Source organism: Sneathiella limimaris (genome assembly GCF_012932565.1).
Taxonomy (GTDB): Bacteria; Pseudomonadota; Alphaproteobacteria; order Sneathiellales; family Sneathiellaceae; genus Sneathiella; species Sneathiella limimaris.
The window spans coordinates 2,014,221-2,244,906 of record NZ_JABBYJ010000001.1 but is presented as its reverse complement, the minus strand read 5'-3'; the positions used below and the strand labels follow the sequence as shown (position 1 = coordinate 2,244,906).

The window sequence follows — 230,686 nt, the reverse complement described above, 5'->3', positions numbered from 1 at the left end:
GTCCGTATCACAACCGCAATCAATACGGCATAGACAACTGTCTTGATTGTTTCACTAATCGGACTCTCTTTTTTGGCCACCTTATCACTCATATCCTTAAGCCTACTTCCATTTCAAAAGGCTCTTAATAAAGCCATGTCATCTTGTCTTTAACGCGTTATCGCAACAGCTTCAATGAGAACCATTGCCTGAGCCTGCGGCGGCTCATCGGTAATCGTCAAATGTATCTCCGCCTGCATTCCGGGCGGGGTAATCTGCTCCAGCCGAAGGAGCGCCCCACCTGTCAACTTTATAGTAGGCCGACCTGACGGGAGATTAACTACCCCCATATCCTTCCAAAAAACGCCTTTGCGAAAACCTGTCCCCAACGCTTTTGAGCAGGCCTCTTTGGCGGCATACCGTTTTGCATAGGTTTCCACACGGTTCCGACGACGCTCAGCCTTGGCGATTTCGGTTTCGGTATAAATACGCTGAATAAACCGATCACCAAAACGATCTAATGTTTTTTCGATCCGTCGAATGTCGATTATATCGTTTCCAAGGCCGATAATCATACTCCGTTCCCTGCCCTGGCTTCGTCCATAAGTTTCCTCATATTGCGGATAGCCGTGTCTAGACCCACGAAAATCGCCTCACCAATCAAGAAGTGACCGATATTTAATTCCATCATATTGGGAATAGCTGCAATTGGGGCCACCGTATCGTAGGTTAATCCATGTCCCGCATGACATTCCAACTCAAGTTCTTCAGCAACCTTTGCCGCTGTCAGAATTTTGTCTAACTGTTTCTGCCGAATATCACCGCTTTCAGCATCGCAGTATGGTCCTACATGCAATTCGACAATATCAGCATTTAGTTTTTTGGCAGCTTCCAGTTGCTTAGGGTCTGGCTCAATAAACAAGGACACACGAATTTCTGATTGGCGCAATGACGAAACAAAATGCTTCAAAGTGTTATGGCCGCCGGCCACATCCAAGCCCCCTTCGGTTGTCTTCTCTTCCCGCTTTTCAGGCACGAGACAACTAGCGTGAGGTTTATGCGTGAGAGCTATACCTAGCATCTCATCAGTTGCAGCCATTTCAAAATTGAGGGGAATAGAGAGGTTTTCGGCCAGAAGCTTAATATCAGCATCCGCAATATGGCGCCGATCTTCCCGCAGGTGGGCTGTTATCCCATCTGCACCTGCCGCTTCTGCAATCTTGGCCGCCCGAAGTGGATCAGGGTGGCGTCCGCCCCTTGCATTTCGGATTGTCGCCACATGATCAATATTTACACCCAGCCGCAAATGACTCATTGCACGCCTTCTTTCCTGCTATCTTCTGCTTCTGACAAAGCCTTTGCTTCCTGCTCCCGTCTAAATAGCGAAGCCTGAAGCGCTTCAGCACGCTTCATATGGAAATTTCGGATAAGGATATTCAACGGATAATAAAAAAGAATCCAGACAATAATGAAAAAGGGAACGGATCCTACAATCATTGGAAATATGACATTCGTAAAAATTTCAGTAACACTGGCCCACCCGTTTTCCATTAAGTTGTGAAAAAACTGATCCATGGTGCCAGCGGAAAACCCACTTTTCCCTTCCGCATCCCAACCCAGCAGCCAGTAACCAAGGTGATATGTAGCAGTCCAAATAAAAGGAAACGTCCAGGGGTTACCAACAGCGGTCCCAATGGCTGAGGCCAGAATATTCGCGCGGAAGATCCAGGCAAACAGACCACCAAGTATAAAATGAAGCCCAACAAAAGGCGTAAATGAAACCGCCGCACCAAACGCAAACCCCGCCGCAAGTGAATATGATGTACCTGGTAAACGGGCGAGACGATACCCCAGGTATCGCGTTGATCTTTTAAAGCCCATAGAAGGCCAAAAGAAATCAAGAACCCGGCGTACCAAAGGTATCTTATTGCGGCGATCAAACATTACTTTTACTTCATACCAGTCCGCGACTTCCGGGCTTAATGGCAGGAATTTTTTCAAGTTCTGGAGGCAGCTGACCCGCCTCATATGTTTTTACGTCCATCTTCATCAAAGAGAAAAGCGGAACACCGACGTCAGCGGTTCCATTGGACCGGTCGATCAGGCAGGTTGCACCAACCACCTTGCCTCCGTTCTGCTCAATTACCTTGATGCATTCTCGGCTGGATTTCCCGGTAGTAACAATATCCTCAGACATAATCACCCGCGCGCCTTTTTCCAGCTCAAACCCACGCCGGAAGGTAAACTCTCCCTCAACCCGTTCCGTAAACATTCCGGGAACCCCAAGTTGGCGTGCCATTTCATACCCGACAACAACACCCCCCATCGCAGGGGCAACTACGACGTCTACAGCATCTTCGCCCAATTCATCCTTCACTTTTTTTGCAAGCGCACCGCAAAGAGCAGCTGCTCGTTCAGGATACATCAATACCCGCGCACATTGCAGATATCGATCCGAGTGAAGACCGGAGCTTAAAAGAAAATGCCCTTCGAGCAACGCATCTGTTTCGCGAAAATGTTTTAAAACGTCTTCTGGTGTCATTCTTATTCCTATCCACTGGCTCGCTCGACAGAACTGATAACTGGATCCGCCCGCAGTGCCGCAATGATATTGGTTAAATGTTTAACATCCCGTACCTCAATATCCACCCGCATTTCAAAAAAGTCCTGACTACGGTTTGATATAAGAAGGTTGGTTATATTTCCGTTATTTGCGGCGATTGTTGAGGTCACACTGGAGAGAGCACCGGGCTCGTTCGCCATGACAATCGTAATACGACCGATCTGAAAATTAGATTCCTGCAGTTCTGTATCCCAAGACACATCTAGCCAACGTTCCGGCATTTCTGCGAACTGTTCTAATGTGTCGCAGTCGATGGTGTGGATTGTCACACCTCGCCCAGACATCACGATCCCCACAATGCGATCGCCTGGCAACGGATGGCAACACCCCGCAAAGTGAACAGCCATGCCTGGGATCAAGCCATGAATTGGAACCGCATGTTCTTTGTTTCTTTTTTGCTGATTGCGACTTTTCCCGATAGGAACAACATTATCGTCAACGCCCTTACTTTTCTCGCCCGGGAAAATAATATCCAGAAGCTGTCGTCCCGTATGCGTCCCATCCCCAAGCGAGTAATAAACATCCTCAACGCTATCCAGATCCCAGATTTTAAGGACGGGCGTCAGTGCTTTTTCGGTGAAGGGCTTTCCATCCGTCCGAAATGCTTTTTCCGCGATGGATTTTCCAAGTTCTACATACTGGTCACGCTGCTGCTGGCGAATATAGCGGCGAATAGCCGACCGCGCCTTACCACTAACAACAAAGTTCTCCCAAGTTGGTGATGGTGTTTGGTTTTTTGAGCGGAGGATCTCAACCTGGTCACCGTTTTTCAGCACTGTCCGAAGAGGCGCCAAGCGGCCATTAATCTTCGAACCAACGCAGGTATCGCCTACTTTCGTATGAACAGCATAGGCAAAATCAACTGGACTACTTCCCGCGGGTAGAGAAATGAGATCTCCCTTAGGCGAGAAGCAGAACACCTGATCCTGATACATGTTCAGCTTTGTATGCTCAAGAAACTCATCTGGATCAGACGCTTCTTCAAGGATCTCCAGCAACTCCCGCAACCAACGATATTGCTGCCCTTCCTGAACTTTTCCGCCAATTTGTTGCTTGTACTGCCAATGGGCCGCAACACCAAATTCGTTGGTTTCGTGCATTTCACGGGTTCGGATTTGCACTTCAATCCGCTGGCGCTCTGGTCCAATTATCGTCGTATGAATAGATTGATAATTATTCCGTTTTGGTGTGGAAATGTAATCCTTGAAACGACCAGGAACCATTGAGTACTTGGCATGAAGGATTCCAAGCACGTGATAACACTGCTCAACGTTAGCTACGATAATCCTAAAGGCAATGATATCTGAGAGCTGTTCAAAGGTAACATTCTTTTGTTCCATCTTGCGCCAAATGGAATATGGCCTCTTTTCTCGGCCTGACACCTCAACCTGTAATCCACTCTCATTCAGATCTTCTTTAAGGGTGGTAACGATTTTGGCAACAACGTCTTCCCCCTCTTCCCGCAAATACTCCAAGCGTCGCAGGATAGAGCGTCTTGCTTCATTATTCAGCTCAACAAACGCGAGGTCCTCAAGCTCATCCCGAAAACTCTGGATACCGATCCGCTCAGCAAGAGGCGCATAAATTTCCATCGTTTCCGTTGCTATGCGCCGTCTCTTCTCAGGCTTTTTGATGTGCTTGAGAGTGCGCATGTTGTGGAGCCGGTCAGCAAGTTTCACCAGCAAAACCCGGATATCATTGGACATCGCCAACAATAACTTAGAGAAATTCTCAGCTTGCTTGGTTCGATCTGATTGCACCTCCAGCTGAGAGAGTTTTGTAACCCCATCAACGAGTACCGCAATCTCAGAGCCAAAATTCTGCTCAATCTCTTCTTTGGTCGCGACTGTATCCTCAATCGTATCGTGCAGGAGTGCCGTCACAATGGAGGCTGTATCCAACTTCAACTCTGTCAGAATACCCGCGACTTCAATTGGATGGGAAAAATAAGGATCACCAGAGGCTCGCATCTGGCTACCATGCGTTTTGATCGTGAACACGTAAGCGCGATTGAGCAGATCTTCATCTGCATGGGGATCATAACTTAAAACACGCTCAACAAGTTCTACTTGACGTAACATTCAATATTCCAGAGCCGGCCAGGGGAAGGTTGCCAGTGAAGGTCGCAAGTGCAGTATATATAAAAATAGGGGCGCCGGTAGATGTTTTAAACTCCGGCAACCCCTACAAATTAAAGAATAATGGTTTTTAGGATCTTTAAGCGAAAGGATCCTCAGATTCACCTTCAGATGGGGTTGCTGCAGCGCCATCGGTTGCACCAACTTCATCAGCGGAAAATGTTTCCTGTGGCTCATCCTCTTGAACAACACCAGCCCACTCAGTGCTGGAGCTCATCAGCGCAGCCATGTTGTCTTCTTCTGGTTCATCCACTTCAACACGCCGTTGCAGTGTGCTAACCAAATTATCTTTCAAATCTGCTACGTTAATCGTGTCATCGCCAATTTCGCGAAGGGCAACAACTGGGTTTTTATCATTGTCGCGATCAACGGTCAGCATGGAACCAGCCGCAATGCTGCGAGCCCGACGAGCAGCCAGTAAGACCAGCTCAAATCTATTTGGAACCTTCTGTACGCAATCTTCTACGGTGACGCGAGCCATTAACAATACTCCATTGTCTGTAATTAGCCCCCTTGAATATGCTTTTCGTAAAGATTTTGCAAGTTAAAGAGGGCTGTTTTTCAAACTTTTTCGTGTTTATTTACAGAAACTGGTTTGAAAACGTCCCTACCCTAATCTTTTTATTGGTTGATCCTCAGGAAGCTGTGCAATCAACCCCTTGATATCCATACCTGTAACAGGATCTGCCCAGTTTGGCAGAATCTCTGACAGCGGCCGCAAAACAAAAGCCCTTTCAGTCATTAAAGGGTGCGGAATAACAAGACCGGTTCTCTGATCCCTATTGACTGTTACCAAGTCATTGTAACTAATTAAATCGAGGTCGAGGATCCGAGCCGCCCATTTTTCCGTTCGAACACGACCAAACTCTTCTTCTGTTGCATGGAGCAACATCAACAAGGCTTCTGGATCAAGCTCAGTTTCAATCTGAACAACACCATTAATGAACCAAGGCTGATCTGAAATTGGGACCGGTGCCGTTCCATACCAAGACGACTGCTTGACTATTTTCAAGCCCGCAACTTCCAAGGCCTTTACAGCCCTTGTTAGAGTATTTTGTGGAGAGCCATATTCCGGATGGTTCAGATTTGCGCCCAGTGCAACGATAATCATTCCGTCATCATTTCAAACTTGGATCCAAAAAAATTATTTATATTGTTTCAATATTTCCATATTATTTGAAACTTACTGCTAAGTTAGTTAAACAGTTTTATTAATAAACATAATAACAATAAATGATTTAAATTGGTTGTGGTATGACATTTTATCCTGAAGAACGCATCGCCTTATTCATTGACGGCTCAAACCTTTATGCTTCTGCAAGGGCACTAAATGTAGAAATTGACTACAAAAAATTGCTTGCTGAATTTACTGAACGAGGCCGCCTGGTTAGAGCTTTCTATTATACAGCACTTGTTGAAGACCAGGATTACTCTCCTATTCGCCCCCTCGTCGACTGGCTAGATTACAATGGCTATACGATGGTTACCAAACCAGCCAAAGAATTTACAGATCCCACAGGTCGTCGGAAAGTCAAAGGAAACATGGATATCGAGCTCGCCATTGACATGCTCGAAATCAGCAATTCAATTGACCATGCCGTACTGTTTTCCGGAGATGGAGATTTTAGAAGACTGGTTGAAGCCGTTCAACGCAAAGGCGTTCGGGTAACTGTTGTCAGTTCAGTCAAAACCAATCCTCCGATGATAGCGGATGAATTACGGCGACAAGCAGACTATTTCCTCGACCTCAAAGATCTCGACATGATTCTCAATAGGGAGGGAGGACATCGTCGAAACTCAGAATCTGAGTATGAATATTATGACGATGATGAAGACTTCGAAGAGTTGGATGAGCGCGTCTGATTTGCGCAAAATATTGAGCTTTTAACAAACTGATTATCTACATTAAATCAATATTTTATTTGTCACACTTCACCCAATAAGTGAACCCACTACAAGCTTACGATTTTGCTAAAATTTTAACAAAATTTAACAATTCTTAACAATTTGCGGTCCCTTATTCAGGATGTAAACGTCATTGAATCATGGTATTCTAATTTTACGCATTACAAACAATGAGGGGTTTTGATGCATGCGCAAGCTGGTCATATTTAGCGACCATAGCTGGAAACAGCCGCAGATCCGTAGCAAGCGCAGACATGTTCTTGGCAATGCAGCGATCGCCGAGCGATGCCTGCTTGAGCAAACCTCAAAGGGCGAAAAACAGATTACCTTTCTGCAGTCTGACCAGGACTTGAAAGGTCGCCTATCTCGTTTCTTCAAGCGCCGCTTAGGCATAGGCGTGCGTAAAGAAGTTTTTCAAGCCTATGAATTTCTGGTCAATAATTACATCCCCGGTGATGAGATCTACTTAATTGGCAGTGGTCGAGGAGCATTTGTTCTTCAATATCTTGCCTACATGCTTAGTACTGCTGGACTATTGCAAGCGGATAGCATTGGAAAAATTAAACAGGCCTATATCTACAGCCGCCTAACCGGATCCGCCCGTCGCGGTCCATCAGGACAAGCCTTGCGGGATAGTTTCAATGCCCGTGTCGTTCCGATCAAGTTTCTGGGATGTTGGGATACTGTCGGCTCGCATGGCGCTCCTGTGCGCGGCTTGCGAAAACTTTCAGTTTTATGGACAGAGTTTCTCTCGCAAAACGTGGCTTCAAATGTTGAAACCGCTTTTCAAGCGCTAGCCCTGGACGAACAAAACACGGCAATTACCCCTCATATCTGGCAAGGCGTGAAATCAAAAAATCTCCGCAGGATTGAACAGGTCTGGTTCGCCGGAAGGCATATGAATGTCACAGGTGGACAAAGGGACAGCCGACTTTCTGACATTGCCTTGCGCTGGCTTATTAAGAAAGCATCGGAAGAAGGCTTAACTTTTGATATCGATAAACTTGAAGAACTAACGACGCCAAATCCACTTGGGCAAATGACGCAATATGGGTTTATAGATCGCTTCTTTAACCTTTTCTCACTCTTCAACCAGCCTCGAGCAGTCGGGAAAGCCGACACAGAACTCTCTAGACTCCAAATTCCGGGAGCCGAGAAACTGCATCATACCGTACAGGAGAGGCAAAAGGGTGACCCTGACTATAGACCCCTAGCTTATGAACGATTACCCGCTGGAAGTCTCGTAATCTCTCAAAATTTGGATGATGTCACTCACTCCACCAGACGCTATGAGCGCCATATTCTGAATTGTCCTGCCACCCTGTTGGTCAATGACAGCCGGTATAATGGGAACGTCCTGGATCTGAGCGAAGGTGGAGCCCGTGTTTGGCTGCATTTAGATGTGCCCGTTGGAACCCCTGTAACACTGAGATCTTCAATTTTAATGGATCAAGGAAAGACGGGCCGGGTCGTTTGGTCAAAAGACCAGGCTGTTGGACTAGAGTTTCAAGGAGAAATTGATTTAAAGGATATTCAGATGCCGAAAGGGTACAGCCTCAACTAACCGTCAATGGTTTGCTTTCAGCAACCGCTGTTTTTCACGGCTCCAGTCACGCTTCTTCTCCGTCTCCCGCTTGTCATGCTTTTTCTTACCAGCAGCAATACCAAGCTTGACCTTCACTTTTCCGCGCTCATTAAAATAGAGAGACAAAGGAATAAGGGTCTTCCCTGCCCTTTGAACCTGTGCGAAGAGCTTTGCCAGCTCCCTCTTGTGTAAGAGCAGTTTTCTTGGGCGGGATGGCTCGTGATTGTAGCGGTTCCCAAAATCATATTCTGCGATATGCGCATTGACCAGATAAAGACCGTCATTTTCAAATGATGCATAGGATTCCTGAATGTTTGCACCACCGTTTCTCAGGCTTTTTACCTCGGTGCCAACAAGCATGATTCCAGCCTCAACATCATCTTCAATGAAGTAGTTGTGACGGGCTTTTCTATTTTCCGCTATCAGTTTCTGTGCCATCTCGCCCAGATAAGATCACTTAGTTATAAATGCCAGCGTGACGCATTGCATTTTCGATTAAAGGCTTCAGATTGTCCGGAATACCAACCAAAGGCAAGCGTACATCAGCTTTGCAATGCCCCAGCAGCGAAAGCGCATATTTGGCAGGAGCCGGACTTGGATACATAAAGAGAACTTTGTGCAGAAGGATCAATTTATCCTGTAAGGCCAAAGCTGTCTTATAGTCTCCTTTAAGAGTTGCTTCCTGCATATCGGACGCCAGTTGCGGCGCCACGTTGGACGTCACGGAAATACAGCCAACACCACCTTGCGCGTTAAAGCCAACCGCTGTTCCATCTTCCCCCGAAATCTGGATAAAGTCCTCACCGCAGTAGTGCCGCTGCAAAGCAACCCGAGAGACATCCCCAGTTGCATCTTTCACGCCGACAATGTTTTTCAGTTTTGCCAGCTCACCCATGGTCTCAGGTGTCATGTCGACAACACTCCGACCAGGAATATTATAGATGTAAATCGGAATATCGATCGCGTCATTAATTGCTTTGTAATGCGCATACATTCCTTCCTGGGAAGGCTTATTATAATAAGGCATTGCGATCAGAACCGCATCAGCGCCCGCTTTTTGAGCATGCTGACTTAGTCGGATGGCTTCAGTGGTGTTATTCGATCCAGCACCCGCCATTACAGGCACACGACCATCAGCTGCTTCAATACATAGATCAACAACGCGATCATGCTCAGGATGGCTTAAAGTAGGAGACTCACCAGTAGTTCCTACCGGCACCAGGCCTTTGGTTCCAGATTTTATCTGCCAGTCTACAAAGGATTGGAACGCCTTTTCATCCACACTCTCTCCATCAAAGGGAGTAATGAGTGCAGTGATTGATCCTCTAAACATGACAGTAACCTCAAGTTCCTTAAAAAAACGATTTTCTGAGCCCTAAAACAGACTTTTTGAAGGGCGGAGGAGAAACTTATAGACGGTCATATGCGTTTATCAAGTTCTAACTGCACCAACCTTCAAAATTGGGAAGTTTTCGCCGAATTTTGCTCAAATCCAAAGTTTAATAAAACAATTTATTAAATGTTCTTGGGTATATTTCAGCATAAATCTGATTTCTCGCATTCCATATTTGAATGCAAACAGTTTTAAGTGCCAGGAGTTCTCCGATGCAAGGGCCAATGAATTTCTTGAAGTCTCAAGATGGGAGTGTCGCCGTTTATGCTGCTCTGTTTACCGCAGTAGCTGTGGGTGCAGGTGCTCTTGCTTTAGACTACGGACGTCTCTCATTGCTGAGATCTGAAATGCAAAACTCTGCAGATGCTGCGGCTTTATCTGCCGCACGTTTTCTTGATGGAAGCGACGGAGCGCAAAACCGCGCCAGAGATGTTGCGACGAACTCCCTGACGTCCTTTAGCAGCGTGAGTAACGAGAACCTGACGGTGAAAAGTGTTAATTTTTACGCTTCTCTAAACCCGGATGTTCCTGCCACGACTGACAAGGAAGCAAAATTTATTCAGGTCCGCTTAGATGGATCTGCTGCAAATCTTATGTTTGCCCCTGTTGTTTCAATGATCACGGGTAAAGGTACCACTCAATCCCAAGAACTTGTTGCTGAGGCAACTGCCGGGCCAAACCCGTTTCTTTGTCATGCACCACCGCTCATGATTTGTGACTTCCTAGAAAACAGCCCTCCAATTGATCTGCGCTCTTCAGATAATTTTGGAAGAATGGTCGTCTTGAAAGAACCTCAAGGGGGCGGAAACTGGGCACCCGGAAACTTTGGATTATTGTCCCTACCCGACGGCTCCAGCGGAGCGAACCCAATTGAGGCTGCACTTGCAGCGGTGACACCTGAAGAGTGCTACAACATCACAATTGAAACAGCTCAAGGGTCCAAGACAAACAAGATTGTTGATGCGATCAATTCACGCTTCGACCTTCCCGGAAACCCTTGGCCTTATCCGGCACCAAATGTGATCAATTATCCAAGAGACGATGTCATCGTCGCTGATGAAAACTTGAAACTGGGTGACGGAAAATGGGACATTAATACCTATTGGAATGAAAAGCACAGCGGCTCATTGCCTGCTGATCTGCAACCTCACAACGGCAAGCAGGCAACACGGCTACAAGTCTACCTGTATGAGCTGGGTGAACCGTTCTGGCGAAATGGAAATATTACCATTTACCCCATTCCGACATCTGATAGCCTTCCATCCGGTTATAAAGAGGTCAAGAATACGACGAGCAAAGTCCCCCGTGACCTCTCCAATAAACATGACAATAACTACGATGGTGAGCCAAGCGATACTGTCGCGGCAAATGGTGCGGCTCGTCGCTTCGTGCAAGTAGCACAATTGCAATGCATTGCAGACAATATTCATGGCAATGGCCATTACCCGAATTCAGGTAACTATATTGAAGTCTTTCTGACTGAATTTGTACCGGACCCACCGAATGCTGCGATTTACGGTGAAATTGTCCGGGGCTTGACACCTTCGAATTCAGCGGAGTACCACGCGAATGTTAAGCTCTATTAGAAATTTCCGAAAAAATAGAGAGGGAGCAATCGCAGTCGAGTTTGCTCTCTATCTTCCTGTTTTAGTCGTCATCGTTTTTGGGATGATCGAGCTTGCAAATGCAGTTGTACAAGGCGCGATTGTAGAAAAAAGTATTCGAGCAGGCGCTCTCTATGCCGCTCGATCCAATCTGCCTCTAACCACGGCTCGCGAGACTGAAATTTCCAATATCGTCAAAACAGGTACAAATGATGGCAGCGGTAGCAACTTGGTCGCAGGATGGGGTAAGGCGAACTCCTCCGTTAGTGTTTCTATCAGTAATTACACCATGACCTCGGAAAGTTCAGTTACTGGCAGCAACTTGCTACCTGTCGTGACCGTAAGGGCTCGTGTGCCCTACGTGCCGCTCATCATTGGTTCTCTGGATTTTCTGGGCCTTACAAATTTTATGATAGATTTAACTCATGAGCAGGCGCATATCGGTGTTTAATTTCTCCAAATTCATCAAAGATACGAAGGGTGCAACTCTAGTAGAATTTGCATTTATTGGGCCACTGCTGGTGATAATCTGCTTCGCGCTTCTTGATTTCGTGAATCTATTTTTTCATTATCATCGCGCCGGCGAAGCCACACGCTTAATCGCACGTGAACTTGCAATCAGAAGCCCAATGGTTGCACAAGCAACTATGCTTGCAAATCCTAAAGTTGATTGTTCCAAGATCACCTGTAACGACATGACGGCTGTAATTACAGACGCGGTGAAAGTTCTCCCTGAACTCAAGACATCTAATCTTCACGTTACTTATGCCGCCCATGACATTGGAAATGTAGGATATTCGCTAGCGTACAAAACTCTCATCACAGTAGAACTCACTGGCTTGAACTATAATTTTATGATGCTGGGTTTGGTTCCGGGCGTTCCCAGTCAACTTCCTATCAACCCAAGCTCCACAACAATAATTGGCAACTGGTACTGACCAAATCTGATATTGTCAGATAAACAATCTCTGTGGCTTGAAAACTCACTTATTCTGACTATCCTTGAGTCTCAACCTGAGCGCAAAGGATTTGATAGTGACCTCTTCGGCTGCCACCCCCTCTACAATCTACTTAAAAGATTACTCCCCCCCATTATTCACGATCTCCGACATTTTTCTTACTGTTGAGTTGGGCGAGGAGGAAACTCGTGTGACCTCTGAACTGCAAATGAAGAGGTTGCAGGATGGTGGAAATCAAATCCATCTACACGGAGAGGATCTCGATCTTGTTTCGATAACTGTTGCAGACAGGCTGTTGGACAGTTCCGAATATACTCTATCGAGCAAGGACATAGCGTTTCTCGCACCGTCTGATGATTTCACAGTCAAAATCGTAACACGGATCAAACCACAGGAAAACACAGCCCTAGAGGGTCTTTATAAATCTAGTGGTAATTTCTGCACTCAGTGTGAGGCTGAGGGTTTTCGGAAGATTACCTACTTCCTTGATCGTCCGGATGTGATGGCGAAATTTACGACCAAGATCATCGGCGATCAAAACAAATACCCGGTCATGCTCTCCAACGGAAACTTGATTGAAAGTGGAAATTTGGAAGACGGACGGTTTTACAATCTATGGGTAGATCCCTTTCCAAAACCTGCCTATCTATTTGCTTTGGTTGCCGGTGACCTCGGTTCTGTTGAGGACAGCTTTGTCACGCGTTCAGGACGCCAGGTCAAACTCCAGATCTTTGTTGAAAAAGGAAATGAGGATAAATGCGCGCACGCTATGACCTCGTTGAAAAAATCGATGCGCTGGGACGAGGAGAAATATGGCCGGGAATATGACCTAGATATTTTCATGATCGTCGCTGTCAGTGACTTCAATATGGGCGCTATGGAAAATAAAGGTCTCAATATCTTTAACTCCAAGTATGTATTAGCCTCCAAGGAGACAGCCACAGATGCAGACTTTGATGGTATTGAGAGCGTTATCGCCCATGAATATTTTCATAATTGGACAGGCAACCGCATCACCTGCCGTGATTGGTTTCAACTCACGCTGAAAGAAGGATTGACTGTTTTCAGGGATCAGCAATTTTCTGCGGATATGAACTCAGCCGCAGTCAAGCGGATCGAAGATGTCCAAAGACTGAGAGCAGCTCAATTTCCGGAGGATGCAGGCCCCCTCGCCCATCCAATCCAGCCGCAGAGCTACGTTGAAATCAACAATTTCTATACCGCGACAGTTTATGAAAAAGGCGCAGAGGTCATCCGTATGGCGCACACCATCCTCGGAGAAGATAACTTCCGGAAAGGCATGGATCTGTACTTTGATCGACATGACGGCCAGGCGGTTACAACTGAAGAATTCATTGCGGCACTCGAAGACGGCAGCGGCATAGATCTCAAACAATTCAGAGAGTGGTATACCCAACCCGGAACTCCTGAGGTTTTTGTTGAAGATCAGTACGATCCAGAGAACAAATCCTACAGCCTGACTATTCGTCAACAGAACCCGAAAGCGGGTCCTAATGCCAAACCACTTCATATCCCTTTGGAACTGGGTCTTGTTGGCGCCAATGGCGATAACCTTTTAACCGGAATCCATGGAACCGGAAGCGAGATTTTCAATCTGAAAGAAAAAGAGGAAACTGTCACTTTCGAGAATATCTCTGAAAAACCAACCCCGTCTCTCTTTCGGAATTTCTCAGCTCCCGTGAAACTCAAGCAAAATCCTGCCGATGGAAACATGGTGCATCTGTTCAAAAATGACAGTGATCCATTTAACCGTTGGGAAGCTGGCCAACGCCTTGCGATCAAATGCCTGCTCGACATGATTGAGAGCCCGAGCCAGAATGCTCTACCACAATCGTTCATTAGTGCATTTGGTGATCTTCTGGATGATGAGTCCCTAGAGCCTGAGTTTAAGGCTGCTGCGATGACACTACCGGGCGAGCAGTTTATTGGCCAACAAATGGATATCGTTGATGTAGACACGATTCACGCACAACGGCAGAACGCCATTAAAACATTGGCCAGTACATATAAAGATAAACTTCAATCCATTTATCAATCGCATCATGGCAAAGATAGCGTCGGTGACCGGTCTTTGAAAAATAGTGCCTTGATGTTTTTGACATCCCTAAAAGAAGAGGAATTTATAAATCTGGCAACATATCAGTATTTCAATGCTGACAACATGACGGATCAAATTTCCTCCCTTAGCCGGCTGGTTGTCACCAATCATCCCAATCGGGAAAAAGTTCTGCAGGACTATTACGCGCGTTGGGAAAATGACGCACTTGTAATCGACAAATGGTTCACTTTGCAGGCAACGTCCTATCGCGATAAGGCAATGGAGGATGTGCAGGAGCTCCTCTCCCACCCTGCATTTAACTATCTCAATCCAAACAGGGTACGTTCCCTAATCGCTGCATTTGCAGCTGGAAACCCGAGACATTTCCACAAGACGTCTGGGGATGGTTACCGCTTCCTTAGCGATGCGGTTATTAAGCTGAACACTATCAACCCTCAAATTGCGGCCCGATTGATTGGCCCCTTGGGTCAATGGAAACGCTTCAGCGAGAAACGCCAGAATTTAATGAAAGCGGAGTTAGAGCGGATCTTAAAAGCGCCGAATATCTCAAATGATGTGTTTGAAATCGCCAACAAGAGTCTTAGAAACTAGAGAGAGTTAGTACCGCTTTATGACTTGGGATTCAGGAGACGAAATCTCAGGAATATTTGCCCATTAATTTGAACATCATCCTCTTGAAGGAACCCAAACCTCTCAAGGGCTTTATAGCTTGGTCGATAAGTGGGGAGTAAGATTGTAATGGATTGAATGTCCATTTCCTCAAACGCTTGCCGTTTGAAATATTGAAACACTTGCCCCCCACATCCCCAGAAATCCGGATGCAGCACAAGGGCAAAATCCACATCTTCCCCCTCTTGCTGCAACCCGCCCCAACCTGCAAACTTTCCATCAACAGATATAGCGAAGGGTCCAAACCCATTGACTTCCCACAACCTTTTCTTGCTTAAGAGAAAATCCTCACATGCTTTTTCGGTAAACTCACCAGAGAGTAGAGGCAGATAACGCCTGACTTCAGCGTTATTCATCAAGCTGAGAACTTTGCTCTTCTCAACAGAAAAAAGGTCCACAAATTCAACATTCTTTCCCATAAACTTGATCTAACTTCTTTCTGATCATTTCCATCCGATTGATAGTGACCCATGAACTTTGCCGGATCTTTTGAATACACTCAAATCACGATGAATTGCTTCCTTAACTCCCTCTTCATGATATAGTGTTAAAGAGTAGAGTATCCGCTTTGGAAACAGGATTGGATATGCAGGAACTAAACGCCGACATACTCAAATGTATCAAAAGCTCAGCACTGTCTGGAGCCATATTTTTGGCTGGTTTGCTGCCTTTAGAAGCGCATGCGAACCAATCATCTCAGTTAGACACTGATTCAATTGAAATTCGTTCGGCCATTAATTCCTCGCTAGATAACGCGAACATTCCAACGCCAACCCAAAAGCCAGAAAATGTTGCGCTGGTTGTTCCACCAACAAAACCTTTAGCTAATAAGCATATCTCTGATATTCCGACACCGCTCAAGCGGCCTGCCGGAATGCAGTTTGCCCCACCTCCATATGCCACGGGTCTTTTAACTTCAAAAGATAAAGCAGTTTATGAAAAAGCGTTTTCCTACCTGAGCAAATATAAATGGCGGCAAGCTGTTGCTGAGGCAGACAAAGCAACTTATCCGCTACCAGCCAAGTTTATTCGCTGGAGTTGGTTAAGAGCGTATAAGGGCGGCGCGACATTTGAGGAGATCACCAGTTTTGTGATCGACAATCCGGACTGGCCATACCGTCAAACCCTTCTTCGCAGGGCTGAGGAAGCCTTGATCAATCCGATTGATGCAAGAAGAACGATTTCCTGGTTCTATGAGCGCCCGCCGATCACCGGAATGGGCATGCAACGGTATGGAGAAGCATTGCTTGCAGTCGGTCAAGCGGAAGAAGGAAAAAAATGGATCCGTAAAGCCTGGCATGAAGGTAACTTTAGCAAGGGTCTAGAGAACAAGTTCTTACGCCAGCATAAAAAATTATTAAGCCTCGAAGATCACGAAAACAGGCTAGACAGGCTGTTGTGGGGGCGCCGCGCAGAAGATGCCATTCGGATGCTTGATCGTGTTTCATCTGACCAGAAAAAAGTAGCTATCGCTCGTATTCGGCTAATGCGCATGTCCAAAAATGTCGACGCTGGCGTTCGCCAGGTTCCAGATCAGCTGCAAAACGATTATGGCTTCATATTTGATCGGATTAAATGGCGTCGCAGAAAAGGCCGCGACGAAGATGCACAGTCCTTGTTGCTAAAAGTTCCGAGCACCGCACCATATCCAGAAATCTGGTGGCGTGAGAGGGAAATACAGGCACGTAAACTTTTGCGGAAGGGACACATTACAGACGCCTATCAACTTGCAAGTCAACACGGCTTGACGAGCGGAGCCAAGTTTGCGGAAGCAGAGTGGCTAGCCGGATGGGTCGCGCTTCGTTTCCTTCATGAATATGACGAGGCTTTGGCGCATTTTACCCGTCTTTACAACAACGTCAGTTATCCAATAAGCCGGTCACGCGGGGCTTACTGGATCGCCAGGTCCTATGCAGCTTTAAAAGACAAAAAGTCTGCCCGTTACTGGTATGAGCAAGGTAGCCAGTTCAGCTCAACTTTCTATGGGCAGCTCTCCATGGCTGAGCTCAATACAAATGAAGCTCCAGACCTCAAGAAAAAATCCTCCTTTGGATCTCAAGCCAAAAGTCGGCTTGACCAGGACGAATTGGTTCTCATTGTCAAAAATCTGGCCGAATTGGGCCAGGCACGATACACGCGCCCCTTCTTAATGAAATTAACTGAAAGGTCTCAGTCTGCAGAAGACTATGTGTATCTTGCTAAATTATCTGAAGAGATTGAGCGACCTGATTATTCAGTTGCGGTTGCAAAACGCGCCTCTCAACTTGGAACGGAACTTCCAGATATTAGCTGGCCAACTGCAATCGAGCTTCCTGAAGATGCCGCCATTGAGCACCCTCTCATTCTGGCTATTACAAGACAGGAAAGCGCGTTTGCAACAGATGCCGTCTCTCCTGCTGGTGCGAGAGGCTTGATGCAATTGATGCCAAGAACGGCGAAACACGTCTCCAAAAAGCTCAAACTTTCCTATTCCAGATCCCGTTTAATACAGGATCCCGCTTATAATGTAACTTTGGGTAGCAATTATCTAGGCAACTTGATTGATCGTTTCGATGGATCCTATATCCTTGCGATTGCCTCCTATAACGCAGGGGGCTCTCGCGTTCGCCGGTGGATAGAAGATTGGGGTGACCCACGCCGGGGTGACATAAACACAGTCGACTGGATTGAGCTCATTCCGTTCAGTGAGACAAGAAACTATGTTCAGCGCGTTATGGAAAACCTTCAAGTTTACAGACAGCTAACAGCTACACCAGAATATGAACTTGTACAGCTAGACATTGATTTGTCTCGGGGTGGACCTGCAAACTAAACGTTTGCTTGTTAAGCTTGCATTTCTTTTAAAAACCGACAAAATCCAGATGGGGCGCGCTCAAATACGGGAACCCAATATGACCTCTGGAAAACTAGAAGACATCAAAGCATGCGTTTTTGACGCATACGGCACTCTATTTGATGTGGATGCCGCCGCCCGTCAGGAACAGGAGGCTTTAGGAGATCAATGGAAATCAATTTCCGATGTTTGGCGGCTTAAACAACTTCAATACACTTGGCTTCGCAGCTTACAAGGAAACTATATTGATTTCTGGCGCGTAACGGGAGACGCCTTAGACTTCGCCTTGCAAAGTGCCAACATCTCTGATGGAAAACTGCGTGAAAGGCTCATGAACCTATACATGACCCTCACCGCCTATGAAGAAGTAACAGAGGTTTTGGAGAGACTAAAAGGCGCAGGCATAAAATGTGCCATTCTCTCAAACGGCTCTCCGGATATGCTGAAGGCAGCCGTCAATAACGCCGGCATTCATGACCTTCTGGATGGTGTCTATTCTGTGGCCAGCGTTAAGGTCTACAAGCCTCACCCTTCAGTATATGATCTCGCCGTAACTGGACTTGATCTGGATGCCCGCCAGATCAGCTTTCAATCCTCTAATGGATGGGACGCTTACTCCGCAAAAGACTATGGCTTCAAAACGCTGTGGTGTAACCGTTTCGGTCAAGCAGAGGAACGTTTGCCCTCATCTCCAGATTTTCAAATAACAAATTTAAGAGAGATGCTGCCGATCCTCGGGGTCTAGCAAAACAGGACTTTTTAAGTGAAATGAGTTACGTAGAAGATTATTACCAGTCAGAAGACGGCCTCAACCTCTGCTTCAGAAGTTATGGACATTCGTCTCAACGCCTTCCCATTATCTGCTTGTCAGGTCTGACCCGCAACTCGCAGGATTTTGATGAATTTGCTGAGACTTTCTCTAGAGACCGTCAAATCTTTACCCTTGATTACAGAGGTCGGGGAAAATCTGACTATGACCCCAATTATCAGAACTACAACCCACAAACCTATCTTCAGGATATATTCCGCTTCCTAGAGAGCCAGAAGATAGAAAAAGCTGTTTTTCTTGGAACTTCCTTAGGCGGCCTTCTCTCAATCGCAATCGGTGGCCTAGCCCCAAAATATGTTGGGGGAATTATCTTAAACGATGTGGGTCCTGAAGTTGCGAGTGCAGGTGGGAGCCGAATAGCCGGTTATGTTGGAAAGGATGTTCGCTTTCAGTCCCTTGAAGAGATAGCCGCGGCCCAGAAAGAACAATACACCTCAGCTTATCCTGATGTTGAGGACAGCTATTGGCTAGAGACTGCGAAAGTCAGCTTCACATATGATGATAAAGATAAAAACTTCCGCCCGAACTATGATCTTGGTTTGGGTAAAGCTCTGGTCGAACAGATTGAAGAGGGAAATTCAATCGACCTTTGGCCAGTATTTGAAAATCTCAAGAACATACCCATGCTTGCAATCAGAGGTGCGCTATCTGATGTTCTGAGTGAAGAAACTTTCCAGAAAATGCAAGACATCCTTCCCGAGATGCAACATATTACCTTACCCAACCGTGGACATGTTCCCCTCCTTAACGAGCCACAATCCCTCCAAGCTTTAACCCGATTTTTGGATAAAACATAAACATGACCCCTTCCCTTCAGTCGCTTAACCTGGCTCGGCAAACGCTCGATGGCCAGGCTGTCCTTACCCCTTTACTTGAATCTCCTGCCCTGAATGAAAAAATCGGCTTTAGACTGTTTGTTAAAGCGGAAATGCTCCAAAAGACTGGATCGTTTAAATTTCGAGGGGCTTTCAATGCAATTTCCCAATTGAATGACGAGCAAAAATCAAAAGGCGTCTTTGCTTACTCCAGCGGCAATCACGCTCAAGGTATTGCTCTGGCTGCAAAACTTCTTGGGACACATGCGACAATCTTGATGCCGGAAGATAGCCCAACCATAAAGAAAGAAAATACTAGAGGTTATGGTGCTGAGGTCCTCACCTATGATCGCTATACGCAGTCCCGAGAAGAAATCGGGCTTCAAATTTCCAAAGAAAAAGAGCTGACACTGATAAAGCCTTACGACAATCCAGATGTCATTTCGGGGCAAGGCACAGTCGGCCTTGAAATTGTCGATCAATTGAGTGAACAGAACTTAAAAGCTGATGTTATTACTGTTCCCTGTGGCGGTGGCGGACTGACCAGCGGCATCAGCATTGCTATCAAAGCGTTATCCTCTGGAACATGTGTATATGCTGCGGAGCCCGAAGGGTTTGACGATACAAAAAGATCGCTGGAAAGTGGGTCTCGTCTTTCGAATGACGGCAATCATAAAAGCATCTGTGATGCGATAGTCACTCCAATGCCCGGTGAAGTAACCTTTCCTATCCTGCGACAGAATGATGTGCGCGGCCTGACAGTATCAGAAGAGGACGTCAAAGAGGCAATGCGCGTCGCCTTTCACTATTTTAAGCTTGTCGTAGAACCTGGAGGTGCAGTAGCGCTTGCTGCGCTCTTATCAGACAAAATGGCTGAAAAGCCGACTGTCGCAGTTGCGGTTACTTCTGGGGGCAATGTAGATCCTGATCTCTATTGCTCCATACTCAGTTCTAAATAATGAAGACCGTTTACGAGGATCGAATTTTCTATTCGATGAATAAGAAGATTCGATCCTATTAGAAAGATTTCAAAATCAATTAATAAAAAAATTTTATCGCTTATTTTGATTGAGAGATCGTCGATCAATAAAAAACTGATCAAAAGCATTTGTGATCTTCAATCTCTATCCAAAACCTAACCCTATCAACAAGCCTATTCGGCGACACCACTTACATTAAATTACTATTAATTAGTGTTGTTACATTAGTATGTCATGCGCATATCAAATAAGTCAGGTCCATTTTTTTAAATTCGCTATCGCCCGTAACTTAATCTTTTCCACCAAATATTAAACATAAAATGAGACCAGTGATTTATGGTTAATATCTTAAGTGATTAGAAAAGAAATTGGTCTAAATCCCTCCCTGCTCTCCTAAACTTAATAAATATTAATTTAGCTAGAAATCTCGTTTTCAATCTTCGCAAAATTGGAAATTATAATTTATAAACAATGTTTTAAATAATTTTAGACTAGAAATTGAGTAAGAATAAACACCAATTCCCCTTCCCCAAAAATCAGCCTCGCACCTAAGCTTTACATTAATGAGAGAGCTTTCATAAGCTTGCCTAGTTTCATGTCAACTCAAGCCAGAAAAGCTTGAAGCCATAAATGTTGACGAACAAAACTAACGAGTAAAACAACCCTCTTAGAGGCAATTACTAGTCTACAACTGAAAAGGAAGCACTCATGGCTACTCTTAAATCAAACACTCAAAAAATCAAAACTGCTACTAAAGATTGCAAGTCGATCCAACTTGGTAATATGAGCCCTGCATTTAAGGTGGACCCTAAACACGCGTCAGTATCTGATAAAAAAAATATTCGCCTTGGGAATATGAGCCCTGCTTTTAAAGTTGAACAGTCTGCAACTCGAGACGAGGGTAAAGTACGGACTGGTAACATGAGCCCAGCTTTCAAAGTTGAAGATAGCAAAAAAGCCACCCAAAATTCCAACAAGGTACGTTTGGGCAATATGAGCCCTGCTTTTAAAATCTAACGAAGCTGGGATTGCTAAATGGGTATCCAATCCACATTGGAAAAACCAGATCCGGAGCAGCATGCTGCTCCGGATCCCCTCATTCGGTTCTATCGCCTCATTCAAGACACCCCTCTTCCTCAAAGAGCTGATCGATCTGCGGGTGGTTTAATTCCAACACGGGCCTTCCGCTACTGTGAACCAATGACAGCGGCATCTGCATTTGGATGGTATATCTTTCCACCTATGAATTTTCAGGTTCTCTGGACCGGGTCAGAGCTTTTCTGGCAATTTGATGAATGCGAAGATTGGTTGCCTCTAGGCGCTGCTCAATACCCCTATTTTTCGGATTTTTTTGATGATCATTGCCCGAAAGAACTTATGGGCTATGCACCGCCATTTATTTCGGCTGCACCTGAACCTGGTGTCCTAAAAGTTTGGAGTGGCCTTTTCGCCAGAACACGTCCTGGCTGGAGCAGCCTTGTTCGTAAGCCGGCCAATCTGCCGGGTCATCAAACGTATGAGCATTATGAAGGTATCATTGAAACGGACAGGTGGTTCGGACCACTTTTCATGAATTTTCGCCTAACAAAGACTGATCAACCTATTTTCTTCCAACGAGAAATGCCTCTTTTTCAGGTCCAGCCAGTTGAACGGCTCACCTATCAGGACAAAACTCTGAATAATTTTGAGACTATAGCCTCAATAGACGACTTCACAAACGAAGACTGGAATGACTACTACCAATTGGCTGTTGCACCGGGCACTCCTCAAGAACGGCCAAGAGGGCTTTACGCCAGATCTTCCCGAAAAAATCGAACTCCCTCCCCAGAAAAGTGACCGAAAATGGAGAGTTTATAGATTGTCTTTCGGCCAGGATTTGCCAAACTGGGCTCAATAACTAAAAAAGGAGCCTATCCATGACACTTGAGGCAGATCTCTTTTGGTCTTTTAGAAGCCCATACTCTTATCTCGCAACCCCACAATATAGACGGATGACGGAGGACTACGATCTAAAGATCAATGTCCGGCCAGTCTATCCAATTGCAATTCGAACCCCTGAATTCTTTAAATCCGTCAATCCAAAATGGATCCCTTATTTAATGCTCGATTGCAAAAGAATTGCTGATTATCGAGGCATGGGATTTAAATGGCCAAATCCAGATCCTGTTGTCATTGATCGTACAAATGGAACCATTGCCAAAGAACAACCCTACATCCGCATGATTACCCGTCTAGGGATGAAAGCGGTAGAAGCTGGCAAAGGACTTTCATTTATTGATGAAGTGTCCCGCTCCATCTTTGATGGGAGTACCACCAACTGGCATCTACCTGAAACATTGGAAAAAACTGTCGCCAGAGCAGGACTCTCTCTGACTGAGCTCACACAGCAGGTTGAAGGAAATGAGGATAAGATAGACGTAGATATTTCAAGAAACCAGGAAGCGTTGGACGACTCAGGTCATTGGGGGGTCCCCACTCTTGTTTTTAATGGAGAACCCTTCTTTGGTCAGGATCGTGTAGATCTTGCTCTATGGCGCATGAAACAACACGGACTAACAGCTCGAAAGAATTAATTAGCCTTCAGCCCGGTCAGTTAGTGGACCAGAACTCTCCTTTTTCGAGCTGCTCCCGATAGCCTGCCATAAAACTCTCTAACTGGCCTATTTTGGCAATTGCTGTCGAACGTTCGCGGAATGAGGTGTCTGCTCCATCAGAAGTATCTGTGATCAGATCAAATGCATCCAGATCGGGAGTGTTGACCATATGTTTACGGTATCGATCCCGCATATTGGCGATCCCTTGACGATCTCCGGCAAGACTTCTGGCAACAGCCAATTGCATTACCCTTTGACGATCACCATCAGTTAAAGACGCAGCTTTATTTGCTCCAGAATTCTCCAAAAGAACTTCAATCGCATCAATTGCTTTTGACCAGTTTTTGGACCGCCAATAAATATCCGACCGAAGTAGATCGGCGGTCTGACTGGTATCTCCTTCCAGCAGCTCCAATGCAGCATCATACCGCTCCAGGTCGAGACTTGCGCGTGCCTGAATATGTCGCCGCTCATCCTTTACCTTATCTGGCAAAGCTCTCCAGCGAGTTTTGTTGAGAATATCCAGGCTTTCTTTTGGATTCTCATTCCAAAGATGTACGACAGCCAACTTGGCACCTGTGACTGATTTTTGCGCTCCACTCAGGCGGAAATTAACCTGATGGTCAAGAAGCTGTGCAGCCTGCTCCAACAGATCGACCTTAATCAGCCGGTCAGCCAAATTACGGATCATAGCATCACCCTTGTCTCCTAAAGGAGTAAGCTCTCGAAACTCATAGTAAAGTGCCAAAGCTTTTACAGGTGGTAATTTGTCAGCGCCCCCTTCAAGGAATAACTGGATAAATAAGTCATTCATTTCCCGGGCAATATCCCGAGACAGAGGGTCTTTAGGGAAGGTCATCACGATACTTTTAAAGGTTTTCAAACCTTCACGCATTTCACCGCTGGCTATTTGCAAATCCCCAATCCGCTTCAAAATGTCCAACTCCAGCTGGTCTCCCCGCCAGGCAAAGGTCATTTTCTTAAACTCTTCAATGGCCTCTTCAGGTGAGATTTCTTCCTGAGCCAACATTGCATTTACGCGGGCGAAATTTGCTTTGGCGGTCACCGGACGGTAATCGAGTGCCATTGCTTGTTGAAACTTTCCAACGGCGCGACCAGGATCGCCTGATCTAAGAGCCGCAACCCCCTCCAGATATTCACGGCTGGCGGCAATCTTCTTATCAACGCCCTCACCAACGGCAGTTTTGATATCCTCAAGCGCCTTAATAGCTCCCTCGATATCGTAATCTTCAAGGGCGGTTTCGGCCGCCAGAATATTAAACTCGTTTTGCAATCCCTGATCGTAAACTGGAAATGCATCGCGACCAATCCGGATTTCAGACGACGCCTGCTTCCAATCCCCCTGCTTTGCAGCCAGCATAGCTCTCCAAGGGGCGACCTCTAAAACACCATTAAAGACAGGATCCATGAGGTCTTGCTCGGCTTCCTGAAGATGGTTCATGCCTAAATTTGACAACCCTCTGAGCAATCGGAACATCCCATCGTCATCTGCCCTCGGATCATCCAGTCTGACACGTTCCAGGACAGCGAGCGCATCCGCATAATATTTATGCCCGACAAAGAACCTGGCGAGCTCCATACGCGCACCATTCCGTCCAGCAGATGGAGAGCGCGCAACTCGTCGCTGCAATAACTGTTTTTGCTCCTGAAACTCGCGCATAGGAACCTGTCGCCAAGCCGCTAACTTCACAAGCTGGGCCTTATCCTTTTGCTTGCCAAAACGATCTGTCAAATCTCCATCCGCATAGAGATCCTCCTGAGAAATCGCACGTGCTAGCTGCAAGCCATCAGGCGCAGTGACCGAGACACCGTTTCTTTCAACCGCAATCTGTACTTTAGGATCCCGAGGGGTCATTGCGATCCCCTGAACGGATGGCAAGACTGTAAATTGAGTAAACGTCCGTGATCTGCCGACACCCCAACTTGGAGAATGGAGTGGAACAGCGATAATTGCATCACCGGCCTGCGGGTCCAACAGTTCCACACGATCGCCATTATTCACGGCTGGAATGAAAACACGGGCACCGCCTTGGGCAGCTGGTTGAGGTTGAATATCAATCGTATTCTTGATGACAGGCGCTTCAGCTAATCGGAAATCAACTCGCCACTCATTATCAATCCGTGTGACACTCGGGGTGTAGCCTTCACGGACGGACAGTCTCGCGACTGTTGCAGTCGGATGAGCAAACTGATTTTTTCTGATAACCAGAAACTTATAGGGCCCACCTAGGTTTTTGAAATCAAGGCGAACGGCTTTATCAAACACAATCCAATATTGACCAGCCCGTTCAAACAACGCCATTGCTGCTGATTGTTCCCACGGAAAGATTAAACGAAAACCATCTTTGAGATTACCAACATCAAGGACAAGTCTCTCCTCAGGTAGTGCCACATTAGCATTAGTGGATGCCATCTGGTCAGATTGCGGTATTAATGATCTTGGAGATGTTGTGTCCGCAACAGGCTCAACTTCCCTTTGTAGGACAGGTTCTTTTTCAGCAACAACAGGTTCAGTTACTTGAACCAATTCCTTTGGTTTTTCTGTTTCCTTCTTCGCAGGCTCGACCTCGACAGGCCTAATTTCAACAGGTTTTGTAATTTTGCGAACAGAGTTGTCAGATTTTTCTGTTAGTGCTTGAGTGGGCTCTTCTTTCTCAGTTTTCTGGGTTTCAGCCAAGGTTTTCGGCTGGAAATCGAAGGCTATGCTGTTTCCACTGCGAAAAGATTTAAGTGCAGTTGGCCCCTTTGTTGTGACCAACAAAACCGTTGCGGCATCTGTCTGGCTAACCTCAACTGATTGAATATGATCCGGTATATCGCGGGTAACATTTGAAAGATCCAGTTCCGCAGGCTTGGCAAATTGCAAAACAAACTGGTTTCCGTTCTCGCGAACGTCATAGTCAACGATTTGAGACCAATCGACCACCAACCGACTATATTTTGGATGATCCCCCGCACGCACACGGACTTTTTCAGATTGCCCCTTTGGCTTTACCAAATCGAGCGCTATAGCGGTTCCATAGACGGCATCTTTTAGCTGAAAACTACCCTTAAGTTTTAGTCTTAATGATTTGTTTTCATTTATAATTTCACCACTCTCCACATACTCATCAAGTATGCGAAGTGCAGACGTTAAATTTGCTTCAAAAGCTTCGGGAAAACGAACAACAAGATAGCCATTTTCAATTTCAGCTTCATATGATTGTAGTTTCTTCCAATCAAGCACAAGCCGCCCATATTCGGGATGCTCTCCAGCTCTAACCTCAATCGACGTTGCTGCACCAGCAATACCTGTCTGTATCGCAAACAAGAACGCCCCTAAAACAAGAAGGAGCATGAAGGAGCGAAATGAATTCTCGGCAAACATTCTCATCGATTGGCACCTTTTGCTTCCCGAATGACAATATCTATTCTCCTCGCTAGTTGGAAATTCTTTTCCTCACCATTAGAAGGATCCAATTCAAAATAACGAGAGTCCGCCAGTCCATAGACCTGTACCGGATATCCATAGCCAGCTTTTTCGAGCGTCTCAGAAACAGACACCGCGCGCGAAAGCGACAATGTCCAATTTGACAAAGCGTCCGGAGCCCTATTTTGGATAGGAACTGGATCTGAATGACCATAAACCTCTATACGGTTTTTCACGTAGCGAAGGGTTTCGCCCAGCATCCGAGTTGCATCCAAGAGTTTTCCAGTGACGTCGTTGCCGCCTTGCCCAAAGAAACTGTCGCCAATAAAGGAAATGATCAGGCGATCAGCAGCCTTAAAAACCTCCACATTAGTCAGCTCTTCACTGCTTGAAACTTTAGCTTTCAGAATATTCTGCAAATAGTCCAGATCAAACGCACGCTGTTCCGTAAACAGCTCAACATTTTCCTCTGCAGTTGGGCCAGTTTCTGTCTGTTCACTATTGATGTTTAGCGGGTTTCCCAGGAACTCTAGCACCTTTTCCCAGTTATCTCTTTTGATCTCGTTCATTGCAAAAACCAGAACAAAAAACGCCAATAATAACGCCAGCAAGTCAGCAAGAGACGTAAGCCACATTGTGTTCTGTCGTCGATTTGTCGGCTGAGGAAGCGGTTCAAACATTAATTTGCCCCCTCTTCATTTCTGAACTGATTGTTGAAGTTTTCCCGAATGTAGAAACGAAAGACAATTTCGTCTGTATTGGCATTCGTAAGCCCAACAAAAAAGTTCCGGGCAGGAACGCCTGCATCTAGGAGCAATGTGACCAAGCTATCAATGCGCTTAACTGTCAAGTTTCCCCGCATTTCAGCTGCCGCAGGTAAATCATTTCCAACATCCATGAGGATTTCCATGTCGGTTGGTACAATCCCTGAGCGCTTAATCAAAAGGCTCGCTGTTCGAGTGATTAGTTGTTCACGTGTATCCCTCACACTGGAGGTCCCATCGGGAAAAATCTGGCTGACAGGGATCCTGAACTGGAGAATATCCCCCTGCTTATTGATTTCACTCTGGACCAACGGTATTGCGGTTTCATAAACCTGCTTCAGTTCCGCATGAAATGTCGCTGTTCCAAGGTCTTTGGACTTAAACTCTGTAGATTGCGCTTCGGACTGAACCTTCTCTTTTCCTTTAAACGTTACATCAATACTACCAATTACCGAGCGAATTCGCTCTTCCGCAGGTTCAGAGATCGATGTCAAATAAATGAAAAAAGCGAGCAGCAGGAAATACAGCGCAACAAACACAATAGTCGTGTTTTTGTTAGCCGTTCTTTCTTTCGTAATCTGCTGAGAATACCCTAACATTGGAACCGGTTTTCCTGTTTTCAGTCAAAACTCGCTAGCAAGGCATCAATATCGTCCTGGGATACCCCTTCGCCCTCTTTTTGTGGACCGTTTAGCAAATCGGCATCAGGACGTTCATCTGCTTCCTTATGCACACCAGAAACATCTTCGCGGTCTTTTTCTTTGTTAACCGGTTTACCCATGGACTCAGCCATCTTGTTGATCACTGCTTCAATATGCTGCAGGGTTGAGACAACTTTGTTTATCCTTTGACCTGTGATGTCCTGAAAGTTGGAAGCCTCATATATCTTAGTAATAATGTCGGTGATGCGCTCTTCTTTTTCGCCCCCGATATCAGCTCCAATTTCGGAGAGAGTTTCTGCCGCATCCAGAAATGTATTCGTAGCTTCTTCAGTCGCTTCGACAATAGCGCTCAGTTCATCTGTCGCTGCCGGGATATGTTGTTCACTAATTTCCTGAGGTTGTAGGCTGGCAATCTCGCCTCTGGCTTTCTTGATGAAATCGACCAGTTCCAGGATCTGACCCTGTATATGAACCTGAGGCGCACTGATATCACCTTCGACATTGCTCATCAGCTTTTCAACGAGATCAGCAACCTCATCAATATTAACGGTCGGCCCCATCTCTTCACGAATAGTTTCAACCCGGTTGGAAAGATGTTCGGCAAAAACTGCTGAATCCATAATGTCACCTGCTTCCTATACACTTCGTATCCGGCACCAAGATTACCCTAGCTTTCTTAATCACAGGTAAAATCTAACTCGCCTGAAATCTACTTTAAGATTAGCCGTTCTCACCTTTTACATCTGGCAGCTGCTTGCGAGTCGCCAATTCAATCGTCAGCTCTTTTGCGCGTTTCCCGTCCATTTTGCCTAGAATTGCTGCTAGCGCCCGCTCTTTCATCAAGCCCGTAATATCCAGCAGAACATCCATATCCAATGAGTTAAAAATACTAGCCGCATCTTTGGGTTTCATTTTCTCGTAAATAGAAACCAGGCTCTTCAGCTTTTTCAGTTCTTGCTCATCATATTGCTTCAGAAGGTCCTGAATAGTTGCCTCGATCTCTTTCAACTTGGCAATTTTCCCATCAATCCGCTTCTCTGTCGCCTGCAGGAGATTATCTCGCATGTCCAATTCTTTTGACCGAGCATCTAGCTGCACACGCCGTTCAGTCAATTTCTGCAGCACCTCAATTTCACTACTGCTCAGATCTGTCGCATCGAAGGATGCAGCTTCTGAAGACTGTTCACTCTCTAAAGCCGTTTCCTGATTGGCCTCGCTTGTGGTCTCAGATGTTTCGCTATTATTTTCAGTAGCTTCCGGCTTTTCGTCTTCCTTCGCCTGAGCTTGAACAGAAGCAACATTGACGTCGACAAACAAACCTTGCGCACTGTTCCATACAGTACTGACCTTCAAGCCAAAGACCAAAACCATGGCAATAATTGTTACGGGTAAAATTCGAAGACTTTTCATAATCTGATTTCCTGAAGCCCTATTTGGACTTGGTCAACATCTGCAACAATTCTCTTTCGGCGTCCGTGCGCGGCTCAGTATCGGAACTGATGTCAGCTTCCTCTGCATCCGGCGCCTCTGGCGCTTGAGAAGAACTGATCTTTTTACCCACACCATCAACACTTTCCTGAAGTCGATCCGCAATCCGCGAACTGGAAACATTGATCAGTTTCAATTCTTCCAGAAGACCCTTCGCCTCATCCACTTCTTTCTGCAGGCTGCCACCCAGCTCTTCACTTGTCTTTCTCAGCTCTTCAATCCCGAGCTTGGATTTCACTATTGCCCGATCAAATTCGGCGGCAACCTTGTGCAATTCAGACTGCGCATCTCGCATAACGGACAATTTGCGGCTCAAACTCACGCAATAGCCGATGCACGCACCGAGCATGAGAATTAACAATAGATCCAGAATGAGCGAAATTGATAAAGATTCCATTACCCGCTACCCCAAATGCCGCAAGGTACGATCAACTTTGACAGCAATATTTTGGCCTGCGCGTCCCATTTTTCCAGACACCATTCCAACACCACCACATCGAAGAACTACAGGACTTTTGGGTGACGCATTCAGCATGATCGTATCCCCAATCTCAAGACTGAGAATTTCGTTCAACGATAGCTGCTGCTCATCCAAAACAGCTTGGATGTCAACTTCAGTTGCCCAAAGTTCTGTCGCCAAGTGATTTTCCCAAATACTGTCACGACCAAACTTTTCACCCATAAACATCTGCAGAAGAAGTTCACGAACAGGCTCAAGGGTCGCATAAGGAAGAAGCAATTCCAGACGGCCGCCACGATCTTCCATGTCAATCCGCAATTTAATGAGGATCGCAGCGTTGGCAGGCCGCGCAATCGTTGCAAAGCGTGGGTTGGTCTCTACCCTCTCCTGCGTGAAAGTAACGGGGCTAAGCGGCTCGAAAGCAGCGCACATGTCATGCAGGATAACGCCGACCATCCGCTCAACCAGATTTCTTTCAATCGTTGTATAAGGGCGACCTTCAATTCGCATAGCCGCTGTACCACGGCGTCCTCCAAGCAGAACGTCCACAATGGAATAGATCAAGGAACTATCTACCATGATCAAACCATAGTTATCCCATTCTTCCGCCCGGAAAACGCTCAGTATTGCAGGCAGCGGGATTGAGTTCAGATAATCACCAAACCGGATGGAAGTAATATTATCAAGGCTCACTTCTACGTTGTCAGAGGTAAAGTTCCGAAGAGAAGTCGTCATCATGCGAACAAGGCGATCGAAAACAACTTCCAACATTGGAAGTCGTTCATAGTTCACCAGAGCAGAATTGATAATGGCTTTGATGCCGGATTTCTCGTTAGAGCCATCCCCATCCATATCGAAACCAAGAAGACTATCGATCTCGTCCTGGTTTAGAACACGGGTTGAGTGGCCGCTGGAGGCTTCACTGATACTTGCGCCTGCCGGCGCTTCTTCTTCAGCTCCGCCCATAGCCGCAGCCATGTCCATATCACCGTCATCGCCATCTGCTGCCATGGCGGCAGCCATATCCATTTCGCCGTCATCGCCATCCGCTGCCATAGCAGCAGCCATGTCCATTTCTTCTTCGTCGGCCTCTGCTGCCATTGCAGCAGCCATATCCATTTCGTCGTCGTCAGCCATGAAAACTCCTACTGGACAAGCATTTCTTTGAACAACACGTCCTTGACCTGGATCGGGTTGACGGAAGTGTTGATGCGATAAAGCAGCTCTTCCTTTAAACGATAAGTTCCGGCTGATCCTGCAAGATCCTCACGGCGCAATTCTCTGAGATAAACCTGGAAATTATCCATTACACGCGGCATCAGTTTTTCCAATTCAGGTAAAACTGTCTCATCATCCAGTTCCAATGAGACTGATAATTTCAGGAAACTTGCATCAGATGTAGAAGAACTCAAATTAACGAGCATGTCTGGCATGTCATAAAAAACAACAACCTTTTCGACTTCCTCTTCAACAGGCTCTTGTTCTTCCTCAGCAACTTCTTCACTGTCAAACACGCCAGCAAAATAGGCGCCGCCAACACCGCCGCCAATCAGCAGCAATGGAAGGAGGATAAACAGGATTAGGACTTTACCACTCAGGCCCTTTTTCTTGACCTTCTCGGTGCCGCCATCTTCACCTGTTTCAGGAGACTCATTTTGATCTTCGTCTGCCATTAGGTACCGGTCCCACAACTATTTGTCTGTTACAGATGCTCTAACTCTAAATAAACTTGGTTAATAATAAGTTTCCAATGAAAGCTTTGTATAGCTTTTTTGATATTATAGCTCTCGCAAAATGCAACCGTAACTAATTACCCACACATTGATCTCCTCTGTCTTGAGATAAAGGTGGCAAAAATTACCGACTAATCGGAATTTTGTTCAGCTTACAGTCCCTCTTCCGATCACACGAATTTCATAAGTCATTGTTTTATATGAATAATATTTTTGGCACGCCTTATGCATTAAAGGTGGCAAGTGTAATTTTTGCCAGAAAGGCGGAGTTAAATGGAGAATGCAGTATATGTCGGCTTGTCCCAACAAATGGCGCTAAAAAGGCACCTGGACATCGTCGCAAATAACCTGGCTAACATGTCAACGACCTCATTTAAGAGCGTCAGCCCGGTATTTGAAGAATATCTGCAAAAGGATCAGCCCAATGCCAAGATCTCTTTTGTTCAGGACTATGGTGTCTATCACGATCAAAGCGAAGGTCGGATTTATGGCACAAACCGGCCACTCGATTTTGCGATCGCTGGTGACGGTTTCTTTACAGTCCGGACAGAAGAAGGAATTCGCTACACCCGCAATGGTAACTTCAAACTAGACCCTGAAGGGTTCCTGGTTACCAGCAATGGCGACTTTGTTGTCGATGAAGGCAACGATACCATTCAAGTCGACTTGACAAATCCAGACATCGAAGTTGCTGCTGACGGAACGATCAACCTTGGTACAGAAGATGTTCTGAAGCTCGAACTCGTCACTTTCGACAACAACCAGCTCCTGACACAAGTCGGTAACGGTTATTACGATGCTGGACGGGAAAATCCGTTTCCGGCCCCGAATGCAAAAGTTCTGCAAGGAAGTCTGGAAAGCTCCAATGTCAATCCAATTCTGGAAATGACCACAATGATTGAAATTCTTCGTGCTTATGAGTCCGCCCAGAAACTTCTGGACGCTGAGCATGAACTGCAAATGAAGGCAGTCGATACACTGCCTGCAATGAACTAAGAGAGGGTATAAGTATGCGTGCACTTGGAACAGCAGCAACTGGCATGTTGGCTCAGCAGCTCAATGTAGATGTGATCTCCAACAACATTGCCAACATGACAACAACCGGCTTTAAACGGCAAAGAGCTGAATTTCAGGATCTTCTCTATCAAGATCTGCGTCGGGCTGGCGCCTCATCTTCCGATGCTGGTACGATTGTCCCATCCGGTATTCAGATCGGTGTTGGTGTTAAAGCGGCATCCGTCTATCGGATTACTGATCAGGGTGGTATGGAATCCACCGGCAACACATACGACTTGGCCATACAGGGCGACGGTTTCTTCCGGGTTCTGCTTCCATCAGGGGAAGAAGCTTACACTCGGGCTGGATCATTTCAGATCAGCCCAACTGGCGAGATTGTAACGCAGGATGGATATAGCGTTTTGCCATCCATTTCCGTACCACAGGATGCCTTGAGCGTAACCGTCAACTCTAGCGGTGAAGTCCAGGTTAAAATCGATGGTCAGGTAGACCTGCAGACAGTTGGACAGCTCGATCTGTCAATTTTCTTCAATGAAGCTGGCCTGCAGCCATTAGGTGAAAACCTTTACAAAGAAAGTACTGCATCAGGCGCCCCTAGCACAGGAGCTCCAGGCTCCGTTGGTTTTGGTACAATTCGCCAAGGATATCTGGAAAGCTCCAACGTGAATGCTGTGGGTGAAATTACAGCCCTCATCAGCGCCCAGCGAGCCTACGAAATGAACTCAAAAGTTATTACGACAGCAGACGAAATGATGTCTGTAACCAATCAGCTTAGATAAGCCGAAAATCTCTTAATATAGAGGATTGAAACCATGAAGCATTTCACAAAATTAATAGCAGTGTTGATTAGCATGGCAAGTTTTGCCTACTCAGCTGCTGCCGCACAAGTGACCTTGAAACACAATATTGTGGTTGAAGGTGAAAGCGTGACCTTTGGAGATGTTTTTCATGGTGCCGAAGGAAAATCTGATTACGTAATCGCGACAGCCCCACTCCCAGGCAAAAGTATTGTCTTCAATGCATCCTCTCTTGCATTTGTTGCCAATAAGCACGGTCTGAAATGGCTGCCGCAACAATCCATCAGTCAGATCGTTGTCCATAGACAAGGGCAACAAATTCCTGAGCAACAAATTCTTCAAGAGATCCGAAACACACTGGAGCTTGAAATGGGAACTTCTGAATTTGAGGTTGTCATGGGGCGTCACACACAGCGGATAACTGTTGCTCTTACAGAAGATCCTTTGGCTGCGGTTGAAACGATTTCATACAATCGGGATAAAGAAACCTTTGTTGCAGTGCTTGTTGCTCCAGCGAATTCAGACAGCCCTCGCCGCTTCAGAGTATCGGGCAACTTCTACCCACAGATTATGGTTCCTATAACCTCCAAGCTCATTGTCGCTGGTGATGAAATCACAGAAGAGAATATTGACTACAAGCCAGTCCGAGCGAGCAAGGTTAAAAGAAACATCGCACTGCGGATTGAAGATGTAATCGGTAAAGCCCCTAAGCGGACTATTCGTACTGGCGGCACGATCAGCCTTAATAATCTTGGTGAACCCGTAACCATCTCTAAGGGGAAACTTGTTTCTGTCACCTTAAAACGCGGTGGACTTGCTCTGTCAATTACAGGGCGTGCGCTCGAAAGCGGATCCACAGGTGATGTGATCCGGGTTGAAAATATCGCAAGTCGGAAACCTATCCAGGCTGAGATTATCAGCGACCAAGAAGTCAGAATTGTAACTGCCCAGCAATTGTTGGCTGGCATTCAGTAATCCAATAAGTGGAGATTAGAAGATGACCCACCTGAACATGAAAACACTCGCAAAAGCCGCCCTGTTGTTCGGACTAGGAACCGCTCTTGCTGGATGTAACGCATACAGCCGCATTGCCGCTATCGGAGAGGCACCTCCTCTTTCCAAGATCGACAATCCTGTTTCTGAGAAAAATTATAAACCAGTTTCTCTGCCAATGCCGCGGCCTGAACCTGTAATTCAACAAGCCAATTCCCTGTGGAGACCAGGATCACGCGCCTTCTTTAAAGATCAGCGGGCGAACCGGATTGGTGACATCCTGACAGTCGTTGTCGAAATTGCAGACCAGGCAACGCTGAATAATTCAACATCCACTTCTCGGACAAGCTCTGAAGAAGCGGGCATCACTAACCTGCTGGGATTAGAATCTCAATTGTCCAAAATCTTCCCTGAAGCTGTTGCACCAGAAACAGCTGCAGATCTCGGCAGCACCCATTCAGTAGACGGAAGCGGTGCGGTAACACGTAACGAGACTATCGAAATGGAGATAGCCGCCATCGTCACTCAGGTCTTGCCAAATGGAAATATGGTAATTTCTGGCCGCCAGGAAGTTCGCGTGAACTTTGAAAGCCGTGATCTGTACATCACAGGCGTCATTCGGCCAGAAGACATTACCTCAAGCAACACAATTGCGAGCTCAAAAATAGCAGAAGCACGCGTCGCATACGGCGGAAGAGGACATTTAACAGACGTCCAGCAAGCCCGCTATGGACAGCAGCTATTCGACATCATATTCCCGTTCTAATAGAACGCAGAAAGCCCAATAAAAAAAGCCGACGAGAAATTCGTCGGCTTTTTTTTAACTAGTCATCCCGGTAGACTTTTTCGCGGCGTTCATGTCGCTCTTGCGCTTCTAGACTCAGTGTCGCAACTGGTCTTGCCTCGAGGCGTTTCAGAGAGATAGGCTCCCCGGTCTCATCACAATAACCGTAGATGCCCTCGTCGATCCGCCGCAGCGCTGCATCGATCTTACCGATCAATTTCCGCTGGCGATCCCGAGTACGAAGCTCAAGGGCTCTTTCGGATTCAGTTGAGGCACGATCTGCAATATCAGGTTCCTTAACGGTTTCCTCTTGCAGGTTCGTAATCGTTTGGTTCGCATCTGCGAGGATTTCAGCTCTCCACTTCAGCAGTTTATTTCTGAAGTACTCCTGTTGACGAGAGTTCATGAACGGCTCGTCCTCGGATGGCCTGTAATCATCGGATAAATGAACGTTCATTACGCAACTCCAAATAGCGCAAATTAAATTCTAGAACATCTAAATTTTAGATGTCGGTCTATATCATACATTGTATGTTATACGGAAATGATAAACGCATATTTTGTAAAAAAATATGACAAAGGTCTCAAATTGGGATCAATAGCCGAGTTTCGCCAGTTCTACCGCGGCGCGGAGTTCAATATCGCCAATTATTTCGGCAAGATTTGGATCTTCTGCCTCAACATTCATCTGCGACAATGTGCTCTGAAGTTGCTTGAGACGTTCTACCGGAATCGCTCCAATTAGTAAGCCATGGCGAATTTCTTCCAGACGCGCAAGAAGGTCCTGCCCCCGCATCACAGCTTTCTTATTTTTGGAAACAGAATCTTCCACACCCTGAAGAGCGACAATTGCATCCACCGAAGCGATAGGAGAAGAAGAGGATACATTACTTGTCGTTTGCACATCAGAGCTGTCTGAGGGAACAACAAACTTGCCCTCAACCTTTGAAGCAGATTTAGACCCTTTAGATTTCTGAGTAGAGCCAACTCTGCCAGGTCCTGAGACTCTCATGCTCATACAAGTCACCACTCGTCATAATTTACAACGTATCCTATTGGTACTGTTGGTCTTTTTTACCAAAATATCAAGAGGTTAAAATTGCCGAGCAGACAGGAAATAGTTACCGAGCGGCAATTTTACAACGACAGACCCAAAAAAATATCCATATTTATCAACCACTTAAATCGCATCTGATTTGGCACGGAATTCGCATTGATTGTTGCGAGTATTTATTTTGACACCATCACGTCTCTTAGAAAAAGAGTTGGGTACAGATGAAACGCAACATATTTGATAACATTCAAACCTGTTTGAAAGTGGCCTTGAAGCCATCGGGCCTCGCCGGAAGAATTATTGCCATTCTTGCCATTTTTGCAATGAATAGCCCTACAGCGCTTGCAGCTTCTCGCGTGAAAGATATCGCCGACTTTGAAGGTATTCGGGAAAACATTCTCGTTGGATATGGGCTTGTTGTCGGCCTAAACGGTTCGGGCGACTCCCTTAACAACTCCCCATTTACTGAGCAAAGTCTGACAGCCATGCTGGAAAGATTGGGCGTCAACACGAGGGACGCTGAGTCTAAAACAGATAATGTTGCCGCTGTGGTTGTCACGGCTACCCTGCCCCCATTCGCCCGTCAAGGTACTCGAATTGACGTTTCAATCAGTTCCATTGGCGATGCTGAAAGCCTTTTGGGAGGTACACTGGTTGTCACCCCACTCCTTGCCGCTGACGGTGAGGTTTACGCTGTTGCCCAAGGGTCCGTTACTGTTGCGGGTTTCTCTGCGGGCGGCGAGGCGGAAACCGTGACCAAAGGTGTTCCAACAGCTGGTCGGATCGCGAACGGTGCAATTGTTGAGCGTGAACTTGGCTTTGATCTGTCTAGCTTGACGACACTGCGCATTTCACTTCGCAACCCAGATTTCACAACTTCCCGCCGGGTCGAAGAGGCAATCAATAAATTTATTGGCACAAAAGTCGCCAAATCAACAGACCCATCAACAGTCGTCCTGAACCTCCAGGGCAGTCAACGCGATGACATGGTCAGCCTATTGACAGATATCGAGCAATTAATGGTCGAGCCTGATCAAATGGCCCGGGTAGTCATTGACGAACAATCCGGCATCATCGTTATCGGAAAAGACGTGAAAGTAGATACGGTTGCGATTGCTCAAGGAAACCTGACCGTTCGCATCACCGAAACACCACAAGTTTCTCAACCAGGTCCCTTTGCGGAAACCGGCGAAACTGTAACAGTTCCGAGAACTACTGTTGAGGTTGAAGAAGATGGTGACCGAAAACTGACTGTCCTCAATTCCGGGGTTCGCCTTCAGGATCTCGTTGATGGACTTAATGCACTGGGTATTGGCCCAAGAGACATGATTTCCATCCTGCAAGCCATCAAGGCTGCAGGAGCCCTCCAAGCAGAAATAGAGCTAATGTAATGACTGATTATTTATCACATGCAACGGCCGCTGCAACCCAAGCGACCCAGGCTACAGGAAAAACCGCCAAGCCGGTTGATCTGAAAGCCAAACAAACGGCAGAAGAGTTTGAAGCCTTCTTTATCAGCCAAATGTTCAACCACATGTCTTCTGGACTACAGCCTGACAAGACATTCGGTGGCGGAGAGTCAGAAAAAGTTTTTCGCTCCATGCTGAACGATGAGTACGCCAAATCCATGAGCCGCCAGGGTGGCGTTGGTATCGCCGAGATGGTGTATCGCGAAATTCTAGCCCTGCAGGAGGTCTAAATGACATATTCAAATGAACAACGTAAACCTGTCCTTCTCACGCCAAAAGAGTTGGAAGAAAAAATCTCCAGACTGAGCCAGATTTTGGAGTTTGAAAATGAGCTGCTTTCCCTCAATAGCGCTCAATCCATGACTGAAAATCAATCTGAGAAGACCAGACTTGTTGCGATTTACAACCAGCAAATGACGATGCTCAAATCTGCACCGGATCATTACAAAGCCTATCCAAAGGAAGATATTGATCAGCTTCGTGAAACAAGCCAGAAATTTTATGAAATCCTTGATGCACACTTCCGTCGGCTCTCAACCGTCAAAACAGTAACCGAAGGTATTGTGAAAGCCGTAGCTGATGAAGTCGCTAAGAAGAAAGGGCCACCGCAGACGTATAATGCAACAGCGTCCATTCATTCCTCAGCAGCAACAAAAAACAGTCGCACACTCGGTGGCTCGATTTCATTTAACGAAGTGATTTGAAAAATTTTGCGGATTTTTGAGTAAAATTAGAGATATTGGACCGCAAAGAATGTCGCGAAGTGAGGCCTATAATTTTTTCAGTCTAGGTTTCAATCACCAGGAGTGAAACCTAGACTTTATTGTCAACCGCAAGGCCTTCTAACTCGCGATAATAAGCAACCCGGCGAAGCACATAGTCTCCGGGAAATTGTTTCAATATCTCACCAGTATCAGAATTGATCAGACGGTAAACAAAACGTCCACTATCTGAATCTTGATCAATAGAAAAGCGACCTAAAGGTTGCTCTTCATCCTCGAAAAACGGACCTATTGCTTGCTCCGCACGGCGAACTGGATCATCTATCTGACTTTCCCGCTCAAACTCGGCCGGCTTAAGAGCAACTGATCCATCCTCACTCGGACCTCCAGCACTCGGAGTATCGTTCGCAGATCTTGGATCTGAAATCCCGATACCTGGTTTTGAAATTGGGGCTACGTCCATTTTCGCAACTCCTCTTCCTTTCCTAAGCAAGTAATCTTATAACGCCAAATCTTACCAACTCGTAAACATCCAATCTTCCAGACCCCAAGTCAAGGCGTCCGAACCGACTTCGAATGTTTATTTCAGCTCTAGATAAGCCGAAAAGCTGGACGAAATTTAAAAACGTCGTTCAAACTTACAAATACTTATGTGGGAAAATCGCTCGACATCATGGATGTCCCTAGAGAAAAGGAGCGATAAGGGTGTGATCCGAAAAATCAACCATAATCGGGCTGCATTCGTACTATATCAAGTATGCTACTTTCCTATTTTAAGGACGAACCTGAGTTCGAGGTATATTAACCCACTATTCTTTTTGCAAATCACGTGCCAGAACTGTGAAAATTATAAGTCATTGTTTTCAAAGGATTTAACCTTTTATTTACCATATGAAAGATAGGCACTTTTTACCTATCGAGGCATTTTTTGCCGCCTGAACATCCGGACACTAGGAATTTTTTGCCTAACAATTGATTTCTCGTAAACATCCAGGCACAAAAAAGCCGGCTATCTAGCCGGCTCTTATGATCGTTGCGTAACAATTAAACGCCGTATTGAATGTAATCCGTCCATACCCGCTCAATCTGGCGCAAGGATTTCCGCGTCACTTCCAAATCTGGAGCCGGATTAGATTTAGCGAGCATATTCGCCTGCTTTTCTTCTGCCTCAAACAGATTTTTGATTAGGCTAAGACCTTTATCTGACAATCTAATCATTGTGGCCCGGCGATCTCTCTCAGATTTTTCCTGAATGAGATACCCCATTTCAACCAGCTTCTTTAGATTATAGGATGCATTGGACCCCTGGTAATATCCTCGCGACATGAGTTCCCGAACATTGACCTCTTCATCGCCAATATTCGCAAGCAGTAAAGCCTGAACCGCATTGATGTCTGAAATTTCCAGAAGGGTTAATTCGGCACGCAACACGTCCAAAAACCGACGATGCAAACGTTCGATCAACCGAGTCATTTCATGATAATCTTCTACCACAGTTACCCCTTTTTGGGTGGCTCCCCACCTAATCCTTTGTTTGAATTCTGTTCAGAGACTTAATCTGACAAAACAACCTTAAGGAAGTGTAAAACCACTCTAATTCTTTTCAAAAATGAGACGAATTTTCGCAAATCACTCGTCAATCATCTGAAAGCATGCTTCATTTCACCGTAAAATCTCTTCAATTCTCACTGAACAATCAAGAAAAGAGCAATTCCGGCACCTCATTACTCAAGCGTAGTAAAGCCTAAGGTTATCAACACCACATATAGTTAATATCTCCCCATCCATATCTATGGATGCTCATTTTGACGAAAAAAGAGTACAACTTTTCCTTCAAAACAACCCTTTACTAAGAGAAAACCCTTTAAAAAACTGTGACATTTACGCAAGCATTTAAGTTTAATTTTAGACAATTATTCTTTTCAGTTGATTAACTTTAATTAACCTAGCGTAAATGTTTTTATAGAAAAACTGCAGTTAACAGGGCTTTGCAGATTAGTAGACGTGAATAAGCCTGAGGTCGATTCGAGGTATAAAGTTATTTTTAAGAATTTTGACCCTAGTATAGGTTTAATATGGTGAGTGAAACCAGTATTGATATTAATACACTGATGTCCCTGTCCAGGGACAAGTCGAAAGCTGCACGCAGTCAGTTATTTGAAGACATCAGTGGTATTTTCCTGGAAGAGGAAGAGCGCCTCAGCCAGCAGGAACGCGCTCACATCTCTGACATCATGTCAAAGCTGATAAAAGACGTTGAACTCACAATCCGTATTGCCCTTTCCGAGAAACTAAGCACATCCAACACAGCTCCCGTTGAACTTGTCTCTTTACTTGCAAATGATGAGATCGATGTCGCGCGCCCCATCCTTGTAAAGAGCCGAGTACTTTTAGAAAAAGACCTTCTGGAAGTTATCGAATTTAGAACCAAAGAACATCTTTTGGCGATTACGGAACGGGACGATATCAGTCCACTCATCAGCGATATGCTCATCGAATACGGTGACGATGACATCATGGAAGAGCTGATTAAGAACAAAGACGCTCAAATTTCAAGGGAGGCGATGGCACTTCTGGTCGAAGAGTCAAAACGCGTCGACAGCTTCCAAGAACCTCTGCTTGCCCGTTACGATATGCCGGCTGAACTGGCCTATAAGATGTTCTGGTGGGTTTCCGCAGCTTTACGTCGTCATATCCTTGCAAACTTTAAAATTGATCCGGTTGAACTGGACCAGACCCTCGCCCACTCCGCGAAAGAGCTGATCGAGGATGAGCAAGTACCCGATTTTGGGGAAACCCATGCAGATCGGCTTGCGGCTCACATGGCCTCAAAGAATGAGCTGAATGAAAGATCCTTGATCCAGATTCTGAGAAGCCGTCAAATCCGTCTGTTTCTGTCGGGTTTTGCCATTGTTTCCGGATTGGATACGCGAACACTCAGCCGTTTTGTTTACGACAAGAATGCGGAGGCTATGGCTGTTGTCTGTAAAGCTCTTGGCTTTGAAAGAAACAGTTTCTCAGCCGTGTATTTATTGACCCGACGGGGGGGTGCCTCAACGGATCAAACAAAAATGATGAAACCAGCAGAGTTGGAAGTCATCATGGAGTTCTATGACAGCCTCAGTCAGTATGATGCAAAAGCAATCCTTGCTCATTGGAAGCTTGATACTGCCTATACCAGTGCCGTTGAAGAACTAGATGAACAGTTAGGAAGTCAAAGAGCGTCTATTTAGGACGCTTTTTTGGGGGATAGTAAAGGGGACAGCGGGTCAAAGACTTGTTGATGTATAGATGTCAGATAACGTATCCGGGAGAGTAATCTCCTTGCGCCAGAATACTGGCAAACAGGACGGCGCGTTTTCGACGGGTGTCCAAAGCGTCATTAGCAGAGACTTCTTTGATGCCGTGTTTGATCAAACCCTTCCAATGTATATCGCCAGACCAGATGGGGCTCCGCTCTATGTCAATTCTGGTTATGCGGAAATTTTCAACAGTTCACAAAGTTTCCGTGTAAAAGATAGTCTCTTCCCTGCCCTAAAGCAGGACCATGTCGAAATCATAAAACGGATCGCTGTTACCAAGGACCCTGAAACTAAACAAGTTTCGGTAGAGTCAGCTCAGGGTGTTGAATACTATTTGTCTCGCCATTTCCCGATTTTTGACAAAGACGACAAATTTATTGCGGTTTGTGGGTCTTTCATTAATTCAACGCGCCAGGTGAGTGCCGAAACAAAGTTACGACTGGAGAAACGCCGTTTCTTAGACATAACCCGCGCTGCCTCGGACTGGATTTGGGAAACCAATGAAGATGGGGAAATTACCTTTATTTCAGATCGCGCTGTTCAGGCTGTTGGCCTCCCGCCTCTCCTCCTGAAAGGAAAAGCGCTAACTGAACTCGGTGATTTTCAAAACATGGAAGGTGGACTTAGCAAGGCAGAACATGCCATGGCCCGTCACATCCCATTCCGTGCCCAACCAATGCAAATCATAAATGCAGATGGCTCTCCCAAAACGTTTAACATCAGTGGTGTGCCGGTTTTCAACGAAAAGGGTCGCTTTGTCGGCTATCGGGGAACCAGTGACGATATCACAGCACGTCTCTCTGCTGAAAATGAAGCTAGCGAGTCACGGGCAGATCTTGAAAACGCTATCCGAGAAATTACCCGCAAAAACATGCAGCTTGAAATGACAGCCAAAAAAGCTGTTGCTGCTGCCCGAGCCAAAGATGAATTTTTGGCGACCATGAGCCATGAACTCAGGACTCCGCTAAATGCTATCATTGGTTTTGCGGAAGTAATGAGCCTCGAGACTTTTGGTCCCATTAGCGCAAAATATAAAGAATATATTGGTGACATCCATAATTCTGGCAAACATCTCCTTAGCTTGATTGAGGATATACTCGACATTGCGCGAATTGAAAGTGATCGCATCCCAATTGAGATTGCTAAAATTTCACTTTCAGAGATGGTCAAGGATGCACTGATTCTTGTGCAGCAACGAGCTGCAGACAAGAATATTGATTTGTCGGAAGCAACTATTGACCAGGATTTTGACTTAAAAGTTGATCCAACTCGTTGCCTCCAAATTATTGTCAACATTCTCGGGAACGCAGTTAAATTCACCCCTGAAGGCGGTCAAATAGGCTTCGACACTCACATTGAAGACGACAAACTACTTTTGACGATTTGGGATACAGGTCCTGGAATTGCTGAGTCTGAACAAGAGCAAATTTTTGAAGCATTCAAACAGGCACATAATGGAATCTACAGCCGTGGCGAGGATGGTGTCGGCCTTGGTCTAACTCTTTCCTTAAAACTTGCTCGCCTGATGGATGGAAACATAACCGTTCAAAGCGAAGTTGGTAAAGGAAGCCGGTTTACAGTTCACCTGCCCCTCATGATTTGATGCAATCGCTCAATATAGTTTTTAAGAATAAATTATCTGTTTAGAGTTTTTTAACTCCACTCGCTCACTATTCAATTTCAAATAGAGTAGCGGTGGGATAAGTGCGAGCACAGCAGCAACAAAACATTAACCAGATTCTGAGTCTGGTGGAGTTGGCGGAGGACAAGTCTCCAGACCAACGAAAATTTCTCTATGAAAAAATAGGGAACTTGCTGATTGATGAAGATCAGAATTTTTCGGATGCCGAAAAAGAACTGATGGTTGACATCATCTGCCGCATCACCTCTGACGTTGAAAAATCAATTCGCGCTCATTTTTCCAAGAATGTTGCAAAACTTGATGCCATCCCACACGATCTCGCAACGTTTTTGGCAAATGACGACATTGAAATTGCCTATCCTATTCTGAAGGACAGCGGCATTCTTAAAGAAGCCGACCTTATAAAAGTCGTCAAGACACGTTCCCGTCAACACCAACTTGCCGTTGCTGCACGAGGTGATATTGGAGAAGCGGTATGCAGGGTTCTTTGCGATCTTGGCGATGAGGAAGTCTGTCTGGAACTATTGAATAATCACTCTGCCGCCATCCCGCTCGAGACTTTAGAAATACTGAGCAATCGCTCAAAAACTGTGGAAGCATATCAAAAACCACTGCTTCAACGCCCCTTCTTACCGGTGGAAATTGCGGAAAAGATGTATCGTTGGGTCTCAATGGCATTGAGACAAATGATCAGTGAAAAGTTCGATATTAATCCCAACGTTTTATCAATTGATCCTGAAGATAGAGAAAAAACCATCCGCTCGATCTCCAGTGATGATGATCCTTCCGAAAAACTTATTCAAAAGCTTCAGGATGCAAATGAACTGACGATTGGGTTCTTGGTCAAATCTCTTCGTCAAGGTGAAGTAGACCTTTTCGAGCTTGGCTTTTGCCGATTAATCGATGTCACCCGATTGCAGTTGCAGGGACTACTCTATGGACAGGATCCTAAACGCTTAGCCATTGCCTGCAGAGGCTTGGATCTCGATAAACAGGTTTTCGACACAATCATATCTCTGATCATGGAAAGCCACGACCCTTGTTTTTCTCTGACGTCCGAAGAAAAAAAGGATCTAATAGCGTTTTATGGCCTGCTGAAGAAAGATGCCGTCATCCGCGCCCTGCATAACGAGGATTTTTTGAACGGCAAAATCTCCTATTCAGAAACCTGAAAATAAACATCCTTGTAAAACCCGTTACAGTCTATAATCTTATCTACATATAATGTGTGTGTGTTTAAGGCTGAGCGAGTGTGTCATGATTGATCCTTTTGGCAGGGAAATTTCCTACCTACGTGTGTCTGTAACTGATCGTTGCGACTTCCGTTGCACCTATTGCATGGCAGAAAATATGACTTTTTTGCCAAAGAAAGATGTCCTGAGCCTGGAAGAGTTGGAAGCTGTTACTGCCGCATTCATCCGCAAAGGGGTTCGTAAAGTTCGCTTAACTGGTGGGGAGCCTTTGGTCCGCAAAGGAATTATGTCCCTGATAAATAATCTTGGACTTTATCTTCAAAGCGGTGAACTGGACGAGCTGACTTTGACCACCAATGGCAGTCAATTGAGTAAATATGCCAACGGTTTAAAAGCTGCAGGCGTGAAGAGAATAAATGTTTCCCTCGACACACTTGATCCCCACAAATTTAAAGAAATCACCCGATGGGGAAACTTGGATAAAGTTTTAGAAGGCCTCGATGCGGCTCAAAAAGCAGGGCTCAAAGTCAAGATCAATACCGTAGCCGTTAGAGGCGTAAATGATATGGAACTTGACGAAATGGTTCGGTGGGCTGGGCAACGTGACATGGACATCACCTTCATCGAAACCATGCCAATGGGGGAAATTGACGAACTGCGCTCTGATCGCTTTCTGTCGCTGGAAGAAGTCAAAGAAAAACTCTCTCAATCCTGGACATTAACTAGCACAGACTACAAGACGGGCGGCCCTGCAGACTATGTGGATGTTGCTGAAAGCGGCACAAAAATAGGGTTTATTACTCCCCTCTCCCATAACTTCTGTGAAAGCTGTAATCGGGTGCGACTGACTTGCACCGGAATGCTGTATATGTGCCTTGGTCAAAATGATAATGCTGACATGAAGAAAATAATCCGATCTGAAAATGGTCTGGAGAAGTTAGATCAAGCGATCGAAGAAGCGATTAGCCGCAAACCCAAAGGGCACGATTTTGTCATTGACCGCGAGCATGATAGTACCCCCGCCGTTGGCCGACATATGAGTGTAACCGGCGGATAGAAAGTCCGCTGGTAAATTCTCCCAATCCAGAATACCATCGCCTACTAAAAGCAATAATGTTTAGAACGGGGACCTCTGAACCATGCCGTCTGCAAGAATTCATTTCACGGCAAGTGAGACCGAAGATGCCCAGGCCGCTTGTAAGCGGCTTATTCATCAGTATGGGCAACACAGCAGTTCGGATGCTGAAGTCATCGTCGCTCTTGGAGGGGATGGTTTCATGCTGGAAACGATGCATCGTTTTATGGCCACGGGGCTTCCCATTTACGGGATGAATAAAGGAACCGTCGGCTTCCTGATGAACAACTATGGTGAAGAAAACCTAATCGAGCGCGTCACTGCCGGAAAAATCACACGTTTGCATCCCTTGAAAATGACAGCTAAGGACCTTTCTGGAAAAGTTACAGAAGCCCTTGCAATCAATGAAGTATCTCTGCTTCGGGAAAGCCGTCAAACCGCAAAAATCAGAATTTCAATTGATGGTCATGTTAAAGTTGAAGAGCTGACTTGTGATGGGGTCCTGGTGGCGACACCCGCTGGCAGTACAGCTTATAACTTTTCAGCCCACGGCCCTATTCTGCCGGTGAATGCAGGAGTACTTGCACTCACCCCGATCAGCGCTTTTAGGCCACGTCGGTGGCGCGGGGCACTTTTACCCCGTGAGGCAAAAATCGAATTTACTATTTATGAAAATCGCAAGAGACCTGTCAGCGCTGTGGCAGATGCGGTAGAGGTTCGCGATGTCAGCGTTGTTACCGTAGAAGAAGCGCCGGATATAACTATTAACCTTTTATTTGATCCAGAACATAATCTTGAACAGCGGATTCTGGATGAACAATTTATACTTTGAGCAAGGGAAGAAAAATGACTGATCACGTGACTGTTTCCGCTGAAAACGGCATCCAGAAGCTTGTGATAAACCGGGCCGATAAAAAGAATGCCCTCACCCAGGATATGTATGCTGTTTTGTCTGACAGTTTGAACGCTGCCGAAACAGACCCAAAAATTCGGGTAACTGTTATTACAGGCGTCGCAGACAGCTTTACCAGCGGCAACGATCTTATGGATTTTCTACAAAACCCTGCTCAGGATGAAACCACACCAGTCATTCGTTTCCTCCATTCACTGGCAAACATTCGTAAGCCGTTAATTGCTGCGGTCAACGGCTTGGCTGTTGGCGTTGGAACCACAATGTTGCTTCACTGCGACCTAGTTTACGCATCAGATAATGCAACTTTTACACTTCCCTTTGTCAATTTGGCACTGGTTCCAGAAGCCTCATCCAGCTATCTTCTGCCAAAAATGCTCGGACATCAGAGAGCAGCAGAACTCTTGATGCTGGGCGAAAAATTCAGCAGTTCCAAAGCGGCTCAGTTTGGCATCGTCAATGAGGTCGTCAGCCCCGACAAATTAGAGGAAACAGCAATGGCTGCTGCTGCTAAATTGGCAGCAAAAGCACCAGAGGCCCTTCGCTTGACAAAAGCCTTAATCAAAGGGGATCACGAAGCAATTCTGAACCGCATGAATGCAGAAGGAGAAGTTTTCCAAAGCCGTCTTACCTCTCCAGAAGCTCGGGAAGCTATGACAGCTTTCATGGAAAAACGTGCACCTGATTTCAGTAAATTCTCCTAAAAAGTCTAATTATTTCAATATCTTGATCGAGGATCTTTTTTGGATCCTCGATACCTAAAAATTTTAAAAAATTTTGCGCCAAAAAATAAAAAATAAAGACCCGATTTTTGCTTTATTAGTTTTTACTTCGTAAACGTATCTTAATCTCTTTTCCGCATACTCTCCTTCATAGTTAGTTATTTAGTCGCGTAAACGATCAGATGTAATGGAGAATACCAATGAAGGTGATTGCGGTTGCTTCTCAAAAAGGCGGTTCAGGAAAAACGACCCTTGCTGGTCACCTGGCTGTTCAGGCTGAAATGGCCGGCGCTGGTCCTGTCGCCCTGGTTGACACCGATCCGCAAGGCAGCTTGTCTGAATGGTGGAATGAACGGGAAGCGGAAACGCCCCTTTTCGCTCGCACTTCGATTGAAAAGCTTAAAGCTGATGTGGAAAGAATGGACCGGATGGGAATCAATCTGCTGATCATTGATACACCGCCTGCCATTACAGAAACGATTGCAAATGTTTTAACAGTTGCTGACCTGCTGATCATCCCAACACGCCCCAGCCCACATGACCTTCGCGCAGTTGGCGCAACCGTGGAATTGGCGGAAGGCTTGGATACGCCACTAATTTTTGTGGTCAACGGCGCTACACCGAGAGCCCGTATCACAGGTGAAGCCGCCATTGCACTTTCTCAACATGGAACGCTTGCCCCATCCATCCTGCATCAGCGTGTGGATTTCGCTTCAAGCATGATCGATGGCCGAACAGTGATGGAACTAAACTCGGCATCCAAGTCCAGCGAGGAAATTACCAAACTCTGGTCTTATATCCATGAACGGATCAATAAAATGCCTGTATCGATGTCCAGCCACATCAGTCGCAGCCCAAAACCTGCAAACGGTTTTGGCGCACAGATGGCATCCGTTTAACCTGGAAGGAGACCGAAGATGAAAGCCGCATTTCTTTCCAGCTCGTTGATCAGTTCAAAAGGATCAGCTACACCAGCCACTCGTTCCAAGGCTGCCAGTGAATTGCTTGCCGCCCACAAACGGCAACACCTGCCAAAGGAAACAGCTGAACGCCCTGTACAGGCGCGGGTTGAGCGTGAAGTTCAATTAACACCGCCTAAAGTGTCATCAAGGCCAGTTGCACAAGCCTCGGAACCAGAAATTTCTGTTCGTCAGCCCATTCGGCAGAAACCAACCGTTGATTCTGCTGACAAGTATAAAGCAGAGCAGAAAAAGTTGAAGAAGGACAAGTTAGGACGGGTTCGGATGAGCGTAAGGCTCTCACCGGATGATCATCTGACACTAAAACTTTTGTCCACCCACGCGCGTAAATCTTCCCAATTTATATTGGAAGAAGCACTTCGAGAGTATGTCGAAAATCATGGGGATGAGATTTTACCCCAGACCTGTAATTGTTTGTTGAAGCAAATTTCCAACAAATAAAGGGATAAGCCATGCCAAATCTGTTTGATCATGAAGATGTAGATTGCGGTAATGCTGCATCTTTAGCTCGTATTCAAGTGCGAAAGCCAAGCACTGATCAGCCAGTTATGCCAGCCACCCCAAAAGCCGGAGACATCACGGAGCGGCTGGCGTTGCTGAGTCAGGAACTCGATCAAACACAAGAGGCGCCAGCCTCTACTACATCAAAACCAACGGCAGCCCCGACACCAATGCCGATGGCAAAGCCTGTGAGAAATACGGGTTGGGGTCCTAAAAAGCCGGCTGCTCCTGATATCCTCAATTATTGGCTGGATATTCGGCAGGGTCGACGCTACCCGTCATGGCGCTCGCTGGAGCCCGAGAAAATTGGGCAACACTGGCCGAACTGTCTGCTTATTCACTGCAATCGCGAGATTGGCCGGATGCAGGTAAAGTATGAATTCACAACTGCTATCCGCAAAGTTGCTGAAAAATATACACCTGAAGAGCAGAGGATTGACCGTATTGAATTCACCCCTATGGTCATCGACTGGATATTGGGTCTAGGTCGTGAGGTAGCAACAACCGGTAAACCAACTCATGGAACCGATCGCTTCCCTTCCCTAACAGGTGAGATGCCGATAAGGCTTATCGCGCTTCCCTTAAGTGAAGACCTCAAAACCATTGACCACGTACTCTGTTATATTCAACAGCTGAAAAACTAGGTCGCTGACGGCTCTTTGTATCTCTTGGATCAAATCTGCCTTCGTTTATTTAAAGGCTAGAACAGCTTCTTGTTCAGGCGCTTTAAAACCAACGACGACGTCTTCGCCTTGTTCAAAAACGGGACGTTTCATGATCGTCGGTTGATCGCGTAGAAGCTTGTAAGGCGCATCTCCTTCCAGAGCAGCTTTATCCTCTTCACTTAGTTTGCGATAGGTTGCGCCCTTTTTGTTGATCAACACATCCCTGCCAACTGCCTGATCCCATTTTTTAATTTGATCTTCTGAAACAGGGTCTTTTCGGAAATCGTGAAATTGAAAATCCAATCCTTCCGCTTCAGCCCATTTCAGAGCCTTGCGAACGGTGTCACATGTCTTGATACCATAAATTGTGATCACTGAAGAGGAACCTTTCTGCAACTTAAGTTGCTCAACTTTATAAAGCTGCCTCTGTGACTTCTCAAGAGGATGGGTTCACAAAAACCATATTTGATCGTCTTCTGGAATAGAAATAAACACAAGGTAGATCGAAGGGGGTCATTTGTCAGACGTCCATAATAGCCGTCTGCAAATTTCGGCAGAAAACGCTCTATTGATGGTGCAGGTTGCCAGTGAATGTGCAATCCAGATACCAGACGCCATCATCCATGATATTTTGACTGTCGTTGACTGCGATAATCTTACGAGCCTAGACACGGACAGCAGAATAGCCTTTTGGAAAGCCTATGGCACCTTATCTGAAATTTTGGACCCGATTACAATTGACAGCATTCAGTCCAACTACCCCACCCTACCACAACCGCTGCCAAAGCAGTCTTGGCCATTCAAGAAACGTAAACCGTCGTTATCAGAACGTTGTGTAACGCGTTACCGAATTCTGTCCATGGTGACACTTTTGCTGCTGATTGCCATTCAAGTGTATTGGTACGTCGGTTACGCACTGATTTCAGATATAAACAAACAAAACCACAACATATCCACTTTAAATGAAAAGCTTGTCGCGCTTGCCGCACAAAAACACAAAGAGGAAACTTCGCCAGTCTCGGAACCTCCAAAAGTATTGGAGGAGCGACTAATTCGGGAACAACTGACTGAGCACCTAAACTGGCGGGAAGCGGCAACCAATCATTTGCAGAACTGGAATGAGGTATGGTCCAGCCTGGATATTTTCACCTACCAACCCTGGCAAAATGATGATTTCCAATCTTACTCAAAAGCCATACAGAAACGAATTCAGTTTGTTGCTGCTGAAAACACTCTTCAAGCCATCTCTGAATACCTTCTGCCGATCCTTTACGGATTAATTGGAGCCTGCTTTTACATCCTTCGCCAACTGCCCCAAGAGATTTCAAGTCTAATTTTTTCCCGCAATTCCTATATCAACTATAACCTGCGCTTAGCCCAAGGTCCTTTAGCTGGAATGATGATCAGCTATTTTACCCACCCCGCAACGTCAACACCGTCTCAAAATATTGAGAATATCGAACAGTTACTGACTATCGATCCAGGGGGTAATTCATTAAGTCCACTGGCCCTGGCATTTCTAGCCGGTTACAGCATCGATTTTATTTTCCGTTTTCTCGACAAGATTCTTATGACTGCACTATACGAGCAGGAGCAAAAACCCAATGGCACAAAAATCTTACACAACCAAAATTATCAGAAATCATTGAAAAAAAAGAACAACTCGGATTAATTGAAAATCATTCATAAATTAAGACCAGTCTTTTATTACAAGTTAACACATTTTTAACACTCTCTATCCAATATGGGATTGTCCAAGGTTGATCGGAGCTGTTGTTACTTCTTTCCAAGCCCCCCCCTTTGAGAGTAATGGCAGCTTCGATTACTTTTCCTTTCCCGCAGAATTCCTTAATTTTCCAGCATATTTTAACGGCTTTTGAGCCGTGATTTTCTCTCACGCCAAAGCGTTTGAGCATCATCTCTTCGGATGAACAAACAAAATATGTTCTAATAATACCTATACGTGTAATTTCTTATTAACTTTACTGCAATTTCAGATCAAAAACTCTCTTTTAATTACAGGGACTTACTTTGATTGCTATGCTTAACGAAAAAGTAAGAGTCAAAGGTCATGTTATAAGTCCAATTTTATGAAAACTTGAATGAGTATCTGGATTGCATCGTATACAGGTCAAAAAGGGAGACGTAATTCTCTCGGACAAGGAAATAGGCGAGTACGCGTACATTGTCGAATCTGGCAAAGTCGCTGTAACTGACCGGGCCTCAAGCCTCGGCAGTTACACGCTTGGACCTGGTGATATGTTTGGTGAATACGGCCTCATAGAAGAAGCAACACATTATTCAACTGCGGTCGCAGCAGAAGATAGTCTCCTTGTTGTCATTAGCCAGTCAGACATTGAGGAAAAAAGTGCAATTGCTGACCCCCTGCTCAGCCTGTTTCTCGATTTCTTTATGGATCGTTGTCATAATCTGACGCTTAAGCATTATGGCACTGATGAGCAGATCCAAACTTTTTCATCTCGTCGTCATCATCGGGAAAAGCGACTGCAAACTTCCAGCGAAGAACTCGTTCAACGATTCAAAATCAAGGATGAGTTACAAGCTGCTCTGGAGAATTCCGAGTTTGAACTCTTCTTCCAGCCAATCATCTCCTTACGGGGTGGGTTCACATCAGGTTTTGAAGCCCTTATCCGATGGAACCATCCAGAAAAAGGGTTGCTGACCCCATATCACTTCATCGATATGGCAGAACAAACCGATATGATCGGTGAAATTGGCAACTGGGTGTTTAAAGATGCCTGCCTGAAAGCTAAAGAATTCAATGATCAGGCCTCCAAGCTTCGAAGTCCAGAAGTCTTCGTGAGCGTTAATATTTCAGCCAAGCAATTTTCTGAGCCTGATTTGGTTGAAAGATTTAAAACAATCGCGCGTGAAACGGACGTTAAGCCAGATCATGTGGAGCTTGAGATTACCGAGAGCATTCTGATGGCGGATACGAATGGCGCTAAAGAAATGCTTCAGGAGCTCAAGAAATTTGGATTTAAGATCGTTCTGGACGATTTTGGTACCGGTTATTCCAGCCTAAGCTATCTGCATAAATTCCCGATTGATAAACTAAAAATCGACCGTTCTTTCACCCACGCAATGCTCGATGATCAAGATAGCCAAGAAATTGTGAGGGCTATAGCGGGTCTGTCGCACAATATGAACTTGGAAATCGTGGCAGAGGGTATAGAAACCATGGAACAGTTATCTCTTTATCGCGATTTGGATTGTCATTTTGGTCAAGGATACCTGATCTCAAAACCACTGCCGATCGATCAGGTCTATCAAATCCTTGGTACCCGCATGAGCTTCGGCGAGGCTAAATAGGGTCGATATCCCCTTGATCCTGTGCCTCATGGAAGGCAAGAGCAAAATCCGCTAACTCCCCATTTCCAATCGCTTTTCGCATCCCGGCCATAAGATCCTGATAATATTGCAGGTTATGCCAGGTCAACAGGACAGAGCCCAGAATCTCTTTCGCTCTGAATAGATGGTGCAGATAAGCCCGGGAATAATTCCGGCAGGCAGGGCAACTGCAGTTTTCGTCTAACGGTCTTGGATCATCCTGATGGCGAGCATTTCGCATATTGACCGTTCCATATCGCGTAAATGCCTGAGCATTCCGGCCTGAGCGGGTCGGCAATACGCAGTCAAACATATCAACGCCGCGCATTACACCACCAACCAAATCGTCAGGCTTTCCAACCCCCATAAGATATCTCGGTTTCTCAGTGGGCATATTCGGTGTGGTAAATTCGAGGGTGCTGAACATATTCTCTTGCCCCTCTCCCACGGCCAGCCCGCCAATTGCGTAACCTTCAAACCCAATATCGGTAAGCGCTTCAATACTCTCATGACGCAAATCTTCGTATATGGACCCCTGCACAATGCCAAATAGTCCATACCCTGTACGTTTTTCAAATGCGTTTCGAGAGCGCTTGGCCCACCTCATGGAACGGCGCATACTTTCAGCAGCTGTTTTATGGTCAGCGGGAAAGGGTGTACATTCATCAAACGCCATCGTGATCGTCGCATCGAGATCATTTTGGATCTGCATGGAGCGTTCTGGTGTCAACTCAAACTTCTTGCCATCGATATGGGATTTGAAGACGACACCATTCTCATCAATTTTCCGAAGCTCGTTCAGTGACATAACCTGAAAACCACCAGAATCTGTCAGGATAGGCCGTTCCCAGTTCATAAATTTATGTAGGCCCCCCAAACGTTTCACCCGCTCAGAACCCGGCCGCAACATCAAATGATAAGTATTCCCAAGCAGGATATCCGCTCCGGTCTCCCGAACGGCTTCAGGCGTCATTCCTTTAACTGTTCCCACGGTTCCAACAGGCATAAATGCAGGTGTCCTGATTTCCCCGTGGGCCGTTTTCAAGGTCCCCCGGCGGGCTGCACCATCTGTCGATTGTATATGGAATTCAAAGTTTGAAATGGTCATGATCCTGGAAATAACAGCGAACTGTCCCCATAAGAGTAAAATCTATACTTAGCTTCAATTGCATGCTCGTATGCCTGCTTCATTTTGTCTATTCCACAAAAAGCTGACACCAGCATGAAAAGCGTCGATTTGGGTAAATGAAAATTGGTCATCAGAACATCAACCGCCTTAAATTTATATCCAGGCGTAATAAAGATATCTGTTTCACCATTAAACGGATGAACAATCCCTGCCTCGTCAGCCGCACTTTCAAGAAGCCGTAAGCTTGTTGTTCCAACCGACACGATCCGTCCACCAGCTTTGCGGCAAGCGTTGATTTGATCTGCGGCTTCCTTCGTGATCAAACCATATTCCGCATGCATCTTATGGTCGTCCGTATCATCGACCTTGACGGGCAGGAATGTCCCTGCCCCCACATGCAAAGTCGTCGCGATGGTCCTGACACCCTTTGCCTCGATTTTGGCCATCAATTCTGGTGTAAAATGTAATCCTGCCGTCGGAGCGGCAACAGCCCCTTCTTCACGGGCGAAGATGGTCTGATAGTCATCCTTATCCTGTTCATCAACAGGCCGTAGTGAACTGATATATGGTGGAAGTGGAATTTCACCACATTCCATGAGAGCCTGCATCAGCTCTACACCAGATTTATTAAAGGTCAACACGACCTCACCACCATCCAGCTTTTGGCTAACCATTGCCCGAAAATCTGATGAAAACTCGATACTATCGCCTGGTTTCAATTTTTTTGCTGGCTTGGCAAAAGCATGCCAACAATCAAGGCCTACATTTTTATGAAGGGTCACCTCGACCTTGGCAGAACGTCGCAAGCCTCGGAGGCGCGCAGGTATGACCTTGGTGTCATTAAAGACCAAAACATCCCCAGCCTTCAAAAATTCCGGCAGATCACCGACGTGGTGATCTTCAATATCATTTGCTACGACAAGTAGCTTTGCCGCTTCTCTTGGATAAACTGGGCGATCCGCAATCAGTTCGTTAGGTAACTGGAAGTCAAATTCGTCTACACGCATCTCTTAAACAGCAAAACGAACGGTCCTTCCATGGAAGAACCGTTCGCAATAGCTTCCTGCAAAATTTGTTACTCAGCGACGTCTGCCGCTACTTTCAGGCTTACAATTTTGTCTGGGTCCTTAACGGAACCATTCATCATGCCATCGCCTTTTTTAATATTGTGGACATGCTCCATGCCTTCAACCACCTGTCCCCAGATACTGTATTGGCTATCCAAATGAGGAGCTGGTGCAAACATAATGAAGAACTGGCTATCCGCACTATCCGGATGAGCAGCACGGGCCATGGAACATGTCCCTTCTACGTGAGCCTCACCTGAAAATTCTGCAGTCAAGTTTTGACCAGAACCACCAGTGCCATTCCCTTTGGGATCACCTGTCTGAGCCATAAAACCATCAATCACCCGGTGGAAAACAATCCCGTCATAAAAGCCTTCACGGGCCAGCTCTTTGATCCGTGCTACATGGTTTGGCGCCAAGTCGGGACGCATTTCAATCACAACACGCCCATCTTTCAATTCAAGATAAAGCGTATTTTCCAGGTCTCTAGACATAATTATGCTCCTATTCCCTTTTCAGGGGTTATCATTCGCCTGCTTAGCAAGCAATTCTACACGTTCAACAATGGCGGTAGCTGTCGACTTGGAGACAAATTTCGAAATATCTCCACCCAGAAATGCAATTTCCTTCACCAAGGAAGACGCAATAAACTGGTGCTGGTCAGACGCCATTAGAAAAACGGTTTCAATCTCAGAATTCAAACGACGGTTCATTCCAACCATCTGAAACTCATACTCAAAATCCGATACAGCTCTCAAGCCACGGATAATGACACTGGCATTACAATGTTCCGCAAAATGCATCAACAGGTTATCGAACGGTTTGACCTCGAAGTTTGTATTTGGAAACTCCTGGATCAGGGTTGCCACCATCTGGCACCGTTCTTCAACTGAGAATAATGGATTTTTACCGGGGTTCATTGCCACCCCGATTACCAATGTATCGACCAGTTTTGACGCCCGCTTGATAATATCATAGTGCCCAAGGGTAATCGGATCGAAGGTCCCTGGATACAGGCCAATACGCTCTTTAGACATAGAGTGTTTCCTTTCAGACTTGCTATTTCTCCGTTAGCTTTTCATCTGGGGTACCTAGTCTTGGGTATCCCCGTCCTGTTGATCGGAATTCGCAGCACCTACTTCAGGCCCTTCGCCTTCCTCAAGGTCACTTTCATCTGATTGCGCATCCATCAACGCAGTCACGGAAACAACCTTTTCTTCTGCAGCCGTTTTAAACAAAGTCACACCCTGTGTATTTCGACCTGCAATCCTAATATCCTGCACCGGTGTCCGGATCAGCTTTCCACCATTTGTCACCAACATGATCTGGTGCTCAGGCGTAATAGGCATTGTCGCGACCACGTCTCCGTTCCGGGCAGAGGTCTCGATATTGATAATGCCCTGTCCACCCCTGTTGGTTACACGATACTCATAAGCATTAGTCCGCTTACCATAGCCATTTTCTGTGATCGACAGGAGGACTTCTTCCTGATCATAAAGTTCTTTATAACGCTCCTCAGAGAGACCCGCATAATCAGTTACGTTTCCGTCATCATCTTCTGAGCGGCGGGCTTTTAAGTAGGCATCACGCTCTTCTGTATCCACATCCACGTGACCAAGGATGGACATTCCAATGACCTTATCCCCCTTGGCAAGTTTCATACCCCGAACACCGGAAGAGTCCCGTCCTTTGAAAAGCCTGACATCGGTCGCCTGGAAGCGGATACATTTACCTCCGTTAGCAGCCAGCAAGACATCAGAGGCTTCTGTACAAAGTTGCACGCCAACCAGACTGTCATCCTCGTCCAGCTTCATTGCAATCTTGCCATTGGCCTTAACGTTAGAGAAATCGCTCAAACGGTTCCGCCGGACATTCCCTTTGCCGGTGGCAAACATGACCTCGAAATCATCCCAGGTTTCTTCTTCCTCCGGCAATGGCATCAGAGTGGAGATAACCTCACCCTCTTCCAATGGCAGAAGGTTGATAATCGCTTTACCAAGGCTAGTTGGTGATCCAACTGGCAAGCGGTAGACCTTCATTTTGTACACACGACCAAATGAAGAGAAGAACAGTACTGGAGTATGGGTATTCACCACAAAGACCTGCGTGACAAAATCCTCATCACGGGTCTGCATACCTGCACGGCCTTTACCGCCCCGACGCTGTGGTCGGTAGGTGGATAGCGGAACGCGCTTGATATATCCCTTGTGACTGACCGTCAGGACCATATCTTCCCGTTGGATCAGATCTTCAATGTCGTGCTCAAATTCATTTTCTTCAATGACAGTGCGGCGCGGAGTTGCATATTTTTCCCGCATATCCAGCAGTTCATCGCGGATAATGCTAATCAGACGAACCCGGCTGGAGAGGATTTCAAGGTAATCCAGAATCTGCTCACCCAGACCTTTAAGCTCATCACCGATCTCATTCTGACCAAGAGCTGTCAGGCGCTGCAGGCGCAAATCCAGAATAGCCCGTGCCTGGAATTCAGAAAGGCGATAAGTGCCATCCTCGTTAATTGGGTATTCAGGATCATCCACCAACCGGATCAAAGACTCCACAGCCTGTGCTGGCCAGTCACGTCCCATCAGTTCCGCGCGCGCTGTCGCCGGATCAGGTGCGTTTCGGATCAAGTGAATCACATCATCAATATTGGCAACTGCAATCGCAAGACCGATCAAAACATGTGCCCGCTCCCGCGCTTTACGCAGCAGGAACTTGGTTCTGCGCGTTACAACCTCTTCCCGGAAATCCAGGAATGCCTCAAGTAACTGCTTGAGGTTCATCATCTCTGGTTTTCCGCGGTTCAGTGCCAGCATGTTGGCGCCGAACGAAGTTTGCAAAGATGTGTAGCGGAACAGCTGGTTCAAAATCACCTCGGGCATTGCATCCCGCTTGATCTCAATAACGACCCGAACACCATGGCGATCAGATTCGTCACGCAGATCGCCAATCCCCTCAATTTTCTTGGAGCGAACCATTTCAGCGATCTGCTCAACAAGACGAGATTTATTTACCTGATACGGTATTTCCGTGACCACCAGCGCCTGACGGTCCTTGCGGATTTCCTCAATATCGACCTTCGCCCGCATAATCACAGAACCACGTCCTGTTGTCAGCGCGCTTAAAGATCCTGAACGTCCAAGGATCACGCCACCTGTTGGAAAATCAGGTCCTGGAACATATTCAATCAGATCCTCAGGTGCCAGTTCCGGCTTCTCAAGCAGGGCAAGAGAAGCATCAATAACTTCGCCCAGATTGTGCGGCGGAATGTTAGTGGCCATGCCAACGGCAATACCACCTGCGCCATTGACTAACAGGTTAGGATACCGAGCCGGCAATACAGAAGGTTCTGTCTCGGAATCGTCGTAGTTATTAACGAAATCAACAGTTTCCTTATCGATATCGTCAATCAGACTTTCTGCAGCTTTTTCAAGACGGGCTTCCGTATACCGCATGGCAGCGGCCTTATCGCCGTCCATGGAACCGAAGTTACCCTGCCCTTCAACAAGCGGCAAACGCATCGAGAAATTCTGCGCGAGGCGAACCATGGCGTCATAAATCGCGCTGTCGCCGTGAGGATGGTAACGACCCATCACGTCACCGACTACACGGGCAGATTTTCTGAACTGTTTGTCGGAAGTGTAGCCATTTTCATACATGGCATAGATGATCCGACGATGCACTGGCTTCAACCCGTCACGGGCATCAGGCAACGCACGGGATACGATAACACTCATGGCATAGTCCAGATAGGACTTGCGCATTTCCTCTTCAATTGTAACGGGGACGATGTCTTTATCGCTCGGAGGCAGAGTAATGTCGTTCAAGGCACACTTCCAAATGTTGACTGATCCCAATCCAAGAGACTGAGACCCGAAATCTTTTTTACTTCTTCGCTTCCCACCATATCGCAGTTAGCTGAACAAGTTCTACAAGATATTGCGGTGCTTAGCAACCTATTGCGCTTGCGAAAAACAGCTTTTCCAGCATCAATCCAACAGGGCCAATTAACTCCGCCAAAAGCGGGGAGACAGAAAGATCAACAAGGTGAAAATTTCGAGCCTTCCGAGGATCATTTCAAAGGATAAAGACCATTTCGCGAGGTCATGCACATTTGCATAGTTTCCAACAGGCCCGACCATATGCCCAACACCTGGGCCCACATTCGTCACAGCCGCGGCTGAAGCACTGAGACTTGTTACGAAATCAAGCCCAGAGATCATCAGCAACATTGCAAAAAAGATAAAGGTCAGGAATGTGACAAGAACAAAACTGGCAACCCCTTTAAAGATATTGTCGGAGATTTTCTTACCATCATACTTTTCAGAAAAAATACCATTTGGGTATATCTGCTTTCGGACAATTTGCCTGATCATTTTCGCGCTAATGATAAAGCGCATGATCTTGATGCCACCAGACGTAGACCCGGTGCAGCCACCAATAAAAATAAGGAAGAAAAACAGGGCAACAGAGAAATGGCCCCATTGGGTATAGTCCGTTACCGCAAACCCACTTGTCGTTACAACTGAGATAACGCTGAAAGTTGACTGACGAATAGCCACTTCAGTTTCAATATCATGCCCATGGATCAGCCAAAGTATCAGAATGACGATAACCACTGTCAAACCGATCGTGTAGACTGTTACCTGCTCACTCCAGATTTGACCTGTGCGGATTACCCGGATGTACCAAAGAAAAGGTAAACTCCCAAGGTACATAAAAAATATACACGTCCAGTGGATCCAGGCACTGTCAAAATAACCGAAGGACTTGTCATGAGTGGAATAGCCACCTGTTGAAACCGTCGTGAACGCGTGCGCAATCCCGTCAAAGACTGTCATTCCCCCAATGATATAGGCAATGGCACAGGCAACCGTCATCGCCGAATATACCCAGAGTGTCGTCGTCGCCAGCTTCGCCGCAGACGGAAGTTCTTTCTCAGAAAGTTCCGAACTCTCCGTCCGAAATAACTGCATTCCGCCAATCCCCAAGAATGGCAGAAGCGCAATAGCAGTCACAACAATCCCGATCCCTCCCAACCATTGCAAGAAGGCACGCCACATCAAAATACTGTGTGGCAAATCATCGAGCCCAGCGAGCACTGTTGCCCCTGTCGTCGTAATTCCTGAGGAAGCCTCAAAAACGGCATCAGGTAACCGCATTCCATAGAGATAAAAGGGAAGCGTTGCCGCAAAAGTCAGCACAATCCAAATAGAGGCTGTCAGAATAAAGATCTGTTTATGGGTGAAATCAATCTTGCCACCGCGAGAGGCCAGCATAAGCCCGAGGCCCAAGAATATAATCACCCCAAAGGCTTTCAGGAAGGGTAGATCTGCGCCGGGGTTCAGCATTTCAATTACCAGAAGAGGTAATGATATAATGGCCAGAACGGCACCGTTAACAAATAGGATTGGTCGCATTCACCCTCATGCACTGCCCTTCCGGCAATCCACCCGTTCCTCAATAGTCTTCGAGTTTCTTAACCGCAAGTTATGCGCATAACCTGCTTGCTGGTCAATGGCTTTCAATGAACCGCGCTGGAGAAATGACTAGCCTTTTAGATGTAATAGGTACCCATCGCTGGCGTTTCGTTGGCACTTTTCGGAGAGGCCTTTGGTGCTTTTACTACCCGGTGGCTAACCATGCGGGAATATAACCGGTTGATAATTCCACTCGCTGTTTTTTCGAAAAGAAATGGAAAAAGAGCATGGATGAACGCACAAAATGCAGCCGCTAAAAGGGCGCGCCCAAAGCTAGCAGACATGGCCATATGTTCTAAATAGCTCTCATTCACGGATGCTGGATGATCTGTAAATAATGTGCGGACGGCTTTCATCAGATATACCTTTCTGTTTTTTTGTTCGGCTTTCTGAAAAGAATTATCGTGCACCCGTCACGAAATTTGTTTCCTAAAATATCGATATTTTGGTATTATTAGAAACTTAGGTTTCACATATTTACATTTTGGTTGAAAATTTTTCCATGGATGACATCGATCGCAAAATTGTTGCTCAGCTACAGGTAGACAATGACATACCCGTCAATGAACTCGCTGAAAAAGTGGGTTGCTCCCGCACGGCATGCTGGCGACGGATAAAATCCATGGAAGAAGTGGGGATCATCAAATCAAGCGTGACCCTGCTCAATCGAGATAAAATTGGGTTACCTGTCACCGTTTTCGTCAATGTTAAAACGGCCTCTCACGAACCAGATTGGCTGGAGAGGTTTGCCCGTGTTGTGGAACGCTTCCCGGAAATTACAGAATTTTACCGAATGAGCGGCGATGTGGACTACCTTCTCAAGGTCGTTGTCCCTGACATCGCCACCTATGACAGTTTTTATAAACGCCTGATCCAATCCATTGAGCTTAGTGACGTCAGTAGCAACTTTGCTATGGAAGAAATCAAATTCACAACGGCCTTGCCGATATAGCGGCAAGCTCCTTTTCGGTTGATTTGGCGTTTTTTGGATTTAGAAACCTCTTCGAGATTGATTGACTTCCAGCAATCGCGTAACGTCCAGAAAAACAAATTCAGTGTAAGGGAGATCTTAGTTATGAAACTCAAACAAATCAGTTTACTGACGCGCCGGGCGATGCTGGGTGCGATTGCAGGTACAGTGGCCTTGTCCGCCTTTGCTGGTCAAGCCATTGCAGACGACAAAATCACCATTGGTGCACTACGCTTTACCTCTCATTCTCCAACCTTCATTGCTTATGAAAAAGGCTACTTCAAAGAAGAAGGACTGGATGTTGAGCTCAAATTCTTCCAGGCGGCTCAGCCGATTGCAGTTGCGATTGCATCCGGTGACATCGACTTTGGGGTTACAGCTCTCAGCGGCGGTTTTTACAGCCTTGCTGATAAAGGCGCACTGAAAGTCATTGGCGGCCTGATGTCTGAGAAAAAAGGCGCCCCTGGGAACATAATCCTTGCCTCCAACAAAGCTTACGACGCAGGCCTTAAAACACCTGCTGATCTAAAAGGCAAAAGCTGGGCGATGACACAGCAGGGTTCCTCCTTCCATTACATGGCAGGCCTGATTGCAGAAAATAATGGGTTTGATGTTAGTGACATGAAGCTAAAGCCTCTTCAAAAAGTGGGCTCAATGATTGGTGCGTTGAAATCCGGTCAGGTTGACGCAATGGCGATTGTCCCCCATATCGCAAAAGCCTTGGCCAAAGGTGGTGCCGCAAAAATCATTGGCCAGATCCAGGATATGACTGATTATCAGGTCACAACAATCTTCACCTCCACTAAAAACACAATGGAGCGTAAGGATCTGGTGAAAAGATTCCTCAAAGCCTATGCGAGAGGAATTGCAGACTATGACGCTGTTATGCAGAACCAGGATAAAGATCCGGCTGCTACAGATGCCATGGTCAACCTCATCCACAAATATGTGTATGCAGATCGCCCAATTGAAAAAGCAGCACCGCCAATCAAAGCAGGCGCTGTCTACCTGAACGCGGGCGCAGCTCTAGACGTTAAAGATGTGGAGAAACAGCTCAAATGGTTCCAAAAACATAAACTGGCCCCTGCGAGCCTGACCCTCGATAAAATGGTGGATTCCAGCTTCGTATCCACCCTAAACTAAGTCGTGATTTGTACTGCCGGGCGGTGTTATCCGCCCGGCTTTTATATAGGCGCATTATGGATCTTGAACTTAACGCCGTCAGCCATGCCTATGACGGAACAGAAGTCCTGAAAGACATCAGCTTTCATTTAAAGACAGGTGAGATCGTTTGTCTGATTGGCCCTTCGGGCTGTGGAAAATCAACTCTCCTACGCTTCATGGGAGGGCTTGAACGACCAGATCATGGTGATGTCCTTCAAGTCGGTCAGCCGCCTGCTGATTGCCTAAATCCCCTCACCTACATATTTCAGGACTTTGCTCTTCTGCCTTGGCGAAGCGTGAAGGGAAACGTCAGTCTGGTGCTCGAGGATCATGGCATTAAAGGCAACAAGGCAAATCAGATCATTGATGATGTCTTAGAGCGTACCAAGCTCATCGATTTTAAAAACGCCCTGCCCAAACAATTATCTGGTGGCATGAAGCAAAGGGTTGCCATAGCCCGCGCGCTGGCTGTTCGTCCGGCATGCCTGCTTATGGATGAGCCACTTTCAGCCCTTGATAGCCAAACCCGGGAACTTTTAATGGACGACTTGATGGAGCTTTGGCTGAAAGAGAGATATACGGCCTGCTATGTGACCCATAACCTGAATGAAGCTGTCCGCCTTGGACATAAAATCATTGTTCTCTCCCGCCGGCCTGGGACCATCCGTGAGATTGTAGAAATTAATATTCCATTGGATGAGCGAAAGAACAATCCAGACCTGCTGGCAGAAAAACAAAACCATTTGTGGGAGTTAATGCGCGAAGAAGCCATGGCTGCGGATATGGAGTTGGTTCATGGCTAATGGGCAAGAGAAACAAGCGGTTCCGTATCGTGGCGGTGGATTTCGTCCCAAACCGGTCAAGATTGTTGCGCCGATACTTTTTGCAGCGATCATTGGTATTTGGGAATTGGGTTCGCGAAGCGGCTGGATTAGTCCACTTGTGCTTCCCGCCCCCTCAGAAGCCCTTACAGCATTTATGGATCTGTTGAATTCTGGTGACCTTACCAAGCATTTGGCCGCATCGCTTCAGCGGCTTGTGGCCGGCTGGATTTTCGGCTCGCTGCTTGGCATTCTTTTTGGTGTGGCAGCAGGGCTTTTCACACTTGCGCGCGGCGGGATCGTCCCACTGGTGGCGGCAATATTCCCCATTCCGAAAATTGCGCTTCTTCCACTCTTCATTATCTGGTTCGGGATTGGTGAAGAGTCCAAAATTGCGACGATCTTATTCGGGACCTTCTTTCCTACAGTTATAGCTGTTTATGGGGGGATCGATAATGTGGATCGGAACCTCATCCGCATGGGACAATCCTTTAACCTGAAGTGGACGTCGATTGTCTGGAAAATTATCTTGCCCGGTGCAATGCCGGCAATCTTATCCGGTTTTCGGATTTCAGCTTCTATAGCCATCATTCTGCTGGTCGCGGCCGAAATGATTGGTGCCGAATACGGCATTGGTGCCTATATCCTGTTGGCCGGGAACCTCATGGCTATGGATCAGTTGGTCGCCGGCGTGACAATTCTATCAATTATGGGACTTCTGGTCAGTTGGCTCATCGGGCGAGCGGAGAAAGCTCTCCTTAAATGGCGAACTTAAAAAAAGAAAGCGCCGGTTTATCCAGCGCTTTCAATAATTTATCTTATGTTTTTAACATCCTGAAGTACATTTTCCCATGCCGTCAAACGACATAGTCATTCCACTCAGCGGAAGATAAGTCGGGGCGGCACTCAGTTTCATGAACATCTCAGAACGTGTGCCCGCAATTACCTTGCCGCCTTCAGTTGCTGGCTCATTAGCATGGGAAATGATGACAGATGCCGGTTTAATCAGATCATTGACAACATAGGCTGCTTCCTTGGGCCCTGTTGTGAACGTATCACCTATATTCATCACAACCAGTTTTGCCTTATACTGATCCCCAACAACGATTTTTTGTTCAGCTGTTACACCCGTATCACCGGATAGATATGCCACGAGACCATTACTAAACGTGAGAACATATCCTGTTGGTGGTCCTGCATAAGCGGTCAATCCAGCAGCATCCAGATGGTCACCAAGATCTCCACCGATCATAGCACCAGCAATGCCGTTTGAATGAACCGCCGGAACCGTTGTTATTGTGACACCACCAATTTTTCGACTGGCACCAAAACGAACTAGTTGAGAATTTTTAGGGTCCGCCCCCACGGATTTTAACTTAGCTCCAAAAAATTTAGGCATTTCACTGCCCGTAATGATTTTGGCGTTTTTTGCGGCGGCGATATTGACACTATTTGTGTTTGGCAGGGAAACAGTTGGAAATTCAGGTTTAGAGCAACTGCCCTCATTCACTTTAGCAATATGGCGATCACCAACATGATCTCCATGCATATGACTGACCAACACAGCGTCAATTTTCCCTAACCGAGGATCGTCTGCACCGGCCACCGTCCGGCCCGCATCATAAAGAAGGCGGGTCCCATCTGGATCCTCAAAAACCATGGCCCGATCCAACCGGCAAAATTCGCCATCATGACTGCCAAGGGGTGTAATTTTGACTTCGCTTGCCATAGCTTGCGAACTGGCAATTACACCAGCAAATATTGCCAAGCCTACAACGGATGTTTTCTTGAACCGCATTCTCCACTCCTCTGTTATGAACCGGCACATAGTTTTTGCCAACTTGTAGCCGTTAGTATTTTTGCGCACTGTCAGGTTACGAACCAAAGCAACTTTTGGATTAACTATGGCGAAATCAGAATTATTAGTAAATTCAAATATTCATAAACATCAAATCAGAATGAGGCAGACAAGTTCATTCAACTGCGACTAAGCTGACCCTCTAATCTGCGATTTCACAATGGAATGTATAAACACCAAGTCGTTTCTTAATTTGCTCCTTGTGAGAGGCATCACCTCCAGAAATGGAAACAAATGCCGTCAGGCCAAACTTGGGATCGTTACCCATTCGAATGGAAAGCTCATCAACAGATGATTTAATATCTTCAAGGACCGCCTCGGCAACCCGAAGAGAGGCCATTTCCCGTAAAGCCGGCTTGAAAATTTTTCCAACGCCAGTCAGAGGCATCTCGTCAATGATTATGATTTCAGCTGGATTTGCTGCCCGCTCCAGAATTCTCTCTCTGGCGAATTCCTGAAGCTCTTCAGGAGTAGCTGTCTGACCAGGTTTTAGCTGCACATAGGCTATTGGCATTTCTCCTGCGTAATCATCAGGACGCCCAACAGCCGCAGCTAACTCTACAGCGGGGTGCTCATGAAGTGGCTCTTCAATCAAACTTGGATCAATATTGTGTCCGCTTCGAATGATCAGATCTTTCGACCTGCCGGTCAGCCACAAACACCCATCAGCATCAATACGCCCCAAATCACCAGAATTCAGCCAACCTTCCATCGGGAAAGCAGCACTATTGTGAGCCGTTTGAACATAGCCGGGCATGACACATGTCCCTTTCATGACGATCACGCCAACCTCATCTGTCTTGGCGTCCCGAACATAGTTTCCGTCTTCATCCATAATGATAGCTTTGATCTGGACATAAGGCTCCCTCACTCCAACGGAGCCAAATTTCGCGTCACCATCGCGCGGGACCAAGGTCGTGTAGGAGGTAACCTCCGTCATGCCATAACCTTCCAGCATGGTTATCCCGGACAGTTTGGAAATGGCGTCTAAAACTTCAAGCGGAGATCCGGAACCCCCGGTAATTCCTATCCGCAGGCTACTGATATCGCACCCTTCTGAAGGAATATTCAGCAAGGCAGATAATACAGTCGGAACAGTCCCGAACACCGTAACGCCAAATTTTTCAACAATTTTCCAGTAGTTGCCAACCAGCAGTGGATCTCGCCAGCCAAGGGGGGAAGCTATGACCAGCTTGGTACCAAGGCACAAGGGGATGATCCCGGCAATCACCGACCCACTAATATGAAACAGCGGCAGACCCGTAACAGTACAATCTTTATCCGAATAGCCAATTAAATAGCCTGTGGCCGCCAGCTGGATCAGCTGCATCCGATTGGTATGAGGTACCAACTTTGGTAAGCCTGTCGTGCCGCCCGTATGATAATAGCCAACAACGTCATCCAAACCCCTGGTTGGCAGATCAATTATCTCCGCTTTTGAATGGCGCTTCATTTCACTATCGAAGGAAACAATTTTGTCTCCATCGCACCCGGCACCTCCGCCAACCACAAAAACTTTCTTGAGAGTTGGAAGTTGCTCTATCAACCAAGTAACCTTTTTCCAAACTTCTTCATTCAGATCAGGGCCGGGAACCACTAAAATCGTTGTATTTGCCGCCTTCATAATACCGAGGATATGGCTCTCCTCGAGCATCGGATTAACCGCATTCACAATACCAACAGCTTCCCCTGCCATCAGCGTGAAATACCCTTGCGGACATTGTGGCAATAAATGGGTTATGGTCTCTCCCTCGCGAAGCCCTGCATCCAGAAACATATTGCCTGTCTGATTGACGTAACCAAGTAGCTCACCGTAGGAAATATGCCGACCGTCTCCCAAGGGGTCGCCAGGGGGCTGTACGATCAGGGCATTTTTATCTTTATGCTTTGCAACAGAGGTCAGAAAAGCGTTGTAAACGGTCTCGGGACGCAGCCAGACTTCCTCTGGTGTTTTTTCGAATTCTTCAACGTCCTTTAATCCGGAAAGCCTTCCGGAAATCATATCCACAGACATATGTCCTCCCCTTTTTTATTTTTATGGGAAGAATATGACGCCTTTATTCAGGAAATCAAATTAAGAAAGCCATGATTTTAGTTTGAAACGAAACTCTTTTTCGGCTTCATCCAGACTACTGTATTGACCACTTAGTTTAAAAGAAACAGCTTGAACCAAAAATGCAAGACATCCTTCACCTAGTGCAGTTTCCGGTAAATCGGTTCTAATCTTACTGTCAGTTTGCAGCCGCTTTATCGCATTTGCCAAAAGATCCTGAAACTCATGGCAATCATCACCGACTTCCAGACTAAACTGATCAACTGTCACGCCGGCAAAATGCTGAAACAAGTCAAATAGGATCCGCTCCCGGCTAAGCAGCTTTAAGAAAGGAACCAGTGAAGTTACAAAATCCTCAGGCATAAAATCCTGCTTCGACATCTCCCTCACAACAGTTCCGACAGCCCCATCAAACTCTTCACACATCAACGTATAGAGAAGCTGGTCCTTATCCCCAAAATGAGCAAATAATGTCCCCTTGGCGACCCCAGCCTTTTTGACGACTTCTTCTGTCCGCAGGGCTTCATAACCATCCTGAAGAACAATTTCTCGGGCCACATCAAGAATTTTTTTTCGTGTATCAAGCCTTCTTTTCTGCGGTTCTTTCACAATTATGCACACTTTCTACTATTTGGGCCTTGAAAAATGACTACGGTCAATTTATGTCAAAAATGACCACGGTCATTTATATAGGAATTATTTTCATGGCTTCAAAAAATATCTTAACATTAAACGGACACCCAGCAGAGAGTTCCCTCTCAGCCAGCCTACTAGATCGGTATCAAGAAAATGCGACAAAAGCGGGGCATTTAGTGCGCCGACATGATCTGTTTTCCAAAACATTTGATCCAGACTTTGGTGATGGTGGTTATCATAACCCTAAACCGCTGGAGCCGGACCTTCAAACTTTTGTTGATGATCTTTTATGGTGCGATCACCTTGTTCTTGCTACACCCATGTGGTGGGGTGGACTTCCTGCATTATTGAAGGGATTGTTTGATCGCGCCCTTTTACCTGGCACAACTTTTGACACCCGAAATACCAATTTTATTGGAATGCCTGCTCCCCTCCTGAAAGGCAGAACCGCCAGCACCCTCTTGACCTCAGATACACCCTCTTATGCTCTGTCTCTCATGTATGGCTCAGCAATTCGCAAACAACTGGAACGACAAATATACAAGTTCGTCGGATTAAAACCGGTATCCTTTAAAAGCTTTGCTCCGGCAACTGAGGCTAAACCAGCTCTCGTCAATAAATGGCTGAACGTAGCAGGACAGCTTGGCGCTGCGGCTAGGTAACTTAGAATTTAACGCTGCAGCAAGAGCGTACTACTTAATCCGCCTGCTGCAGCGATTGTCGCTAGCCCATAACTTCCCGCTGAACAGGATTGTAACTGATGAAAAAGTCGAACTGCATTTATGGCGCCAGACGCACCAATCGGATGACCTCTTGCAAGAGCGCCGCCCCCAACATTAAAAGCTGCAAGGTCAAGACCGGTTTGAGAAAGACACTCCATCGCCTGTACGGCAAAGGCTTCCATCACTTCAAGTACCTTTATTTGAGGGACTTCTATGGCGCGGTCTTTAAGGAGTTGACGCACTCCAAAGATAGGAGCCAGGGCAGGCTGCTCCGGATCACTTCCGAGGGAAAGACCCGCAACTAACTCAACAGGCTTTGCCGGTGTTTTGTCCAGTTTTAGAAGCGCTGTTTCACTAACTAGTAAAACAGCGGCAGCAGCGTCCGCCTTTAAAGCAACCGTTGCCGATGTGAGGCCAAACTCATTATCACCAGCAATCACTGGTAAACGGCTACACAGCTTGTGAGACAAGTTCCGACTGGCGGAATCCGACTGAACACCGGCAACAGAAACGATCTCAGCTGCATTATTTTCTTTATTAATTAATGCCTTACGATGACTTTCTATTGCAAATTCTTCTTGTTGGACCCGGCTCATCGAACCTGTCTTAGCTAAAGCCGCGGCGGCTTCCAACATATCCGGATCCCGATCAGGCCATGGCGTAAATGGAGGCCTTTCATATTCCTGATCCACTCCATTGGGCGTTTTGGCACGTTGAAATCGACGAGGGGCACGACTGTAGGATTCCACGCCTCCAGCGATGACGACGTCGGCCACTCCAGATCTGATCATCGAAGCACCCAATAAAATTGCATCTAGGCCGCTGCAACATTGCGTATCAATTGTCATCGCTGGCAAGCTCTCCGGAAAATCTGCAGCGAGGGCAGCAACACGTGCAGGGTTCCCTCCCCCATAAAGAGCATTTCCCATGATTACTTGATCAATCTGATCACCCGCCAAACCAAGGTTATCCGTCAAAGCTGAAAAGACAGGGGCCGCCAAATCTGAAATTTCAAGATTACGAAAGGCACCATTTATTGGTGATACTGCCGTTCGTTTTGCAGAGGCGATAAAAACCTTCCTCACGACAACCTCATCAGTTTCCCGCCAAGTAGCATAGCTCTAATAGCCGCTAAATCGGTTTTCTCCGAAACTGTGTAGGGCCAATCACGGCAAAGATAGAACTTTGAAGGAATTGCGTAAGGCGGAAGAAGCTTTTTCAACTTCAAAGTCAAGCTTGAGGAAGACACATCTTCCTCTAATTTAACAATGCCGACAACCCGGTTTTCCCGAACAGGATCAGCCTCTCCCATCACAGCAACGGACCGAATGCAAGGAATGGTCTGCAACGCTGTTTCAATTTCCTCAGGCTGAATATTGCGTCCGGCTGACTGAAACATACGATCTTCCCGGCCGACCAGGCTTAAGTCCCCAGTATCATTCAAGAAACCTCGATCACCGACTGTTATGAAGCCACCTTGGGAGCGAGGCGGAAAAAGCTTCCCGTTAGCGCCTGCATAGCCCGCAAAAACAAATGGACTTCGCACATATATTGTTCCGATTTGTCCCACAGCGGCTTCTGTTCCATCCTGATCACGAATGGAAACATCAACCCCATCAAAAGGCTTACCGACACAATGTGGGTTGGTTTGAGGCGTCAGCTGTTGATAGGAGACATACGAAAATTCTGACGAGCCGTAAAATTCACAAAGATTTGCAGTCGGAAAAACAGATTGGAAATCATCTAACCAAAATGTTGGAAACTTCGATCCTGCTGATAAAACCAGTCGAAGGTTCTCCAATACATCAGTTTGCCGTAGGCTGTAATCAATCAATGCACGGATCTGAGTAGGTGTGCCAATCAGGATAGAACGGCCATCCTCTTTCAGGTCTTTAATAAATCGATCAGGACGAAACGAGGCTTGCATCCGAACGGTAGCACCAGCATAGAGCCCCCTAATCACGCCATATAACGGTAGCGAGTGAGAAAGGCTGCCTGGGACGAAGAAAATATCATCTCCGCTGAGCCCAAATGCCTTTTGATCTGCAGCAAAACTCTCCAACCAACTGCGCTCACTTCTCGCATAACCTTTTGGCAGGCCTGTAGAACCCGACGTAAAGCCCGTATAAAAGGGAAAATCACCAACCTCTTCTGTTGTTTGGAGTGATTTGCACACTCTTAAACTCCCTGCAGCATAAACAGCATCCGGCTTTAGATGATCTATTAGCTTATCTCTCAAAGCTGTTGGCCAATCCGTATTGAAAACCTGGGTGTTTATGCCAAGCTGGCTCCCAGCAATAAGGATCGCCACATGATCAACTGAGTTAGGATGCGAGACGGCAATGGATTTCAGGGATTTCCGAGAAAGTGTTTGAAACCAAGCTGCTATCTGTTTCTTCAAATCCAGATAGGTAATCGTTTCACTGCCCAGACAGATTGCCGGCTTGCTCGGCGTTTGCTCTGCGTGGCGCAACACCGTTTCATAGAGCCGCGTCCTAGTCGCCATAGTATATAACCGCATCCTCAAGCTGCTTTCGTGGCCGCGCAAATTGATTTAAAGGATGATCTCTATCTTCAAATCCGAGCGCTATGCCACAAATAACAAGGTCTGTCTCCGGCAGTGATAGGTGGGAACGAATAACATCGGCATATGAAATCAGGGCCGCTTCAACACATGTTGCCAAACCGTTTGCTTCCGCAGCCAGGATCAAATGTGAAATAAAAATCCCCATATCGACATATGAGCCTGTCTCCAAGCGCTTGTCCATTGTCAGAACAATTCCTACGGGTGCGCCGTGAAACTGATAGTTTCTCTTTTGTTGCTCCCGCCTTTTTGAAACATCTCGTTTGCCGATCTCCAACGAGCCATATAACAGCTCCCCAATTTCAGATATCCGATCTGTATAGGGACTCAGAGGTGTGTCAGGATAGTAAAGATAATCATCTTTTCTAACCGACGGGCGCTGATCATAAGCTTGCATCAAGGCCTGGGCTAAACCGTCCTTTCGAGATCCCGTGAGGATATGGACCTTCCAAGGCTGCATATTTCCACCACTTGGGGCCCGAAAAGCAGCTGTCAGGATTTTCGTTACCAAATCCTGCTCAACATTTTTTTGCAAGAAGGCTCGCACAGATTTTCGCCGAGCCATAAGGTCTATTATTTCTGAATTTTTATTACTCAAACTCAATCCAGACGCTCTATTGAAATTCGATCCGCCCTTATAGCCAACACAAGGTGGCAGCTCAAGGCAGGTGAATTAATATTATTATTCAATAGAAGCGTATTTTACTCTATTCTGTTCGACCTAAAGAAGAAAACATACCGGGAGGAAACCAAATGAAGTCAGTCCTGATTGGGGCCGCTTTTGCCCTGCTTTGTCTACCTGCATCGGCCATGGAGATGGTCGATCCAGCCAAGGCAGGCATAGACACCAACAAACTCGAAACGGCAAAGACCGAAATAATAAAGGACATTTCGGATGGAAAGCTCGCAGGCGCAACGCTTACGGTTTTCCGAAATGGAGTGATTGGTTATGACGAAGCCTTCGGAACCCGTGGGAATGGTGCAAGCGAAGGCCCCCTCAAAACCGATGACATTTTTCGGATTTATTCCATGAGTAAGCCGATCACCACCACCGCAGCTATGATCCTGATGGAGCGGGGAAAATTAAAACTAGAGGACCCACTTTCCAAATACGTCCCGTCTTTTGCCAACTCACAAGTTCTCGCCGATGGCAAACGGGTACCACAAGAACGACCTATTACAATTGCTGATCTGATGCGCCATACATCGGGTATCGTTTACGGCTTCTTCGGAGACACACCCGCCCGTGCAGAATATCGAAACGCCAACCTCTATGATCCCAATCAAACCAATGCAGAACTTGCAGACAAATTAGCAATGCTTCCCTTAGAGCATCAACCAGGTTCCGCGTGGGAATATAGCCATAGCACGGACGTTCTGGCACGTGTTGTCGAGGTTGCTTCAGGGCAATCAATTGGTGATTTTGTCAAAACCAATATCCTTGATCCCCTTGGAATGAAGGATACCAGTTTTTATGTTGAGGCCGCTAAAAAAGACCGTGTGGTTGAACCTCAATATCCCGGATTATTAAATCCGTTGCAAAAACCGACATACCAATCCGGTGGCGGTGGAATGATGTCTACGGCACCTGATTACGTGACATTCCTGAGAATGATTTTGAACAATGGATCGCTTAATGGGACGCAGATCCTAAAACCTGAAACTGTTCAGTTGATGACCTCGGATCAGTTGGGAGATATCAAGCCAGGTAACTACAACCTTCTTGGACCAGTCTATGGATTTGGGTATGGTTTTGCTGTTCGTCGCTCTGATGAAGGGCCATTCCCAGGCAGCAAAGGTGATCTTTATTGGGGCGGCTATGCCGGCACCTATTTCTGGATCGATCCGTCTGAAAACCTGATCACTGTGTTTATGATGCAAGCCCCAAAACTTCGGGCAGGTTATCGTCCCCGGATCAGAAGCTGGGTGTATAACGCACTGAAGTAAACAATATCAGCCAGCCCTGCGGTAAGCTCCAGGCCCCAAACCAAACTCTTCCTTAAAACGGCGTGAAAAAGAGGAGGCAGAGGCATAACCGCAGCGGCTGGCAATTTCATCAAGACCCAAGTTTGTATCTTTCAACAAAACACGCCCCTGACTGAGGCGATGTAAACTTAAATATTGAATGGGCGGGATTCCGACCAAACGATTAAACAAATCTGCAAACCGTGCCCGAGACATCCCCGCCTCTTTAGCAAGACTATCAATTGTCCACGCAGTCTCAGGGTTTTGATGAATACAGGTTAGGGCTTTTGCTATTCGCCAATCCTGTAGTGAAGCGACAAAGCTGCCACTGCCCGTGTTGTCATATTGCCCCATCACCGTTTGAATAAATAACCCTTCGATCAGGCGGGTCAGTAGAGCGTCCCTTCCCTGCACTGGTTGGTCAGCCAATTTCCGTATCGGTTTGAGGAAAGCATCCAATACAGGGTCCTGCTCAGTCTGGCTCAATTTCAACAAAACCAGAGGAGGCAAAGTTTTTAAAACAGGGTGATCCAGAGCCTCATCAAACTGACAATAACCACATAGCAGCCTGTTAGCGGGGGCCTCATCTTCGACATCATACCGAAACACACCCTTCTCCAGATTTCTCGGTGTCAGCAACTTTGGCAATGGCGAAGGCTTAAGTGTTGGATCAGACGCAAGGATTTGGGCTGAACCATCTGGGATAAGAACCACATCACCTGCCGTCAAACAGACGGGGTCAAAATCTGGAACAACGACCCAGCAGGCACCTTCCAAAACCATGTGAAACCGGATTAACCGCCGCTCCTTCGGAATTTCGATGGAAAAGTCAGTCGCCAGTTTTGCTTCGAAATACAGATGTGCCTTCAAGCGAAGCGTTGAAAATACTTCGGAGACTATATCTTCAGACTGCATGCGCGCCTCTTGAGACGATCTGTCAAAAAAATGAGATGCATAAAGGATGTGCGGAGAGTCTCTCTATGTCAACCTAAAGCCCCCTCGACTGCTTCAGGTAGAAAATATGACTTTGGATATGATTATTGCTTTGATTGGATTTGCTTTTGTGATGTCCATCTCACCCGGCCCCAGTAATTTCCTTCTAATGTCGCAAGGCGCAAGCTTTGGATATGTGCGCTCCCTTCCCCTTGTGACTGGCATCAGCGCTGGATTTCTGACAATGGTTTTTTTAGTTGGCATTGGGCTTGGAGAGATTTTGGACACTTACCCTGTTATCATATCAGTCCTTCGGTATCTCTGCGGTGCTTATGTTATTTGGCTCGCGTTTCAAATTTCCAGAAGTCAATCCATTGGAAACCCGAAAGAAAATGACACAGTACCCAAGATTGGCTTCTTTCAGGCTGCATTATTTCAATGGGTCAATCCGAAAGCCTGGGCGGTTGCCCTAATCGTCACTGTTTCATACACCGTTCCTGAAAATTATCAGTTTAACTTATTGCTTTTAATAGGTATTTTTGCACTCATCAACATTCCATCCATCAGCATTTGGGCTATTTCTGGAGCCTTGTTGCGGCGGTGGCTGTCAACGGCGCGACGGATTACACTGTTTAACAGAACTATGGCAGTTCTTCTGATTGGCTCCATGCTACCGGTCCTATTTAACCTGAGCTGAGGCCAAATAAAAAGCCACCCAATGGGTGGCTTTTTCGTGTTTCATCGACCGACAACCTTAAAATGGGATGTCATCATCGAAATCACCACCGGCTGGAGCACCGCCGAAGCCGCCACCTTGCTGGCTACCACCGCCAAAACCACCGCCCTGGTTACTGCTTCCACCACCAAAGCCGCCGCCTTGGCCACCACCTTGACCACCGGCACTATCCAACATGGTCAGGTTAGAGTTAAAGCCCTGAAGAACAATTTCAGTTGAATATTTAGTGATGCCATCCTGTTCATATTGACGGGTTTGCAACTGCCCTTCGATATAAACTTTGGATCCTTTACGGAGGTAATTCTCAGCAACCTTACAAAGGCCTTCGTTAAAGATAACGACCCGATGCCATTCTGTCCGCTCCCGGCGTTCACCTGAATCCCGGTCCCGCCAGGTTTCTGACGTTGCAATCCGCAAATTACAAACTGGTTTACCCGCTTGTGTATGACGAATTTCCGGATCCGCACCAAGATTTCCAACCAAAATAACTTTATTGACGCTGCCTGCCATAACCTATTGCTTTCGATTCTTTTAGAGTCACAAATTTGCCCACAGCTTAACGGCTCAAAAGCGAACTGACCAGAAGAAATCCACCCATTTGGCAATAAGAACAAAAGAAAAACATTTTTATCTGCGAAAGACTGGAATTTTGATGGAACTTTAGCTAAGTTCCCTCTCTTAAGGCCCCCTTTTTGACCCAGGAAATTTAGATGCATACGAAAATCAGCGTTCGCGGTGCTCGAGAACATAATCTGCAAAATGTGAATGTCGATATCCCACGGGACAAACTTGTGGTGATCACAGGCCTCTCCGGCTCAGGAAAATCTTCTTTGGCGTTCGACACCATCTACGCTGAAGGCCAGAGACGCTATGTTGAAAGTCTGTCGGCCTATGCCCGGCAATTTCTGGAAATGATGCAAAAACCGGATGTGGATCATATTGACGGTTTGAGCCCTGCAATTTCCATCGAACAGAAAACAACATCCAAAAACCCACGTTCGACGGTCGGTACGGTCACCGAAATCTATGACTATTTGCGTCTTCTTTATGCACGTATCGGTGTTCCCTACTCGCCAGCAACGGGTCTGCCCATCGAAAGTCAGACGGTTAGCCAAATGGTTGATCAGGTTATGGCTATGGGAGAGGGTAAACGCCTGTATCTGATGGCTCCAATTGTCAGGGGCCGTAAAGGGGAATACCGAAAAGAATTTATCGAGCTTCGCAAAAAAGGGTTCCAACGGGTCAAGGTCGATGGTGAGATCTATGACATTGAAGATGTTCCGGAACTGGATAAGAAGCTCAAACACCATATTGATGTAGTCGTCGACCGTGTGGTCCTGAATGATGAAATTCAGACCCGCTTGGCAGACAGTGTCGAAACGGCGCTCGACTTGGCCGATGGTTTGTTTGTGGTTGAGGATGCGGACACTAAGGAGCGGAAGATATTCTCCGCTAAATTTGCGTGTCCAGTATCCGGCTTCACAATTGAGGAAATTGAGCCCCGAATCTTTTCCTTTAACAACCCTTACGGAGCGTGTCCGTCCTGCGGTGGTCTTGGAACGGAAATGTTCTTCGATCCAGTCCTGGTCGTTCCTGATGTGACCTTATCTTTGCGCAACGGTGCGATTGCCCCCTGGTCCCGCTCTTCCACCCCTGCACCCTACTACATGCAAACGCTGGAAGCGTTGGCACGGCATTATGGATTTGAAGTCACCACCCCCTGGGAAGACCTCTCGGAAGAACATCAGGATAAGGTTCTTTTCGGCACCGGCGATGAAAAAGTGCAGATCACCTTTGATGACGGGATGCGCACCTACAAAACCAACAAGCCGTTTGAAGGGGTTATCCCCAATATCCAACGCCGTTGGCGTGAAACCGAAAGCAGTTTCGTCCGTGAGGATCTTGAAAAATACCAGGACAAAACAGATTGTGGGACTTGTAGCGGTCACCGGCTGAAACAAGAAGCCCTGGCCATAAAAATCGATGGCTTAAACATTGGTGAGGTTTCCAAAAAATCCATTCTGGATGCTCAGAAATGGTTCACGGATCTAAACGACAAGCTCTCTGCAAAAGATAAATCTATTGCAGAACGCGTTCTGAAGGAAATCAATGAGCGGCTTGGCTTTCTGGTAGATGTTGGTCTTGAATACTTAACGCTTTCGCGTGGTTCCGGGACCCTCTCTGGTGGGGAAAGCCAACGGATCCGCCTTGCTTCCCAAATTGGATCTGGCCTGACAGGCGTTCTTTATGTCCTTGATGAGCCTTCCATTGGTTTGCATCAACGGGATAATTCCCGCCTCTTGAAAACACTGGTCAACCTTCGCGATCAGGGTAATTCGGTTCTTGTTGTTGAACATGATGAAGAAGCCATCTTGACCGCCGATCATGTGATTGACATGGGACCGCGTGCAGGCAGTCACGGAGGCAAGCTTATCGCCCAGGGGACCCCTGAGGACATCTGCAACGCTGAGGAAAGTATCACCGGTAAATACCTGTCCGGGAAAATGGAAGTTCCCCTGCCCAAAGCACGACGTAAGCCCGTGTCAGCTCGGCAGATCAAGATCGTTGGGGCTCGCCACAATAACCTGAAGCGAGTAGATGTTAGTATTCCGCTTGGCACATTCACATGCGTCACAGGTGTGTCTGGAGGCGGTAAATCATCGCTGATCATTGAAACGCTTTATAAGGCGATTGCCCGTAAACTGAACAATAACCGCAATCACCCTGGCCCCCATGATCGAATTGAAGGCATTGAGTGGCTGGACAAGATTGTTGATATTGATCAAAGCCCAATCGGGCGAACTCCTCGTTCTAACCCAGCGACTTATACTGGTGCGTTTACACCTATCCGGGAGTGGTTTGCAGGCCTTCCAGAAGCCAAGGCCCGCGGCTATAAATCCGGTCGCTTTTCCTTCAATGTCAAAGGTGGCCGCTGTGAAGCCTGTAAGGGCGACGGCGTCATCAAGATTGAAATGCACTTCCTGCCCGATGTTTATGTTGAATGCGAGGTTTGTAAGGGAAAACGCTACAACCGGGAAACGTTGGAGATTACGTTCAAGGATAAAAGCATTTCCGACGTCCTCGATATGACTGTCGATGAAGCCGTTGTTTTCTTCAAGGCCGTTCCTTCCATCCGGGAAAAATTTGAAACTCTACAGCAGGTTGGCCTCGGCTATATCCATGTGGGACAGCAGGCGACGACACTTTCAGGAGGTGAGGCTCAGCGGGTAAAGCTGGCCAAAGAGCTATCCCGTCGCGCAACCGGCCGAACCCTCTATATTCTGGATGAGCCGACGACAGGCCTGCACTTTGAGGATGTTCGCAAATTAATGGAAGTCCTGCAGGCCCTTGTGAATACGGGTAACAGTGTTCTAGTGATTGAGCATAACCTGGAAGTCATCAAAACCGCTGACTGGATTGTTGATATGGGTCCAGACGGAGGGGATGCAGGTGGTTATCTTGTCGCCGAAGGGACCCCAGAAGATGTGGCAAAAGTTGACGCCAGCTATACTGGACAATATTTGAAGGATATCTTGGCGAAATATCCTGAGGTGCCGGTTGCCGGTGAGAAAGCGGCAACTAAAAAGACCTCCACCAAGAAACCCAAAAAATCCAGTGCGGCGTGAGCTATAGCCCGAGGAAAGACGAATAGATGAGTAATGCAAAAACACCGGTTCATGTGATCGGCGGTGGTCTTGCCGGATCCGAAGCAACTTGGCAATTAGTCAACCAGGGTGTACCAGTAATCCTGCATGAAATGCGCCCAGATCGGGGAACGGATGCCCATATCACAGACAGTCTGGCTGAACTTGTCTGTTCAAACTCCTTCCGTTCAGATGACGCAGAGAATAACGCTGTTGGCCTTCTGCACAAGGAAATGCGGGAACTTGGCTCCCTGATCATGGAAAGCGCAGATATCAACAAGGTTCCTGCTGGTGGTGCATTGGCGGTCGATCGTCATGGGTTTTCTGGATATGTGCAGGAAAAACTTGAAGCTCACCCCCTCGTCACAGTCGAGCGGGGAGAGGTTACCGGTCTTCCCCCTGAAGATTGGGGAAAATGTATTATTGCTACTGGTCCACTAACGTCAGAGCAATTGGCTAATGAAATCCATGCTGCAACCGGCGCAGATGCTTTGTCTTTCTTTGATGCCATTGCACCGATCGTCTACAAGGATAGCATCAATTTCGACATAGCCTGGTTTCAGTCCCGATATGATAAAGGGACCGGTACTGATTACATCAACTGCCCCCTGACTGAGGAACAGTATCGGGAATTCATCCAGGACCTAAACGAAGGCGGTAAAACCGAATTCAAAGAATGGGAAAAAGATACGCCTTACTTTGATGGCTGCCTTCCCATTGAAGTCATGGCAGAACGCGGTCCTGAAACACTGCGTTTTGGTCCCATGAAGCCTGTTGGTCTGACCAATCCGAACAATCCAACCGTTAAACCCTACGGTATCGTTCAACTGCGTCAGGACAATAAGCTTGGAACCCTTTACAATATTGTCGGCTTCCAGACGAAACTGAAATACGCCGAGCAAACCCGTATTTTCAAAAAAATTCCTGGCCTGGAAAACGCTGAATTTGCGCGCCTCGGCGGTCTGCATAGAAATACCTTCATCAACAGTCCTATTGTACTGGATGAAGAACTCCGCTTAAAAGCCCGACCCAATCTGCGCTTCGCCGGGCAAATTACAGGCGTTGAAGGATATGTTGAAAGCACCGCAATTGGTATCTTGGCTGGCCGTTATCTCGCCAGTGAGATGACTGGAAACATATTTACGGCTCCACCTCTAACAACAGCGCTTGGTGCCTTAAAAAGCCACATTACGGGTGGTGCGGAAAGTGACACCTTCCAGCCTATGAACGTCAACTTTGGCCTTTTCCCTCCCCTTGAACAACGAGTTAAGAAAAAAGAACGGAAGCAAGCCTATACGAAAAGAGCGTTCCAGCACTTTGCAGAATGGCAAAAATCACTTAACCCTGAAGCGGCTTGAGAAATTCTGTTTCGGTAACCATTTGGTTACTATGTGTGGGCTAATCTAAGGTTAATTTCGGTAACCAGATTCAAGGGACAGTCTTGGGTACCCACTGGAGTTGAACAGCTTATTCCGTTGAGGCCAGATGGCAGAAGCAGAAAAAACAGACGTTATGGACAAAGATAAAGGTGCGGGGGAACTCAGCACGAGCACGCATTTTGCCTTCAAACACAAGATCTTCGAAGTCCCCGGCGCTCATTTCAAACTGACCAATGACAATCGGGAACCCTCTCTGTTTGTTCGCTTAGGTGATATGGTGGGGGCAGTTCCTGTCCGCTCCATCTGTCAGGAGTTTGGCATTGATAAAGACAGCTCAGATGGTGAGCTTCTTAAAATTGTCAGCAATTCTCTGAAATTCGTAAAAGAAATCCATCCAAACGACTCTATTCCCACAGAAATCCTGGATGGGACCGCGTCCTGGAGCATTGAAGAAAAACACCGGAATATTGCGCGTGGTCGTATTACCATGCAGCTTGTATCCTGGTTGTCTGGAAGCGAAGAAATTATTACCAACTCTGGTGAGTTGGAAGCCATCGCTGCCGACCCTGAAACCAAGCAAAAAGTTCAAGACGCCTTCAAGGAAATTGCCAATAAACTCGGCATTACCAAGGATGACGTTGTGGCCAAGGTTGATGATGTAATTCGGGAACTTTCCTATATTGAAGCTCTCCGGGACCATTATTCCCAAATCAAACGGATTGGCATCAATGTGGACAGGCTCCAAACTGTTTATCGGCGAGACAGAGGGATGATGGACGACCTCAGCCGTATCAATGCGCTGATTAAGCCTGTTATTGCTGATTTTGATCGCAAGTTCGATGAAATGGACGCCCAAACTTGTGAGGTTCTGACGGTTCTCAAAAACTTTGACCCAACGATCGAATATATCCGCAAGACACGTGATGATTTGCATCAGAAGTTCATGATCTGGGATGAAATGATTGACGGCTGGAGAGACCTTGAGCCTGAGGAAAATACGGGTGTCGAGAAACAACTCAAGCACACCTATCGCTTCCTTGCCCAGAACTTCATGCAAGGCCAAACCTGGCGCCTTGGTAATATGTAGCAGCTTCAGCCGCTCAGCCAAACTGCCGGTAAGAAAATAGCGCGATAATTTTCCGAAGACTACCAGGATTTAGCCCCGGATCCGCTGGCTCATAACCCGCTTTGACGAGCCGTTTCAGGTAAATGCTGGTAAGTGCATTACAATAAACCGCTGGTTTGATCTCTTTGGAAATGTCGAAACACAAATCTAGGGCTTCGTTATATTCCTTGGCGGCCAGATCGCAGACTTCCTCCACGATCTTTTTAAAGGACCAGACATGTTCCTTTTTAAACAGATTGACTGGATCCAAACTGTGCCGCTCAATCAAATTTGTCGGAAGCAGGATCAGATCGTTTTGGGCATGAAATGGGATCGCCCGCAATATTCCCGACAAAGCATAAGCCCGACCACTTCGGACCACAGCTTCAACCTCATTTGAACCCCCGCTGCCACCGAGCGCATTGTAAATGAGATGGTGAAGGTTTCCGCCTGTTGCGTCGGCATAGACTATCAACTCTCCTTCACTCGCAATAGGGGCCGGATCCAGATCTCGGCTCCGCATATCAATCATTTCCTGCATCAGGTGAAAATCAATAGGCGAAACCCTATTCAGTTCAGCCAAGGCCTGGACCACCGGATGCGCCCTCACCTGCCCTTTCTGAATTTCCTCAAGCGCTTCTCGCCACCATTGCAGGCGGATATCCCCGAGCATGGGCTCAGACACAGTCTCTCGAACTCTGGCAATCTCTGAATTAAAAGCCAGTAGGGTCATCACCTGATCCCGCTTGGAAGGATCTGTAAACAGACATCCCAACCAACGATCATAGTCATACTGTTTTACGTCGTTGGATATTTCCGGCAGTAGCCCTTCGGTTCCCAAACCTAGCTCCTTGAAACTTAAACTTACCGATCGCCTGGTCTTCTAGTGAAAAGCGACCTTAGAATAATTAAAAAATGTGATTAGATAGCCTGTTTTTTGTCATTCATCACTGGTATAAGCAACTGGATTACATATCTAATGTGATAACGATATAATCACAACAGCATAGAACTGTTACTAACTGGCAAGAGGATAATATGGCTTACGAACTACCAGAGCTACCATATGCAAAAACAGCATTGGCTCCGCACATCTCCGAGGAAACACTGAATTTCCATCATGGCAAACATCACAACACCTATGTTGTAAACCTCAACAACCTGCTTGATGGAGATAGCAGCAAGTCTCTGGAAGAGTTGATGAAAGAAACCGCTGGTGACGCATCCAAGGCTGGTATCTTCAACAACGCCGCCCAGGTTTGGAACCACACATTCTACTGGAATTCCATGTCACCAAATGGTGGCGGTGCTCCAACTGGTGCCATTGCCGACAAAATCAACGAAGATTTCGGATCTTACGAAAAATTTGCTGAAGAATTTAAAACTGCTGGCGCGACTCAGTTCGGTTCAGGCTGGGCTTGGCTGGTTCTCGATGGTGGCAAGCTGAAAGTCACAAAAACACCAAACGCAGAATGCCCACTGACAGATGGTGCAACACCACTGATCACAATGGACGTTTGGGAACACGCATATTACCTGGATTTCCAGAACCGCCGCCCTGACTACATGGGTGCTTTCCTGGAACACCTGATTAACTGGGATTTTGCAAACGAGAATTTGGCTAAAGCCTAATTCAAGTATTGCACCCACAAAGAAAGGCGCTTGAACAAAGCGCCTTTTTTATTGGCCAGCGACTAGATTAAGCTGCTATCAATGCCGCAGCAACGCGCCGTTTCTCTAAAAGAAGTACATTGTAAGTCCGTGCGGCAGCACCACTATCCATGCTATCCACAGTAATGCCACTTGCCCGTAATTTGGTGCGAACCGCTTCATCCACATAAGCCATGGAAGCGCCGCACCCAATCAATAAAATCTCAACAGATGGTTCAGCGTCCAGGATCGGTTGCAGGGCTTCTATCGTGAGATCTTCAAGGCTATTGAGATCCCATTCCATGGTTTCATCCGGCAATATCAAAACATTGCCTTCATACCGCACGCCGCTGACCCGAAAGCCACCATCACCATAAGAATTAATAAGTTGCTGTCCCTCATCCGGGAGGCCGGAAATATCCTGCATGTCTTGCTCCTTTGAGGATGAGGGTAGTTAATTACTGCTCGCTGTCAATCGCATCATCAGTAGAAGGTTTGAAACCATCTTCTTCTTCATTGTGGTGCGTCAAACCAATTTGCAAGAGGATTGGAGCTGCCACAAAAATGGAAGAATAGGTACCTACAATCACACCGAAAATCATCGCTGTCGCGAAGCCACGAATGACCTCTCCACCAAAAATGAAGAGCGCGACAAGGGCCAGTAAAGTGGTCAACGAGGTAATAACCGTACGGGATAGTGTTTCATTGATGGAAAGATCCAGCAAATCCTTCACTTCCATCTTCTTATAACGGCGGAAGTTTTCCCGAATGCGATCATATACCACAACAGTATCATTGATGGAGTAACCGACAATCGTTAGAATAGCCGCAACAGATGCCAGATTAAATTCAATCCCGGTGATAGTGAACATACCGATCGTCAGAATGACGTCATGGACTAGGGCCGCAATCGCGCCAACCGAATAATGCCACTCAAAGCGTAACCAGATATAAATCAGGATCGCAATCACGGCGACCAGGACCGCCTCAATCGCAGTCTGAACCAATTCCGCAGAGACAGTTGGCCCCACAAACTCAATCCGGCGATAAGAGATATCATCACCATAATCAGCAGCCAATTGAGCCTTTACTGCATCCACAGCTATTTTCTGGGCTTCATTGCCCCCTTCCTGTCGCTGTACCCGGATCAGAATATCATCAGAGGCACCGAAGGTTTGCAAGGAAACTTGACCGAGGCCTAAGCTGCCTAGCGAGCTTCTCATATCTGAGAGCACTGGAGGTTCATCCAGTTTAATCTCAATCATAATGCCGCCTTCAAAATCAATGCCCTTATTCAGTCCTGGACCAAAGAACATGACAGCCGACAACAGGATCAGCAGCCCAGAAGCAATAAAGCTAATGAACCGAAACTTCAAAAATGGAAGGTGAAGACTATCAGGAATAAGTTTTAACTGCATGGGTTCCTCTCCTTAAGCCTTCAGTGTTTGTGGCCGCGTTTTTAGCGCCCAGAATGTGATAATCATGCGCGACAGCAGGATCGCTGTGAACATGGAGCAGATAATGCCAATTCCCAATGTAACAGCGAACCCCTTAACCGGGCCGGAGCCCATGACGAAGAGGATCGTGGCTGCAATACCAGTTGTCACGTTGGCGTCCACAATTGTTGTAAAGGCGCGCTTATACCCACTTTCAATCGCGTTCGACGGGGTTTTCCCGTTTCGGCTTTCTTCCCTGATCCGTTCAAAGATCAGCACGTTAGCATCCACGGCCATACCAATAGTCAAAATGATACCGGCGATCCCTGGCAAGGTGAGGGTTGCACCCAATACCGACAAAAGAGCCATGATCAGGAATATATTTGCAGCCAGCGCAATATTGGCGACCAGTCCGAACAAGCCGTAGGTCACAATCATGAAGACGGCAACAGCTATAAGCCCTATGATACCGGCAATTTCACCAGCAGCGATCGAGTCAGCTCCCAGATCAGGTCCGACAGAGCGTTGTTCCAGGATTTTCAAAGGAGCTGGGAGTGCACCTGCACGGAGCAACAAAGCAAGATCTTGCGCGCCCTGCACATTGAAGCCACCCGTGATAATCGCCTGCCCACCCAGGATCGGCTCATTAATCCGCGGGGCACTAATCACCTTGCCATCCAGAACAATAGCAAAAGGCTTTCCAACATTATCAGTTGTCACACGGGCAAACTGTTTGCCACCCAGTCCATCAAAACGAATGCTGACAACCGGTTGTCCCTGACTAAAGGTCGCTTGTGCATCCTCCAGATTTTCACCAGAGACCATGACGCGATTTTTTATGACATAATGTCTTCCCTCCTCATTGAGAGAAGGTAGCTTCTTAGAGCCTGGAGGTGCATTGCCGTCAGCCGATGTCAGATCCACAAGATGGAACGTCATCTGCGCTGTTTGACCGATCAGATCAATAATACGCTGAGGATTACCGACACCAGGAAGCTGAACAAGGATCCGGTCTGCACCCTGGCGCTGAATGGTTGGTTCGTTAATCCCGGTCTCATTAACCCTGCGGCCAATAATTTCAATCGACTGCTCGACAACCGCACTGATGCGATCGGTGTAAGCCTGCTCACTTGGTTGGATGGAGCCAACAGAGCCATCATCATTCAGTTCAATCAGATGGCTTTGCTGGCCATTCGACAGTATAGAAGAAATAGACCGAAGGGCCTCATAAGCCGCATCTCTCTCTTCTGGCTTACGAAGAGAAAAAGTGACTTTATCGCCGGTGACCTTCAGATTGCGGTAGCCTATCCGGACACCATCGTTTCGGAAATTGTTCCGAACCTGATCCAAAAGGCTGTCCAAAACTTTAGCTCTTACATCATCTGTATCCACCTGCATCAGCAGATGTGAGCCTCCCTGTAGGTCCAACCCCAAAGTAATTTGCTTACTGGGTGCCCATTCCGGCAGCCCTTCCAAAGCGGATTTGGGAACAAAATTCGGGATTGTATAGGCAATGCCCAATAGGCAGACAATAACTACCAGGGCTGCCTTCCATTTAGGGAAGCTGAGCATGAACTAACCGTTATTTCTTTTTGAACAAACCTGACAAACCGCCTGATGATTTTTCACCATCAGCTTTGGGAGCAGATGTCGTATCAGCGGGTTCAGTTTTTCCGCGAACTTCAGAGATGGTGGATTTCACAACATCGATCCGAACCTCTGGGGCAATTTCAACCTGAACAATGTTGTCTTCCCGTACTTTAATCACCTTACCGAGAATACCACCAGAGGTCACAATGTTGTCTCCGCGACGCACGGCTTCAATCATGGCACGATGCTCTTTAACTTTTTTCTGTTGAGGACGGATCAACAGAAAATAGAACACAACACCGATCAGGATAAGTGGCATCAATTGCACGAGTTCCTGGCTCATTCCATAATTCCTTAACTTACGCTTTTCTTTAAGCTCGTTTCTATTCAGATCAGCTCCTGGACAGCTGGTCCAAAACACTGAAAAACTCGAAGGACTGTTATAGTAGACCTATGCTTCAATGCAAGCAGCAATCTGTTATTGACCAGCCCCAAAACCCTGCAATCACATAAAATCCGGTAGGCTTGTTCTTTTCACTGGGATTTTGTGATCAAGTCTTTAGATTGGGGTGCATCTTTAAACTTTCAATCTAATCTCATGAGCAAAAAAGAAATTCTCAAACAGCTGACGCGAATTGCAGACAGTCTGGAGCGGATTGCACCAACAGAAAGAGACGCACCGGATCTTTCGAAAGGTAACGCTTTTATCTGGGATGCAGAGAAAAACTCTCTTCGTCCCATTGCCGCAGTCAACCATGTCGACATGGGTATGCTAAAAGGTATTGACCAGGTCCGTGATATTCTAATCGACAATACAACCCGTTTTGCTAAAGGGTATCCGGCCAACAACGCCTTGCTATGGGGCGCCCGCGGAATGGGCAAAAGCTCTCTCGTCAAAGCTGCCCATGCCCTTGTCAATGCCGAGGAAAAGAACTCATTGGTACTGGTTGAAATCCATCGCGAGGATATTCCCTCATTACCCGAGCTCTTACTGACCCTTCAAAAATCAGACCGGAATATCATCCTCTTTTGTGATGATCTGTCTTTTGATGGTGATGATGATACCTATAAGTCTCTGAAGACAGTTCTGGACGGTGGACTGGAAGGACGGCCCAAAAACGTTATTTTCTACGCCACGTCCAACAGACGGCATCTTATGCGTCGGGATATGATTGAAAATGAACGATCAACAGCTGTTATGCCTTCCGAAGCGATTGAGGAAAAAGTCTCCCTCTCTGACCGTTTTGGCCTCTGGCTGGGTTTCCACAGCTGTTCTCAGGATGAATATCTGGAAATGATTCGGGGATATATTGCCCACTACAATATCCCTATTGACGACGATCAGATGGTCAAGGAAGCCATTGAGTGGATGCGCACGCGCGGATCCCGTTCCGGTCGCGTTGCCTGGCAATATATTCAGGATTTAGCTGGTCGAACAGAAACCCGTCTGGATTAAGATCAGACATCAACCAGTTTCAGACAATTAAGAGTATTAGCGGGACGCCAGAAGTGTTTTAGGGTTTTTGGCGGCCCCATTTTTACGGATTTCGAAATGTAGTTGCGGGATCTGGACATCGCCTGTGGCGCCTGCCGTTCCAATGACTTCACCCTTTTGGATCCGCTGCCCCTTGTAGACAGACATGGTTGCCAAATGGCCATAGGTGGTCACATACCCATCGGCATGGGAAATCAGGACCAGATTTCCAAAGGAGCGCATCTCATTTCCAACATAGGATACCACTCCATTTTCAGCCGCACGAATTTCTGTACCTGGCTGCAGACGGATATTAATCCCGTCATTATGAAATCCACTTGCTTTGCGGCCATAACCTGAAATCACATCGCCTTTCGCTGGCCAGCTGAACCGTCCTCCCTCACGGGATGGAGGGCTTTTAATAGTATATCTTGCCTTCGGCACTGGAGGCATCTCAGCCGCAGGAATTTCTGTTCCGATAACCGGTTTTGAAACAGGCGTATCTGTCACAACTTCAGGCGCAATGGACGCCACCTGAACTGGTTTATCTTGCGCATCAAGTTTCTGTACCTGACTAACAGTCTTAGGAGCTGCAATACCCTGTGATGCAACCGGTTTTGTGCCGGTAACAGGTGAGGTTTTTATCGGGCCTGGCGCTGACATACTCTTGACTGCTACTGATTTTCGAGGGACTGGAAGCGATTTGCTCGCCACATCTCCTACCTCATTTACTGGACGCGATGAGGTCGGCGTCGAAGATACAGCCCACGCAGCCTTACCGACCGCAGCAACACGCGTTTGCTGATCAACATTCTGAGGAATGCTCAACGATGTTCCCGGTGTTAAGGCATAAGGCGCCTGAAGGAAGTTGAAATGTGCAAGTTCACTCATTTCAACATTATACACTCTCGAAATGGCATAGAGTGTTTCCCCAGATTTGACCCGATGTAACCGAAAATCTGGAACTTTGATCAATTGACCAGGATGAATGAGATAAGGTGGCTCACTCCCATTCAGCGCAACAACAGCTGAAAATGGAACGCGATGGCGTTTTGCAATTAGTGTCAAACTGTCGCCAGACTGAACTGTGACATGCCGATACGCAATATTATCGTAATAACTGGGAGCGCGTGCATTTACCAAAGTGGAAGGAGAGCTTGCAACACGCGTCTGCACGGATTGCGGCTGACTCAAGTTACGACTATCCGCCTTCTGCAAATACCGGTCATAAACACAACCGGAGAGGTTTGCAGCTACGAGGGTCAGCAGCCCAAGCTTGGTCAGCTTATTAAGATTCCTTGCCATCATAGGTTTTAATTTAATCACAAAATCCAGCGAATCGCAAGGAAATTAACCATTTCGCAGATATAGTAGTATCTTAAGTTTCGACCGCAAGCCCTTGAACTAAAGGCACGAATCTGACCGGGATTAACTCTTCTTCAGCGATCATCCCATGGTGGTCTTTGGTGATCCGCAAAATCGTTTGATCCCCCTGATCCGGTCCAACCGGAATGATCATTGTGCCATTGTCACCCAGCTGATCAACGAGCGGTGCGGGAACATCTTCAGCCGCTGCGGTAACAATAATATGGCTGAACGGAGCTTGCTCCACCCACCCTTTATAACCATCGCCCAGTTTACTGGTGATATTGGAGATTTTTAGTTTCTCAAAAATCTCCAACGCCTTTAAATGAAGGCTGCGATATCGCTCTATGGAATAAACGCGGCGAAAAAGCTTGGAAAGAATAGCCGCCTGGTAGCCGGATCCCGTTCCGATTTCCAGCACTTTCGCTCTGGGATCTGGATGCAGCATCTGCGTCATATAGGCCACAATGTAAGGCTGACTGATTGTCTGACCACTGCTGATAGGAAGAGCAATATTCTCATACGCCCGATCACGAAACGTTGGCGGCACAAATGCTTCCCTTGGAACCCTCTCAATGGCCGAGAGGACAGCCGTATCGGTGATCCCCATCCGCCGGAGCTCCATCAAAAGACGGATCTTTTGTGCCGCATTTTCGTTCACATCTACTCTCTAACCCGGCCCTACCCTCAGGCCAGCGTCTGCTTTAATTTGTCCAGCAAAGGATCTGCTGTCAGATTAAGGTTCAAAGGGGTCACAGAAACCTCTCCGCGAGCGACCGCGTGCAGGTCATCCCCCTCACCTGGAGTCCCAACGGAAGGCCGATATCCCAACCAGAAATATTCACGCCCTCGGGCATCAACCCTTGCATCAATCAAAAGATTGGACAGGTCCCGTTTTCCCTGCCGTGTAACTGCTACACCAGTTACCTGATCAGCGGGAACTGGCGGGAAGTTGATATTCATGAGGGTTCCATCCCCCCACTCAAAGCCAAGCAACTTATTGATAATTTCAACTGCTTTTGTCTCTGCCGTTTCCCAGTAAATCTCATCCGCATCCATAATACACTGGCTAAGCGCAATGGATCTGACACCCAGCAAAGTCCCTTCACTGGCGGCAGCAACTGTGCCCGAATAAAGAACGTCTTCACCCAGGTTTCCGCCGCGGTTTACCCCCGAAAGGATCAGGTCAGGCGGATTGTCTTTGAATATATGATTGAGCGCCATCATCACGCAATCAGTCGGAGTACCTTCAACAGCATATTCCGTTTCAGAATGCTTGATAATGCGGATCGGATCATGCAGCGTCAGCGAGCGCGAAGCACCGCTTTGCTCTTTAGCCGGGGCAACGATAATCACATCGTCTGAAAGCGCGTTTGCTATGCGTTTCAGAACTTCCATACCCGGTGCATCAAAACCGTCGTCATTACTCAATAATATTCTCAAAGTGACACCTAAACCTTTCTTGTTCTTAATTGGCTTCAATTTTTGTCAGACCACCCATGTAGGGCTGCAAAGCTTCCGGGATCAGAATAGATCCGTCTTCCTGCTGATAATTTTCCATAATCGCAATCAAAGTCCGCCCGACAGCGAGACCAGATCCGTTCAGGGTATGAACGAACCGAGTTCCCTTGCCTTCTTCAGGACGGAAACGCGCTTTCATGCGGCGGGCTTGGAAATCACCGCAGACAGAACAGCTTGAAATTTCACGATAGGTGTTCTGACCAGGCAGCCACACCTCAATGTCGTAGGTTTTACGGGCACCAAAACCGGTATCCCCACTACACAGAACTACAACCCTATATGCCAATCCCAATCGCTTCAGAATACCCTCTGCGCAGGCTGTCATCCGCTCATGCTCTTCCGCAGATTGTTCAGGCGTTGTGATCGAGACCATTTCCACTTTAGCAAACTGGTGTTGGCGCAGCATACCCGCTGTATCTTTACCCGCAGATCCTGCCTCTGATCGGAAACAAAGGGTATGAGCCGTAAAGCGCATAGGCAATTCCGCTTCCCCAACAATGCTGTCACTGACTAGATTTGTCAGCGGCACCTCAGCCGTTGGGATCAGATAGCTTCCTGTATCCAGTTTATAGAGATCTTCCTCAAATTTCGGCAGTTGGCTTGTTCCGTAAAGAGCCTGGTTGCGGACAATCACAGGCGGGGATACTTCCAAATATCCATTTTCCTGCGTGTGCACATCAATCATAAAGGCAGCCAAGGCACGCTCCAACCGAGCGAGCGGCCCTTTATTCACAACAAAACGACTGCCAGAGAGTTTGGCAGCTGTTTCAAAATCCATAAAGCCAAGATCTGCTCCAAGTTCATAATGCTCTTTGGGTGTGAAGGAAAAACTTGGGATCTCACCAACTTTGCGGAGCTCTACATTCTGGTCTTCGTCGTCCCCTTCTGGAACGTCATCCTTAAGGATATTCGGAATGCCGGAGAGAAGTGCATCCATCTCCTCCCCCATCTCGCGATCCTTCGCTTCCATTTCCTGGACAGCAGATTTCAGGCTGGCGACCTCTTTAATGAGTGCATCCGCATCTTCGCCTGCGGATTTAGCCTTGCCAATGGCTTTGGCAGCTTCATTCCGCCGCGCCTGGTTCGTCTGCAAATCAGTTTTGAGCTGCCGATGGCTCTCATCCATCTCCAGAACTTTGGATGATAGTGGCTCCAGCCCACGTCGGGCCAGTGCAGCATCAAACGCCTCGGGGTTTTCGCGAATCCATCGTAAATCTAGCATGTGTCAGCCGGTCTTCAATTTGAAATCAGGTTGGAATGTTTTGTATAAGCGTCTGGCTTTCCTTCGTCCAGTCGCAACTTGGACAGACCAAAGGGAATTCCTGCAGAAACTCAAGACTGTTGCAGAAATTCCATGACCTATTCGTCAGGTCAGTCCTCTTCCAGTTCAGCTTCCCGTTGAGCCCGTTTTTTCTCAACCATTTTCACACTTACGATCGAAATCGCATAGAGAATGATGATCGGAACCGCGAGCGTAATCTGTGAAAGCGGATCAGGAGGTGTCAAAATAGCCGCCGCTATGAAGGCGAAAACAACAGCATATTTAAACTTCTTTTTCAGGCCTTCCGACGAAACAATTCCAACTCGACCTAACAGGGTCAAAAGAACTGGCAACTGAAAGCAGAGACCAAAGGCAAAAATGAGCTTCATGGAAAGGCTCAGATATTCACTTACCCTAGTTTCCGCCTGAATAGGAAGTGACATGGGTGCCGAAGGTGTTGGCAAATACGCCATAACTGCCGGATAAGCCTCAGTGATGGCAGCGTAAGCCTTTGCATACATAGAGCTGTCACCAGAACTCTCAAAGCCAAGCAAGAAATTCCAGGCAAGTGGCATTACAAATTCATAAGCCAGTGCACCGCCCATAAAAAACAGGACAGGCGTCACTACCAAAAATGGCAGAAACGCTTTCTTTTCATGCTTATAAAGACCCGGTGCCACAAAGGCCCAAATCTGTGTCGCGATGATAGGAAAAGAGACAAACAGCGCCACAAAAAAGGCGATCTTGATATAGGTGAAGAAGGCCTCATGCAGTCCCGTATAAATCATACGGCGTCCTGCCACATCATCCCCAAGGGCATCTACAAGTGGGCGGACAAGGAACCTAAAGAGCTCCTCACTGACCAAATAACAAAAAATGAATGTGATGAGCAACGTGATAACCGAATAAACAAGCCGGTTACGAAACTCAACAATATGCTCCATTAACGGCGCTTTACTGTCATCTAGCTCGTTATCTGCAGTCATTCTCAGGAAACTTTACTGTCTGAAGGGGCAGATACTTTTTCGGCATCCGTCTCTTTATCGTAATTGATTTCAGAAACTGGGGTGATCCCAATTTTTGGTTGAGGCTTTTCAACATCTTCTGAGGAAGTTGAAGATGATGCTGCACCAGATGTTTCGTTAGACGGTGTGTCTTCACGGATATCAGGTTTTACATCCTCAAAAGCTTTTGAGAAATCGCCGGTCGGATCAACCGCATCCTCAACCTGTTTCTTGATGTTAAACTGATCTCCGCTCACGGTCTTTTTCAGATCATCAAGCTCCGCTTCGCGAGCGAGATCATCAATACCAGATTGAAACTCCCGGGCGAAACCCTTGATTTTCCGCACGTATTTGCCCACTGCGGCTATCGCACCCGGTAAATCCTTTGGGCCGATAACCAGCACAGCAATAATGGCGACGAACACCATTTCCGACCAGCCAATATCAAACATGGCTCACCCTTCAATCCTCACTCGAAGAAAATTAACTGCCGCTAGGGCTTACCCTTGAGCAGCCTTGTCTTTTTCATCGGCAGATTGGTTTGCAGAAGCGGCGTCCTTAATTTCTTTAGGCTCAGAAGACGCATTATCCTCGTCGTTCATTCCCTTCTTGAAATTCTTAATACCTTTTGCCAAATCTCCAGCAACGCGAGGCAGTTTACCGGCTCCGAAGATGATGAGCACAATGACGAGGATCAAAATAATCTGCCAAGGACCAATACTCATAATTAAAACTCCTTGCTTCCTTCCCATGAAGCAATTTGAAAATAAATCTACGCCAGGACGTCCAGCCCGATACTTCTAAAAGCTCAAGCGACCTGACAGTCTCCCATACCCCTATATAACCATGAAACGCCAAAGATACGACAGTTATTTTATCTGATTTTTTGGAAAGAACGGGTTTTTGCCGACCGATCAGTTCTCAAAAAGAAAAACTTGCCGCCGATCAAGCGTAATCGACAGGGTTTCACCGACCTCCGGCTGAAGTACACTGGCAGCTCGTGCTGTCACAAGACGCCCAGAAGGCAATTCCAAATCGATCAGACAATAAGGCCCTAGATTTCGCACAAATATAGCCTTACCAGGAACTTCGCCCTCATCTCTCAAAGGTTGCAAACGGATAGCTTCCGGCCTGACAAGCACTTCACACTCACCGATAGCTAGACTTGCCTGAGGATGGGCAACCTGCCCGAGTTCCGTTTCCAAAATTCCGTCAACGGCACGGGCCGGAACTTTATTGACCCTTCCCAGAAATGACGCAACAAATTCATTAACCGGTGAACTGTATAGTTCCGCAGGGGTACCTTGCTGGATAATCTGCCCATCTTTCATCAGAACGATCTTATCGGCCATCCGCATGGCTTCTTCGGGATCATGGGTAACCATCAAAACGGTCGTACCTGTTTCTTTCAATAGCCGGAATGTATTTTCCCTCACCTGATCTTTCAGAACAGTATCAAGCCCTGAAAAGGGCTCATCCATCAAAACAAGATGAGGATTGGGTGCCAAAGCGCGGGCCAGCGCCACCCGCTGCTGTTCCCCACCCGATAGCATATGCGGGTATTTATCTGCATAATTCGCAAGGCCAACCTGCTCTAAAGCGGCGAGCGAAACCCTCTTGCGTGATGATTTCCCCAGATCATCAAGTCCAAATGCCACATTATCAGCAACAGTCAAATGCGGAAACAAAGCATAGTCCTGGAAAACCAGACCAACGCGCCGATCTTCCGGTTCCACAAAGCGCCCCTCACCCGCAACCAGGTGCCCGCGGATCAGGATATTACCCTTCACCGGGCTCTCAAGACCGGCGACCATTCGTAGTGTCGTCGATTTCCCACAACCGGATGGCCCTAAAAGACACAGGATTTCTCCATCCTTCATTTCCAGTCGCTCAATTTGCAGAGAGAAGCTCTCACTGAGCCGGTGATGTATGTTGGATAACAAAAGATGCGTCATAAACTACTCACCGATTACGTCTTTCTGTCCTGGGCGCGCTTTTCCAATTGCCCGGCTGAGAATAATGACAGGAACAATACCGGCCAAGACAATTGCAATGGAAGGCCCTGCTGCTTCCGCAAGGCGCTCATCTGCTGCAAGTTCATATGCCCTTACAGCCAGCGTTTCAAACCCAAAGGGTCGCATGATTAAGGTTGCTGGCAATTCCTTTAATACATCCACAAACACCATTAAAAGCGCCGTCAACAAACTTCCGGAAATGATAGGTATATGAACCCGCCAGAGCTGCGAGAGCCCGGTTACGCCCATAACGGTTGCCGCCTGTTCCATACTGGGGGTGATTTTCTCGACGCTGGCTTCCACGGTTCCCAAGGACACTGCAAGAAACCGGACCAAATAGGCAAACATCAAGGCAAACAAGGTTCCGCTTAACAGAAGACCCGTTGATATTCCAAACAACTGCCGCGCCCATTGATCAATACTGTTATCCAGAAATCCAAATGGAATCATAATCCCAACTGCTAGAACTGGGCCCGGGATCGCATAACCCATTGCGGCCACTCTTAAACTTAGGGATCTTAGACCCGACCCGTGTCGCTTTTGACCACTGCGTTTGGCATAAACAAGGAAAAGCGCCACCAACAAAGCCACAAAACTTGCTCCCGCTGCGACACCGATGCTACTGGTCAGCAAATCCGGAAATTCGTCATTCAAAACTGTTTCGGGGTAAAGAAAGCTTTTATTGAGAAGCCACCCTACTGGAAGCAAAAATCCAAGAAAAATGGGCAGGAAACAGGCCAAAAATGCCCAAATAGCCTTTGAACCTTTCAGCGGAACCCGTCGGATTGTTTGATATTTACTACCGGTATGATGATATTTGCGACGCCCCCGGTTGTAGCGCTCCAGAATAACCAGCGTAAAAACAAACACCATCAGCAGCGCTGCCAGCTGCGCAGCAGCAGCTGGCTCACCTAAGCCTAGCCAGGTTCGGTAAATTCCGGTCGTAAAAGTATCTACTGCAAAATACTGAACCGTTCCAAAGTCACTCAAGGTCTCCATCAAGGCAAGTGCTAGGCCCGCCACAATCGCAGGTCTGGCCAACGGCAAAGCAATTTCGAAAAAGACCCGAAATGGCTTACGCCCAAGTGTGCGGCCCACTTCAAGGGCTGCAATTGATTGTTCAAGAAAGGCTGCCCTGCTCACCAAAAATACGTAAGGATAAAGCACAAGCCCCAACATCAAGGCCGCACCGCCTACAGATCTAATATGAGGAAACCAGTAATCGTTTCGGGACCAACCAAATAATTCCCTTAAAAAGGTTTGAACTGGCCCGGCAAAGTCGAACATGCCTGTGTAGGTATAGGCGATAATGTAGGCTGGCATTGCGAGGGGCAGAAAGAGAGCCCATGAAAAAATGCGACTTCCTGGAAACTGATACATGGTGACCAGCCATGCCGTTGGAACCCCAATAGACAGAACCAAAACTGTCACACAAACCAGTAGAATGAGTGTATTCAGCAGATAAGTGGCCAGGACTGTATTGACGAGATGGGCCCACACGTCCCACGCAGGAACGAACATGAAACCCGCGACAACGAGCACAGGCGTCGCAACAATGGCAGCGACCAACAGGGACAACAAAGACAACGTCCCACCCAAGTACTTCTTTCGGTTTCTTGAAACCGGTGGGCTATTTTCTATGGACGCGGCAGTTGTCAAATTGGCGGACCTCTCCCTGAAACTTGAAGCCATTGAATAATCGCAGCAACGTTTGAAGTAAATGATAATTATTTGCAGTCAAGCAATCACGTCTAAAATTTCCCGCTTGACTATTCTCATATTTGGAATAATTTCCCAAATTAGAAACAAGTCAAAACCTCTAGGGCAGACACAATCATGCAGGAAGATTTAGGCTCGAGACTGGCAAAACGGCTAAAAAGCTTACGCGCAGAGAAAAGCTGGTCGCTGGAACAGTTAGCCCAGGAAACAGGCATCAGCCGGGCAACCCTCTCGCGTATGGAAAATAGTGAGGTTAGCCCCACAACTGATATCCTCAGTAAACTCTGTGCGGCTTATGGTCTCACCCTCTCAAGACTGCTCTCCATGGTCGAAGACAGCTTTACCGCCAAAGTTTCAGCCTCAGATCAACCTGAATGGCGAGATAGGGAAAAGGGATTCTATCGTCTATCTGTATCGCCCCCTTCACAGTCGCTGAAAGCAGAGCTTCTAAAATGCCGAATTGAAGCGGGGCAAGTCATCGCATATGACAAACCAAGCCTGCCAGGCCTTGAACATCACCTCCATCTGCTGGACGGCTCCCTGTCCGTCACCGTAGACGAAATTTCCTACACCCTGAATGCTGGTGATAGCCTCAGATATCACAGTTTTGGCCCCACCCGCTTTGAAACCCCTGCTGGCTCCGCAGCCACATATATTCTTGCTCTTGTATAAAGGCTTCGATCCATGACGAATTTGGAAATTAAAGAATTAAACGCCGACAGCCTTCCCGATTTCGTGGCGGATCTATCTGGTTGCTTGAAAGCCTGTGTCGAAGCAGGCGCGAATGTAAATTTCATTTTGCCGTTCAGCCTGCAAGAGGCAGAAGCCTACTGGATAGAAAACGCCCTACCAGCTCTTCAAAGGAATGAAAGAGACTGTTGGATAGCCCTACAAGATGGCAAACTTGCCGGGACCGTTCAGTTAATCAAGAAACTCACCCCTAACCAAATCCATCGTGCAGAAGTGACCAAACTGCTGGTCCATCCAAACTACAGAAGGCTCGGTATCGCGGATAAGCTGATGCGGGTTCTGATTGAGCGAGCAAACTCGATGGGCAAAAACCTGGTTACACTGGATACTGTTACCGACAGTCCGGCACAGCGCCTCTACGAAGGACATGGGTTTCAGCTAGCAGGAATTATACCTGGGTTTGCCAAAGAGCCTGATACAGACAAACTGGTTCCCACCAGCTACATGTACCTTAACCTTTGATCAGTCCTCTTCTTCCTCAGGATCGAGCTCAGTAGCGGCTTCAACTCCAGGGATGTCATCAAACAGCCCACTCGGCTCCATATTCAACAGGCCGCTCGCCTTCATCTCGTCAAAACCGGGAAGATCACGGACATCATCAAGGCCAAAATGGATCAGGAATTCCTCCGTCGTGCCATAGGTCACAGGACGACCTGGCGTTCTTCTGCGTCCACGCGGACGGATCCAACCAGCATCAAACAGGATATCCATCACACCTCGACTAAGACCTACGCCGCGGATTTCTTCAATCTCCGCACGGGTGATCGGTTGGTGATAGGCGATAATAGAGAGGGTTTCCAGCGCTGCGCGGCTCAGTTTCCGCTCCGTTTCCTTTTCATCCTGTAACAGCCAGGCAAGATCTGGAGCGGTTAAAAAGGTCCATTTCCCGGCAAGTTGGATCAGGTTCACCCCTTTATGCTCATAGGCTTTCACCAGATACTTTAGGATTTCCGGCACTTCCGCATCATCGGGAAGGCGCGCTGCTAAAGAAACCTCATCAAGCGGCTCTTTTGCGGCAAATAACAACGCCTCTACCATCCGGACATGTTCGGGATTTACGCTCATTCCTCTTCCTTCCGGGTATGGGACCGTATCTGAATAGGACCAAAAGTTTCTGACTGACGCAACTCCAGCTCCCCTTCCTTAACCAACTGCAGACTAGCAAGAAGAGTTGAGGCTTCCGCAGAGCGTCTGGTAAAGGGATCTTTCAGGTTCTCTGGCAAATAGGACCATAGATCCATCCAGTCTGGCATTTTGCCCAGCATATTCTCCAGCCGCTCCAGCGCTGCTTCAACGGAGTAAACCGCTTCACGCATCAGCCGTAGTGGGTTGCGGATCCCTTTGCGCTCCTGATGCTGTGCATAAGCCTGCAGCAACTCGCGAAGGCTGCAATCATATTTGGAATGGCGGATAACCTTAACCCCTTCTGGCCGGCCGCGACGCAATCGATCACGCCCCGTCATCATGCCACCTGTGAGCTGTTCTGCTGCCTTTCTCATGGCTTCCAGCTTTTTCAATTGAAAGGCAAGTCGCTCCGCCATTTCCTGACCGGAAGGTCCTTCATCTGTTTCTTCAGGGGGCAGCAACAGTCGGGATTTCAAAAAAGCCAGCCAGGCTGCCATGACAAGGTAATCTGCTGCAATTTCAAGACGAAGTTTGCGGGCTTCCTCAATAAAAGCCAGATATTGCTCGGCCAGTTGCAAAATTGAGATCTTAAGCAGATCCACTTTTTGGTCACGGGCTAGTGCCAATAGGATATCGAGGGGACCTTCATACCCTTCCAGATCCACAACAAGGGCATAATCAACAGGAACTGGACGTTCATCCTGTTCAAACGTTTCCGATTTTTCAAAAAGGCCTTTGGACTTGTCCATCGGTCTTCTGCTCCCCTGTTTTCAATGAGGAAAGTCTAGTGAAGACCGACAGTCTTGGCAATCAGGGAGATTACAAAGCTGATGGGCCCATCATGCACCCAGCGAAGCAGGTTCAGCTCATATCCTAACGCCCGGCTAATCATGGGCAGAATGAAAATCACCCCGATCAGGAATAAAAATCCATACTTCTCCAACTTGAGAAGCTGAATAGCCAAAAAGTTTGGTAAAATCCCAACGGCAACCTTTCCACCATCAAGCGGCGGAATAGGTAGCAGATTAAACACGCCCAGAACCACATTCAGTAGAAGTCCATTGGCCAGATTTGCCAGCAACCAGTTACTGGCCAATTCTGGAAACAGAACCAGACCATGGATCCCTATAGCGCAGACATAAGCCAGTAGGAAATTCATACCTGGACCCGCTAGCGCGACCCAGATCATATCCCGTTTGGGATTATTTAAGCGTCCAAAATTCACCGGAACCGGTTTTGCATACCCAAACAAGAACGGTGCCTTCAACAGCAATAAGATAGCTGGAAGGATGATTGTTCCCATGGGGTCAATATGTTTAAGAGGATTGAGGGTTACCCGACCCTGATTTTTAGCCGTTGGATCCCCAAACTTCCAGGCAGCAAATGCGTGGCCCGCTTCATGTAGGGTAATTGCCAGCAAGGCAGGCAATATCCAAGTGGAGGCAACCCAGATGATATCGGACAAATTCTCCATCAAACCTCACCCTGCCCGAGCAGACCTTCCAACTCACGGCGCATCTGGACCAAATCCGCCGCAACAGAATCACCGTCTCTGTTCAACAGGCTGTTCTGCTCCCATCTTTCAATTCGACCTAAAGTCTCATGACCGAGGAATGGACATGCAGGGGCGACGGCTTCCATTTCGCCCAGCTTACCCGAACAATGTAAAACAATATCTACCCCTGCTGAGATAGACTTAGCGGCCCGCTCTTCAAGAGTTCCTTTCAACGCCTGCATATTTAGATCATCGGTGAGTAACAGCCCTTCAAACCCAATTTCCCCGCGGATAATCTCTTGAATGATTTTAGGTGACTGGGTCGCCGGGTTTTCTGGATCGAGAGCATCAAATACGATGTGAGCCGTCATTCCCCATGCACAGAAATTGAACTCCTTGAACGGCAGAAAATCCGAACCACTAAGGATCTCATGAGAAGCCGAAACGACAGGCAATTCAAGATGACTATCAACCGTCCCTCGTCCATGGCCAGGCATATGCTTAATAACGGGTTGGATACCGGCCTCCAGATAGCCATCGATAACTATCCGGCTAAGTTCAATGACCTCCTCAGGGACCTCACCGAAGGAGCGATCCCCAATCACAGAGGAAGTCTCAGGCCGTCTCAGGTCCAAACAAGGGCTGCAATTGACGGAAAAGCCAGTCGCCCTTAAATCGGCCGCAATAAGTTGAGTGGATAGCTCAGCCGCCCTCAGGCCAGCCCTTACATCTTTGGTGTAGAGTTCAGAGATTTTACCAAAGGATGGTGCGTTAAACCAATGCGGCTCCCGAAGCCGTTGGACACGCCCCCCTTCCTGATCCACCAAAATAGGGGCATCAGGTCGGCCCACAGATGCCCGTAACTCTGACGTCAGCTTCTGAAGTTGTGGCGGGCTCTCAACATTCCGAGCGAAAAGTATGAAACCAAAAGGTTTTTCCGTTTCAAAAAATCTTCGCTCTTGGTCAGTTATCTCTGTCCCCTCAATCGAGAAGATGACAGATCGCACGCCATCATAATCAGTTTTTGGCAATGAGGCAGTCCTGCTTTCGAGCCTTGAGTTGATCACAGAGTTCTGCAGCCTTCGATCGGTCTTCAAAAGCTCCAGCCTGTAACCGATAGAACAGCCCCTTCCCGGTGACCTCTGCAGTCTGAATTTTATAGACCTCGCCTGCCAGCAACCCTTCGTGCTTCTTCTGTAAGTCTCGCCATGCTTTCTTGGCCGCATCCTCAGACCGGAAGGCACCTAACTGAACCCGAAACGCAACGCCAGCTGGCGCTTCCTTGGCCTCTGTTGGTTGAGTTTTTGGAGCCGCTTCTGCTACCGGTTTGGGTGCAGCTTCTGTTTTTTGTGCCGTTTCCTCAGCTTTCTTTTCTACCGTTTCGACTGCCTTTTCTTCGGTTTTCTCGACCATTTCAGCAGCTTTTTCAATATTATCGGCTGGCTTTTCCGCCATAACGGTTTCTGATTTTTCTTCAACTGCCGACGTCACTTCAGTGGTAGCGGCTTCCTCTGTCTTGGTCATCGCCTCAGTTGGCTCTTCCTTTGCCATCAGAGTTTCTTTCTCCAGAGGCTTTTTGACAGCAGGATCTTCCTTGATATCAACCGGAGCAGCTTCTTCCACTACCTGCTCAGGCGGCTCCATCAGTTTTTCAACTTTTTCTTCCGTATTTTCCTCTCCGTTCAGGACATTGAAAACTTTCTTGTCCTGATGGGGAATATCCATCCCCCCCGGATCTTCGGGCTGTTCTTTGACCGGGGAGTCATCGGCTTTGATAATGGGCGGCGCCAACTGCACGCCCTTTTTTACGCCCTGATCGTAGGCGTACCAAATGCCAATCCCAAACCCTGTGATAATCACCAGCGCCAACGCTGCGCCCAGCAGTTTCCAACGATTCATCGTCGGCACATACTCGTCATCGAAAAAATCGTCGTCGTCATCAAAACTGTGATTATCACTCACTAAATAAACTCCTCTGGCCTCTCAACATCCATCAGATCCAGTCCAGCTGTTAGAAGGGTTCTGACGGCTCCAAGCAACTGTAATCGCAAAATTCCAGAATCAGAATCTTGAAAATATTCAGATGATTGAAGTTTTTCCTCATCATTTAATCGGAAAAATAGCAGGCTTAACCGCTGGAGGAAAGAGACGAAATTAACCATGTCTTGGTCTCTTAGCGTTAGTCGGATTACTTGCGGCCATTCGGTTACCAAAACAAGCAATTCCCGCTCTATTGCCAACGGTAAAGTTGATCCCTCCTTCTGAGCATCCAGAGGAACTCCATTTCTTAAATATCTCTTCAGTCGCGCTTCAGCATAAAGAAGTGCAAAAACGGGGTTCGAATAGGTTCGATCCACGGCGAGTACTGGGCTGAAGTGTGTTGCAAAATCCTTGTCGTTTGCGAAAAGGGCAAGTCGCAACCGACTTTCACCACATTTTGCCAAGGCAGCCTCAGCAGGGTATCCCTGCAACTCGCCGGGGGTCCAGGCACTTTCTGTCGCTTCTAACCCAATCAGATCCGCAAACTTTTTCAGATAGTTGGCCGTCCAAAGCTGCCGCAAGGCTAAAAGATCATGGGTTTCGTCCGGAACCTCAACAATCAATGGAGTGCAATGGGGTTTTAAGGATGACAAGCCGTACCGAACGCCAGAAGAAATGACCTTTGGTAACTCCTGAACCATCTTTTCCTGTTTTAAGGTTATGTTGATATCCCCACTTTCTGCCAGATCCACGGACTTGACAGCCTCGTGCTTTCTTATCTTTTCGAGGATCAAATCCGTTGCCAATAAACAAGTTTCAGAAGATACGCTCTGACACAACTGAGCCGCATTCGTGCAAAGATCACCCCAATGACTGTTTTTTGGGGGTCTCAAGGTCAGTCGGCTTATAATCCCTTCCACCGTCTGCTCATCGCCGGTGAGTTGAGATTTGAGGGCCTCAATCAAACAACTTCTGAGCTCTGTCCAGTAATATTCGGACATTCGTGCGACATCTCCTTGACGGTTGAAGAATTGACAAAAGGGCTTTGGATAAATACATCATAGTGACTTAAGATCCGAAGTGAACTTAAATTCCGTCCCGTGGGACGCAATTCAATATGGCTCAGGAAATCATGGAACCACCTGTCAAACTTACAGATTCTGCCGCTGATCGCATTAATGCCATTGTTCAGGAAATGAACGCTGACAAGAAGATGCTGCGCGTGGCCGTAAATGGTGGCGGCTGCTCCGGTTTTCAGTATAGCTTCGATTTGGACGATACCCAGAATCCAGATGATACGGTTGTGGAAAATAAAGGCGCAACTTTATTGGTTGATAGCGTATCGCTCCTCTATCTTGCTGGCTCAGAAGTTGACTATGTGAACGATCTGATTGGTGCAGCCTTTCAAATCCGCAATCCTAACGCAACAGCTTCTTGCTCCTGCGGGTCTTCCTTCTCCGTCTAAACTCAATAAACATCCTTGAAATAAAAGCCTAAATTGGTCATCAATGGGATGTTTCTATCAATCTCGCCTGTAGGGAAGACGTCATGAAAATCGCCAGTTGGAACGTGAATTCCGTGAAAGCACGCTTGCCACGTTTAACGGACTATCTCGAGAAAAGTCAGATCGACGTCCTGTGCCTTCAGGAATTGAAATGCATAGATGAAAATTTCCCCCGCGAGGAGGTTGAGGCACTAGGCTACAATGTCGAAACCTTCGGGCAAAAAACCTACAATGGTGTCGCCATCCTTTCCAAACACCCGATTGAGGATGTGATGAAGGATCTACCCGGGGACGACACTGATGAACAGGCACGCTACATTGAAGCCACCATTAAAGGGCTCCGCATTGCCTCTATTTATCTGCCAAATGGAAATCCAATTGAGACAGAAAAATTTCCATACAAGCTGAATTGGATGGATCGGCTAATCAAGCATGCCAAAAGTCTTTTGGAAAGTGAAACTCCGATAATCTTGGCCGGAGACTACAATGTCATTCCTCAGGATGAAGATTGCTACGATCCAAAACAATGGCAGGGCGACGCCCTCACCCAGCCAGAAAGCCGTAACCGATTTAGACAATTATTGGGGCTTGGATATGCGGATGCCTATCGCAGCTTTACCCCAGATGTAAATTATACATATTGGGACTATCAAAGGGGCGCTTGGCAAAAAGATCATGGCATCAGAATTGATCACCTGCTGCTCTCTCCGCAGGCCCTCGACATGATGACAGAGGTTGGAATTGATAAAGGCCCCCGGGGCGAAGAAAAACCTTCTGATCACACCCCCATTTGGGTCAACTTGGAAACTCCTGAATAACCCTACGTTAACCCTCCCTACTGTTAGGACAATTTTAGGGTTTTTCAACTAAGCTCTGGCGCCTGGACAAATTGCAGTTTGATTTACGCGTAGAGTTCTAGAGGGGAAACTAGTTGTGTCACAGTTTATGGGGCCTGAGTTAACGCACATTTGTATGGAATATCTCGACCATGGGATCAGCGTAACAGACGCTGACTTCAACCTGATATTCGTCAATCTAAAATTCCTCAACATTCTCGACTTGCCACCAGACTTAATGGTCTCCGGCAAAACCCATATCAGTGAGGTTTTTCGCTTTAATGCTGAGCGAGGGGAATATGGACCTGGAGATGTCGAGGAGCAAGTTGCAGAACGAATGGCACTGACCGAAAAACGGGAGGCCCATTCTTTTGAACGTGTGAGACCAGATGGAACCGTTATTAAGATTGTCGGAAACCCCCTCCCGACAGGCGGCTTCATTACGGCATATTCCGACGTTACTGAGCTTTCAAAATCCCGAAAAGAACTCGAAGACACAAATAATAAGCTCGATGAACGAGTTCGTCAGCGGACAATGGAACTCGCCGAAAGGCGAATTGAACTATCCGAGAAAGCAACCACTCTAGAAACCGTCGTGCAGAACGTTCACACTGGTCTTGCTTTGTTTGATGAAGATTTAAGACTATCGCTGTGGAATGAATATTTCTTTGAAATCATGGGGTTCCCCAAAGACCTAAAAGTCAAGGGAACCCATATTAGTGCCTTTGTTGATCGGGTGTATAAAGACAAAGATATTGGTGAAGAATTCTCGGTCGAGAAATTCAGCAAGTTAAAAAGCAGTATTGAGAATTTTGAATCCTTCGACAAAATCCGAAAACTCCCCGATGGCCGATATCTACATTCCCGACGAGAAAGCATTCCCGGCGGTATGCTGTTTTCCTTCATCGATGTAACTGATCAGAAGAAAGCTGAAGACGTACTGCGTCATAATGCTGAGCTACTTGAGGAAAAGGTTGAGGAGCGGACGCAGGAACTTCGTAAAGCCAAGGAAGATGCGGAACAGGCAAGTAAAGCCAAATCCCAGTTTTTGGCTAACATGAGCCATGAACTCCGAACACCCTTGAATGCGATTATTGGATTTTCAGAGCTGCTGATGATGGATGACTATTCTCTTGTGGACAAAGAAAAACGCAAAGAATACGCAGCAGATGTAAATGCAGCCGGCACCCACCTTTTGCAGGTTATCAACGACATTCTGGATGTGGCTAAAATTGAGGCCAACCAGGTAAACCTTGTCGAACAGGAAATCGATGTTCGGGCGATCTTGGATAGCTGTGTTCAAATGATTTCCGTACCAGCTCAAAAACGCGAAATTGAGCTCATTGTTGACTGCCCTGACCCAGCCCCTCTTCTGCATGCGGACCCAACTCGGATCAAGCAGATCCTTGCAAACCTCCTGTCAAATTCAATCAAATTTACTGACCGAGAAGGTTATGTAAAAACATCAATCTCCTACTTGCCTGACGGAGATATCATGTTCAGCGTAACAGATAACGGCATCGGGATTGCGCAGGAATATATCGATCATGTTCAGACCCAATTTGGACAGATCCATTCTACCTATAATCGCAACCATCAAGGAACTGGGCTTGGATTAAGTCTTGTCCGGCTGTTGACAGAAGCCCATGGTGGATACTTCAAATTGGAAAGCGAGCTTGGGGTTGGAACAAGCGCTCATGTCATTCTTCCTAAGCAGCGCCTTGCAACATTGGCAGCCTAAAAACAATCGGTATCTACTTTAGAAATTTGAGGTATCTCTAATCCTTGGCTATACTTATCTTCCCAAGATAGCCAGTGAGTTTGAGTACTATGTTTCAGGATTCAGCTAAGGTAACACCGAACCACATCATTGAAGATGGGTTTCGCTATTGGCAGTCCATTAAAGGCAATAACCTTGTCCCGAAATGGTCGGATTTTGATCCTGCGGCGATTAAGCCTTTGCTCCCACATATTGTGGTGATCCACGTCCTTAATGATCCCTTGGATTTTGTCGAGCGGATCACTGGGGACACTATTCTTTCCCACAGCTCCAAGAACAGTATGGGACGTAACTGGCGGACCTATGAAGGACGCGGTCCAGATAGTAAAATCTGGAAAACAATGGAGGACGTGGTTCAAACGAAACAGCCAAACTTCCAAACGATTCCCTATGTTGGTCCTCAAAACGCCTTTAAAGAAATTCAAACTGTCGTTTTGCCTATGTCCGAAGATGGTCAGACCGTTTCTCGAACAGTCACTTTTGTGGAGTATATTGAGAAATCTGAAGCCCAGTTGGAGCAGGAAGCATTGTCACTTTACTCAGCTAGAAAGTCCTGACAAATTTAAGAGGTCCTCATCAGTAGAGAGCCGGATCTCCAATGACCGCCGAACAGCCTATTAAACCCGCTTCAGTTGAGAAAAACCTAGGAGACTTTTCTGACTGGGACGCTCTATTAGCCCTCCTCAAATCATCTTTTGCCTATATGGAGGATCGAATAGATCCGCCGTCTTCCTTACATCGGCTTGATCCGAAAACCATCCAGGAAAAAGCAGCGACGGAAGAGCTTTTCTTCATTAAGAATAAGGGAAAACTAGTTGCCTGTGCCTTTATGGATGACCGGGGAGATCATTATTATCTTGGAAAGGTCGCGACAGACCCCTCCCTCCAAGGCAGTGGTCTCGGGCATGAAATGCTAGAGGCCTGCATCAACCATGCGAAATCCCAGAAAAAATCATATATCGAGCTCCAGGTCCGAGTTGAACTTGTTGAAAATCAACGCTTCTTTGAAAAACGAGGTTTTGTGAAATCTGGTGAAACGGCACATGTGGGATATGATCGTCCCACCTCCTATACATTTCGGCTGGATCTCTGAAAAAATGACAAGGGAAGAATTTGATCAATTTTGCCAAAACCTGAAATCGACCAACAACGTGATCCAATGGGGCAATGCGAGTGTGTGGAAGGTGGGCGGAAAAATCTTTGCCATCAGTTCTCGCTGGGGCGATGGTGAGCACCCTAAGATCTCATTCAAATGCAGTGATCTTTCCTATCAGATTTTGACCGAACAGGACGGCATTATTCCGGCCCCATACCTCGCCCGCGCCAAGTGGGTTCAGATCCAGACCCCGGATGCCATGAGTGATGAGGATTTAAAAGCCTACATCCAAACCGCCTATGACATCATCGCGTCCAAACTCAGCAAAGCGGTCCGTAAGGAATTAGATATTACCTAATAAAAAAAGCCCGGCATTGTGCCGGGCTTTTTCATTCCACTCAGCTTGAAGCTTATTTCTGAACCTGCGTCACATCGCGGACCGCGCCGCGGGCGGCACTGGTTGTAAGAGCTGCATACGCCTGCAAAGCTTTGGAGACAACCCTCTCCCGCTTTTCTGTTGGCTTCCAGGCATCAGCACCTTTTGCTTCCATCGCAGCCCGTCTGGCGTCCATTTCCGCATCGGTGATAGCGAGGTTGATGGTCCGGTTCGGAATATCAATCTCAATTGTATCGCCTTCCTGCACCAGGCCGATATTTCCGCCCTCAGCAGCCTCAGGCGACACATGCCCGATTGATAGACCAGAAGTACCGCCAGAGAAGCGGCCATCAGTTAGAAGTGCGCACTCCTTACCCAACCCCTTGGACTTAAGATAAGAGGTTGGATAGAGCATTTCCTGCATACCCGGACCGCCTTTTGGTCCTTCATACTGGATGACAACCACATCACCGGCCACAACCTGATCCCCAAGGATTGCCTTCACGGCGCTATCCTGACTTTCAAAAATCCGGGCACGACCCGTAAATTTCAAGATGCTGGCATCTACGCCGGCTGTTTTCACAATGCAGCCTTCATGCGCAATATTGCCGTAGAGAACGGCAAGGCCACCATCCTGACTATAGGCATGCTCCTTCGCCCTAATACATCCGTTTTCCCGATCCACATCCAGTTCAGGATACCGTTTGCTCTGGCTGAAGGCTTGTGTTGTCCGAACACCTCCTGGACCCGCCCGATAGAATTCCTGCACCGTGTTGGCCCGAGTCTGCATTACATCCCACATAGCCAAGGCATCTTTTACAGAAGGCGAATGCACCATCGGCAGATCATTGTGGATCAGGTTTGCCCGATCGAGCTCTCCAAGGATCCCCATAATACCGCCAGCTTTGTGCACATCCTCCATATGATAATCCTGGGTGCTTGGAGCAACTTTACAAAGATGCGGAACTTTTCGGCTCAACCGATCAATATCCTGCATGGTAAAGTCAATTTCTCCTTCTTGCGCAGCGGCCAGCAAATGCAGAACTGTATTTGTGGAACCGCCCATGGCAATGTCCAACGTCATGGCGTTTTCAAAAGCCTTGAAGTTCGCAATATCCCGAGGCAACAAGTCTTTTTCCTCAAGCTCATAGTGCCGACGCGTAATATCAACGACAGTCCTCGCCGCATCCAAAAACAGCTGCTTGCGATCCGCATGGGTGGCGAGCAAACTTCCGTTTCCAGGAAGCGCAAGCCCCAGGGCCTCTGTCAAACAGTTCATGGAGTTGGCCGTAAACATACCGGAGCAGGATCCACAGGTCGGACAAGCCGAGCGTTCAACTTCCGCAACCTGCTCGTCAGAAATGTCCGGATTACCGGCCTGAATCATGGCATCAATCAAATCGAGGCCAATTTCCTTACCATCTGCCATACCTTTACCGGCTTCCATCGGGCCACCGGACACAAACACTGCAGGGATGTTCAGCCGCATGGCCGCCATCAACATGCCGGGGGTAATCTTGTCGCAGTTAGAAATACAAACGAGCGCGTCGGCACAATGCGCGTTGACCATATATTCCACGGCATCCGCAATCACCTCGCGGGAGGGCAAGCTGTACAGCATCCCATCATGGCCCATGGCAATACCATCATCCACGGCAATTGTGTTGAATTCCTTAGCCACACCGCCACATTTTTCGACTTCGCGCGCAACCATCTGCCCCAGATCTTTAAGGTGCACATGCCCCGGCACGAACTGGGTAAATGAATTGGCAATGGCAATAATCGGCTTATCAAAATCCCCGTCTGTCATTCCTGTGGCCCGCCACAAGGCACGGGCACCGGCCATATTACGACCCTGCGTCGACGTTTTTGATCTGTATTGGGGCATTCTGGTATTTCCTCAAAAATCTCTAGCTTCTTATTGTCATATTCCTAAACCTATTCGGCCGCTAGAGCAACATTTGCAATCCCCCTTTCACCTCAAAACTCTCACAAAAACCCCCCAAATTCTATCATTACTAGTATTTACATAATTTTGTTCTTGTAGTTGAGGTTCCACCATGCAATGTCAGGGTATCACCAGGTCCGGACAGAGATGTCGAAATAGGTCTCTGGAAGGCGAGCTTTTTTGCGATGTCCATATGCGGGTCAATCGCACCCGCAACCTAGCACTTCTCGTCCCGGGGTTATGTCTTCTTCTGTCCCTTTATTTTCTGATTTTCAGCCTGTTTCTGGATGCAACAGTCTTTAACCTATTCCAGATCCCCTACTTCAAGCTAATCGGGGTTGAGGATGCCGTCTTGGGCCTTCTTCACCTTGGCGCACTTGTCCTCGTCGGGACTTTTGCGCTTTGGCTTGTTTATTCGGTAATCCTGGCCATCGCCTTCTTTTGCTTGCTCACCGTTCATATGGTGGGTGAAGTCAAAAACATGCCCATCTCACTTGGCCGAAAAATCACCGTTGTGCTCATCAGCTTGACAGTGCTCTCGTTCAATATGCTGATGAGGGTGCTGTTGATCGTCCCCTTCTCAGGTCGGGTGAAGGATGGCGAGGTCAAGGTGTCCGATAAACGCTTCTCTCGGGCTTTTATCAACCTTCAAAACAAGGACGGAGAGCTTCGAGCAGGTCGCCCGTTTCTGGCGGCTAAAGCGGTTTTTCAGCGGTATCTATTCTTCAAGGAAGTTGGAAATCACAAGTTCTTTTCCTTCACGTTGATCCTGGTAGGACTTTCCCTTGCCATTGGCTATCAAACCTGGCGGGAGGCTCAGAAAACACTCACATGTGAGCTTGCAGCCCCACTTACAGATGACAAGACAAGCTCTTTATTCTCTCTCTCGCCCGCCTGCGCGCCACAAGGCCAGGCGTCCATCTTCACTCAGCTCCTGTTTTAAACCTGTCCCCCCTGCTCAATGGATTGCAAGACTTCTACGGAAAACTAAACGAACGCCTCTCCGTTATTCTGGGCACTGTCAGAGACCAAAAATCACAATTGCAGGATTTTCAGTCGCGACTGAGCGACGTGGAAAAAGCGGTCAAAGCGGGGAATAAAAAGCCTCTGAGCGAGCCTCAATTAAAGGTCACGCAGCGCTGCGCAGATAAAAAACCAGTTTTTCAAATCCCCTTTGAGGTCGGCAGCGCATCCCTCCATCAGGCAAAAGATCTGCAAAGCCTCAAATACCTCGCGATGATTTATAAAAAAAGAAAAGACAAAAACCTCTATCTTGAAGGATATGCTGATCCAACCGGACCAAACGCGTTGAACGAAAAGCTTTCTTTTCAGCGCGCCCAAACCGTTAGCCGGATCCTGCAGCAGCATGGATTATCCGCCACCCGCCTGATCCTCTCCGGCCGAGGCAGCAACCAACCGGAGAATACGTCATATCCAAGAAGAGTGGATATCAGGATCTGCCCCTGACACACAAAAAACGGAGGCTAAATGCCTCCGTTTTTTTTGACAACTTACGCAGCTTATCGCCGACGCCTTATCCATCCCAGTAATAGCAGCGGCGCTGCAAAAAGGGCAAATGCTGGCGGCAATGGAACAGCTGAAACTAACTCAATACCTCTTAGTTTAAAACCTTCCTGCTGATCTAGTTCTCCAATATACACTGAGGAGACGAGCAACCCTGGCAGTGAAAACTCATGGAAACCGTTATCACCGGTACCTTGAATATCAACCTCAGTTGAACTCGAGACATCGTTTATCCGGTAACTAAAGTGATCATTCTCACCAACATCCGTGAAGAGGAGCTTTGTAATATAGACTGGCACACTAAAACTGAGAAGGATTGCCTCCCAGTTACCATAACCCTCTACATCGACGCTATCATCAATACATTCTTGGTTAGTAACAAAAAGTTCTGCTATGACTGGGCAGCTCGTAACACCTAATCCCCCTAGATATTGCTGGATAGACGGTTGTCCGCTACTTGACCAGGAAGTCGCCGTAATATCAACACCGCCACCGCTAAATTTGTAACTATCGCCATCTTTTGTGCCTTCTCCTGTCAAGAAGGAAACGGGCGCCGCATGTGCTGGTAAACTGCTCAACAGCAGTCCAACCCCAACCGTACAGGCTGCTAAAATTCTGAATTTCATTTTCTCTCCAATCTTTGTTTCAATAAACCAGGAAACTCAAAAAGAGAGACGATCCCCCCAAGCAATCCGTGAGATCAGTAGATAAGGCAAAACAACAAAAAACGGAGGCTAAAAGCCTCCGTTTGAACTTAGGATCAATGTCTTTAATATTCAGACTTGCTTGCGCCGTTTCAGGACACCAAGGCCAATCAGGGCGGCACCAAACATCAGCACGGCTGGTGGCAGCGGAACGGCCGAGACGGGTGAGAATTGCAATCCCGCCAGCTTAAAGTCGTCATCATAATAAGGCGCTGCAATGGTAAAGACTGTTCCAACAAGTCCACCATCGGCAAAGTCATAATATCCGCTGTCAGAGTCATATCGATTACCACCAACGATATCGAAGACGCTGTTGGGACCTGCATCCGCCATGATGGAGAAGTCATCGTCATAGCCCACATAGTTAAAATAGACGGACTGGAGCGACACTTCCTGGTTAAAAGTCAAAGTGATGCTTTCACTTTTCTTATAGCCATCGATCTGGTGATTATCGCTGTAACAGTGATATTTATGAGCGCTACATTTATAGCTGGTGACATATAGGCCAGAACTGGAAGATTGACCAAAATATCCACCGTGGTTTCCGCCAAAATTAGCGGACGCGGTTAGATCATAGCCGCCTTCGCTATAATGATAGGCTCCGCTATCATATTTTCCATTTGTGAACTGCATGGTGATCGCCTGAGCAGCTGTCGCGCTCAAGGTCAGGGCGATTACCGCCCCCAGGCTTGCCAAAATTCTTTTCAGCATTTTCTCTCTCCGTTACCTCCTGCCGACACTTTTTAAGTGATGACAGGCAATCTACTGGAGCAGACCCGCAAAACCTTGCAGAACCCCTGCTCCCCCCAACCTCAAAAGGAGGCATAAAATTCAATACTGGGTGGTAAACTAGGCCGAAAAAGTTAAAATTGAGATAGAAAAAGGATCAAATTTTAAGCAATTTTTCGGGACCTTTTCGATTAATTTTATCTGAGTTGCGGCACAAAAAAAACGGAAGCAAACCTGCCTCCGTTTTAAAAATATTTGGTTGTCAAAAAGACAGGTATCAAGCGGATTTCCGACGCTTAAACCACCCAAGCCCCATGAGCGCCGCACCAAACAAAAGAACCGCGGGTGGTAACGGGACAGCTGACATTTCATAATCTGCAGCAGATACTTTGAAATCATCAAAATCCATAATCGCAGCAATATCAAACACACTCCCTTTTAAACCCGGTAAACTAAATTCATAATATCCCTTACCAGTATCGTTTCCATTACCACCCTCAATATCCACCGTTACCCAGTTTCCATCACCAACGCGGTATGAAAAATCATCATTTCTACCCACCGCGGTAAAATAGATTTTGTTTAAAAAGACTTCTTGGCTGAAAGTCAGCCGAATACCCTCATTACCCCAACCATCTATTTCAGGATTGTCATAATCAACGCAAATACCTTCATAATCTTTTATACAGATTCCAAGCCCACTATCTGTTTGATTTAGAACTCCGTCGAAAAAAAGTTCATCAGCAACAACCCCTTGCAAAACTGACGTGGTGATCATAGTGCCATCGGATCCAGTATATTTATATCCTTCTCCATCCTGTGCTCCATTGCCGTTAGACGAAAAATCAACAGAAGCAGCGCTGACAACAGAGGCGCCGATTGATAGGCTGGCGGCTATTAGGGCGCCGGCGAATAATTTTTTTAACATAACTCATCTCTCTTCATTGTTCCTGAACAAGTCGGACCAGTGCCCTGACGAAAGACAAGCGACAGGTCCTCCAGAAACAAACGCTTTGAGAGATGAGCCGTGACGGGAAAACCCTCAGAATTCCTGAACACCCCTCACAAAAAAACGGAGGCGAAATCGCCTCCGTCTTCAACAACTATACTTTTGCTGGTTTCTTATGCAGCCGCTTTACGACGACGGAACCAACCCAGTCCAGCCAGAGCCGCACCAAACATCAAAACGGCAGGTGGCAGTGGAACAGCGGAAACTGTTACACCACTCAATTTCCAGTCATCATTCCAATCAAGAGCAGCAATATCAAATACTGTACCCTTTAGACCAGGAAGCGAGAAGCCATATGGATTATTGCCTGCGATACTGATGTTTTCAGTCCAGGAACCACCATTAACACGATAAGCAAACTGATCATCGCGATCGACATGTGTGAAACTAACAGATGTAAGATAGACTTCTTCACTAAAAGTCAACTTTACAGCTTCCCCATAAATCCAACCGTCAACCTCGTGATTAGAATCAACGTTGCAACAGTAGTCGCCACTATATACAGCTAATCCATGGTCATCATACTGTCGGATCCACTGGCCACCAGAAGAATATCCAACTGGAGTAGCATTAACAGAAATTCCATCGACACTGTAGCTAATGTTACCGTGCCAGCCAGCCCCTTGCCCGTCTGTTCTGTTAGTACCTGATGTAAAATCAAAACTGGCAGCACTAGCCAATGATGCGCTAAAAAGTACAGCCGCCGCGACGGCTGCTCCCGCAAAAAGTTTTTTGAACATAACTCATCTCTCCGTCAATAGGTGTTCAACACCGCCGTGTTGAAACAACCCTGATCATTTTTATTCTGCAACAATTGGGAATTGTCGCAGACCCCTATTGCTCCCCCTGAACATGGAGAGCCCTTACTTCAAGACTGGCTTTATTATGCCTGACGGAAACACCAACGCCTACAAATTAGATAAAATTTTACGCATTATAATAGGATTTGTCGGGATTCTTGGTTAACAAAAATGGTTAACAAAAACTTAAGGTTGTACATGTTGCACAACTAATCCTATCAGTTGCAGAATCATTCGAAAAATATGAAAAGTTGCACGAATCAAATTCAACACGAAATTAAGACTTTATTAACTATAAATGGACCTAATTTCTGTAATAAAGTTGAAATAGCTGGTTTTTGGGCAAAAATTGCAGAAACACACTTAAAATATGTGGAAACTTTAAGACTTTTTTAACCACAATACCGCTTTAATAGACCTCATGAGATCATTTTAGAGCTCACATCTCCATATAAAAGGAGGGGGTCCTTCCCCCTCCTTTTCTATTCAAACGCGAAAATCTTTTAGCTAACGGCCTTAGATTGATCTGCCCAATAGGGTTTCCTAAGTTCTGTTTTGAGGATCTTGCCTGCACCAGAAAGCGGTAGCGGGTCGGTTGTGAAGTCTACACTTCGAGGGCATTTAAATCCGGCGATTAGCGTATGAGCAAAGTCTATCAAATCCTGCTCAGTCGCCGTCATCCCTTCATGCAGGCGAACAATGGCATGAACCTGTTCCCCCCACTTCTCACTCGGGATCCCGATCACGGCACATTCGGCAACCGCTTCATGCTGATAAATCGTGTTTTCAACTTCCGCCGAATACACGTTTTCACCGCCGGAAATGATCATATCCTTGACCCGATCAACAATATAAACAAAGCCCTGCTCGTCCATATAGCCGCCGTCCCCCGTGTGCATCCATCCGCCTTTCAAGGCCTCTGCCGTCTGTTCGGGCTTATTCCAGTAGGCAAGCATGACGTTGTCGCCCTGAACGCAGACCTGCCCTACGGTGCCATAGGGGACTTCCTCATCATTCTCATCGAAGATTTTGACATCTACAGAATAAGCCGCCCGGCCCGCTGATTTAAACCGTCCTGCGTTAGGACCATCCAACACATGAAATTCAGGCCCAGTATATGTAACCAACGGCGCGCATTCTGTTTGGCCATATGCATGGGTAAAGCCACAACCCGGCAATTCCTCAAGCGCTTTGACGATTACGGCTTCCGGCATGGGGGACGCACCGTAGACGATATTGATCAAACTGGTCAGATTATAATCCCGGATCTTGGGATGGTTTACCAACATGTTGACCATGGTGGGCACCAGTAAGGTTTCCGTAATGCCATGCAGCTCAATAGCCTGCATGGTTCCTTCTGGCGTGTAGCCGGGTATAAAGACATGCTTGCTAAGGCCAAGGACAGCGGCAAAAACAGCGGCCCCGTCCGCAATATGAAACATCGGCGCGGCATGAAGCCAAACACTTTGCTCAGTAAAGCCATAGGCCGGCATCGAATTCAAGCTATTGATGACCAGGTTATTGTGGCTCAACATCACTCCCTTAGACACCCCTGTTGTCCCACCTGTGTAGAACAAGCCGGCAAGATCATCACCCTTACGACCTGCATCAGGAACCGCCTCAGCAGCTGCGAGGATTTCCTCATACGCGTGCATTCCCTCAGGCGTCTGGTCATCCCCGAGGTAAATAACAGTCTCCAGGCTTTCCACTTGCTTCAAAAGTTCTGGGACAGCAGGCGCAAACGCGGCATCTACAAACAGGATCTTGGAGCCAGAGTCATTCAGCCAATAGGCAAATTCCGGAACAGCCAGACGTGTATTGACGGGGACGAAAACACCGCCGGCCCAAGGAACCGCGTAATAGAACTCCAGATATCGATCGGAATTCTGGGCCAGGATCGCTGCCCGTTCCCCCTCTTCAAGCCCTAATTTCTGAAGCGCACCGGCAAGGCGCTGCACCCTGTCCTGAAACTCTCCATATGTATGTTGACGGTCATTATAGACGGTTGCCACAGCATCCCTTTTGGTCTGCACTGCCCGTTCCAGCAATTGCGAGATCCGCATGTTTCCTCCCTCGATTATTTTTTTCCAGTATCCGGATAATCAGGGAAGCGTAAAGCAGAAAAACCTCATACGGAGAAGTCAGTCGTGGATCTTTCAGTCGGCTCGCCTGTTAATCCACAACCCAAGCCCAAAGCTGATAGCAGCCAAGGTGCAGCACCCCACAATTGTCATGGCAAGCGGTGCTACGCTTCCGGGGAAAAGGCTGAACAAGGTTCCAACAATGAATGTTGCGATGGATCCCATCCCGATCTGCAGAGAACCGGCAAGACCTGACGCAGCCCCAACTCGTGCTGGATCTGCCCCAACGGCCGCAGCGAGCCCTGTTGATATACAAAAGCCGTTCCCGAAGGCAATAAACGACATCAATCCAATAAAGGTGTATGGGTTCAAGCCGACTAGCTGATCAACCATCAGGATCGCCAAGGCCCCCAAAAGGCTAACGGTCGCCCCAAAGGCTATCAGCTTGTTCAACCCAAAACGGATATTCAGCCGGGCGGTCAGGAAATTTCCCAAGATGTAAAGCGCTGAGACAGCAACAAATGCAAGGCCGAGTTCACTGGCAGAAATTCCCATCAAATCGATCAGTACATAAGATGAGCCCCCCAGAAAGGCGAAATAAGCGGATGTGCTGAACGCCACCATAAACGCATACGCATTGAATTTTGGGTTGCGGAATAGAAAGTAAAACGACAGCAACATATGGCCAATATGTGTGGGATGACGTTTTTCTCGCGGCAGGGTTTCCGAAAGGGAACGCGTTACAACGAAGAAAACGGTGAGCCCGCAGAGGGCGACGAAAATAAAGCTCGATTGCCAGCCATACAGATCCTCAAGAATGCCCCCGATAGCCGGCCCTAAAGTTGGCGCCAGTACAATCCCCATAGTCATATAGGCAATCACTGAAGTTGCTTGATTGGCGTCATATTTATCACGCACCATGGCCCGTCCCATAACCATGCCTGCACAGCCCCCAAAGGCCTGGATAATTCGCGCAACTATCAGCATTTCAATTGACTGAGCAAAATAGCAGAGCGCGCCGCCAATCACATAGGTCACCAGACCGAAATAAATCACAGGCATCCGACCGAACCGATCTGATATGGGCCCGTAGAAAAGCTGACCAATAGCAACTGAAGCCAGATAAAATGTCAAAGTCAGTTGAGCCAGCGCATATTCCGTCTCGAACGCCACCTGATAGGAGGAAATGGACGGCAGAATAATATTCATTGCGAGCGGCCCAACCATACTGATCAGGATCAGAGCAAGAATGGTTGAGTGGCTCAGAACTGGGGGATTTTTCTGGGACATGAGGATAACTTCTCGAGAGATAACCCGGCGAACCTATCCGAAAGATTGCTTGAGATCAATCATTTGAAACGGCGCTCAATCACATGGAGCAAATTGGCATAAAGGTGAGCGCATTCACAATTATTCAACTGGACAGGCTCAAGTTCTTCTCTTTACTATCCTAATATTGGGATTTTGGGTGGGGCTGAAAAGGATGGGATCATGTTAAGATTTGGCTTGGTATTCGCGGCTCTCTCTACCCTCTCTGCCTGTGTGACACCGGGCAACAGCTTATATGGCAGCCGAACCCAAGAAGTCATCCCGCCTTCCATCTCCCAAGTATTGGCCCCATCTGAGGTTGGAACATGCGCCGATGCCCGCTGCTATATGGATCTCGCCAAGACCCAGCTGTCCTATGGGAACCGGTTCGAGCAAGATTCCGCCCGGGTCGCATTTGCCGCAACCCATATTCTTCTGGACGAGGAAACGGAGGCGCTCGACATTTTGTCCAACATCAAGATCAAGAAATTCGAGCAGATCTTCTATAAAAACTTTGGGCAAATCGAAAAAAACAAGATCAATAAATTCATTATTGATACTCAACGCTGGGAAAATGTGGACCTCCCCCTCCCTGAGAGCCTGATTGGTCGCAACGAGGAATATGATACCCTGTATGCGTTTCTTTTGGCCCTAAATGGGGAGATCGACGCCGCCAACGCTCTCAGCAAGGGGTTTAAGGACAAGGGCAACCGGGACAAAGTCCTTTTCCTTCTCTGTTTGAAGGCACTGGACAGCAAGGAGTATGGCGCTGCTCAGAATTTTGCCAAGGAACTGGCTCCAGCTGGCCGAAATAAACAGGCCAGAAGTAAAGCCTTCACTATTATTCACAACAAGCTCTATCAGGAAGGCCTGAAGGCAGAGGCATTTGAAAGTCTTCAGGCACTGAATTTTCAGTCAGATAAAGACGCCGCCCACGCAGGGATAGCGATCGCCCTTGCCGGAGATGAACAACTGGAGGCAGCCCTAACGCTTGTTGACAAGATCATCACCTCTTTTCCCCGCAAGCTGGCTTATGAAGGGATCCTTCATCTATATGCAGAGCGGGGCGATCTGGACCAAATCCGATATATCATTGGGGAACTGCCTTATAATTACCGGGATGACCTGTCCTATGTGAAGCTGGTTGCCAATTTTGCCAAATCCGGTCATTTGGATGAGGCGGAGGATCTGCTCGCTGAAATTCCGAACGACAAGGAAACCATCTATTCCCTCTCACAGCTCGGCAAAGTCACAGGTGAAATGAGTTACTTCCAACAGGCGATGGTCCTTGCCTCAGAGCGGCAGAAGCAGGAAGGCCATAAAGTCATTCAGGGACTTGTTTTCCTGTCCAGCGATCTTGCACATGCTGGCTATTTCTCTGAATCCATCAAAACCCTGCATATGTACAAGATCCCGCCCCTTCGGAAATTAGTTCGGGAACTTGTCTTCTCAAGCGCTTTTAACTCACCCAACAAACCAATCCAATATGAAGACATCATGCAGATCGCCGAACAGGATATGAAACTTTCCAGAAGCGAGGAATATGGCCAGATCCTCAAGAACGCGACCAAGCTGATGCTGGTCAACCGGGCCAGCCTGGAAGGGATTGACCGCTACTTAAAAGCGACTGAGCAGGTCTCCAACACCTTCCTGCGTGAAGAGCTGCAAGGGCAGATCATCCCTGCCCTCGCCTATCTTGGGGAGTTTGATCGGGTCAACAAACTGGTCTCTGGTATGACCCACACCATGCCCCGTATTCTGGCGCTCTTGCGGTTATCCCGCTTTCATATCTTCAAGGACAAAATCGAAACAATCTGATCCTGTCCTTTAGATCTCTACTTATGAATGGGTCAGGATCAAAGATTTTGACGGGTCCACTTTGCCCATGACCAAGGACTGATAAGCTTCGAGCGCTGGTTTCGGCCCTTCCTGCCGATCAATCACCGTCAGGTTTGGTGCCATGGCAACCACGTCGGCCCAGATATCAGCGAGGCGCGCCTGCAAGCCGCCCGCGCCCCAATCCTCAGTCCGCTGCTTGATCCGGCCGGGGGCAAAGAAAGGGGCAATAGGCGCGCCAGGTAGATCCCGTTGCGGCCGTCCCGCATCCCAGTGGGAAATCCCAACCAGGCAGGAAAATTTCAGCTGTTCTTGAAAATGAAGATGGATCCGGTTGATCACATCCCCAGCGCCTGACATATCAATCAGCGCTGTTGGAAGGCTTGCATCCAGCGCTTCCACATCGCTATACACAACAACTTGATCATAGAGGTTTGAGGCTTCTACATAGGCCCGGTTACCCGGCGAAGTCAGCCCAACAAGGCGCGGAACATTTTCAAATTTCTGAAAACATCTGGCCGTCATCAGCGCCGTCTTGCTGGATGCACTGCCAATGAGGATCTGCTCTGACCCATAAAAGCCTGCCTCGGCGAACTGGTCGCAAATCATATAACCTGTGACAAAGAGGGGGCGAAATACAGGCCAGAGATCCCGCTCTCCTTGAATATCCGGCCCCATCCCGCGGACCCTGTTATACTGGTTATAGACCGGTGCCAGTTTCTGCCGGTGGGGCATTTCATCGACAAGGGAGGATCCGCTGACCCGACCCGGTTTCAAGATCACATGGCTGGAAAGTGGAAAGTAGCCGTAGAGCTCTTCTCCCACCTCAAGTTCTGGATGTTTGCTCCGTACAATTTCCGCAAATCCCCAAACGGGTAACTTGCCAAGGCTGTCATCGTTATGAGGAAAGAAAGCCCAGTAGCCTGGCATATCCGTCCAGCTTCCAAAGGATTTACCCATTGTGGCATAGGTAACGTTATTTGCCGTCAGGGCATAATGGCGAAGCGCAACTTCAATCTCTCCCTCTTCGAGGGTGGGTTCCGGTATATTTGTCTCCAGACGAGCCTGCCGGATATCGTCTTTCTCAATCGCAATCTGCCACCGCATAGTCATCGCGTCTCTCCCTGTCGTTATAATTTTGGCAGTCACAGTGACTGAAAACACTAATTTGGAAAAGAGCCTATTTTTCAACCATTGCTTCAAACGATCTTTTATGTGATCTTAACCCTACTAATGGGTCTTACTGAAAATGAAGAACAACCAGGTAGGACCGTTAACGGGAGGAACCAAAAAAATGAAAACCAAGTTACTTCACGCCACCCTTGTCACTTTTGCAGCTGCTGGAATTGCCAGTTCTGTGTCCGCTGCTGACATCAAGCTTCCAAATACGCTTGTCTCCACCGCATATAACACCGGGACCAGCGGCTATAACCAGATGGTTGGTGTCGGGAGTGTTCTGAAAAACAAATATGGCGTCAACCTTCGGGTTATTCCGGGCAAGAACGATGTGTCACGCCTGTCGCCTTTGAAAAGTGGCGTTGCCCACTTCTCAGCTACCGGTTCTGACAGTATCTACGCTCAGGAAGGTGTTTATGTGTTCGGCACCGACAAATGGGGACCACAACCAATCCGGCTCCTCTTGCATAACCTGGCTGATGGCTGCGCAGCTTCTTTGGTCACCGCAAAAGATGCGAACATTAAAACCATTGAGGATATGAAAGGCAAAAAAGTCGCCTGGATTCGGGGTACCGCATCCCTCAATCAGGCGATGAGCGCCTATATGGCCTACGCAAACATGGATTGGGATGATGTAGAAAAAGTGGAAATTGGGGGCTATGGTGCGTCAATTGATGCACTGATCAATGGGGACGTGGACGCCCTGATCGGTGCAACTTTCTCTAGCACCATGCTGAAAATTGATGCCTCCCCACGGGGTCTCTACCATCCACCAGCTCCTCATGGCTCCAAAGAAGGATGGGACCGTCTGAACAGTGTTGTCCCTTGGTACTACCGCCACAAATGTCTGCAGGGCCCTGGTGTTCCAGAAGGTGGATATGAAGGTGTTGGTACAGGTTATCCAATCCTGATTTCCAACACAGCCGTGTCTGAAGACATTGCCTATAACATGACAAAAGCCATGTATGAGCATTTCGACGACTACAAGGATAGTGCACCAGGTGCGAATGGCTGGGCGTGGGAGCGTCAAAAACTGGAAGTTTCCTTCATGCCATTCCATGAAGGCGCTGTTCGCTACTACAAAGAAAGCGGCAAATGGTCTGATGCGGCCGAGGCCAATCAGCAGAAAAACCTGAAACGTCAGGAAGTCCTGCAAAAAGCCTGGAAAGACTTCACTGCGGATGCTCCATCTGATGATGAGGCTTTCAAGAACGGTTGGGCAAAAGCCCGCGCCAGTGCTTTAGAAGCAGCTGGCATGATGGCGGTTTTCCAAAGCTGGTAATCGACCTTGGTGTCTGGAGCGAACAATGGTCGCTCCAGACACATTCTAATCGGCCTTCAGCCATTCATTTTTATTCCTGATCCGGGTTTTATCTCATGTCCACGACCGATAATCCTGAGGCTGGAACGGAGGAAATCGAAGACTTAGAATCTCTTCGGTATCGCCGTTTGTCACCCTTTTGGATGACTATTATCCTCGGGCTCACCACCCTTACAATTCTTCTTGCGGTTAATCAGCTCTTTAACCTCGGCTTCTTTAAAATGACCGCAGGTATGGTGCTGGTGACCAACCGTTATATGTACCTGTTGGCGGGTGTTATGATCGCGATGCTGTTCCTGATCATGCCAGCTACCAAAGGCTCCTCAAAGACCACTGTTCCCTGGTACGATGCCTTTCTCTTTCTGGGGACCCTTGCACTCACGGCCTATTACGTCTGGTTCGCAGAAGATATCCTCGATGAGGCGTGGGAGTTCAACCCACCAGAGCACGGGTTATATGTCTCACTTGCTCTATGGGCCGTGGTTCTGGAAGCAGGTCGCCGCGCAGGCGGGATTGCGGTCTTTATCATTGTCGCAGTGCTCTCGCTTTATCCGGTCTATGCGGATCTGATGCCAACAGTAATCTCAGGTGTTAGCAGACCATTTTTGTTGACCGGCGCGTTCCACATGTTCTCGGAAGAGAGCCTTTTGGGCATCCCCATGAAGGCCTTTTCATCGTTGGTATTTGGCTTCCTCCTGTTTGGAGTGGCGCTCATCTACACCGGCGCTGGCCAGTTCTTCATCAATCTCGCCTTTGCCCTCATGGGTCATGTGCGGGGGGGGCCGGCCAAGGTCGCCATTTTCTCAAGCGGTCTTTTTGGCTCCATGAGCGGCGGCCCCGTGACCAATGTGTTGACCACGGGCGCTCTAACCATCCCGGCCATGAAAAGTATCGGGGTTAGGCCTAAAACGGCCGCCGCGATTGAGGCTTGTGCGTCTACCGGTGGGGTGATGATGCCGCCCATCATGGGGGCAACCGCCTTCATCATGGCGGACTTTCTGAACGTTCGCTACATTGATGTCGCGATTGCCGCAGCAATCCCGTCCATTCTCTACTATCTGGGTCTTTTCATTCAGATCGATGCCTATGCGGCAGAGAATAAACTCTCTGGTCTACCGAAGGAGGAACTGATCTCCCTCAAGCAGGTATTTAAGGAAGGTTGGTACTATATTGCTGTCTTTGTCTTCCTCGTCTGGATGCTGATTTTCCTGAAACGGGAATCCCACGCGCCTTTCTACGCGACGATCCTGCTCTTGGCGATCAACCAGTTTAACCCCAAATACCGCCTGACCTTACAACGGTTCAAGGACATGGTATTTGCAGCAGGTGGCCTGCTTGCAGAACTGGCGGGGCTCCTGGCGGCAGTTGGTCTTATTGTCGGCGCATTGCAAGTGACCGGAATGACGGGCACACTGACCAATGACCTCGTTTATCTGGCAGGCGAAAATCAGTTTGCGCTCCTCATTATGGGGGCTGCAACCAGCTTTGTGCTGGGAATTGGGATGACAGTGACAGCCGCCTATATTTTCCTGGCGATTATTCTGGCGCCGGCACTGATCACGAGCGGTCTTGATGCCATGTCCGTGCATATGTTCCTGCTCTACTGGGGGATGCTCAGTTTCATTACGCCACCAGTGGCGCTGGCTGCCTTTGCGGCCGCCTCCGTCTCCAACTGTAAGCCTATGGAAACAGGTGTGGAAGCCATGCGGATCGGATCGATTATCTACTTCATTCCGTTCTTCTTTGTCTTCAATCCTGCCTTCCTCGGAAATGGCAGCCCAGTTGAGGTGGTCGTCGTCTGCTTGACTGCAATCATCGGGATCTTCCTGATCTCGGCTGCCTTGCAAGGTTATCTGATTTGGGTGGGCTCCCTCACCCGGCATCTGTTCAGCTTACCTGTGCGGGCGCTGTTCCTGATCGGTGGTCTGCTGCTTGCCTTACCCGGCGGCGGTATCCTGCCCTTTACCCACGGAGAGCTGGCCATCATCGCAGTGATCTGCACGGGCCTTGGCCTCGGTCTTAACCTGATGGGCCGTCGCCAACTGGCAACCTAAAGACAACCAAAGCCTGAAAGCGCCCCCAAAACCATGGCGCTTTCAGGAATAATAAGTTCGACCAAAACTGACTATCTTTCCGCGATCAATGACAACACTGGTCTCCGAGCTGTATCGGAGGACATGCTACTGTTCCATAGGAACAAAAAACGCAGCAATCTCCCTGCTCTGGCTTCAACAATTCACCGCAGCCTTTGCATTCGTAAAAATACTGACAGGCATCCGTCGGCATTTCCTCCGTTTCCTGATGACCGCATAATGGACAGGTAAGTGTTGAATGAGTTTTAAAGTCTGTCATTGGTGTTGACCCTTATTCATGAACTCTCTCTGTTCCTGCCGAGAGATCCATCGCCCACAAGATTATACGCTTCCAAGCACATAAAAAAAGCCCGGGGCGGTAACCCCGGGCTTTTCAGGTCTCGATTACCAACTCTTAGAGTTCAGCCAGTCTTTCGGCAGCTTCTTTGAGTTTGGCGAGTTTAATTTCGGCCTCAGACAGTTTGTCGCGCTCACCCTGCACAACGGCTTCGGGCGCACTTGAGACAAACTTCTCATTGCCAAGCTTCTTATTCAGCCCGGTCATGTAGCCTTCCAGCTTGCCAATTTCCTTGGCCAGGCGCGCTTTTTCCGCGTCCAGATCCATGGCACCGGCAAGTGGCAGCGCAACCGTCGCTCCGTCATGGACAAACTGCAAGGAGCCTTTTGGAAGCTCTGCATCCACATCCTTGCTTTCCAGCCGTGCAAGACGAGAGATCACTTCCCAATGTCGGGTGAGCCGATCCTTCTGGACGTCATTGCCATCATTGAAAATGAGCGGGATCTTGGCGCCAGCAGGCACATTCATTTCAGCCCGGACACCGCGAATGCCGCTGACAAGGCCCTGCAACCATTCCAGTTCCGCTTCCGCGTCCGCATCCACAGCATTCTCCGGATAAACCGGCCAGTCGGCGACGATCAGATCCGTGCTCCGGTTCGCGGCCACAGACTGCCACAATTCCTCGGTCACGAACGGCATAAACGGATGCAGAAGTTTCAGGATCTGGTCCAGAACCCAGGCTGCGGTGGAGCGGGTTTCTGACTTGATGGCCTCGTCATCGCCCTGGAACGGAATTTTTGCCAGTTCCAGATACCAGTCGCAGAAAACATTCCAGGTAAACGCGTAAACCGCGCCCGCCGCGTCATTGAAGCGGTAACCATCGCGCTCCCCTTCCAGAGCTTCACGAACGGCGGCTTCGCATTTGGCAACCTCACCAACGATCCAGCGATTGACTGGATCCTTCACCCCAAACGGATCAAATCCATCAGCGACCGCACAATCATTCATTTCGCAAAAGCGCGCTGCGTTCCAGAGCTTTGTCGTAAAGTTCCGATAGCCTTCGACCCGCTGCTCGGACAGGCGAACATCGCGCCCCTGCGCCGCACTGGCCGCCAGGAAGAAGCGAAGTGCATCTGCACCATAGCGATCAATCAGATCCAGCGGATCAACCACATTGCCCTTGGATTTGGACATCTTCGCGCCATGCTCATCGCGAACCAACGCATGGATGTAGACCGTATGGAACGGCGGCTCATCATCCATGAAATGAAGGCCCATCATCATCATCCGGGCAACCCAGAAGAAGATAATATCAAAGCCAGTAATCAACACATCCGTCTGGTAATATTTCGCAAGCTCCGGTGTTTTATCCGGCCAGCCTAGGGTTGAAAATGGCCAAAGCGCAGAGGAGAACCAGGTATCCAGAACATCCTCATCCTGATGCAGTTCAACATCACTGCCATAATGGGCTTTCGCCGCAGCAAGGGCCTGCTCCTCGGTTTCTTCTACGAAGATCATGTTATCAGGGCCAAACCAGGCCGGAATGCGATGACCCCACCAGAGTTGCCGTGAAATACACCAAGGCTGAATGTTGCGCATCCAGTCGTAATAGGTGTTGGTCCATTTGGCAGGGACAAACTTGGTGCGTCCCTGCTCCACCGCGCGAATGGCCGGCTGGGCAAGGGTTGCGGCATCGGCAAACCACTGATCGGTTAGAAAAGGTTCAATCACAACACCGGAGCGATCGCCGTAAGGCACCATATGGGTGTGATCCTCAATCTTCTCCAAAAGGCCAAGGCTTTCAATTTCCGCAACGATTTTCTTCCGCGCCTCAAAGCGCTCCATGCCGCGATATGCTTCCGGCACTTCATCGTTCAGGCAAGCATTGATATCCATGATGTTGATCACCTCAAGACCGGCGCGTTTGCCGACTTCAAAGTCATTAAAATCATGAGCTGGCGTGATCTTCACTGCACCGGAGCCTTGCTCTGGATCGGCGTATTCATCGGCAACAATCGGGATCCGACGGCCAACAATTGGCAGGATAACATGCTTGCCGATCAGGTCCTTGTAGCGGTCATCGTCTGGATGAACGGCAACGCCTGTATCACCCAGCATGGTTTCCGGCCGAGTAGTGGCAACAATAATATACCTGCCCTCTTCCCCTTCGATTGGGTAGCGGAAGTGCCACATGTGACTGTTGACTTCCTTCTGCTCAACTTCCAGATCGGAAATAGCAGTGTGGAATTTCGGATCCCAGTTGACCAGCCGCTTATCTCGGTAGATCAGCCCTTCTTTATAGAGCTGAACAAAAACCTTCCGAACAGCCTTTGAGAGGCCTTCATCCATGGTGAAGCGTTCCCGTCGCCAATCACAGGACGCACCAAGGCGATGCAACTGCCCAATGATGGAGCCGCCAGACTGGGCCTTCCAGTCCCAGATCTTGTCAATGAAGGCTTCCCGCCCAAGGTCATGACGGGTGACATTCTGCTCTGCCAGTTGACGTTCAACCACCATCTGGGTGGCAATACCCGCGTGGTCAGTGCCCGGCTGCCACAAGACATCCTTGCCCCGCATCCGCTCAAAGCGGACCAGAATATCCTGCAAGGTGTTATTGAGCGCATGGCCCATATGCAGGTTACCGGTAACGTTCGGCGGTGGGATCACGATGGTAAACGCATCTTCACTATCGTTTCGCCCACATTCAAAAGCTCCGCTTTCCATCCATCGGGAATAGAGCTTCTCCTCGACCTCCTGGGGTCGATAAGATTTGTCCAACATTTCTGTTGCCTTCTTAATTTCTAAAATCAGTCAATAATCAGATGTAAAGCGGGGCGCAAAGCGCCCCGTAGATTGGTGGTCGGCCCGCAGTCCCAGCTGATCAGTCGTCGTCGTCAGCGCGATCTGCGAGCTTGCTCACCTCACGCTCCACGATGCGTTGAACGATACTGGCAAGATGCTCATCCAGCCATTCTTTCAGCATGGGTCGCAATAGATCGCGAACCAATTCTTCCAAAGTCGCAGCAGAGTTCCCCATGGGCATGCCACGCGCTGCAGATACCGCCCCTGCCAGGCTGGCAAAGGAACTCGTCGCCGCCTGAACAACCGGCTCTTCCAGCAAGCTATCCAAATGTTTTTGTTCTGCCGCAGTGACCTGGGGCTCTGGTTCCGGTTCTGGCTCAGGCTCAGGTTCAGGCATCGGAACCGGTTCCATTTCCATCTCAACTTCAGGCTCTGGTTCTGGTTCCGGCTCAGGCTCAGGCTCAGGTTCTGGTTCCGGCTCTTCCATCACTTCCATGGTGGCATCCAGAACCATTTCATCCTCTTCGACTTCGTCAACGACGTCGGTCAGCTCCAGAACATCGTCTTCAGGTTCAGGCTCTGGTTCCGGCTCAGGCTCCGGCTCAGCTTCCATTTCAGGCTCAACAGCAACTTCCGGCTCGGCCTCGGCAGCTTCAGGCGCTTCGTCTTCCGCACCCTCGGCTTTCTCTTCCTCACCATCTTCTGAAATGATCCGGCGAATGGAAGCCAAGATCTCTTCCATCGTCGGTTCTTGTTCTGTTTTTGCGTCACTCATCGATTAACTCACCACCAGAAACGAAAGCTCAATTTCCTGAACTTACCGAAGAATGACAGAAAAAACCAGTCAAGTACATAATTTTAGATTGCAAAATCAGGGAGATGTTTAATCCAGGCCACCATCTGTACCGATCCACTTATTGCGAACCCGCTTGTAGTTGGCTTCCGGATCATAATATTCCACATTCAGACCCAGTTCCTTGGCACTCAAATTACCAACCGCTGCCAACACATCGTAGAGTGCAACATACACATTACGGCGAGCACTGACCAGGTTCACTTGGCTGTTCAGCAATTCCTGCTCCGCATCCAGCACATCCAACGTGGTACGGGAGCCAACCTGGGCCTCCTGCTGCACACCTTCAAGGGCGATGGTGTTCGCGCGAACCTGCTCTTCGGTTGACTGGATGTCAGCACGGGCTGATTCTAGTTGCTCCCACGCCTGAGTTACCGCTTCCCGGACATCACGAACCGCACTTTCGATTTCAATCTTCCGCTGGCTGTTGATTTGGCGGGCCTGGCGGACACTACTATAGACTGCACCTGACTGATAAAGTGGCACAGTCAGGGTCGCAGAAATACTAGCGCTTTCGCCCCACTGGGTTTCAGCAGACTGATCATCTGAATGCCCAACAGAACCATCCAGGGTCAGGCTCGGCAGCAACCGGCCCGATGTGGCTCGGATATTGTGCATAGAGCTTTCTTCCTGAAATTTGGCAGCTCTTACACTTGGGTTGTTGTTGATCCCAAGCTCAATTGCACTCTCCAGGCTTTCTGGAAAATCTGTTGGAAAACCCGGATACTGTAACTGACCCGGTTTTTGGCCGACAATCTTTTCGTAAGTGGCTTCGCTGGCCTTCAGGTTTCCGATCGAGCGGATCAATTCTGAATTGGCACCAGCAAGGCGGGCTTCTGCCTGAGCAACGTCAGTTCTGGTAATTTCACCCACTTCAAACCGGTCATTGGCAGCCTCAAGCTGACGGGTCAGAACTTCCACGTTATTCCGGTTCAATTCAACAACTGCTGTATCCCGAACCACATTCATGTAGGCAGAAACAGCAGACTGAAAAATGTTCTGCTCAACAGAAGACAGGTTTTCCCGTGCCGCCTTCACATCAGCTTCAGCCGCATTTGTATTGGCGTTCGTCTGCCCACCTTCATACAGAGGCTGCGAAACACTGAGCGCAAGAGACGACGGATTGTAAGTGCGATCTCCGCCTGTCGCAGTCGTGGAGGCAGATTTGTTATAGGTGCTACCGGCTTCACCAACCAGGGTGACCGTTGGGCGCCAGCCAGACAAAGCCTGCGGCACGCCCTCATCCACACTTCTCACGTTCGCTCGCTGAGACAGGATCGTCGGATTACTGTTGTAGGTCATAATCAGAGCTTCTTCCAAGGTCTCCGACTGAGCTGATGCAAATGGCACCAAAACCGCCAGAACTGAAGCCACCGAAATCTTTAGTTTTCTCATCAGATAACGCCCTTTAACAATTCCCCGTCGCCCAAGTCTACCAGTATAGCTGGTCTCAACATTGGAGTTTTTCGCTAGATTAACCATAAACTGTCTGGGGCAGCAGTTGCAAACCCCTATAAAGGTCTACTCAATTCAGAACCCTGAACAAAGCCAACATTGTGTCAAACTCACAACATTGTGACCTATGTCATAGTCTCTCAAGCGCACAAACATGACCTTGAGGCTCGAAATTCACCCTCAGATCTTAAAACTGGAAGCCAGCAGCTTTCGCCATCACACCCAGACGCGGGACTTCTGCATCAAACAGAGCAGACCGAACCAGCGTCCCATTCTCTTTGACATAAAGTGTTGCAACGCCAGGATTGGATCCGATCACACAGACCAGACGACCCCCTTCAGCCAATTGATCAAACAAAGCCTGAGGCACTTCATCAATTGCACCATTAATGTGAATGACATTAAAAGGTCCCTGCTTGGCGTTGCCTGCTTCCAGGTCACCGCTCACAACAGCCACATTATCTGCTTCAAGTGATGTCAGTGTTTCGCTGGCTTTTTCCACCAACTCTTCACGATCTTCGATAGCAACGACAGCCTGCGCAAGACGTCCGATAACCGCAGATGTGTAGCCTGTTCCACAAGCCACATCCAGAACGACATCGCTTTCCTGAACCTTCGCAGCCTGCAGCATCAGGGCAAAAACCCGTGGCTCAATCAAGTAACGGCCCGCTTCGATCTCCAGGTCCTCGTCCATGTAGGCAACGCCTTTGAGCGCCTTGGGAACAAAGGCCTCTCTTGGAACGGTGTCCATGGCCTCAGCAACACTATCGCTAGTAACTCGATTGGGACGAAGCTGACAGAGCACCATGGCATGGCGCGCTTCTGCGTAGTTTTCAGTCATCATGAGATTCCTGTTATCCTGCCTTTTAACTCAGAGAGACCGGAAAATTCGGTCAATTTGCGGCTTTTATACTGAAATTTTAACCCGCAAGGCAAGAAAGAAGCGACGCTTGCCAACGGTTTTCTTCAACCTCTTGGAAGTAGCGTTGTAATTTCGCCCGCAAGCCGACCTTCAGGACAGAGGGTCTTGGGTGCGCAGAGGACTTTTCTGACTGCCTCAAGTGAGTGCCCCTGACTGTCCAGAAGGATCCGTCCACCGACATGAACCCAGTCAGCTAACGCAGAGGGAAACCAGGGAACCCAGTCATGCCGGCTCTCAAATCTAAACAAGGGAACCGGATAGGCTAATGCGAATTTCTGGTCACTACTTTTGGGCGCGTTAAAACTGAAAACGGCATCGACCTTAAGCCATCCCCCAGCCAGAATTGCCATGGCTCCGCCCATGGAATGTCCTGTCAGGTAGATCTGCCCCCTCATCAAGGGTTTTATCAGCGGAATTAAGGCCCATACCCCTTTTGAATATCCATTATGTACACGCCCTGCCCCTGCGGGATTGGGGATCAAACGGGCTTTCAGGCTCGTTACAACATCCCGCCAGTTGAACAGGGAAAACTCTGTCCCCCGAAATGCGATAACCGTTTCATCCTGTCGGCTGGCCACAACACATTGATGAGCCCCCTTTGAAAATAAAATATACCCGTAGCCTCGGGCCTGCGCCTCTGCTCGTCCAATATCCGGCTCCAGATAGGCGATCGCCGCCCATTCTGCCGCTTCTGCTGGTGTCATTAAACTTCACTCCCCTCTTTTCAAACCTCTGATTTCCCTGAGGCCGCTTAAACTCTGAAAGCTCTGAAACTCTCCTGTTGACAGGACAGGCAGAAACTCATAAAACCCATGCACTTTTCGAAGTTACACCACATTATCTGGGGCCTGGTGGCGGAGTGGTGACGCAGCGGATTGCAAATCCGTGTACACCGGTTCGATTCCGGTCCAGGCCTCCATCTTCTCTTTTCTGAAAATCTGAACGGCTCAACATTGAACGCTGATCACGCGACCGCTTCTTTGGCTTGCGATGTTTGCTCCCATCCCGCCGCCCCTCACAAAAGTCGTTTGAGATACGTTTGTCGCAAACATATTGCCCCTCTAATCTCGCTTCGCTAACATGAGGCACGAATTAAATCCTTGGAGGATACCCATATGAGATTGATTATCGCGCTGTTGCTGCCCTTCCTGCTGTTCTTCACCATTGGAAAACCCTTTCAGGGCATTCTCTGCCTGATCTTGCAGATTACCTTGATCGGCTGGATTCCAGCAGCAATCTGGGCTGTTTATGCGCTCAGCCAGTACAACACGGATAAAAAGATCGCAGAACATCATTAATTTTGTGATTATTCAGCTGGCGTCGAGGGGTGAAAAACGCCCCTCAACCCTTTGAAAGAAAAGACTAAAGTTCAACTTTTACGAATTTTTTTCAAAAAAATGAAAATCAGGGCTTGGCAGCGAAACATTCCCTTGCTATAAGCCGCGAACCCGATACAATCGGGTCCACTGATCCCCGATAGCTCAGTTGGTAGAGCAGTTGACTGTTAATCAATTTGTCGCAGGTTCGAGTCCTGCTCGGGGAGCCAATATTGAAACCCCTCGGTAGAGCATCCGCTCCCGGGGGGTTTTGCTTTTTGGGATCATAAAACTGTTCGGGATGGCACCCGTCACACCCGCCGCTCACCAGCTCTGCAAAAGCGCTGAACACACCCCCAATTTCGGGCAAAATTTAGACAAAATTAATCAATTGGATCCAATATATTCTGATGTATCGGGAGCGTGTGTATTCTCAGTAAAATCATCAGCAGAATGTGCCGTCGCTCCATTCTCTGAGTTGGTGTCTGTATGAAGTTAGTTTTCGCCAGGTTTAATTAAGCATGTCGGTGATTGAAATGTCTCCGCAAGAGTCCGACATCCGGAACCTCATCCGCAACAGTCCGATTGGCGCGACAGTGTTCGTTCCTGAAACGGTTGAAGTTCTGATGGCGAACCAGGCTTTTCTAGATTTTATCGGTGCCACCAGTGAAGAAGAATTCCTCAACTTCAACAGGCAACAGACCTGGATTAGCAAGACGGCTTATAACGAGGCCAAAGAGCTGATCACGTCTGGCAAACCCCTTCAGAATTTTGAGGCCGAACGGCTTTGCATGGATGGCAATATTCGCTGGGTCCTGATCAACTCCCAATCCACCGAATTCGAAGGCAGACCGGCTGAAATCTTCTGGCAGATCGATATCACCCAACGCAAAAAAGCGGAGAGCAGGGTTCGAGAGAACGAAGCCCGGTTTCGGCAGATCCTGGAAGCCAGCCCCATTGCCATCGGCATCACGCGAGAGACAGATCAAATCATTCAATACGCCAATAGTAACTATGCAGAATTATTGGGTTACGATCTCAAAGATCTGATTGGCCAGAAAGCTGTCGATGTATGGGCGGATCCCAAAGAGCGGCAGGAAGTCATTGAACTGTATCAACAACAAGGGTTTATCGAGCACCGGGTCGTCAGAGGAAAACATAAAAGCGGTAGGTTACTTTGGCTCTCGCTGAACTGGAAAAGCTTCGTATTAAACGAGGAAAAATGCCATCTTTTCTGGGCCTATGACATTACGGCGCAAAAAGATACCGAACGCGATCTTTCCGTTGCAAAAGAACAGGCGGAGGCAGCAACCAAGGCAAAATCCGCTTTCCTTGCGTCCATGAGCCATGAAATTCGAACACCCTTGAACGGGGTCCTTGGCATCGCTGAGCTGTTGCGCCTTTCCGATCTCGATCCAAATCAAACGGCAAAAGTCGAAACAATTCTCTCCTCCGGCAAGGATCTGTTGGCCATCGTCAACGATGTTCTGGACATGAGCAAAATAGAATCCGGCAAGTTTGAACTGGAAACCAAAGCCTTCTCGCCAACCAAGCTGGTGAACGATGTCATTCTGCCCTTTGAATCCCTGGCCCAAAAGAAATCCCTTGAATTGATCATCCAGAACCAGATTGACCCAGATCTGGAACTGGACGGAGATGGCAACCGGATCAAGCAGATGCTATGGAACCTACTCAGCAATGCGCTGAAGTTTACGGGCACCGGCAAAATTTCTGTGACCAGCGAATTTATCAAAAATGCCGACTTACCTTCTGCCTTGTCCTTGATGGAAAAGGATACAATTCTGAAATTGACCGTGGCAGATACGGGTAAGGGCATTGACCCTGCCCGACTGAAAGCGATTTTCGAACCCTTCTCACAAGAAGACAACACCATCACCCGAAAATTCGGCGGCACCGGGCTTGGACTGTCCATTATCCTTAATCTGACAAAACTCATGGGCGGCGACATTGAGGTTAAAAGCCAGGTCGATCACGGATCGACCTTTAGCATTTATCTTCCCTTCGACGCGCCTCATGCCATGCGGGAGGCCCCTCAAGATCAGGCAGAAGCTGGCTATGAGCTCTCCACAAAATCATGCAAGGTGCTTGTCGCTGAAGACAATCCGGTAAATGCCCAAATTACAATGGCCTTTCTGAAAAAAGCCGGCCACGAGGTCCAACTGGTTGGAAACGGTCGACTAGCTGTCGAGGCCTGCCAAACCGATTGGGCGGACCTTATTCTCATGGATGTCCACATGCCTGAAATGAATGGTGTTGAGGCGACACAAGCCATTCGCAAACACATTTCTGCTGACATCCCGATCATTGGCTTAACAGCGGAAGCCTTCACCGATAGTCATAGCGAATTCAAGGATGCAGGAATGAATGAGGTACTGACCAAGCCCTTCAAGCCCAGCCAACTTTTCGATGCAATTTCGCGGCAAATCAGCAGGTAAAGAAATATGACACCTCACACCTCACCCACAAGAAAACGGGCATTCTGCTATGGACTTTACTTCACAACCAACAGGGCCATATCAGTAGAGGTTGCACAATCTGTTCAGGAAAAGGGGAGTATCTGATCATGCAGGAGGGACTATACACTGGGGAGTTCGAAACCCCATTCGGCAAGGGGACCGGGGTACTGCATTTCTCCAATGGTGAGATAAATGGCGGTAATTCTGCCCTTTTCTACGTTGGCACCTATTCCGTTGACGGGAATACCTTAAACGCCGAAGTGCGGACCAAACGCTTCACCATATCCGGTGAGGTGGCCTCCATCTTCGGTGTGGACGACATCACGATCCATATGGAGGGCGAAATCGATGGGGATACTATTGTCATCGATGGGGTTGCAGATGAAGTTCCGGATATGCAAATGCGAGGAAAGCTGAGCCGCGTCAATCTGTAACAAACGCTCCTGTCAGGCAGCATCTCAGGCTGACTTTCGCTGCCTCCCCCAGGTTATTCGGCTCCATATCTTTTCGTGAATAAAGAAGAATACAAAGCCAGAGAACGAGGCACTGACTGCCAACATAAAGGCGCTCAGAACTTCACCTGTCTGGATATAACTGAGCATCGTCACAACAATAATGCCCAGCAACTGCCAGGTAACGGACTTAATAACGATCCGAAAGGTACTCTCCATCAACAACCATCCTTCTTGAGCTGATTGTGAAGAGATACAGACTTTCTGCTCACGCGAACATTAGGTGTTTCCGCTCATATTTCTCTATTTTGTTTATTTTTATCAACAATGATGATAAAAATTTTAAATGGATAAGAGAGAACGCGCCTGGACATTTCGCGACCGATTGCTCAGCCGAATGCAGGCATCAAAACTGAACCAGAGCGAATTAGCGCGCCGTTGTGGTGTTGATCGATCAACCATCGCACAATTGCTCAATGAGGAGTCAACCAGACTACCGAACGCCCATTTGGCAGCAGAATGTGCAAATGCCCTGGGCGTTAGCCTCGACTGGCTGCTTGGTTTGACAGAACGAAGCGAAACCGCAGCCGACCTGCTGCAAGTTTCTATCAATTTGACTGAAGCTGCGCGCACGCCTACAGACGCTCAATTAAGGGACTGGTTTCGAGAGGCCAAAGGCCACAAAATCCGCCATGTCCCGGCGACCCTGCCTGATATTATTAAAACAGATGCGGTCATGCAGTTTGAATATTCGGCCTTCCTGACCAAGACACCCGAGCAAGCCGCCAAGACCACTTCTGATCATATGAAATGGGTCCAGCAACCAGGATCAGATTATGAAATCTGTATCCCCAAAGATATGCTTCACTCACTGATCCGTGGCGATGGGTATTGGACGGGCTTATCAAAGACAGCAAGAGAAGAACAGGTCGAGCATATCATCCAGTATTGCCGGAACTTCTATCCATCCGTCAGAATATATGTCTACGACCCTAAAGTCGTTTTTTCAGCCCCGATCACCATATTCGGCCCTTTGCTGGCCGTCATTTATATCGGCCAATATTATATGGTTTTTCGAGAAAACAGGCAGATACAGGCGCTCACTCAACATTTCGACAACTTGGTTAAAGAATCCGAGATTGATGCCCGCTCAGTATCGGAGCATATCGAAGACATATTGAAAGCAAATACAGTTTAATGCCCGTTTACAGACCATTCATTGCAAGTTCAGGCATCTGTGCCAGCAGGTCTATGGCCGACTGCCGATTGAGGATCCGACTGCCCAGCGTTTTTGCAAAAACCGCAAGCGCATCGGTCAGGCCTGGAAATTTCATATCCATTCCTTTTTCCACCTATGAATGTTGGCTAAAAATGTGACTGCCCTGAAATTTTAGTCAGTAGGCTCCGATGATCGATAGTCTCATCAAACCTGATCGCCTTAACCTGTTTCGAAATTTTTCTTATTTTTCAATACTATGAAACAAATTCTCTTGCCGATCAGGCACAAAAAAAGGCCCGGAAATCATAGCCAGATTTCTGAACCCTTTTTCGAACTGTGAGAGATAGACTATCAGAGCGTACCCGTTATGTCAAGTCTTTTTTCTCCATAATGGTGTATTGGCGATATATAAGCTGATAAAAAGAAAGGCCATCTTCCAGGTTTTTCCGCGCAAATCCTTTGCGCCGGGCCAATGTCCGATCTACTTCCCGGCAGCTTCTCCCGAAAACAACTATATCCAATACAGCCGACACATGTATTCCCTCTTCCCCGGCATAGCGCGCCCAATTGGAGAATATAAACTCCAGTTCATGGGACGGTTCGGTATAAGGACCCCGGCTTCCCGGCGTAAAGGTGTAATTTTGCGCCCGAACCCCGGAGCCCGCATAGAGCCGCTGAAAGCCGCCATACAATCGGGACGCGGCTTTTATCTGGCAATCACTAAACCCCTTCCAAAAGGCGAGTTGCTGTCGCGGCTTATTTTGAGCCAGTTGCAGTTTTTCATCTGCATATTGCCTTATATCCTGTGGCCGATAGTTGAGATTGGCCGGCTCTCCCAAGTTTAATTCATTTTCCCCCAAAATTACGTTTTTACGCTTGTGTCTTACACGTTTTGACATTTTGATACCCCATCAAACCAAAATTATGGTTATATAATAAAAGCGAATTATTTGAGGCCACCCCGTTACCTGTAGTTGTTGAATTTAAAATTTAAAACCCTGCACCCCCAACTTAAAAGGATTTTATTTTTCAACAACTTCATGTATTAAATATTATTTATAGGATAATTATATTGATATATATTCTACCTATGAGAATAAATTATAATTCTCTGATAGTCAAGGTTTTTTACGATTTTCGTAAATGGCAAATCCCATACGAAACTTGGAAAAGTAATGAAGCATCAATGGATTGAAGAGAGGCTTGCGGATCTTTCTAAAAACAAAAGTGAGCTCGCCTCTGCCCTTTCCCTCCCCCCCTCACGGGTCACAGAAATCATTGCTGGCAAGCGTCAGGTTAAATTGAATGAGCTTCGTCCCATGGCTCGTTTTCTCCGATTACCCCTAACACATCTGTTTTGGCTTCTGGAGGGGAATACCTCCAGCAACAGAGGAATTCATCCCCGACAACAACCTGTCGCATTGTGGGTTGTTGGAGAGCAAAAAAGTCCGGATGCTCCCCTGTCCGTCTGGCCTCATCAGCACCATTACCTGTTGAGCCTTCCGCTCCCGAAGCTTATTCAACTGGACCAATGTTTCTTGGTGGAAGCCCCAAAACAAACAAGAAACGGCGCAAGAAAGCTGCTTCTCTACCAATCCCACTCCCCGCTATGCCCCAACTGGCGCCGTCACACCCAGCAGCTAACACATCAGAAATCGGCCCTATTGGTAACCATTTCCCTGGAGCATGAATGCCTGATCTCAGGGTCTGGGTAGCTTCAACTTTCCCATTTCCCAACCCCACTCTCATATGATAAAAATCTCACATGACACGAACTGGTAAAATCTCATACCCGAAACGGTTGATGGCTGGCTATAAGGAGACTCTTTTTGTTCCCATGGCCATGACCTTTGCCACGAGCGACCAGCGAGAGGATTTGAAACTGGCCAACCAGTTGATCAAACTGGGCATTTATTTTCATAACCTGTCCCAGCATATCCTGCAGCGGGCCCCAACAGTAATCCTTGATTTCCCGGCGCCAGGCACACTCGATGAGACCTTTTCCGATGAAGATGCCTATGCTAAGGCTTTTGACGCTCAGGTTTCCTCAAAAGATGATAATTTGCAAACCTTTACAAAAGCCATCTTGGGAAGCTTCCTTCTTCATAATGGACAGGCGCCCGGATCTAAGGGGGAAGACAAAAGCCGTTTCCTGCTTCTGGATCCGGAAACGCTGATCGGGACTGCCCTCACTTATCAGGATAAGTCGATTTACGGCTTTGCCCTTTACCTGCTGGCACCCAAATGTAATCGACTGGTCTTTTTTGGGGCAGGAACCCGCGGGTCTACCAAGAAGATTCTCGATGAATTTCAAACCCCGAATTTTGACTGGCAGTCCTTCAGCAAATCCTACGCAGCTTATCGCTCGGCCTAGGTTTCTTGACCTATCTGGCCCGCCTCCCGCCCGGGAATCATCCGAAATTGTTGACTTTTGCATCAACACAACTTATATTGTTGATCAAGACATCAACGGAGAATGGGATGACTGATACCTATTCACAACCGATTATAAACACCGCCCCCGCGGCGGATGAGCTAAAATTGCTGATGGAGCATCGGACGCCGATGGGCTCCACCCTGAAAGAGCTGCTGGCCAACCTGCCAAAAGAAGAACGGCTAGAGGTCCTGAAGGACGTTGCCGGCAATCTGGCGCGGGATGTTGCCGCTGAACTGGTCCATAGTGAGATCAGTAAAGCCGGCAAGGGACTTCGGCAGATTGAAAAGGAAACTGGATTACAGCCCGCGGTCATTTCGCGAATTGCCACCGGTTATCATAAAAACGGGCCTGACCTCTCGTCCCTGTTTAAGATCGCCCTTGCCCTTGGCAAAACGGTTCATATCACCTTTGAAGATCCTATTGAGGATGATGATTAAGAGCCGTGCCTCATGCCTATCATCAGTCAATCCGACCTTGACCTTCTGAAACTGCTGGCCGCAACGCTGCTGATCCTGCCTGCCACTTATGCTGCCTTTTTCCTGGGACGGAGTTACTGGCGGGACTGGCAGGCAACGCGAAAGCCTGACCTCAGGGCAACCCTGCAAAGCGGCGCGAGCATTGACCGAAAACTAAATTCCTTACTCCCCCTGCCGGTATTCCTGGTCACTCTGCTTGGTATTCTGTTGCAGTTACTTTCCCTCCTGCTGGAAGGGATCGATCATTTCTGCCCCGGTTTCATTCAGTAAATGCACCGCTTTTTTTGAAATGATTATTGTGCGCTCCATTACAAAAATTTGCAAAGGGGACGCATTCAACTTTAAATGCCAGCCATCCTCCCCAAGTGAAAAGACGGACAGGAAAGACACAAACAGAGGATGTTAAAATGAGTGACGTAAATACCGCCAAAACAGAGGGCCGAATTATACCTGTCCAGATTGTAAATGCATTTGTCAAAGACGGCACAGGCGGCAATCCAGCGGGTGTTGTTCTGGATGCAGATAATTTAAGTGCCGACGACAAACTGGCGATCGCCGCTAAAGTCGGGCTTTCGGAAACAGCATTTGTATCAACGTCAGAGACCGAAACCATCAAACTGGATTTCTTTACCCCCAACCGTCAGATTGCCCATTGCGGCCATGCAACCATCGCCACTTTTTCATATCTTGCCAGTCTGGGTCGGGTTGCTGAAGGAGATGCCTCCAAGGAGACTGTCGACGGCCCCCGTCAAATCAAATTACAGGATGGCGCTGCCTATATGGAGCAGTTAGCCCCCCGATATGACACCGCAGAAAGCTGGCCGGCAAAAGATGTATCGGATGAGACTATCCTCTCCTCCCTCGGCCTAACTGCAAACGACCTGATTGAAGGAAGTCGGCCGACCCTGGTCAATACCGGCAACAACTTCATATTGGTAGGTGTTAAAACCCCTGAAATCCTGCAGAACCTGACCGCCGACCAAGGTGCAATTGAAGCCATTTCCAATAAGCTGGATTTAATTGGCTATTATGTCTTCACGCTGGAGGGAACCGAAGAGGGCGTGACTGCAACCAGCCGCATGTTTGCCCCGGCCTATGGTATTGAAGAAGAAGCTGCTACCGGTATGGCGGCAGGCCCCCTTGCCTGCCTTCTCCATGACCAGTTCGGTTATAAAACGGACACCCTGATCCTTGAACAAGGTCGGTTCATGAGCCCCGCCTCTCCCAGCGAAATTACAGTCAATCTATCCTTAGAAAACGGCCAGATCACTGGCCTGATGGCTGGCGGCTACGGCAAGGTGATGCAAATCCTTGAGGTTGAGATTTAAGATACCTTTAAAGCCCTCGGATCATGGCGATGCGGGGGCCCATTTCCTTGAATATCTCCCGCTCCTTTTGCAGGATCCTAGCAAGGCCTGGCCATTGCCCATCCGGTTCCAGCAGGGTAAAACCCATTCGTCCGTAAAAGGGGGCGTTAAAAGGCACATACTGGAAGGTTGTTAGGGTCAGCGCGCGCCATTTTTGGGCGCGGCAATCGGTGATCACAGACTTGAGCAGATTACGGCCGATCCCTCGGCCCGCCTGATCCGAGCAGACAGAAATTTCCTTCAAATGTGCTTCGCCGTCTACTTCTGTGACCAGCGCAAAACCGACAGGGCCAGTCCCAATCAATTCCGCTATTAAGAGACGGACTGAGGGTGGGAGCTTTTCATAGTAACTTTGGGGGACCGGTTCGGCCTCGGCCAGTTCCTCAATTCCCACCTGACGAAACAAGGCCCCGGCAGAGCGTTCAATTTCCGGCAGGTAAGGATAGTCCTCACGGGTCGCGAAGCGAATATGCACAGTCTCTTCAGTCATGGGATGAGCTAACGTTATTCAGGCCAAAAAACAACCTAAAAGGCGAGATGATCAGATCCGAAGAATGGACCTGCGAAAAGTGGGTTTAAAACGGATAGGGATACCTTTTGGATGGAAAATATCTTTACGCAATGCGCGGCAGATAAAGGGACAGACACGTTCCCTCACTCAGTTCCGATTGAACCGTGACATAACCAGCAGATTGCTTAATGAACCCATAAACCATGGACAGCCCCAGTCCGGTTCCCCGCCCCACTTCCTTGGTCGTGAAAAACGGCTCGAACACATGAGCGAGCTTGGAGGGCTCAATCCCCATGCCGGTGTCGGCAACCGACAGCACCACATACTGTCCGGCCGGAATATATTCGCCTGTGACCTGCAAACCTGAAGCAAGATCGCTATTTTCAAGACTTATGGTGATGTCACCACCTTTAGGCATGGCATCTCGGGCATTCAGAACCAGATTGATCAGGGCATTTTCAAGCTGCCCCAAATCCACCCGGCAGTTCCAGGGATCATCCTCCAATTCAGTCAGGATGGAAATCTCTTCCTCGATTGTTCGGCGCAACATGGAAATGGTTGATAGCACCGGCTCTTTTAAGCTGCTGACAACAGGATCCAGTCTCTGGTCCCGGGCAAAGGCCAACATGTTTCGTGTCAGCTCGGCTCCCCTGTCGGCGGCTGCAATCATGGAGTTCAACATTTTATTCCGGTCCAGGCCCGGCACACTATTTTCTTCCAGCAACAGTTCCGCATTGCCTTGGATGATCGCCAGCAGATTGTTGAAGTCATGCGCGATACCGCCGGTCAGTTGACCAACGGCTTCCATCTTTTGAGATTGGCGCAGCTTATCTTCCAGAAGGCGTTGCTCCGTCACATTGAGGGAGACGCCAAAGACGGAGTCAATCCAGCCATCTTCATTCATCTCAGGAATAATTTTACCCGCCATATAGCGGATTTCCCCATCGCCCAACCTGAGGCGGACCTCATACTGAGTGGGCGCCTTGGTTCGGATCGCATTATTGATGGCATCCATCATGATTTTCCGATCCGATGGGAAAACCCTGGAAACCGCCTTGTCCATGGTCAGGACATCCTTGTCAGGATCCATGCCATGAATTTCGTACAGAGAGCGAGACCACGTTACTTTCAGCCCATCCAGAACAATGCGCCAGTGCCCCATCTGGCCGACTTCCTGCGCCAATTCCATCTCATGGTCTTTGCGGTGCAACTCGTCCATATATTTCTGGGTATGAGACATATCCCGGATGATGTTGAGGGTTCCAACCTCCCCTTCCCAGACAATTGTGCGGGCGGAAACATGGGTGGGAAATTCAGATCCATCCAGACGGCGATGCCAGCTATCGTAATTGACCGTTGACTCATCGCGCTCAAGCTGACTACGCAAATCCAGCATTTTTTGCCGCATACGCGGGGCCGCCCATTCGTTGGACGGGGTTCCGATAATCTGGGTCTTGTTTTCTAGTCCGAACGTTTGCAGGGCACTATGGTTGACGAAACGGACAACACCGCCGACCTGAATCAGCAATCCGTCGGGGATCAACTCCAGGACTTCCCGGTGCTGGGAGCGTTGATCCTGCAGCACTTTCTGGCTTTGAACCAGTTCGGTAAAATCCTGCAAGACAGTGTAATAGGCAGGCTTACCCTTATAAACGCCGCGCGAGGTGGTGAAGAGCAGGGTTTTGAGGTTTCCCTTCGCACTTAGCATATTCATGCGGTAATTCTTGACCCGATCATTGGATTCAATCAGAGCAACAAACTTTTCATGCTCTTCCCTGTCCGGATGAAAATCGGCGGTTTTCATACCAATCAGGGATTTTCCCTGCATATCGTAAACTTCATGGGCATATTCATTGGCCAGGAGAAATTCACCATCCCAAGTGATAACAACCGCGATCGCAGCCCCATCCATCAGATTTTGGAAAAGGAAATTATGCTCGAGTTGAGGTTCAGCCTCTTTCTCGTGATCCTGCTGATCTGTCATAAACGCCAAAAACCCTTTGCCAAGCGGTCCCATTCTATCCCCCATATGGTACCTATTTTAAGGAGGATTTCTTAACCAAAAGGTTAAGAAAGCGAACATATGAAAATTTTCACGGAAAAATTTCACACCTTGCTTGCAGGTGATGAAAGTATTACATAGATAATTAGTGAAATATATTTAAGTACGTCCCCAGAGCAGAGAATATCATGACAATACGCAAAGATTTCGTAGATACGATCGGAAACACCCCCCTGATCCGGCTCACCGGTGCGTCTGAGGCAACGGGCTGTGAAATCTATGGCAAGGCAGAGTTCCTGAACCCGGGCGGTTCTGTGAAAGATCGCGCCGCACTTGCCATTATTGAAGACGCCGAAGCCAAAGGACTGTTGGAGCCTGGCGGGCTTATCGTCGAAGGAACCGCAGGCAACACCGGCATCGGCCTTGCCCTTGTGGCCAACGCCAAGGGCTATAAAACAGTCATTGTCATGCCCGAAACCCAGACTGACGAGAAGAAGGCTCTGCTCAAATATTGCGGTGCTGATCTTCGACTTGTTCCAGCCAAACCATACAAAGACCCCGGTAACTATGTCCGCTATTCCGGCCGCCTCGCAGAGGAATTGGCAGCGAAAAGCGACAAAGGCGCCATCTGGGCGAACCAGTTTGATAATGTGGCCAATAAAATGGGCCATTTCAAAACCACAGGGCCGGAGATCTGGACCCAGACAGAGGGCAAGGTTGATGGCTTCATTTGCGCTGTCGGCAGTGGTGGCACCCTTGCCGGAACGGCTGATGCGCTTCGGGATCGGAACCCAAACATCAAAATTGGTATCGCTGATCCCATGGGTGCAGCCCTTTATGAGTATTACAAGAACGGTGAGCTGAAATCCGAAGGGAGCTCTATCACCGAGGGAATTGGTCAAGGCCGGATTACAGCCAACCTGGAAGGGTTGGACGTCGACATGCCCTACCAGATCAGCGACGCGGAAGCGCTTGAAATTCTGTATAACCTTAACATCAAGGAAGGCCTCCAACTTGGCTTATCCTCAGGCGTTAATGTGGCCGGCGCTATTCGCATGGCCAAGGAAATGGGCCCTGGCCATACCATTGTCACCATCCTTTGCGATACCGCCCAAAAATACTTTAGCAAGCTGATGGATGTTGATATGCTCCGGCAAAATAATCTGCCGGTCGCCCCTTGGATCGAGGGGTAATAGACCGGCCCAACATCAGGAGCTGGACCCCATGACGAAACCCCTTTTTCGCGAAGACTCTTATCAGACAAGCTGTGAAGCAACTGTAACAGCAATCAACGAGAGAGGGGGCATCGTCCTTGACCAGACTGTGTTCTACCCAACAGGTGGCGGCCAGCCCGGCGATACCGGAACAATAACCCTCGCCAGTGGCGACGTGATTGAGATTGCCACCACTGTCAAGGGTGACAGTCCTGAAGAGGTCGTGCATGTTCCCGCTTCAGACGAGGTGATGCCAAAGGTTGGCGATACGGTAACTGCCGAGATCAACTGGGAGGTCCGGCACCGCTTGATGCGCATGCATTCCTGCCTGCATCTTTTATCTGCGGTCCTGCCCTACCCGGTTACAGGTGGCCAGGTTTCTGACGGGAAAGGACGGCTCGATTTTGACCTTCCCGAAGCCCAGCTTGATAAAGAGGAAATTACAGAAAAACTGAATGCACTAATCGCCGAGAACCGGCCCGTTACCGCTGACTGGATTACGGATGAGGAACTGGATGCGCAACCAGATCTTGTTAAAACCATGTCTGTTCAGCCGCCGCGCGGCAGTGGGCATATTCGACTAATCAAGGTTGAGGATACGGATCTGCAGCCTTGTGGCGGCACACATGTCAAAAACACTTCGGAAATCGGCCGGGTCCGGGTTCGAAAAATTGAAAAAAAGGGTCGTCAAAACCGCCGTGTTTCCCTAATGTTTGAAGACTAAGAAAAATCAGTTCGAAACGCGCAAAGAGAAATCATGTCTTACGTTAATCCTACGTCCCTTGTCTCCACTGAATGGCTGAGCCAAAATATTTCTTCCCCCGATATTCGTATTGTGGATGCCTCCTGGTACATGCCTGGTGAAAATCGGGACCCGAAAGCCGAGTTCGAAGCGGCCCACATTCCGGGTGCTGTTTTCTTTGATATTGATGATATTGCCGATACCGATAGCTCTCTGCCTCACATGATCCCGGCACCAGAGAAATTCTCCAGCAAACTTCGGAAACTGGGGCTTGGCGATGGCAACCGGATTATCGTCTATGATGGATCTGGTATTCGCAGTGCCGCCCGCGCCTGGTGGATGATCCGCCTGTTTGGTCATGACGATGTGTCCATTCTGGATGGTGGTCTACCCAAATGGCAGGCGGAAGGCCGGGCCATTGATGATTTGCCAACGAAACCGATAGAACGGCATTTCACATCGCGCATCAATAATCTGCTGGTGAAGGAGAAAGACCAGGTCCTTGCCAATATTGACAGCCAAAAGGCTCAAGTTTTGGATGCCCGGTCAAAAGGCCGTTTTGAAGGAACTGAGGCGGAACCCCGCGAAGGACTTCGCGGAGGCCGGATCCCTGGCTCCTATAACTTGCCATTCAACGACTTACTGACAAGTGAGGGAACCTTAAAATCTGCAGATGAGCTGAAAGCGGCGTATGAAGCCTCAGGCATTGACCTTAAAAAGCCTGTGATCACTTCCTGTGGCTCCGGCATTACGGCCTGCGTTCTGGCCTTCGGCCTTCATATGCTGGGACACCGGGATGTGGCGGTTTTTGATGGGTCCTGGACTGAATGGGCATTGGATGAAACGCTTCCGGTTCAAAAAGGAGCCGAATAAGTCCCATGCCTATTATGCGAAAACCGGAGCCGAACCCGGACGGGTCCTGGCCGGTCACCATCACGTACCTGAAAATGACAGAGCGCCAGCAACCGCAGGCCATTCCAGTCCCGGCAATTCCTCACGCTATTCAGCGGGCGGAAGAGCCCACAGTTGATTTTTATCGCTTTCTATATGATGCGGTCGGCAAAAACTGGGGCTGGGTAGATCGAAAGCTTCTGTCTGATGAGGAGCTCAAAACCGTCATTCAGGATGAGGATACGGAAATCTATGTCCTTTATATCAAGGGCGTTCCGGCTGGCTATTGCGAGCTGAATTTCAAGAAATTCCCAAAGGAAGTAGATCTGGCCTATTTCGGGATTATGCCCGAATTTATCGGCATGAAATTGGGTCCCTATTTCCTCAACTGGGCAATTGAACAGGCCTGGCTGAAAGGGCCGGAATGCGTGACGGTCAATACCTGCACACTGGACCATCCCAAGGCCCTGCCCCTCTATCAGCGCTTTGGCTATGTTCCTTATAAGCAGAAAGTCCTATCGATCGCCCCGATCAAGGACTGAGCCCTGATCCTATCAGACAAACAAAAAGGCGCTGAAAAAGCGCCTTTTGGTACATCTACCTTCTTTTGATCTGTGCTGGTCTTACTCTTGCGAATAGGCCTTACATAAAAGAGCCGCAAAGGCAAAGGCAACAAAAGCAACCGAAGCCATCGCGGTCACGATGACCGTATCGAGAAAACAAAATCCGTATCCACCAGCTACACAGCCCTTAACGTCGAGCACGGCGGCAATTCCGAAGGAAATACCAATTCCGATAAGTAGGGCCAATAATTGTGTAACACCCACAACGGCTTTATGTCGCATATCCAATTCTCCCACATACCAGATATAGCGTTTCATTTTGTACCTACTGTTCCAAATACTATCCTTTAACTGGTACATGAGAAAAGAAAAATCCACCCCATGCCGCAAATTTGATGAAAATTTTAGCAATTCCATCCAAAACGAACCATAAGGCACATAACTATTCCCTCATATGTTGCAATTTTATTGCAGCCACACCTCTAAAGTGAATAAGGGTCAGAATCAAAAAACCCCGGCGTTGCCACCGGGGTTTTCTGTTGTCCGAATAAGGCTGGTTTAGCCGTTATGCAGGATCTGTGAGAGGAAGAGTTTCGTCCGCTCACTTTGTGGGTTTTCGAAGAATTCGATAGGTGGTGCCTGCTCGATCACTTCACCCTGGTCCATGAAGATAACCCGGTCAGCAACGGTTTTCGCAAAGCCCATTTCATGGGTCACACAAACCATTGTCATCCCCTCTTCCGCCAAGCTGATCATGGTGTCGAGCACCTCGGAAATCATTTCCGGATCAAGAGCAGAAGTTGGTTCATCAAACAGCATGATCCGCGGGTTCATGCAGAGCGAACGGGCAATCGCCACACGCTGCTGCTGACCTCCGGAAAGCTGCCCCGGATATTTAAGCGCCTGATCCGGGATCTTTACCCGTTCCAGGAACTTCATGGCAGTGGCTTCCGCCTCAGCCTTTGGGGTCTTGCGAACCCAAATCGGCGCCAGCGTACAGTTCTCCAGAACCGTCAGATGCGGAAACAGATTGAAGTGCTGAAACACCATGCCGACTTCGCGGCGGATTTCATCAATCTTCTTCACATCGTTGGTCAGTTCAATACCATCAACGATGATCTGGCCCTGCTGATGCTCTTCCAGACGGTTGATGCAGCGGATCATTGTGGATTTACCGGACCCGGAAGGTCCACAAACCACAATTCTCTCACCCCGTTCAACAGTCAGGTTGATATCCCGAAGAACATGGAAGTCTCCGTACCATTTATGCATGCCAATGATTTGAATGGCTGCATCTTCCTGTGATTTACTCATGGCTGCTTCACTCATAATCGCGGCCTCCTATCGTTTGTGTCCGGTGTGGAGTTTGTTCTCCAACCAGATGCTGTAACGTGACATGCCAAAACAAAATACCCAGAACACGGCGGCAACAAAGACATAACCCTCAGTCGCGAGACCCAGCCATTTGGTATCTGCCAGACCACCTTTCACGATGCTAAGCAGATCCAGAAGGCCGATGATCAGGACAAGAGTTGTATCCTTGAACAAGCCGATAAAGGTATTCACGATGGCCGGAATGGAAATTTTTAAGGCCTGCGGCAGAATAATAAATGCCATGGCCTGCCAATATCCAAGTCCAAGAGACTTGGCAGCTTCCATCTGTCCTTTCGGGATTGCCTGCAAGCCACCGCGGATCACCTCAGCCATATAAGCTGCGGAGAAAAGGGACATACCTACAAGAGCCCGAACCAGTTTATCGAAATTCTGTCCTTCCGGCAGGAACAGCGGCAGCATAACTGACGCCATAAACAGCACGGAAATGAGCGGAACCGCACGGATCAGTTCGATAAATCCAACGCACATCATACGAACGGCCGGCATGGTCGAGCGACGCCCAAGCGCCAGAACGATCCCAAGCGGCAAAGCCACAAAAATGGACACCGAGGCCAAAACCAGGGTCAGGAACAATCCACCCCATTCAGAGGTTTCAACCACCTGCAGTCCAACTCCTCCGTAGAAGAGGAAGTAGCAAACAACCGGATAAATCAGGAACAGGAAGATGGCAGGCCACTTCTTGTCCTTGACCACATCAGAGAGAACCAGGAACAACCCGATCGCCCCGAGAATATATCCAAGATCCACCCGCCAGCGTTCATCTACCGGATAGAACCCATACATGTTTTGACCAAACCGCTCTTTAATAAAGACCCAGCAGGCGCCTTCCCCAGTACAATCCGCTTTGGTTGAACCAAGGAAATTCGCATCAATGATCGTATAGCTGACGAGATGCGATACAGCCCACCAAACCACATAAAGAGAGACCAAGGTCAAAATCGAGTTTAGCCAACTGGAGAATAAATTCTCCCGCAGCCAGCCAATAACGCCCGTCTGGGATACCGGTGGCGGCATTTCCGGATGGCGTTCTGTTTTTACAATAGCCATAGCTTACCTCTCCACCAATGCGATTTTCTTGTTGTACCAGTTCATGAACAGGGAAATCAGAAGACTGATTACCAGATAGAACAACATGGTCAGCGCGATAATTTCAATCGCCTGGCCAGTCTGGTTCAAGGACGTTCCACTGAAGATGGCCACAATCTCCGGATAGCCAACTGCGGTGGCCAATGAGGAGTTCTTGGTCAAGTTCAGATACTGACTGGTCAAAGGTGGAATGATAACCCGAAGAGCCTGCGGCAGAATAATCAGACGCATGGTCTTATTCGGATGTAATCCCAATGAGTTGGCAGCTTCTGTCTGGCCGTGACTAACCGAATTGATACCGGCACGGACAATTTCCGCAATGAAAGAGCCGGTATAGATCGCCAATCCCAGCAGCAAGGCCAGGAATTCAGGCTCCAGTGACCAACCGCCCTGAATATTGAAGCGACCGAATTTCGGATCTTCGATTGAGAACGGAATACCGGAAACCAGTGCAGCGATGATCGGCAACCCTATAATCAACCCCAGACCGGCCCAGAAAGTCGGAAATGGCTGACCGGTAGCATCCTGCCGCTTCTGTGCCCATTTGGAAACAAAGACAGTTGCAACAATACCAATGATGAGAGCGATCGGAATGATCATGAACCCGGCTTCCGGAATAATTTTCGGAAAGGCGAGCCCGCGAATATTCAAATACACATTCTCAGAAAGGTGAATACTGTCTTTAACGCCGGGCAGGAACGCACCCACCGCGCCGTACCAGAACAGCAACTGCACCAGCAACGGAATGTTTCGAACCACTTCAATGTAAACGGCGGCAATTTTGTTGACCATCCAGTTATTGGATAGCCGCAAAACACCGAAGATAAATCCGATAATGGTTGCCAGAACAATACCGGCAAAGGATACCGCAAGGGTATTGATCATGCCGATGAGAAGCACATCCCCGTGTGTGGAGGTCTGCGCATTAAAGTCCATCAATAGGACAACGCCGATATCAAAACCGGCAGGTTGGCTCAAGAACCCAAACCCTGAGGCAATTCCCCGTTTCTCAAGGTTAATAATGGTGTTGTTGCCAACGTAAAGTACAAAAGCAAGGAATAGGCCTAGTACGAGGACCTGAAAGAAAATCGCTCGGATTTTCGGATCACGCCATAGACTTACTCCACTTTGGCCCGAGACATCTGCAGTCATAAGGCAGCTCCTTCCAGGAGTAATTCACTTAAGTCAAAAAACAAAAAGAGTGCATGCCTCACCTGAGACACACACTCTTTAATCCCCCACTAAGTCGACTTAGCGTGCAGGTGGTGCATAAAGGATACCGCCTTTATTCCACTGAGCGTTCAGACCGCGTGAAATTTTGAGTGGAGTTCCTTGACCCAGGTGCTTTTCAAAGATTTCACCGTAGTTACCAACCATGGATACAATGTTGTATGCCCAGTCGTTGGACAGGCCAAGCTGCTCACCCAGATCGCCAGATGCACCCATCAGACGAGCAATACCTGGATTTGCACTGCCTTTCATGTCAGCGGCATTTGCAGATGTAATGCCCATTTCTTCAGCGTTGATCAATGCGTTCAGTACCCAACGAGCAATATCACCCCACTGGTTGTCGCCGTGGCGAACAAGTGGACCAAGAGGCTCTTTGGAGATCACTTCTGGAAGAACAACGTGGTTGTCTGGATTTGGAACAACGGAACGCTGTGCATACAGACCAGATTGGTCAGTTGTGTAAACGTCACATTTGTCGTCCAGATAAGCTGTCCGTACTTCGTCAGCTGTGTCGAACAGAACTGAGTCATACTTCATGCCTTCAGCAGCGAAGTAGTCAGCCAAGTTCAGCTCAGTTGTTGTACCGGACTGCAGGCAAACCCGTGCACCGTCAAGTTCTTTGGCGGAAGAAACGCCAAGAGACTTCTTAACCATGAAGCCCTGACCATCGTAGTAGTTGACGCCAACAAACTCGAAACCGAGGTTCACGTCACGTGTCAGTGTCCATGTTGTGTTACGAGCAAGAACATCAATTTCACCAGACTGCAGAGCTGTGAAGCGTTCTTTTGCAGTTGTTGGTGTGTATTTTACTTTGTCCGGATCACCAAAGATGGCTGCAGACATAGAGCGGCAGAAGTCGACGTCAAAGCCTTCCCAGACACCTTGGTCGTTCGGAGCTGCAAAGCCAGCAAGACCTGTTGTCACACCGCACTGAATAAAGCCTTTGGCCTTAACATCGTCCAATGTGCCTGCAGAAGCAGCACCGGCCATCAAAGTAGCTGTAGCAGCGACAGCTAAAAAGCTCGCTTTTTTCATAAAATAACCTTCCTGTCAGTTTTCTATTTTCAATTCACCTGGTAGTCCTTGACCAGGCAAAAACGGGCAATCGCCCACAAAGCCCTTTTTCCCAATTTCGGACCTTGTATGGGTAAAACGATAATATTTTTACTTTACCCGTCAACGGAAAATTTACACTTTTTGACCGGTCGATCAATTTTCCATAAAATTAACCCTAATAATTTCTCCCTTTTCTGGGTCTCATTATTCCTCTATTCAAGACACACTCAAAACAGTGATACAGGAGTTGCTTAAACATGAAAGACGAAACAAAAATTGTGGTCAGTGGCCGGAACCCAGAAGACAATTTCGGGATCGTCAATCCACCCGTCTATCATGCCTCCACCGTTCTATATTCATCCCTTGCCGAATTGCAGCAAGCCCACAGGGACCGTGCGGAAGGTAAGCAAGTTGTCACCTACGGACGGATCGGAACTCCAACTAGCTGGTCACTGGAAAATGCAGTTGCAGATCTGGAAGGCGGATACCGGACTCAGGTCTTTCCATCTGGTCTGGCAGCTTGCTCATTTGCCATTCAGGCTTTTGTCAAATCCGGCGATCACATTCTGGTTACGGACAGTGTTTATAATCCTACTCGGCAGTTCTGTGAGACGGTTCTAAAAAAGTTTGGCGTACAAACGACTTATTACGATCCATTGATCGGAAAAGGAATCGCAGAGCTGATTCAGGACAACACAACCGTCATTTTTACAGAATCACCCGGCTCGCAAACATTCGAAATGCAGGATATTCCGGCAATCGCTGAAATTGCCCACCAGCATGGTGCCGTTGTCATAATGGATAACACCTGGGCATCTCCTTTATTTTACAAGCCTTTCGAGCATGGTGTTGATGTATCCATTCAAGCTGGTACCAAATATATCGTTGGTCATTCTGACGTCATGATCGGAACCGTCACCACAACCGAAAAGCATTGGCCAGCCCTGCAAGCGGCCGCCAACCAGATGGGCCAGACATCGGGACCCGATGATGTCTATCTTGCTCAGCGGGGACTTCGCACCCTGTCTGTGCGCCTGAAACAGCATATGGAAAATGCAATCAAGATCGCCAAATGGCTGGAAGACCGTCCCGAAGTTCATTCTGTATTGCACCCTGCCCTGGAAAGCCATCCGCAGCATGATCTGTGGAAACGAGATTTCCTTGGGGCGTCAGGCTTGTTTTCCTTCCGGCTGAAAGCCTGCTCAAAAGAGGCTATGGCAGCCTTCTTGGATAATCTGGAGCTGTTCGGCATGGGATATAGCTGGGGTGGTTATGAAAGCCTGATCATCTATGCTGACCCCAGTAGCTACCGGACCGCGACGACCTGGGACAACTCCAACCCATTGATCCGGGTTCATATCGGTCTTGAGGATCCTGAAGACCTGATGGCGGATCTATCCGCAGGTTTTGAAAAACTGGCGGCGGCGAGCTAAGCCCTGCCTCTGCTTTTAAAGGCAAGAGAATGACTGATTTGGATACCCTGCTGAAATTCAATAGTGATGGCCTCATTCCGGCCATCGCCCAGCAGCATGATACAGGCGAAGTCCTGATGATGGCCTGGATGAACCGGGATGCAATTGACGAGACATTGCAAACCGGACAGGTCTGCTACTGGTCCCGGTCCCGCAAAGGGCTGTGGCGAAAAGGTGAAAGTTCTGGTCAGGTGCAGAAACTGGTCAAGTTCCGCGTCGATTGCGATGGGGACACGATCCTGTTGCTGGTCGATCAAAAGGGCGTTGCCTGCCATACAGGGCGGCGGAATTGCTTCTATAATGAAGTCAGCGATGGTCAGGTCAGCATTATCGCTGATGTGGAAATCGATCCCAACCAGCTTTATGGAGAGAAATAGAGAGGCGAATGTCTTTGAGCCCGGCTGAATGGGAGGTCATCTCCCTCTCCTTAAAAGTGGCGATCTGGTGTGTAGGCGTAAACCTGATCCCGTCTCTTGCCATGGCCTGGCTCCTCGCGCGCTGTGACTTTCCAGGGAAATCGGTTGTCAACGCGACCGTTCATTTGCCGCTTGTTATACCGCCGGTGGTGACAGGCTATGTTCTTCTTGTTCTGCTTGGCAAAAACGGGCCCATCGGTAGCTGGCTCTATAGCGTTTTTGACATCACCCTCATTTTCACTTGGAAAGGCGCCGTGATTGCAGCGGCCGTCATGTCCTATCCCTTGATGGTGCGGGCCATGCGCACCGGAATTGAAGCGCTTGATCCCAGACTTGAGGAAGCGGCACAGATGCTGGGTAAATCAAGGCTTCACATCTTTCGGACTATCTCCCTACCCCTAATCCTGCCAGCCATCATTTCGGCAATGACCCTTGGCTTCGCCAGAGCGCTTGGAGAGTTCGGGGCAACCATTACATTTGTCTCCAACATTCCGGGGGAAACACGAACCCTGCCGATAGCCATCTATAGCCTCATTCAAATTCCAGGGGGCGAGGACAAGATCCTTAAACTGGTGCTGATCTCTGTCCTGATCTCCTTTGCGGCTATCGCTCTCTCTGAATATCTAGTCCGGCGGAGCCCGGCCCGGACGAAGGAGAGCTGATCTATGCTGATCGCCCGGATTGTCAAAAAGCTCCGCCCCTTTACGCTGGACTGCGAATTAACCGTTGAGCCCGGGATCACGGCCATCTTCGGCCCTTCAGGCGCAGGTAAAACCCAGCTGGTGAGATTGCTGAGCGGGCTGGATACGCCAGATGAGGGCATGATTGAAATGATTGGCCGCCCGTTGTTCGAAAGCGGACCCAATGGCGGTGCCGTCCTCAATGTGAAAGCAGAGGCGCGGAAAATTGGTCATGTATTTCAACAGCATCTTCTATTTCCCCACTTAAGCGTTCGAAAAAACCTGCTTTATGGCCGGCCAACATCGCCAAAGCTGGATTTCAATGAAATTGTCGACACTTTGGGGATTGCAGATTTACTGGACCGCAAGCCGGTGAACCTCTCAGGTGGGGAAAGTCAGCGGGTTGCCATTGGCCGCACGCTTTTAAGTGAGCCGGACCTGATTATCATGGATGAGCCGCTCGCCAGTTTGGACAGTGCCATCAAACAGGACATTATGGGCCTGATTGAGAAGCTGCGGGACAGCTACGGCCTGACCATTCTTTATATTACCCATGCCCTGCCCGAGGTGATGCGTCTGGCCGATAATCTGATCCTGCTGGAAGGCGGCAAATGTCTTGCTGCCGGACCAACGGGGGAAATCCTCTCCCGCCATGATCTGGCACTCACCGATGATAGTCTTGAGATCGGCACCGTTTTTAATGGAACGATTGCCCATCAGGATCCGGAGCTCAAACTAACCCAGTTGGAGACGGATGCTGGATTGCTTGAGGTCACTGGTCTCAGCCAAAAAGCGATCGGTGATCCAGTTCGAATTCGTCTCAGGGCCAAAGACATAACGATCGCCACTGAGGACATAAACCTAATATCGACACTTAACCGGTTAAAAGGAAAAGTCACAGATATTCAAAAAACCGGATCTGGAACTGTTTTTCTTAAAGTTGATGTGGGCATTCAACTAAATGCAGCAATTACATTGAAATCATTGAATTTATTAAAACTGGAAATTGGTATGCCAGTCTGGGCGCTCATCAAATCCGTAACCGTCAATTCGATCGAGAGATAGGCAATGACAGCGCAAAAGCGAAAAGTTGTGATAGTCGGTGGCGGCCCTGCGGGCCTGTTTGCGGCAGAGTATCTGAGCCGGATTGACGGGCTGGATGTGCATCTGTTTGATCATAAACCCTCCATCGGGCGAAAGTTCCTGATTGCGGGTCGCGGCGGCCTTAACCTGACCCATAGCGAGGAGTTGGAGAGCTTCCTGTCTAAATACGGTCCGGCAGAAGACTTTCTCAAACCACTGATCACCGATTTCAACCCCCGAAAGCTTAGGGACTGGGCAGAGGGTCTGGGCGTTGAAACCTTCGTTGGCACCAGTGGCAGGGTCTTTCCGGTAGAAATGAAGGCAACCGGGATTATCCGTGCCTGGTCAAAACGAATACTGGATCAAGGGGTCACCTTTCATCCCGGCTACAGCCTGACAGGCATTGCCCCAACAGGCGATCTGATTTTCCAGACAAGCGAAGAGTCCGTTGAACTGGTTAGCGCCGATGCCACGCTCTTTGCGATGGGTGGTCTCAGCTATCCCCACCTTGGCTCCACCGGCAACTGGATCCCGGCTCTGAAAGATGCAGGGATAGATATCCGCCCTTTCCTGCCCATGAACTGCGGATTTGAAGTGAATTGGTCCGCTTACCTGATTTCCAAATATAGCGGCGAGGCCCTGAAAAACATCCGGGTCAAGTATCAGGATGAAGTGGTGCCCGGTGACCTGATCCTGACTGACTACGGATTGGAGGGTGGTGCGATTTATGCCCTTAGCCGGGAGTTGGTAAAGGATCTGGATAGGGAGAAAAGCGAGGAGAATGAGCCAGTCGTTGTCCATCTGGATCTGAAACCTGACATGAGTGCAGATCGTTTGCGGGTCAAGCTAGAGAGCCCACGTGGAAAACAGAGCTTTAGCAATTATTTGCGAAAAGCTCTCGGCCTGCCGCCGCATATTGTTGCCCTGCTCCATGAACGCGCTGGCGATCAGCTAAAAACAAATGAGGAGATTATCTCCGCAGTCAAAAACCTGCCCATCACCCTGACTGGAGCCCGGCCGATTGAGCGGGCGATCAGCAGTTTGGGCGGCGTCAAACTAGAGAGCCTGACACCGGAGTTAATGGTCAAAGACATGCCCGGCATTTTCGTTGCCGGCGAAATGATGGACTGGGATGCGCCGACTGGTGGCTATCTGCTGCAAGCCTGTTTTGCCACAGGACTGGGCGCCGCTAAGGGTATTGAGAATTACCTCAAGAAATGACGTTAAAGCTCTAAGAATAAAGAGTTATTAGCGCGCCACGTTACTGGTGGAAGACGCCAGATTGCTGATCATTTCCTCAATCCGAGCACGATCTTTCAAATAGAGGCTCTTGCCTTTTTTGAAGACCAGTTCTTCATTGGTAAGCTGCCCGAGCACACGCGCAACGGTTTCCCGTGTCGTTGATACCCGACTGGCAATCGCGCTTTGGGTTGGCATTGGATAGATCAACCAGCTATCGGCATTTAACGGATCCGGTTTGGCCATTCGCAAGAGTTCCTGACACACCCGCTGCACCGCCCCCAGAGTAGAGAGATCAAGGATCCGCTCATCATTGACCCGGATAATTCGGGCAAGCCGTTCCAGCACCTGAATGGAAACCTCAGGATGCTCTTTCAACAGTTCCGCAAAATTATCTGGGGAAAGGGAGGCGAGCAGGCATTCCTTGTTGGCAATCACATTGGCGGAACGAGGCCGACCATCAATGGCGGAAAGCTCACCAAAATATTGGCCCGCTTCCACACTTGCATAAGCCACTTCACGCCCGGATACGCCAAAATTAACAATATTGACGGTGCCTTCAACAACAAAGAAAACATCGCGGCTCGTGCTAGACCGCTCCAAAATCTGCTTGCCAGAGGAATAATTCTTCCAGCTGCATTTCGCGGCCAACGCCTGACGTTCTACCGGGCTGAGTACCGATAATAATTCGATGTTATCCAAGCTGGGCATGACTGTAAAAAACCACTTTTAGAAATAAGCTGTGATTATAATTTCAGAACCTAAGCTCAAAATCCAAATAGGGCAACAGTTATAGTCATATAATTTCTTTCCAGGATAACTGACTGTTGCTTGCGCGTTTCAGACACGCACCCTATTCTCAGGTCTTTACGACTTTAAGGTATCCTTTATATGGCTGTGTGGATCAAGACCCCGCTGGGCATCCTGGCTGAGAACGCTGAAGGCGGTTTGGTGATCAAGGATGGGAAGATTGCTGAACTTGTTGGCAAAGGTGAAGTGCCATCCTCGGTGCCAACTTCAGAACTTGAGATCCTGGATGCCAGCAATCACGTTGTGCTACCCGGCCTGATCAATACACATCATCATTTCTATCAGACTTTGACACGGGCCTGCCCGCCAGCGCTCAACAAACCGCTGTTTCCCTGGTTGAAGGCCCTTTACCCTATCTGGGCAAGGCTGAGCCCAAAGATGATTGAGCTTTCGACCCGCCTGGCGCTTGCAGAGCTTCTGCTGTCCGGTTGTACGACAGCAGCGGATCATCATTACCTGTTTCCAAAAGCCCTGCCCGATGCCATTGATATTCAGGCAAATACCGCTAGACAAATGGGGCTTCGAGTTACCCTCACCCGCGGATCCATGAGCCTTGGGGAGGATCAGGGCGGATTGCCCCCACAGAGCACTGTGCAGGATGAAGAAACCATCCTTGAAGATAGCGAGCGGTTGATCCAGCGGTATCATGAGACGGGAGAGGATGCGTTTGTGCAAATCGCACTGGCGCCCTGCTCGCCCTTCTCAGTGAGTACAGAATTGATGAAATCATCGGCTGAACTGGCCCGAAAATATGGTGTTCGCCTGCACACCCATCTGGCGGAGACACATGATGAAACGGCATTTTGTGAAAAAATGTTTGGCCTGCGTCCGCTTGATTATCTGGAAAGTGTCGGCTGGCTGACTGATGATGTGTGGCTGGCCCACGGCATTCATTTTGAAACTGAAGAGATCCAACGTCTGGGTAAGGCTGGCGTCGGGATCTGCCACTGCCCATCATCGAACATGGTTCTGAGTTCCGGTATCTGCCGAACGCTGGAACTCACGGCAGCGGGCTCTCCCGTCGGACTTGGGGTGGATGGCTCCGCCTCCAACGACGGATCCAACCTTATTCAGGAAGTGCGGCAAGCACTGCTGATCGGACGACTGCGTTATCCAGCCAATGAAATGACCCACCTGGAAGCCTTCAAAATGGCAACCGAAGGATCAGCCGGCTGCCTCGGCCGTGACGATATCGGCAAGCTCGAAGTAGGAATGGCCGCCGATATCGCGCTCTTCAAACTGGATGAACCTCGCTTTTCCGGTGCCGGCGATCCACTGGCAGCCTTGCTTCTTTGCGGGGCACATAAGGCGGATCATGTGATGGTCAGCGGAAAATGGCGGCTCAAAAATGGAGAGATCCCAGGTTTAGATATGGCAAGCCTGATCGCAGAACACAGCTCCCTCGCAAGAGAACTGGTTACCTGAATTTTCCACTGGAACCAGAAAGTAAAATCCCGCAATATGATACAACGCATTGTGATTGACGTATCATTTTATGTAACAGCATTTACGGGCGTCGAATGGGGTTAAATCCCTGACGACAAATGAGGCATGACAGGATGAGTGACACGAAGTCGGCCATCAGCCGGCATCTTGAAAGATTGCCTGAGCGGCTGAATCTAAAAGCCCGCTCCTTATTAGTAACGATTTGGGGGGATTCAATTGCCCCACATGGCGGGACTGTCTGGCTTGGAAGCCTGATCGATCTTGTCGCCTGTTTCGGTCTCAACGAACGGGCCGTCAGAACCTCCGTTTTCCGCCTCAAAAATGATCAGCTTCTGGAAAGCTCCCAGCAAGGGCGAAAGAGTTTTTACACCTTAACGCAAAGCGGTGCCCGGCGGTTCGAAGAAGCGACCAAAAGAATTTACAATCATCTACCGCAGGATTGGGACGGTGCCTGGACCCTGATCTTCACGGAAAGACGACGGCTGGACGATGAGACGCGGCGGCAACTGACAATGGAGCTGGGCTGGCTTGGGTTTGGAGACCTGGGGGCCGGTATTTTTGCCCATCCGACGACCTCCCCTGCTGAAGTCACGGAGCTGGTTGCGGATCTGGGCGTCATGTCGCATGTTTCCTTCATCCGGGGAAAAGAGTTTGCCCTGGCAGAGGAGCCATCTGCCCATATCATTATTCAAAAAGGCTGGAACCTTGATGAGATCGAAAAAGGGTATACGGATTTCATTACCCATTTTGAGCCGATCCTCAAAAGCCTCCAGCAAGAGGGTGACATAGATCTTCAGGATGCCTTTTTCATTCGCACACTGTTGGTCCATGAGTATCGCCGCGCATTGCTTCGTGATCCCATGTTGCCGGAAACACTGCTACCAAATGGGTGGCACGGAAACAGGGCACGGGAAATTTTTCACGATATCTATCAACTGGTCTGGAAAGATGCGGAAACGCATCTTCTCAAAACCCTCGAAACCAGTGACGGTGGCCTTCCGGCCGCATCGTCAGTTTTCAATCAACGTTTTGGGGGTCTTGTGGGAGCAGAGTGATACGGAGTTTATAAAAAACCTTATAAATAAATAGGTTGAGCATAAGGGGATAAGGAAATGGGAGGTCCTTTAAAAGTCGCGATCATTGGGTCCGGCCCCGCTGGAATGTATACAGCGGGGGCCTTTAATTCCAGCTGCCCGGGCTGCGAGATTGATATTCTCGAAAAATTGGCAACCCCCTACGGATTGATCCGTACCGGCGTTGCCCCCGATCATCAAACGACAAAAAACGTCTCGCGCGCCTATGACAAAATCATGGAAAACGAGAATGTTCGGTTTGTCGGTAATATCAGTTTCGGTGATGATATCTCTCTTGAAACCCTGAAAAGCCTCTACGATGTGGTAATTCTCGCCATTGGGACACCCAAAGACCGGGAGCTTGGCATCCCAGGAGAAGACAAAGCGGGCGTGTTTGGCGCGCAAGTCTTTGTGTATTGGTACAATGGCCACCCTGAATACAGGGATGCGGTCCCCCATCTGGAAGTCAAGAATGCCATCGTCATTGGAAACGGGAATGTAGCGTTGGATGTTGCACGGGTTCTTCTGAGCACCGAAGATGAAATGCGGGATAGTGACCTTGTGGATCATGCTGGCGATCATATCTTCAGAAGTCCTGTTGAACATGTGCGGGTTATTGGACGGCGGGGTCCCGAACACGCGCAATTCTCTACCAAGGAGCTCAGTGAGTTCAAGGATCTGACAACCGCTGTTACCACAACAGATGGGTCAATTATTCCCGATCACTATGAGACTGATGATCCCAAAACCACCAAGGTTGCGAACAACAATCTGGAACTCTTGCGCGATTATGCGGCCAACAAGCCAGATCCCCACAAACGCTTGCTATCCCTTGATTTCTGCCTCTCCCCCACCCACATACTAGGAGAGGAAACGATCGAAGCTGTCCGGTTTGAAAAGAACCGCATTGAGGGCAACAAGGCCGTTGGAACCGGTGAATTTGTTGACTATCCGTGTGATCTACTGGTCACCTGCATCGGCTATGAACTCACCAATGTGGGCGGCCTGCCCGTTGAAAACGGGATTGTGCGCAATGTGGATGGCAAAGTGGAGGATCACCTCTATGTTGTTGGCTGGGCGAAACGTGGCCCCTCCGGTACGATCGGCACCAATCGGCTTGATAGCCAAAAAGTGGTGGAAAAGATCGCTGAAGATCATTGTGACGGTGGAGATCCTGCGAAAGCCGGGGCTCGCGGGCTAGATCAATACTGCCAGGAAAATGGAATTGAGACGGTGTCTTTTTCCGACTGGCAGAAAATCAAGGAAGAAGAAGAGAAACGTGCGGATGAAGATAGCCCAAGGCGCAAGTTTGTGCGAAAAAGGGATATGTTAAAACTACTCCGTGAAGGGAAGTGAAAAGTATGATTATTGCGCAGCTCAGCGACCCCCATGTGGTCGTTCGAGGAACAGAGTTCCACGACCTGTACAAAACGATCGACAAACTGCAGTTGGCCGTTGATCGCGTCAATAATCTTGTTCCCAGACCTGACTTTATTATGCTGACCGGAGACTTGGTGAATGAAGGCGGCGTCGATGAGTATGCGGAACTGAAAAAAGTTCTGGAAAGCTCAAAAGTACCTGTTTACCTCGGCATCGGGAACCATGACTGCCGGGAGACCCTTCGCCAGACTTTTGGCACAGAAGACTACCTGCCAAAAGAAGGGTTTATCCAATATGCGATTGAACAAGAGGGCTTGCGCTCCCTCATGCTGGACACAAACGTCCATCGTCAGCCCTATGGAACGCTCTGTGAAGAACGGCTTGCCTGGCTGGAAAAAGAGCTTTCAGAGCATCCGGACACCCCGACCCTGATCTTCATGCATCACCCCCCGTTTGAAACCGGGATCCGGGCGATGGATGCAATGGGTCTGAGAGATGCTGAGAAATTTGGTGAAGTTGTTGCTCGCCACCCGCAAATCAAGCGGATTTTCTGTGGCCACCTGCATCGCAATATTTCAAGCGAGTTTTATGGTGTTCCGTCGCAAATCTGCGCGTCTACCTCTCACAAGGTTTTGTTAGATCTCTCCGAGCAAGGGAGACTAGGAACAGTGGACGAACCGGCCGATATCTTGCTGCATTTCTGGTCACCGGACGCAAAAACCCTGGTGACCCATACAAGCGCAACCAAGGTTCCGAATATCCTTTGGGAAATTGACGAGTACCCGTCTTAAATCTCTAAACTGCGTTTAGACCCATTTGCCAAAAATCAACTTCCAGCCGGGTTGCTGCGCCGAAGGTCTTGGAAAGATCGTCGAAGCGGGCCTCGGTAAAGCGTTTTTCGGCAAGCGTCTCCAGCTGAGCAAGTGCACCGCTCATGACCGGCTGATACTCTTCCCCGCCATACATTTCCATCCAGGGAAGGTAAGGATTATCTTCTGTTTTTGTCGCCGGGTCTGAAATCAGTCTTGCGCCGATTTCCCCATAACCGATCACACACGGGGCAAGCGCCACATAAAGATCCAGAACATCCCCCGCATGCCCTTTTTCCAGCACATAACGAGTATAGGCCATATTGGCAGGATCTTCGTCAGCGGCCTGCATGTCACTTTCGGTAATGCCCCACTCGGCGCAATAACTGACATGGAGCTTCATCTCAGTTTCCGTCAAAGCTGTCACTGTCGCGGCGGCGGCCTTCATATCCTCCAGATTATCCGCTTTATAAGCAGCCAGGGCATAGGCCCGTGCAAAATGAATGAGAAAGAGATAATCCTGAATGAGATAGTATTGAAATGCCTTTTGATCCAAGGTCCCATCCTGTAGGCCATTTACAAACTCATGATGGGTGTAGGCGTGCCAAACATCCTTGTTGGCCGCTTTCAGCTTCTCAAAAAGGGTCATGCCGGCATCGCTTAAAAAAGTTGGTTGTTAAAACTGCTCGGCAAGGAAACCACCATGCCGTCCAATTCCTCGGTCATGATGATCTGACATCCAAGCCGGGAGGTTGGGGTCAACCCATAGGCAAGATCCAGCATGTCCTCCTCATCATCGGAAGCGTCAGGCAAGCGATCAAAATCGTCTTCATCAATGATCAAATGGCAGGTGGAACAGGCAAGACTTCCTTCACAGGCACCTTCCAGTTCAAGACCGTTCTGTTGGGCAATATCCAGCAATGTTCTGCCAATGGGCGCCTCGACCTCAATCCGATCTCCGTTCGGTTTCACAAAAGTCAATTTTGACATAGATGGTACTACCCTTGGTTCTTATTTTCAAAATGCAATCAGGCGGCCGAGCGCGGTGACTTTTTCTTATAAAGCTTTTGCCAGACTTCGATGAATTTATCAATCTCCTCAGGCGATGTTGACCTGCCAAGACTGATCCGGATCGCTTCGCCAGCGGCGTCCTCATCCGCCCCCATGGCGGTCAGAACATGACTAGCCTTCACCTTGCCGCTGGAACAGGCAGAGCCCGCGCTGACAGCGATTCCGGCGAGATCGAAATTCATCACCTGAAGTTCACTGCCGACCCCAGGCATCGAGAGACAACTGGTGTTCGGCAGCCGATCAGTGCCTTTTCCGTAGATATTGATTTCAGGGCAATATTCAAGAAGACGGCTTTCCAGTCGGTCCCTGAGCGCAGCTATTTCGCTTGCCCCCTCAAGGTCATTCAATGCCAGTTCTGCAGCAAGACCAAAACCAGCGATCCCGGCGACATTTTCAGTCCCGCTGCGACGGCCCAGTTCCTGCCCACCACCAATTTGACGCGCCTTGATGGGCAAGCCTTCACGCAAAATAAGAGCGCCCTGCCCTTGCGGACCGCCGATTTTATGACTGGAAACGGTCATTAGATCCACACCAGCCTCTGTAAAGCTGACCGGTATTTTACCAAGTGCCTGAATAGCATCCGTGTGCAAGAAGCCGCCATGCTCATGCACAAGTGCCGCTATCTCTGGGATCGGTTGCAGCACTCCTGTTTCATTGTTGGCCATCATGACAGAGACCAGCGGAGGGCCATCTGCTGATTTAAGCAGATCTTCCAACGCGCCAAGATCGAGTGTACCGCAGCTCGTCAGAGGAATCTGGACCGCACCGGCAACGGTTCCCGGCGCCAGCACGCTGTCATGTTCGCCAGCACTGACAAAAATCTGACGATCTGGAAATCCGGCAAAAACCATATTGTTTGCTTCTGTTCCGCCGGAAGTGAAGATAATTTCCTGAGGCTTACAATCCACCAATGACGCCAGTTGACGGCGCGCAGTTTCCACACGAGCGCGAGCCTTTCGGCCACGGGCGTGGACTGAGGACGGGTTTCCCCCTTCCGCCATAACCTTCGTGACCAGAGAAATGACCTCGGGGCGGATTGGTGCTGTTGCGTTATAGTCGAGATAAATGCCTGAATTCATACAGGCAAAATATGTGCTGATGAAAGTTCCGGCAAGTCTTCAATTCAAACCTGCCGGAATAGAAAGGGAGCGGATCAGTAGTCGCTGTCAGCCTTTGAGGTCTTTTTGGCAGTCGTTTCGATCTCAATTTCCTCAGATGAAATCAAAACTGAGGACGGCCGCGCGTTTTCCAGTTCATGCTCAAGTTCTTCCACCCGCATGGACAAAGACTGAACCTTGTCAAGCAAGCCGTCCAAAACCTTAAAGACCGGATCGGGCAGTTCGTCCCCACCAATACCGTAAGCTGCAAAGCGCTCTTCAGATGGACGGGAAGAGCCTGCGACAGCACGTGCCGGGCTGCCCACAACAGTAACTCGTTCAGGTACAGCCTTAACGACGACAGAGTTCGCACCAACCCGGGCACAGCGTCCAACAGTAATTGGACCCAGTACTTGAGCGCCGGAACCGACGATCACATTATCTTCCAAAGTGGGGTGCCGTTTGACGTCCCGCTGAGAATCAGAATCGATGGAAGGGGCGACACCGCCCAGCGTAACATCGTGATAAAGGGTTACATTGTCACCAATTTCAGCCGTCTCCCCGATCACAACCCCCATTCCATGGTCGATGAAAAGCTTTTTACCAATCTTCGCGCCAGGGTGAATTTCGATACCGGTTAGAAAGCGGCTAGTTTGGGAAATAAAGCGCGCAAGCAAGCGCCAGCCCCGTTTGTAACAAGCATGAGCAATGCGGTGAAACAGGATTGCATGGAAGCTCGGATAGAGGAGTGCGACCTCTAATTTAGAGCGAGCAGCCGGATCTCTTTCAATGACCGCGGCAATATCTTCGCTAATCTGCTTGAACATTTGCCCATTCCTTCTGTATTGTGCGGCCTTTATAACTAAAAGCATGCACGGATGCAATGCGCCCTCATAATGTGAGATATAAAGGCAATCCCTTGGCTGTCAAGCAATTGCCCCATTTAACATTATGATAATTAAGGCTTTGTTGATCCATATCACACTCTTGATGTGATAAAGTAGAAAGCTGTGCTTTTAACATGTGAGACGATTAGGAACCTGGACTTAGATGCCTGACGTAATTTTTAATGGACCTGAAGGCCGCCTAGAAGGCCGCTATCATCATTCCACTGAAGCCAATGCCCCACTTGCCTTGATCCTGCACCCCCATCCGCAGTTCGGTGGCACAATGAACAATAAAGTGGTGTTCAACCTGTTTACCAATTTCAAGCAGCGGGGGTTCTCCGTGCTCCGGTTCAATTTCCGGGGTGTCGGTCGTAGCCAAGGTGATTTTGATCAGGGCATTGGAGAACTTTCCGATGCCGCAGCAGCCCTTGACTGGATGCAAACCAACAATCCCAACGCATCCTCTGTGTGGGTGGCTGGTTTTTCCTTTGGTGCCTGGATTGGCATGCAGCTGTTGATGCGCCGTCCAGAGATTGAAGGCTTCATTTCTGCTGCGCCGCCCGCAAATATGTATGATTTTTCATTCCTCGCGCCCTGCCCGTCTTCTGGCATTATTATCAATGGCCTTAAAGATGCTCAGGTGCCGTACAAGGATGTTCTGAAGCTTGTGGAAAAACTGCAGGCCCAGAAAGGAATTACCATCCATCATACTGAAATCGCCAAAGCTGACCATTTCTTCCAGGAAACTATTCCGGACTTGATGGAAGCGGTCGATGATTACCTAAACATGCGCCTGGCCCCTTCTCCAGCCGAGTAATCTAAAATCTGAATCTCTGCAATCCAGAAAGCCTGGGGCTTCGGCCGCAGGTTTATCTGGATTGTTAAGAGAAGATTTACCCCTACTGACTAGATTTCCCCACTTGGAAATTTACACTTGTAAAAGTTGCAAAGAATAGTTGCCAAAGTGAACCTGCACACGCGAAAAGAGCCTCACTCCAACGACTGCCAAAAAGCAGAGATTGAGCGCCTCAAATCAGAACTTCAGAAAACGCAGGAAGAGCTAAATCACTACCAAAAAAAGCTGGAAACTATCGAGAAGCTGTATGACGCAGCATTTTATTCCAGCGCGCAACTTGCCTCCATCTCAGATTTAGAAACCGGACGCTTTCTGGATGTCAATGATGCCTGGGTGCATACCCGTGGGATCAGCAGAGACGAGGCCATTGGAAAGACAGCGGATGAGCTGAACATCTGGGGCGAAGATCCAACATATCGTCAGAAGATCATTTCCGACATAGAGAAGACAGGCCGGCTTAGAGACTATGAAACCCAGTCAATCGTCAGAGACGGATCAAAACGGGATTTCATCCTAAACGCTGAAGTGCTTGAAGTTGATGGAAAGAACCTGTTGTTTTTCTCAGGCGTGGACATCACGGAACGCAAGCAGATCAACAAGAACCAGCAACACAGCCAAAAACTGGAAGCGATCGGCCAGCTATCTGGCGGAATAGCTCATGATTTCAATAACTTGCTAGGCATAATTCAAGGAAACCTTGAATTAATGCAGGAGCGGGTAGACAAAAATGACCCGCTGCAGGGATTGTTGGCATCGGCTATTCATGGTGCCCACCGGGGCGCCAAAATTACCCGCAAACTACTTAGCTTTTCTAGCAAGCAAGCGTCAGGCCGTGAGGTTATCAACGCAAATGACGTCATCTCGTCAATGAAGGATCTGATTGCCAAGTCAGTAACTTCAGCCATTCAGCTGGAAACGCTGCTGGACGAGGATCTATGGCCTGTGGACGTGGATCCCGGCGATCTGGAAGATGCGATTATCAATCTGTCGCTCAACGCCCATGACGCCATGCCAGACGGTGGCCATCTCAGCATCATGACTGAGAATGTGTCGCTTGATGAGACCTATACTCGCTTTCATGAAACGGTTGAGCCTGGGGATTATGTCGCGATCCGTATCCGGGATACAGGCTGTGGGCTGCCCGAAGATGTGCGCGATCGCATTTTCGAGCCATTTTTCACGACGAAAGAAAAAGGGCGCGGGACAGGTCTTGGCCTGAGCATGATTTTCGGGTTTATCCAGCGCTCCAACGGACATATTTCGGTTGATTCAAAACCAGGAGAAGGTTGCCTTTTTTCCCTGTATCTACCGCGGGTCAATCAGTCCCCTCTTCGTGCTCACCAGCGAGGTGAAACTTCCGCCATCATGCCAAAGGGTAGCGAGACGATCCTGGTGGTGGATGATGAACCCAGCCTTGTCAATCTGGCCCGTCAGAAACTGGAAAACCTTGGGTATACTGTCTATACCGCTTTCGACGGCTCCAGCGCGCTGTTCTCTCTGGAAGACTTTCCGGAAATTGAAATTATGTTCAGTGATGTGGTCATGCCCGGTGAACTCAACGGTTTTCAACTGGCCATAAAAGCACTTGAACTTCGGCCAGACTTAAAAATCCAGCTAACCAGTGGCTATTCAAAAATGGATGAGTTGCTGGGCAATATTCATGACAGCCGCATTGAAGATCTGAAAAACAACATTCTGCCAAAGCCCTATAGCGGCTCAATGCTGGCACAAGCTATTCGCTCAACAGCAGACAAAGAGGCCTGAAAAGCCGCAGTCATAATTTCTCTCTATGCCGCGCGGTATTTGTGGGTCACGCCGCCTGTCATTGGTTTTGAGACACCGGTTGTTCCGGGCAAACTCAACGGCATCCCATAAAGGCTGCGCACCGCCAGAAAAGCGAAAGCCTCGGCTTCCAATTCATCCCCTTTCCAACCGACGGCTTCAACGGGCTCCAACTGCACCCCGACCATTTCGGAGATTTTCTCCATGAAAAAACTGTTGTGACGGCCACCGCCTGTGACCAACCAGCGAAGAGGTGTTTTGGGCATATGATCAAGCGCCTTGGCAATACTGCAAATGGTAAAAGCACTCAAAGTCGCAGCGCCATCGGCCGCACTTAAATGTGCCATGGCATCTTTTGAAAAATCATCCCTATCCAGACTTTTAGGTGGTGTTTTTGCAAAATAAGGGTGATCGAGAAGTTTTCGCAAAGCCAGCTCATCCACTTGTCCGCCCCGAGAAAAAGCTCCTTCCCGATCATAAGGCAATCCGGTTTTCTCATTCATCCAGTCGTCCAGAAGAGCGCTTGCCGGACCCGTATCAAATGCAAGAATTTGATCCCCATCCAGATAGGTTACATTTGCAACCCCGCCCAAGTTCAAAACCACAAGCGGCATTTCCAGATCCTGTGACAGGGCCTGATGATATAGGGGTGCAAAAGGAGCTCCCTGCCCGCCAGCGGCCACATCGTTTGTGCGAAAATCACTGACAACATCGAGTTGCAGCAATTCTGCCAGACGATCGCCGTTTCCAACCTGGATTGTGATCCCTGCTGGCGCATCATGAAACAGGGTCTGCCCATGAAAGCCCACAACACGCACATCTTGTGCAGCAATCCCGGAAATCCTTAACAGCTGCCGCGCGGCCTCAGCATTCAGATCGGTAAATTCATCCACAATTTCGGCAGGCGCATCCCGATGACCCAGATACTGGCGAAAGCGATCCCGAAACGCAGGATCATAGCTGAAAGAAATGGAGTCCCCATGCTCCAGAACCCGTACCCCATCGGTTCGGATAAGTGCTGCATCCACTCCATCCATAGAGGTCCCACTCATCAAGCCAATTGCCCAAACCGGTTCCATTCTTCCCTGTTCCCTCTTCCTGCATAGCAGCCAGTACTATTCCAGCCTTTTAAAACTCTGCCGGAATGTGCTACAGGACTGTTTCCTATAATTTCAACCTTTTACACAGTATAGAACAAATGACCGAATTACGCTCTGACTTTATGAAAACCTTCGTCGAACGAGGATACATGCATCAATGTACCAATATTGACGAATTGGATGCCGCTTTCGCCAAAAAGCCGGTCACAGCGTATATTGGCTTTGACTGTACGGCCCGCAGTCTCCATGTCGGATCTCTTATGCAGATCATGATCCTTCGCCGTCTGCAACAAGCTGGACATCGCCCTATTGTCCTTATGGGAGGAGGCACCACGAAAGTTGGTGATCCTTCTGGTAAGGATGAAAGCCGGCCGGTTATTACCGACCAAATCATTCAGGAAAACATGGATGGCATCAAAAAGGTGTTTGAAAAGTTCCTGACCTTTGGCGATGGGCCGACCGACGCGATCATGGTCAACAATGACGACTGGTTAAGTGAACTGGGCTACATCAGTTTCCTGCGTGATTACGGGCGGCATTTCTCCATCAATCGCATGCTCACTTTCGATAGCGTGAAACTGCGTCTGGAACGGGAACAATCCCTGAGCTTTCTAGAGTTCAACTACATGATCCTGCAGGCCTACGATTTCGTGGAACTGAAAAAGCGCTATGACTGCAGCCTGCAAATCGGTGGCTCTGATCAATGGGGCAATATTGTCAACGGAACCGAGCTTGGTCGCCGCACAAATGACTTCAGCCTTTTTGGTCTGACAACACCGCTTCTGACCACTTCGTCCGGTGCCAAGATGGGTAAGACCGCAGCTGGTGCCATCTGGCTCAATGAAGATATGCTGTCGCCTTACGACTACTGGCAATTCTGGCGGAATACAGAAGATGCGGATGTGGGACGTTTCCTGAAGCTCTTTACCGAGCTTCCTCTGGAAGAGATCTCAAAGCTTGAAAAGCTTGAAGGTGCGGAACTGAACGAAGCGAAGAAGATCCTTGCCAATGAATGTACCAAGCTGGCACATGGCGAGGAAGCTGCGTCTCTGGCTGCGGAAACAGCCCGGAAAACATTTGAAATGGGTCAGACAGCGGACAGTCTTCCAACAACTGAGGTTCCCAAAGCAGATCTGGAAGCTGGCATTCCAGCCTTTGCCCTGTTCAATAAAGTGGGTCTGTCCCAATCAAGCTCAGAGGCTCGCAAGCTGATCAAGGGGGGCGGCGCCCGCCTGAATGATGAGAAAATTGAGGATGAGAAGCAAGTCTTGAGCTTGAGCGATTTGGACAGTGAAGGCCGGATCAAGCTCTCTGCTGGCAAGAAACGTCATCACCTGATCATTCCAGTGTAAACTGCATTTCTTAAACAGAAAATTGAGAAACCGCTCCTGATCTCAGGGGCGGTTTTCTGTATTATTTCCATTAATTGGTTTGCCGGCATCAATGCTGACATCGCCGTCTTTTGGATCCCCCCAAGGTTCAAAAAACATCCGTCTCAAGATGCCAGGTGCCAGAGCTGACACTGGATTTACGGCAATATCCGGCTCCTCATTAGATCCACTAATTTTATAGGAAAAACCGAAGATTCCCTCACCTTCGCGTCCAACGAGCAGTCGACCCAGTATGGGAATATTGCCGAGTATGGAGTTCAGCGTATATGAAGGGATGACTGTGCCGAACCCATTCGTTACATCCTTATTCATATCAATTTGCCCCGTATAGGTCAGACCGATCGCCCCCACAGCACGGAAATCTTCCGTTTCCAGCAAACCGTTGCGAAATGTAAAAGGCCCTTCAATCGTAGCGAAGGTCATCCCATCGTTTTGCAGCAACTCCACAATTCCCGTCAACGAGCCGATGGTCAGGATCTTGCCCAGGACCGGCGCTTTGTAGATCTTCATATTTTCGATCTTCACCTGCCCCTTCATTTCTGGAGCTTGCCTGTGATTGGTCAGGTTGGCCGCAAGTTGTAACTTACCGCCTTGTGCGTTGTCATAGATATCCAGCGCCTTCAGAAGATATCCGGCATCATCGGCCCAAAAGTCTGCCCGGCGCCCACCTTGAGGACGCGGTGCAATGATATAGCGAATATCGCTTTTCCCTTCGAGCTTTGAGGAAATATCGGCTTTTTGAATTAACCCACCAGAAAATATCAAGGCACCGTTCAAATCCGTGGTCACAATCCCTTCATCCAGAAGGGCCTCTTTAAACGCAAAACTGGCATGAACGGTGGGGCCAACTTCTAAAGGCTCGTCAGTTTTTGCCGTCAATTCTTCTTCGGTCAGAGGTTTTTGTTCTTCCAGAATATGGGGGCGAAGATCTATTCGCTCGCCTCCCAGTCGGACATCATACTGGTTTTCAGCAACCCGTTTGATCTCAAGAGTAACCTCGTTCTGATCAAAGCGGAATCTACTGGATTTGAAGTCTCGAAGACCTGTCGGATCAAGAGTTGCCTGTCCCACTAAATCGATCTGCTCTGAATTAAGACGAATATTGCTCAACTCCGTAAAGCCACTCTTCAGATGCTGAAACTGAGTTCCAAACAACCCCCGCACGCCAACGGGCTTTAGAAGCTTGATCTCTGGGACGCTGAGTTCTGCCTCCAACAGGTTGAGGGTCACAACTCCATCAGAATTTCCATTTTCGTGAACATCAACGGCCAATGACGCACCGACCGGGCCTTTCAGATATTCTGTATCCAGAAGTTTGAGTTCTCGACGGGCCTCGTCATCCAGTTTGGCGATAACCTCGTACCGGCGATCCCCTTTCTTTTGACCTGTGAACCAGGATTGAAACGAAACATCCGTTGCATTTCCGTTGATAGTCGCATTCCCCTTCACTTGCAGATTTGCCGGGGTCACCAGAACCGCCAAATTACCATTCGCCAGATCCAGATCCTCATAGACATTCGGGATGAAGGCGTTCTCAAAGGCGCCATTGGCTTCATAATCAACCTGGCTGAGCTGAAGGTCATCCAGCAGAGGAAAGACAAACTGGGCGTCTACCTTGCCAGAACCTGTCATGTTTGATGCAACGATGCCATAGGGTTTGGCCAGACCCAGCGGCGCATGATCAAGAAATTCAAAAATCTTCCGACTTTCACCTGACACAGTCAGCGTAATATCGGCGATTTGATCCTCTTTATCGAAATCATAAATCAAGACATCGGCTGTTGGCACTGCAAGCCCATAGACCTCACCGGCAAGATCAAAGATATGGATTTGCTTCTCCGTCAGCACAGCCTTGCCCGTGATATTTTCAACCTTCGGGAGAGGTGCGAAGTAATCGGCTGATGCGCCATCGATATCAAAGGCGAGTTCGATCGCATCTTTCGGGATTTGACCGGTTTCGATAGCGCCAACAGGCAAATCAACACGAAATGTCACGTTTCGTGCTGCCCCCTTACTGATTTTTCGGGTCACCCAATTATAGGCATCAACGGCAGTCGAATAGGGCCAGTAATCTGCTAGATCCTTGACAAGAACCTCAGGCATTGTCCCTTCGATGGACATGCCAAAACCTTCTTCGGTTTGGCGAAAGGCACCTGTCATTTGGATATCCGGTCCGGGGCTGACCACTTTAACTTTATTCAGATTAACGCCATCAAAAGGAGCTTCTGTATATCCCTGAACCTCTACTGAATTAATGTAGAGTGGTTTTTTGTAGAGGTCCGGAAGATCAACCTGCCCCTCATGTGCCTGCAGGTTAAAGCTGACTTTTTGAGGCTGGAATTCGCTATCTATCGAGACATCAATATTGCCGCTAACAGGCAGTGTAATCCCACGGAGCTGTTTCAGATCTGGAATTTCCCGCGCGAGCAATGGAAGGGGCAGATCCTGAATACTTGTCTGCATGACCGTTTGCCGGGTTGAACTATTATAAGCCGCGTCGAATACGAGGCGAATAGTATCATCCCCAAAATGGGCATCCCCTTGAAGGCGGCCCTGCAACCCGGTTTCGTTTTTCCAGACCACCAAATCGGCAGAAGTAACCCGCCAGGTTTTATTGATCCGCTCATCCGCGACAAACAAGCCAAACTGATAAATCTCCATCCGCTCCAGATAGGCGGTCAGATCTGAGCTGGCCTGTTTTTCACCCATTTGCCGAAGAAGCTCATGAATGAGATGCGGATCGGTCGCCGAGAGAACATTTTCAGCCTTTTTTTGGTCTGAGTCCTGATTATAGCTATACCCCAACTGAACCTGGCCATCCGAGTTCCGGTTGAGCACAATCTTGAGGCCTGTAAATTCAAGCCCGGAAGGCGCCAATCGCCCTTTCAGCAGAGCATCACCACTGAAGGTGACAGTCACCGCCGGGATGAAAGCGACGGTTTCCAAGCCTTCGCGAACGGATACGTTTTTCACGCCAAAGACAAGGTTTTTGTCGCGGCCGTCCCAGTTCATATCCAGATCAGCAAATTCAACAGCCAATTCCGGATACTGATCCTTCATGATCTGATCCAGATAAGGCCCCATAAATGTCAGGGAAACCGGCCCACGAGACAAAGCCGCAATCAGAATGACAACAGCGACGACACCCAGCACCACACAGGCAATCACGCTTCGGCTAACAATTTTGTAGAATGTAGAAAACAAGGCTGTCTAATCGCTCAACTACTAGGACTGTTCACAAATTCAGAAATGGTGCACACTGATATTCCAAACATAATTTGACTTACTATGACCGATTCTGGACACATTGAATATGTCTGCTGACAAAAATTTCGCTTTCTTCTCTGAAATCGTGAGTCTTCCGAACGCAGCCCATGAAGAGCAACTGTCACTTGGCCTCGAAAACTGGGCTGAAAAGGCCGCATCCGATCCAGAACTTGATATGTTCGCACAACAATTGGGCAAGAGTGTGGAAGGGTCAGCGCTTCTTGCGGCGCTCTTTGGAAACAGCCCTTTCCTCAGTCAGTGCCTGATTAAAGAGGCCAACTTCTTCAAATTGCTGATAACGGAGGGAAGCGAAGCTGCCTATACCGCAATCTTTGAACGGATAGATGCTGAAGCCTCAGCAGATGTTGATGAAGTGACCATCATGAGTGTTCTGAGATCCGCAAAACGCCAGATCGCGTTACTGACTGCCATATGTGATATTGGTGGGGCCTGGCCACTCCCCCAAATCACAAAAACACTCTCTGATTTTGCAAGCGAAGCCGTCAATCGCTGTGTCGGTCATTTGCTCTTTAAGGCTCATGAAAAGGGCGAGCTTTCTTTGCCATTTCCAGAAGAGCCTACCCGCGACTGTGGCCTGATCATTCTTGGAATGGGAAAACTCGGAGCGTATGAGCTTAACTATTCCAGTGACATTGACCTGATCGTGCTGTTTGACCGAGACAAGGTTAATTACACCGGCCGCAAGTTCATGGAGGACTTCTTTCTGCGCCTGACCAAATCCATGATCCGGATGATGCAGGAAAGAACAAAAGACGGATACGTCTTTCGAACGGACTTACGGCTAAGACCGGATCCAGGTGCAACGCCGCTTGCGCTCCCTCTTGCAGCTGCGCATACCTATTATGAAAGTCAGGGTCAAAACTGGGAGCGGGCCGCCATGATCAAAGCCCGCCCGATTGCTGGTGACCTGATGGCTGGTAAGGAATTTATCGAATTTCTCAGACCTTTTGTCTGGCGAAAATTTCTCGATTTCGCAGCGATTGCCGATATTCAGGCAATCAAGAGCCAGATCCATACCCATAAGGGCTTTGGTGAGATTTGCCTGGATGGGCACAATATCAAGATCGGTCGTGGGGGCATCCGGGAAATCGAGTTTTTCTGTCAGACACAACAGCTTATCGAAGGTGGACGGGATCTGGACTTAAGAACCGCCGGCACTCAAGCAACGCTCGATGCGCTTGTCGACACGGGAAAAACGCAACCAGAGGTACGGGACGACCTGCAAAAGGCTTATGTGTTTTTGCGAACCCTTGAGCATCGCCTGCAGATGATCAATGATGAACAGACCCAACTCCTGCCGAGTGAGCCAGATGAGTTGAATGCCCTTGGCATCTTTATGGGATATAGCGACCCAGCAGAGTTTCGCAGCGAGTTGGAGCAAACCCTCAACACGGTGAAAGGTCACTATGACCGCCTCTTCCAGTTTGAAAAAAATGAGGAGCGAACCGTTGGACGACTGGTCTTTACAGGATCAGAAAATGATCCGGAAACGTTAAACTCCCTTGCAGAGCTTGGCTATCAGGACACGGAAAGCATCTGTCAGCTGGTTCGCGAATGGCATCACGGACGTTATCGGGCCACCCGTACCGTTCGCGCACAACAATTGCTGACCGCGCTCATGCCGACAATCCTTGAAGAGCTGTCCCGCACAGCAAACCCGGATGCCGCCTTCACCCGTTTTGACAGTTTCCTCCGAAAACTCCCTGCTGGCGTTCAGCTCTTCTCCCTGTTTACGGCACATCCGAGCCTGCTAAAACTTGTTGCCAAAATTATGGGTATGGCCCCTGAACTTGCGGATCGGCTTGCTGGGAACCCGCTGCTGCTGGACGGCGTACTCTCCAGCGATTTTATGGGACCTATCCCAAGTCGAGAAGAGCTGGAGGAAGAACTGGATCAACTGCTGGCAACAGCGAGGGATTTTCAGGATGTACTGGATATCAGCCGGCGCTGGCTGAACGATCTGAAATTTCAGGTGGGCGTGCAGATCCTTGATAATATAGACCATGGCAATCCACTTGGCCCGACGACAAATGCAGGAAATGGCTTAACCCTGATTGCCGAAGTGGTGATGAGCCGACTGCTGCCCAAGGTCGAAAAGGAGCTAAGTGACAAACACGGGAGCGTTCCCGGAGGTCGCTTTGCAGTTATCGCAGCGGGCAAACTGGGCAGCCAGGAAATGACCCCAAGATCAGATGCGGACTTGATTTTCGTTTATGATCTTGAGCAGGAAGATGTGGAAACAACTGGCGCCAAGCCGATCTCCCCAGGCCTTTATTATACGCGCCTTGCCCAGCGCTTTATCAACGGCCTTAGCGCCCTGACCGGCGAGGGGTATCTCTATGAAGTGGACATGCGATTGCGTCCGCATGGAAAAGCCGGACCACTTGCCCTGCCCCTTGAAGGGTTCAACAGCTATTACATGAACGACGCTTGGACATGGGAGCTATTGGCTCTGACCCGGGCGCGACCGATCGTTGGCGATGAAAGTCTTCTTGTCGATGTACAAAAAGAACTGCAGACGATCATAGGCCAAGACCGAGATCCGCAGACGCTTTCAACTGACCTCCTCGATATGCAGGAGCGGATTTATGCGGCGAATTCCGGGGTTTCCATTTGGGCCTTAAAACATCATCCGGGCGGGTTGATGGACCTTGAATTTATCTGTCAGTATCTGAAGCTCAAAGACTGTCACAAACACCCTGATATTCTGGTGCCCAACACAATAGAGGCTTTATCAAAGCTTAAAGAGAAAGATCTCATCGAAAGAAGTGATGCAGATACTCTGATTGACGCCATGAGTTTTTATCTGAACCTGCAAGGACTGATCCGACTGTCCCTCAAAGATCGTATTGTCACCGACGAAATTCCGGCGGCCCTTAAAGACGCTTTAGCGGAGGCCGGGAATGTGGAGAGTTTTGAGGAGCTTAATGTCAAGGTCGAGAAAACGGAACAAGCCGTTACCAGGATTTTTAGAAAGCTTATTGGTGAAAAACCTGCTGAAGCCTGAGGCTATCCAGATAATTGACCGCTTGGGACTTGTATCCTTTACCAACCACTGTTAAGTCAAAACGAGTTCCGAAATCAGTGAGGAAAATCAGCACAATGACAGAAGAAGGAAAAGCCGTACCCGCATTTGAAATGCCGACAGATACGGACGGAACAATCAGCAATGAAAGTCTGAAGGGTAGTCCATATGTGATCTATTTCTATCCGAAAGATGACACACCTGGCTGTACCAATGAAGCCAAAGATTTTACGGCTATGAAAAGTGAGTTTGACGCCCTCGGCGTTAAAATCATTGGTGTTTCCAAAGACACCATCGCCAAGCATGAAAAATTCCGTGCCAAGCACGAATTGGCCGTAACCCTTGGTAGCGATGAAGAAGGCGGCGTTTGCGAGGCCTTCGGTGTTTGGGTTGAAAAGAATATGTATGGCCGCAAATACATGGGTATTGAGCGTGCAACATTCCTTGTTGATGGCGATGGAACCGTCCAGAAGATCTGGCGCAAAGTCAAAGTCAAAGGCCATGCCGATGCCGTTTTGGAGGCGGCAAAAGCGTTATAATCATGAAAACTCTGAGCGATCTGGCCCTCGAAGTCTTGAGCACGGCCGACGGTGATCAAAAAGCTGAGATCAGTCGGCAAAATGCACTGCTTTGGCAAAAGGATCCCGACATGCCAATTGGCAAGGTGAACCCGCCAGATCGCCCAGCCCGCCCCACCAAGCCCGAATTGCGCGCGCCAACGGAAATGCCACGGCGACGCGGTGGCTCCGACAAAGCGCGTGCCACTCTTCTGCACGCAGTCCTGCATATTGAGCTCAATGCAATCGATTTGGCCTGGGATATGGTTGCCCGGTTCACAGCCCATGACCTGCCCCGGGAATTTTATGACGACTGGGTTCAGGTAGGCGAAGAAGAAGGTAAACACTTTCAGCTTCTGCAAACTCGCCTTCGGGAGCTGGGTTATTCCTACGGGGATTTCGCAGCTCATGATGGTCTTTGGGAAGCCGCATTTGAGACCCGCAATGAACTGCTGGCGCGACTTGCTGTTGTGCCTATGGTTTTAGAAGCCCGGGGCCTGGATGTAACCCCAGGCATGATCGCGCGATTCGCCAAAATGGGGGATCAGGCCAGCGTTGATATCCTGAAAGTTATCCTGAACGATGAGATCGGCCATGTTGCCTCCGGCAACCGCTGGTTCCATTTCATCTGCGGCAGAGAGGGAAAAAGCCCCCGTGAGACCTGGCAATTACTGGTTCGAAAAAACTTCAGAGGCCTTTTAAAACCCCCATTTAATGAAGATGCCCGAACCCAAGCCGATTTAACTCCAGACTATTATCTCCCTCTTACCGAAGCCGCTGAGGGTTGACCAACAGACCTAAACCTGTGAGCCGTGATGTTTCCGACTGTTGAAGTTCGGCGCAAAATAAGTTTAATAGGTGCGGACTTGGGAGCACCAGATTAAGGGACTATTGGGGAGCAAATGAAACTGAACGGGTTGTTGAATAGCGTTTTCAGACAACGCCAGATCATCGTCAGCACCGAAGGCCAGCCACATTACTACAACTTCCCTAAAAAGCTGCAGATTACCTTTGCAGTTGGTGGGTTTGTTATGGTGGCGGGTATCGCCTCCCTTGGCGCCTATACAGTCTATCAGCATAATCAGATTGCCCATCAGGAACAGCAACTGACGCTTTTGCAGGACAAAGTTAGGACTGTCTCTTCCAGCCTGCTTCACTCCAAATCCAATCTTGCACTCACCAAGGATGAGCTTGATCGCCAATATGCGCGTCTTGAAGGCATTCTATCCCAACGGGAATCCCTGAAAACGACGTTACAGGCAGCAACACAGGATTTGCGAAAAACAGCGCGCGATCTGAATAACCGGGATGAATATGCGCGAGATCTGGAAAACCGGATTGAAATGCTCACCAGCCGTTTGGAGCGGACGAACAAACGCAGCGAAGAGCTATCCTTAAAGATTACGCAGATCAACAAAGAGCTATATCAAACCGCAGAAGAGCGGGATCTGCAGGTTGAAGCGAAACGCATGGCCCAGAAGCGCCTGTCTTCGCTCAACCGGGAACTGGAAATGTTCCAGTCCACCAAGGATGAGATTTACAAGGAACTTCAAACCACCAAGCGTCGCCTTACGACCTTTGAGCAGAATACCGAGGAAAAAGAGCAGCTGATCACATCCTTACAGGATGAGGTTAAAAGCTTGCGCACCCGGATCGCCACTATTTCCAAGGAAAACAAAAACCTGATCGCCCGTGTTCATGAACAGGCTGAACAAGGTATTGTTGCCCTTAAGCAGACGATCACCTTGACGGGCCTTGATCCGGATGAGGTACTTGCCGCAGACGCGGTTGAAGGGATTGGCGGACCGTTCCATGCCCTCTCCAATCGCCAGGAGCTGTTGGATATTGAGCAAAAATATTATCAGGATGCCCAGAAGATGGAAATCAGCCTGATGAAATGGACCACGCTCAATTCCCTGATGAAAAATATCCCCCTCGCCCGTCCTGTGGATGTTGGGTATGTCTCTTCAAGCTTTGGCAAACGCCGCGATCCAATTACCAAGCGAACAGCTTTCCATTCTGGTGTTGATATCGCGGGCCCTCGCAATTCAGCTATTCTGGCAACAGCGCCGGGCAAGGTTGTTTTTGCAGGTCATAGCGGCGCCTATGGACGTATGGTCGAAATTGATCATGGCCAGGGGTTCACGACAAAGTTCGGTCATCTGAAGAAGATCCATGTGAAAAAAGGAGACATGGTTGATTTTCGGACCAAGGTTGGAACCATGGGATCCACCGGACGCAGCACCGGACGCCATGTCCATTACGAGATTATCTATAACGGCAAGCACCAGAACCCAGCCAAATTCTTCAAGGCGGGGAACTATGCCTTCAAAACCAGTAGCGTGTTAGAGGAAGAAACCACTCAATAAGTCTTTAAGGAGTTTACTCCCATGTTTTCCGGTAATAGTGACAAGAAAATCCGCGCTGCGGATGAGAGTATGCCGTCAATCCTCGCCAAGGGATTGGTTATCACTGGAAACCTGGAATGCGACGGGGAACTTCAGGTAGATGGTATTGTGGTTGGAAACATCCGTGCTGACCGCCTGACACTGGGAGAAACATCTCACGTTACCGGCGACATTGATGTAAATGTATTGCATATCCATGGCAAGGTTGATGGCAATATCACAGCCGTCGAAGTAATCATCGCTGACACTGGACGGGTTAAAGGCGACGTCACCAATTCATCCCTGAAAATAGAGTCAGGTGCTATTGTTGATGGACATTGCCAGCACAGCGACAATCCCAGAGGCGGCGCTGAAACAGTAGCTCTCTTCAACAAGGAAGACGCTGCAACGTCAGACTAGGACAGCGAGTTGATACTGGGTTAAACACACAGAAAAAAAGGGCCTCTTGTGAGGCCCTTTTCTTTTTGAATTATCTTATCAGATATCAGGCAACCTGACGTCTGGCTTCCCGTGCAATCAGATCAGATAGTTTTTTCATACCGCGATCGATATCTTCTGGCGAGCAAGTCGAGAAGGACAGGCGAAGTGTGTTGTCCCCGCCCCCTTTGGCGTGAAAAGCTGCACCTGGAACATAAGCAATCTTATCTTCCGCTAAAGCCACTTCAAGAAGTTTGCGGGCATCCAACCCTTCCGGCAGACGAAGCCAGACAAACATCCCACCTTCTGGCTCGGTGAAGCTAACATTGTTCGGCAGATACTGACGCAGGGCCTTGACCATGGCGTCTTTGCGCTCTCCATATACCTGGCGAAGCGTTAGGACATGATCATCCAGAATGCTTGAGAACAGACGATAGGCCAGGATTTGGTTCATACAGGATGTCTGTAGGTCATTGGCCTGCTTCAAGATCACAAGTTTATCCAGCAAAGCTTTTGGTGCGATTGTCCAGCCGACACGAAGTGCAGGTACCAATGTCTTGGAAGCTGTTCCGATTTGGATTACCAGACCTTCATTTTGCCATTTCCCTTTACCCAGAAACTCACCTTCGACCTCCAAGAGAGACGCTGGTGGCGGTGCATCATAATAAAGGGTCCGATAGGCTGTATCCTCAATGATGGCGACATCATATTTATGGGCAAGCTCAATGATTTCCTGGCGGCGCTCCAATGGAAGGGTCATCCCACCTGGATTTTGGAAATCCGGAATGGTGTAGAAAATCTTGGCGCCCGCCTGAAAGGCTTTTTCAAGCTCAGACGTGACAACACCATCGGGGTCTGTTGCGACAGGAATGAAGTTCGGTCGCCGGGTCATAAAGACCTGCAAAGCCCCCAGATAAGTTGGATCAGCCACCGCAATCGGCGCATCTGGATCCATCAGCGCCGCGGCCAATAGGGTTAGTGACTGCTGCGCACCGCAAGTTACCAGAATATTACCAAAATCCAGCTCAAGGTTATCTGTGTTATGACGATCAGCAATCCATTCACGAAGTGGCAGATAGCCTTCTGTCGCTGAATATTGCATAGCTTCACGGGAAATCTGCTGGTTCCCTTCTATGTCGTTGCGAATACGCGTCACATCGGCTGTTGGGAACAGTTCTGGATCCGGGATACCACCTGCAAATGACAGGACTGTCGGATCCGCCAGCAATTTCAACAATTCACGAATTTCAGACGCCTCGATCGCACGAGCGTCTTCTGAAAATTTAGTATTCCAACTCATCACTAAACCTATAACGTTTCATCCCTTAATGTCAGCAACACTGACCTTTATTTTATTTCCTGTCAATAATAATTTTTGTAACTTTCGGCATATATACGCTCAAGGCTTGATATAATTGAACAATTGAGCACGGGCGATTTTTATAAACCTGTGTATTTCCCTGCGTCAAAACACAAAAAAGGGCCCGGAAACCGGACCCTTTAATGAATCAACAAATTTGAATATTGGGATTAGCCAACAATTTCAAACTGTGAGAAGAACTGAGAAATTTCAATTGCAGCATTTTCTGGGCTGTCAGAACCGTGAACAGAGTTAGCTTCGATGCTTTCTGCGAACTCTTTACGGATTGTGCCTTCAGCAGCGTCAGCAGGATTTGTTGCACCCATGACTTCGCGGTTTTTCGCCACTGCATCTTCACCTTCCAGAACCTGAACAACAACAGGACCAGATGTCATGAACTCAACCAGTTCACCGAAGAAAGGACGCTCTTTGTGAACAGCATAGAATGCTTCTGCGTTTGCAGTAGTCATCTGGATCCGTTTCTGGGCAACGATGCGAAGACCAGCTTCTTCCAGTTTTGCATTGATTTTGCCAGTCAGGTTGCGACGAGTTGCATCTGGTTTAATAATTGAAAAAGTGCGTTGAATAGCCATTGTTTTCACTCAGTTTATAGGGACAGAAAAAAGAATTTTGCGCCTTATAACTTCCTAAGCCCTTTGCTGCAACAGATTTACCGCATTTTTTGCCAAATCCCGCCGGAATTCAGTGTTCCAAAGACAAAAAACCTGCTAGAGCATCCCGCATGTTACAGATTAACGATCTCACATACCGCGTGGCGGGCAGAACTTTGCTGGATGGGGCGACAGTCCATATCCCGGCGGGGCATCGAGTTGGCCTGATCGGTCGAAACGGGACAGGTAAATCCACCCTTCTTAAACTGATCACCGGTGAGTTACACGCCGATGGTGGCTCTATCAAGATCCGAAACGGCGCCCGTATCGGTGTCCTCCCGCAGGAAGCGCCGTCCGGTCCTGAAAGCCTACTGGAAGCCGTCTTGGCCGCAGATGTGGAGCGAAACTCGTTAATGGCGGAAGCTGAGACAGCGACTGATCCCATGCGCATTGCTGAGATCCATACCCGTCTTGCAGATATCGATGCCTACACGGCGGAAAGCCGCGCTGCCAAGATCCTGGCGGGTCTCGGGTTTGATCATGAAGCCCAGCAACGCCCCTGTTCCTCTTTTTCAGGTGGCTGGCGAACGCGTGTGGGACTTGCCGGGACCCTGTTTTCCAATCCCGATCTTCTCCTGCTCGACGAGCCGAGCAACTATCTGGATCTGGAAGCGACGCTCTGGCTGGAAAACTTTCTGAAAAATTACCCACAAACCCTGATCATCGTCAGTCATGATCGGGATTTGCTGAATAATGTAGTAGGCACAATTGTTCATTTGGAGCAGCATAACCTGACCCGATATACGGGCAACTATGACTTCTTTGAAAAAACCCGGTCAGAGCAATTGGCCCTCAATGCGGCCATGGCCAAAAAACAAGAAGCCCAGCGCAAACATTTACAATCCTTTGTCGATCGCTTCCGGGCAAAAGCATCCAAAGCACGGCAAGCGCAGAGCCGGGTTAAAATGCTGGAAAAGCTGACCCCTATTGCCTCCGTTATGGAAGAATATACGGTCAATTTTGACTTTCCATCTCCCGAGCCGCTGTCCTCGCCGATTATTACCATGGACAAATGCGCCACAGGATATGATCCCACCAAGATGATCCTGAATAGGTTGGATTTGCGTATTGATATGGAAGACCGGATTGCCCTGCTCGGCCCCAACGGAAACGGTAAATCCACATTTGCCAAATTGATCGCAGGTAAGCTGAAAGCAGAAGCTGGTGAGTTTCGAAAATCCGGTAAACTCAAAATTGGTTTTTTTGCTCAGCATCAACTGGACGAGATGCGGCCAAAAGAAACAGCCTATCAGCATCTAGCCGCAAAAATGGGCAAAGTGGGCGAGTCTGTTATTCGCTCCCGCCTCGGTCAATTTGGGTTCTCAAAAGACAAGTCAGATGTTGCAGTTGAGCAGCTTTCGGGCGGCGAGAAAGCCAGACTTACCTTCTGCCTTCTATCTGTCGAGGCCCCGCACCTTCTGATTTTGGATGAGCCAACAAACCATCTGGATGTGGATGCCCGTGAAGCTCTGGTTCAAGGCTTAAATGCATTTGAGGGCGCTGTCCTACTCATCAGCCATGACCCCCACTTGGTTAGTCTGGTAGCCGATGAACTCTGGCTCGTCAGCGATGGAACGGTGAGCCGATACTTGGGTGATATCGAGGATTACAAGAAAGAAGTCCTTGAAAAAGCGAGAAGTGGTGGCTCTGGCAATAAGCCTGAGGCCATGGCGGCAGAAGCTGAACCGGCAATCCTCCCAGAAGACTCCAAGCTCACCGGCAAGGAAGCTCGGAAAAACCGAGCAGAAAACCGGGCACAGCTTGCTCCTCTTCGTAAGGAAATTGGAAAACTGGAGAAACAGATCCAGAAACTGGAGAGTGACCGAAAGGTTCTGGAGGACGCACTCGCCGATCCGACAACCTATGAAAAGGGTGCGGATTATCAAGCGAAGCTGTCAGCCAAAATGGGCGAAATCAATAGTCGTCTGGAAAAAGTCGAAACATCCTGGATGGAAAAACAGGAAGAACTGGAAGCCCTTGAGCAAGCCTGAGGTCAGGCTTTCTTGACCCAGCGTCCGTCCTGCTGCTGCCAATAGGTCACGTCCAAACCTTCTGCTTTCATGGTTTTCCAGCGTGCCCGTGCAGCCTGCAGGCTTTCAGGATCATTACCATCAAACATATACAGGCATCGGTCATAGTCTGCGATATCGGATGCCGGAGCATCTTCGAGCAGAACCAACACTGAAGCGTTATTCAGGTTTTGACCTTCAGCACCTGTTAAAAGAACGGGCTGCTGGTCTGGATGAGGATCTTCCGCTTTTGCATGCGCAAGGAATGATGCTGGTGAATAGGTCCAAAGCGCCCCATCAAGATCTATTTTCAACTGGTCCGACATCATTCGAACAAGAGAGATCATGCCGCGCTCACTCACTTTTTCGAGCAAGCGCGGCAGAACCTGGTCAAGCGGCTGGGCCTGTAAATGGTAGAAACTGACCTCAACCATAAGGGAGATTATTTCCCTTCGTGATAGGTTTTAACGAAGTTATCCAGAAGGCGAACACCATAACCGGTTCCGCCTTTTGGCACCGTTGGCGTGTCTTTCTTGGACCAAGCCATTCCCGCGATATCCAGATGAGCCCAAGGCTTACCGTTGACAAATTTCTGCAAGAATTCAGCAGCAACGATAGAGCCCGCGCCCCGGCCGCCAGAGCCGATATTCTGCATATCTGCAATCGGGCTATCGATTTGCTTGGCATATTCTTTTTGCATCGGCAAGCGCCAAACACCCTCACCCACGTCTTTACCAGAAGCAAAAATCTGATCCGCCAACTCATCATTATTGGAGAACAGACCCGCATTCTCGTGACCGAGAGAGATGATAATCGCACCGGTCAGTGTCGCCAGATCAACGATCAGTTCTGGGTCATATTTATCCTGCGTATACCAAAGAGCATCGGCGAGAACGAGACGTCCCTCCGCATCCGTATTCAGGATTTCAATCGTCTGACCAGACATAGAGGTCACAATGTCGCCTGGCCGCTGGGCGTTTCCATCCGGCATATTTTCGACAAGACCAATCACGCCGATCGCATTCACTTTGGCTTTCCGACCTGCAAGGGCCTTCATCAGGCCGGTCACCGTTCCAGCGCCGCCCATATCCCATTTCATTTCTTCCATACCGGGACCAGGTTTGAGGGAAATACCGCCAGTGTCAAAGCAAACGCCTTTACCCACAAAGGCCAAAGGTTTCTTTGTGGATTTAGCGGGTGCGCCATTCCATTTCATAACAACAAGACGACTTTCGCGAATGGAGCCTTGCCCCACACCCAGAAGTGCCCCCATACCAAGACGCTTCATCTTGGCTTCATTTAGGATTTCAACTTCAATGCCAAGGCTGGTCAATTCCTTACATCGTTCGGCGAAGCTTTCAGGGTAAAGGCTGTTAGCAGGCTCACTCACCAGATCCCGTGTCAGGAACACACCGTCAGCGATTGCCTCCAGATCCGGGAATGCCTTACGAGCAGCGGCAGAGGATTTACATTCAACCGTAATCTTCTGAAGGGTTGGCTCCGCATCTTTGTCCAGTTCTGATTTGAATTTTGTGAACCGGTAAGAAGCCAGTTTTGCACCAAAAGCCACTTGGGCTGCTGCATCACTTTCCTTCACAGCCGTATCATCAAACCCGTCCAGAATAACTGTCAGGTTTTTTGCGCCCGCAGCGTTTAGCTTCTTGAGAAGTGATCCACCCAGATTTTCAAAATCGCGAAGAGCGAGCTCATCCTTGTCGCCGAGGCCAAACAAGACAATTCGCGACACTTCCATGTTGGCAGGAGAAAGGATCTCCAGCGTGTTTCCTTTTTTACCCGTAAAACGACTATTCTCTATCGCACGTCCGACGGCACCACCAGTAACCTTATCGACTTCGGCTGCTGTAGGAGACAGCTTCTTGTCAGCAAAAACGGCAATGGCAAGTGATCCTCTTTTGGGAAGAGATATCTCGGAGAATGCAAATTTCATGAGTCGCACCTGATTATCTGAAATAAAACGAATTTTTGAATTCTGGACACATCAATCACGCGCCCAACGACGAACCGAATGGGGTCGATTTTGAGTACCGCTTTGAATTCGCATAAAACGACCCTGCTCCCAACTCTGTCGGAACAAGGGTCTGAATCCATGAGGCACCTGAAAAACGGGTCCACTCCTTCAATGCTTACCCTAGGTCAGTTCATCTATCAATATGATTAGCGGGAAAAGAGTGCGATGAAACCCGAATTCAGAACTTAAAGAGGTTAAAAAAGCCAATTTTTATATGGATTTGACATATCTAGCGTGGCACTCAGAAATTCCTTGAGTATACTCTGCCCCATGAAAAGGATTAATTGGTACATAATCGTGCAGCTGTTGGGGCCAACACTGTTCATTACCTTCGCCCTAACCGGTGTGATCTGGCTTTCCCAGACCTTGCAGTTTGTTGAAAAGCTGATTTCTGGTTTGCCGATCAGTACTTTTCTTGTTCTGACAGCTCTCCTGCTGCCAGGTATCCTCAAATTCACTCTGATGCTTGGTTTATTTTTTGGCATTCTGTTTGCGTTTAACAAGCTCTACACAGAATCCGAACTTATTGTTATGTGGTCAGCGGGTTTGAGTAAATGGGCGCTTTGCAGACCTGTACTACTGACCGCCCTTGTCATAACAATTATCCTCTATCTATTCAGCTTCTTCCTCACACCATATGGGATCAGAACCGTCCAGGAGCTCCGCGTTGAATGGCGGGACAGCTTAGCCGCAGTCGTTCTGCGCGAGGGTGTTTTCAACACTTTGTCCAAAAATGTAACCGTCTATATCCGGGAGAAAACACGGAATGGTACGCTTCAGGGCATTCTTGTACATGATGAACGTGACCCCGAAAAACCGATAACTTATATGGCCCAGGAAGGTGCTTTCATCAAAACCAAAGAAGGCCCGCGTTTTGTTATGAGGAACGGCAACCTTCAAGAAGTTCGTAAAGATGAAGCCAAGCTGAGCATTCTTTATTTCAACGACTATACTCTTGATGTCAGTCAGTTTGAAAAACAGCAATCAAATAACTTTGTAAAAGCGGACGCCCGTTACATCGGTGAGCTTTTGTGGCCTGAAGATGGCCTGTCTGAAAAACAACAAAATCGGATCCGCTCAGAATTACACAACAGATTCTCGTTACCTCTATATACCTTTGCCCTAGCTCTGATTGCACTTGCTGGCACCATGAGCGGTGAATTCACACGTCGGGGCCGTGGCTATAAGCTTTTTTATGCGGGATCTTCCGGAGTTTTACTTTTAGTACTGGCAATTGCCCTGTTTAACCTGGCTGAAAAAAGTGCAGTATTTATCGCGCCGCTTTATCTGCTGCCAATTGTCGCAAGCCTCTGTGCTGCTCATTTAGCAAGCGGCGGCAAAATTCCGATTATTGGACGCAAGCATCAAACCCCATCAGAGGATGATATAATTGCAGAGGGTCCTTCAACATGAAGCTCTCCAGCACACTCTCTATCTACCTTGGTAAACAGTTTTTGAAAAATGTGGCGATCATTTTCTCAATAATTATTTCCATCGTGTTCATCGCTGATTTTATCGAATTTCTTCGTCAAACGAGTGACAAGGAAGATCTCAGCATTTTTGTCCCCTTTCAGCTTGCACTTCTTCGGCTTCCAACACTCGCTCAAATCCTGTTCCCTTTTATTGCGCTCTTTGGCGGCATGCTGACATTCTTCAGGCTGTCACGAACCAATGAACTCACAGTCATCCGCTCAGCTGGTGTATCTGCATGGCTTTTTCTCATGCCCTCGCTTGCAATCGCCTTTTTTCTCGGTGTGTTCATGTTGACGGTAATCAACCCTATTGCTGCTGCCATGCAATCCTACTCGGCGCAGTTGGAAACCAAGTATTTCGAGCAAAGATCTAACTTGCTGGTACTCACCTCCAACAATCTATGGCTCCGTCAGGTGGATGATAACGGGCTTTTTGTGATCCATGCTCGCGGTGCGATTAATCAGGGCATTGAGCTCACTGACGTCATTATTTTTCAGTATGATCGCAATGAAAATTTCACTGGCCGAATTGAGGCTGACACAGCCCGCCTCATGGAGGGCTACTGGGACTTAAAACGGGTTTTGATGACAAGCCCTGAGCAACCTGGAACCGTGCTCGAAAACCTCCAGCTCAGCACCAGCTTAACTGCAGCCCAAATACAGGAAAGTTTTGCTCCGCCAAAAGAAATTTCCTTTTGGGAGTTGCCAGAATTTATCAGCACTCTAGAAGAAGCAGGCTTCTCAGCCCTCAACCATCGTATATACTGGCATAGCTTGATTGCCCGTCCAGTGCTGCTCTTGGCTATGGTATTGGTAGCGGCTACCTTCAGTTTGCGGGCAACACGGCGTGGTAAAACGGGTATTTTAGTAATGGCGGGGATTACGACAGGGTTCGTGTTTTATTTCTTTACTGACATCATTCTTGCGCTTGGACTCGCAGGAAACCTGCCCGTTCTGCTGGCCGCGTGGACGCCTTCGATCGCCATAACCCTTCTCGGGCTTTCGATGATGTTCCACTTGGAGGATGGTTAGTAAATGAAGCAGTTTTTATCCATCCTTTTAGCGAGCACCTTTTTTTCCGTACCCGCAGTCGTTGCGCAAGTTACCTCACCTGTCCCAACGATTGATTTGGAAAAAGAGAGCATTTTTAATGCTGATGAAATTCTCTATGACCAGTCTAGTGACACGGTAACAGCCTCTGGCAACGTTGAAATTGTCCAGGGCAACAGGGTTTTAAAAGCGGACCGGGTCATCTACAACGTCAATGCAGATACGGTTCAAGCGCAGGGGAACATTGTCCTGCTAGAACCATCAGGTGATGTTCTCTTCGCGGATAAGGTCACGTTGTCCAACGAGTTGAAAACTGGGGCAATCCAACAGATCCGTATTCTCTTCACAGATCAGTCCAGACTGGCGGCGTCCAGCGCTGTCAAAGAGAGCGAAACCACCACTATCATGAATAGGGCGGTCTATAGCACTTGCCAGCTTTGTGAAGATGACCCAGATGCTCCGCCCCTTTGGCAACTCAAGTCAGCTAAGGTCGTTCATGATCAACAGGATCAGACCATTACATATAAAGACACGGTTTTAGAGTTTTACGGTGTGCCCGTTTTTTACACACCTTATTTCAGTCACCCGGATCCGACCGTGAAACGCAAAAGTGGCTTTCTAGCCCCATCCGTATTCGAAAGCTCTTATCTCGGATATGGCGCCACACTACCTTACTATTATGTCATTGATGAAGACAAAGACATGACCATTACGCCAATGGTGACAAGCAAGGAAGGTGTGCAGCTGGCATCAGAATATCGTCAGGCATTTGAAACGGGTGACATGACTCTGGACGCCTCACTGACTTATGTGGACGAGCGCACCTCTGACAATGTCAAAACCGGTGATCAGGAATTTCAGGGTCACATTCGGGGTATCGGTGAATTTGAATTCCGTCCTGACTGGGTTTGGGGTTTTGATTTCTTTGCGACCAGCAACGACACCTATCTGGATAAGTACGATATCAGCAATGAAGATACCCTGACGTCAACTGCATATGTCCAAGGTCTCAGAGGACGCAACTACACTCGCTTCAGCGCAATTGGGTTCCAAGGCCTCGAAGAAGAGGATGACAGCGGGGAAACACCATTTATTCCGGGATGGCTGGAGTATGCATATGTTAGTGAACCTAACAAATATGGTGCCCGTTACAATGTCAACCTTGACGGCTTGATGCTGATTAGAACCGCTGGGCAAGATACAAACCGCCTATCTGCTTCTGCGGGTTGGCATCTCCCCTATATCACGCCATCGGGTCAAACAATCGCCTTGGATGCATCCATGCGCGGAGATGCCTACTATGCGCGAGATCAATTAGATGATCCTTTCGATCCTACAAGCGATACAGACAACAATTTTTCAGGTCGTGTTATTCCTGCCCTCTCGTTGAGATGGAGTTATCCCTTTGTAAGAGCTGCAGGCAATATGCGACAGACAATCGAGCCAATTGTCGAGGCTGTTTGGTCTGAGTCTCTTGGGAGTAAAGACACTCCAAACGAAGACAGCCTGAGCTTCGAATTCGATGATACAAATCTTTTTGGCTTCAATCGCTCTGCGGGTCTGGATCAGGTCGAAGAAGGTGCACGACTGAACTACGGTGTGAATTTTGGCTTTTATGGTGCAGATGGGGGATATACATCACTTCTTGTTGGTCAGAGCCTTTACGAAAACAATGACACAGGTTTTAGTGAAGGGAGCGGGTTGGAAAATCAGCTTTCTGACTATGTGGCCCGGCTGGAAATCCATCCCAACGAATATTTCAGCTATACGCAAAGGGTGCGAATTGACGAGGATGATTTAAGTCTGGCCCGCCATGAATTGGACTTGAGAGTGGGAAGTCAGTTTAACTGGGTCAGTCTTGGATATCTGAACTTGAAAGACGATCAATCTGCCATCGGAATTGAAAGCCGTCATGAGATCTATGCTGCTGGCCGTGTTAAAATGACCGATTACTGGAGCAGTTATGGCGGTTACAGACGGGATCTGGAAAATAACAATTCCATCGATGCTGTACTTGGCTTTGAATATCTTGACGAATGTTTTGGTTTCGCATTTGAGGCAAAACGAGAATTTACAAGGGATAGAGATATTGAACCGGAGACAAAATTCAGTGTGAAAATCAGACTTCTCCCCTTCAACTAAATGGAAAATACAACTATCTTCAAATGACCTATTCAGGTATCAGAAGAGTTTGCTGACATTGGACAATCGAACTTGAGACTTGTTATGAAACGGATTCAACCTCTGCTTATCGGAATGCTTCTCTTTATGGGAAGTTTCCTGCCGGCCCAAACGGCTGCAGCACAGGAAGTGCAGAAGATTGTTGCGATCGTCAATGACGATGTAATTTCCGGCTACGATGTAATTCAACGCATTAACCTCAACATCTTTATGGCTGGCCTGCCTGCGAACAACCAAACCCGTCAGCGACTTGTCCCGACAGTGATCCGCACTCTCATCGATGATCAGTTGAAAATTCAGGAGGCAAAGCGCCTGAATACAGAACCAACTGATGCCGAAATCAACGCGGCAATTGAGAATTTTGAAAAACGGTTCAACATACGATCTGGCCAGTTTGAAGGAGCCATGCGATCAGTTCGGGTTGACCCGGAAACGGTCGTCCATCAAATCCGCGCAGCCCTTGGCTGGGATAAATTGATCCGCCGGCGCATTGTCCCCCGGATTAATGTCACAGAAGCTGAAATTCAGGCGATGCAGGATCGTCTAAGGGAAAATAAGGGTAAGAACGAATATTTGCTCCGTGAGATATTCCTCCCGATTGCTGTTCAATCAGAAGAACCAGACGTTCGGAAAACTGCGGAAGATCTCTCAAGCAAGCTTAAATCTGGCGCTGACTTCAGCCGCGTAGCCACACAATTCAGTGATGGCCCGACTGCTGCCAAAGGCGGTATCGTTGGCTGGCAAATGGCCAGCGAAATGCCTACAGCCATCGCACAGACCGTAGTCAATCTTGATGACGGCAGTGTTTCTGACCCCATTCGAACTAACGACGGGTATTATTTGGTCAAGGTCGAACAGGTTCGAAAAATACTCGAAGATGGTGGCAGTGACGCAATTTTGGACCTTGGCCAGCTCGTGTTGCCAATTGATGCAGCGAAGAAAGCTGGCGAAGTGGAAAGCCAAGTTCAACTTGCCAAGTCAGTAAGCGGATTTATCGATGACTGCAGTTATATAGACGAGCTTTATAATGAGTTCACCAATGGCGAAACCGGTCGTATGGGACAAGTTCAACTCAGTAAACTTCCCTCCCATATTAAAACGCTGGTGAGTGATCTGCAGAAGGGTCAAGCGAGCGAGCCATACTTGGACAAGAATTTATACCGGATCTTTGTGGTCTGCGAACGCGTGGATCGAAATCAGCAAGGTGACTCTGAAGAAGCCATTCGCCAGACTATTGGTAATGAACGCATTGAATCCAGAGCCCGCCGTTATCTGAATGACCTACGCAGGGAAGCCTCGATTGAGTCACGCTAATCCGGCGATACAAACTTAAAGAGATTTTAGCCATGCCAACCCTACTGGTAACCATGGGTGATCCCGCTGGGATCGGGATCGAGATCACGCTTCTGGCGTGGTTGAAGCGAAACCACAACTCCCTGCCTGCCTTCTTACTTGTTGGCGACCCAGAACTCATTAAGCAGAGGGCCCGAGAAATCGAGGCCCAAGTCTCTTTACAAGTTATTACGGACATCAATCAGTATAAAGAGGACCAGGACCACCTAACTATTCTGGATCCTAAAACTGGCACAACTGCTGCCGAAAAAACGATTGCTGCTATCGACCTGTCCGTAGACCTATGCCTTCAAGGTTCTGCAGATGCGGTCATCACAAACCCTATCCAGAAAAAGCGCCTCTATGACGCTGGTTTTAAGTTCCCTGGCCATACTGAGTATCTCGCTCACTTAACCGGGGCGCCGGAGGCGGCAGCAGTCATGATGTTTGCCTCTCCCGAACTCATGACAGTGCCAGCGACCATTCACATCCCGTTGAATGAGGTTCCAAAAGCCCTGACCAAAGACCATTTATCCCACGTCATTCGAACAACGCATCAGGATTTACAGAACCGGTTTGGCATTGCTAATCCATCCATCGTGGTTGCCGGATTAAATCCTCACGCGGGTGAAGCAGGAAGCATGGGCCATGAAGAGGTAGACGTGATCACACCTGTCATCAATGACATGAAAGCAAGTGGCATGGCCGTCTCTGGTCCATACCCAGCCGATAGCCTGTTTCATGAACGGATGCGGAAATCCTATGATGCGGCCATCTGCATGTATCATGACCAAGCCTTAATCCCCATCAAGACAATCGATTTTGATCGCGGTGTCAATGTGACCCTCGGCCTTGCGATTATACGGACTTCTCCAGATCATGGAACGGCGGAGGATATCGCCGGTCTAGGGATCGCCAACCCTGAAAGCTTGATCGAAGCCATCCGCTTGGCGTCTGAGATGTCCCTGAAGACAAGGAAAGGCGCATGACAGACGGCTCCGACCTGCCTCCGCTTCGGGAAGTGATCAACACCTATGGTCTTAGGGCCGAAAAATCCCTTGGGCAGAATTTCCTTCTGGACCTGAATTTAACAGGGCGAATTGCACGATGTCCCGGCTCTCTCAAAGATGAAACCGTTCTAGAAATTGGCCCTGGTCCAGGTGGCCTGACCCGAGCCATTCTGGCCTTCGAAGTTTCGCATCTTTATGCCATTGAAAAAGACACACGATGCCTTGAGCCACTCAAAAATGTCTCTGATGCTTTCGGAGGTCGGTTGACGGTTCTGAATGAGGATGCACTCGAAATCGATGAAGCGAGCCTGCTGCCGGAGAAAGCACACATTATTGCAAACCTGCCCTACAATGTCGCAACACCTTTATTGATCAAATGGCTGAAAAAGCGGGAACTGTTCAAGTCCATGACCCTGATGTTTCAGAAAGAGGTTGCGGATCGTATCGTTGCGGAACCCCGAACCAAAGCATACGGAAGGCTGTCAATTCTTTGTCAGTGGCTGTGCACGGTTTCAAGACAGTTTGATATATCCCCGCAAGCCTTTACACCGCCACCAAAAGTGACAAGCACTGTGGTCAAACTCATTCCCAGAGAGACACCAGCCTATCCTGCTGACCTCGAAATTCTTGAAAAAGTGGTTGCAGCAGCTTTTAACCAACGCCGGAAGATGCTACGGGCTAGCCTGAAATCACTCGGGGTTAAGCCGGAACCCCTGCTTGAAGAAGCTGGTATCGAGCCAACAAGGCGCGCCGAAGAACTTTCCGTAGAGGAATTTTGTAAACTTGCAGAAGCCTACCGGAAAGCTCAATAACCCTCGGTCAGGCTTTTTACAAAATTCAGCAATCCGGGACGGCGGAACCTGCGGACCCGTTCAGCTTTCAAAATTGCTTTTACCTCGGCGATACACTGATCCATATCGTCATTGACGACGACATAGTCATACTCCGCCCAATGACTGATTTCCTCAGCCGCTTTTGACATCCGCTGGGCAACAACTTCATCGCTGTCCTGCGCGCGGGCTTTTAGCCGTTTTTCCAAGGCACTCGTTGATGGGGGCAGAACAAAGATACTAACCAGATCATCGCCTGCCTTTTGTGCGAGTTGCTGGGTTCCCTGCCAATCGATATCAAAAAGGATATCTTTTCCGTCAGCCAATGCTTCATTTACAGGTGCGGACGGAGTTCCATAGTAGTTTCCAAACACTTTGGCATGTTCCAGAAGCTCATCCCGGTTGATCAGAAGGTTAAAATCAACCGGTTCCATGAAGAAATAGTCTTTTCCCTCCACCTCACCAGGTCGAGGCTTCCGCGTTGTTGCGGAGACTGACATAGACAAGTTGTCATCATCCTGGAGTAGCGCTTTTGAAATTGTTGTTTTTCCAGCTCCAGAAGGTGAAGACAGGACCAACATCAATCCACGACGGTCAATTTGAATTCGATCAGACGGAGTTTCAGACACGCTTTTCCCTGCAACTTTGTAAACGAGGATATTGAATTTCGAAGTCTCGACTATGTAGCAAATTTTTCCGTGCGGCCCAAGCAATAGAACAGGGGAAATTTATCAAAGTCTTATAATTTTTCAGGCCATTTGCAGATAATGATCACCGCTTCTATTCTATGTTTTGAACCTGCTCCCTGAACCGATCGATGATCACCTTCAGATCCAGTCCGATTTGGGTCAGTTCCTTATCATTGGATTTGGAACAGATCGTATTGGTTTCCCGATTAAATTCCTGACAGATGAAATCAAGGCGGCGACCAACTGCTTCCTCAGCGCCGCTGTTCAGAACATCTCTTGCAGTCACAATATGACTGGCAAGTCGATCCACTTCCTCTGAAATGTCTGCCTTTGTCGCCAGGATGGCAAGCTCCTGCTCTATCCGCTCCTCATCCGCATTTCCGGTATTTCCAAGCAGTAAATCGATCTGTTTTGTAATCCGTTCCTTGACCGCCTCCGGTCGCAAAGCTGCAGTTGCTTGAGCTCTTTTTGTCAGATCGGCGATTTCATCCAGCTGCGCAGTCAGCACAGGGGCAAGTTGCGCCCCCTCCTCCAACCTAGCGGCTTTCAATTTCTCGACGGCTTCCTTGAATGATTTGATCAAGGCAGTTTCCAGGGCTGATCGTTCGTCCTCATCGGGCAAGGCCTTGTCCATTGGCTCAATGACCCCTTTTAGTCCAAGAAGACCATCAATCCGGGGGGATTTAACGCCGGCAAGTCCTGATTTTTCACGGGACAGTTCAATCAGTTCGTTCAGAAACTCCGTATTGATCTGATAGTCCGCCTTGCCACCCTGATGATGCAGCTGCAAGTGGAAGTTCACGCTCCCCCGTTGAAAGGTCGCTTTCAGGATTTTACGTCCCACTTCTTCAACAGCATCATATCCAAGGGGCAAACGACTGCGGATCTCGAGTCCTCGACCATTGACGCTTTTTAATTCCCATAGCCAGGAATAATCATCGTGGTTTCCATTGGTCCGGGCAAACCCGGTCATGCTTTGTAGGGACACAGCCAGCCTCATTGAGAAGTATTAAGGTGACTTTGTATATCGGGATTTTAAGACCATAACAAGACACGGAACTATTCTTGCCGGCTTTTACGATTGAGCCAGATATGTAAAAACCCGCCCCCAACCAGTCCTAAACCAAAGGACAAGAGATTGCTGAGGAAAGTTATAAGAACGGTTTCATGATCAGTAAGAAAGTAAAGCGTTACATAGGGGATAAGCGCGAGCATACCGCTAACAACCACTTCGACCCCGTATCCTTTCACAAGATCGCGACGATACTTGCCTTTACGAGCCAGCAACGCGATATGGAACGACTGAATGGTCAGAGCACCTGACACCCCCCACGAAATTGCAATCAAGCCTGCAAATAATAGCTTTGTCGACATTGCCAAAGAAGACGATAACGTCTGGTCAGCAACCAGCCCCAGCAGAAGAAAAAGTGGCATCAGAACCAGAACCAAAGTCGCCACCGTCAACGGTAGAGCAAACAACAGTGGAATAACTTCTCGACTTTGAGCAAGTGTCTCCCCGTTCACATGACTGCTCGGATAGGTCTTCTCAACCACATTGCGATAAGCATCCTTCAATTTCTCCAGCGCTTCATTACGGAGCGCTTCTTCGGGAAGGGCTTTAACCTGTTGAATTGCAGCGTCAAGCTGGTTGAGGAGCCGATTACCTGCAGCAGAAGGGTGATGTAAAAAAAACCTGCCAACAAGATGGCATGATGAAGAAGCTCTTTTGTTTGATCTGGATCTGCAGGTAGATCACGACTTTGGCCTTCAACTTCTGTCTGAGGCTGCCTGTTAAAGTGAGACATTATCGTCTCTTGCTTTTTGTCATCGCCGATCTCATTTTCCACGGTAAGAAGAAGAGGCTCTTCCTCCTCCACCAGGTCTTCTTTTGGAACAGGTGCAGGTTTAGGTTCAGGTTGTTGTTCTGCCTCCATTTTGCTCCGCAAAGGGGTCTGGGGAAGTGTTAAAACAGGATCAAAGCGCCGTTTTTCTTCTCCACCGGTTGGGTTCACACTATCCCCATCCAAGATCTGCAGTGAGACTGCAGCCTCCCTTTCAGGATTAGTTTTTATCTTTTGAGCTGAGACAGGATCCGGTTTGGGCGCAACTGCTTCTTGAGAATCTTCCTCAACCCCTTCAACTGTCATTGTATCAGGACTGGTATAGAGAGGGCTGGACACCTCCACAGAAGGTGCCATATCAGCTTTCTCAGATGGCAGGGAGGGCTTAGAAACGTCATCAGCCTGAGGAAGTGAGCTATTTAAACTTGATCTGTTTGCATAACTATTTGCTTTAGCATGAAGCTGATTTATTTCCTCACGCAGCTCTTGAAGGCAATCTCGTAACTGCCTGCGTTGAAACAATAAAGTTTGAATTGAGTCGCTTGTTCCAGACATGATCCCTCGAACATTCCTGTATCTACCTGCGTTGAAGACGGTTGAAACAGAATTTTGTACCAGGGAAAATGGATTAGTTACTCTGACGCTCTTTCATCAGTTTGCGCCATTTGTAGACGTTGCGGTTATGCTCTTTCAAGGTTCGAGCAAAGAGATGTCCGCCATCCCCACTTGCCACAAAATAGAGATCCTTAGTCTGTAATGGATTAAGAACCGCTTTAAGACTATCTAACCCGGGATTGCAGATAGGCCCTATCGGCAAGCCGTCCCGCGTATAAGTGTTATAGTCATTTACCGCTGCCAGATCGGATTTAGAAATTGGCCGGCCCAAATCAGATTGTCCGTTGGTAACTCCATAAATCACAGTAGGATCTGACTGGAGGCGCATTCCCCTTTCTAACCGGTTAAGGAATACACTGGCCACATGAGGGCGCTCGCTCGCAAGTCCAGTTTCCTTCTCAACGATAGATGCAAGGGTTATCAGGTCCTTTTTACTTTTGATATGTTTGGTGGGGCCGTTTGCCTGCCACAAGGCATCTACTTCCGCATTAAATGCCTGCTTCATCCTCTGAATAAGGCTATCGCGGGTGTCTCCCCTCAGAAAATGATAGGTTTCTGGCAGGATTGATCCTTCCGGCAGGCTTTCTGTTATGTCACCCGTCAAGATATCAGATGCTTTAATAAGCTCCAGGACTTCGCGGCTTTGCAAGCCTTCGGGAATTGTCAGTCCATGAACAACCGACTTACCACTGACCAGCAGTGCCGCCACCTGTTCCCCGGTCATACCTGGCGTGAATGCATATTCACCAGCTTTCAGTTTTTTCTCCAGGGACTGAAGCCGGACCCCAAGGATAAAAGCCAGTTCATGAGGAATAATATTTTCAGATTCCAGCAGGGTCGCAATTTGACGAAGGCCGCTTCCCTTTTTTAAGACTAGGATTTTTTCGGTCTGAAGCGGACCCGGAGTCTTATACAAATTCCATCCATAACCAATTAACCCTGCAATTGCTGCGTTAAACAGCAAGAACAGGGCAATCAGAAAAATCAGGAATTTTTTCATTTAGAAAGGTCGGTGTTACACTCGCTTCATCACAAGCGACGCGTTGGTTCCCCCAAACCCGAAAGAGTTGGACAGAACGGCATCGACTTTCTTCTCCTGTGCAACCTTTGGAACGAGGTTCATATCCTCAAGTCCCTCAGACGGTTGGTCAAGGTTCAAGGTTGGTGGCAATACACCATGCTCCATAGCCAGGATAGAGAAGACGGCTTCAACACCGCCCGCTGCACCGAGCAGATGACCAATTGCGGATTTTGTTGATGACATCGCAAGGTTAGCAACGTCAGCACCAAAGAGCCGTTTTACAGCGCCAACTTCAATCTCATCACCAAGCGGTGTGGATGTACCGTGCGCGTTTACATAACCGATATCTGCAGTGGTCAGACCAGATTTCCGAAGCGCCATCTGCATGGAACGGAAACCACCGTCACCGTCACTGGCAGGTGCAGTAATATGATACGCATCTCCGGACAGGCCATAGCCCACAACCTCTGCATAAATATGCGCACCGCGTTTCTTGGCATGCTCATATTCTTCGAGCACAACAACGCCAGCGCCCTCACCCATTACGAAGCCATCGCGGTCCACATCGTAAGGACGAGACGCTCTGGTTGGATCATCATGGAAGCCCTTGGACAGTGCCTTGGCAGAGGCAAAGCCGGCAAAGCCGATCCGGCACATGGCAGCTTCTGCACCACCTGCAACCATCACGTCTGCATCATCATCGGCAATCATGCGGGCCGCATCACCAATCGCATGAGCACCTGTAGAACAGGCTGTTACAACGGCGTGGTTGGGACCCTTAAATCCGTGGCGGATGGAAACCTGCCCAGAAACCAGGTTGATCAAAGCACCCGGAATGAAGAACGGGCTGATCCGACGGGGACCCTGCTCATGAAGTTTTATGGAATTCTCTTCGATTGACGGCAAACCGCCAATCCCGGACCCGATGGACACGCCAGTTCTGAAGAAATCTTCATCAGTTTCTGGTGTCCATCCAGAGTCCTTGATCGCTTCATCAGCCGCTGCAATACCATAGATAATGAAACTATCAAGTTTCCGCTGCTCCTTTGGAGCCAACACATCATCGGCATTAAACGCATCAGGCTGACTGTCACCGACAGGCACCTCACAACCGTAAGCCACCGCCAAGTCTGTTGTGTCAAACTTGGTGATCATTCCAGCACCGGACTCACCATTTATCAACCTGTCCCAGCTCGGCTTAACACCGTTAGCCAAAGGCGTGACAAGTCCTAGTCCAGTAACAACTACACGTCGCATATCGATACCTATCGAGTTAAGTTATCAGAGATCTATATGACGTTTCAGCGCCAAATTAGGAAGCTGACTCGATAAAGCTAATAGCATCCTTAACTGTCAGGATTTTTTCAGCAGCATCGTCTGGAATTTCGATATTGAACTGCTCTTCAAAAGCCATAACCAGCTCAACAGTGTCCAGGCTGTCTGCACCAAGATCATCAACGAAGCTTGCATCTTCAGTTACTTTAGCTTCTTCAACACCCAGGTGTTCAATAACGATTTTTTTAACTTGTTCCGCTGTATCGCTCATATGTGTTGTCCTTAAGATTAACCAGCAATAAAAAGTTCAGTTTATTTTGCGATTGCCCCTGATTTTTCAACCCTAGAATTCCAATCGCGAAAATCTCGTCGCGTTCCTAACATACTTTATAGGCATTGCAAAGCAAAGCTGTCACATTCAAAAACTTATGCTGCAATTAATAAAGAGATTAGGGCTAAATCATGGCCATGCCGCCATTTACATGCAGTGTTTGCCCCGTCACGTAAGCAGCTTCATCAGATGCCAGATATAGAACGGCAGCCGAAATATCCTTTGGATCCCCAAGGCGTCCGGCAGGCACCGCAGTCAGCAGAGCTTCCTTTTGAGCATCAGGCAGCGCGTCTGTCATTGCAGTTGCAATAAACCCAGGCGCCACACAATTTACTGTGATACCACGAGTGGCAACTTCCTGCGCGAGAGATTTGGACATGCCAATCATCCCAGCTTTGGAAGCAGCATAGTTCATCTGCCCTGGATTGCCGGTTACGCCAACAATGGATGTGATATTGATAATGCGCCCGTTTTTGCGTTTCATCATGCCGCGAAGACAGTTTTTTGACAACTTAAACGCAGACTTCAAATTAACGTCCAGGACCGTATCCCAGTCTTCATCCTTCATCCGCATGGCCAAACCATCTCTTGTCAGGCCCGCGTTATTGACGAGGATATCCACCTGGCCCATCGCCTCTTCAGCAGCTTTAATCAAGCCATCAACCGCTTCCATATCAGATAGGTTGCAAGGCACAACAAAAACCCGGTCACCAAGTTGATCAGCAACGGCTTTCAAAGCATCTTCACGAGTTCCAGAAAGAGCAACAGTCGCACCGGCCGCGTGTAAATCTTTCGCGATTTCCGCACCAAGTCCGCCTGACGCACCTGTTACCAGTGCGCATTTGCCTGTCAGATCAAACATTCCATCATCTCCCTTTGCCGCTACTCTAGCAGCAGAAATCTTAAAGTGAACCCAAAAACGCTTCAATATCCTCAGGTGTCTGAACAGCGCTTCCAGTCATTTCTTTATTAATCCGACGAACCATGGCGGAGAGAACTTTCCCAGTTCCAAGCTCTACCAAAGCTTCAACTTCCTGTTCACCCATATAAAGAACGCTTTCCCGCCAGCGAACTCGACCTGTGACCTGCTCAACCAGCAAACCGCGAATGGTTTCAGGGTCGCTGACCTGAGAGGCCGTTACGTTAGCAACTAGTGGCACCAGTGGAGGCGCGATCGATACGTCTGCCAACTGGGCTTTCATCTCATCAGCGGCCGGCTGCATCAATGGGCAATGGAATGGTGCACTCACTGGCAGCATCATCGCTTTCCGAACACCCTTTTCCTTGGCAAGTTCGATAACATGCGCAACAGCATCCTTGTCACCGCTCAGAACCACCTGACCATCGGCATTATCATTGGCAATCACGCAAATACCTGCCGCGCCATCAGCTTCAGCGACCAGCTCTTCCACACCGCCGATTTCCATACCCAGTAGGGCAGCCATAGCCCCTTCCCCAACGGGAACGGCTTTTTGCATGGCAAGTCCACGCGCCTTCAACAGACGTGCTGTGTCAGCAAGCTGCAAGGAACCTGCAGCAGTCAGAGCAGAATATTCACCCAGAGAGTGACCCGCGACGAAATCAGCCATTTCGGAGAGTTTCTTACCACTTTCAGCCTCAAGCACCCGCGCCACAGCGACACTTGTCGCCATCAGGGCTGGCTGTGTATTTTCTGTCAGTGTCAGCTCTTCGATCGGACCTTCATACATGAGTTTTGTCAGATTCTGACTGAGGGCGTCATCGACTTCCTCAAACACTTGCGCGGCCACTGGAAAAGCATCCGCAAGCGCCTTTCCCATACCAACTGCCTGGCTTCCCTGCCCCGGAAATACAAATGCACGTTTCATTATAATTTGTCCGATCCTGTTGAACTTTGATGCACCAGTCATATTACGAAAGATTTTCCTGTCAAGTCCACTTGCATAAACTGCAGAAATCTGTATAGTCCGCCGCCTCAACAACTCCTTGCCGACGGAGGTCGGCTACGTCTGTTCGGTTAGCATTGGTGCTAACTCCAGATATTTAAGAGCCATAAGGAGCTTATACATATGCCTCTATATGAGACAGTTTTTATTGCCCGTCAGGACATTTCCTCCCAGCAGGTGGATGCACTGACAGAAAAAATGTCCCAGTTTGTAACAGCTGGCGACGGTAAAGTTGCTAAAGTCGAAAATTGGGGACTTCGCAACCTGGCTTACAAGGTTAAGAAAAACCGCAAAGGCCATTACGTTCTTCTCAACATTGATGCCCCTGTCGATGCCGTCAAGGAAATGGAACGCAACATGCGTCTGGACGAAGATATCCTTCGCCACATGACCATCCGCGTTGATGAACTTGAAGAAGGCGATTCCGTCATGCTTCAGAGCAAAAGTGGTCGCTCCGGCGGTCGTCGCGACTCTGACGAAGATGGTGACAGCGCCGAGTCTAGCGAAGACAAGTCTGATAACGATGCTTCCGAGGAGGATAACTAATGTCTGATGCACGTCGTCCTTTTTTCCGCCGTCGTAAGACCTGCCCTTTCTCCGGTGAAGGCGCGCCAAAAATCGATTACAAAGATGTAAAGCTTCTGCAACGCTTTGTTTCCGAACGCGGTAAAATCATGCCAAGCCGTATCACTGCCGTTTCTGCAAAGAAACAGCGTGAACTGGCTCGGGCTATCAAACGGGCACGCAACCTCGCGCTGCTGCCGTTTGTTGTTAAGTAAGTAATTGCCGGTTTGGCGGGTAACCGCCAACCGATAGTGGGACAATGGTCAAAGACATTGGTATTGGCACAGCACTGGGCCTAATCAGTACACTTCTTCTGATTTTCTCAGTTCTGGGTAGTGGGACACCCGCCGGGCAAGTAAATGCTCTCCAAACAATGTCCCTGATGACCTTATCTGTTGTTCCCCTCTTCGTCGCTGGACTGGGTTGGGGATTGGCAGGTGGTATTTCAGCGGTAGTAACTGGTGCTCTGGTTGCTGCTACGATTATCGCCCCACTATTCAGTATGACATATGTTTTGACTTGCGGCCTGCCGGTTCTGCTGATCACACGACAGTCCCTGTTGTGGCGCGAGGAAAACGGAAAAGTTACCTGGTATCCAACGACCAATCTGGTCATGATCTGGGTAGGTGTAAGTATTCTCCTGTCCTTTATGGCAATTGCATTGCTGTATCAGGATCAGGAACTGAGGAAAAATCTGATCACTCAGTTTGATCTCATCCTTCCTCAGCTCCAGCAACAGGGGAAAATGTTTGAGGCCATTACGGCAGAAGGAATTGTTCGGGCTCTCCCACAGTTCTTTGGACCGTTCTGGGGCGTGATCCTCCTGCTTGGAGGCATACTGGCACAGGGTGTGCTGGTAAGGTTCAAGCGGAATATCCGACCCAGTCCTGTTTTCCAGGACCTCAAGCTTCCCGTCTGGATGGCGGTTGCAACAGTTGGCGTGGTTGGTTTCAACCTGTTGTTCAACTGGGGTGATACGTTCCTAGGCGCGGTGATACTTGCACTGGAAATCGCATTTTTCCTTCAAGGGATTGCGGTTATCCACAAGGTTTCTAAAGGTTGGCGATATCGACCTTTCATACTGACGGCGGTTTATTTGTCGATGTTTTTAATTTTTTGGCTGGTCCTGGTAGTCGCATTGCTTGGATTGGTCGACAGTTGGGTTGGATTTCGCGAGAAACTGAACGGACATCCAGACCTGGAGGAAGATTAAATGGAAATTGTATTGCTGGAGCGTGTTGAAAAACTCGGTCAAATGGGTGATGTCGTTACAGTCAAGAACGGTTACGCCCGGAACTTTCTGCTGCCTCAGGGCAAAGCACTCAGAGCCAACAAGGACAACCTTGCTATCTTTGAAGCAAAACGGGCTCAGCTCGAAGCAGACAACCTAAAACGCAAAGAAGAAGCAGAACAGGTTGCTCAGAAAATTGATGGCATGACTGTTATCCTGATCCGTGCGGCTTCTGAAAGCCAGCAGCTTTACGGTTCAGTCAGCACTCAGGACATTGCGCGCGCCGTGACAGAAAATGGTGCAACAGTTGACCGTAAACAGGTCATCATGGACAAAGTTCTGAAAACACTTGGCCTGCACGAAATTCGCATTCGTCTGCACCCTGAAGTTACTGTTGGTATTACAATCAACATCGCTCGCTCTAACGAGGAAGCAGAAATTCAGGCTCGCGGTGAATCTGTTGAAGCAGTCGCTGAGGCTGCTCTCGATGCACGTGATGAAGCGATCAACGATGTTTTCGAATCTACTGCTGAACAAGAAGACGAAGAAGCTGAATCCTAATCCAGCTTCCCTTCGAAATCCGAAGCTAATGAAACGGCACTCTTATGGGGTGCCGTTTTTTTGTAACAGTCGGAAATTTAACTTTCCCCGATTAACAGTTGCCATAGCTCTATGGCTTCAATACCCTTTTCGAAATAATCCACAAGTTCCACAGCCTGTGGATAAATTTTATCCACAAATTTATTGCACCTGAATTTGAGATAACCCGCTCCAGTTCAAAAACCCTTATGTTATGGTCAATCCATGGAAAGCACTGTACTGAATTCCGAAACGAATACTGAGGATAGCTCCTCCCCGACCTACCGTTCCATGCCCAGTAACCTGGACGCAGAACGGGATCTGTTGGGGGCCATTCTGATAAACAATGAGGCCAGTGCCAAAGTCAGTTCTTTTCTGAAGCCAGAGCATTTTTACGAACCCGTACATTCCCGTATTTATGACGCTGCATCCATCCTGATTGATCGGGGTGAGATTGCCGACCCGGTGACATTGAAGTCATATTTCGAGAATGATCAAGCCCTGGCTGACATTGGCGGCGCCCAGTATCTAGCCCGCCTGGCTGCATCTGCGACGACCATCATCAACGCAGAACATTATGGCAAGATCATTTATGATCTGGCGCTTAGACGTGAGCTGATCAATCTTGGAGGGGAGATCGTCAACACGGCCTATGATTCTGATTTGGAAGAGACATCGGCGACCCAAATCGAAAATGCGGAGCGGCAGCTCTTCGCGTTGGCTGAAAGCGGATCTCACGAAGGGGGACTGACCCCTGTACGCGTAGCAGTAAATCTTGCCGTCAAATCCATTGAGGAAGCCTTTCAGCGGGACGGTAATCTTGTTGGTGTTACAACAGGTCTTAGGGATCTGGACGCCAAGCTTGGCGGGCTCCATAAGTCGGACCTGCTTATTCTGGCCGGGCGCCCGTCAATGGGTAAGACATCGCTGGCAACAAACATTGCGTATAATGCTGCGAAAGCCCATTACAAATCTGGGGGAACAGAGGGCGCCCCGGTCGGATTTTTCTCACTCGAAATGTCGGGTGAGCAACTCGTTGCGCGTGTTCTTGCCGAGGCAACGGAAATCAGTTCAGAAAAACTTCGAAAAGGTGAGCTCACGGACGAAGAGTTTGCCAATCGGCTGGTGCCGGAAAGCGCTACCCTATCTGAACTACCGCTCTATATTGATGATACACCAGCCATCTCCATTGCAGCGCTCAGAACGCGCGCGCGTCGGCTTAAACGAAGTCATGGTCTTGGCCTGATTGTGGTCGACTACCTACAATTGATGAAGGGTAGTGGCCGAAGCGATAACCGGGTTCAGGAAATCTCGGAGGTCACGCAAGGGTTAAAAGCAGTCGCAAAAGAACTGGATATACCTGTCATCGCCCTCTCCCAGCTTTCTCGTCAGGTGGAGAACCGGGATGATAAACGGCCGCAGCTTTCGGACCTTCGCGAATCCGGATCAATTGAGCAGGACGCTGATGTTGTGATGTTCGTGTATCGTGAAGAATATTATGAAGGGCGTCGCGAGCCCTCAGAAGGAACGCCAGAACATATTGAGTGGCAGGAGAGGATGGCGAAGGTACATAATATGGCTGAGGTTATCATCGGCAAGCAACGACATGGCCCCATCGGCATTGTCAAGCTGCAGTTCCAGCCTGAATTTACCCGCTTTGGTGACCTCGCCCTGGATCAGTATTTACCGGAGCATCATTAATGGATCCCAGACTATCTGCCGGTTATATAACCATAGACCTGGTCGCCATACAGAAGAACTATCAAAAACTACTCTCCCTCATGGAGGCGAACGATTGTGCAGCAGTTGTCAAGGCCGATGCCTACGGCCTGGGCGCTCAAATGGTTGCACCGGCCCTTCACGATGCAGGTTGTCAGAAATTCTTTGTTGCAATTCCGGAAGAAGGAGTAGCCCTTCGGCGTATTTTACCTGACGTCGAGATCTTCATTCTAGGCGGCCTATTTCCTGACTGTGAAGAAGTGTATGTCCATGAGCGCCTGGCACCTGTGCTGAACAGTCTCGAAGAAATCGAAACATGGTCGAAGCTGACGCAATCACATGGTCCTCTGCCCGCCATCATTCATATAGATAGCGGAATTTGCAGACTTGGCTTACTGGAAGCGGATGTAAATGCTTTGGCCGCCAACCCTGGCATCATGGATGGTATTGAAGTCGAGTACCTGATGAGCCATTTGGCAAGTGCTGACGATTTTAAAAATCCACAAAATCAGGAACAACTGGATACACTGACCGGTCTGATCGCTAAACTGCCTGAGGGCCTTCGGAACACACCAGTATCCTTTGCAAATTCCAGTGGAATGTTTCACGGAACCGATTTTCGGTTCGAGTTGGGTCGGCCTGGGATTGCCCTTTATGGGGCTAATCCAACCCCTCATTTGGAAAACCCAATGCTCCCCGTCGTAGAATGGCAGGGAAAAGTACTGCAAGTTCATGACGTTGACAGTGGTAAACCCGTTGGATATGGTGCCACATATCGGACGTCTAAGCGATCCCGGATAGCAACCGTTTCCATTGGCTATGCTGATGGTTATTTCAGATATCTGGGAAATAAAGCTGAGGTTTCGATCAATAATAAACGGGTGCCAGTTGTTGGGCGGGTATCAATGGACATGATCACGATTGATATTACGTCATTGGACGAAGGTGAATGTGAACGGGGTGACCTGGTTTATCTGATTGGTGAGAGTGTTACGCTCGATTATATCGCAGAAAAAGCCGGTACCGTTGCATATGAAATCTTGACGTCACTTGGACAACGCTGTCACCGAAGATATCTGGACGCCGGGGCATAGGACAGAACTGGATGGATTGGAATTTTCTGGCGGCAATTGGCCGTGTCGCTCTTCGCTTTATGGCTGCTGTCGGGCATTTATCTCTGTTTACGGTTCAAACCGTCAGGCATATTTTCCTTCCACCTTTTTACTTACGGATCTTCCTCAGACAGCTTATGAGTATCGGCTATTACTCCTTGCCCGTCGTCGGCATGACAGCGCTCTTCACCGGGATGGTTCTAGCCTTACAAATTTACGTCGGTTCATCCCGCTTTAATGCAGAAAGCGCAGTAGCTACAATCGTCGTGATCGGCTTGACCCGAGAACTCGCCCCTGTCTTGAGTGGATTGATGATTGCAGGTCGCGTAGGTGCGGCCATTGCTGCAGAAATTGGAACCATGCGGGTGACAGAGCAAATTGATGCACTGGTAACCCTTTCAACAAACCCGTTTAAGTATCTGGTGGCGCCACGGGTTCTCGCCGGTATGGTGACCCTGCCAGCGCTCGTTCTCATTGCCGATATTATTGGTGTCTCTGGTGGCTTCCTGGTCGCGACAGAAAGTCTCGATTTCAATCCCAGCACATACATCAAGAACACCTTTGATTTTCTGGAAACGCGGGACGTTGTCTCGGGCCTGATCAAATCATCCGTCTTTGGCTTTATTGTCTGCTTGATGGGCTGCTATCACGGCTTCAACTCAACCGGCGGTGCGCAAGGTGTTGGCCGGGCAACAACAAATGCCGTTGTGTCCTCCTTCATTTTGATTCTTGTCAGCGACTACTTCCTGACTGTTCTCCTGCTGGATTGAGGAGCCGATCTTAATGAGCTCCACGCCGAAAATCAGTCTCAAGAACGTTTGTAAATCCTTTGGACCCAAGAAGGTTCTAAACGGCCTTAATCTGGACATAGGAGATGGCGAATCCGTTGTTGTGATCGGGGGATCTGGAACCGGTAAATCAGTGATGCTGAAATGCATTTTGGGATTGCTGGAGCCGGAAAGTGGCGAAATTTTCATTGATGGCAAACAGGTCGTCGGTCTTCCCCCGTCTGAGCGGGAAATTACACTTCGAAAAACCGGAATGCTGTTTCAGTACGCAGCATTATTTGACAGCCTCCCTGTCTGGGAAAATGTTGCCTTTGGCCTCATTCAGGCTGAGGGAATGAACCGGAACGACGCTAAAGACATTGCGATTGAGAAACTCGCCCTTGTTGGCCTCGGCCCCGAAATGGCCAATCGCAATCCGGCCGACCTTTCCATGGGGATGCAAAAACGCGTTGGCCTTGCCCGGGCAATTGCAACAAGCCCCGAGATCATCTTTTTTGACGAGCCAACCACAGGCCTGGATCCGATTATGGGGGATGTGATTGATAACCTGATCCGCGACTGTACCCAGCATTTGGGGGCAACTACATTGACCATTTCCCACGACATGGAAAGTGCACAAAAAATTGCCGATCGCATCGCGCTGATCTATAAAGGAGAAGTGGTTTGGATTGGCCCGGCCAATGAAATTGAAACTTGTGGCAATCCATATGTTGACCAGTTCGTGCGAGGCGATATAGAAGGCCCTATCGAGTTGGATATTCTGAAACCCTGACGCTCAAGCAAGGGACCCTATGGCACGCGTAACAGAACAGTATTCTTGCCAAAATTGCGGTAGCAGTTATCGAAAATGGCAGGGCAAGTGCGATGCTTGTGGGGAATGGAACTCTATCATAGAAGATACGGGCCGCGAAGCCCTACCAAAAGGGCTCTCTACCGGTAAAGGGCGCCATATTACATTCGCCTCTCTCGACCAGGCGGAAGAAACTCACGCACGTCATCATTGCGGCCTACAGGAATTAGACAGGGTGCTAGGCGGCGGGTTTGTGCCGGGATCCTCTGTTCTGATCGGCGGTGATCCCGGTATCGGCAAATCAACCATCCTGCTCCAAGCGGTTGGTCAGATGGCCAAGAACGGATATCGCTGCACCTATATTTCGGGGGAGGAGGCCACAGGCCAAATCTCCATGCGAGCAAAACGCCTTGGCCTTGCTGGTAGCCCCGTTAGGCTGGCAGCGGCAAATTCCATTCGGGATATCGTCACCAGCATTGAAAAGGAAGACAAGCCTGATCTACTGGTCATCGACAGTATTCAAACCATGTATGCGGATAATTTGGACAGCGCTCCCGGCTCCGTATCGCAAGTAAGAGCTTGCTCGCAAGAACTCATTCGACTTGCCAAAAAAGTTCAATGCGCACTCTTGCTCGTTGGTCATGTGACAAAAGATGGGCAAATCGCTGGCCCTCGCGTCCTTGAGCACATGGTCGATACAGTTCTTTATTTTGAAGGGGACCGCGGTCATCAATTCAGGATCCTACGTGCGGTGAAAAACCGCTTTGGGGCCACCGATGAAATCGGCGTTTTCGAAATGACCGATAAAGGCCTGCAGGAGGTTGCTAACCCCTCCTCCCTTTTCCTCAGCAACAAAGATCGGGAAATCAGCGGGGCATCTGTTTTTGCTGGCGTTGAAGGGACACGGCCTTTGCTTGTCGAAATTCAGGGGCTTGTCGCGCCGTCTCAACAAGCGACCCCTCGGCGTGCGGTCGTTGGCTGGGACAACAGCCGACTTGCTATGATTCTGGCGGTTCTGGATGCCCGATGCGGATTATCCCTCGCTGGCAACGAAGTTTACCTCAATGTCGCAGGTGGATTGAGAGTTCAGGAGCCTGCGGCGGATCTGGCGGTGGCAGCAGCACTTGTTTCGTCAATTTCTGACATCCCGGTCCCCGAAAATAGTATCATTTTTGGTGAGATTGGATTATCTGGTGAGGTGCGCGCGGTTGGTCAGACGGATGCCCGTTTGAAAGAGGCCGCCAAACTAGGATTTACGACTGCGATCATCCCCATGGGCAGTAAAGTGAAAGACGCTGACCTGAAGATTATCGAAGTTGAGCATCTGTCTGAGATCGTAAGCCTGTTTACCTCTGAAAAGCAGGCTTCCGGGGCCCAAAGAGTATAGGACCAGGAGTATATGGAAGAACTGCCAATCAATCCCGTCGATGCAGTCATTCTGGCGATCCTCCTCATATCCGCGGTTTTCGGATTTATCCGCGGATTTGTGAAAGAAGTTCTCTCCATTTCCGGATGGGTTGGTGCTTCTTTTCTTGCCCTCTATCTGTTTCCCATCCTGAAACCCTATGTTAGAAACTATATCGACAATCTACTGTTGGCCGATATCCTGACGGGCGCAGGTATTTTTATTCTGTCCCTCGTCGCCTTGTCCTTCCTCACCCATATGATTTCTGAGAAGGTTAAGGCTTCTGCACTGGGTGCGTTGGACCGGTCCTTGGGTATCTTCTTTGGGATCGCACGGGCTGTGGTAATTGTCGGTATCGTGTGGTTGGTATTTGTTCAGTTTATCCCGCCAGAGGACCGGCCAGAAGTTGTAACCGAAGCCAGGCTGATGCCTGTCGCAAAGGAAAGTGGGATTTTTCTGGCCCGGCTAACGCCACCAGATATGCAGGAAAACCTCAATATTGCGGTTGAAACCGCAGAGGATGCCGCAGGGAGCGCAAAGAAATCCTATGAGGCTATACCGGAGACCCTCCGCAAGGATGTAGAGGACACGGTTAAGGGAGCCATTGAACAATTGGACAAGGGATATGATGAAAAATCCCGTCAACAAATGGAAAACCTCACAAAAGGTACCCAGGTAAGACCATGACTGAGCAACATGAGATAAGCACAAACCCATATGACGACGACAAGCTCCATGAGGAATGCGGCGTCTTCGGCATTTATGGACATCCCGAAGCAGCTGCGCTTGCAGCACTCGGTTTGCACGCCTTGCAGCATCGCGGACAGGAAGCTGCAGGTATTGTCAGCCACGATGGTCGCCACTTTCACAGCCACAAAGGCATGGGCAAAGTCGGTGACAACTTCTCCTCCGAAGAGGTTATTAAAAGCCTGAAAGGAGATGCTGCTGTTGCCCATAACCGGTATGCGACAACCGGCGGAACAGTACTTCGCAATGTGCAGCCTATCTTCGCAGATCTTGCCAATGGCGGACTTGCTGTTGCCCATAACGGAAACCTTACCAATGCCTCCACCTTACGCCGCCAACTGGTAGCAGAGGGCAGCATTTTCCAGTCCACCATGGACACAGAAGTCATCATCCATCTGGTCGCAAACAGCAAGAAAATCAAAGTCGTAGACCGCATGGTTGATGCGATGCATAAAGTGACGGGTGCCTATTCACTTGTGGCTGTTACCAGTAAGAAAATGATCGGTATGCGCGATCCTTTTGGCGTCCGACCACTGGTCCTTGGCAAGCTGGACAAAGCCTATATTCTAACCTCTGAAACATGTGCACTTGATATTATCGGCGCAGAGTTTGTGCGGGATATCAAGCCGGGTGAAGTTGTTGTTATTGACGAAAGTGGGCTGACATCCCTCTCCCCATTTGAGACACCACCAGCCCGCTTCTGCATTTTTGAGCATATCTATTTTGCCCGCCCTGACAGCGTTCTGGAAAATCGCTCTGTCTATGATGTGCGAAAAGATATTGGCCGTCAGCTCGCCATTGAAAACCCGGTGGACGTGGATGCGGTTATACCGGTTCCTGACAGTGGCACCCCCGCAGCCATTGGCTATGCAGAACAAGCCGGCATTCCGTTTGAGCTCGGCATTATTCGAAACCATTATGTGGGCCGGACCTTTATTGAGCCAACCGACCAGATCCGCCATCTTGGTGTGAAACTGAAGCACAACGCCAACCGGGCCATGATCGAAGGCAAGCGTGTGGTGCTGGTGGATGACAGTATTGTTCGCGGCACAACCTCAACCAAAATCGTACAGATGGTTCGCGAAGCAGGCGCCACCGAGGTTCATATGCGGATCGCCAGCCCACCAACAACTCATTCCTGCTTTTATGGCGTGGATACACCGTCGCGTCAGAAACTCTTGGCTGCACAATATTCAATTGAGGAAATGTGCAAATTTATCGGAGCAGACAGCCTGAGCTTTATCTCCCTTGATGGTCTCTATGTTGCAATGGGAGAGAAAAACCGAAATACAGATTTACCGCAATATTGCGATGCCTGCTTTACCGGTGATTATCCTATTGGTCTTGTGGATCATGAGAGCGGCTCAGACCAAGAACTCACCCTGCTGTCAGAAGGCTCCTGAACGGACAGATTATGAAAAGATTTGAAGGTAAAACTGCACTGGTAACCGGTGCGTCCCGTGGTATTGGCGCAGCTGTTGCCAAGCATCTCGCAGCTGAAGGGGCTCACGTTATTCTCGTCGCTCGCTCAGTTGGGGGGCTTGAAGAAGTTGACGATGCCATTCAGGACGCTGGTGGCCAGGCAACACTGGTCCCGCTGGATCTCTTGGAAACCAACTCCATTGATGGACTTGCCGCCCCTCTTTACGAGCGGTGGAAGAAACTCGACATTCTGGTCGGTGCCGCTGCCACGCTCGGCAAGCTAACCCCCCTTCCCCAATATGACCCAACGCTTTGGGAAAATGTTTTCAAATTAAATGTGCATGCAAACTGGCGCCTGATCCGTGCGCTTGATCCGCTCCTTCGGAATGCAGAAGCTGGGCGCGCCTTATTTGTGACAAGTGCTGAAGCTCATCAGGCGAAACATTATTGGGCTGGATATGCAGCATCAAAAGCGGCCCTTGAAGAAATGATCCGGGCATATGCTGCTGAAACATCAAAAACAAACCTGAATGTTAACCTGATAGATCCAGGACCAACCGCGACGAAGCTTCGGCTATCCGCATTTCCGGGTGAAGATCAGTCAACGCTACCAAGCCCGGATGATAAGGCAGAGATGTTCCTAAAAGCGCTGCTTCCAGAGTTTGAGCAGACTGGACAGATCATCAGCTAATAATAAAAGAGAGCAAAATCAGTTGCTCTCTTTTTTATTTGCCCGCTAGAATGCTCAAAAAAACATTCCAAATAATGGAAGGAACCTTGTCATGACCGAGCATCCAATCCGGGCGATTGAAGCCCAAGCCGACCTTCACCATGCCTATCTTCTTGGCCTCCAACTTATGGTTTCTAGCCGTAAGGGCGAAGCGGTTATGGAAGAATGGATGTTTAATCTGTTTCGGCAGCAGCATTTGGAAAAATTCCTGAGCAGCTTTCAAAAACTAGGGCTTACCGGCCTTCCTGATGCCGTTGCCTGCGCTCGTTATCATGTGCTGTCGAACCAGATCGGCGGCGTGGGCGTTGAATATATGGAAGAGAGTGACAAGAAAGCCTGGGTCAGGTTTCGCTATCCCCGCTGGATGTATGACGGTCCGACTTTAGCAGGCGTAACACCCGGCGTTGGGCGTGGTTTTTTACGCGGCTGGTACGCCCATAACGGTGTTTCGTTGAAAAACCCCAGACTTGGATATGTCTGCGTCTCCGAAGATGTCACCGGTGAATTTGGGTTCTGCGGCTATTTCAAGGAATATGACCACGATCTAAAAGACGAAGAACGTCTGCAATTTAACAAAGGTGAGCTGCCTCCACCCTTTGATGCTGATGCGCAACCCGCCCCACCAGTTGGCGAATGGAGTGAAGAAAGACTGCAAAAGGCCAACCGCAACTATGCGATCGGCTATATCCGCAATGGCCTCACGACATTGGCAAAGGTTATCGGCCGGGAAGAAGCCGTTGAAATTGGCAAACTCTCCGCTCGCCTTATTGGTCTTCAGTACTTTCCCAAAATGGCTGAAAAAGTTGGCGCGAAAGATGGCAATGCACTCGATGCCCGTTCTTTCTTGATGACAATGCTGCAAGGCATGGGTGATGACGTAAAAGCCATAGAAACGGGATCTCAAACAAAAGCCAGCTTTGAACATACCGGACTTCGGATCACCCGCGATCTTGGCCAAGAAGACACATCCCTGATCCTTGATTGCTGGAAAGACCTCTGGCTCGGGACTGTGCGCTCCAACCGGGAAATGCTGACCTTAGATTGTCAGCAGATCAATGCCGAAAAGCTTGTTTGGGAGGTCTCCAGCCTCCGATAAGGCCGGGAGACTAATCTTTCACATAAGGGTTCTTACCGGTCCGTGGATAAATGCGGATCGGAACCGCCGGCATATCAAAGTCTTCCCGCAACCCATTGATCAGATAGCGAATATAGCTTTCTGGCAGTTCACCCCGAGAGGACATGAACAGGGAAAAGGTTGGAGGCCGTGATTTGACCTGTGTCATATAACGAACCTTCAACCGACGACCTTTGGCCATTGGCGGTGGATGCTTTTCCAGCATCAGTTCCAGCCAGCGGTTCAGTTTGGCCGTCGAAATTCGCTTATTCCAGATTTCGTATATCTGCAAAACCTTTGGCAGCAATTTTTCAAGGCCGCGTCCGGTTAAGGCTGACAAGGTTACAACCGGAACGCCGCGCACCTGTGGCAACGAGATTTGCAACTTGTCCCGAATATGTTTCAGAACCGCATTGCGATCCTTTGTTTGGTCCCATTTATTGACGGCAATAACCAGCGCCCGACCTTCATCAATCACATGAGAGGCCAGTGTCAGATCCTGCTTCTCAAATGGGACATCGGCATCCAGAACCAGAACCACAACTTCAGCCATTTTAATGACCCGAAGACTGTCAGCCACAGACAACTTTTCCAGTTTCTTTTGAACCCGCGCCCGACGGCGAATACCGGCTGTATCGACCAGCTTGATTTTCTGCCCCTCGAATTCCCATTCAACGGAAATCGAATCCCGGGTTACTCCTGCTTCAGGACCCGTTAGCAAACGATCCTCGCCGATCAGTTTGTTGACCAGTGTTGATTTTCCAGCATTGGGACGCCCAACGATGGCAAGATGCAGCGGCCGTTCTTTTGCTGGAATATCCTCGACCTGCTCTTTTTCAAAAGGCAGCAGCAAATCAAACAGCTCACCCATGCCTTCGCCATGTTCGGCCGAAATGGGGAGTGGCTCACCAAGCCCAAGTGCATAGGCTTCCGAAAGATCGCCGTGAGCTTCCTTGCCTTCACATTTATTCGCCACCAGAATAACCGGAACAGATGATTTACGAATCCACCCTGCGAAATGTTTGTCCAGGGGAGATACACCAATTCGCGCATCATAAAGCATCAGAACCACATCAGCCTCAGCTAATGCGGCTTCGGTTTGGCGACGCATGCGGCCTTCAAGGCTGTCGTCAAACGCTTCTTCCAACCCGGCAGTGTCGATCACCTTAAATTTGAGGGACCCAATACGGGCGTCCCCTTCCCGCCGATCACGGGTTACTCCAGGTGTATCATCCACAAGCGCAAGTTTCTTGCCCACAAGACGATTAAATAGAGTGGACTTACCCACATTGGGGCGCCCGATAATTGCGACTGTAAATGACATAGGTTAATTAGCGAAATGCCACTAGTTCGGCATCGTCCGTCAAAATAAATAACATGCCTCCGGCAATCACAGGGGCGACCGTTGCTGAATCAGAGAGGTCTATCTTCCCGAGGATTTTGCCGTCATAAGGCGAAACAGAGATCCCAATACCGGAATTGGAGACCAAAATCAATCGATCACTTGCAAGAATGGGCCCTGACCAGACAATTAGATCAGTTTTGTCTTCTACATCTTCATATTTTCCAAGTGCCTGCACCCACCGGATTCGGCCTGTCTGACGGGTTAGGCAGACAAGTTCTCCATCAGTTGTGATGGTATAGACAAAATCCCCCGCAACCCAAGGCGTCTCGAGAGTTGCAATTTCCTGGTCCCATTTCCGCTCGCCAGTTCGGGCATCAATACCGACCATATGACCTGAGAAACTAGCCGCGATTACGATACCCCGGTCGATCACAGGACTACCATTAATGTCTGTCAAAGATGTCAGAGAACTGTAGCGGCGTTTGCGTTGCAACTGATCGCTCCATGCTTGCTCCCCTGTATCCGCACGAAGGGCAAACAGCTCGCCTGTTGAGAAAGGAACAATCACAATTCCATTATCAACAGCAGGCTTCGCAGCTCCCAGAAGACCGGTTACCTCGACACCACCTTCGAAATCCCAATTGATGTCACCGGTGCGGGCATCCAAGGCATAAAGACGACTGTCGTAAGTCATCGCAAAAACTTCCCCTTCTGCCACTGTTGGAGCGGCGCGAAGTGGAACTCTCAGATCTTTTCGCCAGTACATTCCCCCACTATTTGGGTCTAAGGCCCAAACATGACCATAAGAAGTGGTGGCATAAAGACGGCCATATTCAAGAGCCAACCCGCCCCCAACAGTACCAAGCTCCTCTTCCTTAGGGGTCAGATTGACTTCCCAAAGCCGCTTACCTGTTTCCTGTTCAAAAGCACGGACATGACTGTTGCTATCCATGACAAACACTCGGCCATTGGCAACAACCGGTTTTGCCATCAATCGTTGCTCATCATCAGAGCCTGCGCCCACACTGACGCGCCAGACTTCCTGTAAGGGGCCATCCATCGTCAAATGGTGCATTGCATGGCTTGCATTCCCTTCAGACTGCGGCCAATTCTCATTTTGATAGGGCGCTGGCAAGCGCACGGTCACATCAGAGAGATCCTCATCTGGCTCTAGAGATTGTTCAAGAGCAAGTATTGAGATTCGCTCACCCGGCAGAGGGGGTTCTTCACTTTGCCCGAACCAGTCCGGCAATATGGAACAGCCAGCCAAAGAGGCAAACAATCCTGTCAGGATAATGGTCTTCCCTACTGAAGCCGCTGTCTTTTTCACGAGCAAACCCACCTTTGCAATGTCCAAGTTATTCGAAATGAGGTCAATCAGTTGAGCGTCTGAAGCAGCTGATCTGCTCTGGATTTTAGGGCCTGTGGTGCACCAGCATCTTCAGATAAAGCTGTCAGCAGCTTCTTCGCTTCTTCCGTATTGCCATCTTTCATTGCTGCCAGTGCCAGCAGTTCCTGCGCAGATGCAGACCAGATCCCGCCTGAGACTTCCAACCCGCTCACACGGCTCCGAACATCCTCAGTTGTTCCGTTATCCATCAGGTAGTAACCCGCCAGAATTCGAGCGAGAGACTTAAACTCTTCTGCAACCTCGCTTGCGGCAACCTCATCATAGACAACAAGAGCAGTCTCACCCTTGCCTGCTTTAACCAGTGCGCTAGCCTGACGAATGGACGCGAGTGCTTTATAGCTAGCGCTTCCTTCTTTCGCGAGTAAACCAAATGTGTCCGCAGCTTCCTGATATTTGTCTTCAGCCATCAGCTGGACAGCCTGCTCAAATTGACGGCCCTGCTCTCTCGCCTGACTGTTTTGATATTCCCGCCAGCCAACAACTGCAGCGGTCACGCCAACGAGGAGAACGGATGCCCCGATGATATATTTACCATAGGCTTTCCACAGTTGCAGGGATCGGTCCTTGCGAACCTCTTCATCAACTTCACTAAAAATATCGGCCACGAACAACTCCAGTATGTCTTGAATTTGCGGGATAAAATAAACTGACTACTGCCGGAACGCAAATGCTGTTGCCGACTATTCGCAGAAAAATCCGGCGGTATTTAGGCAGATCATACTTATATTTGATGACATCTGACCATTTCGGGAGAATTTGGAAGAGAAAATGCAGGAAAATGACCTCTTAAGACTAGTTGCCCTCATTATGGTTTTATTTCTCATTGCACCGGGCTTTCTTTACTATACCCGTCGAAGCGGCAAAAGCGCCGCTTTTCGAAATCTGGCAATCTGGATCATCATTGGATTAATTGCTGCTATCGGATTTTCGCTATTTGGAGGTGCATAGCGGAAGGAGACAGAATCCGTGAATGAAAATGGGCGCTAAAAACTGCGTCCGAGGGGGATTTCCCTGGGCGTTAAAAGATTATCTGACATCAAGGGCCCCACACGATAGCCGCCTGACCTCCTCGTAATCCCGCGATACCAACCCTCATTCAGTTTCGAAACGTGACGGTCTAAGTTTCAGCAAGGCGCCCACTTAAATAGTCCGGGCGTCCATAACAGGACATCAGATGTTCGATCGGCATGGTTTAAGCAACCATGTCCTTGGTATCACTATGAGTGAACGAAGCCATACCCCTAACGCAAAAACCCGTTGTTTTCCAACATGTTTTTGAATTCCAAAGACTTCTGTTCAACCTCGCGATTATGCCACACTTTTACACTAAATGCAAATTTTCTAATATCTAAAAATAGCCACTTTTCGGAACTGAAAATCGCCTAGTTTCAAGTTTACTTAAAATTCACATCTTATTGTTAGCATATGCAAGATTAGCGTATTTGGCTGGGAGTTAGGATTATGGCCATCATTATTTTGAGTAAAGAGAAACAGGCGATCGCGCAGAACCTTATTGAAACATGTGGGTTGGAACGCGCTTTCCACGCAGCCAAGCAATATGGTTGGCATGACATCGCCACATCAATCCGGGAAAAACTGAGCGCCGCAGAAGTTTCAAAGCTGAAACACTGACCTTTCTCTGGACTGCAACAAAAAACGGTGATCATTTGACCACCGTTTAGAAATTGTTTTCACATTTTCTTCCATAAAGCGGGAAATTATTCCCACTCGATCGTTCCGGGTGGTTTTGACGTTGTATCGTAAACGACGCGATTAATCCCCTGAACCTCATTGATAATCCGGGTGGAAACACGGCCAAGGAAATCATGATCAAACGGATAGTAATCCGCTGTCATGCCGTCTGTTGAAGTTACCGCCCGAAGGGCGCAGACATAATCATATGTCCGGTTATCGCCCATCACACCAACGGTGCGCACCGGCAATAAGACCGCAAAGGCCTGCCAGATTTCATCGTAAAGGCCAGCTTCACGAATTTCTTCCAGATAGATGACATCGGCTTTTCGTAGGATATCCAGACGCTCACGGGTCAGTTCACCCGGAACCCGAATGGCAAGGCCCGGCCCAGGGAAAGGATGCCGATCGACAAGATCCTTGGACATGCCAAGCTCACGGCCAAGCTCCCGAACCTCATCTTTAAAGAGTTCTCTGAAGGGCTCCAGCAGCTGCAGATCCATTCGCTCGGGCAAGCCCCCCACATTATGATGAGACTTGATCGTAACGCTCGGACCACCAGAGAAAGACACAGATTCAATCACATCAGGATATAGCGTGCCTTGCGCCAAGAATTTGGCACCGCCAACTTTGCTGGCTTCCTCATCAAACACATCGATAAAGATCCGGCCAATGGTTTTCCGCTTCACCTCAGGATCGGAAACGCCTTCCAGCTCCGCCAGGAATAACTCAGAAGCATCCCGGTGGATCAGGGGAATGTTGTAATGATCCCGGAAAAGGCTCACCACCTGTTCAGATTCGCCGGTTCGCATAAGACCATTATCCACATATACGCAGGTAAGCTGATCACCGATCGCTTCGTGGATTAGGACGGCGGCAACTGAACTGTCCACCCCACCGGATAGTCCACAAATAACCTTGGCATCACCAACCTTTTCACGGATTGCAGCAATTGACTGCTCCTTAAAGGCGGCCATTGTCCAATCACCCGGGAGACCACAGATCTTGTGAACAAAATTGGAAATCAGCAAATGCCCTTGCAGGGTATGAACCACTTCAGGGTGGAACTGCGTGCCATAAAACTTCTTCTCTTCGTTCGCGATAACAGCAAACGGAGCTCCTTTGGAAGTTGCGACCGTCTCAAAACCATCCGGGATTTTTGTAACAGTATCACCGTGGCTCATCCAGACCTGATCATGATCCCCAACAGTCCAAACGCCGTCAAACAAGCTGCAGTCTTTCACAATACTGAGTTGGGCACGTCCAAACTCGCGGTGATCAGGTGCCTCGACCCGACCGCCAAGCTGAGCACAAAGGGTTTGCTGTCCATAACAGATACCAAGGACCGGCACACCCATGGAGAAAACCTTTTCAGGTGCTCGCGGTGTCTCATCTCCAATAACGGATGCGGGACCGCCTGAGAGAATAATGCCTTTGGGATTAAAACTGTCCAGTTTTTCAGCTGCTGTGTTGAAAGGGACAATTTCGCTATAAACCCCAGCCTCACGGACCCGGCGCGCGATAAGCTGGGTGACCTGACTTCCAAAGTCGATGATCAGAATACTGTTTTTCATAGACGGTATTTACAGAGAGAACCCCGTAAAGTCCAGCCGGATTTTGGACTAAAACCGCACTTTTTTACCTGATCGATTGGAGGGACAACAGCTTAGCTTTGGCCGCCTCGATATTTAGCGATGGCGCGCTGCAAGAGTGTATATTCTGCGCAACCGAAAGTGCATATTTCATCAAGCTTCTTTAGATGCTCTTCAGCCTTCGCCAGATTGTCAGTTTTCAGGTAAGCCTCACCAATATACTCGTGGGCTCCTTTGTGGTTTGGATCAATTGAAAGCGCTTTATTATAAGCTGCAAAAGCGGCTTCATAGTTTCCATCTTGACGGTTCGCATATCCAAGATAGTTGAAGGCATCCGCATTTTCTGGATTTTTCGCAACGGCTTTCTCAAATGACGCAATTGCCATCTTCCACTTCTTTTCAGCAACTTCCTGTTTTCCCATGGTGAAATCCGGATCCTGATCCTTCGCGACTTCTGAGCTTCCAGAACTGCTGGAACTGCCGCTGCCCATGGCAAAAACCATTTCAGCTGTTAAGAGATGGGTTGCTGCCATTGCATAGAGTATTATGGCCAAGCCTTTAATTTTCATTATTCCCTCACCTGCTAGAGGTAATCACAAGACTTAGTACGCTTCAAATTAAATATGGGTTCACCTTAGGAATGAAACAAGGCAACAGTTTGTTCAGTCTAGGCTTGTCTTTGTAGGAGCGCGACAAAAAAGCCATCTGCACCAAATTGTTCTGGCGTTATCTGAAGATAAGGCCCTTCAGGAGCTTCTCTGCGTAAACCAACCTCAGACCACCTATCCCGTACCGAAATCACCTTAAATTCTGAATGACTTTTCAAGAATTGCTCAACCTGGCCCTGGTTTTCCTCAGGCAACAAGGAACAGGTGGCGTAGACCAGAGTTCCCCCGGGCTTCACATACTGTGAAGCCTGTTCGAAGATCCCTTTTTGCAACTCCGTGAGTTCGCCCAGACGCTCTTGGGTGAAGTTCCATTTCTGATCTGGTTGACGCCGCCAGGTCCCTGACCCACTGCAGGGTGCATCCACAAAAACGACATCCATTGTCGAGACCAGCGAAAGTAATTGATCACTCGCCGACCCTGCAGGCGGCAATACTGCGGTCTCAATGCAATTGATCCCTGCCCTTTTGGATCTAGGCTCGATATCCCGCATCCGCTTTTTATCGATATCAAGGGTAATAATCTGCCCCTGATTGTCCATACGATCTGCCATCGCAAGGGCCTTGCCGCCAGCGCCTGCGCAATAATCCATTACGGACTGACCTGACTTGGCGCCTGCCAGTATCGCTGCAATCTGCGCAGCTTCATCCTGCACATCCAAGGCCCCTTGCTGATATAGCGCGTGCTGCATCAGGTTGCGGGGGGATTTCAGCATAACACCGACAGGCGACACATCTGTTGAAACCGCGTCAATTCCCTCTTGCTGCAGTTGCTGCAGGACCTTTTGGACATCTGACTTCTGATGATTAACCCGGAAAGTCGCCGGCGCCCGCTCCTTAAAAGCAGCGAGAATTTGATCGGCCCGATCTCCATATGCCACCCGAATTTTCTGAACAATCCAATCCGGAAGATTTGCCACCGCACTTTCAGGAAGGTTGACATCCATCGGTGTGACCCAGGCTTTAAGAAGCTTCTCCTCTTCTGGCTCCAGTGGTGCTAGTGCATGTGGACCACTGAAGTAGGCGGATTTAATATCCGCCAGCAAAAACATATCAAAAGCCAGCAAGGAAATAATTGACCGCAATCGCGAGGAAACAGGAAGCCCCAGAAACTCCAGGTATCCGTCCAGCTCACCTCGCCGCCGCAGGATCATATAGAATTTCTCTGTGATCCAACGACGGTCCTTCGAGCCAGCAAACCGCCGGTTCCGAAAATAAGTTGAAACTACAAAATCCGCTTTACTCTGACTTTCCTCTAAAAGCTCAAGCAACTCGGATACTGCAGCCAACCGGGCTGACGGTGTCATGCTTCCCCCAGAAGTATTATTGCTTACCCTTGCCGGTAGTTCGGGGCTTCCCGTGTGATCGCTACGTCATGGACGTGGCTCTCTTTCAATCCGGCATTCGTTATGCGGACAAACTTAGCGTTTGTTTGCAAAGATTCAATACTTGCATTTCCTGTATAGCCCATCGCCGCTTTCAACCCACCAACAAGCTGGTGAATAATCGCATTGGCGGGTCCCCGATGCGGAACACGGCCTTCGATTCCTTCCGGAACCAATTTCAGATTATCTGAAACCTCTTCTTGGAAGTAGCGATCCGCAGATCCTCTTGCCATTGCACCAAGAGATCCCATACCGCGATAGGATTTGAATGACCGCCCCTGATAAAGGAAGACTTCCCCTGGGCTTTCATCTGTTCCCGCCAGAAGCGAACCGACCATGGCACAGCTTGCACCACCTGCCAGAGCTTTGGCCAGATCACCAGACGTCTTGATCCCACCATCAGCGATAATCGGGATGTTAAGTTTATGAGCGACTTCGTAGGCATCCATAATTGCCGTCAGCTGAGGCGTTCCTACACCCGCGACAATGCGAGTGGTACAGATGGAACCTGGTCCAATACCAACCTTAACGGCATCGACACCAGCACCGATCAGAGCTTCTGTGCCTTCTGCTGTGGCCACATTACCGCCGATCACTTGAACTTCATTGCTCAGTTTCTTGACGCGGCTAACAGCTTCCAGCACGCGAGATGAATGACCGTGAGCAGTATCAACAACCAGAACATCAACACCTGAAGCAATCAGTTCTTCTGCCCGTTCAATCCCGTCATCACCAATCCCGATGGCCGCAGCCACCCGAAGGCGTCCCTGCTTGTCTTTGGAGGCATTTGGGAACAAGGTTGAACGTTCAATATCTTTTACTGTGATCAACCCAATGCATTTATACGCATCATCCACCACCAACAGCTTTTCAATCCGGTGTTTGTGAAGAAGGATCTTAGCTTCTTCCTGCGTAGCACCTTCGGCTACTGTTACCAGGTTATCGCGAGTCATCAGCTCGTACACTGCTTGGCTCTCATCGGTTGCAAAGCGCACATCACGGTTGGTCAGGATACCAACCAGTTTTCCAGTTTTGCGCTCCGTCACCGGAATACCGGAGATTTTATTGATCTGCATCAGATGCAAGGCTTCTGAAAGTGGGGCTTCTGGAGAAATGGTCAGTGGATTGACCACCATGCCAGCTTCAAATTTCTTGACGCGCTGAACTTCCTGAGCCTGCTCCTGGATGGAGAGGTTTTTGTGGATCACTCCAATACCGCCTGCCTGCGCCATGGCAATCGCCATCGGGGCTTCGGTTACAGTGTCCATCGCACTTGAGATTAACGGAATCCCAAGCTCAATCTTGTTAGTCAGTCGGGTGGTGGTTTTGGCCTGAGCCGGAAGAATGTCAGAGGCTGCAGGTTGCAGCAGGACATCGTCAAACGTATAAGCTTCGCGGATTTTCATAGCAACTCCTTCGGAATTGCAGCGCAATCATAACGGCAAGTTTTAAAATTCCTAGACCAAAAATTTCAGGATCGATTTTTTTTAAGTCACGCGTCTGGAAACCCACATTTGAGAAATTTTTTAACCTTAACCAGACGCTCGACTTTTCGATTATTTCAGACGCAAATAAGCCCTAGCTTTTGAAGCCTGTTGCAATCACATAAGCTTCACGCGAATCCGGTCTGCTGGCTTCTGGCTTGGCATGTCGGACAACTGAAAAATTTCGCTTCATCAGATCCAGCAGTTCATTTTCTGTACCGCCCTTCAAGACCTTAGCGATAAAGACCCCGCCGGGCGCCAAAACATCCACCGCAAAGTCCAAAGCAAGCTCGCACATATAGACAATTCGAAGATGATCGGTCTGGCGATGACCCGTTGTTGGCGCTGCCATATCCGAAATAACTGCGTTCACCGGGCCGCCAAGACGCTCTTTAACCCGCACATCTGCATCTTCTGTCGTAAAATCAAGCTGCATCACTTCGGCGCCTGCGATGGGTTCCATCTCCAGAATATCAACGGCCAATACCTGGCCCTTGCCTTTCAAGGATCCTACCCGGTCAATCGCCACCTGGGTCCAGCCCCCGGGTGCCGCTCCAAGGTCAACTACAGAATCGCCTGGTTTCAACAGCTTATATTTGTCATCCAATTGCATCAGCTTGAAAGCTGCACGGCTACGAAGGCCCCGGTTTTTGGCTTCAACCACATAGGGATCGTTGAGCTGCCGCTCCAGCCAAAGCGTTGATGAGTATTTCCGCCCACGAGCAGACTTTACCTTGGTATGCAGCAAACGGCCTGTTGTATCACTTGATCCAACACCCGCTTTTTTGCCTTTTTTTCCATTGCCTGCCATCAGCTTAACTTCTCACTTACTTCATCTGTCTGGTCGTTGGGCGCTGCTTTCATTTCCTGATCGGCCTCGCGCATCAAACCCAATAACAGTCCTTCACGAACCCCGCGGTCTGCGACCCTAAGTTTTCTAAAGGGCCAAGCGTTATACATGGCTTGCACAATCGCACAACCGGAAACCACCAAGTCAGCCCGCTCAACACCAATACAAGGCTCAGCCACTCGCGCATCATAGCTACTGGTCGAAAGCCGCTCACATATATCAATCACCCGAGAGGTTCTGATCCACGCACCATCCACGCGGCGGCGGTTATACCTTGGCAACCCGAACATGACGCCTGCGAGCGTGGTCACAGTACCAGAGGTCCCGAGCATCTGAACTCGTCCGCTTTGTATGTGATCGGAAATCTGGAACCGATCCTCAAAAGCCTGAACATGCTCCGCCACATCCGCTATCATATTTGCATAAGCTGCATCAGATCTGGTCACGTCGCCATGACGCTCCGTCAGGGATACCACTCCATAAGGTATGGACGTCCATCCAAGAATCAAGTTCTGTCGTCCTCGCCCCAGCTTCAACCAGACCAGTTCGGTGCTGCCACCACCGATATCGAAAACCAGCGCATAGCGATTTCGGTAATCTAAAAGGGGAGCGCATCCATCCAACGCAAGATTGGCTTCCTCCTGCGTTGAGATGATATCTAACTCTATTCCCACATCTTTTCGGACGCGATCTAGAAATTCATCGCTGTTAGCGGCTTTGCGGCAAACCTCTGTCGCAACACAACGCATTCGGGAGACACCCCGGCGCCGCATTTTATCCGCACACACACCTAGCGCTTCAATTGTTCTATCAATGGCCTGTTCAGACAGTTGGCCGCTTCTACTCACGCCTTCACCCAAGCGGACGATCCGCGAAAAACTGTCCACAACACGAAAACTCTGCGCTTCCGGCTTTGCCACCAGAAGACGGCAGTTATTCGTCCCTAGATCCACAGCCCCAAATGTATGGGACCACCTTCCTTTGTTTAATCGTTTTGGTCTAGGTTTCCTTCGATATCTCCTACGATTGTCGCGCCCATTCTTTGGACTATCTGACAATGTCACTCAATCTGCCCTCCAGGACATAATAAATTCTGCCTCTCGGCACTTTGATGGATAGAGTAACAGCAATCGTCATAAGATTTCATAAAAATTTTCAACTGAAATCAAATCATCGATCAACGAGCCCAAAAGCGCCGATTTTTGAAAAAGATTTTGAATTTCGTAATTGACAGAATTTATCGGACTTGGTAGTGAAGCCGCCTACATGGGCCCAAGCGCCCAGACTGCTGGGGAATCGTCTAATGGTAGGACAGCGGACTCTGACTCCGTCAATCCTGGTTCGAGTCCAGGTTCCCCAGCCAACTTCTTCCCTGATTGAACTGAGATCTCATAACATTCTGCTATTGCTTTCAATTTCCTGAACGGGACTATTTCCAGTTAATTTAATACAATCCGTCTGCTACTAATAGCAAGACGCAGTAAATATCTGGAATCTGAACTAATGTTGAAGAGCTTACCCATCCTTGTCAGTTTGCTTACCTTAACCAGTTGCCTCTCACTACCCAAACCAACACCTAGCGGGGATATCAGTTTTAGTCGTAGCGATAACGAAGCTATGATTACGATAGCTGATCTCAACAAAGCCGAACCGGTCTTTGAATTCCGGCAGGTAGATCTTCAAAATAGAAAATTTCTAGGCGAACCCGTTAAAATTTATGGTTGCATAACCTGCTTCTTCAAAGGGAATACTTATGTAATCGAAAATGAGGACGCATACTTGCGAATGCGGTTTCTTGCCAAGAAAATACCACCAGGAAATTATGCTATAGTGCAATTCACTGAAACGTTTGATGATTTTGGCATGAGCAGAAATAGTAAAATTTCAAAAATTATTGATAGTGGATGCCTGGGCCTAGCTGCACCGGTTTTTGAAATCAAAGCAGGCCAAATTAATTTCATACGGTTTAATGGAATAGACGTAATGGATTTTGACCAAATCCATAATTATATGAAGCGACTAGAAGCTAATTTGCTTCCATACAACAAAATTACAGCAACACCTCGCCCCTCACCTCTCGCAGCAACCATCTCATTTATGACGAACGACATGCACCCCAAGGATTGTTCCTCCTCGTCTGACAATGGCAAAAGCTTTGAAATACTAAATATAACTCAACAACAGGCAGCTTAGCCTGAGACATTCCAGATTAATTAACCCAAACAAAAAAGGCAGGTTTTCACCTGCCTTCTGTTTACCCCAGCTATTCAAAGTGGGTGTTAGGAGCGAGAACCGAGCTCTTCCACAACCTCGGTAATGTCCCCTAATTCTGCTGTCAGGCTATGAAGCTGACGTCCCTTCTCCAGGAAGGATGTTGAATTCTTATCGGAAACAAGATCTGCCAACATATCCAGGGCTGCGCTATTGGCCATATTGGCCCGGTCTGCCACAGTCTTACGATCGACAGAGGCATCGCCTGAAAAATCACCCTTAAATTCGTTGACCAGAGACTTCAATTCAACCGGCTGCATGGGAATATCCTTGTTCCTGCAAACTGACTATTTGAAAAGAATTTTAAGAGAACACCGTAAACAAAGTCTTAACAAATATTTAAAGTAAATTTGCCGAATAAACAAATAAAACCGGATAAGAAAACCCCTTTTTAACTATTTTCCGCCAATCTCAGGCAATTGCTTATGAGGAGACTAGTTTGCGTATCCAGTCTTCACCATTTTTTTTGGGGGAAAAATGACTAACGAAGAGACACAAAACCGACGCCAGCACAAACGCGTGATTGTGTCACAGCCAACGATTGTCAGTACAAATGATGAAAACTTTAAGGGCCGGATCCTGAACATCTCAGCCGGAGGTGCCGGGATTAGTCTTGATGTTCAGCTCAAAGACAACACCCGGATCACAGTCAACATTGAAGATCTTGGTCTCATTCCTGCGCGTGTCGTTCGCAATATGAAAGAAGGCGTGGGCGTAAAATTTGAGATTTCCGAAGAAAAAGAGCAACGCTTCATCGAACAAATTACCGACATTATTGAGCGCAAGCGTCAGCAAAAAGAACAAAATATTGCCTGAATAGGCTGTTCAGGGGGCACTAGCCCCCTATCAACTTGACCACCCTAAAACGTCTTATCCACCTTGCCGCCCTGCAAACAGAATTTGCCGGGCGTTTTTGTGAAATTCTTCTGCCAGATCCAATTCAGCCTTAATCTCAGATAGGGATTTCTCCCGATCCGCCTCGGAAAGTTGGCTTTCTGAATTGAGTGCCGCCAGCTTTTCTACGCCGGCTGCACCGGCCAATGCGAAGCCTTTCGCCAGATACGCTGACTTGCGATCCTCAATCCATAGCTCTAGTGCGTCGACTTGCTCTTGCGTTATCTGCATTTTTGTCACCTTTTTACCTGTTTTTCTGCACCTTAAGTCCGAAACAGAAACGAACTATTAACTTTGCGGTCGTATTAGTTAAAATTCTAGCCAAATGGGCTATTCTTTCGTACTTTCGAACTCTGAAATTCAGTTGATGTATTTAAAGGGAACTCAATGTCTTCTTTGACTCCGCAAGAAATCATAATAATGCTGGAGCAACATTTAAAGTGGCTGCGCAACCCTAAAGAGGGAAAGCAAGCCGTTTTTCGGCAAATCGATTTATCCGGGGCTAACCTGGAAGGTGCGAAACTTCAGAAATCAGTTTTTTCCGGATGCAAGCTCTCCCGTGCCATTTTGAAAAACGCAAACCTAATTCAGGCAGATCTCTTTGCTGTTGACCTCACAAAAGCAGATTTGACGAACGCTCTGCTGATCAGGGCAGACCTTCGCGGAGCAGAATTGAGAGGCGCCCGGCTACATGGTGCAAACCTTCAGGAAGCAGACTTCCGTGGAGGATCCATGATTTTAGCCGGCGGCAAAACAGTCACTTTCGGATCATCGAATTTATCTGGATCCGATATGGGAGATGTTATTGCTGAAAAAGCCAATCTAAGCGGCGCCAATCTCTCTGGTGCTCAACTCGAAAATGCGAACCTTGCTTATTCCCAATTGAACGGTGCGAACCTCTCTGAAAGTCAGTTGGAAAATGCCATGCTGCAAGGCGCCAATTTGGAGAATTGTGATCTTTCAGGGTCAGCAATCAAAGGTGCCAATCTTTCAGATGCCAACATGACAGGGGCTAAAGTCGGCGGATGCGACCTTCTCGCGGCCAATCTGGAAGGCGCGAATTTGGAAGGTATTGAGCTGGAAGATGAAAAACTGAAAGCACAGCTTGCACGACAGCAAAAAATCTCGACACCTCTGCCATCCAGCCTCAAGTCCCTGCTGGAAAAGCATTTCTTGTGGGTGGAAACAAATGGAAGCGCTGGCGAACGTGCGGATCTACATGGAATGGACCTTTCCAATATGGACCTTCGCAACTGTGCGTTAAGTGGCGCCAATATGCGAGGATGCAATCTGGAGAATACCCGACTTGACGGCGCCCAAATGGTGATGAGCGATCTCTCCCACTGCAATCTGGTGGGTGTAGATATGTCTTATGCGGTTATGGAAGGGGTCAATATGTCCCGCTCCAACCTGACCCGGGCAAGCCTCAAAGGTGCCATGATTACGGCTGTTGATCTTAAAGGCCCGAATGGAGAGCCCATGGGAAAGAAATGGCCTGCAAACCTTTCAGCGGCCAACTTTAACGATGCGGATCTGGAAGGCGCGGATCTCACTCAGGCGAACCTGATTGACACCAATTTCAAAGGGGCAAATCTGAAAGATACAATCCTGACAGATGCCATCACTGAAGATGCGGTGTTTGATTAGAGCTAACTAAAGACCCTTAATAAATTTTCTGGTCGCGCTGCCCTTTGTCGACTTCGTAAATATGGACAAAATAACCAGCCATAGGGTTTCGGTTCAGATATTCCTGCAGGTAATCTCGACATGCCTGGCTGGCATTTCGAATAAAATACTGCCAAAGGGGTTCCAGTGACCTGGTTTTCGTATCCGTGTGAGGGATGCTGATTGACCCTCCCCACTCGATATCAAATCCAGATAGATAGTTTTCGGCGTAATGGCGAAAGGCAGAGGCTTCATCAATTCTCATGCCTGCTTTATTTTCAAAACAGAGCCGTAAATCCATCAGATTTCCCCTAATCTCCTAGTTATCTGGATCCTCAGTATATTTAGGGAAATATAGGGTGACCGTTGAGCCCTGTCCAAGAGAACTTTCAATCAAAATAGTCCCACCAGATTTTTTGACGAAGCCGTAAACCATACTAAGCCCTAAACCTGTGCCGTTTCCAGCTTCTTTAGTGGAATAGAATGGCTCAAACACATGCTGCAAGGTCGCGTCATCCATCCCTGCCCCTGTGTCCCTGATTTTCAAGCAAACATACTCGCCGGAGGACAAGACTTTGCCAGGTTCGTCCTTTGCCACAACAACATTCTTCAGTTGGATGAACAGATCACCAGAACGCTGCATCGCATCTCGCGCATTGACAGCCAGGTTGAGTAACGTATTCACGAACTGATCCCGGTCCAGAAAGGTTTCCCAAAGACCATCATCTGATGTCAAATGCACTGTAATCATCTGCCCAACGCTGCTTTTCAGAATTTCAAGAAACTCCGAAATTTCGTGCTGCAGGTTTAACCTCTTTGGTTTGAGCATTTGTTTACGGGAATACATCAATAGCTGACTGGTAATCGAGGAGCCTACACTTGCGGCATGAATAATCGTTTTCAGATGAGCTTTGAGACGCTCCGCATCTATTTCCTCTTCCAGCATCTCCTCAGCAAGCTCAGCGTTACCAAGAACTACAGCAAGAAGGTTATTGAAATCGTGAGCTATCCCACCTGTGAGTTGGCCAACGACTTCCATTTTTTGCGATTGCTTTAATTGTGCTTCCAAGACAGTCGGTTCTGTGACATCGCGCCCCACACCTCGATAGCCTAGAAACTCCCCATCTTCAGAATAATAAGGGGCACCGGAAATCTTCCAGTGGCGATGTTCCCCATCTTTTCGAACAAATGTATAAGTGAAATCCTTAAACGGCTTCCTGTCCAAAAGGACTTGGAGGTGCTTTTTGCGGTCTTCTTCTTCATCTTTAAGCGTCACGAGCTCTGATCGCTGCATACCGAGCATCTCATCTCGTGTCATCCCTGCACTTTCACAGGCTGCCTCAGAGACATAAGAAAATTTCAAATCAGCATCCATCTCCCAATACCAGTCTGAAGCGGCATCAGCGAACCCTCTAAAGCGTTCTTCACTGGCTTTAAGTCTTTGCTCAGCTTCGACCTCAATGGTGACGTCTTGCTGCATGGCGATGAAGTTTGAAATGCTGCCGTCGCGCCGAACAACTGGAGAAACAGTTTCCCGACACCAGAAATAGGTTCCATCTTTTCGTTTATTTCGGACGACCCCTTGCCAGCTCTTACCATCTTTAATGGTTGCCCAGAATTTCTTGTAAAAAGCTTGCGAATGTTGCCCTGACGACAAAATCCTTGGCGTTTTACCTTTGGTCTCCGCTAACGAGTATCCTGTAATATTGGTAAAACCTGGATTGGCATACATGATCACGCCGTTGCTGTCCGTTATCAGAACGCCATTTGGTGCATGATCAACTGCCTTCATCAAAGTCTGTAGCTGGCTTGCATTCTCATGCGCGGGAGCCGGCAATTTTTCGATCCGACCAACCCCAACATAGCCAACAAATTTTCCCAGACTACTGACTGGATCTGCGCCGATGAAAAGCTGTTTTTCCTCGCCATACCTATCCGTAAAATCAAATATCAAATCCCTGATAGGGACCTGGTCTTTAACAAGGTTGGCCAGTTGTTCGAGTTGTCTTTGATTAACTGTACTGTCAAAGGCACCAATAGATTTCAGCGCCGAGGTGAAATACTTGCCTTTCCAATCAGAACTTGTCAGGCCAACCTGTTCCTCCAGAAGACCATTGGAATAAATCAGATCTCCATCCTGATCTATTTCCCAAAGCCATTCTGAGATAAGGCTGCCAAAATCTGACACCCGGTGGTCCTTGCGGACCTTCTTCTCATTTACACCACATCTAACAGACTTGGTCATGTGCTTAGTCACAGCGTGCCTCTCCCCCCATAGGCAAACCAGTTCTCTCCCTCACACCATCCATATACTTGCTTAAAAGCTTAATATTCGAAAAGCAAACATTCCGTTAATTATTATAGAAATTTGTCCTTAATTATTGAAAAAAAACAAAAAATTCTCCACCACAAGACATACTCCTATGACAGATTGGTAGGGTTAGATTCCGACAAGCAAAGACTTTAGGTATACGCCGAAAGACTAGGCAAAAAACCACAGCGAAGAAGAAGAGTAATGTCAGTTTGGGAGAAATTAGGCTAATCGTTCAGACTGATTATCGCCTTAGGAAGTCAACACCGGTGGCATCCCCTAGGAGAATTGAACTCCTGTTTCCAGAATGAAAATCTGGCGTCCTAACCACTAGACGAAGGGGACACACCGTGTTGCTGGAGGCAGTTTCTAATGAGTTTTAGCCGCCTGATCAAGTAAAAAATTCAAGAAATTTGAATTTTTTTTGATAGCCCCGGAAAAGTGCGGAATAGCACTGAAATATCAGGATAATCGATACGCATCTTCGATCAGGATCTGAGCCGAAGTCTGCCCTCTCCAGGTATTTTTTCTCAAATGACCGGCAATATGAAAGCGACTTCCCTGATGATTGAGCAAACTATCGCCCAAAGCTGTCTCAAGGGAGTTAAAAGAGATCCCGGTCAAGCGTCCCCTGTTTCCGGTTCCAGTCAAAATCACCCGAACATGTTTATCCCCGACGATAGAGGCTTGAACGATTTTAGCTCCTGACAAAACAAACCGTGGCTCAGGGTTACCAGCTCCATAGGGCCCCGCCTGCTCCAGCTGCTCAATGAGGTCAACAGAGGCTCCCTCAA

The 230,686-nt window shown here is 48.4% G+C and carries 228 protein-coding genes and 4 tRNA genes (2 of these 232 only partly in view); 114 read left to right on the top strand and 118 right to left on the bottom strand.

Going from position 1 to position 230,686, the window contains the following annotated elements; genetic code table 11:
• From lepB to folK, 8 genes are all read right to left on the bottom strand, one after another.
• On the bottom strand, positions 1-92 hold the 5' portion of the coding sequence (lepB, locus tag HH301_RS10915) for a signal peptidase I (RefSeq protein ID WP_169568935.1). The gene continues 658 nt to the left of window position 1, outside the view; 92 of the gene's 750 nt are visible here — the first part of the coding sequence; its start codon is at positions 90-92; the stop codon falls past the left edge of the window.
• 57 nt (positions 93-149) lie between these two features.
• Complete coding sequence (acpS, locus tag HH301_RS10910; protein WP_169568934.1) at positions 150-554, bottom strand: holo-ACP synthase; 405 nt, start codon at positions 552-554, stop codon at positions 150-152.
• A complete protein-coding gene (locus HH301_RS10905) occupies positions 551-1,294 on the bottom strand; it encodes a pyridoxine 5'-phosphate synthase (protein ID WP_169568933.1) in 744 nt (247 codons plus the stop codon). The genes acpS and HH301_RS10905 overlap by 4 nt, the downstream gene beginning before the upstream one ends.
• Positions 1,291-1,923: a DUF2062 domain-containing protein gene (locus HH301_RS10900; protein WP_169568932.1), complete on the bottom strand. Its 633-nt coding sequence runs from the start codon at positions 1,921-1,923 to the stop codon at positions 1,291-1,293. The genes HH301_RS10905 and HH301_RS10900 overlap by 4 nt, the downstream gene beginning before the upstream one ends.
• Before the next feature lie 10 nt (positions 1,924-1,933).
• On the bottom strand, positions 1,934-2,521 hold the full coding sequence (pyrE, locus tag HH301_RS10895) for an orotate phosphoribosyltransferase (protein ID WP_169568931.1): 588 nt from the start codon (positions 2,519-2,521) through the stop codon (positions 1,934-1,936).
• Between the two features lie 8 nt (positions 2,522-2,529).
• Complete coding sequence (locus tag HH301_RS10890; protein ID WP_169568930.1) at positions 2,530-4,683, bottom strand: RelA/SpoT family protein; 2,154 nt, start codon at positions 4,681-4,683, stop codon at positions 2,530-2,532.
• Between the two features lie 136 nt (positions 4,684-4,819).
• Entirely contained in the window at positions 4,820-5,221 is a 402-nt protein-coding gene (gene rpoZ / locus HH301_RS10885; protein ID WP_169568929.1) for a DNA-directed RNA polymerase subunit omega, read from the bottom strand.
• A gap of 126 nt (positions 5,222-5,347) precedes the next feature.
• On the bottom strand, positions 5,348-5,851 hold the full coding sequence (gene folK, locus HH301_RS10880; RefSeq protein WP_169568928.1) for a 2-amino-4-hydroxy-6-hydroxymethyldihydropteridine diphosphokinase: 504 nt from the start codon (positions 5,849-5,851) through the stop codon (positions 5,348-5,350).
• Between the two features lie 143 nt (positions 5,852-5,994).
• Here folK and HH301_RS10875 point away from each other — a divergent pair, with 143 nt between their 5' ends.
• Entirely contained in the window at positions 5,995-6,603 is a 609-nt protein-coding gene (locus tag HH301_RS10875; protein ID WP_169568927.1) for a LabA-like NYN domain-containing protein, read from the top strand.
• A 229-nt stretch (positions 6,604-6,832) separates the two neighbouring features.
• Positions 6,833-8,209 carry a phospholipase effector Tle1 domain-containing protein gene (locus HH301_RS10870; protein WP_169568926.1) on the top strand — a complete coding sequence of 459 codons (1,377 nt, stop codon included), beginning with the start codon at positions 6,833-6,835 and terminating at the stop codon, positions 8,207-8,209.
• A gap of 3 nt (positions 8,210-8,212) precedes the next feature.
• Here HH301_RS10870 and smpB read toward each other — a convergent pair whose 3' ends face one another.
• Positions 8,213-8,668 carry an SsrA-binding protein SmpB gene (gene smpB, locus HH301_RS10865; RefSeq protein ID WP_169568925.1) on the bottom strand — a complete coding sequence of 152 codons (456 nt, stop codon included), beginning with the start codon at positions 8,666-8,668 and terminating at the stop codon, positions 8,213-8,215.
• Positions 8,669-8,687: 19 nt separating this feature from the next.
• Complete coding sequence (dapA, locus tag HH301_RS10860; protein WP_169568924.1) at positions 8,688-9,563, bottom strand: 4-hydroxy-tetrahydrodipicolinate synthase; 876 nt, start codon at positions 9,561-9,563, stop codon at positions 8,688-8,690.
• A 272-nt stretch (positions 9,564-9,835) separates the two neighbouring features.
• Between dapA and HH301_RS10855 the strand changes: the two genes are divergently transcribed.
• The 4 genes from HH301_RS10855 to pepN all read left to right on the top strand — a co-directional run bounded on the left by HH301_RS10855 (position 9,836) and on the right by pepN (position 14,857).
• Positions 9,836-11,209, top strand: a complete 1,374-nt coding sequence (locus HH301_RS10855) for a pilus assembly protein TadG-related protein (RefSeq protein WP_169568923.1) — start codon at positions 9,836-9,838, stop codon at positions 11,207-11,209.
• Positions 11,193-11,678, top strand: coding sequence for a TadE/TadG family type IV pilus assembly protein (locus HH301_RS10850; RefSeq protein WP_169568922.1), 486 nt, complete (start codon positions 11,193-11,195; stop codon positions 11,676-11,678). Before HH301_RS10855 ends, HH301_RS10850 begins: the two co-directional genes overlap by 17 nt.
• On the top strand, positions 11,653-12,165 hold the full coding sequence (locus HH301_RS10845) for a TadE/TadG family type IV pilus assembly protein (protein ID WP_169568921.1): 513 nt from the start codon (positions 11,653-11,655) through the stop codon (positions 12,163-12,165). The genes HH301_RS10850 and HH301_RS10845 overlap by 26 nt, the downstream gene beginning before the upstream one ends.
• 97 nt (positions 12,166-12,262) lie before the next feature.
• Positions 12,263-14,857 carry an aminopeptidase N gene (gene pepN / locus HH301_RS10840; protein ID WP_206378267.1) on the top strand — a complete coding sequence of 865 codons (2,595 nt, stop codon included), beginning with the start codon at positions 12,263-12,265 and terminating at the stop codon, positions 14,855-14,857.
• 17 nt (positions 14,858-14,874) lie between these two features.
• Here pepN and HH301_RS10835 read toward each other — a convergent pair whose 3' ends face one another.
• Positions 14,875-15,354 (bottom strand): GNAT family N-acetyltransferase, encoded by a 480-nt coding sequence (locus HH301_RS10835; RefSeq protein WP_169568920.1) that lies wholly within the window; start codon positions 15,352-15,354, stop codon positions 14,875-14,877.
• 167 nt (positions 15,355-15,521) lie between these two features.
• On the opposite strand from HH301_RS10835, the gene HH301_RS10830 reads away from it, so the two are divergent.
• The 7 genes from HH301_RS10830 to HH301_RS10800 all read left to right on the top strand — a co-directional run bounded on the left by HH301_RS10830 (position 15,522) and on the right by HH301_RS10800 (position 22,965).
• Complete coding sequence (locus HH301_RS10830; protein ID WP_169568919.1) at positions 15,522-17,747, top strand: lytic transglycosylase domain-containing protein; 2,226 nt, start codon at positions 15,522-15,524, stop codon at positions 17,745-17,747.
• A 79-nt stretch (positions 17,748-17,826) separates the two neighbouring features.
• Positions 17,827-18,513: a haloacid dehalogenase type II gene (locus HH301_RS10825; RefSeq protein WP_169568918.1), complete on the top strand. Its 687-nt coding sequence runs from the start codon at positions 17,827-17,829 to the stop codon at positions 18,511-18,513.
• A gap of 23 nt (positions 18,514-18,536) precedes the next feature.
• On the top strand, positions 18,537-19,394 hold the full coding sequence (locus tag HH301_RS10820) for an alpha/beta fold hydrolase (RefSeq protein WP_169568917.1): 858 nt from the start codon (positions 18,537-18,539) through the stop codon (positions 19,392-19,394).
• 2 nt (positions 19,395-19,396) lie between these two features.
• Positions 19,397-20,371, top strand: a complete 975-nt coding sequence (locus HH301_RS10815) for a threonine ammonia-lyase (RefSeq protein ID WP_169568916.1) — start codon at positions 19,397-19,399, stop codon at positions 20,369-20,371.
• Positions 20,372-21,100: 729 nt separating this feature from the next.
• Positions 21,101-21,409 carry a hypothetical protein gene (locus tag HH301_RS10810; RefSeq protein ID WP_169568915.1) on the top strand — a complete coding sequence of 103 codons (309 nt, stop codon included), beginning with the start codon at positions 21,101-21,103 and terminating at the stop codon, positions 21,407-21,409.
• Positions 21,410-21,427: 18 nt separating this feature from the next.
• The gene (locus tag HH301_RS10805; RefSeq protein ID WP_169568914.1) at positions 21,428-22,228 is read left to right on the top strand and encodes a DUF6065 family protein; all 801 of its coding nucleotides are present in this window, start codon (positions 21,428-21,430) and stop codon (positions 22,226-22,228) included.
• Positions 22,229-22,308: 80 nt separating this feature from the next.
• The gene (locus tag HH301_RS10800) at positions 22,309-22,965 is read left to right on the top strand and encodes a 2-hydroxychromene-2-carboxylate isomerase (RefSeq protein WP_169568913.1); all 657 of its coding nucleotides are present in this window, start codon (positions 22,309-22,311) and stop codon (positions 22,963-22,965) included.
• 16 nt (positions 22,966-22,981) lie between these two features.
• On the opposite strand, the gene HH301_RS10795 is transcribed toward HH301_RS10800, so the two are convergent.
• The 8 genes from HH301_RS10795 to HH301_RS10760 all read right to left on the bottom strand — a co-directional run bounded on the left by HH301_RS10795 (position 22,982) and on the right by HH301_RS10760 (position 31,463).
• Complete coding sequence (locus HH301_RS10795; RefSeq protein ID WP_169568912.1) at positions 22,982-26,380, bottom strand: tetratricopeptide repeat protein; 3,399 nt, start codon at positions 26,378-26,380, stop codon at positions 22,982-22,984.
• Complete coding sequence (locus HH301_RS10790; RefSeq protein ID WP_169568911.1) at positions 26,377-27,096, bottom strand: OmpA/MotB family protein; 720 nt, start codon at positions 27,094-27,096, stop codon at positions 26,377-26,379. Before HH301_RS10790 ends, HH301_RS10795 begins: the two co-directional genes overlap by 4 nt.
• On the bottom strand, positions 27,096-27,779 hold the full coding sequence (locus tag HH301_RS10785; protein WP_169568910.1) for a hypothetical protein: 684 nt from the start codon (positions 27,777-27,779) through the stop codon (positions 27,096-27,098). The genes HH301_RS10790 and HH301_RS10785 overlap by 1 nt, the downstream gene beginning before the upstream one ends.
• 20 nt (positions 27,780-27,799) lie before the next feature.
• Positions 27,800-28,462, bottom strand: a complete 663-nt coding sequence (locus tag HH301_RS10780) for a protein phosphatase CheZ (protein ID WP_169568909.1) — start codon at positions 28,460-28,462, stop codon at positions 27,800-27,802.
• Positions 28,463-28,562: 100 nt separating this feature from the next.
• On the bottom strand, positions 28,563-29,252 hold the full coding sequence (locus tag HH301_RS10775) for a MotE family protein (RefSeq protein WP_169568908.1): 690 nt from the start codon (positions 29,250-29,252) through the stop codon (positions 28,563-28,565).
• A 19-nt stretch (positions 29,253-29,271) separates the two neighbouring features.
• Positions 29,272-29,727 carry a DUF6468 domain-containing protein gene (locus HH301_RS10770; RefSeq protein ID WP_169568907.1) on the bottom strand — a complete coding sequence of 152 codons (456 nt, stop codon included), beginning with the start codon at positions 29,725-29,727 and terminating at the stop codon, positions 29,272-29,274.
• Positions 29,728-29,733: 6 nt separating this feature from the next.
• Positions 29,734-30,927 carry a flagellar motor switch protein FliM gene (gene fliM / locus HH301_RS10765; protein ID WP_169568906.1) on the bottom strand — a complete coding sequence of 398 codons (1,194 nt, stop codon included), beginning with the start codon at positions 30,925-30,927 and terminating at the stop codon, positions 29,734-29,736.
• Positions 30,928-30,935: 8 nt separating this feature from the next.
• On the bottom strand, positions 30,936-31,463 hold the full coding sequence (locus HH301_RS10760) for a flagellar basal body-associated FliL family protein (protein WP_169568905.1): 528 nt from the start codon (positions 31,461-31,463) through the stop codon (positions 30,936-30,938).
• A gap of 333 nt (positions 31,464-31,796) precedes the next feature.
• Here HH301_RS10760 and flgF point away from each other — a divergent pair, with 333 nt between their 5' ends.
• Genes flgF through flgH form a run of 4 tightly spaced genes read left to right on the top strand, consistent with a single transcriptional unit; the run spans position 31,797 to position 35,096 of the window.
• Entirely contained in the window at positions 31,797-32,519 is a 723-nt protein-coding gene (flgF, locus tag HH301_RS10755; protein WP_169568904.1) for a flagellar basal-body rod protein FlgF, read from the top strand.
• Between the two features lie 14 nt (positions 32,520-32,533).
• Entirely contained in the window at positions 32,534-33,319 is a 786-nt protein-coding gene (gene flgG / locus HH301_RS10750; RefSeq protein WP_169568903.1) for a flagellar basal-body rod protein FlgG, read from the top strand.
• Positions 33,320-33,352: 33 nt separating this feature from the next.
• Entirely contained in the window at positions 33,353-34,312 is a 960-nt protein-coding gene (gene flgA, locus HH301_RS10745; RefSeq protein WP_169568902.1) for a flagellar basal body P-ring formation chaperone FlgA, read from the top strand.
• Between the two features lie 22 nt (positions 34,313-34,334).
• Positions 34,335-35,096: a flagellar basal body L-ring protein FlgH gene (flgH, locus tag HH301_RS10740; RefSeq protein ID WP_169568901.1), complete on the top strand. Its 762-nt coding sequence runs from the start codon at positions 34,335-34,337 to the stop codon at positions 35,094-35,096.
• A gap of 58 nt (positions 35,097-35,154) precedes the next feature.
• Here the strand turns inward: flgH and dksA are convergent, their stop codons facing one another.
• Positions 35,155-35,571: an RNA polymerase-binding protein DksA gene (gene dksA / locus HH301_RS10735; RefSeq protein WP_169568900.1), complete on the bottom strand. Its 417-nt coding sequence runs from the start codon at positions 35,569-35,571 to the stop codon at positions 35,155-35,157.
• 138 nt (positions 35,572-35,709) lie between these two features.
• Positions 35,710-36,132, bottom strand: coding sequence for a flagellar assembly protein FliX (locus HH301_RS10730; RefSeq protein ID WP_169568899.1), 423 nt, complete (start codon positions 36,130-36,132; stop codon positions 35,710-35,712).
• Positions 36,133-36,389: 257 nt separating this feature from the next.
• Here HH301_RS10730 and HH301_RS10725 point away from each other — a divergent pair, with 257 nt between their 5' ends.
• The 3 genes from HH301_RS10725 to HH301_RS10715 are packed head-to-tail and all read left to right on the top strand — an operon-like array spanning position 36,390 to position 38,341.
• On the top strand, positions 36,390-37,559 hold the full coding sequence (locus HH301_RS10725) for a flagellar basal body P-ring protein FlgI (protein WP_169568898.1): 1,170 nt from the start codon (positions 36,390-36,392) through the stop codon (positions 37,557-37,559).
• Positions 37,559-37,867, top strand: a complete 309-nt coding sequence (locus HH301_RS10720; protein WP_169568897.1) for a rod-binding protein — start codon at positions 37,559-37,561, stop codon at positions 37,865-37,867. The genes HH301_RS10725 and HH301_RS10720 overlap by 1 nt, the downstream gene beginning before the upstream one ends.
• Complete coding sequence (locus tag HH301_RS10715) at positions 37,868-38,341, top strand: hypothetical protein (RefSeq protein ID WP_169568896.1); 474 nt, start codon at positions 37,868-37,870, stop codon at positions 38,339-38,341.
• Positions 38,342-38,450: 109 nt separating this feature from the next.
• On the opposite strand, the gene HH301_RS10710 is transcribed toward HH301_RS10715, so the two are convergent.
• Both HH301_RS10710 and HH301_RS10705 read right to left on the bottom strand, forming a co-directional pair.
• On the bottom strand, positions 38,451-38,822 hold the full coding sequence (locus tag HH301_RS10710; protein WP_169568895.1) for a flagellar protein FlaG: 372 nt from the start codon (positions 38,820-38,822) through the stop codon (positions 38,451-38,453).
• 581 nt (positions 38,823-39,403) lie between these two features.
• A complete protein-coding gene (locus HH301_RS10705) occupies positions 39,404-39,853 on the bottom strand; it encodes a winged helix DNA-binding protein (RefSeq protein WP_206378266.1) in 450 nt (149 codons plus the stop codon).
• Between the two features lie 584 nt (positions 39,854-40,437).
• Here HH301_RS10705 and HH301_RS10700 point away from each other — a divergent pair.
• The 9 genes from HH301_RS10700 to HH301_RS10660 all read left to right on the top strand — a co-directional run bounded on the left by HH301_RS10700 (position 40,438) and on the right by HH301_RS10660 (position 49,328).
• On the top strand, positions 40,438-41,592 hold the full coding sequence (locus HH301_RS10700; RefSeq protein ID WP_169568894.1) for a DUF2336 domain-containing protein: 1,155 nt from the start codon (positions 40,438-40,440) through the stop codon (positions 41,590-41,592).
• A gap of 58 nt (positions 41,593-41,650) precedes the next feature.
• On the top strand, positions 41,651-43,264 hold the full coding sequence (locus HH301_RS10695; RefSeq protein ID WP_169568893.1) for a PAS domain-containing sensor histidine kinase: 1,614 nt from the start codon (positions 41,651-41,653) through the stop codon (positions 43,262-43,264).
• Positions 43,265-43,365: 101 nt separating this feature from the next.
• Entirely contained in the window at positions 43,366-44,475 is a 1,110-nt protein-coding gene (locus tag HH301_RS10690; RefSeq protein ID WP_169568892.1) for a DUF2336 domain-containing protein, read from the top strand.
• An 85-nt stretch (positions 44,476-44,560) separates the two neighbouring features.
• Complete coding sequence (gene moaA / locus HH301_RS10685) at positions 44,561-45,553, top strand: GTP 3',8-cyclase MoaA (RefSeq protein WP_169568891.1); 993 nt, start codon at positions 44,561-44,563, stop codon at positions 45,551-45,553.
• An 82-nt stretch (positions 45,554-45,635) separates the two neighbouring features.
• The gene (locus tag HH301_RS10680) at positions 45,636-46,403 is read left to right on the top strand and encodes an NAD kinase (protein ID WP_169568890.1); all 768 of its coding nucleotides are present in this window, start codon (positions 45,636-45,638) and stop codon (positions 46,401-46,403) included.
• A gap of 14 nt (positions 46,404-46,417) precedes the next feature.
• A complete protein-coding gene (locus HH301_RS10675) occupies positions 46,418-47,185 on the top strand; it encodes a crotonase/enoyl-CoA hydratase family protein (protein WP_169568889.1) in 768 nt (255 codons plus the stop codon).
• Positions 47,186-47,403: 218 nt separating this feature from the next.
• Complete coding sequence (locus HH301_RS10670; protein WP_169568888.1) at positions 47,404-48,102, top strand: AAA family ATPase; 699 nt, start codon at positions 47,404-47,406, stop codon at positions 48,100-48,102.
• A gap of 18 nt (positions 48,103-48,120) precedes the next feature.
• Positions 48,121-48,624: a hypothetical protein gene (locus HH301_RS10665; RefSeq protein WP_169568887.1), complete on the top strand. Its 504-nt coding sequence runs from the start codon at positions 48,121-48,123 to the stop codon at positions 48,622-48,624.
• 11 nt (positions 48,625-48,635) lie between these two features.
• Positions 48,636-49,328, top strand: coding sequence for a PAS domain-containing protein (locus HH301_RS10660; RefSeq protein WP_169568886.1), 693 nt, complete (start codon positions 48,636-48,638; stop codon positions 49,326-49,328).
• Between the two features lie 45 nt (positions 49,329-49,373).
• On the opposite strand, the gene HH301_RS10655 is transcribed toward HH301_RS10660, so the two are convergent.
• Positions 49,374-49,724, bottom strand: coding sequence for a Spx/MgsR family RNA polymerase-binding regulatory protein (locus HH301_RS10655; RefSeq protein ID WP_169568885.1), 351 nt, complete (start codon positions 49,722-49,724; stop codon positions 49,374-49,376).
• Between the two features lie 193 nt (positions 49,725-49,917).
• On the opposite strand from HH301_RS10655, the gene HH301_RS10650 reads away from it, so the two are divergent.
• Positions 49,918-51,021: a hypothetical protein gene (locus tag HH301_RS10650; RefSeq protein WP_206378265.1), complete on the top strand. Its 1,104-nt coding sequence runs from the start codon at positions 49,918-49,920 to the stop codon at positions 51,019-51,021.
• A 443-nt stretch (positions 51,022-51,464) separates the two neighbouring features.
• Entirely contained in the window at positions 51,465-52,682 is a 1,218-nt protein-coding gene (locus HH301_RS10645; RefSeq protein WP_169568883.1) for an EAL domain-containing protein, read from the top strand.
• On the opposite strand, the gene tgt is transcribed toward HH301_RS10645, so the two are convergent.
• The 7 genes from tgt to HH301_RS10610 all read right to left on the bottom strand — a co-directional run bounded on the left by tgt (position 52,675) and on the right by HH301_RS10610 (position 60,735).
• Positions 52,675-53,808: a tRNA guanosine(34) transglycosylase Tgt gene (gene tgt, locus HH301_RS10640; RefSeq protein WP_169568882.1), complete on the bottom strand. Its 1,134-nt coding sequence runs from the start codon at positions 53,806-53,808 to the stop codon at positions 52,675-52,677. The two genes, HH301_RS10645 and tgt, sit on opposite strands and share 8 nt — an antisense overlap.
• Positions 53,805-54,836, bottom strand: coding sequence for a tRNA preQ1(34) S-adenosylmethionine ribosyltransferase-isomerase QueA (queA, locus tag HH301_RS10635; RefSeq protein ID WP_169568881.1), 1,032 nt, complete (start codon positions 54,834-54,836; stop codon positions 53,805-53,807). Before queA ends, tgt begins: the two co-directional genes overlap by 4 nt.
• A gap of 68 nt (positions 54,837-54,904) precedes the next feature.
• Positions 54,905-55,390 (bottom strand): peptidylprolyl isomerase, encoded by a 486-nt coding sequence (locus tag HH301_RS10630; RefSeq protein ID WP_169568880.1) that lies wholly within the window; start codon positions 55,388-55,390, stop codon positions 54,905-54,907.
• A 21-nt stretch (positions 55,391-55,411) separates the two neighbouring features.
• Positions 55,412-55,933 (bottom strand): pantetheine-phosphate adenylyltransferase, encoded by a 522-nt coding sequence (gene coaD, locus HH301_RS10625; protein WP_169568879.1) that lies wholly within the window; start codon positions 55,931-55,933, stop codon positions 55,412-55,414.
• A gap of 54 nt (positions 55,934-55,987) precedes the next feature.
• On the bottom strand, positions 55,988-58,726 hold the full coding sequence (gene gyrA / locus HH301_RS10620; protein WP_169568878.1) for a DNA gyrase subunit A: 2,739 nt from the start codon (positions 58,724-58,726) through the stop codon (positions 55,988-55,990).
• A gap of 180 nt (positions 58,727-58,906) precedes the next feature.
• Entirely contained in the window at positions 58,907-60,319 is a 1,413-nt protein-coding gene (locus HH301_RS10615) for a TrkH family potassium uptake protein (RefSeq protein ID WP_169568877.1), read from the bottom strand.
• Between the two features lie 137 nt (positions 60,320-60,456).
• Positions 60,457-60,735 carry a DUF6356 family protein gene (locus HH301_RS10610; RefSeq protein WP_206378264.1) on the bottom strand — a complete coding sequence of 93 codons (279 nt, stop codon included), beginning with the start codon at positions 60,733-60,735 and terminating at the stop codon, positions 60,457-60,459.
• Between the two features lie 146 nt (positions 60,736-60,881).
• Here HH301_RS10610 and HH301_RS10605 point away from each other — a divergent pair, with 146 nt between their 5' ends.
• The 4 genes from HH301_RS10605 to HH301_RS10590 all read left to right on the top strand — a co-directional run bounded on the left by HH301_RS10605 (position 60,882) and on the right by HH301_RS10590 (position 64,109).
• Positions 60,882-61,331: an Lrp/AsnC family transcriptional regulator gene (locus HH301_RS10605; protein ID WP_169568876.1), complete on the top strand. Its 450-nt coding sequence runs from the start codon at positions 60,882-60,884 to the stop codon at positions 61,329-61,331.
• Between the two features lie 123 nt (positions 61,332-61,454).
• A complete protein-coding gene (locus HH301_RS10600) occupies positions 61,455-62,492 on the top strand; it encodes an ABC transporter substrate-binding protein (protein WP_206378263.1) in 1,038 nt (345 codons plus the stop codon).
• A gap of 56 nt (positions 62,493-62,548) precedes the next feature.
• Positions 62,549-63,316, top strand: a complete 768-nt coding sequence (locus HH301_RS10595) for an ABC transporter ATP-binding protein (protein ID WP_169568875.1) — start codon at positions 62,549-62,551, stop codon at positions 63,314-63,316.
• On the top strand, positions 63,309-64,109 hold the full coding sequence (locus HH301_RS10590; protein WP_169568874.1) for an ABC transporter permease: 801 nt from the start codon (positions 63,309-63,311) through the stop codon (positions 64,107-64,109). The genes HH301_RS10595 and HH301_RS10590 overlap by 8 nt, the downstream gene beginning before the upstream one ends.
• A gap of 51 nt (positions 64,110-64,160) precedes the next feature.
• Here the strand turns inward: HH301_RS10590 and HH301_RS10585 are convergent, their stop codons facing one another.
• From HH301_RS10585 to HH301_RS10575, 3 genes are all read right to left on the bottom strand, one after another.
• Positions 64,161-65,132 carry an MBL fold metallo-hydrolase gene (locus HH301_RS10585; protein WP_169568873.1) on the bottom strand — a complete coding sequence of 324 codons (972 nt, stop codon included), beginning with the start codon at positions 65,130-65,132 and terminating at the stop codon, positions 64,161-64,163.
• 202 nt (positions 65,133-65,334) lie between these two features.
• Positions 65,335-67,206 (bottom strand): acyl-CoA synthetase, encoded by a 1,872-nt coding sequence (locus HH301_RS10580; RefSeq protein ID WP_169568872.1) that lies wholly within the window; start codon positions 67,204-67,206, stop codon positions 65,335-65,337.
• Positions 67,207-67,266: 60 nt separating this feature from the next.
• The gene (locus HH301_RS10575; protein WP_169568871.1) at positions 67,267-67,854 is read right to left on the bottom strand and encodes a TetR family transcriptional regulator; all 588 of its coding nucleotides are present in this window, start codon (positions 67,852-67,854) and stop codon (positions 67,267-67,269) included.
• Positions 67,855-67,949: 95 nt separating this feature from the next.
• On the opposite strand from HH301_RS10575, the gene HH301_RS10570 reads away from it, so the two are divergent.
• Positions 67,950-68,543, top strand: a complete 594-nt coding sequence (locus tag HH301_RS10570) for an NAD(P)H-dependent oxidoreductase (protein ID WP_169568870.1) — start codon at positions 67,950-67,952, stop codon at positions 68,541-68,543.
• A gap of 8 nt (positions 68,544-68,551) precedes the next feature.
• Here the strand turns inward: HH301_RS10570 and HH301_RS10565 are convergent, their stop codons facing one another.
• The 3 genes from HH301_RS10565 to HH301_RS10555 are packed head-to-tail and all read right to left on the bottom strand — an operon-like array spanning position 68,552 to position 71,785.
• Entirely contained in the window at positions 68,552-69,688 is a 1,137-nt protein-coding gene (locus tag HH301_RS10565; RefSeq protein WP_169568869.1) for an acetyl-CoA C-acyltransferase, read from the bottom strand.
• The gene (locus HH301_RS10560) at positions 69,685-71,109 is read right to left on the bottom strand and encodes an AMP-binding protein (protein WP_169568868.1); all 1,425 of its coding nucleotides are present in this window, start codon (positions 71,107-71,109) and stop codon (positions 69,685-69,687) included. The genes HH301_RS10565 and HH301_RS10560 overlap by 4 nt, the downstream gene beginning before the upstream one ends.
• Complete coding sequence (locus tag HH301_RS10555; protein ID WP_169568867.1) at positions 71,099-71,785, bottom strand: nitroreductase; 687 nt, start codon at positions 71,783-71,785, stop codon at positions 71,099-71,101. The genes HH301_RS10560 and HH301_RS10555 overlap by 11 nt, the downstream gene beginning before the upstream one ends.
• A 155-nt stretch (positions 71,786-71,940) precedes the next feature.
• On the opposite strand from HH301_RS10555, the gene HH301_RS10550 reads away from it, so the two are divergent.
• The gene (locus HH301_RS10550; protein ID WP_169568866.1) at positions 71,941-73,134 is read left to right on the top strand and encodes a serine hydrolase domain-containing protein; all 1,194 of its coding nucleotides are present in this window, start codon (positions 71,941-71,943) and stop codon (positions 73,132-73,134) included.
• Positions 73,135-73,140: 6 nt separating this feature from the next.
• Here the strand turns inward: HH301_RS10550 and HH301_RS10545 are convergent, their stop codons facing one another.
• Complete coding sequence (locus HH301_RS10545) at positions 73,141-74,067, bottom strand: AraC family transcriptional regulator (RefSeq protein ID WP_169568865.1); 927 nt, start codon at positions 74,065-74,067, stop codon at positions 73,141-73,143.
• Between the two features lie 106 nt (positions 74,068-74,173).
• Here HH301_RS10545 and HH301_RS10540 point away from each other — a divergent pair, with 106 nt between their 5' ends.
• The gene (locus HH301_RS10540) at positions 74,174-74,782 is read left to right on the top strand and encodes a LysE family translocator (protein WP_169568864.1); all 609 of its coding nucleotides are present in this window, start codon (positions 74,174-74,176) and stop codon (positions 74,780-74,782) included.
• A gap of 57 nt (positions 74,783-74,839) precedes the next feature.
• Here HH301_RS10540 and ssb read toward each other — a convergent pair whose 3' ends face one another.
• Entirely contained in the window at positions 74,840-75,331 is a 492-nt protein-coding gene (gene ssb, locus HH301_RS10535; RefSeq protein ID WP_169568863.1) for a single-stranded DNA-binding protein, read from the bottom strand.
• Positions 75,332-75,531: 200 nt separating this feature from the next.
• Here ssb and uvrA point away from each other — a divergent pair, with 200 nt between their 5' ends.
• From uvrA to HH301_RS10520, 3 genes are all read left to right on the top strand, one after another.
• Positions 75,532-78,447 (top strand): excinuclease ABC subunit UvrA, encoded by a 2,916-nt coding sequence (uvrA, locus tag HH301_RS10530; RefSeq protein WP_169568862.1) that lies wholly within the window; start codon positions 75,532-75,534, stop codon positions 78,445-78,447.
• Positions 78,448-78,473: 26 nt separating this feature from the next.
• Positions 78,474-79,823 carry a methylenetetrahydrofolate--tRNA-(uracil(54)-C(5))-methyltransferase (FADH(2)-oxidizing) TrmFO gene (gene trmFO, locus HH301_RS10525; RefSeq protein WP_169568861.1) on the top strand — a complete coding sequence of 450 codons (1,350 nt, stop codon included), beginning with the start codon at positions 78,474-78,476 and terminating at the stop codon, positions 79,821-79,823.
• A gap of 127 nt (positions 79,824-79,950) precedes the next feature.
• Complete coding sequence (locus HH301_RS10520) at positions 79,951-80,931, top strand: hypothetical protein (protein ID WP_169568860.1); 981 nt, start codon at positions 79,951-79,953, stop codon at positions 80,929-80,931.
• Positions 80,932-80,944: 13 nt separating this feature from the next.
• On the opposite strand, the gene HH301_RS10515 is transcribed toward HH301_RS10520, so the two are convergent.
• Positions 80,945-81,790: a squalene/phytoene synthase family protein gene (locus HH301_RS10515; protein WP_169568859.1), complete on the bottom strand. Its 846-nt coding sequence runs from the start codon at positions 81,788-81,790 to the stop codon at positions 80,945-80,947.
• A 197-nt stretch (positions 81,791-81,987) separates the two neighbouring features.
• Between HH301_RS10515 and HH301_RS10510 the strand changes: the two genes are divergently transcribed.
• Entirely contained in the window at positions 81,988-82,581 is a 594-nt protein-coding gene (locus HH301_RS10510) for a superoxide dismutase (RefSeq protein ID WP_169568858.1), read from the top strand.
• 67 nt (positions 82,582-82,648) lie between these two features.
• Here HH301_RS10510 and HH301_RS10505 read toward each other — a convergent pair whose 3' ends face one another.
• The 4 genes from HH301_RS10505 to yajC are packed head-to-tail and all read right to left on the bottom strand — an operon-like array spanning position 82,649 to position 85,968.
• The gene (locus HH301_RS10505) at positions 82,649-83,026 is read right to left on the bottom strand and encodes an Mth938-like domain-containing protein (RefSeq protein ID WP_169568857.1); all 378 of its coding nucleotides are present in this window, start codon (positions 83,024-83,026) and stop codon (positions 82,649-82,651) included.
• Positions 83,027-83,057: 31 nt separating this feature from the next.
• On the bottom strand, positions 83,058-84,017 hold the full coding sequence (gene secF, locus HH301_RS10500) for a protein translocase subunit SecF (RefSeq protein ID WP_169568856.1): 960 nt from the start codon (positions 84,015-84,017) through the stop codon (positions 83,058-83,060).
• A 12-nt stretch (positions 84,018-84,029) separates the two neighbouring features.
• On the bottom strand, positions 84,030-85,607 hold the full coding sequence (gene secD / locus HH301_RS10495; RefSeq protein WP_169568855.1) for a protein translocase subunit SecD: 1,578 nt from the start codon (positions 85,605-85,607) through the stop codon (positions 84,030-84,032).
• Positions 85,608-85,617: 10 nt separating this feature from the next.
• Positions 85,618-85,968, bottom strand: a complete 351-nt coding sequence (gene yajC / locus HH301_RS10490; protein ID WP_169568854.1) for a preprotein translocase subunit YajC — start codon at positions 85,966-85,968, stop codon at positions 85,618-85,620.
• Positions 85,969-86,223: 255 nt separating this feature from the next.
• Here yajC and HH301_RS10485 point away from each other — a divergent pair, with 255 nt between their 5' ends.
• Entirely contained in the window at positions 86,224-87,081 is an 858-nt protein-coding gene (locus HH301_RS10485) for an ATP-binding protein (RefSeq protein WP_169568853.1), read from the top strand.
• A 36-nt stretch (positions 87,082-87,117) separates the two neighbouring features.
• Here HH301_RS10485 and HH301_RS10480 read toward each other — a convergent pair whose 3' ends face one another.
• The 9 genes from HH301_RS10480 to HH301_RS10440 all read right to left on the bottom strand — a co-directional run bounded on the left by HH301_RS10480 (position 87,118) and on the right by HH301_RS10440 (position 95,786).
• Positions 87,118-88,404: a peptidoglycan DD-metalloendopeptidase family protein gene (locus HH301_RS10480; protein WP_169568852.1), complete on the bottom strand. Its 1,287-nt coding sequence runs from the start codon at positions 88,402-88,404 to the stop codon at positions 87,118-87,120.
• A gap of 73 nt (positions 88,405-88,477) precedes the next feature.
• On the bottom strand, positions 88,478-89,125 hold the full coding sequence (locus HH301_RS10475) for a protein-L-isoaspartate(D-aspartate) O-methyltransferase (RefSeq protein WP_169568851.1): 648 nt from the start codon (positions 89,123-89,125) through the stop codon (positions 88,478-88,480).
• A 26-nt stretch (positions 89,126-89,151) separates the two neighbouring features.
• Positions 89,152-89,907 carry a 5'/3'-nucleotidase SurE gene (surE, locus tag HH301_RS10470; protein WP_169568850.1) on the bottom strand — a complete coding sequence of 252 codons (756 nt, stop codon included), beginning with the start codon at positions 89,905-89,907 and terminating at the stop codon, positions 89,152-89,154.
• Positions 89,908-89,932: 25 nt separating this feature from the next.
• Positions 89,933-91,207, bottom strand: coding sequence for a serine--tRNA ligase (gene serS, locus HH301_RS10465; RefSeq protein WP_169568849.1), 1,275 nt, complete (start codon positions 91,205-91,207; stop codon positions 89,933-89,935).
• A gap of 149 nt (positions 91,208-91,356) precedes the next feature.
• Positions 91,357-92,232, bottom strand: a complete 876-nt coding sequence (gene tatC / locus HH301_RS10460; protein WP_169568848.1) for a twin-arginine translocase subunit TatC — start codon at positions 92,230-92,232, stop codon at positions 91,357-91,359.
• Between the two features lie 2 nt (positions 92,233-92,234).
• A complete protein-coding gene (gene tatB / locus HH301_RS10455) occupies positions 92,235-92,702 on the bottom strand; it encodes a Sec-independent protein translocase protein TatB (RefSeq protein ID WP_169568847.1) in 468 nt (155 codons plus the stop codon).
• Between the two features lie 48 nt (positions 92,703-92,750).
• The gene (gene tatA, locus HH301_RS10450; protein WP_169568846.1) at positions 92,751-92,975 is read right to left on the bottom strand and encodes a twin-arginine translocase TatA/TatE family subunit; all 225 of its coding nucleotides are present in this window, start codon (positions 92,973-92,975) and stop codon (positions 92,751-92,753) included.
• A 189-nt stretch (positions 92,976-93,164) separates the two neighbouring features.
• Positions 93,165-94,205, bottom strand: coding sequence for an ABC transporter ATP-binding protein (locus HH301_RS10445; RefSeq protein ID WP_169568845.1), 1,041 nt, complete (start codon positions 94,203-94,205; stop codon positions 93,165-93,167).
• A 3-nt stretch (positions 94,206-94,208) separates the two neighbouring features.
• Entirely contained in the window at positions 94,209-95,786 is a 1,578-nt protein-coding gene (locus tag HH301_RS10440) for an ABC transporter permease (RefSeq protein ID WP_420821185.1), read from the bottom strand.
• Positions 95,787-96,101: 315 nt separating this feature from the next.
• On the opposite strand from HH301_RS10440, the gene HH301_RS10435 reads away from it, so the two are divergent.
• Both HH301_RS10435 and HH301_RS10430 read left to right on the top strand, forming a co-directional pair.
• Positions 96,102-96,656 carry a helix-turn-helix domain-containing protein gene (locus HH301_RS10435; RefSeq protein WP_169568843.1) on the top strand — a complete coding sequence of 185 codons (555 nt, stop codon included), beginning with the start codon at positions 96,102-96,104 and terminating at the stop codon, positions 96,654-96,656.
• 12 nt (positions 96,657-96,668) lie between these two features.
• Positions 96,669-97,196 carry a GNAT family N-acetyltransferase gene (locus HH301_RS10430; protein ID WP_169568842.1) on the top strand — a complete coding sequence of 176 codons (528 nt, stop codon included), beginning with the start codon at positions 96,669-96,671 and terminating at the stop codon, positions 97,194-97,196.
• Here the strand turns inward: HH301_RS10430 and scpB are convergent, their stop codons facing one another.
• The 6 genes from scpB to HH301_RS10400 are packed head-to-tail and all read right to left on the bottom strand — an operon-like array spanning position 97,197 to position 102,335.
• A complete protein-coding gene (scpB, locus tag HH301_RS10425) occupies positions 97,197-97,799 on the bottom strand; it encodes an SMC-Scp complex subunit ScpB (protein WP_169568841.1) in 603 nt (200 codons plus the stop codon).
• Complete coding sequence (locus tag HH301_RS10420; protein ID WP_169568840.1) at positions 97,796-98,608, bottom strand: segregation and condensation protein A; 813 nt, start codon at positions 98,606-98,608, stop codon at positions 97,796-97,798. Before HH301_RS10420 ends, scpB begins: the two co-directional genes overlap by 4 nt.
• A gap of 35 nt (positions 98,609-98,643) precedes the next feature.
• The gene (locus tag HH301_RS10415) at positions 98,644-99,333 is read right to left on the bottom strand and encodes a site-2 protease family protein (RefSeq protein ID WP_169568839.1); all 690 of its coding nucleotides are present in this window, start codon (positions 99,331-99,333) and stop codon (positions 98,644-98,646) included.
• Positions 99,333-100,385, bottom strand: a complete 1,053-nt coding sequence (gene nagZ / locus HH301_RS10410) for a beta-N-acetylhexosaminidase (protein WP_169568838.1) — start codon at positions 100,383-100,385, stop codon at positions 99,333-99,335. The genes HH301_RS10415 and nagZ overlap by 1 nt, the downstream gene beginning before the upstream one ends.
• Positions 100,372-101,316: an SPOR domain-containing protein gene (locus tag HH301_RS17890; RefSeq protein WP_169568837.1), complete on the bottom strand. Its 945-nt coding sequence runs from the start codon at positions 101,314-101,316 to the stop codon at positions 100,372-100,374. Before HH301_RS17890 ends, nagZ begins: the two co-directional genes overlap by 14 nt.
• A complete protein-coding gene (locus HH301_RS10400; protein WP_169568836.1) occupies positions 101,316-102,335 on the bottom strand; it encodes a DALR anticodon-binding domain-containing protein in 1,020 nt (339 codons plus the stop codon). Before HH301_RS10400 ends, HH301_RS17890 begins: the two co-directional genes overlap by 1 nt.
• Positions 102,336-102,451: 116 nt before the next feature.
• On the opposite strand from HH301_RS10400, the gene erpA reads away from it, so the two are divergent.
• From erpA to HH301_RS10370, 6 genes are all read left to right on the top strand, one after another.
• Entirely contained in the window at positions 102,452-102,799 is a 348-nt protein-coding gene (erpA, locus tag HH301_RS10395; protein ID WP_206378260.1) for an iron-sulfur cluster insertion protein ErpA, read from the top strand.
• An 83-nt stretch (positions 102,800-102,882) separates the two neighbouring features.
• On the top strand, positions 102,883-103,656 hold the full coding sequence (locus tag HH301_RS10390; protein ID WP_169568834.1) for an exodeoxyribonuclease III: 774 nt from the start codon (positions 102,883-102,885) through the stop codon (positions 103,654-103,656).
• Positions 103,657-103,771: 115 nt separating this feature from the next.
• Positions 103,772-105,415: a PAS-domain containing protein gene (locus HH301_RS10385; RefSeq protein WP_169568833.1), complete on the top strand. Its 1,644-nt coding sequence runs from the start codon at positions 103,772-103,774 to the stop codon at positions 105,413-105,415.
• A gap of 89 nt (positions 105,416-105,504) precedes the next feature.
• Complete coding sequence (locus HH301_RS10380; RefSeq protein WP_206378259.1) at positions 105,505-106,011, top strand: PAS domain-containing protein; 507 nt, start codon at positions 105,505-105,507, stop codon at positions 106,009-106,011.
• Between the two features lie 41 nt (positions 106,012-106,052).
• Positions 106,053-106,547, top strand: coding sequence for a GNAT family N-acetyltransferase (locus HH301_RS10375; RefSeq protein ID WP_169568831.1), 495 nt, complete (start codon positions 106,053-106,055; stop codon positions 106,545-106,547).
• Between the two features lie 4 nt (positions 106,548-106,551).
• Complete coding sequence (locus HH301_RS10370; protein ID WP_169568830.1) at positions 106,552-106,908, top strand: MmcQ/YjbR family DNA-binding protein; 357 nt, start codon at positions 106,552-106,554, stop codon at positions 106,906-106,908.
• Between the two features lie 52 nt (positions 106,909-106,960).
• Here HH301_RS10370 and ilvD read toward each other — a convergent pair whose 3' ends face one another.
• Positions 106,961-108,814, bottom strand: coding sequence for a dihydroxy-acid dehydratase (gene ilvD / locus HH301_RS10365; RefSeq protein ID WP_169568829.1), 1,854 nt, complete (start codon positions 108,812-108,814; stop codon positions 106,961-106,963).
• Between the two features lie 253 nt (positions 108,815-109,067).
• Between ilvD and HH301_RS10360 the strand changes: the two genes are divergently transcribed.
• Entirely contained in the window at positions 109,068-109,817 is a 750-nt protein-coding gene (locus HH301_RS10360) for a hypothetical protein (protein WP_169568828.1), read from the top strand.
• Positions 109,818-109,840: 23 nt separating this feature from the next.
• Positions 109,841-110,341, top strand: coding sequence for an OmpA family protein (locus tag HH301_RS10355; protein ID WP_169568827.1), 501 nt, complete (start codon positions 109,841-109,843; stop codon positions 110,339-110,341).
• A gap of 53 nt (positions 110,342-110,394) precedes the next feature.
• On the opposite strand, the gene HH301_RS10350 is transcribed toward HH301_RS10355, so the two are convergent.
• The 6 genes from HH301_RS10350 to HH301_RS10325 all read right to left on the bottom strand — a co-directional run bounded on the left by HH301_RS10350 (position 110,395) and on the right by HH301_RS10325 (position 117,011).
• Positions 110,395-111,024, bottom strand: coding sequence for a hypothetical protein (locus tag HH301_RS10350; protein ID WP_169568826.1), 630 nt, complete (start codon positions 111,022-111,024; stop codon positions 110,395-110,397).
• A 150-nt stretch (positions 111,025-111,174) separates the two neighbouring features.
• Entirely contained in the window at positions 111,175-111,813 is a 639-nt protein-coding gene (locus tag HH301_RS10345) for a VPLPA-CTERM sorting domain-containing protein (RefSeq protein WP_169568825.1), read from the bottom strand.
• 295 nt (positions 111,814-112,108) lie between these two features.
• A complete protein-coding gene (locus tag HH301_RS10340; RefSeq protein WP_169568824.1) occupies positions 112,109-112,759 on the bottom strand; it encodes a PEP-CTERM sorting domain-containing protein in 651 nt (216 codons plus the stop codon).
• Positions 112,760-112,953: 194 nt separating this feature from the next.
• Positions 112,954-113,580 (bottom strand): VPLPA-CTERM sorting domain-containing protein, encoded by a 627-nt coding sequence (locus HH301_RS10335; protein ID WP_169568823.1) that lies wholly within the window; start codon positions 113,578-113,580, stop codon positions 112,954-112,956.
• A gap of 563 nt (positions 113,581-114,143) precedes the next feature.
• Complete coding sequence (locus HH301_RS10330) at positions 114,144-115,703, bottom strand: long-chain-fatty-acid--CoA ligase (RefSeq protein ID WP_169568822.1); 1,560 nt, start codon at positions 115,701-115,703, stop codon at positions 114,144-114,146.
• Between the two features lie 93 nt (positions 115,704-115,796).
• Positions 115,797-117,011, bottom strand: a complete 1,215-nt coding sequence (locus HH301_RS10325) for a multidrug effflux MFS transporter (protein WP_169568821.1) — start codon at positions 117,009-117,011, stop codon at positions 115,797-115,799.
• A 201-nt stretch (positions 117,012-117,212) separates the two neighbouring features.
• On the opposite strand from HH301_RS10325, the gene HH301_RS10320 reads away from it, so the two are divergent.
• The gene (locus HH301_RS10320; protein ID WP_169568820.1) at positions 117,213-118,847 is read left to right on the top strand and encodes a tetratricopeptide repeat protein; all 1,635 of its coding nucleotides are present in this window, start codon (positions 117,213-117,215) and stop codon (positions 118,845-118,847) included.
• A gap of 21 nt (positions 118,848-118,868) precedes the next feature.
• Here the strand turns inward: HH301_RS10320 and HH301_RS10315 are convergent, their stop codons facing one another.
• Positions 118,869-119,978, bottom strand: coding sequence for a DUF2855 family protein (locus HH301_RS10315; protein ID WP_169568819.1), 1,110 nt, complete (start codon positions 119,976-119,978; stop codon positions 118,869-118,871).
• 181 nt (positions 119,979-120,159) lie between these two features.
• Between HH301_RS10315 and HH301_RS10310 the strand changes: the two genes are divergently transcribed.
• The gene (locus HH301_RS10310; protein WP_169568818.1) at positions 120,160-121,323 is read left to right on the top strand and encodes a TAXI family TRAP transporter solute-binding subunit; all 1,164 of its coding nucleotides are present in this window, start codon (positions 120,160-120,162) and stop codon (positions 121,321-121,323) included.
• A 95-nt stretch (positions 121,324-121,418) separates the two neighbouring features.
• A complete protein-coding gene (locus HH301_RS10305) occupies positions 121,419-123,416 on the top strand; it encodes a TRAP transporter permease (protein ID WP_169568817.1) in 1,998 nt (665 codons plus the stop codon).
• Between the two features lie 85 nt (positions 123,417-123,501).
• Here HH301_RS10305 and HH301_RS17780 read toward each other — a convergent pair whose 3' ends face one another.
• The 6 genes from HH301_RS17780 to HH301_RS10280 all read right to left on the bottom strand — a co-directional run bounded on the left by HH301_RS17780 (position 123,502) and on the right by HH301_RS10280 (position 130,468).
• Positions 123,502-123,714 (bottom strand): GDCCVxC domain-containing (seleno)protein, encoded by a 213-nt coding sequence (locus HH301_RS17780; protein WP_277348841.1) that lies wholly within the window; start codon positions 123,712-123,714, stop codon positions 123,502-123,504.
• A 135-nt stretch (positions 123,715-123,849) separates the two neighbouring features.
• Positions 123,850-126,513 (bottom strand): valine--tRNA ligase, encoded by a 2,664-nt coding sequence (locus HH301_RS10300; protein ID WP_169568816.1) that lies wholly within the window; start codon positions 126,511-126,513, stop codon positions 123,850-123,852.
• Positions 126,514-126,613: 100 nt separating this feature from the next.
• A complete protein-coding gene (locus tag HH301_RS10295) occupies positions 126,614-127,309 on the bottom strand; it encodes a DUF2497 domain-containing protein (protein ID WP_169568815.1) in 696 nt (231 codons plus the stop codon).
• A 108-nt stretch (positions 127,310-127,417) separates the two neighbouring features.
• Positions 127,418-128,782, bottom strand: coding sequence for a TolC family outer membrane protein (locus HH301_RS10290; protein WP_169568814.1), 1,365 nt, complete (start codon positions 128,780-128,782; stop codon positions 127,418-127,420).
• A 247-nt stretch (positions 128,783-129,029) separates the two neighbouring features.
• On the bottom strand, positions 129,030-129,683 hold the full coding sequence (locus tag HH301_RS10285) for a protein-L-isoaspartate O-methyltransferase family protein (RefSeq protein WP_169568813.1): 654 nt from the start codon (positions 129,681-129,683) through the stop codon (positions 129,030-129,032).
• A 125-nt stretch (positions 129,684-129,808) separates the two neighbouring features.
• The gene (locus HH301_RS10280) at positions 129,809-130,468 is read right to left on the bottom strand and encodes a lipase family protein (protein WP_169568812.1); all 660 of its coding nucleotides are present in this window, start codon (positions 130,466-130,468) and stop codon (positions 129,809-129,811) included.
• 141 nt (positions 130,469-130,609) lie between these two features.
• On the opposite strand from HH301_RS10280, the gene HH301_RS10275 reads away from it, so the two are divergent.
• From HH301_RS10275 to HH301_RS10255, 5 genes are all read left to right on the top strand, one after another.
• Positions 130,610-130,683 (top strand) — tRNA-Cys (locus HH301_RS10275).
• A gap of 196 nt (positions 130,684-130,879) precedes the next feature.
• Positions 130,880-131,062 (top strand): YqaE/Pmp3 family membrane protein, encoded by a 183-nt coding sequence (locus HH301_RS10270; RefSeq protein WP_169568811.1) that lies wholly within the window; start codon positions 130,880-130,882, stop codon positions 131,060-131,062.
• 172 nt (positions 131,063-131,234) lie between these two features.
• A tRNA-Asn gene (locus HH301_RS10265) sits at positions 131,235-131,310 on the top strand.
• A gap of 306 nt (positions 131,311-131,616) precedes the next feature.
• Positions 131,617-133,536, top strand: coding sequence for a PAS domain-containing hybrid sensor histidine kinase/response regulator (locus tag HH301_RS10260; RefSeq protein ID WP_169568810.1), 1,920 nt, complete (start codon positions 131,617-131,619; stop codon positions 133,534-133,536).
• Positions 133,537-133,664: 128 nt separating this feature from the next.
• Positions 133,665-133,991, top strand: coding sequence for a GrlR family regulatory protein (locus HH301_RS10255; RefSeq protein WP_169568809.1), 327 nt, complete (start codon positions 133,665-133,667; stop codon positions 133,989-133,991).
• A 24-nt stretch (positions 133,992-134,015) separates the two neighbouring features.
• Here the strand turns inward: HH301_RS10255 and HH301_RS10250 are convergent, their stop codons facing one another.
• Positions 134,016-134,228 carry a DUF2061 domain-containing protein gene (locus tag HH301_RS10250; protein ID WP_169568808.1) on the bottom strand — a complete coding sequence of 71 codons (213 nt, stop codon included), beginning with the start codon at positions 134,226-134,228 and terminating at the stop codon, positions 134,016-134,018.
• 127 nt (positions 134,229-134,355) lie between these two features.
• Here HH301_RS10250 and HH301_RS10245 point away from each other — a divergent pair, with 127 nt between their 5' ends.
• The gene (locus tag HH301_RS10245; RefSeq protein WP_169568807.1) at positions 134,356-135,207 is read left to right on the top strand and encodes a helix-turn-helix domain-containing protein; all 852 of its coding nucleotides are present in this window, start codon (positions 134,356-134,358) and stop codon (positions 135,205-135,207) included.
• Positions 135,208-135,214: 7 nt separating this feature from the next.
• Here HH301_RS10245 and HH301_RS17775 read toward each other — a convergent pair whose 3' ends face one another.
• Both HH301_RS17775 and HH301_RS10240 read right to left on the bottom strand, forming a co-directional pair.
• Positions 135,215-135,349: a hypothetical protein gene (locus tag HH301_RS17775; RefSeq protein WP_277348840.1), complete on the bottom strand. Its 135-nt coding sequence runs from the start codon at positions 135,347-135,349 to the stop codon at positions 135,215-135,217.
• A 244-nt stretch (positions 135,350-135,593) separates the two neighbouring features.
• Positions 135,594-136,127, bottom strand: coding sequence for a hypothetical protein (locus tag HH301_RS10240; RefSeq protein WP_169568806.1), 534 nt, complete (start codon positions 136,125-136,127; stop codon positions 135,594-135,596).
• Positions 136,128-136,403: 276 nt separating this feature from the next.
• Between HH301_RS10240 and HH301_RS10235 the strand changes: the two genes are divergently transcribed.
• From HH301_RS10235 to HH301_RS10215, 5 genes are all read left to right on the top strand, one after another.
• Positions 136,404-136,943: a helix-turn-helix domain-containing protein gene (locus HH301_RS10235; protein ID WP_169568805.1), complete on the top strand. Its 540-nt coding sequence runs from the start codon at positions 136,404-136,406 to the stop codon at positions 136,941-136,943.
• 50 nt (positions 136,944-136,993) lie between these two features.
• Positions 136,994-137,602, top strand: coding sequence for a hypothetical protein (locus tag HH301_RS10230; RefSeq protein ID WP_169568804.1), 609 nt, complete (start codon positions 136,994-136,996; stop codon positions 137,600-137,602).
• Positions 137,603-137,709: 107 nt separating this feature from the next.
• The gene (locus HH301_RS10225; protein ID WP_169568803.1) at positions 137,710-138,102 is read left to right on the top strand and encodes a helix-turn-helix domain-containing protein; all 393 of its coding nucleotides are present in this window, start codon (positions 137,710-137,712) and stop codon (positions 138,100-138,102) included.
• Between the two features lie 12 nt (positions 138,103-138,114).
• Positions 138,115-138,411, top strand: a complete 297-nt coding sequence (locus HH301_RS10220; protein ID WP_169568802.1) for a hypothetical protein — start codon at positions 138,115-138,117, stop codon at positions 138,409-138,411.
• 137 nt (positions 138,412-138,548) lie between these two features.
• The gene (locus HH301_RS10215; protein ID WP_169568801.1) at positions 138,549-139,469 is read left to right on the top strand and encodes a PhzF family phenazine biosynthesis protein; all 921 of its coding nucleotides are present in this window, start codon (positions 138,549-138,551) and stop codon (positions 139,467-139,469) included.
• 7 nt (positions 139,470-139,476) lie between these two features.
• Here HH301_RS10215 and HH301_RS10210 read toward each other — a convergent pair whose 3' ends face one another.
• Both HH301_RS10210 and HH301_RS10205 read right to left on the bottom strand, forming a co-directional pair.
• Positions 139,477-139,998, bottom strand: coding sequence for a GNAT family N-acetyltransferase (locus tag HH301_RS10210; protein WP_169568800.1), 522 nt, complete (start codon positions 139,996-139,998; stop codon positions 139,477-139,479).
• 124 nt (positions 139,999-140,122) lie between these two features.
• Entirely contained in the window at positions 140,123-142,036 is a 1,914-nt protein-coding gene (locus HH301_RS10205) for a PAS domain-containing hybrid sensor histidine kinase/response regulator (protein ID WP_169568799.1), read from the bottom strand.
• A gap of 173 nt (positions 142,037-142,209) precedes the next feature.
• On the opposite strand from HH301_RS10205, the gene HH301_RS10200 reads away from it, so the two are divergent.
• Genes HH301_RS10200 through HH301_RS10185 form a run of 4 tightly spaced genes read left to right on the top strand, consistent with a single transcriptional unit; the run spans position 142,210 to position 145,410 of the window.
• Entirely contained in the window at positions 142,210-143,214 is a 1,005-nt protein-coding gene (locus HH301_RS10200) for a cysteine synthase A (protein WP_169568798.1), read from the top strand.
• A 31-nt stretch (positions 143,215-143,245) separates the two neighbouring features.
• Complete coding sequence (locus tag HH301_RS10195; protein WP_169568797.1) at positions 143,246-143,959, top strand: alanyl-tRNA editing protein; 714 nt, start codon at positions 143,246-143,248, stop codon at positions 143,957-143,959.
• A 33-nt stretch (positions 143,960-143,992) separates the two neighbouring features.
• Entirely contained in the window at positions 143,993-144,850 is an 858-nt protein-coding gene (sseA, locus tag HH301_RS10190) for a 3-mercaptopyruvate sulfurtransferase (protein WP_169568796.1), read from the top strand.
• A gap of 5 nt (positions 144,851-144,855) precedes the next feature.
• Positions 144,856-145,410 (top strand): GNAT family N-acetyltransferase, encoded by a 555-nt coding sequence (locus tag HH301_RS10185; RefSeq protein WP_169568795.1) that lies wholly within the window; start codon positions 144,856-144,858, stop codon positions 145,408-145,410.
• 81 nt (positions 145,411-145,491) lie between these two features.
• Here HH301_RS10185 and HH301_RS10180 read toward each other — a convergent pair whose 3' ends face one another.
• From HH301_RS10180 to HH301_RS10160, 5 genes are all read right to left on the bottom strand, one after another.
• Positions 145,492-145,749, bottom strand: a complete 258-nt coding sequence (locus HH301_RS10180; protein WP_169568794.1) for a hypothetical protein — start codon at positions 145,747-145,749, stop codon at positions 145,492-145,494.
• Between the two features lie 240 nt (positions 145,750-145,989).
• Entirely contained in the window at positions 145,990-146,760 is a 771-nt protein-coding gene (locus HH301_RS10175) for an amino acid ABC transporter ATP-binding protein (RefSeq protein WP_206378258.1), read from the bottom strand.
• 12 nt (positions 146,761-146,772) lie between these two features.
• A complete protein-coding gene (locus tag HH301_RS10170; protein ID WP_206378257.1) occupies positions 146,773-147,873 on the bottom strand; it encodes an amino acid ABC transporter permease in 1,101 nt (366 codons plus the stop codon).
• Positions 147,874-147,876: 3 nt separating this feature from the next.
• On the bottom strand, positions 147,877-149,064 hold the full coding sequence (locus tag HH301_RS10165) for an amino acid ABC transporter permease (protein WP_169568793.1): 1,188 nt from the start codon (positions 149,062-149,064) through the stop codon (positions 147,877-147,879).
• A gap of 99 nt (positions 149,065-149,163) precedes the next feature.
• A complete protein-coding gene (locus HH301_RS10160; protein ID WP_169568792.1) occupies positions 149,164-150,177 on the bottom strand; it encodes an amino acid ABC transporter substrate-binding protein in 1,014 nt (337 codons plus the stop codon).
• A gap of 278 nt (positions 150,178-150,455) precedes the next feature.
• Here HH301_RS10160 and metC point away from each other — a divergent pair, with 278 nt between their 5' ends.
• Genes metC through HH301_RS10135 form a run of 5 tightly spaced genes read left to right on the top strand, consistent with a single transcriptional unit; the run spans position 150,456 to position 155,070 of the window.
• Positions 150,456-151,631 carry a cystathionine beta-lyase gene (gene metC, locus HH301_RS10155; protein WP_169568791.1) on the top strand — a complete coding sequence of 392 codons (1,176 nt, stop codon included), beginning with the start codon at positions 150,456-150,458 and terminating at the stop codon, positions 151,629-151,631.
• A gap of 29 nt (positions 151,632-151,660) precedes the next feature.
• A complete protein-coding gene (gene hisI / locus HH301_RS10150; RefSeq protein WP_169568790.1) occupies positions 151,661-152,047 on the top strand; it encodes a phosphoribosyl-AMP cyclohydrolase in 387 nt (128 codons plus the stop codon).
• 8 nt (positions 152,048-152,055) lie between these two features.
• Entirely contained in the window at positions 152,056-152,748 is a 693-nt protein-coding gene (modB, locus tag HH301_RS10145; RefSeq protein WP_169568789.1) for a molybdate ABC transporter permease subunit, read from the top strand.
• A gap of 3 nt (positions 152,749-152,751) precedes the next feature.
• Entirely contained in the window at positions 152,752-153,831 is a 1,080-nt protein-coding gene (gene modC, locus HH301_RS10140) for a molybdenum ABC transporter ATP-binding protein (protein ID WP_169568788.1), read from the top strand.
• Between the two features lie 3 nt (positions 153,832-153,834).
• Entirely contained in the window at positions 153,835-155,070 is a 1,236-nt protein-coding gene (locus HH301_RS10135; protein WP_169568787.1) for a BaiN/RdsA family NAD(P)/FAD-dependent oxidoreductase, read from the top strand.
• A gap of 27 nt (positions 155,071-155,097) precedes the next feature.
• Here HH301_RS10135 and HH301_RS10130 read toward each other — a convergent pair whose 3' ends face one another.
• Complete coding sequence (locus tag HH301_RS10130) at positions 155,098-155,799, bottom strand: Crp/Fnr family transcriptional regulator (RefSeq protein WP_169568786.1); 702 nt, start codon at positions 155,797-155,799, stop codon at positions 155,098-155,100.
• A 180-nt stretch (positions 155,800-155,979) separates the two neighbouring features.
• Here HH301_RS10130 and HH301_RS10125 point away from each other — a divergent pair, with 180 nt between their 5' ends.
• From HH301_RS10125 to HH301_RS10110, 4 genes are all read left to right on the top strand, one after another.
• A complete protein-coding gene (locus tag HH301_RS10125; RefSeq protein WP_169568785.1) occupies positions 155,980-157,323 on the top strand; it encodes an 8-oxoguanine deaminase in 1,344 nt (447 codons plus the stop codon).
• A 134-nt stretch (positions 157,324-157,457) separates the two neighbouring features.
• Positions 157,458-158,399 (top strand): phenylacetic acid degradation operon negative regulatory protein PaaX, encoded by a 942-nt coding sequence (gene paaX / locus HH301_RS10120; protein WP_169568784.1) that lies wholly within the window; start codon positions 157,458-157,460, stop codon positions 158,397-158,399.
• 57 nt (positions 158,400-158,456) lie between these two features.
• Complete coding sequence (locus tag HH301_RS10115) at positions 158,457-159,773, top strand: FAD-dependent oxidoreductase (protein WP_169568783.1); 1,317 nt, start codon at positions 158,457-158,459, stop codon at positions 159,771-159,773.
• A gap of 5 nt (positions 159,774-159,778) precedes the next feature.
• Positions 159,779-160,588: a phosphodiesterase gene (locus HH301_RS10110; protein WP_169568782.1), complete on the top strand. Its 810-nt coding sequence runs from the start codon at positions 159,779-159,781 to the stop codon at positions 160,586-160,588.
• A 4-nt stretch (positions 160,589-160,592) separates the two neighbouring features.
• Here HH301_RS10110 and tenA read toward each other — a convergent pair whose 3' ends face one another.
• The 4 genes from tenA to epsC form a co-directional block, all read right to left on the bottom strand.
• Positions 160,593-161,255 (bottom strand): thiaminase II, encoded by a 663-nt coding sequence (gene tenA / locus HH301_RS10105; protein WP_169568781.1) that lies wholly within the window; start codon positions 161,253-161,255, stop codon positions 160,593-160,595.
• Between the two features lie 11 nt (positions 161,256-161,266).
• Positions 161,267-161,596: a ferredoxin family 2Fe-2S iron-sulfur cluster binding protein gene (locus HH301_RS10100; RefSeq protein ID WP_169568780.1), complete on the bottom strand. Its 330-nt coding sequence runs from the start codon at positions 161,594-161,596 to the stop codon at positions 161,267-161,269.
• 38 nt (positions 161,597-161,634) lie between these two features.
• Positions 161,635-162,756, bottom strand: coding sequence for a cysteine desulfurase family protein (locus tag HH301_RS10095; protein WP_169568779.1), 1,122 nt, complete (start codon positions 162,754-162,756; stop codon positions 161,635-161,637).
• A 74-nt stretch (positions 162,757-162,830) separates the two neighbouring features.
• On the bottom strand, positions 162,831-163,646 hold the full coding sequence (epsC, locus tag HH301_RS10090) for a serine O-acetyltransferase EpsC (RefSeq protein ID WP_169568778.1): 816 nt from the start codon (positions 163,644-163,646) through the stop codon (positions 162,831-162,833).
• 178 nt (positions 163,647-163,824) lie between these two features.
• On the opposite strand from epsC, the gene HH301_RS10085 reads away from it, so the two are divergent.
• Both HH301_RS10085 and HH301_RS10080 read left to right on the top strand, forming a co-directional pair.
• Positions 163,825-164,478 (top strand): alpha/beta hydrolase, encoded by a 654-nt coding sequence (locus HH301_RS10085; RefSeq protein WP_169568777.1) that lies wholly within the window; start codon positions 163,825-163,827, stop codon positions 164,476-164,478.
• A gap of 147 nt (positions 164,479-164,625) precedes the next feature.
• Positions 164,626-166,281, top strand: coding sequence for an ATP-binding protein (locus tag HH301_RS10080; RefSeq protein WP_169568776.1), 1,656 nt, complete (start codon positions 164,626-164,628; stop codon positions 166,279-166,281).
• A gap of 23 nt (positions 166,282-166,304) precedes the next feature.
• On the opposite strand, the gene HH301_RS10075 is transcribed toward HH301_RS10080, so the two are convergent.
• Positions 166,305-167,378: an anhydro-N-acetylmuramic acid kinase gene (locus tag HH301_RS10075; protein ID WP_169568775.1), complete on the bottom strand. Its 1,074-nt coding sequence runs from the start codon at positions 167,376-167,378 to the stop codon at positions 166,305-166,307.
• A 119-nt stretch (positions 167,379-167,497) separates the two neighbouring features.
• Here HH301_RS10075 and tyrS point away from each other — a divergent pair, with 119 nt between their 5' ends.
• Positions 167,498-168,751: a tyrosine--tRNA ligase gene (gene tyrS / locus HH301_RS10070; protein WP_169568774.1), complete on the top strand. Its 1,254-nt coding sequence runs from the start codon at positions 167,498-167,500 to the stop codon at positions 168,749-168,751.
• Between the two features lie 42 nt (positions 168,752-168,793).
• Here tyrS and HH301_RS10065 read toward each other — a convergent pair whose 3' ends face one another.
• Positions 168,794-171,994 carry a YhdP family protein gene (locus tag HH301_RS10065; RefSeq protein WP_169568773.1) on the bottom strand — a complete coding sequence of 1,067 codons (3,201 nt, stop codon included), beginning with the start codon at positions 171,992-171,994 and terminating at the stop codon, positions 168,794-168,796.
• 109 nt (positions 171,995-172,103) lie between these two features.
• Here HH301_RS10065 and HH301_RS10060 point away from each other — a divergent pair, with 109 nt between their 5' ends.
• The 5 genes from HH301_RS10060 to HH301_RS10040 all read left to right on the top strand — a co-directional run bounded on the left by HH301_RS10060 (position 172,104) and on the right by HH301_RS10040 (position 178,467).
• Complete coding sequence (locus HH301_RS10060) at positions 172,104-175,085, top strand: bifunctional [glutamine synthetase] adenylyltransferase/[glutamine synthetase]-adenylyl-L-tyrosine phosphorylase (RefSeq protein WP_169568772.1); 2,982 nt, start codon at positions 172,104-172,106, stop codon at positions 175,083-175,085.
• A 95-nt stretch (positions 175,086-175,180) separates the two neighbouring features.
• Complete coding sequence (gene bcp / locus HH301_RS10055; protein ID WP_169568771.1) at positions 175,181-175,642, top strand: thioredoxin-dependent thiol peroxidase; 462 nt, start codon at positions 175,181-175,183, stop codon at positions 175,640-175,642.
• A gap of 2 nt (positions 175,643-175,644) precedes the next feature.
• Positions 175,645-176,448, top strand: coding sequence for a ferritin-like domain-containing protein (locus HH301_RS10050; protein ID WP_169568770.1), 804 nt, complete (start codon positions 175,645-175,647; stop codon positions 176,446-176,448).
• A 114-nt stretch (positions 176,449-176,562) separates the two neighbouring features.
• Positions 176,563-178,029, top strand: a complete 1,467-nt coding sequence (locus HH301_RS10045; protein WP_169568769.1) for a M23 family metallopeptidase — start codon at positions 176,563-176,565, stop codon at positions 178,027-178,029.
• 21 nt (positions 178,030-178,050) lie between these two features.
• Positions 178,051-178,467, top strand: coding sequence for a bactofilin family protein (locus tag HH301_RS10040; RefSeq protein WP_169568768.1), 417 nt, complete (start codon positions 178,051-178,053; stop codon positions 178,465-178,467).
• Positions 178,468-178,552: 85 nt separating this feature from the next.
• Here HH301_RS10040 and HH301_RS10035 read toward each other — a convergent pair whose 3' ends face one another.
• The gene (locus HH301_RS10035; RefSeq protein ID WP_169568767.1) at positions 178,553-179,785 is read right to left on the bottom strand and encodes an aminotransferase-like domain-containing protein; all 1,233 of its coding nucleotides are present in this window, start codon (positions 179,783-179,785) and stop codon (positions 178,553-178,555) included.
• Between the two features lie 230 nt (positions 179,786-180,015).
• The gene (ndk, locus tag HH301_RS10030; RefSeq protein WP_169568766.1) at positions 180,016-180,438 is read right to left on the bottom strand and encodes a nucleoside-diphosphate kinase; all 423 of its coding nucleotides are present in this window, start codon (positions 180,436-180,438) and stop codon (positions 180,016-180,018) included.
• A 149-nt stretch (positions 180,439-180,587) separates the two neighbouring features.
• On the opposite strand from ndk, the gene HH301_RS10025 reads away from it, so the two are divergent.
• Entirely contained in the window at positions 180,588-182,507 is a 1,920-nt protein-coding gene (locus HH301_RS10025) for an ABC-F family ATP-binding cassette domain-containing protein (RefSeq protein WP_169568765.1), read from the top strand.
• 2 nt (positions 182,508-182,509) lie between these two features.
• Here the strand turns inward: HH301_RS10025 and HH301_RS10020 are convergent, their stop codons facing one another.
• Both HH301_RS10020 and HH301_RS10015 read right to left on the bottom strand, forming a co-directional pair.
• Positions 182,510-182,959 carry a DNA polymerase III subunit chi gene (locus HH301_RS10020; RefSeq protein WP_169568764.1) on the bottom strand — a complete coding sequence of 150 codons (450 nt, stop codon included), beginning with the start codon at positions 182,957-182,959 and terminating at the stop codon, positions 182,510-182,512.
• 8 nt (positions 182,960-182,967) lie between these two features.
• Positions 182,968-184,473 (bottom strand): leucyl aminopeptidase, encoded by a 1,506-nt coding sequence (locus HH301_RS10015; RefSeq protein WP_169568763.1) that lies wholly within the window; start codon positions 184,471-184,473, stop codon positions 182,968-182,970.
• A gap of 351 nt (positions 184,474-184,824) precedes the next feature.
• Here HH301_RS10015 and lptF point away from each other — a divergent pair, with 351 nt between their 5' ends.
• The 6 genes from lptF (at position 184,825) to rsmA (ending at position 192,411) form a co-directional block, all read left to right on the top strand.
• Positions 184,825-185,967 carry an LPS export ABC transporter permease LptF gene (gene lptF, locus HH301_RS10010; protein WP_169568762.1) on the top strand — a complete coding sequence of 381 codons (1,143 nt, stop codon included), beginning with the start codon at positions 184,825-184,827 and terminating at the stop codon, positions 185,965-185,967.
• A complete protein-coding gene (lptG, locus tag HH301_RS10005; protein WP_169568761.1) occupies positions 185,964-187,058 on the top strand; it encodes an LPS export ABC transporter permease LptG in 1,095 nt (364 codons plus the stop codon). Before lptF ends, lptG begins: the two co-directional genes overlap by 4 nt.
• Positions 187,059-187,061: 3 nt before the next feature.
• Entirely contained in the window at positions 187,062-189,218 is a 2,157-nt protein-coding gene (locus HH301_RS10000) for an LPS-assembly protein LptD (RefSeq protein ID WP_169568760.1), read from the top strand.
• Between the two features lie 84 nt (positions 189,219-189,302).
• Complete coding sequence (locus tag HH301_RS09995; protein WP_169568759.1) at positions 189,303-190,571, top strand: peptidylprolyl isomerase; 1,269 nt, start codon at positions 189,303-189,305, stop codon at positions 190,569-190,571.
• Between the two features lie 32 nt (positions 190,572-190,603).
• The gene (gene pdxA, locus HH301_RS09990) at positions 190,604-191,578 is read left to right on the top strand and encodes a 4-hydroxythreonine-4-phosphate dehydrogenase PdxA (RefSeq protein WP_169568758.1); all 975 of its coding nucleotides are present in this window, start codon (positions 190,604-190,606) and stop codon (positions 191,576-191,578) included.
• Positions 191,575-192,411, top strand: a complete 837-nt coding sequence (rsmA, locus tag HH301_RS09985) for a 16S rRNA (adenine(1518)-N(6)/adenine(1519)-N(6))-dimethyltransferase RsmA (protein WP_169568757.1) — start codon at positions 191,575-191,577, stop codon at positions 192,409-192,411. Before pdxA ends, rsmA begins: the two co-directional genes overlap by 4 nt.
• On the opposite strand, the gene gmk is transcribed toward rsmA, so the two are convergent.
• The 9 genes from gmk to fabD all read right to left on the bottom strand — a co-directional run bounded on the left by gmk (position 192,405) and on the right by fabD (position 200,048).
• Positions 192,405-193,058, bottom strand: a complete 654-nt coding sequence (gmk, locus tag HH301_RS09980; protein WP_338091367.1) for a guanylate kinase — start codon at positions 193,056-193,058, stop codon at positions 192,405-192,407. The two genes, rsmA and gmk, sit on opposite strands and share 7 nt — an antisense overlap.
• A gap of 151 nt (positions 193,059-193,209) precedes the next feature.
• Entirely contained in the window at positions 193,210-194,106 is an 897-nt protein-coding gene (locus HH301_RS09975) for a YicC/YloC family endoribonuclease (protein WP_206378255.1), read from the bottom strand.
• Positions 194,107-194,177: 71 nt separating this feature from the next.
• Entirely contained in the window at positions 194,178-194,693 is a 516-nt protein-coding gene (locus HH301_RS09970; RefSeq protein ID WP_169568756.1) for a hypothetical protein, read from the bottom strand.
• Complete coding sequence (locus tag HH301_RS09965; protein ID WP_169568755.1) at positions 194,690-195,316, bottom strand: hypothetical protein; 627 nt, start codon at positions 195,314-195,316, stop codon at positions 194,690-194,692. The genes HH301_RS09970 and HH301_RS09965 overlap by 4 nt, the downstream gene beginning before the upstream one ends.
• A 271-nt stretch (positions 195,317-195,587) precedes the next feature.
• Entirely contained in the window at positions 195,588-196,574 is a 987-nt protein-coding gene (mltG, locus tag HH301_RS09960; protein ID WP_169568754.1) for an endolytic transglycosylase MltG, read from the bottom strand.
• Between the two features lie 15 nt (positions 196,575-196,589).
• On the bottom strand, positions 196,590-197,852 hold the full coding sequence (fabF, locus tag HH301_RS09955; RefSeq protein WP_169568753.1) for a beta-ketoacyl-ACP synthase II: 1,263 nt from the start codon (positions 197,850-197,852) through the stop codon (positions 196,590-196,592).
• Between the two features lie 55 nt (positions 197,853-197,907).
• Positions 197,908-198,141 (bottom strand): acyl carrier protein, encoded by a 234-nt coding sequence (locus tag HH301_RS09950; protein ID WP_169568752.1) that lies wholly within the window; start codon positions 198,139-198,141, stop codon positions 197,908-197,910.
• 184 nt (positions 198,142-198,325) lie between these two features.
• Entirely contained in the window at positions 198,326-199,063 is a 738-nt protein-coding gene (fabG, locus tag HH301_RS09945; protein WP_169568751.1) for a 3-oxoacyl-[acyl-carrier-protein] reductase, read from the bottom strand.
• Between the two features lie 40 nt (positions 199,064-199,103).
• The gene (gene fabD / locus HH301_RS09940) at positions 199,104-200,048 is read right to left on the bottom strand and encodes an ACP S-malonyltransferase (protein ID WP_169568750.1); all 945 of its coding nucleotides are present in this window, start codon (positions 200,046-200,048) and stop codon (positions 199,104-199,106) included.
• Between the two features lie 201 nt (positions 200,049-200,249).
• On the opposite strand from fabD, the gene rpsF reads away from it, so the two are divergent.
• From rpsF to HH301_RS09875, 13 genes are all read left to right on the top strand, one after another.
• Positions 200,250-200,672: a 30S ribosomal protein S6 gene (gene rpsF, locus HH301_RS09935; protein WP_169568749.1), complete on the top strand. Its 423-nt coding sequence runs from the start codon at positions 200,250-200,252 to the stop codon at positions 200,670-200,672.
• Positions 200,672-200,905: a 30S ribosomal protein S18 gene (rpsR, locus tag HH301_RS09930; RefSeq protein ID WP_169568748.1), complete on the top strand. Its 234-nt coding sequence runs from the start codon at positions 200,672-200,674 to the stop codon at positions 200,903-200,905. Before rpsF ends, rpsR begins: the two co-directional genes overlap by 1 nt.
• A gap of 44 nt (positions 200,906-200,949) precedes the next feature.
• The gene (locus tag HH301_RS09925) at positions 200,950-201,903 is read left to right on the top strand and encodes a DUF2232 domain-containing protein (protein WP_169568747.1); all 954 of its coding nucleotides are present in this window, start codon (positions 200,950-200,952) and stop codon (positions 201,901-201,903) included.
• Complete coding sequence (gene rplI / locus HH301_RS09920; RefSeq protein ID WP_169568746.1) at positions 201,904-202,482, top strand: 50S ribosomal protein L9; 579 nt, start codon at positions 201,904-201,906, stop codon at positions 202,480-202,482. It begins immediately after the preceding gene.
• Positions 202,483-202,725: 243 nt separating this feature from the next.
• Positions 202,726-204,201 (top strand): replicative DNA helicase, encoded by a 1,476-nt coding sequence (locus tag HH301_RS09915; RefSeq protein ID WP_169568745.1) that lies wholly within the window; start codon positions 202,726-202,728, stop codon positions 204,199-204,201.
• Positions 204,201-205,313 (top strand): alanine racemase, encoded by a 1,113-nt coding sequence (alr, locus tag HH301_RS09910; protein WP_169568744.1) that lies wholly within the window; start codon positions 204,201-204,203, stop codon positions 205,311-205,313. Before HH301_RS09915 ends, alr begins: the two co-directional genes overlap by 1 nt.
• An 11-nt stretch (positions 205,314-205,324) precedes the next feature.
• On the top strand, positions 205,325-206,101 hold the full coding sequence (locus tag HH301_RS09905; RefSeq protein ID WP_169568743.1) for an MlaE family ABC transporter permease: 777 nt from the start codon (positions 205,325-205,327) through the stop codon (positions 206,099-206,101).
• Positions 206,102-206,114: 13 nt separating this feature from the next.
• Positions 206,115-206,891: an ABC transporter ATP-binding protein gene (locus HH301_RS09900; protein WP_169568742.1), complete on the top strand. Its 777-nt coding sequence runs from the start codon at positions 206,115-206,117 to the stop codon at positions 206,889-206,891.
• Positions 206,892-206,910: 19 nt separating this feature from the next.
• Positions 206,911-208,296, top strand: a complete 1,386-nt coding sequence (radA, locus tag HH301_RS09895) for a DNA repair protein RadA (protein WP_169568741.1) — start codon at positions 206,911-206,913, stop codon at positions 208,294-208,296.
• A 12-nt stretch (positions 208,297-208,308) separates the two neighbouring features.
• The gene (locus HH301_RS09890; protein ID WP_169568740.1) at positions 208,309-209,001 is read left to right on the top strand and encodes a CvpA family protein; all 693 of its coding nucleotides are present in this window, start codon (positions 208,309-208,311) and stop codon (positions 208,999-209,001) included.
• Positions 208,998-210,464, top strand: coding sequence for an amidophosphoribosyltransferase (gene purF / locus HH301_RS09885; protein ID WP_169568739.1), 1,467 nt, complete (start codon positions 208,998-209,000; stop codon positions 210,462-210,464). Before HH301_RS09890 ends, purF begins: the two co-directional genes overlap by 4 nt.
• A gap of 11 nt (positions 210,465-210,475) precedes the next feature.
• Positions 210,476-211,174, top strand: coding sequence for an SDR family NAD(P)-dependent oxidoreductase (locus tag HH301_RS09880; RefSeq protein WP_169568738.1), 699 nt, complete (start codon positions 210,476-210,478; stop codon positions 211,172-211,174).
• Between the two features lie 91 nt (positions 211,175-211,265).
• Positions 211,266-212,309 (top strand): hypothetical protein, encoded by a 1,044-nt coding sequence (locus HH301_RS09875; protein WP_169568737.1) that lies wholly within the window; start codon positions 211,266-211,268, stop codon positions 212,307-212,309.
• Between the two features lie 10 nt (positions 212,310-212,319).
• On the opposite strand, the gene der is transcribed toward HH301_RS09875, so the two are convergent.
• Genes der through HH301_RS09860 form a run of 3 tightly spaced genes read right to left on the bottom strand, consistent with a single transcriptional unit; the run spans position 212,320 to position 215,688 of the window.
• Positions 212,320-213,651, bottom strand: a complete 1,332-nt coding sequence (der, locus tag HH301_RS09870; RefSeq protein ID WP_169568736.1) for a ribosome biogenesis GTPase Der — start codon at positions 213,649-213,651, stop codon at positions 212,320-212,322.
• A gap of 7 nt (positions 213,652-213,658) precedes the next feature.
• The gene (locus HH301_RS09865; RefSeq protein WP_169568735.1) at positions 213,659-215,002 is read right to left on the bottom strand and encodes an outer membrane protein assembly factor BamB family protein; all 1,344 of its coding nucleotides are present in this window, start codon (positions 215,000-215,002) and stop codon (positions 213,659-213,661) included.
• 47 nt (positions 215,003-215,049) lie between these two features.
• The gene (locus HH301_RS09860) at positions 215,050-215,688 is read right to left on the bottom strand and encodes a tetratricopeptide repeat protein (RefSeq protein ID WP_169568734.1); all 639 of its coding nucleotides are present in this window, start codon (positions 215,686-215,688) and stop codon (positions 215,050-215,052) included.
• A 163-nt stretch (positions 215,689-215,851) separates the two neighbouring features.
• Here HH301_RS09860 and HH301_RS09855 point away from each other — a divergent pair, with 163 nt between their 5' ends.
• Positions 215,852-216,031, top strand: a complete 180-nt coding sequence (locus HH301_RS09855) for a hypothetical protein (RefSeq protein ID WP_169568733.1) — start codon at positions 215,852-215,854, stop codon at positions 216,029-216,031.
• 513 nt (positions 216,032-216,544) lie between these two features.
• Positions 216,545-216,715, top strand: coding sequence for a hypothetical protein (locus tag HH301_RS09850; RefSeq protein ID WP_169568732.1), 171 nt, complete (start codon positions 216,545-216,547; stop codon positions 216,713-216,715).
• Between the two features lie 86 nt (positions 216,716-216,801).
• On the opposite strand, the gene guaA is transcribed toward HH301_RS09850, so the two are convergent.
• The 6 genes from guaA to HH301_RS09820 form a co-directional block, all read right to left on the bottom strand.
• Positions 216,802-218,349, bottom strand: coding sequence for a glutamine-hydrolyzing GMP synthase (gene guaA / locus HH301_RS09845; protein WP_169568731.1), 1,548 nt, complete (start codon positions 218,347-218,349; stop codon positions 216,802-216,804).
• A 92-nt stretch (positions 218,350-218,441) separates the two neighbouring features.
• Entirely contained in the window at positions 218,442-218,936 is a 495-nt protein-coding gene (locus HH301_RS09840) for a tetratricopeptide repeat protein (protein WP_169568730.1), read from the bottom strand.
• A gap of 98 nt (positions 218,937-219,034) precedes the next feature.
• On the bottom strand, positions 219,035-220,339 hold the full coding sequence (locus HH301_RS09835) for an RsmB/NOP family class I SAM-dependent RNA methyltransferase (protein ID WP_169568729.1): 1,305 nt from the start codon (positions 220,337-220,339) through the stop codon (positions 219,035-219,037).
• A 23-nt stretch (positions 220,340-220,362) separates the two neighbouring features.
• Complete coding sequence (gene guaB, locus HH301_RS09830; protein WP_169568728.1) at positions 220,363-221,823, bottom strand: IMP dehydrogenase; 1,461 nt, start codon at positions 221,821-221,823, stop codon at positions 220,363-220,365.
• A gap of 172 nt (positions 221,824-221,995) precedes the next feature.
• Positions 221,996-222,712 carry an RlmE family RNA methyltransferase gene (locus tag HH301_RS09825; RefSeq protein ID WP_169568727.1) on the bottom strand — a complete coding sequence of 239 codons (717 nt, stop codon included), beginning with the start codon at positions 222,710-222,712 and terminating at the stop codon, positions 221,996-221,998.
• Positions 222,712-223,704: a Ppx/GppA phosphatase family protein gene (locus HH301_RS09820; protein WP_206378254.1), complete on the bottom strand. Its 993-nt coding sequence runs from the start codon at positions 223,702-223,704 to the stop codon at positions 222,712-222,714. The genes HH301_RS09825 and HH301_RS09820 overlap by 1 nt, the downstream gene beginning before the upstream one ends.
• Before the next feature lie 336 nt (positions 223,705-224,040).
• Between HH301_RS09820 and HH301_RS09815 the strand changes: the two genes are divergently transcribed.
• Positions 224,041-224,114: transfer RNA gene (locus HH301_RS09815), tRNA-Gln, on the top strand.
• A 140-nt stretch (positions 224,115-224,254) separates the two neighbouring features.
• Complete coding sequence (locus HH301_RS09810; RefSeq protein ID WP_169568726.1) at positions 224,255-224,944, top strand: hypothetical protein; 690 nt, start codon at positions 224,255-224,257, stop codon at positions 224,942-224,944.
• An 86-nt stretch (positions 224,945-225,030) separates the two neighbouring features.
• Here HH301_RS09810 and HH301_RS09805 read toward each other — a convergent pair whose 3' ends face one another.
• Positions 225,031-225,282 carry a hypothetical protein gene (locus tag HH301_RS09805; protein ID WP_169568725.1) on the bottom strand — a complete coding sequence of 84 codons (252 nt, stop codon included), beginning with the start codon at positions 225,280-225,282 and terminating at the stop codon, positions 225,031-225,033.
• 217 nt (positions 225,283-225,499) lie between these two features.
• Between HH301_RS09805 and HH301_RS09800 the strand changes: the two genes are divergently transcribed.
• Entirely contained in the window at positions 225,500-225,838 is a 339-nt protein-coding gene (locus tag HH301_RS09800) for a PilZ domain-containing protein (protein ID WP_169568724.1), read from the top strand.
• 54 nt (positions 225,839-225,892) lie between these two features.
• Here HH301_RS09800 and HH301_RS09795 read toward each other — a convergent pair whose 3' ends face one another.
• The gene (locus HH301_RS09795) at positions 225,893-226,147 is read right to left on the bottom strand and encodes a hypothetical protein (protein ID WP_169568723.1); all 255 of its coding nucleotides are present in this window, start codon (positions 226,145-226,147) and stop codon (positions 225,893-225,895) included.
• A 156-nt stretch (positions 226,148-226,303) separates the two neighbouring features.
• Here HH301_RS09795 and HH301_RS09790 point away from each other — a divergent pair, with 156 nt between their 5' ends.
• Positions 226,304-227,563 (top strand): pentapeptide repeat-containing protein, encoded by a 1,260-nt coding sequence (locus HH301_RS09790; RefSeq protein ID WP_169568722.1) that lies wholly within the window; start codon positions 226,304-226,306, stop codon positions 227,561-227,563.
• 16 nt (positions 227,564-227,579) lie between these two features.
• On the opposite strand, the gene HH301_RS09785 is transcribed toward HH301_RS09790, so the two are convergent.
• The 4 genes from HH301_RS09785 to recJ form a co-directional block, all read right to left on the bottom strand.
• Positions 227,580-227,882, bottom strand: coding sequence for a hypothetical protein (locus tag HH301_RS09785; protein ID WP_169568721.1), 303 nt, complete (start codon positions 227,880-227,882; stop codon positions 227,580-227,582).
• A gap of 18 nt (positions 227,883-227,900) precedes the next feature.
• Positions 227,901-229,838: a PAS domain S-box protein gene (locus HH301_RS09780; protein ID WP_169568720.1), complete on the bottom strand. Its 1,938-nt coding sequence runs from the start codon at positions 229,836-229,838 to the stop codon at positions 227,901-227,903.
• Between the two features lie 324 nt (positions 229,839-230,162).
• Positions 230,163-230,237: transfer RNA gene (locus HH301_RS09775), tRNA-Glu, on the bottom strand.
• A 117-nt stretch (positions 230,238-230,354) separates the two neighbouring features.
• On the bottom strand, positions 230,355-230,686 hold the end of the coding sequence (gene recJ, locus HH301_RS09770) for a single-stranded-DNA-specific exonuclease RecJ (RefSeq protein ID WP_169568719.1). Its footprint extends 1,453 nt past the window's final position; only the last 332 of its 1,785 coding nucleotides appear in the window; its start codon lies beyond the right edge, outside the window — the gene reads right to left on this strand; it ends in the stop codon at positions 230,355-230,357.

What these genes read in the sequence shown, in the direction of transcription:
- acpS (WP_169568934.1), bottom strand. Translation starts at nt 554, where the DNA reads ATGATTATCGGCCTTGGAAACGATATAATCGACATTCGACGGATCGAA.
- HH301_RS10905 (WP_169568933.1), bottom strand. Translation starts at nt 1,294, where the DNA reads ATGAGTCATTTGCGGCTGGGTGTAAATATTGATCATGTGGCGACAATC.
- HH301_RS10900 (WP_169568932.1), bottom strand. Translation starts at nt 1,923, where the DNA reads ATGTTTGATCGCCGCAATAAGATACCTTTGGTACGCCGGGTTCTTGAT.
- pyrE (WP_169568931.1), bottom strand. Translation starts at nt 2,521, where the DNA reads ATGACACCAGAAGACGTTTTAAAACATTTTCGCGAAACAGATGCGTTG.
- HH301_RS10890 (WP_169568930.1), bottom strand. Translation starts at nt 4,683, where the DNA reads ATGTTACGTCAAGTAGAACTTGTTGAGCGTGTTTTAAGTTATGATCCC.
- rpoZ (WP_169568929.1), bottom strand. Translation starts at nt 5,221, where the DNA reads ATGGCTCGCGTCACCGTAGAAGATTGCGTACAGAAGGTTCCAAATAGA.
- folK (WP_169568928.1), bottom strand. Translation starts at nt 5,851, where the DNA reads ATGATTATCGTTGCACTGGGCGCAAATCTGAACCATCCGGAATATGGC.
- HH301_RS10875 (WP_169568927.1), top strand. Translation starts at nt 5,995, where the DNA reads ATGACATTTTATCCTGAAGAACGCATCGCCTTATTCATTGACGGCTCA.
- HH301_RS10870 (WP_169568926.1), top strand. Translation starts at nt 6,833, where the DNA reads ATGCGCAAGCTGGTCATATTTAGCGACCATAGCTGGAAACAGCCGCAG.
- smpB (WP_169568925.1), bottom strand. Translation starts at nt 8,668, where the DNA reads ATGGCACAGAAACTGATAGCGGAAAATAGAAAAGCCCGTCACAACTAC.
- dapA (WP_169568924.1), bottom strand. Translation starts at nt 9,563, where the DNA reads ATGTTTAGAGGATCAATCACTGCACTCATTACTCCCTTTGATGGAGAG.
- HH301_RS10855 (WP_169568923.1), top strand. Translation starts at nt 9,836, where the DNA reads ATGCAAGGGCCAATGAATTTCTTGAAGTCTCAAGATGGGAGTGTCGCC.
- HH301_RS10850 (WP_169568922.1), top strand. Translation starts at nt 11,193, where the DNA reads ATGTTAAGCTCTATTAGAAATTTCCGAAAAAATAGAGAGGGAGCAATC.
- HH301_RS10845 (WP_169568921.1), top strand. Translation starts at nt 11,653, where the DNA reads ATGAGCAGGCGCATATCGGTGTTTAATTTCTCCAAATTCATCAAAGAT.
- HH301_RS10835 (WP_169568920.1), bottom strand. Translation starts at nt 15,354, where the DNA reads ATGGGAAAGAATGTTGAATTTGTGGACCTTTTTTCTGTTGAGAAGAGC.
- HH301_RS10830 (WP_169568919.1), top strand. Translation starts at nt 15,522, where the DNA reads ATGCAGGAACTAAACGCCGACATACTCAAATGTATCAAAAGCTCAGCA.
- HH301_RS10825 (WP_169568918.1), top strand. Translation starts at nt 17,827, where the DNA reads ATGACCTCTGGAAAACTAGAAGACATCAAAGCATGCGTTTTTGACGCA.
- HH301_RS10820 (WP_169568917.1), top strand. Translation starts at nt 18,537, where the DNA reads ATGAGTTACGTAGAAGATTATTACCAGTCAGAAGACGGCCTCAACCTC.
- HH301_RS10815 (WP_169568916.1), top strand. Translation starts at nt 19,397, where the DNA reads ATGACCCCTTCCCTTCAGTCGCTTAACCTGGCTCGGCAAACGCTCGAT.
- HH301_RS10810 (WP_169568915.1), top strand. Translation starts at nt 21,101, where the DNA reads ATGGCTACTCTTAAATCAAACACTCAAAAAATCAAAACTGCTACTAAA.
- HH301_RS10805 (WP_169568914.1), top strand. Translation starts at nt 21,428, where the DNA reads ATGGGTATCCAATCCACATTGGAAAAACCAGATCCGGAGCAGCATGCT.
- HH301_RS10800 (WP_169568913.1), top strand. Translation starts at nt 22,309, where the DNA reads ATGACACTTGAGGCAGATCTCTTTTGGTCTTTTAGAAGCCCATACTCT.
- HH301_RS10795 (WP_169568912.1), bottom strand. Translation starts at nt 26,380, where the DNA reads ATGAGAATGTTTGCCGAGAATTCATTTCGCTCCTTCATGCTCCTTCTT.
- HH301_RS10790 (WP_169568911.1), bottom strand. Translation starts at nt 27,096, where the DNA reads ATGTTTGAACCGCTTCCTCAGCCGACAAATCGACGACAGAACACAATG.
- HH301_RS10785 (WP_169568910.1), bottom strand. Translation starts at nt 27,779, where the DNA reads ATGTTAGGGTATTCTCAGCAGATTACGAAAGAAAGAACGGCTAACAAA.
- HH301_RS10780 (WP_169568909.1), bottom strand. Translation starts at nt 28,462, where the DNA reads ATGGATTCAGCAGTTTTTGCCGAACATCTTTCCAACCGGGTTGAAACT.
- HH301_RS10775 (WP_169568908.1), bottom strand. Translation starts at nt 29,252, where the DNA reads ATGAAAAGTCTTCGAATTTTACCCGTAACAATTATTGCCATGGTTTTG.
- HH301_RS10770 (WP_169568907.1), bottom strand. Translation starts at nt 29,727, where the DNA reads ATGGAATCTTTATCAATTTCGCTCATTCTGGATCTATTGTTAATTCTC.
- fliM (WP_169568906.1), bottom strand. Translation starts at nt 30,927, where the DNA reads ATGGCTGACGACGACGAAATGGATATGGCTGCTGCAATGGCAGCAGAG.
- HH301_RS10760 (WP_169568905.1), bottom strand. Translation starts at nt 31,463, where the DNA reads ATGGCAGACGAAGATCAAAATGAGTCTCCTGAAACAGGTGAAGATGGC.
- flgF (WP_169568904.1), top strand. Translation starts at nt 31,797, where the DNA reads ATGGAGAATGCAGTATATGTCGGCTTGTCCCAACAAATGGCGCTAAAA.
- flgG (WP_169568903.1), top strand. Translation starts at nt 32,534, where the DNA reads ATGCGTGCACTTGGAACAGCAGCAACTGGCATGTTGGCTCAGCAGCTC.
- flgA (WP_169568902.1), top strand. Translation starts at nt 33,353, where the DNA reads ATGAAGCATTTCACAAAATTAATAGCAGTGTTGATTAGCATGGCAAGT.
- flgH (WP_169568901.1), top strand. Translation starts at nt 34,335, where the DNA reads ATGACCCACCTGAACATGAAAACACTCGCAAAAGCCGCCCTGTTGTTC.
- dksA (WP_169568900.1), bottom strand. Translation starts at nt 35,571, where the DNA reads ATGAACGTTCATTTATCCGATGATTACAGGCCATCCGAGGACGAGCCG.
- HH301_RS10730 (WP_169568899.1), bottom strand. Translation starts at nt 36,132, where the DNA reads ATGAGCATGAGAGTCTCAGGACCTGGCAGAGTTGGCTCTACTCAGAAA.
- HH301_RS10725 (WP_169568898.1), top strand. Translation starts at nt 36,390, where the DNA reads ATGAAACGCAACATATTTGATAACATTCAAACCTGTTTGAAAGTGGCC.
- HH301_RS10720 (WP_169568897.1), top strand. Translation starts at nt 37,559, where the DNA reads ATGACTGATTATTTATCACATGCAACGGCCGCTGCAACCCAAGCGACC.
- HH301_RS10715 (WP_169568896.1), top strand. Translation starts at nt 37,868, where the DNA reads ATGACATATTCAAATGAACAACGTAAACCTGTCCTTCTCACGCCAAAA.
- HH301_RS10710 (WP_169568895.1), bottom strand. Translation starts at nt 38,822, where the DNA reads ATGGACGTAGCCCCAATTTCAAAACCAGGTATCGGGATTTCAGATCCA.
- HH301_RS10695 (WP_169568893.1), top strand. Translation starts at nt 41,651, where the DNA reads ATGTCAGATAACGTATCCGGGAGAGTAATCTCCTTGCGCCAGAATACT.
- moaA (WP_169568891.1), top strand. Translation starts at nt 44,561, where the DNA reads ATGATTGATCCTTTTGGCAGGGAAATTTCCTACCTACGTGTGTCTGTA.
- HH301_RS10680 (WP_169568890.1), top strand. Translation starts at nt 45,636, where the DNA reads ATGCCGTCTGCAAGAATTCATTTCACGGCAAGTGAGACCGAAGATGCC.
- HH301_RS10675 (WP_169568889.1), top strand. Translation starts at nt 46,418, where the DNA reads ATGACTGATCACGTGACTGTTTCCGCTGAAAACGGCATCCAGAAGCTT.
- HH301_RS10670 (WP_169568888.1), top strand. Translation starts at nt 47,404, where the DNA reads ATGAAGGTGATTGCGGTTGCTTCTCAAAAAGGCGGTTCAGGAAAAACG.
- HH301_RS10665 (WP_169568887.1), top strand. Translation starts at nt 48,121, where the DNA reads ATGAAAGCCGCATTTCTTTCCAGCTCGTTGATCAGTTCAAAAGGATCA.
- HH301_RS10660 (WP_169568886.1), top strand. Translation starts at nt 48,636, where the DNA reads ATGCCAAATCTGTTTGATCATGAAGATGTAGATTGCGGTAATGCTGCA.
- tgt (WP_169568882.1), bottom strand. Translation starts at nt 53,808, where the DNA reads ATGACCATTTCAAACTTTGAATTCCATATACAATCGACAGATGGTGCA.
- queA (WP_169568881.1), bottom strand. Translation starts at nt 54,836, where the DNA reads ATGCGTGTAGACGAATTTGACTTCCAGTTACCTAACGAACTGATTGCG.
- HH301_RS10630 (WP_169568880.1), bottom strand. Translation starts at nt 55,390, where the DNA reads ATGTCTAGAGACCTGGAAAATACGCTTTATCTTGAATTGAAAGATGGG.
- coaD (WP_169568879.1), bottom strand. Translation starts at nt 55,933, where the DNA reads ATGTCTAAAGAGCGTATTGGCCTGTATCCAGGGACCTTCGATCCGATT.
- HH301_RS10615 (WP_169568877.1), bottom strand. Translation starts at nt 60,319, where the DNA reads ATGCGACCAATCCTATTTGTTAACGGTGCCGTTCTGGCCATTATATCA.
- HH301_RS10610 (WP_206378264.1), bottom strand. Translation starts at nt 60,735, where the DNA reads ATGAAAGCCGTCCGCACATTATTTACAGATCATCCAGCATCCGTGAAT.
- HH301_RS10605 (WP_169568876.1), top strand. Translation starts at nt 60,882, where the DNA reads ATGGATGACATCGATCGCAAAATTGTTGCTCAGCTACAGGTAGACAAT.
- HH301_RS10600 (WP_206378263.1), top strand. Translation starts at nt 61,455, where the DNA reads ATGAAACTCAAACAAATCAGTTTACTGACGCGCCGGGCGATGCTGGGT.
- HH301_RS10595 (WP_169568875.1), top strand. Translation starts at nt 62,549, where the DNA reads ATGGATCTTGAACTTAACGCCGTCAGCCATGCCTATGACGGAACAGAA.
- HH301_RS10590 (WP_169568874.1), top strand. Translation starts at nt 63,309, where the DNA reads ATGGCTAATGGGCAAGAGAAACAAGCGGTTCCGTATCGTGGCGGTGGA.
- HH301_RS10585 (WP_169568873.1), bottom strand. Translation starts at nt 65,132, where the DNA reads ATGCGGTTCAAGAAAACATCCGTTGTAGGCTTGGCAATATTTGCTGGT.
- HH301_RS10580 (WP_169568872.1), bottom strand. Translation starts at nt 67,206, where the DNA reads ATGTCTGTGGATATGATTTCCGGAAGGCTTTCCGGATTAAAGGACGTT.
- HH301_RS10570 (WP_169568870.1), top strand. Translation starts at nt 67,950, where the DNA reads ATGGCTTCAAAAAATATCTTAACATTAAACGGACACCCAGCAGAGAGT.
- HH301_RS10560 (WP_169568868.1), bottom strand. Translation starts at nt 71,109, where the DNA reads ATGGCGACTAGGACGCGGCTCTATGAAACGGTGTTGCGCCACGCAGAG.
- HH301_RS10550 (WP_169568866.1), top strand. Translation starts at nt 71,941, where the DNA reads ATGAAGTCAGTCCTGATTGGGGCCGCTTTTGCCCTGCTTTGTCTACCT.
- HH301_RS10545 (WP_169568865.1), bottom strand. Translation starts at nt 74,067, where the DNA reads ATGCAGTCTGAAGATATAGTCTCCGAAGTATTTTCAACGCTTCGCTTG.
- HH301_RS10540 (WP_169568864.1), top strand. Translation starts at nt 74,174, where the DNA reads ATGACTTTGGATATGATTATTGCTTTGATTGGATTTGCTTTTGTGATG.
- ssb (WP_169568863.1), bottom strand. Translation starts at nt 75,331, where the DNA reads ATGGCAGGCAGCGTCAATAAAGTTATTTTGGTTGGAAATCTTGGTGCG.
- uvrA (WP_169568862.1), top strand. Translation starts at nt 75,532, where the DNA reads ATGCATACGAAAATCAGCGTTCGCGGTGCTCGAGAACATAATCTGCAA.
- trmFO (WP_169568861.1), top strand. Translation starts at nt 78,474, where the DNA reads ATGAGTAATGCAAAAACACCGGTTCATGTGATCGGCGGTGGTCTTGCC.
- HH301_RS10520 (WP_169568860.1), top strand. Translation starts at nt 79,951, where the DNA reads ATGGCAGAAGCAGAAAAAACAGACGTTATGGACAAAGATAAAGGTGCG.
- HH301_RS10510 (WP_169568858.1), top strand. Translation starts at nt 81,988, where the DNA reads ATGGCTTACGAACTACCAGAGCTACCATATGCAAAAACAGCATTGGCT.
- HH301_RS10505 (WP_169568857.1), bottom strand. Translation starts at nt 83,026, where the DNA reads ATGCAGGATATTTCCGGCCTCCCGGATGAGGGACAGCAACTTATTAAT.
- secF (WP_169568856.1), bottom strand. Translation starts at nt 84,017, where the DNA reads ATGCAGTTAAAACTTATTCCTGATAGTCTTCACCTTCCATTTTTGAAG.
- secD (WP_169568855.1), bottom strand. Translation starts at nt 85,607, where the DNA reads ATGCTCAGCTTCCCTAAATGGAAGGCAGCCCTGGTAGTTATTGTCTGC.
- yajC (WP_169568854.1), bottom strand. Translation starts at nt 85,968, where the DNA reads ATGAGCCAGGAACTCGTGCAATTGATGCCACTTATCCTGATCGGTGTT.
- HH301_RS10485 (WP_169568853.1), top strand. Translation starts at nt 86,224, where the DNA reads ATGAGCAAAAAAGAAATTCTCAAACAGCTGACGCGAATTGCAGACAGT.
- HH301_RS10480 (WP_169568852.1), bottom strand. Translation starts at nt 88,404, where the DNA reads ATGGCAAGGAATCTTAATAAGCTGACCAAGCTTGGGCTGCTGACCCTC.
- serS (WP_169568849.1), bottom strand. Translation starts at nt 91,207, where the DNA reads ATGCTAGATTTACGATGGATTCGCGAAAACCCCGAGGCGTTTGATGCT.
- tatC (WP_169568848.1), bottom strand. Translation starts at nt 92,232, where the DNA reads ATGACTGCAGATAACGAGCTAGATGACAGTAAAGCGCCGTTAATGGAG.
- tatB (WP_169568847.1), bottom strand. Translation starts at nt 92,702, where the DNA reads ATGTTTGATATTGGCTGGTCGGAAATGGTGTTCGTCGCCATTATTGCT.
- tatA (WP_169568846.1), bottom strand. Translation starts at nt 92,975, where the DNA reads ATGAGTATTGGTCCTTGGCAGATTATTTTGATCCTCGTCATTGTGCTC.
- HH301_RS10445 (WP_169568845.1), bottom strand. Translation starts at nt 94,205, where the DNA reads ATGACGCATCTTTTGTTATCCAACATACATCACCGGCTCAGTGAGAGC.
- HH301_RS10440 (WP_420821185.1), bottom strand. Translation starts at nt 95,786, where the DNA reads ATGTTCGTTCCTGCGTGGGACGTGTGGGCCCATCTCGTCAATACAGTC.
- HH301_RS10435 (WP_169568843.1), top strand. Translation starts at nt 96,102, where the DNA reads ATGCAGGAAGATTTAGGCTCGAGACTGGCAAAACGGCTAAAAAGCTTA.
- HH301_RS10430 (WP_169568842.1), top strand. Translation starts at nt 96,669, where the DNA reads ATGACGAATTTGGAAATTAAAGAATTAAACGCCGACAGCCTTCCCGAT.
- scpB (WP_169568841.1), bottom strand. Translation starts at nt 97,799, where the DNA reads ATGAGCGTAAATCCCGAACATGTCCGGATGGTAGAGGCGTTGTTATTT.
- HH301_RS10420 (WP_169568840.1), bottom strand. Translation starts at nt 98,608, where the DNA reads ATGGACAAGTCCAAAGGCCTTTTTGAAAAATCGGAAACGTTTGAACAG.
- HH301_RS10415 (WP_169568839.1), bottom strand. Translation starts at nt 99,333, where the DNA reads ATGGAGAATTTGTCCGATATCATCTGGGTTGCCTCCACTTGGATATTG.
- HH301_RS10400 (WP_169568836.1), bottom strand. Translation starts at nt 102,335, where the DNA reads ATGTCCGAATATTACTGGACAGAGCTCAGAAGTTGTTTGATTGAGGCC.
- erpA (WP_206378260.1), top strand. Translation starts at nt 102,452, where the DNA reads ATGGCTCAGGAAATCATGGAACCACCTGTCAAACTTACAGATTCTGCC.
- HH301_RS10390 (WP_169568834.1), top strand. Translation starts at nt 102,883, where the DNA reads ATGAAAATCGCCAGTTGGAACGTGAATTCCGTGAAAGCACGCTTGCCA.
- HH301_RS10380 (WP_206378259.1), top strand. Translation starts at nt 105,505, where the DNA reads ATGTTTCAGGATTCAGCTAAGGTAACACCGAACCACATCATTGAAGAT.
- HH301_RS10375 (WP_169568831.1), top strand. Translation starts at nt 106,053, where the DNA reads ATGACCGCCGAACAGCCTATTAAACCCGCTTCAGTTGAGAAAAACCTA.
- HH301_RS10370 (WP_169568830.1), top strand. Translation starts at nt 106,552, where the DNA reads ATGACAAGGGAAGAATTTGATCAATTTTGCCAAAACCTGAAATCGACC.
- ilvD (WP_169568829.1), bottom strand. Translation starts at nt 108,814, where the DNA reads ATGCCCCAATACAGATCAAAAACGTCGACGCAGGGTCGTAATATGGCC.
- HH301_RS10360 (WP_169568828.1), top strand. Translation starts at nt 109,068, where the DNA reads ATGCGGGTCAATCGCACCCGCAACCTAGCACTTCTCGTCCCGGGGTTA.
- HH301_RS10350 (WP_169568826.1), bottom strand. Translation starts at nt 111,024, where the DNA reads ATGAAATTCAGAATTTTAGCAGCCTGTACGGTTGGGGTTGGACTGCTG.
- HH301_RS10345 (WP_169568825.1), bottom strand. Translation starts at nt 111,813, where the DNA reads ATGCTGAAAAGAATTTTGGCAAGCCTGGGGGCGGTAATCGCCCTGACC.
- HH301_RS10340 (WP_169568824.1), bottom strand. Translation starts at nt 112,759, where the DNA reads ATGTTAAAAAAATTATTCGCCGGCGCCCTAATAGCCGCCAGCCTATCA.
- HH301_RS10335 (WP_169568823.1), bottom strand. Translation starts at nt 113,580, where the DNA reads ATGTTCAAAAAACTTTTTGCGGGAGCAGCCGTCGCGGCGGCTGTACTT.
- HH301_RS10330 (WP_169568822.1), bottom strand. Translation starts at nt 115,703, where the DNA reads ATGCGGATCTCGCAATTGCTGGAACGGGCAGTGCAGACCAAAAGGGAT.
- HH301_RS10325 (WP_169568821.1), bottom strand. Translation starts at nt 117,011, where the DNA reads ATGTCCCAGAAAAATCCCCCAGTTCTGAGCCACTCAACCATTCTTGCT.
- HH301_RS10320 (WP_169568820.1), top strand. Translation starts at nt 117,213, where the DNA reads ATGTTAAGATTTGGCTTGGTATTCGCGGCTCTCTCTACCCTCTCTGCC.
- HH301_RS10315 (WP_169568819.1), bottom strand. Translation starts at nt 119,978, where the DNA reads ATGACTATGCGGTGGCAGATTGCGATTGAGAAAGACGATATCCGGCAG.
- HH301_RS10310 (WP_169568818.1), top strand. Translation starts at nt 120,160, where the DNA reads ATGAAAACCAAGTTACTTCACGCCACCCTTGTCACTTTTGCAGCTGCT.
- HH301_RS10305 (WP_169568817.1), top strand. Translation starts at nt 121,419, where the DNA reads ATGTCCACGACCGATAATCCTGAGGCTGGAACGGAGGAAATCGAAGAC.
- HH301_RS17780 (WP_277348841.1), bottom strand. Translation starts at nt 123,714, where the DNA reads ATGACAGACTTTAAAACTCATTCAACACTTACCTGTCCATTATGCGGT.
- HH301_RS10300 (WP_169568816.1), bottom strand. Translation starts at nt 126,513, where the DNA reads ATGTTGGACAAATCTTATCGACCCCAGGAGGTCGAGGAGAAGCTCTAT.
- HH301_RS10295 (WP_169568815.1), bottom strand. Translation starts at nt 127,309, where the DNA reads ATGAGTGACGCAAAAACAGAACAAGAACCGACGATGGAAGAGATCTTG.
- HH301_RS10290 (WP_169568814.1), bottom strand. Translation starts at nt 128,782, where the DNA reads ATGAGAAAACTAAAGATTTCGGTGGCTTCAGTTCTGGCGGTTTTGGTG.
- HH301_RS10285 (WP_169568813.1), bottom strand. Translation starts at nt 129,683, where the DNA reads ATGACTGAAAACTACGCAGAAGCGCGCCATGCCATGGTGCTCTGTCAG.
- HH301_RS10280 (WP_169568812.1), bottom strand. Translation starts at nt 130,468, where the DNA reads ATGACACCAGCAGAAGCGGCAGAATGGGCGGCGATCGCCTATCTGGAG.
- HH301_RS10270 (WP_169568811.1), top strand. Translation starts at nt 130,880, where the DNA reads ATGAGATTGATTATCGCGCTGTTGCTGCCCTTCCTGCTGTTCTTCACC.
- HH301_RS10260 (WP_169568810.1), top strand. Translation starts at nt 131,617, where the DNA reads ATGTCTCCGCAAGAGTCCGACATCCGGAACCTCATCCGCAACAGTCCG.
- HH301_RS10255 (WP_169568809.1), top strand. Translation starts at nt 133,665, where the DNA reads ATGCAGGAGGGACTATACACTGGGGAGTTCGAAACCCCATTCGGCAAG.
- HH301_RS10250 (WP_169568808.1), bottom strand. Translation starts at nt 134,228, where the DNA reads ATGGAGAGTACCTTTCGGATCGTTATTAAGTCCGTTACCTGGCAGTTG.
- HH301_RS10245 (WP_169568807.1), top strand. Translation starts at nt 134,356, where the DNA reads ATGGATAAGAGAGAACGCGCCTGGACATTTCGCGACCGATTGCTCAGC.
- HH301_RS17775 (WP_277348840.1), bottom strand. Translation starts at nt 135,349, where the DNA reads ATGGATATGAAATTTCCAGGCCTGACCGATGCGCTTGCGGTTTTTGCA.
- HH301_RS10240 (WP_169568806.1), bottom strand. Translation starts at nt 136,127, where the DNA reads ATGTCAAAACGTGTAAGACACAAGCGTAAAAACGTAATTTTGGGGGAA.
- HH301_RS10235 (WP_169568805.1), top strand. Translation starts at nt 136,404, where the DNA reads ATGAAGCATCAATGGATTGAAGAGAGGCTTGCGGATCTTTCTAAAAAC.
- HH301_RS10230 (WP_169568804.1), top strand. Translation starts at nt 136,994, where the DNA reads ATGACACGAACTGGTAAAATCTCATACCCGAAACGGTTGATGGCTGGC.
- HH301_RS10225 (WP_169568803.1), top strand. Translation starts at nt 137,710, where the DNA reads ATGACTGATACCTATTCACAACCGATTATAAACACCGCCCCCGCGGCG.
- HH301_RS10220 (WP_169568802.1), top strand. Translation starts at nt 138,115, where the DNA reads ATGCCTATCATCAGTCAATCCGACCTTGACCTTCTGAAACTGCTGGCC.
- HH301_RS10215 (WP_169568801.1), top strand. Translation starts at nt 138,549, where the DNA reads ATGAGTGACGTAAATACCGCCAAAACAGAGGGCCGAATTATACCTGTC.
- HH301_RS10210 (WP_169568800.1), bottom strand. Translation starts at nt 139,998, where the DNA reads ATGACTGAAGAGACTGTGCATATTCGCTTCGCGACCCGTGAGGACTAT.
- HH301_RS10205 (WP_169568799.1), bottom strand. Translation starts at nt 142,036, where the DNA reads ATGGGACCGCTTGGCAAAGGGTTTTTGGCGTTTATGACAGATCAGCAG.
- HH301_RS10200 (WP_169568798.1), top strand. Translation starts at nt 142,210, where the DNA reads ATGACAATACGCAAAGATTTCGTAGATACGATCGGAAACACCCCCCTG.
- HH301_RS10195 (WP_169568797.1), top strand. Translation starts at nt 143,246, where the DNA reads ATGACGAAACCCCTTTTTCGCGAAGACTCTTATCAGACAAGCTGTGAA.
- sseA (WP_169568796.1), top strand. Translation starts at nt 143,993, where the DNA reads ATGTCTTACGTTAATCCTACGTCCCTTGTCTCCACTGAATGGCTGAGC.
- HH301_RS10185 (WP_169568795.1), top strand. Translation starts at nt 144,856, where the DNA reads ATGCCTATTATGCGAAAACCGGAGCCGAACCCGGACGGGTCCTGGCCG.
- HH301_RS10180 (WP_169568794.1), bottom strand. Translation starts at nt 145,749, where the DNA reads ATGAAACGCTATATCTGGTATGTGGGAGAATTGGATATGCGACATAAA.
- HH301_RS10175 (WP_206378258.1), bottom strand. Translation starts at nt 146,760, where the DNA reads ATGAGTGAAGCAGCCATGAGTAAATCACAGGAAGATGCAGCCATTCAA.
- HH301_RS10170 (WP_206378257.1), bottom strand. Translation starts at nt 147,873, where the DNA reads ATGGCTATTGTAAAAACAGAACGCCATCCGGAAATGCCGCCACCGGTA.
- HH301_RS10165 (WP_169568793.1), bottom strand. Translation starts at nt 149,064, where the DNA reads ATGACTGCAGATGTCTCGGGCCAAAGTGGAGTAAGTCTATGGCGTGAT.
- HH301_RS10160 (WP_169568792.1), bottom strand. Translation starts at nt 150,177, where the DNA reads ATGAAAAAAGCGAGCTTTTTAGCTGTCGCTGCTACAGCTACTTTGATG.
- metC (WP_169568791.1), top strand. Translation starts at nt 150,456, where the DNA reads ATGAAAGACGAAACAAAAATTGTGGTCAGTGGCCGGAACCCAGAAGAC.
- hisI (WP_169568790.1), top strand. Translation starts at nt 151,661, where the DNA reads ATGACTGATTTGGATACCCTGCTGAAATTCAATAGTGATGGCCTCATT.
- modB (WP_169568789.1), top strand. Translation starts at nt 152,056, where the DNA reads ATGTCTTTGAGCCCGGCTGAATGGGAGGTCATCTCCCTCTCCTTAAAA.
- modC (WP_169568788.1), top strand. Translation starts at nt 152,752, where the DNA reads ATGCTGATCGCCCGGATTGTCAAAAAGCTCCGCCCCTTTACGCTGGAC.
- HH301_RS10135 (WP_169568787.1), top strand. Translation starts at nt 153,835, where the DNA reads ATGACAGCGCAAAAGCGAAAAGTTGTGATAGTCGGTGGCGGCCCTGCG.
- HH301_RS10130 (WP_169568786.1), bottom strand. Translation starts at nt 155,799, where the DNA reads ATGCCCAGCTTGGATAACATCGAATTATTATCGGTACTCAGCCCGGTA.
- HH301_RS10125 (WP_169568785.1), top strand. Translation starts at nt 155,980, where the DNA reads ATGGCTGTGTGGATCAAGACCCCGCTGGGCATCCTGGCTGAGAACGCT.
- paaX (WP_169568784.1), top strand. Translation starts at nt 157,458, where the DNA reads ATGAGTGACACGAAGTCGGCCATCAGCCGGCATCTTGAAAGATTGCCT.
- HH301_RS10115 (WP_169568783.1), top strand. Translation starts at nt 158,457, where the DNA reads ATGGGAGGTCCTTTAAAAGTCGCGATCATTGGGTCCGGCCCCGCTGGA.
- HH301_RS10110 (WP_169568782.1), top strand. Translation starts at nt 159,779, where the DNA reads ATGATTATTGCGCAGCTCAGCGACCCCCATGTGGTCGTTCGAGGAACA.
- tenA (WP_169568781.1), bottom strand. Translation starts at nt 161,255, where the DNA reads ATGACCCTTTTTGAGAAGCTGAAAGCGGCCAACAAGGATGTTTGGCAC.
- HH301_RS10100 (WP_169568780.1), bottom strand. Translation starts at nt 161,596, where the DNA reads ATGTCAAAATTGACTTTTGTGAAACCGAACGGAGATCGGATTGAGGTC.
- HH301_RS10095 (WP_169568779.1), bottom strand. Translation starts at nt 162,756, where the DNA reads ATGAATTCAGGCATTTATCTCGACTATAACGCAACAGCACCAATCCGC.
- epsC (WP_169568778.1), bottom strand. Translation starts at nt 163,646, where the DNA reads ATGCTTTTAGTTATAAAGGCCGCACAATACAGAAGGAATGGGCAAATG.
- HH301_RS10085 (WP_169568777.1), top strand. Translation starts at nt 163,825, where the DNA reads ATGCCTGACGTAATTTTTAATGGACCTGAAGGCCGCCTAGAAGGCCGC.
- HH301_RS10075 (WP_169568775.1), bottom strand. Translation starts at nt 167,378, where the DNA reads ATGGAACCGGTTTGGGCAATTGGCTTGATGAGTGGGACCTCTATGGAT.
- tyrS (WP_169568774.1), top strand. Translation starts at nt 167,498, where the DNA reads ATGACCGAATTACGCTCTGACTTTATGAAAACCTTCGTCGAACGAGGA.
- HH301_RS10060 (WP_169568772.1), top strand. Translation starts at nt 172,104, where the DNA reads ATGTCTGCTGACAAAAATTTCGCTTTCTTCTCTGAAATCGTGAGTCTT.
- bcp (WP_169568771.1), top strand. Translation starts at nt 175,181, where the DNA reads ATGACAGAAGAAGGAAAAGCCGTACCCGCATTTGAAATGCCGACAGAT.
- HH301_RS10050 (WP_169568770.1), top strand. Translation starts at nt 175,645, where the DNA reads ATGAAAACTCTGAGCGATCTGGCCCTCGAAGTCTTGAGCACGGCCGAC.
- HH301_RS10045 (WP_169568769.1), top strand. Translation starts at nt 176,563, where the DNA reads ATGAAACTGAACGGGTTGTTGAATAGCGTTTTCAGACAACGCCAGATC.
- HH301_RS10040 (WP_169568768.1), top strand. Translation starts at nt 178,051, where the DNA reads ATGTTTTCCGGTAATAGTGACAAGAAAATCCGCGCTGCGGATGAGAGT.
- HH301_RS10035 (WP_169568767.1), bottom strand. Translation starts at nt 179,785, where the DNA reads ATGAGTTGGAATACTAAATTTTCAGAAGACGCTCGTGCGATCGAGGCG.
- ndk (WP_169568766.1), bottom strand. Translation starts at nt 180,438, where the DNA reads ATGGCTATTCAACGCACTTTTTCAATTATTAAACCAGATGCAACTCGT.
- HH301_RS10025 (WP_169568765.1), top strand. Translation starts at nt 180,588, where the DNA reads ATGTTACAGATTAACGATCTCACATACCGCGTGGCGGGCAGAACTTTG.
- HH301_RS10020 (WP_169568764.1), bottom strand. Translation starts at nt 182,959, where the DNA reads ATGGTTGAGGTCAGTTTCTACCATTTACAGGCCCAGCCGCTTGACCAG.
- HH301_RS10015 (WP_169568763.1), bottom strand. Translation starts at nt 184,473, where the DNA reads ATGAAATTTGCATTCTCCGAGATATCTCTTCCCAAAAGAGGATCACTT.
- lptF (WP_169568762.1), top strand. Translation starts at nt 184,825, where the DNA reads ATGAAAAGGATTAATTGGTACATAATCGTGCAGCTGTTGGGGCCAACA.
- lptG (WP_169568761.1), top strand. Translation starts at nt 185,964, where the DNA reads ATGAAGCTCTCCAGCACACTCTCTATCTACCTTGGTAAACAGTTTTTG.
- HH301_RS10000 (WP_169568760.1), top strand. Translation starts at nt 187,062, where the DNA reads ATGAAGCAGTTTTTATCCATCCTTTTAGCGAGCACCTTTTTTTCCGTA.
- HH301_RS09995 (WP_169568759.1), top strand. Translation starts at nt 189,303, where the DNA reads ATGAAACGGATTCAACCTCTGCTTATCGGAATGCTTCTCTTTATGGGA.
- pdxA (WP_169568758.1), top strand. Translation starts at nt 190,604, where the DNA reads ATGCCAACCCTACTGGTAACCATGGGTGATCCCGCTGGGATCGGGATC.
- rsmA (WP_169568757.1), top strand. Translation starts at nt 191,575, where the DNA reads ATGACAGACGGCTCCGACCTGCCTCCGCTTCGGGAAGTGATCAACACC.
- HH301_RS09965 (WP_169568755.1), bottom strand. Translation starts at nt 195,316, where the DNA reads ATGGCACCTTCTGTGGAGGTGTCCAGCCCTCTCTATACCAGTCCTGAT.
- mltG (WP_169568754.1), bottom strand. Translation starts at nt 196,574, where the DNA reads ATGAAAAAATTCCTGATTTTTCTGATTGCCCTGTTCTTGCTGTTTAAC.
- fabF (WP_169568753.1), bottom strand. Translation starts at nt 197,852, where the DNA reads ATGCGACGTGTAGTTGTTACTGGACTAGGACTTGTCACGCCTTTGGCT.
- HH301_RS09950 (WP_169568752.1), bottom strand. Translation starts at nt 198,141, where the DNA reads ATGAGCGATACAGCGGAACAAGTTAAAAAAATCGTTATTGAACACCTG.
- fabG (WP_169568751.1), bottom strand. Translation starts at nt 199,063, where the DNA reads ATGTTTGATCTGACAGGCAAATGCGCACTGGTAACAGGTGCGTCAGGC.
- fabD (WP_169568750.1), bottom strand. Translation starts at nt 200,048, where the DNA reads ATGAAACGTGCATTTGTATTTCCGGGGCAGGGAAGCCAGGCAGTTGGT.
- rpsF (WP_169568749.1), top strand. Translation starts at nt 200,250, where the DNA reads ATGCCTCTATATGAGACAGTTTTTATTGCCCGTCAGGACATTTCCTCC.
- rpsR (WP_169568748.1), top strand. Translation starts at nt 200,672, where the DNA reads ATGTCTGATGCACGTCGTCCTTTTTTCCGCCGTCGTAAGACCTGCCCT.
- HH301_RS09925 (WP_169568747.1), top strand. Translation starts at nt 200,950, where the DNA reads ATGGTCAAAGACATTGGTATTGGCACAGCACTGGGCCTAATCAGTACA.
- rplI (WP_169568746.1), top strand. Translation starts at nt 201,904, where the DNA reads ATGGAAATTGTATTGCTGGAGCGTGTTGAAAAACTCGGTCAAATGGGT.
- HH301_RS09915 (WP_169568745.1), top strand. Translation starts at nt 202,726, where the DNA reads ATGGAAAGCACTGTACTGAATTCCGAAACGAATACTGAGGATAGCTCC.
- alr (WP_169568744.1), top strand. Translation starts at nt 204,201, where the DNA reads ATGGATCCCAGACTATCTGCCGGTTATATAACCATAGACCTGGTCGCC.
- HH301_RS09905 (WP_169568743.1), top strand. Translation starts at nt 205,325, where the DNA reads ATGGATTGGAATTTTCTGGCGGCAATTGGCCGTGTCGCTCTTCGCTTT.
- HH301_RS09900 (WP_169568742.1), top strand. Translation starts at nt 206,115, where the DNA reads ATGAGCTCCACGCCGAAAATCAGTCTCAAGAACGTTTGTAAATCCTTT.
- radA (WP_169568741.1), top strand. Translation starts at nt 206,911, where the DNA reads ATGGCACGCGTAACAGAACAGTATTCTTGCCAAAATTGCGGTAGCAGT.
- HH301_RS09890 (WP_169568740.1), top strand. Translation starts at nt 208,309, where the DNA reads ATGGAAGAACTGCCAATCAATCCCGTCGATGCAGTCATTCTGGCGATC.
- purF (WP_169568739.1), top strand. Translation starts at nt 208,998, where the DNA reads ATGACTGAGCAACATGAGATAAGCACAAACCCATATGACGACGACAAG.
- HH301_RS09880 (WP_169568738.1), top strand. Translation starts at nt 210,476, where the DNA reads ATGAAAAGATTTGAAGGTAAAACTGCACTGGTAACCGGTGCGTCCCGT.
- HH301_RS09875 (WP_169568737.1), top strand. Translation starts at nt 211,266, where the DNA reads ATGACCGAGCATCCAATCCGGGCGATTGAAGCCCAAGCCGACCTTCAC.
- der (WP_169568736.1), bottom strand. Translation starts at nt 213,651, where the DNA reads ATGTCATTTACAGTCGCAATTATCGGGCGCCCCAATGTGGGTAAGTCC.
- HH301_RS09855 (WP_169568733.1), top strand. Translation starts at nt 215,852, where the DNA reads ATGCAGGAAAATGACCTCTTAAGACTAGTTGCCCTCATTATGGTTTTA.
- HH301_RS09850 (WP_169568732.1), top strand. Translation starts at nt 216,545, where the DNA reads ATGGCCATCATTATTTTGAGTAAAGAGAAACAGGCGATCGCGCAGAAC.
- guaA (WP_169568731.1), bottom strand. Translation starts at nt 218,349, where the DNA reads ATGAAAAACAGTATTCTGATCATCGACTTTGGAAGTCAGGTCACCCAG.
- HH301_RS09840 (WP_169568730.1), bottom strand. Translation starts at nt 218,936, where the DNA reads ATGAAAATTAAAGGCTTGGCCATAATACTCTATGCAATGGCAGCAACC.
- HH301_RS09835 (WP_169568729.1), bottom strand. Translation starts at nt 220,339, where the DNA reads ATGACACCGTCAGCCCGGTTGGCTGCAGTATCCGAGTTGCTTGAGCTT.
- guaB (WP_169568728.1), bottom strand. Translation starts at nt 221,823, where the DNA reads ATGAAAATCCGCGAAGCTTATACGTTTGACGATGTCCTGCTGCAACCT.
- HH301_RS09825 (WP_169568727.1), bottom strand. Translation starts at nt 222,712, where the DNA reads ATGGCAGGCAATGGAAAAAAAGGCAAAAAAGCGGGTGTTGGATCAAGT.
- HH301_RS09810 (WP_169568726.1), top strand. Translation starts at nt 224,255, where the DNA reads ATGTTGAAGAGCTTACCCATCCTTGTCAGTTTGCTTACCTTAACCAGT.
- HH301_RS09805 (WP_169568725.1), bottom strand. Translation starts at nt 225,282, where the DNA reads ATGCAGCCGGTTGAATTGAAGTCTCTGGTCAACGAATTTAAGGGTGAT.
- HH301_RS09800 (WP_169568724.1), top strand. Translation starts at nt 225,500, where the DNA reads ATGACTAACGAAGAGACACAAAACCGACGCCAGCACAAACGCGTGATT.
- HH301_RS09795 (WP_169568723.1), bottom strand. Translation starts at nt 226,147, where the DNA reads ATGCAGATAACGCAAGAGCAAGTCGACGCACTAGAGCTATGGATTGAG.
- HH301_RS09790 (WP_169568722.1), top strand. Translation starts at nt 226,304, where the DNA reads ATGTCTTCTTTGACTCCGCAAGAAATCATAATAATGCTGGAGCAACAT.
- HH301_RS09785 (WP_169568721.1), bottom strand. Translation starts at nt 227,882, where the DNA reads ATGGATTTACGGCTCTGTTTTGAAAATAAAGCAGGCATGAGAATTGAT.